Genomic DNA, 228,291 nt, shown 5'->3' on the forward strand with positions numbered 1-228,291 from the left:
CTGTCGGTCTGCAGTTCGATGCCGAGGTTCATCGCAAGATCAGCAAGCGCATGATGTTTGGCGGCGTCGTCTTACAGCGTTGCAAGCTGCAATACGCGGTGTTTGCGGCCTCAAGCTACGAAGAGAGCCGGTTCGAGAGCTGCGATCTCAGAGACTGCTCGTTTGTCGACAGCAATCTCAGCCGCGTCAGCCTGATGGGATCGAGCCTCAACAATATCGATTTCACCGGCGCGACCCTGGATTTCGCCAACCTCTCGCAGGCGACCTTCGATGAGATGGATCTTGCAGCCATGGCGTCGTTCAAGGGCATGACTGTCAGCCGCGACCAGCACGAAAACCTGCTCCGCTCGATGGGAATTCTGACGTCGGGATAAGCAGCAGACACAACCGGTGGGCGGAAAGGCTTTCCTTTCAAACCAAAAAAGCATTAGAGCGACCGTTCTGCGTCGAAGGAGACTGAAGTGGACAGCAATCAATCGGCAAGGGCCTCGCGGGCGACGTCGTCAGCCCAGCCGGCCCCGTCGACGAAGAAGGCTGCAGCGTGGATGCTGACGTCGATCAGCCTGCTGCTGCTGATGGCGATTTCCGGCCGGATCATCACCCGCGAGATCGACGTCTTCCAGGTGATGGAAATGCGCTCGATCATCGCCTTCTTCATGCTTTTGCCGCTGGTGTTTCGCGAGGGTGGCTTCAAAGCCATGCGGACCACCATCCTGCCGGCCCATATCGGCCGCAACGTCGCCCACTATATCGGCCAGTTCGCCTGGCTGATGGGCCTGACGCTGATCCCGCTCGCGCAGGTGATCGCCATCGAATTCACCGCCCCGATCTGGGCGGCGCTGATGGCAGCGGCTTTCCTCGGGGAGAAGCTGACATGGCGCAAGGGTGCGGCGATCGGCTTCGGGCTCGCCGGCGTGCTTCTGATCCTGCGGCCAGGCGCCGCCCCGCTCAACCCAGGCCACCTGATCGTGCTCGGCGCTGCCTTCTTCTTCGCCATTTCCTTCATCACCACCAAGCTTTTGACGCGCACCGACAGCGCCACCAAGATCATCTTCTGGATGCTGATCATCCAGTCGATCATCGGGCTGATCCCGGCGCTCCGGGTATGGACCTGGCCGTCCGCGGGGATCTGGCCGTGGATCTTCCTGATCGCGTTCACCGGGACATTCGCGCATTACTGCATGGCAAAGGCGCTGTCTTATGCCGATGCGACGGTGGCGATGCCGATGGATTATCTCCGCGTGCCGGCCTCGGCCCTCATCGGCTACCTTCTCTACGCCGAAGCCATCGACGGCCTGACCGCCGCCGGCGCAATCCTCATCCTCGCCGGCAACCTCTTCAACCTGCGACGCCCGAACGCCGGAAGAATCCAACAGACGCCGCCGTGAGATCGGTTTAGTCTTGTTCCTTGAATGCTGCGGGGATATCGCGCGCGCCGTGCAGGATGCGCTCAATTCTCACACCATCCTGGGACACGGTGTAGAACATCACGTACCGTTTGAAGTGGATGCAACGAAGCTCGGTCGCGCATCAGGAGCGGCGTCCGCCATATCTGGCTTCAAGCCGATCGAAGACGTCATCCGCCGGAATGCCCGGCCCACTCTCGATCCCGGTGCGTATATCCGCCTTCAGTGCGTCGAAGCCGGCCTTGCCATGCTCCTCCATCTCTTCGAGCAGGCGAAGGCTATCGCGCATGACTTCGCTTTCGCTTGCATAGCGTCCGCTTTCCACCAGCCTGCGCACGAAGCTTTCGTAACGGGGGCCGAGTTCATAACTGGAAGGCACAAGATCCACGCTTGTTTCCCCGAAATTATCAATCTTCGAGATCCACGTAGAGCGCGTCCCCTCTCACCCCTCACCCCGACTAATCATCGTTTCTCCAGCAACTCGATCTGGATCTGCTGGAGTTCCGCGAGCCGTTCCCACTGCTTGGCCATCTGGTGATCGATCTTTTCATGCAGCTGGCGGATTTCGAGTTCTGCTCTGAGGTTGACCATGTAGTCGTTTTCGCTGCGCAGCCGGTCCTTGTCCTCCTGCCGCCTCTGACTCATCATGATGACGGGTGCCTGCAGGGCGGCAAGCGAGGACAGGACGAGATTGAGCAGGATGAACGGATAGGGGTCGAACGGATCGGTGGACAAACCAACCACGTTAAGCGCCATCCACAAAACCAGCACGGCTAAAAAGGACAGGATGAAGGTCCAGGAGCCTCCGAAGGCGGCGACCCTGTCGGCAACCCTTTCCCCGAACGTTTCCGCCTGGTCGATTGCGGCGGGCGCGCCCGCCTGAACCGTGAGCGTTCCCTTTTCAAAACTGTCGAGCACGCGGGCGTCGAGCTCGGTGATCTCGCCCCGCTCCTCTTCCAGCAGTGCCTCCACGTAGCGCCGCCTGAAGCGCGCCAGATCCTCGTCGCAGATCAGACTGTCGGCGCTACAGGTCTTTACCTCCTCCGCGATCATCTCGAAGAGATGCGGCCTGAGAGTGCCCGCCTTGTGAAGCTTCGATACCGCAAACGTGCGACCGCAGATGAGGCATTGCCCGGTTCTCCCTGTCGTTTGAGAAGCATGCTTACCCATTGTCTCAAGCCTCGTTCTTCGTATCGACAGCCAGGAGCGGCGCCAGATGAAATACCTTTGGTGAAAATCTGTCCGAAAACACGTCGGAGCGGCCGATATAGATCAGTGTCGAGCCGGTAAGCCCGGCCAGCACGTCGAGCAACAGCGCCTGCGTCTCCGGTTCGAGCCCTTCCAGGACGTCGTCCATGATCAGCCAGTCCGGCTTTCGAAGCACGGCATTGGCGATCTGCAGCGCCACTTCCTCGTCCTTGTCGAGCAGCCGGTCCCATCGCTCCACCTCGTCGAATTTATCGACGAGCCGATGCAGACCGACTTTCTCCAACGCTTGCGCCAGCGCCGCGTCGGTCATGTCGGGAATGCCATCGCGCATGCCAGCAGGCCCAGTCGCCGGATAGGTCATGACCTCGCGCAGTGATGCGGTCGGCAGATAACCTTCCTGCGGCATCATGATCATCCGATCTGCGGCCGGCAGTCGGATCTCGCCCTTGCCCCAGGGCCAGATACCGGACAGTGCCTGGAACAGAAGATGCCGGTCTGTCCCCGGATTGCCGTTGATCAGCACGCGCTCGCCGGGTCGGATGGTGAAGGCGCCTTCCGCGACCCTGATGCCATGGCCGTCCCCACCCTTGTCGGGTTCGCCGAAGACCGCAAGGTCGGTGACGGACAGCACGTCCTCCCCATCGCTTTTCCGGTAGGTGAGGACGGAGCCTTCCATCGCCGGCGTATCCATCGAAACCAGGGCATTGCGGAACGAGGAGACACGGCCGAGCGTCGCCCGCCAGTCGGCGATGACGCTGAAATTCGCCACATACCAGCGCAGCGCCTGGTTGACCTGGTTGAAGGCGCCGACCGCCATCATCAGACCGCCGAACGAAAGATTGCCGGAAAAATACATCGGCGAGGCAATGATGATCGGCGCCACCAACGCCAGCCAACCGAAACCGGCCGACACCCAGGTCAGGTTAGTGAGCGCCCAGGCAAGCTTGCGCAGCATGCCAAGCACGCCATCGATTGCGGTGTGAACGCGGAAAAGCTCGCTTTCCTCGCCGCGCGCAAGCGTGATCGGCTTCATGTTCTCGTTCGCCCGGACAAGGGTCGCGCGCAGATCAGCCTCGCGGGCATAGCGCTGCGCATTCAGCCGCGCCAGCCGGCTGCCGACGACGTTGCTCATGACGGATCCGAAAAGGGCGTAGAGGATCGTCGCCCACAGCATATAGCCGGGAATGACAATGGTACGACCGCCGATCTGCAGGCCGAAATCGGTCGAGATCGCCCATAGCACGCCGATGAAACTTGCAAGAAGAATGGTCGAATTGACGAGGCCGATCGACAGTGACGTCGTGTTCTCGGCCAGGATGCGGGTGTCCTCGTGCAGTCTCTGGTCCGGATTGTCGGCGATCGCGCCGGCACCGGCAAGCTTCAGGGCCCGCCCCGGCGTCAGCCAGACATCGGCGAGATCGCGGGCCAGCCCTTCTCGCATCCGCATCGCGGCGATCTGGTTCAGCCATTGCTGGATGACGTTGAGCAGTGTCAGGAGCGAGGCGAGGACTCCGAACACCACAAGCTGGTGGAGGAATTCGGGCATGTCGCGCCGTGCCAAGGCATCGTAGAACGGTCCGTTCCACTCGTTCAGCCGATAGGTGGCGTAGGTGGTCGCAAAGATGACGCAGAGCAGCGCGGCCGTGAGGGCAAGAACGGGCTTGCGCACCGGCGACGCCCAGAACGCCCCCGTCATCATCTTGAGCTGGCCGGACAGAGGAAGTTCATAGGGCTCCGCCTTATCTTGCGAATTCACCATCTGCCGCCGGCTCCTGCCTGTCTGTGTCGAGTCCTAACTACCACAAGGGAATTGCGAAGGTGCGAGAAAGGCGTGCCGTTCACGGCTGACCGGAAACAGCGTCGAGCGTCCCACGATCGAATGCGGACGTCCCCTCGTCACATCGCCTTGAACAGCACACTCGGATCGGTGAGGTATTTCGCAAAGATCGGCAGGCTGGCGCCGCCGATGGCGCGGGCGTGGCTGCCGACCTTGCCCTCGATGATATCGGGGATGATGACACCTTGCAGGTCCAGCCGCTTGACGGCCTCGATCGTCTCGGTGACGATCCGCTTGCGCACCCAGGACGGAAAGCCGCCATCGATCACGGCAGCCCCGAAATCGATGATCGAGGCGCTGGCAATGATGGCCTGGGCAAGCGCTGCCGCCGTCTCGCCGATCCACAGATCGAGCGGCGCGCCGAAATCGATCCATTCGTCGGCCGAATACCAGAGCGGCTCCGGATCGATCCCCTTTTCCTTCAGCATGTTCTCGAGAACGAAAATTGAAGCGACGTCGAGCAACTGCCGGGTTGAACCGTCCCTGCCGCGCACCGGAAGTGGCGCGACGGCGCCTGCCGTCCCGGTACGGCCGGAAAACACCGCGGAGTTCAGAACGATGCCGCCGCCGATAAATGACCCGATGAAGAAATAGACGAAGTCCGGATAGGACGGACCGATCCCGAACACCAGCTCCGCACCGCAGGCGCTGGTCGCGTCGTTCTGCAGGTAGACGGCATGCTTGGTCGAGGCGGAGACCTCCTGCTGCAGGTCGAAATCGCGCCAGAGGTCCATCGCGCCCGCAGGCGCGCCGACCTCGTCTGCCCAGTTCCACAGTTCGAACGGCGCCGAGATCCCGATGCCGGCGATCCGCTCACGCTCGACCATGCTGAGCTGGCCCTCGAGCCTGCCGATCCCCTTGCCGATGATCTCGATGATCTTCTGCGGCACTGGGTAGGCGTAGGTTTCGTGATGATGCATCCGGATCTGCCCGACGAAATCCATCAGCACCAGATCGGCGCTGCGCCGGCCGATTTTTACCCCGAAGGAAAACACGGCATCGGGATTGAGCCGCATCGGGACCGACGGCTGCCCCACCCGGCCGCGGATCGGTTCGCCGCGCAGCAGAAGCCCGTCCTTTTCGAGCGATCGCATGATCACCGACACAGTCTGCGCCGACAGTCCGCTGGCGCGGGTAATGTCCGCCTTCGACATTTCGCCGTGCATGCGAACAAGCGAAAGGACCAGCCTCTCGTTATAGGCACGCACGCGAACCTGGTTCGATCCGCCCGAAAAACTGCCGAGCGGCATCGACCCTGTCGCGGTACTTCCCGCGATCGACATTGGAACTCCTCCCGAAACTCGCCGTGGATCGTCGCTCCACGCACGCCGAATATGCCACCGTGGATAAATAATTCAATCGGAATTAATTATTGACAGCTCATGGAAAACTGGTCTTAATCCGGGCTGCAGAGGACATGGGAGGCTTGGAGACGGCGCTCGTCGAATTCGATGGCACCCGGTGTTTCTGAACATTTGCATCAATCGCCCCAGGCTTGGGGAAAAGATCTCTCGGGAGGAGATATCATGAAAAAGACTGTGCTTTCTGGCGCCTTTGCGGCGCTTGTCCTCGGCGTTGCGTTTTCCGCTCCGGCGCACGCAGCCGGCGTCTCCGCCTGCCTCATCACCAAGACAGATACCAATCCGTTCTTCGTGAAGATGAAGGACGGTGCGACTGCGAAAGCCAAGGAACTCGGCGTCACGCTGAAATCCTATGCCGGCAAGATCGATGGCGATTCCGAAAGCCAGGTTGCCGCGATCGAAACCTGCATCGCCGATGGCGCCAAAGGTATTCTGATCACCGCGTCCGACACCAAGGGCATCGTGCCGAACCTCAAGAAGGCCCGCGACGCCGGCATGCTGATCATCGCGCTCGACACGCCGCTGGAGCCGATCAATGCGGCCGATATGACGTTTGCGACCGACAACCTTCTGGCCGGCAAGCTGATTGGCCAGTGGGCCAAGGAAACGCTCGGCGACAAGGCCAAGGAAGCCAAGGTGGCCTTCCTCGACCTTACCCCGTCGCAGCCTTCCGTCGACATCCTGCGCGACCAGGGCTTCATGATCGGTTTCGGCATCGATCCGAAGGATCCGAACAAGATCGGCGACGAAGACGATCCGCGCATCGTCGGCCATGACGTGACCAACGGCAATGAAGAAGGCGGTCGCACCGCGATGGAAAACCTTCTCCAGAAGGATCCGACCATCAACGTCGTTCACACCATCAACGAACCGGCAGCAGCCGGCGCCTATGAAGCGCTGAAGGCCGTCGGTCGCGAGAAGGACGTGCTTCTGGTCTCCGTCGACGGCGGCTGCCCAGGCGTCAAGAACGTTGCCGGCGGTGTCATCGGTGCAACCTCGCAGCAGTATCCGCTGCAGATGGCGTCGCTCGGCATCGAGGCGATCAAGAAGTTCGCCGATACCGGTGAAAAGCCGAAGCCGACTGCCGGCAAGGATTTCTTCGACACAGGCGTAACGCTCGTGACCGACAAGCCGGTTCCCGCGATCAAGTCGATCGACACCAAGGAAGGTCTGAACAAGTGCTGGGGCTGATCCCCACCTGCATTTGAAAGACCAAACACGACCCTCCCCGCAACGGGGAGGGCTTGATCCGGCGGCAACCGCTCAGACAATCCCTGCGTCCGCCGCAAGTCTTCTCCCACCGGGGTGGGAGAGATGGCCGGTAGGCCGGAGAGGGTCTCTCACTGTCGAGCGACAACGGAATTTCTCGGAGGAACATCCATGACCGAGCCAACGGCGGCATCGCCGCATCATGACTACGAAAAGGTTCTGAAGGACAGTTCGACCGACGTCGCGTCCTTCGACGGCGACAAGAAAACGCCAGTCCAGAAATTCCAGCACTTCCTGCACACCAGTCCGTCGGCGGTTTCGCTGATCGTCCTCGTCGCAGCCCTGCTGGTGTTCGGCATCCTTCTCGGCGGAAAATTCTTCAACGCCTTCTCCCTGACGCTGATCCTGCAGCAGGTGGCAATCACCGGCATTATCGGCGCGGCACAGACGCTTGTCATCATGACCGCCGGCATCGATCTTTCGGTCGGCGCCATCATGGTCCTTTCCTCTGTCGTCATGGGCCAGATGGTCTTCCGCTACGGGGTTCCTGTCGAGATCGCCATTCCCTGCGGCTTCGCGGTCGGCGCGATTTGCGGCTTCATCAACGGCTTCCTGATCGCCCGTGTGAAACTGCCGCCCTTCATCGTCACGCTCGGCATGTGGCAGATCGTGCTTGCCACCAACTTCCTCTATTCCTCCAACGAGACGATCCGCTCGCAGGAAATCGAGGCGACGGCTCCGCTTCTGCAGTTCCTCGGCACGACGTTCAAGGTCGGCGGCGCCGTCTTCACCTTCGGCGTTGTCGCGATGGTGCTGCTGGTCGCCGTCCTCTGGTACGTGCTCAACCAGACCGCCTGGGGCAGACATCTTTACGCAGTCGGTGACGATCCCGAAGCGGCAGAGCTTTCCGGCGTCAACGTCAAGCGCATGCTGATTTCGGTCTACGTTCTGGCCGGCACCATCTGCGCGCTTGCCGGCTGGGTCTCGATCGGCCGCAACGGTTCGGTTTCCCCGACAGTGGGCCAGTTCGCCAACATCGAATCCATCACCGCCGTGGTGATCGGCGGCATATCGCTGTTCGGCGGCCGCGGCTCGATCCTCGGCATGGTGTTCGGCGCCCTCATCGTCGGCGTGTTCTCGTTCGGCCTTCGAATGCTCGGCACCGACGTCCAGTGGACGTACCTCCTGATCGGCGTGCTGATCATCGCCGCCGTCGCAATCGATCAATGGATCAGAAAGGCAGCCGGCTGATGGCACGCGATCCGAACACTCAACCCATCCTCGCCGCCCGCGGCCTGGTCAAGCGCTACGGCCGGGTGACCGCCCTCGACAACGCCGATTTCGACCTCTATCCGGGTGAAATCCTCGCCGTCATCGGCGACAACGGCGCCGGCAAGTCTTCGCTGATCAAGGCGATCTCAGGCGCGATCCGTCCAGACGAGGGCGAGATCACGCTGGAAGGCAAGCCGGTGCAGTTCCGTTCGCCGATCGAGGCCCGCGATGCGGGCATCGAGACCGTCTACCAGAACCTCGCGCTCTCGCCGGCATTGTCGATCGCAGACAACATGTTCCTCGGCCGCGAGATCCGCAGCAAGGGTTTCATGGGCAAATACCTGCGCAAGCTTGATCATGGCGCCATGGAAAAGTTTGCCCGCGGCAAGCTCTCCGAACTCGGCCTGATGACCATCCAGAACATCAACCAGGCGGTCGAGACACTCTCGGGCGGTCAGCGCCAGGGTGTGGCGGTGGCGCGCGCTGCGGCCTTCGGTTCCAAGGTGATCATTCTCGACGAACCGACGGCGGCGCTCGGCGTCAAGGAAAGCCGCAAGGTTCTGGAACTGATCCTCGACGTGCGCTCGCGCGGCATCCCGATTGTGCTGATCAGCCACAACATGCCGCATGTCTTTGAAGTGGCCGACCGTATCCACATCCACCGGCTCGGAAAACGACTGACCGTCATCAACCCGAAAGACTACACGATGTCCGACGCCGTCGCCTTCATGACCGGCGCCAAGGTCCCGACGGAAGCCGTCGCCGCTTAGCGGAAATACCTGGGAATGCCCACTCCCCGCTCGCGGGGAGTGGGCACGTACCCTGATCTGACTCTGAGCGCGCAGCCTGCGTCCTTCTCCCCGCCCGCAGGGAGAAGGTGCCGGTAGGCGGATAAGGGGCAATCTCAGCCGGATGACCCTTACCCGGCACAACGATCGAAAACCGAACGAAGCTCACCTTTCGACGTGAGCGGGAAAACAGCCTGCCCCGCCTTGCATTCTTTTCATGCATTGCACAAACTCGCGGCAACGATGACGTAACGGCCCGTTCAACAAGGCCGGCAAGGGGCATAATGTCGATCAAGGCGAGCATCTACCACCTCACCCATTACAGCTATGACAGGCCGGTCCGCATGGGGCCGCAGATCATCCGGCTGAAGCCCGCCGCCCATTCCCGCACAAAAGTGCTGTCGCATTCCCTGAAGGTCACGCCGGAGAATCACTTCGTCAACCTGCAGCAGGACCCCTACGGCAACTACCTCGCCCGCTTCGTGTTTCCCGAACCGGTGACCGAATTCAAGATCGAGGTCGACCTCGTCGCCGACATGACGGTCTACAATCCCTTCGACTTCTTCGTCGAGGAAGAGGCGCAGGCCTGGCCGTTCACCTATCCGGCCGACCTCATCGAAGACCTGTCGATCTACCGCACGCCCGAGCCGCCGGAACCCGCCCTCGTCGAATATCTGAAGACGCTGGACATGTCGCCCGGCCAGCCGACCGTCGATATGGTGGTCGGTATCAACGCCCGCCTGCAGCAGGCGATCGGCTATGTCATCCGCATGGAACCCGGCGTCCAGACGCCCGAGCAGACGCTGACCTCGGCAATGGGCTCCTGCCGCGATTCGAGCTGGCTGCTGGTGCAGATCCTGCGCCATCTGGGCTTTGCCGCCCGTTTCGTCTCCGGCTACCTGATCCAGCTGACGCCGGACCTGAAGGCGCTCGACGGCCCCTCGGGCACCGAGGTCGATTTCACCGATTTGCACGCCTGGTGCGAAGTCTATCTGCCGGGCGCCGGCTGGATCGGCCTTGATCCGACATCGGGCCTGCTGACCGGCGAAAGCCACATTCCGCTCGCCGCCACGCCCCATTACCGCAATGCCGCGCCGATTTCCGGCGGTTACTTCGGTGAAGCGAACACGTCGTTCGACTTTGCCATGAACGTCACACGCGTGGCCGAACATCCGCGCATTACCAAGCCCTTCTCGGATGACAGCTGGGACGCGCTGAACGATCTCGGCGAACAGGTGGACCGCGTGCTGGAAGCCCAGGACGTGCGCCTCACCATGGGCGGCGAACCGACCTTCGTGTCGATCGACGACTTCGAATCCGACGAATGGAACACCGGCGCCGTCGGCCCCACCAAGCGCGAAAAGGCCGACGTCCTCATCCGCAAGTTGCGCGAGAAATTTGCGCCGGGCGGCTTCCTGCATTACGGCCAGGGCAAATGGTATCCGGGCGAAAGCCTGCCGCGCTGGACGTTCTCGCTCTACTGGCGCAAGGACGGCAAGCCGATCTGGAGCAATCCGGATCTCGTCGCCGAAGAAGGCCGCGACTATGGCAGCGGCGAGCAGGACTCGCAGCAATTCCTGACCGCACTCGCAGCGGAACTCGATATCGGCGAAGAGATGGTCGTGCCCGCCTATGAGGATCCGGCCGAGTGGATCATCAAGGAAGGCTCGCTGCCTGATAATGTCGATCCGTCCAATTCGAAACTCAAGGATCCGGAAGAGCGCAACCGCATCGCCCGCGTCTTCGAGCGCGGCCTGACCAACCCGTCGGGTTATATCCTGCCTGTTCAGGCCTGGCAGTCGCATGCGAGAGGCAGCAGCATGGGCGCAAAGCGCTGGATCAGCGAAAAATGGAGCACCCGCCGCGGCAAGATCTTCCTGGTCCCCGGCGACAGCCCGGTCGGCTACCGCCTGCCGCTCGGCACGCTTCCCTATATTCCGCCGTCGCAATTTCCCTATATCCACGAAGCCGATCCCTCGATCCCCCGAACTGCCCTGCCCGACGTGATCGTCCCGCCCGGTCACGAGGCGACGGAGGGTCGCGCGATGCCGGAGCAGTCGTTCACGGCAGGCGACCCGGTCAATCCCGGCCGCGTCGAGCAGACGCTCGGTGAAATCGGCGGCGCGGTGCGCACGGCGATTTCCGTCGAGCCGCGCGATGGCCGGCTTTGCGTCTTCATGCCGCCGGTCGAAAAGATCGAGGACTATCTCGAACTGATCGCCGCAGCCGAAAACGCGGCGACAAAGCTTGGTCTCGCCGTCCATATCGAAGGCTACGCGCCGCCGCATGACGAGCGCATCAACGTCATCCGCGTCGCGCCCGATCCTGGCGTCATCGAGGTCAACATCCATCCGGCCGCAAGCTGGAAGGAGACGGTCGAGACCACAACGGCGATCTATGAAGAGGCCCGCCAGAGCCGTCTCGGCGCCGACAAGTTCATGATCGACGGCCGCCACACCGGCACCGGCGGCGGCAACCACGTCGTGGTCGGCGGCGCCAACCCGAACGACAGCCCGTTCCTGCGTCGCCCGGACCTGCTCAAAAGCCTCGTGCTGCACTGGCAGCGCCATCCGTCGCTGTCCTACCTGTTCTCCGGCCTGTTCATCGGCCCGACCAGCCAGGCACCGCGCCTCGACGAAGCCCGCCACGATTCGATGTACGAGCTTGAAATCGCGATGGCACAGGTGCCGATGCCGGGCCAGGGTGCCGCACCGCTGCCATGGCTCGTGGACCGACTGTTCCGCAACCTTTTGACCGACGTCACCGGCAACACCCACCGTTCGGAAATCTGCATCGACAAGCTATTTTCCCCCGACGGTCCGACCGGTCGCCTCGGCCTCGTGGAATTCCGCGGCTTCGAAATGCCGCCGAATGCGCGCATGTCGCTGGCGCAGCAGCTGCTTGTGCGGGCACTGATCGCCCGCTTCTGGAAAAACCCGGTTCAGGGCAGGTTTACCCGCTGGGGCACGGCGCTGGCGGACCGGTTCATGCTGTCCCATTACATCTGGGCCGATTTCATGGACGTGCTGGCGGACCTTCGCGAAAACGGCTTCGACCTTAGGCCCGAATGGTTCGAGGCACAGCTCGAGTTCCGCTTCCCGTTCTTCGGCGAAGTCGAGTACGAGGGCGCCAAGCTGGAACTGCGCCAGGCGCTGGAGCCCTGGCATGTGATGGGCGAACAGGGCGCGATCGGCGGCACGGTGCGCTATGTCGACAGTTCCGTGGAGCGCCTGCAGGTGCGGCTCGAGACCAGCAATCCGCAGCGCTATACCGTCGCCTGCAACGGCCGCGCCGTGCCGTTGACGCCGACGGGCATATCCGGTGTTTCGGTCGCCGGCGTGCGCTTCAAGGCCTGGCAGCCGTCCTCCGGCCTGCATCCGGTTCTGCCGGTCAATACACCGCTGACATTCGATATCTATGATACATGGTCCAGCCGCTCGATCGGTGGCTGCATCTATCATGTTGCCCATCCGGGCGGTCGCAACTATGAGACCTTTCCGGTCAATGGCAACGAAGCGGAAGCGCGAAGGCTCGCACGGTTCGAACCGTGGGGACACACGGCCGGCAGTTATGCTTTGATGCAGGAAATGCCATCGCCCGAATTTCCGCTGACACTCGATCTGCGCCGGCCACCCGGGATTTAACTGGACCACCTGGGTTTTAACTGGAGTTGACAGCAAGCCATGTCCAACGGACCGGCAACAGAGCACGCCAAGGCGGAAGCCGCCATTGGCGAGACAGGCGTTGGCGAGATCGGCATTGACCCGATCCTCGGCTACGCGGCCTTGGCCGGCGTCACCGACGAGATGCTGGACGCCGAAGGTCGTATCAAGCCGGTCTGGGAGAACCTGATCGCGCATCTGAGCCGTCTCTCGGAAGCCGAGCTGCATGAACGCTTTGCCCGCGCCGACCGCTACCTGCGCGATGCCGGCGTGTTCTACCGAACCTATGCGGCACCCGGCAGCACGGCCGGCAGCGGCAGCGGCGAACGGGCGTGGCCGATCAGCCATATTCCGGTTCTGATCGCAGAAAAGGAATGGGAAGAGATCTCCCGCGGCCTCAAGCAGCGCGCCGACCTTCTCGAAGCGATGCTTGCCGATATCTATGGCGACAACAAGCTGGTCGAGGAAGGCTTCCTGCCGCCGCAGCTGGTCGCCGGCAACCCGGAATTCCTGCGCCCGCTGGTGGGCGTAAAGCCGGTCAGCGGCCATTACCTTCATTTCTGTTCGTTCGAAATCGGCCGCGGTCCGGATGGCGACTGGTGGGTTCTCGCCGACCGCACGCAGGCTCCATCCGGCGCAGGCTTTGCGCTGGAAAACCGCGTCGCCACCACGCGTGCGCTGTCGGATATCTATGCCGAAAGCCATGTCCACCGCCTCGCCTCCTTCTTCGGCGCCTTCCGCGATGCGCTGCAGAGCCACAAGCAATATCCCGACGACCGGATTGCGGTGCTTTCCCCCGGCCCCGCCAACGAAACCTATTTCGAACACGCCTATATCGCCCGCTATCTCGGGTTTATGCTGCTGGAAGGCGAGGACCTGACCGTTCTCAACAACCGCGTCATGGTCCGCACCGCGGCGGGTCTGAAACCCATCGGCGTTCTCTGGCGCCGCCTCGACGCCTCCTATGCCGATCCGCTGGAACTGAACCAGAGCTCCCATATCGGCACGCCCGGCATGGTCCAGGCCCTGCGGTCCGGGTCGCTGACACTCGTCAATGCGCTCGGCTCCGGTATCCTCGAAACCCGGGCGCTGCTCGCCTTCATGCCCGCCATCTGCCACCGCCTGCTCGGCGAAGAACCGATCATGCCCTCGATCGCGACCTGGTGGTGCGGCCAGAAGGCCGAGCGGGAGCATGTCGCCAAGAATATCGGTCGGATGGTGATCGGTCCGGCCTATTCCGGCCTGCCCTTCTTCGACGACAACGGCCAGTCGGTGCTCGGATCGTCGTTGAGAGAGACCGCAAAGGAATCGATCGGCGAGTGGCTGTCGAGCGAAGGCGCCAAGCTCGTCGGCCAGGAAGTCGTAACGCTGTCGACGACGCCTGCTTACGTCGACGGCAAGCTGGTGCCGCGGCCGATGTCGCTGCGTGTGTTTGCCGCCCGCACCGAGGATGGCTGGCAGCTTATGCCCGGCGGTTTTGCCCGCATCGGCTCGGGCGACGACGTGGCCGCGATCGCCATGCAGGCCGGCGGCACCGCGGCCGATGTCTGGATCGTTTCCGACAAGCCCGTCGACAAGCCGACGCTGCTGCCGCCGGAAGAAAGCTTTACCCGCAACATGCCGGGGTCGCTGCCCTCGCGCGCCGCCGACAATCTGTTCTGGCTCGGCCGCTATATCGAGCGCTCCGAAGGTGCGTTGCGCATCCTGCGCTCCTGGCACCTGCGCTACGCGGAGTCAGCAGATCCGGACGCGCCGCTTCTGGTCGACGTCGCCGGCTATCTGAAATCGATCGATATGGACATGGCGAAGGCCGTGCCGGCGCCGCTTCTGTCCCACCTCAACAGCGCGATCTATTCGGCCAGCAACATCCGCGACCGCTTTTCGCCGGATGGCTGGCTGGCCCTGACGGATCTTGCCAAGACCACCAAGCGCTTTCATGAAACCGCACAACCGGGCGACGATGCCGCCCATGCCAGCACCATCCTTCTGCGCAAGCTGGCGGGTTTTGCCGGTCTCGTGCATGAAAACATGTATCGCTTCACCGGCTGGCGCTTTCTTTCCATCGGTCGCTACCTCGAACGCGGCCTTCATATGACGCGGCTGCTCGCCCACATGTCCGGCCCGGACGCCCCGGACGGTTCGCTGGACATGCTGCTCGAAATCGGCGACAGCGTCATGACCCACCGGCGCCGCTACAACGTCAACACCGCGCGGCTGACGGTCGCCGACCTCCTGGCGCTCGATCCGCTCAACCCGCGTTCGATCCTGTTCCAGCTGGCCGAGATCCGCACCGAGGTCGAGCAACTGCCCAATGCCGTTTTCAACGGCCAGATGTCGCCCTTCTACAGGGAAGCGATGCGGCTGCATTCGGGCCTTGCGGTCATGACCCCCGAGGGCATGGATGTGGAGGTTTATCGCAAGCTCGAGCAGGAGCTTGAACGGCTTTCCGATATTCTCGCCCGAACCTATTTCAACTGAGCGGGAGAGGACACGCCATGCTTTACGACCTCTCCATGCACATGGGCTATGTCTATGACCAGCCGGCCTCGATCGCACGGCACGTGATCCGGGTCCTGCCGCTGTCGCTGCCCGGCCGCCAGCGGCTGATTGCAGGCACGATCACCGTCACGCCGAACGCAGAGGAGAAAGCCACCTTCATTGATTTCTTCGGCCAGCAGGCGACCTCAATCCTGCTGCGCGCGCCGCATGAGCGGTTCGACATCCGTATGCAGGCGCGCGTCATGGTCGAGACTCCGACGATCTCCGCGGATCTGTCGCCACGGCTCGATGGCTTGAGGCGGGAGCTTGCAGCGTATCTTAGCGTCGACGGCGGCTCGCCGCACAACCTGACGGGCGCAAGCCCTCGCCTGCCCGAAGATCCGCAGATTGCCGCCTATGCCCGCGACGTCGTCAAGCCGGGCCAGACGGTGCTGGAGATCGCAAAGGAGCTCTGCACCCGCATCTACGACGACTTCAAGTATGACTCCAAGGCGACCAAGGTCGACACAACCCCGCGCGAGGCCTTCAAGCTGAAGCGCGGCGTCTGCCAGGACTTCGCCCATATCATGATCACGGCGCTGCGCAGCCTCGGCATCCCCGCAGGCTATGTTTCGGGCTTCCTGCGCACGCTCCCGCCCCCGGGCAAGGAGCGGTTGGAGGGTGCCGACGCGATGCATGCCTGGGTCAAGGTCTGGTGCGGCGAGGCGGTCGGCTATGTCGAACTGGACCCCACCAACGACATCATGGCCGGCACCGACCATATCGTGGTTGCCTACGGCCGTGACTATTCCGATATCGCACCTGTCATCGGCGTGCTCAAAGGTTACGGAAATCGAAAGATCATCCAGGCGGTTGATGTGATACCGGTCAGATAGACCCGTTTTGGCGCTGAATCGTCGTGTTGGTTCAATTTTTAAAGGTTGATTTAGCGGTTCCTCCACCCGCTCCGCGCTATCAAGACCACGTGTTAGTGCAAATGAGTTGCGCGGTTACGGCACGGGGGTAAGTGCGATGACAGCATCAATTTGGACGCGGTTTGCCAAGAACCGCGACGGAAATTTCGGCCTTATGACAGCGGTGCTCCTGCCCATCCTCCTGGGTTCGGCGGGCGTCGCGCTTGATTTTACCAATGCCATGCAGATCAAGAGCAAGATGCAGGGTCTGGCGGATTCCGCGGCACTGGCAGCTGCCTCATCGATGGCCCAGAAAGGCATGAACGAGAAGGACGCCCAGGAACTGGCGACCGACTACCTTGCCGGCCAGATCCTTGCCAATGGCATAGACGCGAACGCCACACCTGAAGAAAAGGCAGCGCAGCAGGAGGCGATCCGCAAGGCCACCGCCGTCAGCGCCAAGACCACCAACAACAGCGCTTCCAGCAAGGGCTATACGGTGGCGCTCAACACCAAGTACACGATGAAGCTGAACCCGATCACCAGCATGATCGGCGGCCAGTCCATCACGCTGAATATTGCGGCCACGGCATCCAGCAGTTCGGAAACGACCAACGGCATCTCGATGTACCTGGCGCTTGACCGGTCCGGCTCGATGTCCTTTGTCACCAGCGACAGGAATACACTGCGGTCCTACTGTGACAACTACACCAACGCTGACTGGCCGTCGGTCGCCTTCTACTGGCCCTGCTACATCCGCAAGATCGAGGCCCTGCAGACGGCGGCAACGGGGCTGTTCACGTCGCTGAAGACGTCCGACCCGAAAAACACGCTGATCCGTGTCGGTGCGGTTTCCTACACCGATGAGACGCAGTCTCCGACACCGATGACATGGGGCACGACCGAGGCTGCCAAGTACGTGGCGGCGCTTCCAAGCGTTCCGACCGGCGGCACCGATGCCAGCGGCGCGATGACCCTCGCACTGAATGCACTGAAATCGAGCAACACGACCGAGGCAACGGCGCATACGGCCAAGGGCAATGCCACCTTCAACCGCTACATCGTGCTGATGACGGATGGCGAAATGACCGGCAAAAGCGCCAACTGGAATCCGGCGCTGGACAGAACAGTGCGCAGCCAGTGCGAAACCGCCAAGGCCGATGGCATCAAGATCTTCACCGTTGCCTTCATGGCGCCGGACAAGGGCAAGTCGCTGCTGAGCACCTGCGCAAGCGCCAGCGACTACTATTACGAGCCCGAAGACATGACCGATCTCGTCAACGCGTTCGGCGATATCGCCAACAAGGCGGCAAAATCCGCGGTTCGCCTCACCAACTAGGCGGCAGTCTAAGTCTCTCGGAACGTTTGATTATTTGCAGAACCCCGTCCAACCGGCGGGGTTTTGCTTTTTTGCGATTTTACATGCCCATGACATATTTCAAGACCAATATCATTGCCCGTTGCAAGCGTTTCGTAACGGTGCATAACTGGTTTCCCAGATCTTCAACGAGGGTCCGAATCGGACGCAATTCTCACGCTTAACCAGAAAGTTAGCGCGACATGGACAAGACCTCTTCTAACGTCGAACTCCCCTTTCCGGCACCACGCAGCTCCCGGCCTGAAATCATGGCGGAGGAGATCATCGAGCGCCTGACCTATCGGATCGGCAAGGATGCGCAGGTCGCCAAGCCGCATGACTGGCTGACAGCAACGATCCTGGTGGTGCGCGACCGCATTATCGACCGGTGGATGGATTCGACCCGCAAGGTCTACAAGACAGGCGAGAAGCGCGTTTACTATCTATCGCTGGAATTCCTGATCGGCCGCCTGATGCGCGATGCCGTCAGCAATCTCGGCCTGATGTCGGAAATTCGCGATGCGCTGACATCGCTCGGCGTCGATGTGGCTGTCATTGCCGGCCTCGAACCCGATGCAGCCCTCGGCAACGGAGGCCTCGGCCGTCTCGCCGCCTGTTTCATGGAGAGCATGGCAACCGTCGAGATCCCGGCCTATGGCTACGGCATCCGCTACGTCCACGGCCTGTTCCGTCAGCAGATGGCCGATGGCTGGCAGGTGGAACTGCCGGAAACCTGGCTCGCCCACGGCAACCCCTGGGAATTCGAGCGCCGCGAAAGCTCCTACGAAATCGGCTTCGGCGGCACGGTGGACACGGTCGGCGGTTACGACGATGCGCCGCGCTATGTCTGGAAGCCGGCCGAACGCGTCATCGCCATGGCCTACGACACGCCGATCGTTGGCTGGCGTGGCAAGCGCGTCAACACGCTGCGCCTCTGGTCGGCCCAGCCGATCGATCCGATCCTGCTCGATGCCTTCAACGCCGGCGACCACATCGGTGCGCTGCGCGAAAGCAACAAGGCCGAAAGCCTCACCCGCGTCCTCTACCCGGCCGATGCCAATCCGGCCGGCCAGGAACTGCGCCTGCGCCAGGAATTCTTTTTCTCCTCGGCCTCGCTCCAGGACATCCTGCGCCGCCACCTGCAGCAGTATCCGGACTTCACCAATCTTCCCGACAAGGTCGCGATCCAGCTCAACGACACCCATCCGGCGATTTCGATCGGCGAACTGATGCGCCTTCTGGTCGACATCCACGGCGTGGATTTCGACGAGAGCTGGGAAATTGTCCGCAAGACCTTCTCCTACACCAACCACACGCTTCTGCCCGAGGCGTTGGAAAGCTGGCCGGTACCGTTGTTCGAGCGCCTGCTGCCGCGCCACATGCAGCTCGTCTATGCGATCAACACCAAGATCTTGCTGGAAGCGCGCAAGCTGAAGAACTTCTCCGAAACCCAGATCCGTTCGATCTCGCTGATCGACGAGGGCGGCGAGCGCCGCGTGCGCATGGGCAACCTTGCCTTTGTCGGCTCGCATTCGATCAACGGCGTCTCGGCCCTGCATACGGACCTGATGAAGGTCACTGTGTTCCAGGACCTGCACACGCTCTATCCCACACGCATCAACAACAAGACCAACGGCATCACCCCTCGCCGCTGGCTGATGCAGTGCAATCCGGGCCTCACATCGTTGATCCAGGACGCCATCGGCGACAAATTCCTTGATGACACCGAGGCGCTGACAGATCTTGAGAAATTCTCAAGCGACAGCTCGTTCCAGGACAAGTTTGCAGCGATCAAGCGCACCAACAAGATCGCACTCGCCAATCTGGTCGGCAGCCGCATGGGCATCAGGCTCGATCCGTCGGCCATGTTCGACATCCAGATCAAGCGCATCCACGAATACAAGCGCCAGCTCCTCAACATCATCGAGGCGGTAGCGCTTTACGACCAGATCCGCTCGCATCCGGAACTCGATTGGGTGCCGCGTGTCAAACTGTTCGCCGGCAAGGCGGCGCCGAGCTACCACAACGCCAAGCTGATCATCAAGCTGGCCAACGACGTCGCTCGCGTCATCAACAACGACCCATCGGTGCGCGGTCTCCTGAAGATCGTCTTCATACCGAACTACAACGTGTCTCTCGCCGAGATCATGGTCCCCGCGGCCGATCTTTCCGAGCAGATCTCGACGGCCGGCATGGAAGCGTCGGGAACCGGCAACATGAAGTTTGCCCTGAACGGGGCACTGACGATCGGCACGCTCGACGGCGCCAATGTCGAAATGCGCGACCATGTCGGGGAAGACAACATCGTCATCTTCGGCCTGAAAGCGGACGAGGTGCAGAAGGTCCGCGACGAGGGCCACGATCCCCGCGCCGTTATCGACCAGTCTCCGGAACTTGCACAGGCCCTGAATGCCATCGCGACAGGCGTGTTTTCGCCGGATGACCGGTCGCGTTTCACGGTCCTGATGGACGGGATCTACAATCACGACTGGTTCATGGTTGCCGCCGACTTCGATGCCTATGCAGCAGCGCAGCGCAGCGTTGACCAAATCTGGTCGGACCCTAAATCATGGTATTCGAAGACTATTCTCAACACCGCCCGCATGGGTTGGTTCTCCTCCGATAGAACCATTCGCCAATACGCGTCGGAAATCTGGAGAGCCTGATGACAAAAGCGCCGCGTACGCTCGATGACGGGAGAGCTCCTGGAGAAATCCCGTTATCCGAGATCGAGGCGATTTTGGAAGGCAGGCATACAAACCTCTTTGCCGTTCTCGGCCTGCACAAGGTCGGGGACGTCTACAGGGTCCGCTGTTTCATCCCCGGCGCCGAGGCCGTCACGGCCACGGCGCTGAACGGCACGGAACTGGGCGAACTCACCTGCCGCCACGAAGCCGGTTATTTCGAAGGCATCGTCTCCGCCTCGCAACGCCAGCCCGTCCGTTACCGCGCCCGCCGCGGTGATGACGAGTGGGCGGTGACGGACCCCTACTCGTTCGGCCCGGTTCTGGGACCGATGGACGATTATTTCGTCCGCGAGGGATCGCATCTGCGCCTGTTCGACAAGATGGGCGCCCATCCGATGAAGCACGAGGGCGTAGAGGGATATCACTTCGCCGTCTGGGCACCGAATGCCAAGCGCGTCTCTGTCGTTGGCGATTTCAACACCTGGGATGGCCGCCGCCACATCATGCGGCTGCGTCAGGACACCGGCATCTGGGAAATCTTCGCGCCCGATATCCTGGCTGGCACCCCCTACAAGTTCGAGATCGTCGGCAGCGACGGCGAAGTTCTGCCCCTCAAGGCCGACCCTTACGCCCGGCGCGCCGAAATGCGCCCGAAGACGGCGTCCGTCACCACGCCGGAACTGGTGCAGAAATGGGATGACGAAGCCCATCGGGAATTCTGGGAAAAGGCCGATCATCGCCGTCAGGCGATCTCGATCTACGAAGTGCACGCCGGGTCATGGCGCCGCAAGCAGGATGGTTCGTTCCTCTCCTGGGACGAACTTGCCGCCGAACTCATTCCCTACTGCACCGACATGGGCTTTACCCATATCGAATTCCTTCCGATTACCGAACATCCCTATGATCCGTCCTGGGGCTACCAGACCACCGGTCTCTATGCGCCGTCGGCCCGTTTCGGCGAGCCGGAAGGCTTTGCCCGCTTCGTCAACGGCTGCCACAAGGTCGGCATCGGCGTCATCCTCGACTGGGTGCCCGCCCACTTCCCGGTCGACGCGCACGGGCTGCGCCATTTCGACGGCACCGCACTCTACGAGCATGAAGATCCGCGCCAGGGTTTCCACCCCGACTGGAACACGGCGATCTACAATTTCGGCCGACTGGAAGTCCTGTCCTACCTCGTCAACAACGCGCTCTACTGGTCGGAGAAATTCCACCTCGATGGCCTGCGTGTCGATGCGGTCGCTTCGATGCTCTATCTCGACTATTCCCGCCGCGAGGGCGAATGGGTGCCGAACGAATATGGCGGCCGCGAGAACCTGGAATCTGTCCGCTTCCTGCAGAAGATGAATTCGCTTTCCTACGGCAATCATCCCGGTGTGATGACCATTGCCGAAGAATCCACATCCTGGCCCAAAGTCTCGGCGCCGGTCCACGAAGGCGGTCTCGGCTTCGGGTTCAAGTGGAACATGGGTTTCATGCATGACACGCTGAGTTATCTCGCGCGTGAGCCTGTTCACCGCAAGCATCACCACAACACTATGACCTTCGGCATGGTCTACGCCTATTCCGAAAACTTCGTCCTGCCGCTCAGCCATGATGAAGTCGTGCACGGCAAGGGGTCGCTGATCGCCAAGATGGCCGGCGACGACTGGCAGAAATTCGCCAATCTGCGCGCCTATTACGGGTTCATGTGGGGTTATCCGGGCAAGAAGCTGCTGTTCATGGGCCAGGAATTTGCCCAGTGGAGCGAATGGAGCGAGGAGCGGTCGCTGGACTGGAACCTGCTGCAATACAGCCCGCACGAAGGCATGCGCCGTCTCGTCCGCGATCTGAACTTCTGCTACCGCTCCAAGCCCGCCCTGCATGCCCGCGATTGCGAGAGCGAAGGGTTCCGCTGGCTGATTGCCGATGATGCCGAAAACTCCGTGTTTGCCTGGCTGCGTATGGCGCCGGGGGAAAAGCCGGTGGCGGTGATCACGAATTTCACCCCGGTCTACCGGGAAAATTACCGTATTCCCTTGCCAAGCGAGGGCAGATGGCGGGAAATCCTCAACACCGATGCCGAGATCTATGGCGGCACCGGCAAGGGGAATGGCGGACGCGTGCAGGCGGTGAATGCGGGAGGAACGATCACCGCCGACATCACGTTGCCGCCTCTGGCGACGATCATGCTGGAATTGCAATAACGACCGGGAGGGAGAACCATGAACGACAAACGCATACAGCCACTCTCACGCGACGCGATGGCCTATGTCCTGGCCGGCGGCCGCGGCAGTCGCCTGAAGGAACTGACGGATCGCCGCGCCAAGCCCGCGGTCTACTTCGGCGGCAAGGCGCGCATCATCGATTTCGCGCTGTCGAACGCGCTGAATTCCGGCATCCGCCGCATCGGCGTTGCGACCCAGTACAAGGCGCATTCGCTGATCCGCCACATGCAGCGCGGCTGGAACTTCCTGCGTTCAGAGCGCAATGAAAGCTTCGACATCCTGCCCGCCTCCCAGCGCGTTTCGGAAACGCAATGGTATGAAGGCACGGCCGACGCGGTGTTCCAGAACATCGACATCATCGAAGGCTACGCGCCGGAATACATGGTCATCCTTGCCGGCGACCACGTCTACAAGATGGACTACGAGTACATGCTGCAGCAGCACGTGAACTCCGGCGCCGACGTCACCGTCGGTTGCCTCGAGGTTCCGCGCATGGAAGCCACGGGCTTCGGCGTCATGCATGTCAACGAGAAGGACGAGATCATCGATTTCGTCGAAAAGCCGGCCGACCCACCGGGAATTCCAGGCAATCCGGATTTCGCGCTGGCCTCGATGGGCATCTACGTCTTCCACACCAAATTTCTGATCGAAGCGCTGAAGCGCGACGCGGAAGCCGAAGGCTCAAGCCGCGACTTCGGCAAGGATATCATTCCCTATATCGTCGAGCACGGTAAGGCCGTCGCGCACCGCTTTGCCGATAGCTGCGTCCGGTCCGATTTCGAGCGCGAGCCCTACTGGCGCGATGCTGGAACTGTGGACGCATACTGGCAAGCCAATATCGACCTGACCGAAATCGTGCCCGGCCTTGATCTCTACGACAAGTCCTGGCCGATCTGGACCTTCGGGGAAATCACCCCACCGGCAAAGTTTGTGCATGACGACGAAAACCGCCGCGGGTCCGCAACGTCCTCGGTCATTTCCGGCGACTGCATCATTTCCGGTTCGTCGCTCAACCGAAGCCTTCTCTTCACCGGCGTGCGTGCCAATTCCTATTCCAAGCTCGAAGGCGCGGTCGTGCTGCCGAATGTCCGGATCGGAAGACGCGCCCAGCTTCGCGATGTCATTATCGACCACGGCGTCACCATTCCGGAAGGCCTGATCGTCGGAGAGGATCCGGAACTCGATGCCAAGCGCTTCCGCCGCACCGAGAGCGGTATCTGCCTGATCACCCAGGCGATGATCGACAAGCTCGAGCTGTGAACGGGATCCTCCGATGAATGTTCTGTCGGTCGCGTCCGAAGTCTTTCCGCTGGTGAAAACCGGCGGCCTTGCCGATGTGGCCGGCGCACTGCCGCTGGCACTCAAGAGCCAGGGCATCTCGGTGAAGACGTTGATGCCGGGCTATCCGGCTGTCATGCGGGTGCTGAAGGATGCAAAACTCGTCATGAGTTTCGACGACCTTCTCGGTGCCAGTGCCGATATCCTCGAAGTCACGCACCAGGGGCTAGACCTCCTGGTGCTCGATTGCCCCATGTTCTTCGACAGGCCGGGCGGCCCCTATCTCGATCAGACGGGCAAGGACCATCGCGACAACTGGAGACGCTTCGCGGCGCTGTCCAAGGCGGGTGCGATCATTGCGCAGGACGGCATCGCGGGCTGGAAGCCCGACATCGCCCATGTGCACGACTGGCAGGCAGCCATGCTTCCGGCCTTTATGCGCTACTCGGAAACGCCTGAAATCCCGACGCTGATCACCATTCACAACATCGCGTTCCAGGGCATGTTCGGCGCCGATATCTTCCCCTTTCTCGGTCTGCCGGATCATGCCTTCGCCATGGACGGGATCGAATATTTCGGCGGCATCAGCTATTTGAAAGCCGGGCTGGAGACGAGCTGGGCAATCTCCACCGTCTCGCCCTCCTATGCCGAGGAAATTCTGAGCGGCGAATACGGCATGGGGCTCGAGGGCCTGCTTTCTCGCCGCTCCGTGGATCTGACGGGTATCGTCAACGGCATCGACGCTGAAATCTGGGACCCGGAAACCGACATCAACCTGCACACCCGCTACGGTGCCGGAAGCCTCAAGAGCCGCGCCGGCAACAAGCGGGCGATCGAGGAGCGGTTCGGCCTCGTTGAAAGCGACGGTCCGCTGTTTTGCGTCATCTCCCGCCTCACCTCGCAGAAGGGCATGGATCTGCTGGCGCAGGAGATCGACAACCTTGTCGAGGCCGGCGGCAGGCTGGCGGTGCTCGGCTCCGGCGATCAGGCGCTCGAAACCGCATTTCACGCCGCTGCAGGCCGCCATCCGGGCAGCGTTTCGGTTCTGACCACCTATGACGAGCCGCTGTCGCACCTGCTCCAGGGCGGCTCCGATGCCATCATCATCCCCTCCCGGTTCGAGCCGTGTGGCCTTACCCAGCTCTACGGTCTGCGTTACGGCTGCATCCCGGTCGTTGCCCGCACCGGTGGCCTCAACGACACGGTCATCGACGCCAGCCCCGCCGCACTCGCTGCGAAGGCCGCAACCGGTGTCTCCTTCGGCCCGGCAACAGCCGACAATCTTGGCCGCGCCCTGCGCCGCGCCATCCGTCTCTACAAGGACCCTGATGTCTGGACGGAAATGCAGAAGCAGGGCATGAAATCCGACGTTTCCTGGGAAAGGAGTGCTGGCCTCTACGCCGCGCTCTATTCCGACCTACTTGCAAGAAAAGGCATTTGAGATGATCAAAACCGTATCGACCACGCCCTATCAGGATCAGAAGCCTGGGACCTCCGGCCTGCGCAAGAAGGTGCCCGTCTTCGCTCAGGAAAATTACGCCGAGAACTTCATCCAGGCGATCTTCGACAGCCTCAAGGGGTTTGAAGGCAAGACGCTGGTGATCGGCGGCGACGGCCGCTATTACAACCGCGAAGTCATCCAGAAGGCGATCAAGATGGCCGCGGCTTCCGGCTTCGGCAAGGTCATGGTCGGCCAGGGCGGTATCCTGTCGACGCCGGCCGCCTCCAACATCATTCGCAAATACCACGCCTTCGGCGGCCTGATCCTGTCGGCCAGCCACAATCCCGGCGGTCCGAACGAAGATTTCGGCATCAAGTACAACACCGGCAATGGCGGCCCGGCGCCTGAAAAGATCACCGACGCGATCTTTGCCCGCACCAAGGTGATCGACACCTACAAGATCGTCGACTCCGCCGATATCGACCTCGACGAAGTCGGAACGTTCAAGATCTCCGGAATGGAAGTCCAGGTCATCGATCCGGTCGCTGACTATGCCGAACTGATGGAGCAGCTGTTCGATTTCGTGGCAATCCGCGCCCTGCTTGCGAGCGGCGTCCGCATTGCTATCGATTCGATGGGCGCCGTCACAGGCCCCTATGCCGTGGAAATCTTCGAGAACCGGCTTGGCGCGCCCGAGGGCTCGGTACGCAACGCGATCCCGCTTCCCGACTTCGGCGGTCATCATCCGGACCCGAACCTTGTCCATGCCAAGGAACTCTATGACGACGTGATGAGTAAGAGCGGCCCGCATTTCGGTGCCGCCTCCGATGGCGACGGCGACCGCAACATGGTCGTCGGCAAGGGCATGTTCGTGACACCGTCGGACAGCCTGGCGATCATCGCAGCAAACGCGACGCTCGCACCGGGCTACGCCAAGGGTATTGCAGGCATTGCCCGTTCGATGCCGACAAGTGCGGCAGCCGACCGCGTGGCCGAAAAGCTGAAGATCGGCATGTACGAAACGCCGACCGGCTGGAAGTTCTTCGGCAATCTGCTCGATGCTGGCAAGGCCACCGTCTGCGGCGAGGAAAGCTTCGGCACCGGTTCCGACCACGTGAGAGAAAAGGACGGCCTCTGGGCGGTTCTGTTCTGGCTGAATATCATGGCAGCCAGAAACGAGAGCGTCGCTGAAATCGTCAAGTCGCATTGGGCCGAATACGGCCGCAACTACTATTCCCGCCACGACTACGAGGAAGTGGATTCGGATGCAGCGAACGCTCTCGTGGCGGCCCTGCGCGAAAAGCTCCCGACGCTCCCCGGCCAGACCTTCGGCGCACTCAAGGTCGAATTTGCTGACGATTTCGCCTATCTCGACCCGATCGACGGCTCCGTTTCGAAGAACCAGGGCATCCGCATCCTGTTCGAAGGCGGCTCTCGCGTTGTGTTCCGCCTGTCGGGCACCGGCACGTCGGGTGCGACGATCCGCGTCTATGTCGAGCGCTACGAACCCGATGCCAGCCGCCACGACATCGAGACCCAGACGGCGCTCGCCGACCTGATCGCAGTGGCAGACGAGATTTCGGATCTCAAGAAGCGGTCCGGCCGGGATGCCCCGACGGTGATCACCTGATCGAGGCTGCCGGGTGACATTGCCCCTCATCCGGCGACAGCAACCTTCTCCCCGCAATCGGGGAGAAGGATTTGCCGCAGCGACACGGGACCCTACTTCCATAGGACACGTCTCTTCTTCCCACCAAGCGGAGAGAAGGCAGGCTGATTGTCAGCCGCGAACGCAGGGTCGCTGGCGAAATGGATGAGCGATAAGGAACCCGATATGTCTCACGCACACGCTCAAAGACGCGGCGCTGTTCTCCTGGATAAGATGGCTGAATTCTCGGTCTGGTCGCAGCATGCGGAAAAGATCGAACTCTGCCTGTTCGATGCCGATGGCGAGACGGAAACCGCCCGCCACCCGATGACGCGCGGCGACGACAACCTTTACCGCATCGACCTTCCCTCGATCAGACCCGGCCAGCGCTACGGTTTTCGTGCCCATGGCATCTACGATCCGGATAAAGGCCTCTGGTTCGACCCGTCGAAACTGCTTGTCGACCCCTACGCCAAAGAACTCGACCGCCCCTTCGTCTACGATCCGAACCTCTCGCAGTTCAACTTCGACACGGCCGGCCTGGTGCCCAAGGCAATCGTCACGGAGCACGTCGCAGCCAAGATCGAGGCGCCGCGGTTTAACGCCGGCGGACTGATCTACGAAGTCGCCGTAAAACCCTTCACCATTCTCCACCCCGACGTGCCGGAAGATATCCGCGGCACGGTCGCGGCGCTCGCGCATCCAGCGATCATCGCCCATCTCAAAAGGATCGGCGTCGACGCGATCGAGCTGATGCCAATCACCGCCTGGATCGACGAACGGCACCTCCCGTCGCTGGGTCTCACCAATGGCTGGGGCTACAATCCCATCGCCTTCATGGCGCTCGACCCGCGCCTTTGCCCGGGCGGGGTTGAGGAACTGCGCGACACCGTCGCCACCCTGCACGAGGCCGGCATCGGCGTCATCCTCGATCTCGTGTTCAACCATTCGGGCGAAAGCGATCGCTACGGTGCCACGCTGTCGATGCGCGGGATCGACAACCTCGCCTATTATCGTCACGCGCAGGGTGAGCCCGGCCTTCTCATCAACGACACCGGTACCGGCAACACGCTCGCCTGCGACCATCCCGAAGTCCGGCGCCTGATCGTCGATACGTTGCGCCATTTCGTCATTCATGCAGGCGTCGACGGCTTCCGCTTCGATCTTGCACCGATCCTCGGTCGCACCTCGAACGGTTTCGATGCCGATAGCGAAACGCTGACCACGATGCTCGAAGACGAGGTCCTGAAAGACCGCGTCATGATCGCCGAACCCTGGGATATCGGCCCCGGCGGCTATCAGCTCGGCAATTTTCCGGAAAAATTCCTCGAGTGGAACGACCGCGCCCGCGACGACATCCGCCGTTACTGGCGCGGCGACGTGTGGACGACAGGCGCGCTCGCCACCCGGCTTGCAGGCTCGTCTGACCTTTTCTCCGGACACACGCGCACGGTCAATTTCCTCGCCGCCCATGACGGCTTCACGCTGATGGATCTCGTGTCCAACGAGGACAAACACAATGAGGCGAACGGCGAAGACAACCGCGACGGTCACGGCGACAACATGTCCTGGAACAACGGCACCGAAGGCGTGACCCGCGACCGCGATATCCTCGCCGACCGTCGAAGGGACGCCGAAGCCCTGCTCTCGACGCTGTTTGCCAGCCGAGGCACGATCATGCTGACGATGGGCGACGAGGCCGGCCGCTCCCAGCGCGGCAACAACAACGCCTATGCGCAGGATAACGAGATCACCTGGATGGACTGGGCAACGCTCGACGAGGCGCTGGTCGAGCACACGGCAATGCTTTCAGCCCTCCGCAAACGGTTCCACGTATTCTCCGAAACCAGCCTGCTCACGGGCGATGGCGATATCGAATGGATCTCGCCAAGCGGCCAGCCGATGCAGGTCTCCGACTGGGAAAACCCCGCCAATCCGGTCCTCGGTTTCATGCTGAAAACCGACGATGCAACGACCGGAAAGGCCACGCGGCTCGCCATCATCGTCAACCGCGGCCACACCCCGCAAACCTTCGCCCTTCCCGGCCCGAACTGGCGTTGTTATCCTGATAACCAGCCGTGGGATACGGCACTTCCCCCCCGGTCGGTCAGCTTTTGCATCGAAAATTGATGCACTGCAAAAACCTGTCGCCAAGTCCTTCAAAGCCTGTAAGAGTCCGCATCACAACCAACGGAAAGAGCAGCGCATGCGTGAAATTTCCCTCGCCGATGTTGCAGGACTGGTCGGTCAGGAACTGGGTGTTTCCGACTGGATTACCGTCAACCAGACAATGATCGACCAGTTCGCCGATGCGACGCTCGATCATCAGTTTATCCACGTGGATCCAGAGCGCGCCAAGGCCGAAAGCCCATTCGGCGGCACCATCGCCCACGGCTTTCTGTCGCTGTCGCTGCTGTCGGCCATGAACTACGAGACCATGCCGAAAATCCGCGAACAGACGATGGGGATCAACTACGGGTTCGACAAGGTCCGCTTCATGTCGCCCGTCAAGAGTGGCGCGCGGGTCCGCGGCCACTTCACGCTGGCCGACAGCCGCTTCCGCGGCGCCGGCATGCTGATGACCACATACGAGGTTTCGATCGAGATCGAGAACGAGAAAAAGCCGGCACTGACCGCCACCTGGATCACTATCGTCCAGTTCGACCCGAAGGATCGGCCGGAAGACGCCTGAGTTACCTCCCGTTCATCTCCTCTCGCGTCATCCCAATTCCAGCATCAGCAACCCGATGAGCGGCGGCAAGGCGGCACCGATGAGAAGGGGCGCCGTCCGGGATGCCGTCAGCCCCAGCGCAGAACCGGAAACCCCGGCCGCGATCAACCCGGCGATCGGCATGGACAGACTGCGGTCGATCCCCGGCACGAGCGAAGCCAGTAGCGCCGCAATGACCGCTACCCCGCCGACCAGAATGCCCTTCCACAGTTCGACACCGGACAACTTCGCCGCTACCGCGCCCCCGGCAATGGCGGCAGCGATCCCAAGCAAGACCCACTGAATATCCGGCCAACCAGCGTCCACCATAAAAAACCCTCCCATTCTGCAATGGGAGGGTGCGGTATTGTCGAACCCAATTCAAGTCAGGCGATGGTCGAAGAGCTAGAGCGCAGCGTCTTTCGCGCCCTCCGAGAGAAGGCCGAAGGCGTAGTCGGAAAACGACCGCCAGACTTCCATTCGGAACGCCTCCTCGCCCGTACGCATAAGCACCACTTCCACCTTGCCAAACAGCGTGCGCGAGCAGGCACCGACCGGAAAGACTGAAAGCGACAGATCCTGCGGGCAACCCGTGTTGATCGCGGCCTCCGCACCCGGACCCGAAATCAGGATCGCGGTGTTGCGGTGAGACACGTCGGTCGCGGAATGCAGCACACCGGAATTGGCGGCAGCGGTCATCAGGCCGCTTTCGCTTTCGTCGATCACCAGCCACTCGTCCGGTCCGAGCCACAGCGCGGTGCGGCCGTTGGCGGATGCGGACGTCTTCGGCCTTGTCGGCAGATCGACGCCGAGCGAGCCTGAAAGTGCTGAGACATCCTCAGCCTTCGCCCGCAGCGAGATGCGGCCAGCCGGAGCTGCCGGTTCAAGCCGGACGACGGAAGATCCGCCGTGAAAACCGGTCATCGGGAGTACGCGCTGAGGCATTGCAAAATCAGCCATTGATGCGGCCTCCTTCCTTGTCGAAGAACACCATGTCGGTCACTTCCACCGAAATCGTCCTGTCCGCCATCGGCACGTAGAGCGTGCTTCCCATCTTGGCCCGACCGCCGGCAACCAGCGCGATCGCGATCGATCGGCCGAGAGTTTCCGACCAGTAGGACGAGGTCACATGGCCGAGCATGGTCATCGGCTTCGGCTGGTTCGGATCGGCAACGATCTGCGCGCCCTCTTCCAGCACATCCTTCGGATCCTTGGTGAACAGGCCGACCAGCTGCTTGCGTCCCTCGCGCACAAGGTCCGGACGCTTCAGCCCTCTGATGCCGACGAAATCGGTCTTCTTCTTCGAGACAGCCCAGCCATAACCGGAATCGTCAGGGGTGACCGTGCCGTCCGTATCCTGGCCGACGATGATATAGCCCTTTTCGGCGCGGAGAACGTGCATGGTTTCCGTGCCGTAGAGGCAGGCCCCCATCGATTGCGCGCGTTCCCAGATCGCCTTCCAAACCGCCGCCCCGAAATCGGCGGGCACATTGACTTCGAACCCGAGCTCGCCGGTAAACGACATGCGGAACAACCGCCCCGGAACGCCCATGATCGTGCACTCGGCAACGCTCATATGCGGGAAGGCTTCGTTGGAAATGTCGAGCCCGTCGATGAAGGGCGCAATGATCTCGCGCGCCTTCGGACCCTGTACCGCGATGACAGCCCATTGTTCGGTGGTCGATGTCAGCCATACGTTGAGATGCGGGAATTCCGTCTGCAGATAGTCTTCCATATGCTGCAGCACCCGCGGCGCACCGCCGGTCGTGGTCGTCACATGGAAACGGTCTTCTGCCAGGCGCCCGACGACACCGTCGTCATAGATGAACCCGTCTTCCCTTGTCATGATCCCATAACGGCTCTTGCCGGGTTTCAGCGTATCCCAGGTATTGGTGTAGAGCAGGTTGAGGAATTTCGCCGCATCCGGGCCGACCACCTCGATCTTGCCGAGCGTCGAGGCATCAAACACGCCGCCGACCTCACGCACGGTTCTGCACTCGCGGTTGACGGCTGCGTGCATGTCTTCGCCGCGCTTGGGGAAATACCAGGCGCGTTTCCAGTTGCCCACATCCTCGAACTCGGCGCCTTCTGCCGCTTCCGGCGCATGCATCGGCGTCTTGCGGGCCGGATCGAACAGGTCGCCGCGCGAATGGGCGATCAGCGTGCCGTAGGTGACAGGCGTGTATGGCGCACGGAACGTGGTGAGACCCACCTGCGGGATCGGCCGGTCGAGCATTTCAGACGCGATGGCGAGGCCATGCATGTTGGAAAGCTTGCCCTGATCGGACGCCATGCCATTGGTCGTAAAGCGCTTTATATGCTCGATCGAATGCATGCCTTCGCGCACCGCAAGACGGATGTCCTTGGCGGTCACGTCATGCTGGAAATCGACGAACGCCTTGACCGCATCCTCCGGTCCCGCCCCTTCGGCCGCACCGATCATGCCGCCGGTCCATTCGAACCGGTTTTCGCCCGAGACCACAGCTGCACCGCCGCCTGCGGCAATCGCCTCGTCGATCAGGTCCGCCAGATCGTCGGTTCCGTTGCAGGCCCCGACCGAGATGCAGTTCTGGGCGTAGATATCCGGCAGGAACCGCTGGTTTGCCTCGTCGAAGCGCAGTTTTCCGCGAGACTGCGAGAACAGATGCACTGACGGAGTCCAGCCTGCCGAGATGAGCAGCGCGTCAACCTTGATCTTGCGCGCATTGGCGCCGCCATTGCGGGTGACGGTGATGGAGTTGATCCGCAGCCGGCCGGACGTGTCGGTCACGGCATGGCCTGTCAGCACGTCGATCCCGAGCGCACGGGCCTCGGCAAGCACACCATCACCCGGATGGCTGCGGCTGTCGACGATCGCAGCGATCGAGACACCCGCCCGCTTCAGGTCGAACGCCGCCTCATAGGCGCTGTCATGGGCGGTATAGACGCCGACATTGCGGCCGACGGCAACGCCGTGATGGTTGAGGAAACTGCGCGCGGCAGACGCCAGCATGATGCCCGGCCGGTCATTGTTGGCAAACACCATATGCCGTTCGATCGAGCCGGTCGCCAGCACGACCTTTTTCGCACGCACCTGCCAGAGACGCTCACGCGGCAGGTCCCTGCCCGGAAGCGCGACATGGTCGGTCACCCGTTCCACAAGGGCTAGGAAACCGTGATTGTAATAGCCAAACACAGTGGTGCGGGTGAGCACGGTGACGTTGGGCATCGCCTTCAGCTTTGCAGCCATGGCCTGCGCCCAGTCGAAACCGTTCTGGCCGTCGATCACCGTGGAACTGTCGAAATGCAGCGCACCGCCGACTTCCGGCTGTTCGTCAACGAGAATGACCTTTTTGCCCGTTGCCGCCGCCGAAAGTGCCGCCGTCAGGCCGGCGACACCGGCGCCGGCGATCAGCACGTCGCAATGCACGTAGCGGCTGGCGTAATGATCGGGATCCGCTTCCTTCGGCGCTTCGCCCAGACCCGCAGCGCGACGGATGATCGGCTCATAGAGTTTGTGCCAGGCTTCCCGCGGCCACATGAAGGTCTTGTAGTAGAAACCGGCGGCGAAGAACGGCGACAGCATGTCGTTGAACGCGCCGATATCGTATTTGAGCGACGGCCAGCGGTTCTGCGAGGCGATCTTGGCGCCATCGAACACTTCCTGCACCGTGGCGCGCACATTCGGTTGGCGGCGGGCGGCATCACGAGACACGTCGAGCAGCGCATTCGGCTCTTCCGGACCAGATGTCAGGATGCCGCGCGGGCGGTGGTATTTGAACGAGCGGCCGAGCAGATGCACGCCATGCGCCAGAAGCGCTGACGCAACCGTATCGCCCTCCAGCGCCGTATAGCTTTTGCCGTCAAACGTGAAGCGCGCCGTGCGGGCCGGCGTATGACGGCCGGCGCCCTTGATGCGGAATTCACCCGAGTTGGAGGAAGAACTCATCTCGCGTCTCCTTCCGTAGCTTCCCAGGTTTCGACGGTCTTTTCCTCGGCAATCGCCGCAGCCTTGCTCGCAACCGGGATCGGCTGTTTCGGCAGTCCCGCCTTGTAGGTCATCAGGAACCTGTCGCTCACCGTATCGCGGGCCGCGTTGAAGAAGCGGCCACAGCCGTGAATATGCCGCCACCGTTCATAGGTGAGACCCTTTTCGTTGTTGCGAAGAAAGAAGAACTCCGCAAATTCCTCGTCCGAAATCGCCGCGATATTCTCCGGCCGGGCAATATGCGCCTCGCCGGCCCAGCGGAATTCCAGTTCCGAGCGATCTTCTTCGCAATAGGGGCAGTGGATCAAAAGCATCTGGTCTATCCCCTCACTATCAGTGCGCGACGGCAGCGGCTGCCGCCTCGTCAATCAGGCGGCCCGTGCGGAACCGGTCGAGATTGAGACCCGACGCCAGTTTATGCGGTTCGCCCTTAGCGATCAGATGCGCAAACAGGTTGGCCGAGCCGGGCGTCGCCTTGAAGCCGCCGGTTCCCCAGCCGCAATTGACGAACAGTCCCGGAACCGGGGTGACACCCTGAATGGGCGACCTGTCCGGCGTGTTGTCGGTAATGCCGCCCCACTGCCGCATCATCTTGACCCTGCGGAAGATCGGAAACAGTTCGCAGATCGCATCGAGCGTATGGGTGATGATCTGCAGGCCGCCGGTCTGCGAGTATGAATTATACTGGTCGGTACCGGCGCCGATCACCAGCTCGCCCTTGTCGGACTGCGAGATATAGGCATGCACCGTGTTCGACATGACGACGCAAGGGAAGATGGGTTTCAGCGGTTCCGACACCAGCGCCTGCAGCGGGTTGGAATGCAGGGGCACGCGAACGCCCGCCATTTCCATCACGACCGACGAATGGCCGGCAGCCGATACGCCGACCTTGTTGGCACCGATAAAGCCCTTGGAAGTCTCGACGCCCTGAACTTCGCCACCCGGTCCGCGGCGGATGCCGGTGACTTCGCAGTTCTGAATGATATGGACGCCGCGATCGGCCGCCGCGCGCGCATAGCCCCAGGCAACGGCATCGTGGCGGGCTGTGCCGCCGCGGCGCTGCAGGGCAGCACCATTGATGGCGTAGCGTGCCGTCTTCGAAATATCGAGAACCGGCACGAAGGCCTTCGCCTGCTCCGGCGTCAGCCATTCGTTGTCGATGCCATAGAGCCTGTTGGCATTGATATGGCGCTTGAACGACTGCTGGTCATGAATGTTGTGCGACAGCATCATCACGCCGCGCGGCGAATACATGACGTTGTAGTTGAGCTCCTGGCTCAGGCCTTCCCACAGTTTGAGGGAATGCTCGTAGATGTCCATGCTCTCTTCGTAGAGATAGTTGGAGCGAATGATGGTCGTGTTGCGGCCGGTATTGCCGCCGCCGAGCCAGCCCTTCTCGATCACCGCGACATTGGTGATGCCGTGTTCCTTGGCGAGATAATAGGCGGCACCGAGACCATGACCGCCGGCGCCGACGATGATCACGTCGTAAGAGCTGCGCGGCTCGGGAGAGGTCCACTGCGCCTCCCATCCCTTGTGGGCACGCATTGCCTCGCGGGCTATGGCGAAAACCGAATATTTGCGCATGAGGCCGCGTCTCCTTGATCCGCCGGGTAAGGCTCTTGGGTAGAACCATACCCATCGCAAATCAATATGCGCCGCAATGGCCGTTTTGCGACGCCTCAGAGGATTGTTTCGACACACGCGGAAAACAGGCCCGGGAACCTCGGACGAAAGGCCCGGCCGACGGTCATGTGACGACGGCGGAGGGAAGATGGGGTCGTGACGTTAGAGCGACCGGCCGTTAACGCGGCCACAGGCTTCCTAGGAAAATTGGACAGACAGAAACCGGGGAAAGTTTCCCCGGTTTGTCATCGAGAGGCAAAATCAGGCCCGGAGCAGCACCTTGCCGGTGCGGCCGTGCTCGCCGGCTGCCTTGGCCGCCTTGGAGATGTCATCGAGACCAAAGACCTCGGAGACGGTGAGGGTCACGGTGCCGTTGGCGACGGCTTCGACGATCTCGCTGATATGGCTCTTCATCTTTTCCGCAGGAAGCTTGGGCGCGATCTTGGCGAGCCAGAAACCCTTGACCACCGCCTGCTTGAAAATCATGTCGCTGGCTGAAAGCTGCATCGGCGTTCCCGACATCAGTCCGAACGAGATCAGCAGGCCGTTTTCGCCAAGCACCGACAGTAGGTCTCCGGAGGCCGGGCCGCCGACGCCATCGACCCCCGCCTTGATCGCGGCTCCGCCCGAGAGCGCATTGACCGTCTCGCGCCATCCGGTCTGCGACGTCGAGACGACATTCTGGATGCCGAGATCCGCCAGTTCGCGCACCGCCTCGTCACGTCGGACGAGGTTGATGACATTGATCTGACGCGGCTTGGCAAACATCGCGAGCGTCTTGCCGACCGCACCATTGGCCGCGTTCTGGATGATCCAGTCACCTTTTTCGACACCCGCAAAATCGAGCAGTGTCAGGGCGCTGAGCGGCATCGAGATCAGCTGCGCGCCAGCCTCATCGGAAATCGAATCGGGAAGCGGCACGGCTGCCATGGCCGACGCGATATAATACTCCGCCCAGGTGCCCTGCCCTGAGGCCGCCACACGCTGCCCGACCTTCAGGTGCGAGACACCCTCGCCCAGCGCATCGACGATACCGGTTCCTTCGGTGCCGGCGACGGCGGGCAGGTCGGGCTTGTAGCCGTAATCGCCGGAAACCGTCAGAAGATCGTGATTGTGGATCGCCGCCATCGACATGCGGATCCGGATCTGGCCGGGGCCGGGCTGCGGAATTGGGCGATCTTCGATCGACAGGACGGAAGACGGATCGCCGAAACTGGAATGAATGGCACTACGCATGAGATTTCTCCGTTCGGTCCCGCGTGGCTCGGCAGGACAAGGCTTGGGCCGGTTGGGAACAGGTTCCCGCATGGGCGCAAATCGACTATGGCTTGGTGGCGGATATAGGACATCGCTAGGCTGATATAACCCCGCGCGGAGCAGCGGCTGTAAATTTCTTGAGAAGCCCGCAGCCGCGGGTAGACTTTTGACATCTCCTCTGTTAAGTGCCTTCACCAATCGCTTCGGCTATCCGCCGGGCTCCGACATTCTCTCGCCTCGAATCCTGCAGATTCCCTGGCGATAACAAACCAAAGGAACGGGATTTCACGTGCAGGTACTTGTCCGGGACAACAACGTTGATCAGGCTCTTCGCGCTCTCAAGAAGAAGATGCAGCGCGAAGGCATTTTCCGTGAAATGAAGATGCGTGATTACTACGAAAAGCCTTCGGAAAAGCGCGCCCGCGAAAAGGCTGAAGCCGTTCGCCGCGTCCGCAAGCTGGCCCGCAAGCGCATGCAGCGCGAAGGTCTTCTTCCGGCAACGCCGCGCCCGGCAACCGCCCGTCCGGCTGCTCGTTGATCGGTCGTTTTTTCGACGTTTTCATGTGATTATGAGCGGTGGCGACATGGGCGCCGCCGCTTTTTTGATTCGGAACAGTCGACATTCCGACACGTTCTGCCGATCCTGACAGCCCGATACGAGGACAAGCGCCTGATGGCCGCCAAGACTGCCGTTTTTTCCGATGGAACCCGAAACTCCGGCCATTCCTTGACCGTCGCCCCAATTCGCAAGGCCCTCGCTCCGATCGGTATCGTGGCAGTGCTCGCGCTGGCCGGCTGCTCGACGACCACGTCGACGGACATGATCAGCGTCGATCGCGCCCAGGGGTCGGAACAGAACATCTCGTCCCTGTCCTCCGTCATCAGCTCCAACCCGTCTGATCCGGAAGGCTACAACATTCGCGGGTCGGCCTACGGCCGCGCCGGCGAATTCAAGCGGGCGCTGGACGATTTCAATCGCGCGCTCCAGATCAATCCGCAGTTCTACCAGGCCTATGCGAACCGGGCGCTCGTCTATCGCAACATGGGCAAGCCTGTCGAAGCCGCGAACGATTACAACCGCGCGCTCCAGATCAATGCCAATTACGACGTCGCCCTGATCGGCCGCGGCAATATCTATCGCCAGGCCGGCCGCCTCAACGAAGCCTTCAGTGACTTCAACAAGGCCATCGATCTCGATACGACCGATGGTCGCGCTTACCACAACCGCGGCCTGATCTATCAGGCCCGCAATCAGCACGCGCAGGCGATCGACGACTTCTCCAAGGCGATCTCGCTCTCCTCCAGCTCGGCCGAGCCTTATAACGGTCGCGGTATTTCCTATCTCGCCATGAACGACGACGAGAATGCGTTTGCCGACTTCAACCGTGCCATCGAGCTGAACGACAAGCTTGCCGAATCCTGGGCCAACCAGGCACTGGTGTATGAGCATCGCGGCGACCGTGCCCGCGCCAACCGTTCGTTCTCGCATGCCGTCCGCCTGGACCCGAACTACAAGCCGGCCCAGGACGGCGCGGCACGTACACGCGGCGGCAATAGCTAAGCGGAGCCATGACGATGCAGCAGTCCGGTCGCCATGATATCATCGTCATCGGCGGCGGGATTGTCGGCGCCTCGATTGCCTGGCACCTCACGGTGTCAGGCGCCAAAGTCCATCTTCTTTCTGAGAAACCGGGCGGCATAGCCACGCCGAATTCCTTCGCCTGGATCAACGCCAGCTGGGGCAATCCGCGCGCCTATTTCGACCTGCGCATGCGCTCCATCGCCGAATGGAAACGCCTTGCGAAGGACGTCCCCACCCTGCCCCTATCTTTCGCGGGCGGCCTATGCTGGGACATGTCGCAGGCTGACCTGACGACCTACGCCAGCCAGCATTCCGGCTGGGGCTACGACATCGCTGAGGTCGATGCCGTTAGGATTGCCGCCATCGAACCGGCCTTGAACGACGTGCCTAACACCGCGCTTTACGCCGCGATGGAGGGTGTAGCCGAGCCGCAGGCGAGCGCCGAGATCCTCATCGCAGACGCCCAAAGACGCGGCATGCTTCTCACCGAAGGCATCCGGGTCACTGCCCTCAGGCGCAATGGCGAAGGCCATGTTGCAACTGTGGTCACCGACAGCGGCGAATACACAGCCCGTGAGATCGTGCTCGCCGCCGGCGCCGGGACAGCGACCCTTGCCGCTTCTGTCGGAATAGAGGTCCCGGTCGAAACACCACCGGGTCTCCTCGTCCACTCGACGCCGGTCGCACCGATGCTCAACGGCCTCGTCATTGCGCCGGAACTGCATGTCCGGCAAACCGCCGACGGTCGGCTCGTCGCCGGAACCGATTTCGGCGGCATGGATCCCGGAACCGATCCGGATGGCGCGGCGGAGGAACTGTTCGGCAAACTGAAGCGGTTCGCCAAAGGCGGCGACAGCCTGGTCATGGACTTCTACACCGTCGGTTATCGCCCCATGCCAAAGGACGGCTTTCCGATCATCGGACGTGCCGAAGATCAGACCGGCCAAACCCTCCCCGGCCTCTACATTGCCGTCACCCATTCGGGCATCACACTCGCTCCGGCGATCGGCTTGTTTGCCGCCACCGAAATCCTGGAAGGGGCGCAAGAACCTCTTCTCGCCCCCTACCGTCTGTCGCGCTTTAGCTGACAGCCCTCAGCGCCAGCCGAGCGCCGGCGCCACATGCTTCAGGATCGACTCGATGACATGGGCGTTGTAGTCAACGCCGAGCTGGTTCGGCACGGTCAGAAGCAGCGTATCGGCCTCGGCAATGCCCTCATCCTGGCGCAGCTCCTCGATCAGGGCTTCCGGTTCTGCCGCATAGGAACGACCAAAGATCGCCCGCGTGCTGTCGTCGATATATCCGACCGAGTCCTGCTCCTTGCCGCCGCGGCCGAAATAGGCCCGGTCGCGATCGTCCGTCAGCGCAAAGATCGAGCGGCTGACCGATACCCGCGGTTCGCGCTGATGGCCGGCCGCCTTCCAGGCGTCGCGATAGGCGCGGATCTGCTTTGCCTGCTGGATGTGGAAAGGCTCGCCCGTCTCGTCGTTCTTCAGGGTCGAGCTCTGCAGGTGCATGCCCTTCCCGGCCGCCCAGACTGCCGTTGCATCGGAGCTTGCGCCCCACCAGATGCGGTCTCGCAGCCCTTCCGAATGCGGCTCCAGACGCAGCATGCCCGGCGGGTTAGGAAACATCGGGCGCGGGTTGGGTTTGGCAAAACCCTCGCCCTTCAGCACGTCGAGAAAGACTTCGGCGTGGCGGCGGCCCATATCGGCATCCGTCATCCCCTCGCCCGGCTCGTAGCCAAAATAGCGCCAGCCTTCGATCACCTGTTCCGGCGAACCGCGGCTGATGCCGAGCTGCAGGCGTCCTTTCGAAATCAGATCCGCGGATCCCGCGTCCTCCGCCATGTAGAGGGGGTTTTCATAGCGCATATCGATGACGCCGGTGCCGATCTCGATCTTCGACGTGCGCGCACCGACGGCGGCCAGAAGCGGAAACGGCGAAGCCAGCTGGCGGGCGAAATGGTGAACGCGGAAATAGGCGCCGTCGGCACCGAGTTCTTCGGCAGCGACGGCAAGATCGATCGACTGCAACAGCACGTCGCCCGCAGAGCGCGTCTGCGATTGTGGCGACGGCGTCCAGTGGCCGAATGATAGGAAACCGATTTTCTTCATAATAGGGCTCCGGCAATATGCGCATGAGAAGAGGTGTTGCCCCCTACATGGCATGCCGGAGCAGCATCCGTTAGGGCCCTGCCGCGAATTGGGCGCAGACGGATTGTTCGCAGATTGCGAACGAGTGTTGTGAAGATGGAATGAAATAGCGTCTGGAGTACCTGTCGGCAGGGTCGCGCGGGTGCAACGTCACACCCGCGCTCCGACAGAAACAGATCCGGCTTAGCGCAGCAGGAAGACGCCAGCGATATTCAGGATGATGAAAACGATGAGGCCGCCGAGAAGTCCAGCGCCGCCGAAAAAGCCGGCCGCCATGGCGATCATCAGAACGACGGTGGACATCGTGCCCCATTTTGCAGCGGCCAGAAAACCCTCGTAGGTTTTCTCGTGCTCGCGATAATCCATGGGAGCACCGGTCTCCATAGGTCCGCTCTGGTGTTTGTCCATCATCGATCTCCTTCAACGCCGCGCCCACGAGCCGATCACGGCGGGGTGGCGCGGTAGCCTCCTCCTCGCTCTTCGAATCCTTGGCAGATCACCGAAAAGCGCCTCTCGATCCAGATTACACACACCGCTTCAAAGCGCAATCGCGCCACGCCGCGGCTGGTGCTTTAACACCTACTCGGCGAACGCCATTTCCTGAGAGGTCGGCCTTCCCGCGATCCTCGCGGTCGGCAGAACGGTGAGTGGCGGACTGTCGAACTGCGCTTCGTTGCCGAACATCATCCGCCGTTCATAGGCCTCCGACCGGAACAACGGGAACCGCCGCATCAACTGCGGCCTTACCTCCTTGACACGTGACGCAAGAAGCGTGAGCTCGAAGCCGTAGATGCCGGCCATCGTTGGCGGCACGACGATATCCGCCAGGAAGATGCGCTTGTAAAACGAGGCATGCGGCGGGCGGATGTGCTGCAACACCCGGTCGGCATCGAAATGGATCGCAGCCATGATGCTGGGCCGCAGCGTGATATAAGGGATCGTCGGCAATTCGGCGACGACAGCCGGATCGACCGCAAACCGGGCCGGGTCGATCAGCGTCATCCCGGCATCGAGGAAAGCGTGGACCGCATCGGGAAACACGCCTGTCGACTGGCACACACGATGGTCAGGCGTCACGTAATGGACGCGGATCGTCGCGATGAGTTCTTCGTAATGATGAATGCCGAAGACATAGGCGTTGCGGTCGAAATCGATCTCATCGAGCATGTCCACCGCACCGACGGGGAGAACATCCTGCGCCTTGTAGGCTTTGTATCTTAATCTGGCGATATCTTCGAAATCTTCGGCGCTCTGAATGCGGCGGTATTCGATGTGGTCGAGGGATGCGAGGAGCTTTTCGGAAAATGGTGCTTCAGGAACAGATTGCTTTATCGGCATGTGAATTATCCATGGGACGTTAACCCAGGATTAACCGTGAACTGAGCCTTGATCGCAATCGCCGAAATTATGTTTAACAAACTTTAAACAGAAATAGTTAACCGCCAACGGTAACCTTATGCCGCGGGTGCAAAAAATAGCCCGTGAAGATATGGGGAAGCGCGTCTAGCCAGCCGCGCTCAGTGACCGCGGCGCGTCGTTCTTGCGGCCCGATACGGCACGACTACCCGCCTTGCTGAGAGCAACGCCGTTAACGCGCAGACTCTCCAGCGCATCGACCGGCACCGGCGGCGAGAAGATGTAGCCCTGAACCAGGTCCGCAAAATTGTGCTTGCGCACGAGATCCAGCTGTTCCTGGGTTTCGACGCCTTCGAGAACGATGCGGAGATCGAGCTCGCGTGAAAGATGCACGATGCCGCTCAAAAGCTTCATGCGGCGCGGATCGGTACCGATGTCGCGCACGAAGGCGCGGTCGATCTTGACGATATCGATCGGCAGGGAATCCAGATAGCTGAGGCTCGAGAACCCGGTGCCGAAATCGTCGATTGCGATCGTCACGCCGTTGGCGCGCAACCGGCTGAGCGTCGCACTCACGGCGACAGGCTCCTCCATGAAGCAGCTTTCGGTTACTTCCAGATGCAGCCGTGCGGCAGGCAGACTGTACCGCGCCAAAGTCTCGGCCACCATTGCCGTGATCGCACCGCCACGAAGATCCTTGACCGAGAGATTGACGGAGACCGCCATACCGCCCGACCATTCGGCGCAGTCGGCGCATGCCTTGTCCAGCACGAACCGGGTGACGTCCGAAATCAGGCCCATGCTTTCGGCAAGCGGGATGAAAATGTTGGGGCCGATCCAGCCGCGCTCGGGATGCGACCATCTCACCAGTGCCTCGCAGCATTCCATCTCGGACCCGTCCGGCCGGTACATCGGCTGGTAGACGACGGACAGATGGCCGTTTTCGATGGCATGGCGCAGATCGGTCCGCAGACGCTGCTCGGCCACATACCGACCATCCATTTCCGGCCTGAAGGTTCTAACCGTGCCGTTGCCGGTCGACTTTGCCTCGTTGAGGGCAAGGTCCGCCTTGATCTGCCAGGATTCCATGTCGAAATCTTCAGCGGGCAGAATGACGCAACCGCTGTTGAGCGATACCGAAAGACTAAGCCCGTCGACCCGGTAATCCCCCTCGAATGTCCGGTGAATCTCGCGGATACGCGCCTCGATCGCGCAAGAACCGTCTTTACCGGTCACCAGCAGAACGAACTCGTCGCCCACCAGCCGGCCGATCAGAACCTCGTCGCTCGCAAACGCCGCTGCCCGTTCGGCAATTGCTGCAAGAAGCTTGTCGCCCACCACATGGCCGCGCATGTCGTTGACATGCTTGAACCCGTCGACATCAAGAATGGCAAGTCCGGCCCACATCTCCGGACCTGCATTTGCCAGCCGACGTTTGACCTGTTCGGTGAAATGTCCCCGTGTCGGCAGGCCGGTCAGCGTGTCGAAACGAACAAGGTGAAGGATTTTCTCTTCGGCAGCGACCCTTGCGCTGACATCCTCGAAGATCATCACGAGACCGCCCTCGGAACGGCGGCTGAGCGAGAATTCCAGATAGGTGTCGTCATTGAGACGAAGCAGCGTCTTGCCCGCCTGCCCTTCCAGTAGGCCGCCGATCTGCGTCAGGATCTCGTCCGGAAACGCGTTTTCGCGGTCGCGCAGGGCGGCAATGAAACTCGCACCCATCAGGTCTTCGGCATCGCCCAGTCCCAGCAATTCGTGCGCGCGCCGGTTGACGACCTGCACCCGGCCATCGGCGTCCAGCATGATCAGCGCATGCGTCATGGTGCTGAGCGCACTGTCGAGCTGGTCGGCAACCGTCTTCATCTCGCGCGAAACGATGACGTTCTTGTAGAGAAATTCCCGCACCCCCGTCGCCATCGACTGGGTGGTCAACCCGAACGGCACGAGAAAGAGCGCCATCAGCGCAAGATTGATTTCGCCGGTCAGCACGCAGGCAATGATCAGCGGCAAGCAGCAGCCGGTCGTCTGCAGCGCAACCGCGCGAGCAGACCCGTAGTTGCGGCCGACGATCGACACCATCGACGCCATGGTGACCGCGATGCACATGAAGGCGGCCATCATGTCCCGCAGGACAAGAACCGCATAGGCGCTGCTGATACCGAGAAGGAAAGCAGTCGCCGCGGCGCCGTAGACGTAGCGTGTTTCCCAGCTTTCGATCTCGTCGCGGGAAAGAACCGCACGGTCGAGACTGTCGAAGCGGCGGAACGAGATGACCCGGAACGTGAAGACGGCCAAGAACACCGCAATCAGCATGATATAGAAGGTAGAGCCCGTCGTCGCAAAAATCACTGCGCACGACAGGATATGGACCACCATGCCAGTCCACAGCGTTCCACGATTTCTAAACAGCGATTCGACGAACGACAGATAAACTTCTGTCGGCAGCGTTTGCGCTTCCGCATTCTTCATAGGGGCACATTCCCTTGCCATCAGACCGACAATGGAGAAAACGTTTTAAAAATTGATTGTTGTCGGAGTGCGACCCCTTGGATTGTGGGGGTTCGTCGAAAAGCGATCAATGAACGGTAACAGGGATTGCTAAAACTCTCCAAACTCAATTATGCGCTCTCGCGACCACCTTCGCAATAATATTTCGCGGAATGCCTGGAAACGGCATTTATGCGACCTATGGGGGTCTTTTCTTTTAATAAGCGTTCGTTTACATCGCCTCATTCGGGCAGAGGTAAAGACCTGCTGGGGAGCGAGCGAGTATGGCGGGCCTGTTGAAATTCAGCGCGTTAATTGACCGTGTCAGCGAAATCGTCGGAAAATTTGCGGGTTATCTCGTTCTGGCCTGCTGCCTGATCAGTGCCGGTAATGCCTGCATTCGCTATGCGTTCAACTACAGCTCGAATGGCTGGCTGGAAATCCAGTGGTATCTGTTCGCGTTTATCGTTCTCTTGGGCGCATCCCATACGCTTCGTCTCAACGAACACGTCCGCGTCGATCTGATCTACGGCGCCGTCTCGGATCGCAAGCGGTTGTGGATCGATGCGATCGGCCTGGTGATCTTTCTGATCCCAGCATGCCTCTTTCTGGCATGGCTGTCCTGGCCGTTCTTCTCCCTGTCTTTCATGCAAGGCGAAGTGTCTTCGAATGCCGGCGGCCTGATCCGCTGGCCCGTCAAATTCATCATCGTCTCGGGGTTCGTGCTCCTTGCCTTTCAGGGCCTGTCCGAGCTGATTAAGCGGATCGCCGGCCTTACAGGCACCCTCCAGGTCGACACGACCTACGAAAAGCCACTGCAATAAGACCGCGCCATTCCGGGGGGAAACCAAGCTCATGTTTGAATACGGCGTAATGCCACCGGCCATGTTTCTGGGCATGATCATTTTCATGCTTTACGGCTTTCCGGTCGCCTTTTCCCTTTCCGCGGTCGGGCTGTTTTTCGGCTTCCTGGGTATCTACACCGGTCATTTCGAATATGCGTTCATGCAGGCCCTGCCGCTGCGCATTTTCGGCATCGTCTCCAACGACCTGCTTCTCGCCATTCCCTTCTTCACCTTCATGGGTGCCATTCTTGAACGCTGCGGTCTTGCCGAGGACCTGCTCGAAGGCACCGGAAAACTGTTCGGCGCAATTCCCGGCGGCCTTGCCTATGCGGTGATCATCGTGGGCGCAATTCTCGGCGCCATCACCGGCACGGTTGCCGCATCCGTCATCACCATGGGTGTGATTTCCCTGCCGATCATGCTGAAATACGGCTACAATCCGCGGCTGGCGACCGGCGTGATTGCAGCCTCCGGCACCATCACTCAGGTCATCCCGCCGTCGCTCGTCCTCATCGTTCTGGCCGATCAGCTCGGCCGTTCGGTCGGCGACATGTATCTCGGCGCCATCGGTCCTTCGATCCTGCAGGTCGTGATCTTCCTGCTGTTCATTCTCTTCACCTCGATCGTCCGGCCCCAGGATGTTCCGGCGCTGCCGCCGGAGGCCCGCGGCGAACTCAATGCCGCGCTGGTGTTGAGAGTGCTGTGGGGCATGGTCCCTTCGGTCGTGCTGATCTTCCTTGTCCTCGGCACCCTGTTCATGGGACTTGCCACACCGACGGAAGCCGGCGCGCTCGGCGTCGTCGGCGCCATGGCGCTTGCTGCCATGCACCGCCGCCTGACCTGGGACCTCGTCAAGCAGGCCATGCATTCGACAATGACGATCACCTCGATGGTCGTCTTCATCCTCGTCGGTGCCACCTGCTTCAGCCTTGTGTTCCAGGGCATGAACGGTGGGCTTTGGATCGAATTCCTGCTGTCTCATATTCCGGGCGGCGCCCTCGGCTTCCTGATCTTCGTCAACATCTTCATTTTCTTCCTGGCGTTCTTCCTGGATTTCTTCGAGATCGCCTTTATCGTCCTGCCGATGCTGGCGCCGGTCGCAACGGCGCTCGGCATCGACCTGATCTGGTTCGGCGTGCTGCTCTGCGTCAACATGCAGACCTCGTTCATGCACCCGCCATTCGGCTTCGCACTCTTCTACCTGCGATCGATCGCGCCGAAGACTGTGAAGACGAAGGACATCTATCTCGGCGCCATTCCGTGGCTCGGGATGCAGCTGATCCTCGTCGCCATCATCATCTTCTGGCCGGAATCCGTCACCTACTGGCTGGACAAGGCTCCAGACGTCGATCTCAATACGATCAAGATCGAAATCCCCGGCTTCGGCAATGATAGCGGCAACAACCAGATGCCCAATTTTGGCCTGCCGCCGATGGATGGTGCGCCCGGTCAGGGCGGCGGCGCGCAACCTGCCCCCGGACTACCCGGCATGCCCAACTTCGGCGAGCCACCCAAGATCAACCCGTAACGGCTTCGTCTTGCCAGAAAACCGGTGCAGTAGTACATTGGAGTGGAGAGCAAAGCGCGAACTCTGCCCTCCGTTTGTTATTTGACTAGGAAATTGAGCCGGACGGACACTGACCAGCCCGTCCGGTATTTCCTAACCAGCAACGTAATACTCAGTGGAAACCACATCGCATCACCTCCTGTTCGACGGCAAGGCTTTTGCCTAAAAGTCGGGGAAGCCCGTCTTCACCGATACTCCGGCTGGCCACGGAGTGCTCTGCTTTTGCCTTCGAACGCCACCATCATAGATACCAGCGTGTGATTGTCGAGCCGACACAACCGGGCATACGTGCAGCGCGTCTATTGCGTGAATCCAGTCCGGCGCCATCCCTCAGCTGCAAAAGAAAACCCCGGACCTTGCGATCCGGGGTACGTGTCTAAGCAACGCTGTGGAAAGATCAGATCTTGCCGTTTCGCTGCTGGATCATCATGAACGTGTCGAATGTGTACTCCGAAAGCTGCATCCAGAGGTAACCTTCCTTCTTGAATGCGACCTGGTCGTCGTAGACCTTCTTGAAATCCGCGTTGGTTGCGGAAATACCTTTGTAGACGTCCATTGCAGCCGTGTAGCAGGCCTCGAGGATATCCTGGCTGAATGGCCGCAACGTCGTCCCCTGCGATACGATCTGCTTGATCGCCATCGGGTTCTTCAGATCGTATTTCGCCATCATGTTGGTATTGGCGAAAGCGCAGGCATCGGTCAGCGCCGACTGATAATGCTTTGGCAGGCTGTTCCACTTGTCGAGGTTGATGAAGGCATGGATTGTCGGGCCGCCTTCCCAGAAAGCCGGATAGTAGTAATACTTGGCCACCTTGTAGAAGCCGAGCTTGTGGTCGTCATAGGGACCGACCCACTCCGCCGCATCGATCGTGCCCTTTTCCAGCGCCGGATAGATATCGCCTCCGGCGATCTGCTGCGGTACGGCGCCGAGCTTTTCGAGCACCTTCCCGGCAATGCCGGCAATGCGCATCTTCACGCCCTTAAAGTCGTCGACGGTGTTGATTTCCTTGCGGAACCAGCCGCCCATCTGGGCGCCGGTATTGCCGGCCGGCATGCCGTAGATCTGATGCTTGGCATAGAACTCGTTCATCAGCGTATTGCCGTTGCCCTGGTAGAACCACGAGTTCGTCAGGCGCGCATTCATGCCGAAGGGGATCGCCGTGCCGATCGCAAAGGTCGGGTCCTTGCCGACAAAATAGTAGGAGCAGGTATGGCACATCTCGACCGTGCCAGCGGAGACAGCATCGGCCGCCTGCAGACCCGGGACGATCTCACCACCTGCAAACGGCTGGATCGTGAAATTGCCGTCGGTGGCGGCTGCAACATGCTTCGCGATATCGTCGGCGCCGCCATAAATCGTGTCCAGCGATTTCGGAAATGACGATGTCAGGCGCCAGTTGATCTTCGGGTTCTGCTGGGCAATGGCAGGTGTCGAAAGCGGAACAGCAAGCACTGTGGCTGCAGCGGCTCCCGCGCCGCCGACTGCCGTCTTTTTCAGGAATGAACGACGATCCATCAAAAATCCTCCCGGGTTGAACAGACCGCGAAGATGTCTCCTCCCATACCTCGCCAGTCCTAGATGAGGTAATCATGTTGCTTGAAAGCTTGCAAGCAGACCATGTAACAATGACGGCGGGCCAAGGTTAAACCGCATTATACTTTCGTCTTCCGCGATCGTCGTGGTTCACGCTGCACGGCGTCGCTACGGCTTGACTTCACCCCGCCTCCGGCAGCAATACGGGATAAGAACCACTGCCCCGCCTGGAGATTGTTCATGCCCGTCTCGTGCCGCAAGCCCATCGTCGCCGTTCCCGCCGATCTCAGGCAATTCGAAGGCGCCCTCTGGCACGCCACACCCAACCAGTATGTCAATGCGGCGCTGAAAGTGGCGGACGTCATGAGCTTCATCGTTCCCGCCTTCGAGGAGGGCAACGATGTCGACACGATCCTCGACCGGGTCGACGGCGTGCTGGTTTCCGGCGCCGTCAGCAACGTCCACCCGTCGCTTTACGGCCGCGAAGCGACCGAGGGAGACGGCCCCTTCGATCACGGCCGCGACGCCACCTCGCTGCCGATGATCCGCCGCGCGATCGAGCGCGGCATTCCGCTTCTCGCCATCTGTCGCGGCATCCAGGAGCTGAATGTCGCGCTGGGTGGCACGCTGGCAAGCGAGATCCAGGATCAGCCGGGCAACTGGGACCACCGCAAGCCCGACGTGCCAGACCGCGACGCGATGTACGCGATCCGCCAGCCGGTCTTCGTCAAGGAAGGATCCTGCATCGCGGATTTCCTCGGATTTTCCGGCGAAGTCCAGGTGAATTCGCTCCACCGCCAGGCGATTGCAAAGACCGCTACCCGCCTGAAGGTGGAGGCGACGGCCGCAGACGGCACGATCGAGGCGGTGTCGGTGATCGACGCGAAGAATTTCGCCGTTGGCGTCCAGTGGCATCCGGAATACTGGGCCGAAACCGATGCGCCCTCGGCCGCCCTGTTCAAGGCGTTCGGCGATGCGGTCCGCGCCTACGCGGCATCGGCGAGCGGTGAGACCAGCACACCGGTTGCCCGCACCGCGTGAATCAAACACCCTCGCCGTGTTTGCCGGTTATCCCTTGACGGGGGTTTCCGGAACCGGCGTCAGCACGCGGCCGTCCTTGAACCAGCCGATCAGGTTGTCGACGACGAGATCGGCCATCGCATTGCGGGTCTGAACAGACGCGGAGGCGACATGCGGCAGAAGGCAGGTATTATCGAGAGCGATCAGCTCCGCCGGTACGTTCGGCTCGTCGAAGAACACGTCAAGCCCGGCCGCGGCAATCGTCTTGTCGCTGAGGGCGGCAATCATTGCCTCCTCGTCAACGCTCGATCCACGTCCGACATTGATAAACACGCCGCCCGGCCCAAGCGCTTCGAAGATCTCCGCATTGATGATCTTGAACGTATCCGGCGTCCCGGGCGCGATGCAGATCAGCGTATCGACGGCCTCAGCCATCTCCTTTAAGGACGGATAGTAGATATAGCCGACATCCGAGCGCTGGCTGCGGCTATAATAGCCGATCGTCACCTTGAACGGCTCAAGCCGCTTTGCGATCTCGAGACCGATGCGGCCAAGGCCGAGAATGCCAATGCTGCGGCCCTTTAGTGAAAACGGCGACAGCGGAAACGGGCCTTCGCTCGCCCAGCGTCCCTCGCGCAGATAGGTTTCCGCCTTCGGAAACTGGCGCAGCGTGTTGAGGAGCAGCGCAATGGCAGTATCAGCCACTTCGTCGTTCAGAACGTCAGGCGTGTTGGTAACGATGATGCCGCGCTCGGCAGCTTTCTTCGTATCGGTCCCGTCGTAACCGACGCCGAAGCTGGAGATGACTTCGAGATTGGGAAACGCGTCGATGACGGCAGCATCGCATTTGCCGGAAACCGCGATGCCACGCACGCGCGCCCTCGTCTCGGCGTCGACGGATGCCAGTTCGGCATGCGGAGCCGAGATGACCTCGAAACTGTCGTTCAGACGCTCCAGAACGCGCGGATGAATACGGCCCGGCACGAAGATGGTGGCAGGATTCTCAGACATGCAGCAACCTCTTTATGAAGAATAATCAGCGTGGACGAAAGACGCCGGTCGACTGGCGCAGACGCATTTCCGGCTTGATCAGATGGAGACCGTCAGGCTCATGGCTCCCGGCAAGACGATCGAGCAGTGCCCGCGCCGCTAAGCGCCCGACATCGGCCTGTCCGTTGGAAACGGTGGTCAGAGACGGCGTCGAGATCGACGCCTGTTCCAGATCGTCATAGCCGGTGACGGAGATATCGACGCCCGGTGTCAACCCGGCCCGCGCGATGCCGTTCATCAGGCCGATCGCCACCAGATCGTTCCAGCAGACCGCAGCCGTCGGCTTTTGCGGCAGGGACAGGAAATGCACCGCCGCCTCGAACCCGCCCTGCATCGAACGGGGTCCCGGAATGCGCAGGTTCGGATCGACCTCGATATTGGCTTTCAGCAGCGCGTTGACGTAGCCCTGGTAACGGTCGCGACCGGTCGATGTCTGGTCGGTGCCGCCGATCATGGCGATCGCCCGGTGGCCCAGTCCGATAAGATGGTTGGTGGCAAGCGAAATGCCGTAAGCATCGTCGCCGCGATAGGTCGGCAGGTCGAGGCCTTCCATCGAGCGGGCGACAAGAATGGCCGGCATGCCGTTTTCTTCGGCAAGCTTCATATCCTCGATCGGCGTCCCGATCGCCGGCGACATGATCACGCCGTCGCCACCCAGCTGCAGCAGCGTCTCGATGAACGTGCGCTGCTTTTCGACCGAATCGTAATGGTTGGAGAGAATGAACGTATGCCGGCTGCGGTCGAGCTCGCTCTCGATCGCTTTCAGAATTTCACCGTAGAACGGGTTCATCACGTCATGCACGACGACACCGATGATCCCGGAGCGCGAGGTGCGCAGGCTGGCGGCACGGCGATTGTAGATGTAGCCAAGCGCCCGCGCCTGTTCCTTGATCTTCTCGCGGGTATCGGAAGCCACGAGCGGACTGTCCCGGAGAGCAAGCGAAATCGTAGCTGTAGAAAGACCGAGACTTTCGGCAATCGTCGACAGTTTGATTTTCTGCGCCATCTAGCCCCGCGTTCTCATGCAGCCTGCATTCCCACGCAGAGCACCCGAATTAAAGTTTAAATAAACAATTTAATTCCATGCGACAATCCTGTGACGGGATTTTTCGGACGAGCAGGTTGGCAAACGCAACCCTCAGTCGCGATCGCCCTCATCCGACTGAAGATTGTGCTCGACGGCTTTGAGAAGTTTGAGAAGGGTGCGAACCTCCTTGTCCGAAAGACCTTTGACGGCCAGTTCGCCGCACTCGGCCACCGCGCGGCCGATCTGCTCGACGCTCTTCAGACCAGTCTCCGTCAGATGCACCTTGGTCAGGCGACCATCCGTTCCATCCGACCGGCGCTCCAGAAATCCCTGCGCTTCCATGCGGCCGATCGTGCGGGTCATGGTGGGAGCCTTGACGCCCATGCGGTTGGCAAGATGACCCGGCGTCATGCCGTCTTCCTCGGAAAGCGCTAGGATCACCCCGTCCTGCCCGGCATAAAGGCCGCTTTCGACCAGACTGCGGGACAAGGCGGTGCGCATTGACCGGGCGGTCTGTGTAATGACAGGCGCAAGGTCGGTTGCGGAAAGACCAGCGCCGTCCTTCTTCTTGCCCGACTTGGATTTCTTGTCGCCTTTTTTCTTGCTCATAGGCTCCGCCCGTTTTGCGTCATGGAAGTCGGCGCTATAACTATACCACGCCACCCTTATCGAAACCCGGAATTGACCGCCAGATGCCGCATCCCTTGCCGCGCTATCATGACAACGATGTTACGCCCCCGTCCACAGAAAGCGCTAAAAGAGGCGACTGGATCGCCGTTCTGCCGCTCGGCGCCCACGAACAGCACGGTCCGCACCTGCCTTTCGAGACCGATACGCTGATCGCACAGGGCCTTGTCGACCGCATTATCCCTGCCCTTCCGGCTGATCTTCCGGTGACGTTCCTGCCGGTAGAGCCAGTCGGCTACTCGATCGAGCACATGGATGTGGCAGGAACGAAGACGCTGGCCGCCGCCGAGGCCATCGACCGCTGGCTCGGCATCGCCGAGGAACTTCACAAGCAAGGCATCCGCAAACTGGTGATGCTGAACGCCCATGGCGGCAACGCGCCGCTGCTGACGATCGTCACGACAGAGGCCCGCGTCCGTTTCAACATGCTGGCGGTCGCAACAAGCTGGACCCGCTTCGGCCAGCCCGAAGGCTGGATCGCTCCGGAGGACAAGGCAATCGATATCCACGGCGGCGATATCGAGACCTCCGTCATGCTGGCACTGTGGCCGGACCGTGTGAGCATGGAAAGGGCCGAAAACTTCCCATCGCGCCAGACAGATTTCGCGAAAGACTTTCGCCACCTGCGCGCGTACGGCCCACATGCGTTCGGGTGGAAAATGTCGGACCTAAACGAAAAGGGCGCCGCCGGCAACGCAACCGCTGCCACCGCAGAACGGGGCGAGCACCTGGTGAAGCACGCGGTGAACGGCATCATCGAGTTGCTACGGGATGTGGCACGGTTTGATGTTGACGCGTTGAAGTAGCGCTGAGCCGCATAATGTGCGAGACTTGCGCACACGAAGGTGGTGTCTCATGACCCTCAACATTAGCAGTGAAGAAGCTCAGGCACTTGCGAAAGAGCTCGCGCAGATAGATGGAACGACAATCACGCAAGCGGTGGTCACCGCACTGCGGGAAACCATCGACAAGCGCGCGCAGCAGGAGACGCCAGGCGAGACAGCCAGCCGCATCCTTGCAAAGCACGGGCTTTCCTTCAAACAGACTCGACCCGTGCCCCCAGCTTCCGCCTATCACGATCTCGACCACGACCTGGATTGATCGCACATGTTTGTCGATGCTTGTGCGATCGTATCGTTGATGGCTGGCGAAGATACCGCGGAAGCCTATGAAAGGGCGTTGGCAAAATCGACACTGCCATTCACGTCTCCTCTCGCTGCCTGGGAAGCAATTATCGTGCTTTCTCGGCCCGACCAATTAGACTGCGCCTACGGCCAGGCAGAAAGCGCTGTCGTGGAATGGCTCGACGCGCGCGGCATTGATATCCGTGAGGCGGGCTCGCCGCGTGCGCTCTTAAGCTTTGCTGTCGCGGTGGCTCAGAAACATGGCATCGGTAAGCGGCACTTGAGCAACTTCGACTGTTTCCATTACGCGCATGCGAAAGTGGCCGGCGAGCCGCTTCTCACGCTCGACCAGCTTCTTCGGCAAACCGACGCGTCGACATTGCCTTGATGTGATCATATAACATTCAAAACCCCTTTGAACTCGCGCGGCCTTGCCCTTATATGAGGCCAACACGCTTCCGCGCTCCCCCGAGCGCTCCAGAACCCTTAGAGGTTTCCCATGACTGAAAACACCGCTCCCGTCGCTGCAAAGCCAATTCCTGTGACCGTGCTGACCGGCTATCTCGGCGCCGGCAAGACGACCTTGCTCAACCGCATCCTGTCGGAGAGCCACGGCAAGAAATACGCCGTGATCGTCAACGAATTCGGCGAAATCGGCATCGACAACGATCTGATCGTCGAGTCCGACGAAGAGATCTACGAGATGAACAACGGCTGCGTCTGCTGCACGGTTCGTGGCGACCTGATCCGTGTCGTCGAGGGTCTGATGCGCCGCCCGGGCCGCTTTGACGGCATTATCGTCGAGACGACGGGCCTGGCCGATCCGGTTCCTGTCGCCCAGACCTTCTTCATGGACGACGATGTTCGCGCAAAGACCGAACTCGACGCCGTCATCGCTCTGGTCGATGCCAAGCATCTGCCGCTGCGCCTCAAGGATTCCCGCGAGGCCGAAGACCAGATCGCGTTCGCCGACGTCGTTCTGATCAACAAGACCGATCTCGTGACGCCGGAAGAGCTGGCGATCGTCGAAGACGTGGTTCGCGCCATCAACCCGACTGCCCGTATCTACAACACCAGCCGTTCGGGGATCGATCTCGCCCGCGTGCTCGATCAGGGCGCCTTCAATCTGGAACGGGCGCTGGAAAACGATCCGCATTTCCTCGACCACGACCACGAAGACCATGTCTGCGGCCCCGATTGCGGTCACGACCATAGCCACGATCACCATGGGCATGACCATCACGCGCACGACCACGATCATCATGATCACGGGCACGATCACAAGCATCATGACCACGGCCATCATGCGCATCACGATGCGATGTCGCCGATCCACGATATCACGGTCAAATCGGTCTCCCTACGCGGCGGCGAGATGAACCCGGACCGCTTCTTCCCGTGGATCCAGAAGATCACCCAGGCGGAAGGTCCGAACATCCTGCGCCTCAAGGGCATCATCGCCTTCAAGGGCGACGAGGAGCGTTACGTCATCCAGGGCGTGCACATGATCGTCGAAGGCGATCACCAGCGTCCGTGGAAGGATGGCGAAAAGCGTGAAAGCCGCCTCGTCTTCATCGGCCGCGAGCTCGATTTCGACAAGATCCAGAAGAGCTTCATGGCTTGCCAGGCTGAGGTTGCTGTCGCCTGATGCCAACCGTTGCACCTCTTGATATCGACGGTCATGTCGTCGCGGCTCACTTTCTCGGCGACATCCCGATCTTTGCCACCGCAGCCGGCACCATTCACCGCCTTGACGGCGGTGAGAAGGTAACGGACGCGCATCACGGCCTGTTGACCTGCATCCGCGACCCCTTCAGCGCCACGCTTTTGAGTGGCGGCGAAGACGGCAGGGTGCAGCGCATCTCCCATGACGGCACCGTCAGCACGATTTCGGAAACGCCGCGCAAGTGGATCTCCGTCGTCGCCGGCGGGCCGCAGGGTGCTGTTGCATGGGCGCAAGGGAAATCGAGCTTCGTCAAGCTCTCCGACGGCACCGTCAAGGAAGTGAAGGAAGAGCGCAGCGTCGAAGCGATCGCTTTCGCGCCCAAGGGCCTGCGGATAGCGGCTGCACGCTATAACGGCGTATCGCTGCATTGGGTCGGCACCAACAGTCCGATGCAGGATCTCGACTGGAAAGGCGCCCATACCGGCGTCACCTTCTCTCCGGACGGCCGTTTCCTCGTCACCATGATGCAGGAAAACGCCTTGCACGGCTGGAAGCTCGACAGCAAGTCGGGCGAAAGCCGCCACATGCGGATGACCGGCTATCCGGCCAAGGTGAAATCGCTGTCCTGGTCGGTCAAGGGAAAGTGGCTCGCCTCTTCCGGCGCGCCGGCCGCGATCGTCTGGCCGTTTTCGGCGAAGGACGGCCCGATGGGCAAGGCACCGATGGAACTTGGCACGCGCGCCAATATCATGGTGACGCAGGTGGCGTTTCATCCACTGGAAGAAGTGCTCGCCATCGGCTTTATCGACGGTATGATCCTCGGCGTTCGCATTGCTGACGGCAAGGAAGCGCTGCTGCGCCGGCCCGGTAAGGGCGCCATCACCGGCATGAGCTGGAGCGCCAGCGGCAAGCTGCTGGCATTTTCCTCGGAAGCCGGCGACTGCGGCGTCATCGACATTTCCGGCTAAGCCGGCAGTCCAATTTGCAATGAAACATGCGGGGCCTGCCCCGCATGCTCGTCGCGCATCTCAAGGCGGAGCTTGGCGCTTACGCTGACGCGACAGCGCCGATAATCTCGGCGAGAAGGTCGTGCAACTCGTCACGGTAGCCGTTCCGGGCAGACGGACCGCTCTCCTTCGACGTCATCACCACGGTCATGTCGAGCGCCGGAACCACGTAGACCATTTGCCCGCCATACCCCCAGCCGAACTTCACATCCTGTCCGCCGATTTGGCGTAGAAACCAGCCGTAGCCATACCCGTCGCCGGAAAAGCGCGAGTTCGTGCGTGGCATCCAGGACTGGTCGATCCAGCTCTGAGAGACAACCTGCCGGCCACTCTTGGTTTTCCCGCCGTTGCGGTAGAGATCGCCGAATGCCAGCAGGGATGCCGCCGTCATCGCCATCTGGTTGCCGCCGAGATAGATGCCCTGCGGATCGCGCTCCCAGGCCCCGATGCGAAACCCGTCGACCGGCTCCAGCCATTCGCGCGCAAGCGCAAGCGTCGGCCGTTTGCCGACGCGGGTGAGGATGGCGGAGAGAAGATGCGTCGACGCCGTCGAATAAAGCATCTCACCGCCCGGCTCGCCGTCGAACGGTTCCGACAAGGCAAACCGCACCCAGTTGGAACTGGCCACCCAGCGCCCGTAATTCGGACCGGACATGCGAGACAGACCGGCCTGCATGGAGAGAAGATTGCCGATGGTGACCTCGGAGAGACGCGGATCCGCATCGCGCGGCAGATCGGCCTTCAGGATCGAGGCGATTTTCTGGTCCGGCCCCTCGAGCAGCTTGCGATCGATCGCAATGCCGACAAGGCAGGAGATGATCGATTTCGACGCCGACTTGATGTTGGTCGAGGCGTTGAGGCCACTGCCGTTGAACGCTTCCCTGGCAATCGTCTCGCCCTTGCGCGACACCATCACGACCTTCAACGGCTCGAGGTCAGCCGCCCGGCCGAGCACGGCCTTCAGCGTCCGCGGCGCCTGCGCCACGCCAGTCCCGCCGGTTTGCTGCGCAAAGGCGCGCATGGATGTGAGGACGAAAGGAGTGGCAAGAAGAGCTGTGCGGCGTGTGATCATGGATGCCAATCTAGGTCGAGAGCCGCACGCGACTATGGCCGAGCCCCGAGATTCACGCGAAGGTGACGGAGCGTGAAACCATTGCGCCACCCGTCGCCGGCCGGAAAACGAAAAACCCCGCCTCCTTTCCAGGAGACGGGGCAAATGGATATTTCGATGAGTGCAGCTCAGGCGAGCTTGCGCCCACTCGCAACGATCATGCCGGCTGCACCTTCGAGCCAACCGGCTTTCAGCTCCAGCGCCAGGAAGCGCGCACGGTCGCAGGGGCCGGGCATCACCAGATGCTGGGTCTTGCCACCGAAGAAGCCGAAGCGCTCGTAATAGGCGGCGTCACCGACCAGAAGCACGGCGCCATGGCCACGATCATGCGCCTGGCCGATCGCCGCACGCATCAGAGCCGCACCGATGCCCTTGCCCTCATGCGACGAGCAGACGGCAAGCGGTCCGAGCAGAAGCGCGTCGATGGCGTTGCCTTCTGGCGAAATGCCGGCCTCGATGTTCCACAAGCGCACCGTGCCGATGACGTGGCCGTCCTCGTCGCGCGCAACCAGCGCCAGGCCTTCGGCCGGCACGCGGTTCTGGCGGATCTTTTCGGACGACTTCAAGCGTCGGTCGGCGCCCATGGCGCGATCGAGCAGAGTTTCACGCGCCACCACGTCGGCCGGAGTTTCGGCAGTGATGGTGAATGTGGACGCGGGCGCAAACAGCGCACGGACAGAATCAAGAACAGTGGCCATCTTGGCCTCCCGCACTTAAAACCGTTTCAAACGGTATCGGACGATCATTGTGAATTTGCGGCTCCCGTCTGGAGGTCGGGAACCGCGAAAGTAGAAACGCTTGTAACGCCTTAGATGACGTAGGCCTTGAGCGGATCGAAGCCGTTGAACGCAACCGCCGAATAGGTGGTCGTGTAGGCGCCGGTACCCTCGATCAGAACTTCGTCGCCGATCGAAAGCGAGATCGGCAGCGGATACATGTTCTTCTCGTACATCACGTCGGCCGAATCGCAGGTCGGGCCGGCCAGAACGCAAGGCTCCATCGCGTCGCCGTCGCGCTCGGTGCGGATCGGGTAACGGATAGCCTCGTCCATGGTTTCGGCGAGACCACCGAACTTGCCGATGTCGAGGAAGACCCAACGGTGGTTGTCGTTGTCGGACTTCTTCGACACGAGAACGACTTCAGCCTTGATGACGCCTGCATTGCCGACCATGCCGCGACCCGGCTCGATGATCGTCTTCGGCAGGTTGTTGCCGAAATGCTTACGCAGCGAAGCAAAGATCGCCTGGCCGTATTCTTCTGCCTTCGGCACGTCGCGCAGATACTTGGTCGGGAAACCGCCGCCCATGTTGACCATCTGCAGAACGATACCCTGCTTTGCGAGTTGGCTGAACACGCGCTTGGCATCGGCCAGAGCCGCATCCCAGGCATCGACCTTCGTCATCTGCGAACCGACATGGAACGAGACGCCGTAGCTTTCGAGACCAAGCTGGTGTGCGTAGACGAGAACGTCGACGGCCATCTGCGGCACGCAGCCGAACTTGCGCGACAGCGGCCATTCGGCGCCTTCGCCATCGGTCAGCACGCGGCAGAACACCTTTGCACCGGGAGCTGCACGGGAAATCTTTTCGACTTCCTCATGGCTGTCGACGGCGTAGAGGCCAACGCCGAGCGCGAAAGCACGCGCAATGTCGCGTTCCTTCTTGATCGTGTTGCCGAACGAGATGCGCGATGCGTTTGCACCGGCATCAAGTGCCATCTGGATTTCGGCGACGGAGGCGCAGTCGAAGTTGGAACCCATCGAAGCAAGAAGCTTGAGGATTGCCGGCTCGGGATTGGCCTTCACGGCGTAGTAGATCGCGCTATCCGGCAGGGCATGGCGGAAGGCGTTGAAATTGTCGCGCACGACATCGAGATCGACCACGAGGTAGGGACCATCGGGACGCTGGGTCTTGATGAAGTCGAGGATGCGGGCAGTGGTCATGGTCAATCCCTTCCAAATCTCAAAGGCTCCGGCTTGCGAACCGGAGGACAAAGGACGGATGAACATGCGCCAGGATCCAGTCGGTGGAGACACCGGTTCCCTGACACGCTCAAACGCGCGGTAAGTGGATCAACGTTCTGCCAAGAACGAAAATCCGGCTTTGTCTGCCATGGATTGGAGGGAGGTCCCTACCGCACTTCCGGCAATGATGGTGTGCCTCTTCAGTAACCCCGGCTGTTGGAAAGCCGGGAGAGAACAAAAAGGCCCGCACCGTCGTTGCTTTAGATGTCCTCGCATTTCCCGGATGGCCGGAATAGCGACTGGAGGGGTTAGTTCCAGGTACCTTACCGATGACCTCACCAAATAGAGGGTCGGCGGACACCCACGGGCACGTGCGACTTTGGGCTGCACGGGAGATAAGAATATTCGCGGTCATAATCAAGCGGTATTTTGGGCCGGGGGGAAAATAATCAAAAGGCAGCCCGCGGTAGAATTTCCACGAGGGCACGCGCACGATTCGACTGGTGAAACAGGCCAGCGTTGGAGATACTGGATGCCGACGGTTGAGAAGCAGACCACACATGGATCACCGTCCTCAACGGTGATCTCACCTGAAATTCGGGAGCAGCTTCTGGAGCTGAAAAGCCCCGAGGCCCAGGCTCGGCTGGCAGCCGTGATCGCAAGCCTTGGTCCGGAAGAGGAACGTGAGATCCTCGAATGGATGGAGAGGGTTGCGGATTGGAATGAGGACGAGCCAGGCGGGACGCGGCAAGAATGAAACGAGGCGACATCGTCACCGTTTCCATCTCCGGCGACTACGGGAAGCCGCGCCCGGCCATCGTGATCCAGACGAACGATTTGTCCGATACCTGTCCTTCGGTCGTCGTCTGCCCGATGACATCGACACGTCTTGATCTCGACTTCGGCATCCTTGTCGAACCCGATCCGGAAAATGGCCTGCGGCATCCGTCACAGGTCATGACGTACAAGTTCATCGGCGTCGCTTGCTTGAAATTGACAGCAGATCGGCGCCGTCAGCCAGAAAGACATGCGTCGGCTCAGCACAGCGCTTGTATTTCTGCTTGCCCTGGCGGAGACAGAAGACTTCTGAGATCGGGAGCACCCTTCGCCCATGGACACACTCACCCGCATGCGCGCCTTCATCGACGTGGTCGAGGCCGAGGGCTTTTCGGCCGCCGCACGCCGCACCGGCCGTTCCAAGGCGCTGCTGTCGAAATATGTCCGCGAACTGGAAGACGATCTCGGCGCGCTTCTTCTCAACCGGACCACCCGCCAGTTCTCGATGACGGAGGCGGGCCATACCTATTATCGCACGGCTGCCGATATCCTGAAGGAGATCGACAATCTTGCCGACCTCGTGCGCGAGAACAATGCCGATCTCAAGGGCCGCCTGCGGATCTCCGTGCCGCGCACCTTCATCGATGCGGATGTCGGCCAGTCGTTCATCGATTTCGCCAAGGCGCATCCGGACGTCCAGCTGGAAATCGTCGCCGATGACCGGTTTGTCGACCTGATCGAGGAAAATTTCGACCTGGCGATCCGAATCACCCGGCTGGAGGATTCCGGCCTGATCGCCAAGAAGCTCGCCGATTTCCGGGTCCATGCGGTGGCAACGCCCGATGTCGTGGCGCAATACGGGCCCCTTACGCATCCGCAGCAGCTGAACAAGGTGCCGTTCATTATCGACACCAATTCGCGCTGGCACAACAATATCCGCTTCGTCGATCCTGATGGCTCGATGATTTCGGTCGCGGTCTCCGGCCCGATCGAGGTCAACAGTCCGCAGGCAACCTTGCGCGCGGCCCGCGCCGGTCTCGGCGTCGCGATCATCCCCGACTTCGTCGCCATGGCCTCGATCCAGTCGGGCGAACTCGTCAATCTGTTCGACGAATACATCACCCGTGAACGCGGCATCTATGCGGTCTATCCGCATCGCCGCTACCTTCCGGCCAAGGTGCGAAGCTTCGTGGATTTCCTCGCCAACTGGTTCCGCCAACCGCGCTGACCTGTAATTCTATAACGTCGAAGTCGAAATTCCGTCCCATTTCGGGGCCAGACCACAGCTTGCGGACGGACGAACGACACCCCTTTTGATTTGGCGCAGGTCCGGACGCAATGCCGCTGCGCAACTATGCTGGACCTGCTCGGATATGCGAAACAGACTTGCGACAATTCTGACGGCAGCGGCTCTGGCTGCACCCCTGACCGTTCCCGCACCGGCTCTTGCCCATCCGCATATCTTCGCCGAGGCGCGGCTGGAAATTGTCGCAGGCGCCGATGGCACCGTGCAGGAACTGCGCAATGTCTGGCGCTTCGATGAAGTGTTCTCCTCGAGCGTCATCCTCGATTTCGACAAGAACGGCGATCTCAAGCTCGATCCGCATGAACTCGCCGAACTCGGCGAAACCATCCGCACCTCGCTTGCCGACTACCACTACTTCTCCACCGTGACGCTGGATGGCGCACAGATCGGCATCCAGAAGCCGGACGTCTTTCATACCACGTTGCAGGACAAGCAGTTGATGCTGATCTTTGCGGTGAAGCCTGAAAAGCCGGTCCCTCTCAAGGGCAAGCTCACCTTCGGCATCTACGACCCCACCATGTACACGGCGATCGACTTCCCCACCGACAAGGATCTGGTGCTGAAGGGTGCGGGCTTCGAAAAGTGCCAGCACAAGGTCGTACGGCCCGATCCAGACGATGTGATTTCGCAAAACAGCGCTTCGCTCACCGATGCCTTCTTCAACGATCCGACGGGGACCGACATGACAAAGCTCTTTGCCACCCGCATGGAAGTGACATGCTGAGGAAAGCGTCGACCGGCCTGCTGTTTGCCGCTCTCGCGGCTACGCTGGTCGCCACCGCCGCCCACGCCCAGTCGCCGCTCGGCGTCGGTGCAGCGGAACCCTCTTTCTCGGTGGGCGGCCCGCTCGCCCCCTTCTTCCAGTGGATCAACGCCTACCAGCAGGGCTTCTACCGCTCTCTGACCGGCGCACTGCGGGCGATGCGCGAGGATCCGTCTGCGCTTGTCGGCCTGATCGGCCTGTCTTTTGCCTATGGCGTCTTCCACGCCGCCGGCCCCGGCCACGGCAAGGCGGTGATTTCCTCCTACATGATCGCCAACGAAGTCGAACTGCGCCGCGGCGTCACGATCTCCTTCATCTCCGCGCTTTTGCAGGGCCTGGTGGCGATCCTCGTGGTCGGCGCTGCCTTCGTCTTGCTCCGCGGCACCGGCATCACCATGACCCAGGCCACCTGGACCATGGAGGTTGCAAGCTTTGCCATGGTCTCCCTGTTCGGCGCCTGGCTTTTGGTCAAGAAGATCCGGGCACTCCGCATGCGGGTCGTGCGCGCTCCAGACCGCGGCCGGACAGCGGCAGCGGCGACTTCAGCCGGCGGATCGACCGCCATGCTGTTCGACGGCTCTTCCAACGGACGACGCGCGACCGGTCTCAAATTCCAGGCAGTCGAGATCGACGACCACGCATTTCAGGGAGACAGCGACACCTGCGAGGCCTGCGGCATCAGCCACATGCCGGACCCGTCGACGCTTGGCGCCCGCAACTTCAACCTCAAGGAAGCCTGGTCGGCGATCATTGCCGTCGGACTTCGCCCCTGCTCCGGCGCCATCCTCGTCATGAGCTTCTCGCTTCTGAATGGCCTCTATCTCGGCGGCGTGCTGTCTGTCCTCGCCATGTCGATCGGCACGGCGATCACGGTGACGATCCTTGCAACGCTTGCCGTCGGCGCCAAGGATATCGCGCTGAAATTCGCAGGCCCCGGCTCGCGCAGCGGACGACGCATCGGCCATGCGATCGAGATCGGCGGCGCCCTGTTCATCCTGCTGATCGGCCTTTCCCTGCTCGGCGCCTCGCTGCAGGGCTGAACGCTCAACCCGGCTGCGGCATCGCCTTGATGAAATCGATGAAGGTGCGCAGCGGAGCCGGCACCAGCCGTCGCCCGGGATAGTAGAGAAACGGCCCTGAAAATGAGGGCCACCACGGCTCGAGCACCTGCTCCAGCGCACCACTGTCAAAATGCGGCCTCAGCCAGTCCTCGAACAGCGCCACGATACCGGTGCCGGCGATTGCCGCGTCCACACCGAGATCGGACCCGCCTCCAGCCTGCACGATCAGCTGCGCCGGTGGATCCACCACCACCTCCTCGCCATCGCGTTCGAACTCCCAGGGCGTCACCGGACGGTCCCTGAACCGGCTCCTGATGCAGGAATGCGCCAAAAGATCCCGTGGATGGTCCGGCCGGCCGCGCGCGGCAAGATAGGCTGGCGACGCAGCGAGTGCGAAACGCTGCACGCGCGGACCGATCGGCACGGCGATCATGTCCTGCTCCAGCCGCTCGTCATAGCGGATACCGGCGTCGCAGCCGGCGGCGATGATATCGACGAAACTCTCGTCGGTCATGATCTCGAGACGGATATCCGGATAGGCCGCCAGAAACGCCGGCACGATCTGCGGCAGGACGATCCGCGCCGCACTGGCCGGCACGTTCAGCGTCAGCAGCCCCGCCGGCCGTCCCCGAAACCCGGCAGCCATGTCGAGCGCCGCTTCCATTTCCGACAGCGCCGGCCCCAGCCGGTCGAGCAGTGCCCTCCCCGCTTCCGTCGGGGTGACGCTACGGGTCGTGCGGTTGAGAAGCCGAACCCCGATCTTCTCTTCCAGACGCCGGACTGCGTCGCTCAATCCCGAAGCGCTGCCCCCGGTCAGCCGGGCCGCATCGCGAAACCCTTTGGTCCTCGCCACCGCGACGAATGCGCCGAGATCACCCGCATCATATTTCATTGTCCGCCCTGCCGTACAGCCCGTCCGAATTGTAACCGGTTATCGCGCGGCCTGGATAGCCCTATCTCCGTCTCACCGATAGGGAGTAAAACCATGACCAATCTTGAAAAAGCCGGCACCTTTAAACTCGGCGAACGCCACGTAAAACGTCTCGGCTACGGCGCCATGCAGCTTGCCGGCAAGGGCGTGTTCGGCCCACCGAAGGACCGCGCGGAAGCCGTTGCGGTGCTGCGCGAAGCCATCGAAGCCGGCGTCGACCATATCGACACAAGCGACTTCTACGGTCCGCATATTACGAACGAGATCATCCGCGAAGCGCTGCATCCCTATGGCGACGATCTCGTTATCGTCACCAAGGTCGGCGCCCTCAGAGGCGACGACGCATCGTGGAACCCGGCCTTTTCGAAAAAAGCACTCACGAAGGCCGTCCACGATAACCTCAGGAATCTCGGTCTCGATGCGATGGAGGTGGTCAACCTGCGTTCCATGCTGGATGTCCACGGCCCGGCCGAAGGCTCGCTGGAAGAACCGCTGACGGTCCTTGCCGAACTCCAGCACGAGGGCCTTATCAAGCATATCGGCCTGTCGAACGTGACGCGAAAGCAGGTCGAGGATGGCCGCAAGATCACCGAGATCGTCTGCGTCCAGAACCAGTACAATCTCGCGCACCGCGACGACGATGACCTTATCGATCATCTGGCGGCAGAAGGCACGGCCTACGTCCCCTTCTTCCCACTCGGCGGCTTCTCGCCCCTGCAATCCTCGACGCTGTCGGATGTCGCAGCAAGGCTCGACGCAACGCCGATGCAGGTGGCACTGGCCTGGCTGCTGAAGCGCTCGCCGAACATCCTGCTGATCCCGGGCACGTCGTCGCGCGGACACCTGCGCGAAAACCTCGCCGTCGCCGATATCGAACTGTCGGCGGATGTGATGGCGGAGCTGGAAGCGATCGGCGCCAAGCCGGCTTAAGGGCGAGCGGCTAGCTCTCCACGCTCATCCCTGTGCAAAGCGCAGGGATGAAGACGTTTTCGGGCTTCCGCCCGACCCTATCTCACGATTACTTCCGCCGCTGATGCCGGGCTCGCAGCCAGAAGATCAGGAAGAAGCCGAGAACCAGCAGCGCGCCGACGAAAAACGCCAGCAGCGGCGAGTAATTGCCGATCCACAACACGATGGTCGGCATGAGATAGATGACCAGCGCCGCGCCGAAGAGAATGGCGGCAGCCGCGATCGCCTGTGATTTCGCTTCTGGCGTCATGTGGTTTTCCCGCCGGCAAATTCGGCCCTGAGATCTTCCAGCCGCTTTTTCTGCCGGCCGTCTTCATCGAAATTATCGAGCGAGAGCCAGGCCTCGAACCCGGCCTTGATCACCGGCCACTCGCTGTCGATCATCGAAAACCAGGCCGTATCGCGGTTGGCACCGCGCGAGATGATGTGCTGCCGGAACACGCCTTCGAAGGTAAAGCCGTAACGCAGCGCGGTCACCTTGGAAGGCTCGTTCTCGTTGTGGCATTTCCATTCGTAGCGACGATAATCCAGCGTCTCGAACACGTGGCGAGCCATCAGGTAATGCAGCTCTGTCGACATCGGCGACCGCTTCATGGCAAGCCCATGCGCCACGGACCCCACCTCGATCACACCGTTCTTCGGGTCCGGCCGCATATAGCTCGCCATGCCGACAACGGCGCCGGAGGCGTTTTCGCGCGCGACCAGCGTCACGAAGCCAAGGTTCGCATTCACATTGTCCAGCCACGCGCCAAACTCTTCGGCGGTCGAATATTGATCGTTCGGAAAATAGCGGATCAGCTCGTTGATCCCCTCGGCACCCCCAAGTGCATCCCAAAGATCAGCCAGATGCTTCTCCCGGTCATAGGGTTCGAGCGTCAAGAACCGTCCGGCCAGCGTGACGGGTGTCGGAGCGGCAACTTTGTAATTGGCGAGATCGCGCATTCGGGCGGTTCCAGCAAGCTGCGCAAGGGCTGCCTCGCAACCCCTGCAGATGAGGCCTCAAGGCTTAGGCCAGCGCCTGTCGAAAGGCAACCGGCCGAAGCTGATCGATGGAGCTCACAGCTGCGCTTCGATGGCGGCCTTGTCGACAATCGACCAGACCTGCACGATCTTGCCGTCGCGGAACCGATAAAAGACGTTTTCACTAAACGACACCCGGCGCCCATTGACCGGAAGCCCCAGAAACTCGGCCCGAGGCGAACACTCGAACAGCAACCGGCTGACCACATGCGGCGGATCGACGACCAGCAGATCAATGCTGAAGCGGAGGTCGGGAATATCGCTGAAATTCCCGACGAGCATGTCGCGGTAGCCGGACAGCCCGAGCGGCCGGTCGTTGTGGATGACATCGTCATCCACAAACTGCCCGAGCCGCTCCCAGTCCTGCCGGTTCAGGCAATGGATGTAATCGCGGTAGATGTCACCGAGATCGTTACCCATGTTCTCGCCCTTTAAGCGGGCACTTTTGCCGCGGTGACCGTCGCATCGATATGCTCGAGCAAAGCATCGGGCAGGCCCAGGCGTCCCGCGAGAAGATCGAGGTAACCACGCTCTGCCCGTGTATCGGGATCGATCGTCATGCGGGTCGCGGTGTAAAGCTCCACCTTCTGCTCCTCGGTACGGGCAGCGGCGACCAGATCGTCGATATCGACAGGGTTGGCAAGCTCGTCGCGGATAAAGGCTTCCGCCTCGTCGCCGAGATCGACCTCATGCACCTTGTTCATGATGTTGGCCCGCTCGGCCGCATCGATATGGCCGTCCGCCTTGGCGGCAGCGATCATGGCGCGCACCAGGGTCAGGGCGAAATCGTTGGTAAGCTCAGGTGACTGAAGCGAAAACGGGCTGTCCGGCGGCGGCAGCGCAATCGGCTCGGCAGCAGACGGCGTCGGCTGAATCGCTGCCTGCGGCGACTGCCCGGACTTGTAGTTCTTGTAGGCGAGATACCCGAGACCCGCGACGGCTGCGATGCCACCCACGGTCACCACATTGCCGGCAATCTTGCGGCCGGTCTTGGTGCCGAGAAGTGCTGCGGCAATGCCGGCAGACTTCAACGGATTGTTCTTCGCCATATCGCCGAACTGCCCAGCCCGGCCCTTCACGCTTCCCGAAAGACCGGGAACCTGCGAACCCAGGAACTGGTCAAGAAGCTTCTTCGCGTCGAACATCCGTATCTCCTACTGTTGAATTCGAACCCGGAGATAGGAACGGCAGCCCAGGAAAACAATTTTCCCGCGCCGCCGATAACGAAAATGTCAGAACGGATTTAAGCCCTGAGCGCGAACGCCTCGGAGGCAAGCTTGGTGATGGCGGCCCAGTCGCCGGCTGCGACGAGTTCCTTCGGGGCTACCCAGGAACCGCCGACGCAGATGACGTTGGGGAGCGACAGGTAATCGTTGGCATTCTTCAGCGAAATGCCGCCGGTCGGGCAAAACAGCGTGCCTGCGAGTGGCGATGACAGGGCCTTCAGATAGGCGGCACCACCGGCCTGTTCGGCAGGAAAGAACTTCATCACGTTGTAACCGGCTTCCCGGAGCGTCATCAGTTCGCTGGCAGTCGCTGCACCCGGCAAAAGCGGAACCGGCGAATCCTTGGCGGCCGACAGCACGCCCGGAGAAACGCCCGGCGACACGATAAAGGTGGAGCCCGCCTTCACGGCGGCTTCCCAGTCTTTCGCGTTGAGGATCGTGCCGGCTCCGACATTGGCGCCTTCGACTTCGGCTGCAACCGCCTTCACGGCGTCGAGTGCTGCCGGCGTGCGCATGGTGATCTCGATCGCCCGGAGCCCGCCGGCGACCAGCGCCCGCGCAAGCCCGACAGCAGACTTCGCATCGTCAACGATCAGCACCGGAACGACGGGCTGCAATTTCAGGATGGTCAGCAGCTTTTCAGTCTTGCTTGGGTTCTGGCCCGGATTCTGTTCAGCCATGAAGAACACTCCCTAAAACGATTGAAATCCCTTGCCCGGAAATAACGGTCGATCACGTCATTGTCGAGGACAAATCCCCCGATCGACGCAACCTATCGCCCCTTGCGTGCTTCTCTTGAGGACCCGGCCGAAGCACCGCTTTACCATGCTCTTGCCGATACTCTTGCCCTTGTGCATCTTTGCGCTACGGTACATCTCAACAACCAAGACGGGACCTATGGGACAGGAAATCGAGCGCAAGTATCTGGTCAAGAACGATGCCTGGCGGCACGAGATCGCATCCTCCTCGCGGTTCCTTCAGGCCTATATCGCCGTGGCCGACGATCGCTCGGTTCGCGTCCGTATCATGGATGACGAGAAGGCCAAGCTGACCATCAAGATCGGCTCGGAGATGTTCTCGCGCTCGGAGTTCGAATACGAAATCCCGCTGGCCGATGCCAAGGACATGGCTGAGGGTGCGACCGGCATCGTGCTCGACAAGACCCGCTTCAATGTCGAGCATCAGGGCTATACCTGGGAAGTCGATGTCTACGCAGGCGTCTACAAGGGGCTCGTCGTCGCGGAAGTGGAACTTGAAAACGAAACCGATCAGCCGCCGATACCGGACTGGATCGGCGACGACGTCACCGGCGATCGCCGCTATTCCAATGCCGTCATGGCCAACCAGGATCTGAGCAGGGAGCTTCTCGATGGCCTACCACCTGCGACCCGATAAGCCGTTTACCGTCGAGTTTGTCGCGGTTGCCGAGCAGCAGCTGTCGAAGGCGGTCCGCTATCTCGCCGACAAGCCCGATGGGGCTCACACGGCGATCCACGATGCGCGCAAGCGTTTCAAGCGCGTGCGGGCGCTGTACCGCCTGATCCAGCCGGACGCCAAAGAGTTCAGAAGCCGCGAAAACAAGCGTATCGGCGACATGGCCCGCAGCCTCTCTGCCGTGCGCGATGCAACGGCACTTGTCGAAACGGTCGATTATCTCGCCGGTCAATCTACTCTGCCGGAAGAACAGGCAGCCCTTGCATTCGCCCGCGACGCGCTTTCCAAACGCCGCGACGAGATTGCCGAGAGCCAGGAAGACCTGCCCGCCCGCATGGCGACGGCGGTGATCATCTGTCACGAGGCAATCGACGCGCTGCACGGCCTGTCGCTGGACGACAAGCCGGAAAAGACCGCCCACCGGCTTGCCAAGGTCTGGAAGAAACAGCGCCTGCAGGCGCTGGCGGCGATCAAGGAATGCGAAGGCAACGCCCATGCCGAGGCATTCCACGAATTGCGCAAGAGCGGCCAGACCTACTGGATGCATCTTGCCCTCCTGCGCGACATCTGGCCGTCGGCGATGCGCGCCAAACAGGCCGAGGCGAAATCACTGGTCGATCTTTTAGGTCACGAGCACGATCTTTCCGTTCTCTCGGGCCTCGTCAACGAAAGCCCCGACCTTTTCGGCGACAGCGACACGCTGGCGCGGCTACTCGCCGCCATCATCGCCCGCCAGCAGGCGCTCCGGAAGGAAGCACTGCCGATCGCCCAATCGGTGTTTTCCGATAGTGCCGCCACCGAAAGCAGGATGATCGCGCTCCTCTGGAAACACGCGGCGTCGTGAAGACGACAGCGCCCAATCCATTGCGCAACAGCGCATCTGGTTGTATGGGACCGGCATGACCGAAAGCCACCTTCTCCCCCGCCCCGAAGCCACGGGCGCATTTCTCGTTGCCGCGCTTTATCACTTTGCGCGGTTCGAACGATTTGGTGAGTTCCAGACGCCGCTGCAGGCCTTTTGCGACGCGCGCGGCATCAAGGGAACGCTGCTGATCGCCCGCGAAGGCATCAACGGTACGATTGCAGGCTCCGACACTGATATCGCCGAGCTTCTGACGTTTCTGCGCGCCCAGCCGGAATTTTCTGGCCTGGAGCACAAGGAAAGCCGCGCGTCGAAAATGCCCTTCGTGCGCATGAAGGTTAAGCTCAAGAAGGAAATCGTCACGATGGGGGTCGAGGATATCGATCCCAACAGAATCGTCGGCACCTATGTCGAGGCGAAGGACTGGAACGCGCTGATCTCGGATCCGGAGACCATCGTCATCGATACGCGCAACGATTACGAGACCGCGATCGGGATCTTCAAGGGCGCAGTCGACCCCAACACCAAGACGTTTCGCGAGTTTCCTGACTGGGTGAAGAACAATACCGGCCTGCACAACAAGCCGAAGATCGCCATGTACTGCACCGGCGGCATCCGCTGCGAAAAAGCGACGGCCTTCATGAAGCAGCAGGGTTTCGAGGACGTCTACCACCTGAAGGGCGGTATCCTGAAATACCTGGAACAGGTGCCGGAAGAAGAAAGCCTGTGGGAAGGCGCCTGTTTCGTGTTCGACGAGCGCGTCTCTGTCGAGCACGGCCTGAAGGAAGGCAACCACAAGCTCTGCCACGCCTGCCGCAATCCGATCACCGCCGAAGAGATCACCTCGCCCAAATATGAGGAAGGCGTCTCCTGCTCCCATTGCTACGACAGCCGCACCGAGGAAGACCGGTTGCGCTACCGTCAGCGGCAGCTCCAGATCGCCCTCGCCAAACAGCGCGGCGTCAAGCATATCGGTAGCTGAGCGTCCGCGAGAAGGATGGACTAGACTGAAAAACATCCTTTTTGTCTGCAGCCAGAACAAGCTGCGCAGCCCGACGGCCGAACAGGTTTTTGCAGAATGGCCCGGCATCGAGGTGTCGTCCGCCGGCACCAACAATAATGCCGAAAACCCTCTCTCAGCCGAATTGATCGAATGGGCCGACATCCTGTTCGTCATGGAACGGACCCACCGGGCAAAGATCCAGCAGAAATATCGCTCGCAGCTCAAAAGCAAGCGGCTGATCTGTCTCGATATCCCCGACGACTACGGGTTCATGGATGCGGGCCTGATTGCAATCCTGAAGACAAAGGTGCCGCGGCATCTTTAGCCTGAGACGTTTTCAGGCAATCCGCTTTCCGTCCCGTCCCCGGTCGGTGCGGTAGATGACGTCGATCTCATGGGATTCCATCGGCCGACCGAAGAAATAGCCCTGCAATTCATCACAGCCCGTCATCCGCAACTTCAGCGCCTGGTCCTCGCTCTCGACGCCTTCCGCCGTCACCGGCATGCCGAGCGAACGGGCAAGCGCCACGGTCGCCTGCAACGTCTGAACCGCGTGGTCACCCTCGGACATCGCATGCACCAGCGAGCGATCGATCTTCATCCGGTCGAAACCGAACTGCCGCAGATATCCGACGCTCGAAAAACCAGCGCCGAAATCGTCCAGAGCAATTTCGACACCGAGCTTTTTCAGCCTGGCAATCGCTGCGCGAGCGCGGTCTGGGTTCTGAATGAAATACCCCTCGGTCATTTCCAGCGTGATGCGCGACGGATCGGTGCCGGTCTTGCGGAACATCGAGGCCACATGCTGCGAAAACTCAGGGTCGCGGAACTGACCGGGCGAGATATTGACGGCAAGCTTGATGCCGGGCCAGTCGGCGATGCGCTCGCAGGCCCGGTGCATGACGAACAGACCCAGCTGGTCGATCAGTCCGCTTGATTCCGCAATCGGAATGAACACATCCGGCGGCACCGGTCCGTAACCCTTGCGGGTCCAGCGGGCTAACGCTTCGACGCCGATCAGCCGCCAGTTCGTTGCATCCACCACGGGCTGGTAGACGATATTGATTTCGCGCCGCTCGATGGCGATCCGCAGGTCCACTTCCAGCCGGTTGCGCTCTTCGCGCTCGGCATCCATTTCCGGCCGGTAATTCTCATAGCGACCGCGGCCGGTTTCCTTGGCACGGTACATCGCCATGTCGGCCCGACGGACAAGCTCCTCTCCCGGCACGTTGCCGCGCGGCGAGATGGCGACACCGATACTGGTTCCGATCACAGCCACCCGTTCGCCGATGACGAAGGGCTCGCCGAAGAAGCCGAGAATGCGGTCGCAGAGAATAGGTGCCACCGGAGATGCCCCCATCACCGGAAGAGCGATGGCGAATTCGTCGCCGCCAACGCGCGCCAGGATCGCCTCGCTGCCAACAAGCGTCTTCAACCCGGCCGCCACGCCGCGGATCAGCTTGTCGCCGGTCCCGTGACCATAGGCATCGTTGACTTCCTTGAAGCCATCGAGATCCAGATAGAGAAGCAAAACATGCGCGCCCTGCGCCCGGCTTTCGAGAACAAGGGCGTCGAGAGCGGTAAAGAAACCTGACCGGTTCAAAAGCCCGCTCAACCGGTCGCACATCGCCAGCCGTCTCGCATCGGCTTCGTCGCGCTTGAGCTGGTTTAGGGTGATGCTGCCACTGACCACGAGCAGCAGGAAAAACAGCCCGACCATGGCAAGCGCGCCGTAGACCAGAGGCTGCACCTGGGAGAAGCCGAGGTCGCCCGGACGCCGCGGCTGCCACGAAAGCTTGACCAAAAGCTTGCCGTGCAGGTTGCGAAGTTCGACACTGTTGCTGGTCTGATCGGTCTTGTCGATGAACCGCAAACCCTCGACAACATAGGTCCTTGCAAGTTCCGCCACCTTCTTTTCGTCCAGCTGGCGGGCAAAGACGAGAAACCGTCTCTCCGAGAGCGGCTTGTCGAGCGCGCCGGATTTTTCGCGCACCAGGGCGACGCCGACAGCCGCAACGCCGTCGCGTGTCTGAACAAAGCCCGTGGCTTCCGGCAGACCGTCGCGACCCGTGGACAGGACCCGATCGAACAAGGTCCAGAGCGACGTATCGAAATACTCGCGCGGGTTCCATTCCGCCGGACGTCCCTCCTGATAGGACATCAGCACGTTGCGCTCGGTGTCCATCACGATCGCGATATCGAACAGACCGCTGTTGGACGTCATATCGCCGTAATTGCTGACAACCCAATCCTGACCGTCCTGGGCATAGACGAACTGGGCAGCATCATCCCATGCCGAATAATCGTTGAGGGTGGCCTGAAGCTGGGTTCGGAAGGTCTGCAGCGCGCCTTCGGTGGTCTGCATCGAGCGGCTGTCGTCATACCGGTTGGCATAATCTGCAATGCGGCCGACGGCCGTCAGAATGAAGACGGTCACGAGCGTGACGACGACTGCGAACAGGACAAGTTGCATCGCCACGACAGACCGACGGCCGGCCGGAACGGAACGCCGGAAATGTGACGGCATGAACAACAATAGCCCGCCCCTTCATTAAGGGGGCCACATTGGACGGCGATCTCTTCAGATATCGTTAACTGCAATAAGAAAAGCCGGTCTCCACGGAGACCGGCCTCGATTAGATCACTTCACTCTGAGATCCTATCGTCTTTCGACGTGTTACCAGGACGGAATGACGACGCCCTTGAACGTGTCGAGCACGAACTGCTTCACCTCAGGGCTGTGATAGCTGTCGACCAGCGTCTTCACCCAGGCGGCATCCTTGTCCTTCGCGTTGATCGCGATGATGTTGATGTAAGGTGCCTTTTCGCCTTCCTTGGCGATCGTGTCCTTGGCCGGGTTGAGACCGCCCTCGACCGCGAAGTTGGTGTTGATCACGGCCGCATCGACGTCATCGAGCGAACGCGGAAGCTGAGCTGCGTCGAGCTCGGCAAATTCGATCTTCTTCGGGTTTTCGGTGACGTCGGCCGGCGTGACCTTGAGGCCCTTGTCGGCATTGAGCTTGATGAGACCCTTGTCGGCCAGGATCAGCAGCGCGCGGCCGCCATTGGTCGGGTCGTTGGGGATCGAAACCGTAGCACCTTCCTTCAGTTCGTCGAGGCTCTTCACCTTCTTGGAATAGACACCCATCGGGAAGTTGACGGTTGTGCCGACGGCGATCAGGTCGAACTTGCGGTCGGTCACCTGATTGTCGAGATACGGCTTGTGCTGGAAGGAATTGGCCTGAAGCTCGCCATCAGCCAGCGCCTGGTTCGGGACGACATAGTCGGAGAATTCGAGGATATCGATGTTGAGGCCCTTGGGGGCTGCGATTTCCTTGACCTTTTCCATGATCTGCGCGTGCGGACCGGGCGTCACGCCGATCTTGATGTCTTCGGCAAAAGCCGATGCGGCAGTCAGCGCACTGAAGGCGGCGGCGAGAATGATGTTCTTCATGTCTGTCTCCTTGGATTTAAAAGAATGAATGGCTTGTTCTTGATCAGGTCTTGCGGTTGCGCCTGTCGAAACGGCGGGCGAGACTGTCGCCGGCGCTCTGGACCAGCTGCACGAGAACGATCAGCACCACGACGACGGCAAGCATCACTTCCGGCATGAAGCGCTGGTAACCGTAGCGGATCCCGAGATCGCCGAGACCACCGCCGCCGACCGCGCCGACCATTGCCGAATAGCCGATCAGGCTGACCATTGTCATGGTAAGCGCGAGGATCAGGCCGGGCCGGGCTTCGGCGAGCAGCACCTTGAAGACGATCTGCATCGGCGACGCACCCATGGCGCGGGCCGCTTCGATCAGCCCGCTGTCGATCTCGCGGATCGCCGCCTCCACGAGGCGCGCGAAGAACGGAATGGTGGCGATCGTCAAAGGCACGATAGCCGCATTGGTGCCGATCGAGGTTCCCGTGATCAACCGGGTAAACGGTATGATCGCAACGACCAGAATAATGAACGGCGTCGAGCGCGCGGCATTGACGATGAGGCCGATGACGCGGTTGGCCGCCGGTGCCGGAAACAGCTCGCCACGGCCGCTGGTGGCAAGAAAAATGCCGATCGGCAGCCCAATGGCCGAGCCGATCAAGCCGGCGATCGCCACCATCTGCAGCGTCTGGGTCAGCGCCTTGGTGAGAAGGTTGATGAGCATCTCAAGCGACATAGCCGAGCACCTCCGTCTTCAGGCCGGTCTCGGCATAGAATTGTTGCGCCCGCGCCATCACGGCCGGGTCGGCGGAATAGGAAACGACCAGCGATCCGAAAGGCTCGCCGGCGATCTCCTCGATCGCGCCCGCCAGAATGTTGACGTCGGCGCCCAGTTCGGCAACCAGACGTCCCGTCAGCGGCTTGAAAGCCGTGTCGCCGAAGAACACCAGCCGCACCAGCGCCCGGTCCCCCGCCGATGGTTGCCGTTTGATGCCGTTGCGCAGCCATTCCGGCAGGTTGAGCGAAGAGGCAAGCAGCGTGCGCGTCGTCTCGTGCCTGGGGTCGGCGTAAACCTCGAACGTGCGCCCGGCCTCGACGATGCGACCGGCATCGATCACGGCCACATGGCTGGCGACCGTTTTCACCACTTCCATTTCGTGGGTGATCAAGAGCACGGTCAGCCCGAGTTCGGCATTGATGCGCTTCAGAAGGGCAAGGATCGACTGGGTGGTCTCCGGATCGAGCGCCGAGGTCGCTTCGTCGGAAAGCAACAGCTTCGGATCGGTCGCCAGCGCGCGGGCTATGCCGACGCGCTGCTTTTGCCCACCCGACAGCTCGGACGGATAGCGCCCGGCCTTGTCACCGAGACCGACGAGATCGAGCAGCGGCCCGACCTTGGCCTTGATCGCGGCCTTGTCCACACCGGCAATCTCGAGCGGCAGCGCCACATTGTCGAAGGCCGTTCGCGAGGACAGCAGGTTGAAATGCTGGAAAATCATGCCGACCTGGCGGCGGAGCGAACGCAGTCCGTCTTCGCTAAGCCCGCCCACTTCGACGCCATCGACCACGACCGTGCCGGACGTCGCCTTTTCAAGCCCGTTGACCAGCCGGATCAGCGTCGACTTTCCGGCCCCGGAACGGCCGATGATACCGGCGATGGAGCCGCGAGCAACTGAGAAATCGATACCGTCGAGCGCGGTGAATTCCGGCTGTCCGGACGCACCGCCGAACCGTTTCACCACCTTTTCGAACGAAACCATGGGCGCAGCATTCGCCACGTCAGGCGAAGCGGCATCGGCCACGGCAGTAACAAGTGTCATGATAAGCTCACACGTTCAGTCAGGTCATCCCGGCGACAAGGGTCGCCGTCTCAATTCATGCAGCCAGGCGGCACATTCGATGACAGGTGACTTTCCGGAGCATTCGATCGGCTTTCAATGAAGCCGGGAGGCCTCGTTATTGATGGCGCATCAATGCCCCGCCTGCGCCATATTTTACAGGGATGAGATTTCAAATTCGGCGAAAACGAGAAAAAATCTTCTACGCCGTGCAAAAATCAAGCCGGCGCGTGGTTGCCCCGAGGGAACTCGGCCGCAAGATCCCGATACCATTTGCCGCTCTGCTTGATCGTGCGAACCTGCGTCTGATAGTCGACATGGACCAGGCCGAACCGCATCTGGTAGCCCTTTGCCCATTCGAAATTGTCCATCAGGCTCCAGGCGAAGTAGCCCTTCATCGGATAACCGTCGCGGGCGAGATCAGCAACGACGCCGAGATGCTCGACATAGTAGTCGAGCCGCATCGTGTCATCGATCGTGCCGTCGGCGCCGATGTCGGTATTGTCGCAGGCGCCATTTTCGGTGACGTAGCATTCCGGCAGGTCGTAGCGACGGTAGAGATCCTCGACCAGCAATTTCATGGCGGGCGCATAGATTTCCCAGCCGATATCGGTCACCGCCGTTTCGACAAATGGCGCAGGCTTTGTCGCCGGGAATTCCGCACCCTCAGCGGTATCGGCAAGAACGCGCATCGGCGTGTAATAATTGAGGCCCCACCAGTCGAGTTTCTGACTGATGACGGCAAGATCGCCGTCTTCCACTTTCGGCATGCGATCGCCAAGCGCCGACATCAACGACGCCGGATACTCGCCCTTGAAGACAGGGCCGAAGAAGGCGCCGTTGTGAAAGTCGAAGGCACGCTCGGCAGCAGCGCTATCATCTGCGCTATCGGAACCGGCAATGACGGAATGGGCGTTGAGGACGAGACCGACAGGCACATTCGGCGTCACATGCCGGATCGCTTCGACCGCCAGTCCATGCGCAAGGTTGGTGTGGTGCATGGCGGCAAGGGCCGCCTCCATGTTGCGTTCCCCCGGCGCATGCTCGCCGTAGAGATGGCTCAGCCACACCGAGCACCAGGGTTCGTTGAATGTCGCAACCGAATCCAGCCGGTCCCCAAGACGCGCCATCACCACCTTGGCATAGCGCTGGAACGCGTAGGCGGTCGATCGCGCCGCCCATCCGCCGTCGCCCATCAGCGCCAGCGGCAGGTCCCAGTGATAGAGCGTCGCAAATGCCTTGATGCCGCGCGCCTTCAATCCGTCGATCAGCTTGTCATAGAAATCGAGCCCCTGCTCGTTGATCCGGCCGGTGCCCTCAGGAATGATCCGCGGCCACGCCAGCGAGAACCGGTAGGCGGAAACGCCCATGTCCGCGATCAGATCGAGATCCGCTTCCCAGCGATTGTAGTGATCGCAGGCGATATCGCCATTGTCGCGGTTGTGAACCCGCCCCGGCATGTTGGAAAACGCATCCCAAATGGACGGCTTCCTGCCATCCGCCTTGGTCGATCCCTCGATCTGGTAGGCGGCGGTCGCAACGCCAAACGTGAAGTCACCCGGGAAGCGGGCTGCGAGAATTTTGGGATCAGTCATGAGGATGCCGCCATATGGAGGTGCGACCGAGACAATGACCCCGGCCGTCATAGCAGCGACGTGTACCCAAATGCCCGCCCGTTGTACAGGTTTTGGAGCGCGAAAACCCGTTCAGCGCGACGAGCTCGTTCGCGATTATCGTCTTAAGTACGCTCTATACTATCTCTCATAGTGAAAACGGCACTGGATGATTTGAAGTTGCTGGGTGCTTCCTTTACCCGACACACAATACACCAGTCGATGCTCCCCAAGAATGCGCCTCGACCAAAACCCGGAGAGACTGCCCTTCAGCGGTTCCGGTTTTCCAAGCCCCTTGAAGGGCGATCTCTTCGTATCCCTGATCAGCTCGTTGATTTTCTCGACCATCGATTGATCGACGCTTTGCCAGTATTGGTACTCTTCCCAGGCGTTTCCCGTCCAGAGAAGGTTCATGTCAGAGAGTCGGGTCTTTTTCGATCAGCTCTTCTCCGCGAAGCTGCGCAATACTCTCGCGCAGCCGATCAGAATTCGCTGGGGTGGAAAGAAGATGCAGAGTTTCCAGCATGCTCTCGTATTCGCCCTCAGCGATCAGAACCAAAGCCTCTGACCCCTGACGCGTGACCAGCAAAGGAGCGCGAGAGGCGATCACGTTGTCGAAGTGGGTCGCAATGTTCTGCCTAAACTCGGTCAAACGAACGTGGGCCACCATGCTCTCCTCTCAGAATGTACATATATCTGTACAGATTGAATGGAAATGTCAATATTGGGCTCCTGACACTGGGGGTAGATCCGGCCGCGGCGAGGGTTCCAACGCCTATCCGGCTTCCGCCACCTCTTCCCCAGGCCCCTCATCCGGCTGCGTCCTGCGGACCCTTCTCCCCGCAGGCGGGGAGAAGGTCCTTTGCCGCACGCGCCTTGCCTCGATCGAGCCACGTCCCCTCTCCCCGTCTACGGGGAGAGGGTTAGGGTAAGGGGCAGACGCCGCCCACCAGTCTCGCGTTACCTCACACCTTCACCCACGCACCGTTATTCTTCGACGACTCCACGCACGCCTCGACAAAGGCGACACCCTTCACGCCGTCGTCGACGGTCGGATAGATGACCGCCTCGTCCAGTTTCGCGCCCGTCCGGTGGGCGTGAATTGCCAGTGCCGCTTCCGTGTAGATCGTTGCAAAGGCTTCGAGATAACCTTCCGGATGACCCGATGGAATGCGGGAGACACGCGCAGCAGCGGCGCCGGAACCGGCACCGTTGCGGGTGATCAGCCGCTTTTCTTGCCCGAACGGCGTGAACCACAGGTAGTTCGGATCGGCCTGCACCCATTCGATGCCGCCCTTGGTGCCGTAGACGCGGATTTTCAGGCCGTTCTCGTGGCCCGGCGCCACCTGGCTGCACCAGAGCATGCCCTTGGCCGGCTTCTCGCCGTGTCTTGCCGCGAAGCGCAGCATGACATGGGCATTGTCGTCGAGCCGGCGGCCCTCAACGAAACTGTCTAGATCCGCGGCAAGGCTATCGAGCTTCAAGCCGGTGATGAAGCAGGCAAGGTTATAGGCATGCGTGCCGATATCGCCGGTCGAGCCGCCGGCACCCGATTGGGCCGGATCGGTACGCCACACCGCCTGCTTGGCGCCGGTCTGTTCGACCGCCTCGGTCAGCCAGTCCTGCGGATATTCCGCCTGGACGATACGGATATCGCCGAGCACGCCACTCTCGACCATCTCGCGGGCCTGGCGCACCATCGGATAGCCGGTGTAGTTGTGGGTGAGGATGAACAGTGCGCCGCTCTCGTCGGCTACCTGCTTCAGCGCCTTCGCGTCGGCAAGGTTGGAGGTCAGCGGCTTGTCGCAGATGACGTGGATACCGCGCTTGAGAAAAGCTTTGGCGGCATCGAAATGAACATGGTTCGGCGTGACGATCGACACCGCCTCGATGCCGTCCTCACGCTCCGCCTCGCGGCTCGCCATCTCCTCATAGGAGCCGTAGGTTCGGTCCGTATCAAGCCCGAGTTCCCGCCCCGATGCCGCCGATTTCTCCGCCGTCGAGGAAAGCGCGCCGGCGACAAGCTCGAACCGGTCATCCAGCCGCGCCGCCATCCGGTGCACCGCGCCGATAAAGGCACCTGATCCGCCGCCGACCATGCCGAGCCGGATACGGGGTGCGCGTGTCTGTTCGTCCTTGGCTTCGATGGTCACGATGATGTCTCCTTGGAAATTCATTGCGGGGAAAGTCCCCTCTGGCCTGCAGGCCATCTCCCCCACAAGGGGGAGAGACCCCTCCGCAACGTCTCGGGTCATGACCGAAGGGTGCGGCAGGTTAAGCCCTCCCCTTGTGGGGAGGGGTTTTTATGAAAGCCCCAGCATCCGCCGGTTGGCCGCCTCGTCCGTGCCGCCGGCGGCAAAGTCGTCGAATGCATGTTCCGTCACGCGGATGATGTGGTGCTTGACGAATTCCGCGCCTTCGCGGGCTCCGTCTTCGGGATGCTTCAGGGCGCATTCCCATTCGACCACGGCCCAGCCGTCGAAATCGTTGGCCGCCATCTTGGAAAAGATCGCCCCGAAATCCACCTGACCATCGCCCGGCGAACGGAACCGTCCGGCCCGGTTCACCCAGCTCTGGAAGCCGCCATAGACGCCCTGCCGCCCGGTCGGATTGAACTCCGCGTCCTTGACGTGGAACATCTTGATCCGGTCTTTGTAGATGTCGATATTATCGAGATAATCCAGGCATTGCAGCACGTAATGCGACGGATCGTAGAGCATGTTGGCGCGCGGATGGTTCTTCACCCGCTCCAGGAACATCTCGAACGTGACGCCGTCATGCAGGTCCTCACCGGGATGGATCTCGTAACACACGTCGACGCCGTTTTCGTCCGCATGATCGAGGATCGGCGTCCAGCGGCGGGCAAGCTCGTCAAAGGCGGTCTCGACCAGACCGGCCGGGCGCTGCGGCCACGGATAGATGTAGGGCCAGGCGAGCGCGCCGGAAAAGGTGGCATGCGCCGTGATGCCGAGATGCTTCGAGGCTGTGATCGCCATCTTCACCTGCTCGACCGCCCATTCCTGACGTGCCTTCGGATTGCCGCGCACTTCCGGCGCAGCGAAGCCGTCGAAGGCGTCATCATAGGCCGGATGCACGGCGACCAGCTGCCCCTGAAGATGGGTGGACAATTCGGTCACTTCGACACCGTTCTGGCGGGCGACACCGGCGAACTCGTCGCAGTAATCCTTCGACGAGGCAGCTTGTCTGAGGTCGATCAGCTGGCCAGCCCAGGTCGGCACCTGCACACCGAGATAACCCTTGTCGGCCGCCCATTTGGTGATGCCGTCCCAGCTGTCAAACGGCGCCTTGTCTCCGGCAAACTGACCGAGAAAAATGCCCGGACCCTTGATCGTCTTCATGGTGTTTCCTTTCCGATATGCCGCCCTCGATGTCGGGCTCGGTGCGTTCCGCAAACTCTCCGGCATTCCTGTGCTTGTCACAGGAATCCAGTGACCCGATTTCCGTCGGGTCAGAGCAATTTTCTTCAGCCCAGCGACTTGGGCTGGCTTGAATCCCTGTCACGAGCACAGGGATGACGCGAGGAAAGAGGGCGTCTTGCGACAAACGCCCCCTCTCGCCTTGGTGATCTCAGAACGGCGAGTCGGCGAAGTAGAAGTTCTGCGCATTCTCCTTCGTCACCAGCGTGGCGTCGAGGATATAGTTGCCGCTGACCGGGACCTGATCGTAGAAGTTGGCCGCCGTCAGCTGCATGGCGGTTGCCACCATCGCCGGCGGATAGAGCACGTCGACCGGCATCATCTTATCGCCGTCCATGACGCGCTTGATCATGTCCTTGGAGCCGGCACCACCAACGACATACTGAATGTCGGTGCGCTTCGCCTGCTCGATCGCCTCCAGCACGCCGACGGCCATGTCGTCGTCCTGGCACCAGACCACATCGATCTTCTGATGCTTGGTCAGAAAATCCTGCATCACCTTGAAGGCGTCGTCGCGGCTCCAGTTGCCGTATTGGCGCTCCAGCACCTTCACCTTGGAACCGGCGATCCCCTTGTCGAACCCGTCTTGGCGCTGCTGGTCGATCGGGATCGGCAGGCCGCGGATCACGACGACCTGCGCTTCCGGCGTCTTCTCGGCGATGTACTTTCCAGCCACTTCGCCAAGCGCCGGGTTGTTGCCGGCCACGTAGAGATTACGGATCGTGTTGTCGTTGACCGATGGTGCACGGTCGACCAGCGCCACGAACTTGCCGTCGTCCTTCACCTGCTGGATCGCGGTGACCAGCTGATCCGGATCGCTCGGCAGGATGACGAGCGCATCGATGCCCTGCACCGCCAGATCCTGCACTGCGTTTGCCTGGCTGGCCGGATCCGCCGAGGTTTTCACGATGACATTGAGCCCCTTGTGCTCGGCCATCAGCAGTTTAGCGACGCGTTCGGCATGAAACACCACGCCGGCCGTCCAGCCGTGGTCGGCGGCCGGAATTGACACGCCGATCGTCACCTTCTTCGCATCCTGCGCAAGCGCGATGCCAGGTAGCGCCGCAACCGACGCTGCAAGTCCTGCAACGCCGAGACCGAATGTTCTTCTATGCATGTTCTCTCTCCCAGAGTTTAAGGGGTCATCCTCCCGAAACCGGACCCGCCCCAGAGGCCCGGCCAAACCATTGGTCTCAGCGACCCGAAACCCCTCCCCGCCCTGCCCACAAGGGGGCGGGCTTAACCCGGCAGCTATCGCCAACACTCGATCGAGGCAGGCGATTGCGGCAAGTCTTCTCCCCCCCTTGTTGGGGAGATGGCCGGCAGGCCGGAGGGGTCCCGTAACAACCTCTTACTTTCGCATCAGCGACCTCTGCACCAGCATGGCGATGATGATGATCGCGCCCTGGATCGCTCCGATCAGATATTCCGACACGAAGTTCGACAGGATCATGATGTTGCCGACGATTTCCAGAATGAAAGCGCCGCAGATCGTGCCCCAGATGCGACCCACCCCGCCCCGAAGTGCCGTCCCGCCAACAACGACCGCCGTGATCGCCTGCAATTCCCACAGGATGCCTGTCGTCGCAGACGTCGATCCCAGCCGCGGCACGTAGATCATGACAGCAACAGCCACGCAGAGCCCCTGCACCACATAGGCGATGGTGCGCACCTTGTTGACCGAAATGCCCGAATAGCGCGCCACTTCCTCGTTCGATCCGACGGCGATCACATGACGGCCATACCGGGTGCGGTAGAGCACGAAGGCAGCGAGCGCCGCCGTCACGAAGATCACGATGATCGGGATCGGCACGCCGAACACGTCGCCGAAATAGACCGGCCGGTAGAGCTGCTGCAACTGCCGGTCCTTGAGCGTGATCGCACCGCCCTGGGAAAGCCACGTCGTCAGGCCGCGATAGATCCCCATCGTGCCGAGCGTCGCGATAAACGGCTCGATCCGCCCGAGCGTGGTGATAAGCCCGTTCGCCAGCCCGCAGGCCGCCCCCAGAACCAGCGCCACCGCCATGCCGGCCATCAGCATCAGCATCGGATCGGCAATCACGCCTGAGTTCATGAACAGGATCATCAGGCTGGCGACAAACGCCACCATCGCCCCGACCGAGAGATCCAGTCCCCCCGCCGAGATCACATAGGTCGCCCCAAGCGCTATCACGGCGATAAAGGCGCTGCGGGTGATGACGTTGGTGAGGTTGGCCAGCGACACGAAATTCGGGTTGGCGAAATAGCCGAGCACCAGAAGCAGCGCCAGCGCAACAAACGGCGCGATGGCCGCCATGTCCCAGTCGCGCGAAGTCTTCGGCGCCTTCGTCTCGGTTACGACCGCACTCATGCCGCCTCTCCCGCGCCGACATTGACACCGGTTGCAAGCTGGACGATCTCGTTTTCCGTCATGTGGTCTCCCTGAACTTCGCCGACGATCCGGCCGCCGCGCATCACCAGAATGCGGTCGCAGATGCCGATCAGCTCCGGCATTTCGGACGAGACGACGATGATCGAACGCCCTTCCGCGGCCAGAGCGGCGATGAATTTGTAGATCTGTTCCTTGTTGCCGATATCGATGCCGCGCGTCGGCTCGTCGATGATGACAACCTGCGGATCGAGCAGCATCATCTTGGCGAGCAGCAGCTTCTGCTGGTTGCCGCCGGAAAGCTGGCCTGCGAGGATCGTCTTCGTACCGGTTCGGATGTCGAAATCCTCGATCGCCTTGTCGAGCGCCTGCGCCTCTCGCTTGCGATCGATCTGCAGGCCACGGATGAACTTGCCGAGCGAGGCAAGTGTCAGATTGACGGTGAGGTCCTTGGTGAGAAGCAGGCCCTTGCCCTTGCGGTCTTCGGAAAGATAGGCGACGCCCGCCTTGAGGCTCGAATGCACGTCGGTGAACTGAACCGGCCGGCCCCGGAGCGTCACCTTCCCCTTGGCCGGTCGAAGCCCGACAAGCCCTTCCATGAGCTCCGTGCGACCGGCGCCGATCAGTCCGGCAAAGCCGAGGATCTCGCCCTTGTGCAGCGTGAAACCGGCATCTCGGGCATAGCCCGGCACGTCGAAGCCTTCGACCTGAAGTACCGTTTCGGGCTCGATGGCCGCCTGCCGGTCCGGATAGAGCTTTGCCACGTCGCGACCCACCATCAGCCGCGCCATGTCGGCCGGTTCCAGCTCGCTTGTCGGGTGCGAAGCGACCAGCCGCCCGTCGCGCAGCACCGTCACGCGGTCGGCGATCTCCTTTACCTCCGGCAGCCGGTGCGAGATGTAGAGCACGCCGACGCCCTTGGCGCGGATATCGGTGATGACCTTCAAAAGCGCTTCGGTTTCGTGCGGCGTCAGCGAAGCCGTCGGTTCGTCGAAGATGACGATGCGATGCGGCACCAGCAGGACCCGCGCGATCTGCACCAGCTGGCGCTGCGCGATCGAAAGCCGCGACACGATGGTCTCGGGATCGATATCGGCGCCCAGATCGCGGATCGCCTCTGCGGCGCCCGTGTTCATCGCCCGGTCGTCCAGCGCGATGCCCTTACGAACCTCGCGTCCAAGATAGATGTTCTGCGCCACCGTCAGATCCGGTGCGAGAAGGATTTCCTGATGCACCAGCACGATGCCATGCTTTTCCGCATCGACCGGCCCCGAAAAGCTGACGACCTGTCCGTCGATCGCAAGTTCGCCGCTTGTCGGCTGATGGTTGCCGGCAAGGATCTTCATCAAGGTGGATTTGCCGGCGCCGTTCTCGCCGATGATCGCGTGGACCTCTCCGGCGCGAACGGTGAGCGCGATATCCTTGAGGACTTCGACAATGCCGAACGTCTTTGAAAGGCCGCGCGCATCGAGCAGAGGCGCAGCCGTATGCCCGGACGCATCAACCATGCACCGGCCTCAAAATCAGAAGCGTCGTGAAGCAGCCGCAACGCGGCACGCCCACAACACCTGCCTCCTCGCAAGTGATGTGATGCACTGAAATTCCTCCCTGAATTTCAGGCTATCGAAGAATTTGAGGTACGTAAAGCAGTTTCAGCTCATGAGCTTCGTTCACATTCGCGACACCACCGGAAGTGGCGTTAGCGGCCGCGATAGACGAATTCAGGGGGCTCGGCGCGGCTGTCGATCTCTGCCTGCTCGACCAGAAGATGGCGCATCGGCGACAGGATGCAGACCGGGTCGGTGGTCGCGGCGTCGCCGGCCAACGCCATCGCCTGGCAACGGCAACCGCCAAAATCCACGCCCTTGCGATCGCAGGACCGGCAAAGATCCGGCATCCAGCTGTCGCCCCTATAGGCGTTGAACGCCTGGCTGTCATACCAGATGTCGGTCAGCGACATGTCGCGCACGGTCTCGAAGTTGAGCGACGGAATGCTTTCGGCCGCATGGCAGGGCAGAACCTTGCCCGATGGCGTAACATTCAGGCCCGTGCGTCCCCAGCCGCCCATGCAGGCCTTCGGAAAGGTCGAGTGGTGATCGGCCGGCACGTAATCGATGACGATGATGCCTTCCAGCCGTTTGCGCGCTTCCTCAACAAAGGCGTTGGCGTGCAGCACCTGTTCCTTGGTCGGCATCAGCGCTTTGCGGTTCTTCTCGGCCCAGCCGTGAAACTGCACGGTGGCGATCTCGATGCGGCGCGCACCGAGTTCGACGGCAAGATCCAGCATGGCGCCCAGCTCGTCCATGTTCTGCTTGTGGCAGACGGCGTTGACGGTGAGCGGAATGCCGGCCGCATGTGTCCACTCGGCCACCGCGATCTTGCGATCGTAACCGCCTTTGTAACCACCCACCTTGTCCGCCAGAACAGGCGTCGCGCCCTGGATCGAAAGCTGCAGATGGTCGAGGCCTGCTGCGGATAGCTCGGCGATGCGTCTCTCGTTGAGGCCGATGCCCGACGTGATCAGATTGGTATAAAGCCCGGCCTTGGCGGCAGCCGCCGTCAGCTCCACCAGATCGCGCCGCGACGCCGGTTCGCCGCCCGAGAGATGCAGGTGCAGCACGCCAAGTGCTGCTGCTTCCTGAAACACCCGGATCCATTCCTGCGTGGAAAGCTCGGTGCTGATGCCTTCCAGCTCCAGCGGATTGGAGCAATAGGGGCAGGCCAGCGGACAGCGATGCGTCAGCTCCGCAAGCATAGCGATCGGTGCCGGGATGCGGATACGACCCGTCACGCCGTCCCGGTCGGTCCATTCGCTCGTTCTGTCGGTAGTCTTGGCACTTGTCCGCGCAATGCTGACATGCTCATTCACGATTTCAACTCCAGCATGCGCCGCTTGGAAAACTCGTCGACGAAGGCAATCACGTCGACCAGGATCTGCTCCTTGGGCGCTTCGAATTTTACGGAGAATTCCTGCGCGATCGCGTCCAGATCACGCACACCGTCGAGCGCGTTGACGATCATCACGGCGATCTCATCGAGCGCCAGCGCCCGTTCCGGCGCAAGCAGCACCGTCTGGCCGCGCACCGGGTCCTCCCGAAGCCGCACGCCGCGGGCAAGTTTGGCGACCGTCTGCGCGGTCACGGTGACTGCGGAAGGTTCGCTCATTCCGCCGCTCCCCGCGCAGGTTCTCTCAGAGCCGGCTGATCGAGAGCGCCAATCACGCCCTCCTTGCCGTCCCATCCACCCGGCGGCAGAAGTGCCGGCGATACATAAGCGCTCTGCAACGCATCAAGCTGCGCCCACAAAACGTCCGTCTTGAAGGTCAGCGCAGCCGCGGCCGCATCCTGCTTTTCCAACGTGTCCGCATGGTCGAGAACGTAGTTGAGCCCGAAGGCGACATCGACCGGCGCCTCATCGAGCCGCTTGCGGAAATAAGAGAGCGCGTCTTCATTGGCGAAAGCGTAGTGCTCGAGCAGTCCTGCAATGCGGTTCTTGTGAATGGTGGGCGCGAAAAGCTCGGTCAGCGACGCGGCAACCGCATCGAGCATCGGCATGTCACGCACGAAACGCACATAGGCATCGCAGGCAAACCGCGTGCCCGGCAGAACGCCCCGGGTTGATTCTACGTAATCCGGATCAAGCCCGACCGCCTCGGCAAGCTTCAGCCAGCGCCGGATACCGCCGCCCTCTTCCCGCCCGCCGTCATGGTCCTCGATACGCTTGCGCCACGCGCGCCGGATCGAGATATCCTCGCAGCGCGACATAAAGGCGGCATCCTTCAGCGGAATACGGCTCTGATAATAGAACCGGTTGATCACCCAGGCGCGCACCTGCGTCATCGAGCATCCGCCACCATGCAGCATGCCGTGAAACGGATGCTTGTCGTGATAGCGCGCAGCACCGATGGCGCGCAGCCGGGCTTCAAAATCGGTTCTGTTCAGGGCAACATTCAGGGCGTCAGGCAAGTTCGATCTCCATGCCGTCATGGCCGACTTCGAAGCCGGCGTCTGTGACCGCGTCCCGCTCCGGGCCTTGGCGCCAGATCGGGTTCGTATTGTTGATATGGACATAGACCATGCGGCCTATGCCAAGCTTCGACAGGGCTTCCAGGCTACCCCCACCTCCGGCGTCGTCGCCAGTGATCGGCATATGCCCCATGCGCTGGCCGGTCTTGATGCCGGTACCGACGCGGATCATCTCATCATCGGTAAACACGGTGCCATCGAAGAACACGAGGTCGGCGCCGCTTATGCGCTCGCAAAGCCAGTCCGGAAGCGTCGCACAGCCCGGAATATAGTAGGCGCGCTTGCCGTTTGCCACGAACTCGACGCCGATTGTCTGCTCGCCTTCGAGACCAAGCTCAGGTTCGCCATCCTCGAGAAACAAGGCGACCTTTCCGGGCACTGCAAAGATGCGCGCCTCAAGCCCATCGAGCGGTGAAAAATCCTCGTCGAGACGGATCGTCTTGCGCGCCACGAAATCAGGATCCAGGACTCGGAAGACCGGGCTCGCATCGAGAACGGAGCCGATCGCGGCCGTCGAAAACAGTGAAAACGCCTGCTTCTCGCGGATCGTCAGGAGACCGCCGATATGATCCACATCGGCATTGGTGATGACGACGCTTTGGATCGGGCTGTGGCGGAGGGCTTTCGGATGAAGATGCGGCGTCTGCTGGATTTGCTGGCGAATATCCGGCGAGGCGTTGAAGATCGCCCAGGTCTCTCCGTCAATACTTACGGCGAGAGACGACTGCGTCTGCGGCAGGATCCCCGAAGACGGATCGCGGGCGGCGGCGCAGTTGGAACAATTGCAGTTCCACTGCGGTAATCCGCCGCCGGCTGCAGAGCCGAGCACCAGAAACCGGAGACCGGTCATGGGTCCCGTGCTCGTCATGATTAAAACAGAACCGGCTCGCTGCCGTCTGCAGGTGCGTAACGGTTGATTTCCATGCCGCAGCTTACTTCGACAAACTTAGGTGCAGTCCACTTCATGTCATTCTCCTTCGTGTCGTTGGAGGCCTTTGCCGACCGCTTTCGCGACCGAGGCCTCGGCAGAACTCACGTTTGAAAGGGTCGCAGGATGATCCCGTTCGCCAAGCCTTAACATAAGCACGGGATCAAACGTTTCCAGCCCCGAAATGTTGCGCTGAAGGTCAGCATTTCGGGGCCGTTCACAGCTTTGTCACAGCACGATGGGGTAGCGTTGATCAGACGTAGCGGTTTATCACGTTTTCGAGATATTCCTGGCGTCCGGACTTCGGCTCGGGATTGATCCCTTCCTTCTCGACGCGGGCGGCTATTTCGTCGAGCTTGTACTCGCCGCGCAGCATCTTTTGCGCCTCCGGGCTGTCCCACTTTTCGTAGCGCGCATCGAGCGGCGTCTTCAGTGCACCGTCATCGATCATCTTCGCCGCTGCCTTCAGGCCACGGGCGCAGCAATCCATGCCGCCGATATGACCGATCAGCAGATCTGCCGGATCGAGCGACTGGCGACGCAGCTTGGAATCGAAGTTGGTGCCGCCGTTCTTGAACCCGCCGCCGGCGAGAACATGATAGTAGGCCAGCGCCATTTCCGGCACGTTGTTCGGGAACTGGTCCGTATCCCAGCCCGACTGGTAGTCGTTGCGGTTCATGTCGATCGAGCCGAAAATGCCGAACGTGTTCGCCATGGCGATCTCGTGCTCGAAGGAATGGCCGGCAAGAACCGCGTGGCCCTGCTCGATATTGACCTTCACTTCCTTGTCCAGCCCGTGCTTCTGCAGGAAGGCATACACGGTGGAAACGTCGTAGTCGTACTGATGCTTGGTCGGCTCCTGCGGCTTCGGCTCGATCAGGATCGTGCCTTCAAAGCCGATCTTGTACTTGTATTCGACGACGAGGTTGAGGAAGCGGCCCATCTGGTCGAGTTCGCGGGTGAAATCGGTATTGAGGATCGTCTCATAACCCTCGCGACCGCCCCACAGGACATAGTTAGCACCGCCGAGACGCTTGGTGGCGTCCAGGCAGGTTTTGACGGTCGCCGCCGAAAAGGCAAACACATCAGGATCGGGATTGGTGGCAGCGCCGGACATATAGCGGCGATGCGAAAACAGGTTCGCCGTGCCCCACAGAAGCTTCACGCCGGTGTCGGCCTGCTTCTTTTCGAAGTAGTCGACGATCTCGTTGAGGTTCTTCGTGTTTTCCGCAAAGTTTGCGCCTTCCGGGCGCACGTCCGCATCGTGGAAGCAGTAATAGGGCGAACCGAGCAGATCGAAGAATTCGAACGCCACGTCGGCCTTCAGCTTGGCCGCCTGCATGCTGTCGTCGAACCACGGACGCTCGAATGTCTGGCCGCCGAAGGGATCGCCGCCCGGCCATGTGAACGTGTGCCAATAGGCAACGGCAAACCGCAGATGCTCTTCCATCCGCTTGCCGCCGACCATTTCATCCGGATTGTAGTGCCGGAATGCCAGCGGATTGGTGCTGTCAGGACCTTCGTACTTGATCTTGGTGATATCGCCGAAAAAGCCTGTGCTCATGGTGGTTTCCTCCTTGGTAGAAACTTGGTTCTGGTAAGTGCGTCAAGGTGAGGTACGTACCTCACTGTAGCCGGTAAAGCGTGGTTCGAATTGCCCGACTTGGGGGAGGAGATGTCTCCTCCCCTTTGCCGGTTAGTTCAGCAAGCCGCGAATTGCTGGATAGGCAGCCCGGTAGCGCTGGTATGCCGCCTCATAGGCGTCGTGAAGGCCAGCTTCCGGTTCGATCACCGCTTCCGTTTTCGGAGCGGAGCAGACCGCAACCGGATCGGCACCGGTCGCCGCGATCAGCCCGAGCCGGGCCGCGCCGAAGGCCGCACCGAAATCGCCGTCGGCCGGAATATCCACGGGAACGCCGAGCGAAGTGGCAATCGACGACAGCCAGTAACGCGAGCGCGAACCGCCGCCGATTGCGGTGACGCGGGAGATCGAGGTTCCCGCCGATTTCAGCGCTTCGAGATTGTCGCGGATCGCAAAGGTCACGCCTTCCAGCACCGCCTGGGTCAGCACCGCACGGCTGCTCTCATGTTCGAGCCCGAGAAAGGCACCGCGAATGACGGCATCGTTATGCGGCGTGCGCTCGCCGGAAAGGTAGGGCAAGAAGGTGACGCCGGTCGGGGCCTTTAGGCCTTCCCCGAGTTCGGCAACCAGATCGGCAGCAGGCTTGCCGGACACTTTCGAATGCCAGTTGAGCGCATCCGTGGCCGACAGGATGACGCCCATCTGGTGCCAGGTCTTCGGCAGCGCGTGGCAGAACGCATGTACGGCACTTTCCGGCTTCGGCAGATAGGAGGCGTTGGCGGCAAACAGCACGCCGGATGTTCCGAGCGAGACGAATGCATTCCCCTCGGCGACCGTCCCCATGCCGCAGGCAGACGCCGCATTGTCGCCGGCCCCACCGGCCACCACGACATCGCCGGCAATTCCCCATTTCGACTTCAGCTCGCCCCGCAGGCGCCCGGCTTCCTCAGTGCCCTCGACCAGCGACGGCATCTGATCCTCGGTAAGATCGGTCGCTGCCAAGAGTTCCGATGACCACTTGCGCGCGCCCGTATCGAGCCAGGACGTGCCGGCCGAATCGGACATTTCCGAAATGTGCTCACCCGTCAGCCATAGCCGCAGGTAATCCTTGGGCAGCAGAACCTTGGCGACCTTCGCAAAGATCTCCGGCTCGTTGTTCTTCACCCAGGCAAGCTTCGGCGCGGTAAACCCCGGAAACACGATATTGCCGGTGATGGCCCGGAAACGCGGATCCGCATCGAGCGCCGCTGCCTCCTTAAAGGAGCGGGTGTCGTTCCAGAGAATGCAGGGCCGCAGCACCTTGTCGTCGGCATCAAGCAGCGTCGCGCCATGCATCTGGCCGGAAAGGCCGATGCCCTTGACTGCGGCAAGCTCCCTAGGAAACTTCGCCTTCAGCCCGTCGATCGCCTCTTCGCAGGCGCGGATCCAGTGAGCCGGCTCCTGTTCCGACCAACCGGAATGCGGGCGCGATACGTCGAGCGTCCCGTTCCCCGAGCCGATGATCGTCTGATCGCCGTCGATCAGCATCGCCTTGACGCCGGAAGTGCCCAGATCGAGACCGAGATACATGCTTGCCTTCTCCTGTTGCTGCCGCGTTTCGGCAGATCTTTGTTTCGTCACACGTCGTGTTCGGTCCGCTTGAAATGGTCCGGAGCACGATTGCCCGTCAGGGCAGGTTATCCTTCAAGAATATGTCGATACGAATGCGCTCCTGTGCGGCGATCACGGGAAGCCCGTCCGCCTTCGCCTTCAGCACCCTTATGGCGCTGCGCACTTCATGGCCGGCATCCTGGTTCAGCACCGCATCGACGACACCGTCGGCCAGCGCTGCCCGCGTCGATCGCGTCAGCTCATGCGCGATGATCACAGGTCTGCGTGCTTCCGGCAGGCTGCGCACAGCCTTGAGGATCCCGCGATTGCCAGCGCCGAGGCTGTAGAGCCCGATCACATCCGGATAGCGGCGAAACAGGCCCGTCACCAATTCCTCGGCAATAGCAGGATCGTCGCGCGCTTCGATCACCGGCAGGATGGCAAGCCGCGGAAAATCCTCCGATAGCACGGACAGAAACCCTTCCAGCCGCTCGCGGTGATCGCGCACCAGCATCGATCCGGCAACCATCGCCACCCGCCCGTCGCGACCGCTGAGAAACCTTCCGAGGAGATTGGCAGCGGTGCGCCCGGCCGCGTGGTTGTCGATCCCGGCGAAATGGTGCCGCTGCGAGCCCGGCAGGTCCGACACCAGCGTCACGACGGCAATGCCCGCCTCCCGCAGCCTTGCGACCGCTGCCTGCACGTCGCTGCTTTCGACCGCCACGAACGCGACACCGTCAGGCCTCTCGGCAAGCACGCCTTCCAGCATGGTCGACAAGGCCTGCCCGTCGAAAGGCGGCACGTCGACGACGCGGATACGAGTTCGTTCGGCGCCGGAGCGACCAACCGCCTGCTCCACCTCTTCGCGCAAGCCGATCATGAACGAGTTGTCGTTCTCAGGCAGAACGAAGGTGAAGGCGTAAGTCCGTCCCTTGGCAAGGTTCGCCGCCGCCACGTCCCGCACGTAGCCGAGGACGGCGATCGCCTCCTCGACCTTCTCCTGGGTGATGCGCCGCACGCCCGGCCGACCGTTCAGCACACGGTCGACGGTCGCCAGGCTGACGCCGGCGCTACGCGCGATATCGTGTACGGTTGGCTTCATGCGGTCCTCCGCCGATCTTCGTAACGGAGAATTTGAGGTACGTAAATCAAATTTATTCGAACAACGCGCTGGATGAATCGCAAAGGGGCCGCCGCGGTTTGCGACGACCCCTCTGCAGGCGGTGGTTCTTAGAAATCTTCAGCGCGAAGTCCGCGATCAGTGGCCGCTACCACCGCCACCGCCCTGGGGGGCTGGCTTTTCGATGGCGGCAACGCCGAGGATCATCATCGCAAACAGCACGGTCAGGATCAGGAAAACGTCCGAGAATGACATCACCACGGCCTGCTTGGTCACCAGCTGCACCATCTGCCGGATCGCGCCGGTCGCGCCATCTAGACCGTAGGTGTTCAGATTGGACGCCATCGAGTCGAGCTGGTCGGAAGCGATCCGGTTGCCCCAGTCGAGATGCTCGCGCAGCCGCTCGTAATGCACGTCCTGGCGGTTGGACAAAAGCGTGCTGATGATCGCAAGCCCCACCGCGCCACCAAGGTTGCGGGTCAGGTTGAACAGGCCGGACGCCCCCCGGATGCGGGCCGGAGACAAAGTGCCAAGCGCGATATTATTGATCGGCACCATGCACATCATCAGGCCAAAACCGCGCAGGATCTGCGGGATCAGAAGCTCGTAGAAGTCCCAATCGGCGGTGATGCCGGTCATGATATAGGTGCCGGAGGCAAAGCTGATGAAACCGATCACCATCATCGCTCTCAGGTCCATCTTGGTCGACAGCTTGCCTGCGATCGGCGCCGTGACGAACATGGCAAGACCCGAGACGAACATGGTCTCGCCGATCATCTGGCTGTCGTAACCGCGGATGCGGCTGAGATAGACCGGGTAGATATAGGTGAGCCCGTAGAGCCCGATACCCATCACGAAGGAGAAGATCGAGCCGAACGCGAAGTTCCGGTTCGTAAACGCCGTCAGGTCCACGACGGGAAATTCCGAGGTAAAGGCGCGATAGAAGAAGACCAGGCAGCCAAGCCCCGATGCGATGGCACCGATGACGATCATGTGGTCGTTGAACCAGTCGTTGGAATTGCCCTCTTCCAGCACATACTCGAGACCGCCGAGGAACACGCCCATCGCGGCAAGGCCCCACCAGTCGAACTTCTTGAACAGCGACAGTTCCGGCTTGTCGAAATCGATGAACCGCCAGGTCAGGATCGTCACGAAGATGCCGGGAATGATGTTGACCAGGAACAGCCAGTGCCACGAAAACGCGTTCGAGAGATAACCGCCGACCGTTGGTCCGATCGTGGGCGCAAGCGTCGCGATCAGCCCGATGATCGGCGAGACGAACGCCCGCTTCGATGCCGGGAAAATGGTGAAGGCTGCCGCAAACACAGACGGAATCATACCGCCGCCGATAAAGCCCTGGATCGCGCGGTAGACGATCATCTGGTCGATATTGGATGCCGTCGCCGCAAGCGCGCTCGCGGCCGTAAAGCCGGCCGCCGAGAACGCAAACAGATAGCGCGTCGAGACGATGCGCGCCAAGGTGCCAGAAAGCGGGATCATGATGACTTCGGCGATCAGATACGACGTCTGCACCCAGCCAATTTCGTCCGAACCGGCCGAAAGACCCGCCTGAATTTCAGACAGCGACGCAGACACGATCTGGATGTCGAGGATCGACATGAACATGCCGACGACCATCGCGAAAAACGCGATCAGCCGGCCGGTCGGCATCTTCTCGTCCACCTTGGGAGCAGACGATGCCTGTGCCGCGGACGATATCGATCCTGCAGTTGTCGTTGCGCTCCCAGCCATGGGACCACCTCCGCCCCGATGGGGCTGTTAGGCCAAAGCCCAGTTACGTCTTAAGGTGTTACTTCTTGGGTGCGGTGCGGATGTCCACGTCGACGACAACGCTCAGACCCGCCCTGAGACGACCGCTGTCGAGCGCATCCTGCGGCAGGGCGATCCTGACCGGAACGCGCTGGATGATCTTGGTAAAGTTGCCCGTCGCGTTTTCCGGCGGCAGCAGCGAGAATACCGAGCCGGAAGCCGGCGCAAGCGATTCCACCGTGCCGATGATCGGCTCCTCGCTATAGGCATCCACATGCACTTCCACCTTGGAGCCGATCTCCAGATGCTGGATCTGCGTTTCCTTGAAATTGGCGTCGATATAGAGCTGGCGCGTCGGCACCAGCGCCATCAGCCGTTGTCCCGGCGAAACGAGATCGCCTTCCTGCACCGAGCGATTGCCGACAATCCCGTCATAGGGCGCCTTCAGAACGGTAAAGGACAAGTCGCGGGCCGCTTTGTCGCGCTGCAGTTCCAGCGTCCGGACCTGGCCTTCGGCTTCCTTGCGCTGCGCTTCAAGAATGGTGATGTTGGCCTGCGCCGACTTGATCGAGGCATCGCCGCCGACAAGGTTGGCCTTGGCCTGATCAAGCGCGATCGTGGCGCTGTCGAGATCGGCGGCCGTGCCGACCGACTTGGCCGCAAGCTCGGTCTGGCGCTTGAGCGTGATCTCGGCACCGCGGACCGCTGCCTGCAGTGCAACCTTGGAGGCCTGCGCCTGGGCAAGGGTTGCCTGCGCACCTTCGACCTGTGCATCGATGCGAGTCAGCGACAGCTTTCCGTTTTCGATGGCGGCATTGGCCTGATCAAGCGCGTTCTGGTAATCGCCATTGTCGAGCGTCGCCAGCACATCGCCGGCCTTGACCTGCTGGTTGGCGGCGACATTCACTTTCGAAACGAAAGCCGTGACCTTTGGGGAAATCGTGGCAATATCGCCTTCGATATAGGCATCGTCCGTCGACACCATGAACCGGCCCGTCGTCCACCACTGATATCCATACCAGCCGCCACCGGCGAGCAGCGCCAGCACGATGATCGGCAGGATAAGGCCACGCTTGCCCTTCTTTGCCGGTGCGTCGGCCTTGGCTTCGGGCGATGGCGTTGCAACAGGTGCCGCAGGTTTCTCGGCAGCCGGCGACGCGTCGTCGCGCGCCGTGTCATCGGCATTCACATCTTCGTTTTTTACGGTGCGCAGCGCGCCGGCATTCTTGGAGGCCGTCATTGTCGTAACCATCTTTGAAAAGCGAAAACCGATCGAACCGATCAGTTCGGAGCGTTGACATAAAGCCTTCGATCACACATATCAAGACCACATCGAACCAATCGGTTCGAAAAAAACCGGAATGCTGAATTATAATGCCGAAACCGTTAAAGAGATCCGCGCCGCGAGACACGTCCCCCCGCACTGCAGGGCGTTTTGCTGCGGGCGAGGATCCAGCCAAGCGCAGCCAGATTATGGAAGGCGCGACGCGGGTTTTCATGAAGCTTGGTTTCGAAGCCGCAAGCATGAACGACATCACGCGCGAGGCCGGCGTTTCGAAGGGAACGATCTACGTCTACTTCCAGAACAAGGAAGATTTGTTCGTCGCCATGGTGGAACAGGAGCGCGCCGCTTTCCTCGCCACTGTTCGGTCCGTTCTGTCGACCAACGGCAACGTGGAAAAGAGCCTCTACGATTTTGGCGTCTCGTTCCTCAGCCACATGACGGAAGAGAAAATCATCACCGCGATGCGCACCGTGCTTGGCGTCCGCGAGCGTATGCCGGACCTGTGTCGGCGCTTTTTCCGCGGACCCGAAAACCTGCGCACAGTGATGCGCGACTTTCTCGCCCTCCACGTCGAGGCCGGCAGGCTGAATATCGACGATATCGAACTTGCCGCAGGCCAGTATATCGACCTCGTTAGCGGCGGCTATTTCAAGGTTCGTCTGTTCGGGTCCATGGAAGACGCCCCGTCAGACGAGGAAATCCACCGGACCATCCAAGGTGCAGTCCGCGTTTTCATGGCGGCCTATGGTTGTCATAACAAACCCGTGATCGATAATGGGGCTGATTCCGCCTGATTCTGGTCGGTCCATATTCAACCTACTCTTGTTTTTAATGGGTCGATCCCCAAATGCGGCGGGAAATTGCGCCCTTTGATTGAAAACAGGAGAGATGGATGGACATTGCAGCGCTGGTAGCAGACCCGACGGCCTGGGTAGCGCTCGTTACACTTGTGGTCATGGAAGTGGTGCTTGGCATCGACAACCTGATCTTCATCTCCATCCTCACCAACAAGCTGCCACCGGAGCATCGGGAAAAGGCACGCAAGATCGGTATCGGCCTGGCGCTGGTCATGCGTCTTGGTCTGCTCGGCACCGTTGCCTGGATCGTTCAGCTTACCAATCCGGTCTTTGAAGCCTTCGGTCACCCCTTCTCCTGGAAGGACATGATCCTGATCGCCGGTGGTCTGTTCCTCGTTTACAAGGCGACCAAGGAAATCCACCATTCCGTGGATGTGGTCGACAACAAGGAAGACATGGTCGGCGCCGGCAAGGAAGTCGTGCAGATGAGCTTCAGCGCCGCCATCGTGCAGATCCTGATCCTCGACCTGGTTTTCTCGATCGACAGCATCATCACCGCAGTCGGCATGACGCCGCATCTGCCGATCATGATCGTGGCCGTCGTCGCCGCTGTCACCGTGATGCTTCTGGCAGCAACCCCGCTTGCCAACTTCATCGAGAGAAACCCGACCATCGTCATGCTGGCTCTCGCCTTCCTGCTGATGATCGGCGGCACCTTGATCGTCGAAGGCTTCGGCGTGCACGTTCCGAAGGGCTATATCTACGCCGCCATGGCCTTCTCGGCCGGCGTCGAGGCCCTCAACATGTTCGCGAAGGGCGCCCGCGCCAAGAAAAAGGCCTCCGGCACGCTGCATTGACGTTGCTACAAACATCGACACGCAAAGGGCGCCCGCGAGGCGCCCTTTTTGTGTTCAGTCCAAACGCCTGGTCCCGGCGGATCACCGCTCGGACAGTTCCCGGTCCAGCGCTTCGAGCAGCCGGTTATCGTCTGCGGTCACGTCAGGCGCGAAGCGTGCCTTGATCCGGCCATCGCGTCCGATCAGAAACTTTTCGAAATTCCAGACGATCTCGCCATCTTTGATGTCCATGCCGCGGCCGCGCAGGCGCGCCTTCATCGGACCGTCGCCGGTGGTGGGCACCGGATCTGCGGTCAGCGCCTTGTAGAGCGGATGCTTGGCATCGCCCTTGACGGAAATCTTTGAGAAGATCGGAAACTTCACGTCGTAGGTCAGCTGGCAGAATTCGACGATCTCCGTATCCGAACCGGGCTCCTGCCCCATGAAGTCGTTGGCAGGAAAGGCTGCGATGACAAAGCCTCTGTCCCGCTTTTGCTCGTAGAGTTTTTCCCACCCTTCGTACTGCGTGGTCAGGCCGCATTTGGACGCGACGTTGACCACCAGCATGACTTTTCCACGGTATTCGGCAAGCGTCGTGTTCCGGCCGTCGGCAAGCTTGACGGGGATGGCAAGGATATCGGTCATGACGGCTCCGGGGGGCTTTGGCGCAGGGGAATTGGCGCAAACAACTGCAGTTGATATTGTCTACTTATGCGTTCACCACGGTTTGTCCAGCAGACACGCCCTGAGCGGCGATAGACGCCTTTTGCGAAACGTCATCAGACTTTGCAACATTTGTGGCACTGGGGCATTCTAGGGCACGATCTTATCACCACGCCGATCATCGCCTCTCGCTGCATCCCATTCCCAGCGCCCCCGGAGCCACATGACAACCCAGCAGATCCTTGCCTTTTCCGTCATCGCCGTGATGATGGCCGTCTTCATCTGGGATCGCTTCCGCTACGATGTGGTCGCCTGCTGTGCGCTCGTCGTGGCGGTGACGGTGGGGATCGTTCCGGTCGACCAGGCGTTTTCCGGCTTCTCGGATGATATCGTCATCATCGTCGGCAGCGCGCTGGTCGTTTCGGCAGGCGTTGCCCGCTCCGGCATCGTCGACATGGCGATCAAGAAGTTCTTCCCCAACCTCAACACGCTGCACACCCAGCTGGCACTGCTGATGATCGTCGTCGCCGTGCTGTCGGCCTTCATCAAGAATATCGGTGCGCTTGCCATCATGATGCCGGTGGCGTTCCAGTTCGCCCGCAAATCCGGCGCCTCGCCGTCTAAATACCTGATGCCGATGGCTTTCGCCGCTCTGCTCGGTGGCCTGATGACGCAGATCGGCACCTCGCCCAATATCGTCGTGTCGCGGATCCGCCAGGAACTGACCGGCGAATCCTTCACGATGTTCGACTTCACCCCGATGGGTGCGATCCTGGCGTTTGTCGGTATTACCTTCCTGTTGTTCTTCCACTGGCTGGTGCCCAGCCGCACAAAGCAGAATGATTCCCTCGAGGAAGCAGTCGAGATCACCAACTATACGTCCGAGGTGATGATTACCCCGCTGTCGACTGTTCTTGAAAAAACGGTCGCCGAGCTGTTGAAGATCGGCGACGGCGAGGTGATTGCCAATGCCGTCCTGCGCGGTCCATCGCGCATGGCACCTTTCCCGGACCTCATCCTGCGTGAAAACGATGTCGTGCTGCTCGAAGGCCCGTCAAAGGCGCTCGACCGGATGGTCTCCGGCGGCAGGCTGCAGCTCTCCGGCAAGCCGCTGATGGAAAACGGACAGGCCCAGGCCGATGTCATCTCCATCGAGGCGATCATCACCCAGGATTCGCCGCTCAAGGGGCTTTCCGCCAAGGAACTGGCGCTCTCCTACACCCGTGGCGTCAATCTTCTGGCAATCAGCCGGCATGGCGAACGCCTCAAGCAGCGTCTTGGCACCATCACCCTGATGGCCGGCGACGTGATCGTGTTGCAGGGCAGCCGCAAGAACATGCCGACGGTGATGCAGGACTTCTCGCTTTTGCCGCTCGCTCAGCGCGAAGTGCTGCTCGGCACGCGGAGGCAGGCCTTCATTCCACTGATCATCCTTGCACTGGCGATGGGCACGACGGCCGTCGGGCTTGCCCCTGTGCCGGTCGCTTTCTTCGCGGCCGCTCTCGGTATGGTGGTTTTCCGCGCCATTCCGCTGACCGATTTCTACAAATCCGTTGATGGCCCGATCCTCGTCATGCTGGCGGCGCTCATCCCGGTTTCGGATTCTCTGCGAACCTCCGGCGGTAGCGAACTGATCGCCGGATGGCTCGGCCAGGCAGCGGCGACCTTGCCTGCCTGGGGCGCGATCGGTCTGATCCTCATCACCGCCATGGCCGTCACGCCCTTCCTCAACAACGCAGCAACCGTGCTGGTCATGGGGCCGATCGCCGCAAGCTTTGCCACCAATCTCGGCTTTCGCCCCGAGCCCTTCCTGATGGCGGTGGCGATCGGCGCAGGCTGCGATTTCCTCACGCCGGTCGGCCATCAGTGCAACACACTGGTGTTCGGCCCGGGCGGCTACAAGTTTTCCGATTATCCGCGGCTTGGCCTGCCTTTGTCGTTCCTGATCATCGTCGTCAGCGTCCCGGCCCTCCTCTATATCTGGCCGGTAAATTAGTCCTCCCCGCGCTCAACGGACCCAGGCTTACCCCGCCCCTCAATGAGGGACGGGGTATCGGCCGTTTTCGCCAAAAACCTTGACGCTCTCGCCTGAATATGGCCTAAGCCTGCGCCAATCCCTATTCAAAGGCACAGGCTTTGCGCAGCCATGCGCGCCGTGGAAAGAGCAGCATCCATGATCAATCCGACCCCTCGCGTCCGCATCGCTCCATCGCCCACCGGCGAGCCCCATGTCGGCACCGCTTACATCGCCCTCTTCAACTACCTCTTCGCGAAAAAGCACGGCGGCGAATTCATCCTGCGCATCGAAGATACCGACGCGACCCGCTCGACGCTCGAATACGAGCAGAAGGTGCTGGACGCGCTGAAATGGACCGGGCTTACCTGGGCGGAAGGTCCAGATATCGGCGGTCCCTACGGCCCCTACCGCCAGTCGGACCGCAAGGACATGTACTGGCCGCACGCCCAGGATCTGCTCGACAAGGGCCACGCCTTCCGCTGCTTCTGCACGCCGGAACGTCTGGAGCAGATGCGCGAAGGCCAGCGCGCCGCCGGCAAGCCGCCGAAATACGATGGTCTCTGCCTGAAATACTCGGCCGAGGAAGTCACCGAAAAGATGGCGGCCGGCGAACAGTCCGTCGTGCGCATGAAGATCCCGACCGAAGGCTCGTGCGATTTCACCGATGGCGTCTATGGCGATGTCTCGATCCCGTGGGATTCGGTCGACATGCAGGTCCTGATCAAGGGCGACGGCATGCCGACCTATCATATGGCCAACGTCATCGACGACCATCTGATGAAGATCACCCATGTCGCGCGCGGCGAAGAGTGGCTGGCATCGGTGCCCAAGCACATTCTTCTCTATCGCTATTTCGGCTGGGAAGCGCCTGTCTTCATGCATCTCTCCCTCATGAGAAATGCCGACAAGTCGAAACTGTCCAAGCGCAAGAACCCGACCTCGATCAGCTATTACTCGGCGCTCGGCTACCTGCCGGAAGCCCTGATGAACTTCCTCGGCCTGTTCTTCGTGCAGATCGCCGAAGGCGAAGAGCTTCTGACCATGGATGAGATGATCAGCAGCTTCGATCCGGAAGCCCTGTCCAAGGCCGGCGCCATCTTCGACCTGCAGAAGCTGGACTGGGTGAACGGCCGCTGGCTGCGCGAAAAGCTGTCGCCGGAAGAGTTCGTGTCACGCACGCTGGAATGGGCGATGGAAAATCAGCGCCTGATCGAGGGGCTGAAGCACTCGCAGAGCCGCGTTTCCAAGCTCGGCGACCTGCCGAACCTCGCAGGCTTCCTGCTCGCCGCCGACGTCAACCTGACACCGGCCTCGTTTGCCGGTCTCAAGACCTCGCCGGAAGACACGCTCGCGATCATCACCATGGTCCAGGCCGACATCGAGAAGATGATCGAATGGAACGTCGAGGCGATCGATGCCGAACTGCGCTCGGTTGCCGACAAGCTCGAAAAGAAGCTGCGCGTCGTCACCCCGCCGTTGTTCATCGCCATGTCCGGCTCGCAGCGCTCGCTGCCGCTGTTCGACAGCATGGCAATCCTCGGCCGCTCGGTCGTGCGCCAACGCCTGAAGATCGCCGCCGCCGTGGTGTCATCCATGGTGGGTGCGCCGAAGTAATACCTGCGGCGACAGCTTCCCTCCCCCGTGTGGGGAGGGTTAGGGAGGGGCCTTTCTTTCGCAATCCGGGATACCCCTCCCCGTCGCTGCGCTCCGACCCTCCCCACAAGGGGGAGGGTTAGCCGAGCCCGCCGCATCGGCGAACCAGAACAACCAGCCTCGAAGGCAAAAACCATGACCGAGAACACCAAGACCGAAACCGCCCTCTCCTCCGACGCGACAGAAGTGCGCGCCCAGAAACTGGCAAAGCTGCGCGAAACCGTCGGCGACGTCTATCCGGCCCATTTCCACCGCACGATGACCAATGCGGAACTGGCGGAAAAGTACAAGGATCTCGAGGCCGACGTCGAAACCACCGATGTCGTCACGGTTGCCGGCCGCGTCTTTTCCTCGCGCAATTCCGGCATGTTCATGGATATCCATGACGCCGGCGGCAAGATCCAGATCTTCTCCCACAAGGACGTGACGCCCGAGGAAGCCCGGGCGATGCTGTCGATGATCGATCTCGGCGACATCATCGGCGTCACCGGCATCGTGCGCCGCACCAAGCGCGGCGAACTGTCGATCAGCGCCCGCGAAATCACCATGCTGACCAAGTCGCTTTTGCCGATGCCGGAAAAGTGGAACGGCATTGCCGATGTCGAGATCCGCTACCGCAAGCGCCACCTCGACATCCTCAGCAACGAGGAAAGCAAGCTCCGCTTCCAGCAGCGCTCGAAGATCGTCTCCGGCATCCGCCGCTTCATGGAAGACGACGGCTTCATGGAAGTCGAAACGCCGATGCTGCACTCAGTCTATGGCGGTGCCACGGCCGAACCCTTCAAGACCCACCACAACACGCTGAAGCTCGACATGTACCTGCGCATCGCGCCGGAACTGTTCTTGAAGCGCACGCTGGTGTCGGGTCTCACCGACAAGGTGTTCGAGATCAACCGCAACTTCCGCAACGAAGGCGTCTCCACCCGGCACAATCCTGAATTCACCATGATGGAATGCTACTGGGCTTACGCCGACTACGAAGACATCATGGACCTCGTCGAACGCCTGTTCGCCGACCTCGCCATGAAGATCCACGGCTCGACCGAGTTCGCCTATGGCGACAAGCAACTGTCGTTCAAGGGCCCGTTCAAGCGCGTGCCCATGCCCGACGCCGTCAAGGAGGTCACGGGCATCGACTTCTTGAGCATGAAGACCGACGAGGAAGCTCGCACCGCGGCCAAGGCTGCCGGCTTCGAAGTCGAGAAGGACTGGACGTGGGGCGAATGCCTCGCCTTCATCTTCGAGGAAAAGGTCGAGGCCACGCTGATCCAGCCAAGCCACGTCACCCACTTCCCGAAGGACATCTCGCCCTTCGCCAAGGAAGTACCAGGCGAACCGCGCCTCGTTGAGCGGTTCGAGACCTATTGCAACGCCTGGGAACTGGGCAATGCCTTCTCGGAACTGAACGATCCGGAAGAGCAGCGCAAGCGCATGGTCGAACAGCTCGAGCAGGCCCATGCCCGCGGCGAGAAGGACAAGCAGCTCGACGACGAGTTCCTCGACGCCATCGACCAGGGCATGCCCCCCGCCGGCGGCCTCGGCATCGGTGTCGACCGCCTGATCATGCTGCTGACCAACGCCCCCTCCATCCGCGACGTCATCCTCTTCCCGGCCCGCCGCGCCAAGGCGGATTGATCAGACAGACCTGCTCCTCTCCCCTGAAACAGGGAGAGGGTCAGTGGATCTTCTCGCAAGTTCCGACCATACGCACGCCTTGCCAACGGGGATCGATGGCAAGGGCCTCTCTGGACGATGGCGCAACCGATAGGTTGTTTTTTGACTAGGGCTTGCTGGCCGAACCAGCCTGTTGCGCCCGCAGCTTCTCAAGCCACGCGGCACCGGCCGCATCCGCGGCATTGGACCCGCCTGCTGCCGCGCCCGGCTGATCCGACGCGACCGTAGCGGCTGGTTCAGCGGCCTTGTCGTCATGTGCGGCGTCGCTTGCTGAAGGCCCGCCGGAACGGATCTCGTCGCTGCCATCCTGCTTCGACCAGCGCTTGCCGCCCTCGGCAGAGGTGCGGGGCTCTGGCGCGGGCTCGGTCTTTGGCGAAGCCGGCTCTGCCGAGGCTTCGTCATGTGTGGCATCCGGCGCCGCGTCCGGAGCCTTGTCACTGGAACCGAAGAGCATCTCCTTCATGGAAGAGACAAAACTCTTCCCTTCGGTCGGTGCAGGTGTTTCTGCCGGTGCAGCGACAGGCTCGCCCTTTGCGGCGTGCTCTTTCGAACCGTCGGCTGTGTCATCCGCCGCTGCGGCTGGAGCTTGTGCATGACCATCCGACTTCGCGTCGATTGGATGCTCGCCGCCTTGCGGTGTCGCCTGCCCCTCGCCTTCCGGCGCATGCGCGGCGGCGGCAGGCGCTGCTTCCTCTTTCGAACCGAAGATCAGGCCGGTCACCGAACTCAGTAGACCGCCGCTTTCCTTGGCGGCAGGTTCCCCGCCCTCGCCATGGCCCGCGGCCGCGGCCTCACCATGTCCTTCGGCAGGCGCGCTGCCGTGCTCGGCTGCCGGCGCCTCTCCTTCAGCTGCAGGTGCGTCATGCCCACCGGAGGCTTCGCCATGTCCCGCTGGTTCATGCCCCTTGGCAGGCTTCTTGTCATGCCCCTTGGCCGCGCCGTGTCCTTCTGCGGCAGCAGCCTCGGCCGCGGCAATCGCCACGGGGTCGATACAATCGGTCTTGTCGGTGAGACTTGCTTCGAGATGCTCGATATCGGCGAGCGGCATGTCGATGCGCTGGCCGTAATACTCGCCCTTGGATGTCGCAGCGCCTTCGACATAGAATGCGGAATAGCGTTCCCGCGCCGCGCCATCAGGTGCCTTGGAAACATCTGGAATGTAGACGACCTGCGCGCCGATCATGCGGCCGCGCATTTCGGCGCGGTCCTTCGGACCCGCCTTGTCGACCATCGCCACCTGCACGATGTCGGCCTTTTCCTTTTCCTGGATGGATTTTGCCACGCGCAACGCGGTGCGGATGCGTGCCATGCCGTCACCAACGCCATCCGCCGAGGCAACCTCGTCGGCATTCACATAGCGGCGCACCCAGGTGCGTCCGTCGCGCTTGGTCGTGAACGTCTGCAACACAGAACAGGTCAGGCCGTTGAGATCCGCGTAAGACGGGCCGAAAAACTTTTCCTTGCCCACGAACACGGCCGCCGCGCCGCTGCCGGCGCAGAGCACGGAAATACCGCCGACGACCGCGAGCAGCTTCTTCGATAGCCGGATCTTCACGCGCCGAACTCCGGCATCATCACCCCATCACGCACAACAAGACATGGAATACTCAAGCCGCAGTCTGCGCTACTCTGATTGAAGAAGCTTTAAACCTGGGCTTTTCCTTCGCCCAACGCCTGTCCCGGAATGAGGCTCCCGAAGCGCATCCGCGCTCCGGCCGGCCCATCGCCCATCATGCCTGACCTTCAGACGACAAAAGGGCCGCATGACGCGGGCCTCTCCACCGGTCGTCGCTCGCTGTTGCGTCAAGCGGCCCTGCGGCCGCCGCCGGCACGCGGTGAACCCGTTTCGCGCATTTCGCCGCGCCTGTTGAGCTTGAAATGTCCGACCAGTTCCGACAACAGAGCCGCGCCGCTTGCAAGCTGGCGGCTGATGCCGGTCGTGTGCTCCACCATCGCCGCGTTCTGCTGCGTCATCCGGTCGAGCTGCGAAACCGTCTGGTTGATGTCGGACAGGCCACCCGACTGTTCCTGCGCCGCAGTGGCCAGCGACTGGACATTCTGGTCGATCGAGGCGACAAACCGTTCGATCTCGTGCAGCGCGGCGCCCGTCGCGTCGACAAGGCGCACGCCCTCCGTGACCTGCCGGCCGGAATTCTCGATCAGTCCCTTGATCTCCTTGGCGGCTTTGGCGGAACGCTGCGCCAGTTCACGCACCTCCTGTGCCACAACCGCAAAGCCCTTGCCCGCCTCGCCCGCACGGGCCGCCTCGACGCCGGCATTGAGCGCCAGAAGATTGGTCTGGAACGCGATCTCGTCGATCACGCTGATGATCTTGGTAATCTCGGACGATGCGCCTTCGATCCGCTTCATCGCCGTGATGGTTTCCTGCACCACGCAGGAGGACGTGGTCGCAGATTGCAGCGCCCCCTTGACCAGCTTGCGGGTTTCCTCCGCATTGGTGTTGGAGGACCTTACCGTCTCCGTCACCTGCTCCAGCGCCGCCGTCGTTTCTCGAAGCGACGCTGCCTGCTCCTTAGTGCGGGCGGACAGCTGGTCGGCCGCCACCTGCATGTCCTGGCTGCTGTCGTTGAGGCTGGAAGTCTGCTGCAGGACCCCCATCAGCGTCTTCTGGAACGCCCCGATCGAGGCGTTGAAGTCCCGGCGCAGCGGCTCGAATTCCACGATGAAGGGCGTATCCAGCGTCTGCTGGATATTGCAATCGGCGAGACGTGCAAGTCCGGTGCCGAGATCGTTGACCACCCTTACCCGTTCGCTCACATCCGTTGCGAACTTGACGACCTTGAACACCCGTCCGCTGTCGTCGATGATCGGGTTGTAGGATGCCTGGATATAGATCTTCTCGCCGGTCTTGGTGATGCGGGTGAACTGATCGGCCGAAAATGTGCCGCGTCCGAGCTTCTTCCAGAACTCCTGATAGTCCGACGAGCGCGCATAGTCGGGTTCGCAGAAGATAGAATGGTGCTTGCCGACGATCTCATCGAGACGGTAGCCGACGGCGGCACAGAAATTGTCGTTGGCGTTGAGGATCTCGCCTGTCGGCGAAAATTCGATGATCGCCTGCGCCCGCGACAGTGCCTCAAGCTTGCCCCGGTCCTCGAGCGCCCGCTTGCGCGCTTCCGTGATGTCGGTCGCAAACTTCACGACCTTGTAAGGCTTGCCGCCTTTCAGAATCGGATTGTAGGTGGCTTCGATCCAGATCTCGCGGCCGCCTTTGCCCACGCGTTTGTATTTGCCCTGATCGAACGCGCCTGTGGAAAGCCGTGCCCAGAACGCCGCGTAATCCGAGGAAGCTGCATCGGCCGGATCGACGAACATGCTGTGATGCCTGCCGACGATCTCGTCCAGGCGGTAGCCGAGCGCATTGCAGAAGTTTTCGTTGGCATCGAGTATGATGCCCTTCAGGTCGAATTCGATGATCGCCTGCGACCGGTTGAGGGCCTTGATCACGGCGGCGTTGGACAAGATACGGCCAAAAGAAATCCCAGCCATCGATGCGCTCCAGCTTCAAAGTGATTTGTAGGCTGAAAGATCTAGGAGTTCCGGCTAAACGTTCGGTTAACCCTGTGCCTCGGCCGTGCACATTAGGAAAACGAAAAAGACCCGCACGAGGCGGGCCTCATCATTGGAAAACGTTGAGGAAATCAGGCCGCGGCGCGGACCAGTTCCTTCTTCACGAGCTCGCGGAGCGCGCCGAGATCCTTGTTGAACGCCCGGATACCGTCCGAAAGCTTTTCGGTCGCCATCTGGTCTTCGTTGAGCATCCAGCGGAAGGTCTTTTCGTCCATCTTGATCGGCGCGGCCGGCTCGAACTTTTCAGGCGAAAGCTTGCGCTCGAGCGTGCCTTCAGCCTTGTCGAGCTCGTCGAGCAGGTTCGGCGAAATCGTCAGGCGGTCGCAACCGGCAAGAGCTTCGATCTCGCCGACATTGCGGAACGAGGCGCCCATGACGATCGTCGAGATGCCGTTCGCCTTGTAGTAATTGTAGATCGAACGCACCGAGACGACGCCCGGATCGGTCTCGGACGTGTAGTCTTCACCGGTCGACTTCTTGTACCAATCGAGAATGCGCCCAACGAAAGGTGAGATCAGGAACGCCTTGGCGTCCGCGCAGGCAACGGCCTGGGCATGGCTGAACAGAAGCGTCAGATTGCAGTCGATGCCTTCGGCCTGCAGGACTTCGGCAGCCTTGATGCCTTCCCAGGTGGAGGCAAGCTTGATCAGGATGCGTTCGCGCTCGATGCCGCGATCCTTGTAGGCTGCAATGATCTTGTGCGCCTTGGTAATCGAACCTTCGGTATCGAAGGAAAGGTCGGCATCCACTTCGGTCGAAACGCGGCCGGGGACAATTCCAGCAAGCGCCGCGCCCACGTCGATGGCGAGCTTGTCAGCTATGGCAACCGTGATCGCGTCGTCGCTGCCGCCCTGTTTGCGGCCCCAGGCAACCGTTTCCTGGAACGTGTCGGCAAATGCCGGCGAACCGATCGCCTTCAGAACGATCGACGGGTTGGTGGTGCAATCGACCGGCTTGAGGCGGGTCACCGCCTCGATGTCGCCCGTGTCGGCGACGACCGTTGTCATGGAACGAAGCTGCTCTAGTTTCGACGTCATCCGAATAAATCCTTGTTAAGCGAATACAAACGCTCGGGGCGTCGTATGGTTTCTGGATCGCTGTTGACCGGATAACAACCCTTCAGGGTAAAGAAGTCAAGACATTTGTCCTTCACAATTGACATATGTTTCACGTCAGCCCTATGGTCCTGAATGAAAAAGGACATCAGAATTTGGCCAAGCTGAGACGCGATACCCACACCGCATATTCGGAAGCGTCCTCCCTGCGGCTTCGCGCTGCCTGGCTCTACTACAACCAGGGCCTGACGCAGAAGGAGGTAGCCGAGCGGCTCGGCATCAGTCGCTCGACCGTCATCCGCCTTCTCGACGAGGCAATGAAACGCTCCGAAGTGCAGATCTGGATCTCGGAAGGCATCGACACCTGCGTCGAGCTGGCGACCAAGCTGGAACGCGCCTACGGACTGGATGAGGCGGTCGTGGTGCCCGCCCCGCGCGACAACAGCGCCGATGCACTGGCCGGCGCCGTCGGTCTGGCGCTCGGCCAGTTCCTGTCGGAAGCAATCCAGAACGACATGACGATCGGCGTCGGCTGGGGCCGCACGATGACGGCAGCGCTTTCGAGCTTCCGCCCGCCCCGTCGCGAACGCTGCAAGGTCGTCTCGCTGCTCGGCGGCATCGTCGCCGTCCACCAGACCAACCCGATCGACTTCACCTGGCGCTTTGCCGGTCAGCTGGGCGCCGAATGCTTCATGTTCCTTGCCCCGCTTCTGGTCGACAGCGTCGCCACCAAACGGGCGCTGATCGAGAAATGCGGCCTCGATGCCGTCTATGACCTCGCCGAGAGCCTCGATCTCGCCGTCGTCAGCTGCGGTGATATCGGCCCGCATTCGACCTCGCTGTCGGAAGGCTTCATTTCAGCCACCGAACTCGAGCGGCTGATCGCCGCCGGCTGTGTCTGCGACACGATGTTCAATTTCCTCGACGAGGAAGGCCGGTCCGTCGATCAGAAGCTCAACGAGCGGGTCATGTCTGTCGATCTCGATACGCTCGCCAAGGCAAAGCACATCGTCCTCTCCTCCGGCGGCACACACCGCGCCATCGCCATCCGCGCCACCATCCGACGCATCGGCTGCAACACCCTCATCACCGACGAAACCGCCGCAGTGGAGCTGCTGCGGCTGGCGGAAGTGGATTAGGACCGCCCGCTTTCATCGCCGAATGCTGACTTGAGGTGCCTTTCGAGATCGACAGCGTCATGAAGCACGCGACCGATCCCGGCAAGCGACGGTTCAAGATACCGATAGAGAATGAAGTGGCGAGGCTGCACGACCGGTCCGCTTGCGTGCTTAGCCCTCGTCCGGCTATGCCTGAGATGGAAGCTGCGTATGCCTGCCCCAAGCTCCGCCCTATCGATTGAGTCCGGCCGGGTCGGGTCTTGCGACAAATCGCGAAAGGCAGTCACGAGAAGCTGTTCGTCACGGCGCCTTGCGCCGCGTCCGAAGTTCTCATCCGTATAGGCAATGATCTTGGTGATGTCGGCCTGGGCAGATAAGCCGCAGTGCATCGCCCACGATTTCGCTGGCGTTCTGATAGCGTCCCGTTTCCAGAAGCCGCGCGATCACCTGCTGGTGGTGCTCTGTCAGAACGACGTTGCATGTTGGCATGTTGGCTCCTTGGAACTGGCCGAGATCCCAGCGCATTGGGCACGACCCGCCAACTGCCGGCAGAGTTTCCCAGCCTCGGCCGCAACGACGTCAGAGATCGATATCCGTTGTCAGCAATGCAATCCTGTCGCGCCAGGAATGGTGCTCGAGCCGCTCCCATGTCCTATCCATGGCATAGGCCGACGAGATGACCGGAATACCGATATGGCCGAAGTAGAGGGAAAGCTGGCGCTCGGCGATCTCTTCGGACATGCCGGCAATCTCGCTGCTGTAAAGTCCGGCGGCAAGGCCGGTGCGGTCGGAACCCGAGCGGCAATGGATCAGGATCGGCTTCGGTGCGTCCCGCATCATCGTGACAAGCCGGTCCGCCTCCGCTTCGCTCAACTGCCTGGAAGCCGACATCCGGAAATCCAGATGCGTCAGGCCAAGCCTTTTTGCGGCGGAGACCTCCTCGGCATACCATCCGGCCTTGTCGTCCTCACCGCGCAAGTTGACGATGGTGCGGATGCCGTAGGTCTTTGCATAGGTCTCGATATCGGCGGCACCCGGCTGGGCAGACCGGTAGAGCTCGCCGTCGATCACCGTATGGAAATTGCCGCTGAGCTGCAGATACCCGAGATAGGCCCCCAAACCCAGAGCGGCAGCGAAAATCGCCGAGGCTCCCATGCGAAACCAGCTTCTGACGCGTGACTGTTCCATGCTGCCGTCCGTTGAAGTGCAGGATGGCAATCATTTCGGCCTGTTTGCTGACACGCACCTGAAGGACGGCAAGTTGTCGGGCGGACTGTGCGGCTCAGGCGTTGCCTGTCTCCCAGCCCAGGATCGCCCGTTTGCGGGTCAGACCCCAGTGATACCCGGTCAAAGCCCCGTTCTTCGCCACGGCCCGGTGGCAGGGCACGACGAAGGAGATCGGGTTGGCGCCGATTGCGGCACCCACCGCCCGGCTTGCCGTCGGCTGGCCGATATCGGAGGCGACGGCGGAATAGGTGACCGCCTTGCCGAACGGGATCTTCAACAGGCTCTGCCACACCTTGAGCTGAAAATCGGTCCCGATCAGAACGACATTGAGTGGCCGGTCCCCCGACCATTGGCCCCGGTCGAAGATGCGGCCGATATAAGGCGCCGTCGCTTCTTTGTCCTCGACATAGGCGGCATTCGGCCAGCGCCGCACCATGTCCTCGAAGGCCGGTTTTTCACCGCCGAGATCGGAAAACGCCAGGCCCGAAAGCCCACGCTCCGTCGCCATGACCAGCGCCATGCCGAATGGCGACGGGTGGAACCCGTAGCGGATCGTCAGCCCCGCCCCGCGGCCCTTCCATTCCCCGGGCGACATCGCCTCATGGGTCACGAACAGATCATGCAGGCGGCCGGGTCCTGACAGACCGAGTTCGTAGGAGGTTTCCAGAAGCGGCAGACCTTCCTGGCCGAGCAGCCGCTTGGCATGATCGAGCGTCACCGCCTGCAGGAACGCCTTGGGCGACAGACCCGCCCAACGGGTAAACACCTTCTGCAACTGCGTCGGCGACTGGCCAAGTTCGGCCGCGATCGTTTCGAGCGAAGGCTGCGCGCGATAATCGAGCGTCAGCATCTCGATGACACGCCGCACGGTCTCATAGTCGGAGCCATCAGGCGTCACGTCGATGCCGGGTGCGGACATGTCAGGCCTGGAAAGCGAAGCAAGAGCGTTCATGGCAATCTCCCTGTGCCCTATAGATGCACGCTCGATCGCAGCAGAGCCACCCGTTTCTTGTCGCGATCACAATCGTCTCGTGACGGTGGCAAGCGCCCCGCGAAATGCCTTTGCGAAGCTCTCACGATCATCCGGGTTGAGAAAAGAACCGATTTCGGTCTGCCGCCCCTCGCCCGAGACCCGCATCGCCGTAATCCCGAATTCCTCGTGCCTGACGACATTGAACCGCGCCCAGAACGGGTTGTAGCGATGCTCCACCATCCGCCCCGAAGGCGAGAACTTGCGGATCGACAGGTTGCTTCTCGACACGGTGACTTCCTCGCGCTGCCGCCCGGACCGGTAGCTGAGTTTCAGGGCACCATAGAGCAGCAGAAAATCGAAACCGAGAAACAACCCGATCGGCCACGCGCCGGTCGCCAGGAAGAAAAGGCCGTAGAACAGGCAGACGGCACCCGATATCGACAGCACGACGACAAACCCACGTCGCCCGAGCGACCGATAGGGCGTCAGTTCGGCCGCAAAGACCGGTTTCTCATCCATCGGCTGCGCGTTGATTTCCGTCATGGGGCGAGACTATACAGTGTCATGGCCCTTGCGAAAATCAAATCCACGAAAACCCCGGCGACAAAAAGCAGCACCACCAAAGGCCGGAAGCCGAAACGCTTCAAGCCGGCCTATACGCCTGACGAAATGGTGGAGATATTCCGCCGATTCTCGGTGCAACGGCCGGAGCCGAAGGGAGAGCTCGAGCACGTCAATCCGTTCACGCTCGTGGTCGCCGTGGCGCTGTCGGCGCAGGCAACCGATATCGGCGTCAACCGGGCGACACGCGAGCTGTTCAGGATCGCCGACACGCCGGAAAAGATGCTGGCACTCGGCGAGGACGGCGTCATCGCCCATATCAGGACGATCGGCCTCTATCGCAACAAGGCCAAGAACGTCATCGCGCTCTGTCGCATGCTGATCGACGAGTTCGGGTCCGAGGTTCCAAGCACGCGCGAGGACCTGGTGCGCCTGCCGGGCGTCGGTCGCAAGACGGCCAATGTGGTGATGTCCATGGCCTTCGGCATCCCGACGCTTGCGGTCGACACGCATGTGTTCCGCATCGGCAACCGCTGCCTGATGGCGCCGGGCAGAACGCCGGATGAGGTCGAGGAGCAGTTCCTAAAAGTCATCCCCGACCAGTACCTGTTCCACGCCCATCACTGGCTGATCCTGCACGGTCGCTACACCTGCAAGGCGCGCAAGCCCGAATGCGAGCACTGCGTCATCGCCGACCTTTGTCGGTCGCCCGAAAAGACCTGTCCCATCCCAGCACCGCTGGTCGAGCTACCGCCTCAGGTGATCGGCGTCTGAAGCCGGAAGGACGGGTCGCGCTTCGATACCTTCTTGTGCAGATGCACCATCAGCCCGGCCGCAAACAGCGGCGTCAGCAGGTTGATGAAGGGGATCGCCAGGAAGCCGGCGATCAGCAGGCCCGCCACGAACACGGTGGAGGAATGCTTCGAGCGGAAAGCCCGCGCCTCTGCCGGCGGCCGGAACCGCATCGCGGCGAACTCGAAGAACTCCCGCCCCAGCAGATACCCGTTCACCAGGAAGAACGCGATCAGGTTGACGCCGGGGATGAACAGCAAAAGCAGCGCGATAATATTGCCGATGATGACGATGCCGAGAAACTGGATCGACCCCATGATCGCCTGGCCGAGCGGCATTTCCTTGCCCGGCACGTCATCGGGATAGTCGCGCTTTTCGATCACCGCCGCCACGTCGTCGAGAAACAGGCCGGCAATCAGCGCAGTGATCGGCGCGATCAGCAAAGCCAGCACCAGCGCGAGCCCGATCCCGGCCGCAATGGCCGCAAACAGCGTCAGCCATCCCGTCCAATCCGGCACATCCGGAAAAAAGGCGGCAAACCAGGGCCAGAGGTAAAGCGCGAAAAGCTCGCGCAAGCCGAACCACAACCCGATCAGGATCAGGAATGTCAGCCCCAGCGTCTTCCAGAAGGCCGATCTCGTTTCGGGCGCAAACAGGTTGATCAGCGATAAGCGTGCGGCGTCGAGGATCATCGGCGTCTCCAGGTTAGGCCCGCAGCATGTAGGTCAACCATCGCCCTGGAACAAGCGCCGGTGGATATAGGAATCTGGCCGCGAGAATCGTATACTCACCGGCAGACACCCGCACCGGGCGTGGTAGTGACGGAGATCCGCATGACAAGCCTGCTGCTCCTTGGCGCGACCGGACTGGTCGGCGGCCACGTCCTCGAACTGGCGCTCAAGGACGACCGGGTCACCCGCGTCGTCGCGCCCACCCGCCGGCCGCTGCCTCCGACCGCCTTGCCGGCCCATCCGAAGCTCGAAAATCCCATCACCGATCTCAGCAGCGGTCTGCCCGAGGCGGACTGGTGGACCGTCGACGCGGTCATTTCGGCGCTCGGCACCACGCGGGCAAAGGCGGGATCGGACGAGGCCTTCCGTCTGGTAGATTATGCCACGCCGCTCGGTGCGGCCCGGCGCGCGCATGAACGAGGTGCAACCCGTTTCTCGCTCGTCTCGTCCACCGGCGCCAATTCGAAGTCCAGCCTGCTTTACCTGCGTACCAAGGGCGAGCTTGAAGCTGCCATCCGCGCCATCGGCTTTTCCACGCTCACCATCGTCAGGCCCGGCCTTTTGGGTGGCGACCGCAGCGAATTCCGGCTCGGCGAACGGCTTGCCAGCATCGCGCTGAAGATCGCCCATCCCCTCCTGCCGCGACGGCTGCGCATCAGCCCGGCCCATGTGGTGGCAAAAGTTCTGCTGGATGCAGCGATCGGCGGTGAAAAGGGCGAGCGCATCGTCGAGGCGGATCAGCTTTCGGGCTGAGTTGCAGCTTAGTCCAGCGACCGCAGCTCTTCGCGGTGACGGATCATCGCAAGGAACCGCCGGTAGTCGCGCTCATAAAGGTCTCGTCCCGTGCTGGGTAGCCGCTCGCTGCCGCCGCTGTTCATCGCATGTCCGGCATCAAGCAACGAGCCGTGCAGACCGCCCGCGACCGCGGCAGCCATGGCCGTTCCGAGCAGAACCGCATCGCGGTTGTGCGGGATGACCACCTTGCAGCCCGTGACATCCGCATAGAGTTCCACCAGCAGCGGGTTGTTCACATGCCCGCCGGTCACGTGCAGCGTCTCGAACCGGTACCCAAAGTCAGCCATCGCATCGAGAATATGACGGATGCCGAGCGCGATCGACACGCAGGTCCGCCAATAGCGGCGGCAAAGCCCGTCGAAGGACGTATCGAGCGTCAATCCGCTGATGACGCCGGTCGCATGCGGGTCCGCAAGCGGCGACCGGTTGCCGTGAAAGTCGGGCAGAATGTGCAGATCCGGCGCAATCTCGTCATCGCCTGCTGCCGCCCGCATCTCGCCGACACGTGCAATGATCCGCTCATGCAGCTCGGTGGTCGGCTCGCCGCCGGCTGCGTGCATCATGACGATATGATCGAGCAGCGCGCCCGCCGCCGACTGTCCGCCTTCGACCAGCCAATGGTCGGGCAGTACCGCCTCGTAATACGGGCCCCAAAGGCTGCGACCGGGTTTCGGCTCCCTGGTGAAGGCGACGATGCAGCTCGATGTACCTCCGATCAGCGCAACGCTCGTCTCCAGCGACGAGCCTGGAAAGCTTTTCGCCCCAACACCGCCAAGCACGCCATAGGCACCCGCGTAAGCGTCGATCATTCCCGGCGCGACCTGAACGCTGGTATCGAGGCCAAGTTCGGCCGCCGCCTTTTCGCTGAGCGGTCCGATCGAGCCGCCGACACCGATCGTATCGTCCGGCAGACCGCCCTTCTCAATCAGGTCGTTGAGCCCGGCAAGCGCCAGATAATCCGCGCTCCAGCCCGGCGTCTGATGCGCCAGGTAATTCCACTTGGCCGTCAGCGTGCAGCGCGAGCGCGACGCGGATCCTGTGGCTTTCCAGGTCAGGAAATCGGCAAGATCGAAGAAGTAGCCGGCCCGGCTCCAGCTGTCTTGAAGGTTCTGCTTCAGCCACATAAGCTTGGGCATTTCCATTTCCGGCGAGATCGATCCCCCGGCGAAATCGAGCACCGCATGGCCGCTTCTTGACAGCGTCTCCGCCTGACTGATCGCCCGGTGGTCGTGCCAGACAATCGTATCCTGATGCGCGTTGCCGCTGACAGATACGCTCAGCGGTGCGCCGTCGCGGTCCCGCGCCACAAGCGAGCAAGTCGCGTCAAAGCCGATGGCCCCCACCTGGGATGCAGAAATCCCAGCCTCGGCCAACGCCGCTTTCACGGAGATGCAGGTTGCGGACCAGATGTCTTCGGAGGAATGTTCGGCGTGCTTGTCCCGCGGGCGGAACATCAGGATCGGATGTTTGGATTTCGCAATCAGCGTTCCGTCGCGGCCGAACACGCCGGCACGGGCGCTTGCCGTGCCGATATCGACCGCAACGAGAAAATCACGCATCCCGATTTGTTTCCTGTCCCTGTAAGTCGCGCAGACTGTCCCCGTCGCGTCCCGCCAGCCTGAAAGCCGAGCTTCAGGTGTTCGCGGAAACCGAACCGTTGCGATCCTCGATATATTTTTGGACAAGGTGGATTAAATCCGGCATCGCGTCAAACACGACGTCGGGCGATAGCGCCTCGATCCGGTCACGGTATCCGGAAGTGTGGGTGTGCGATCCGCCGGTAAAGGCGAATGACGCCATGCCCGCCCGCTGGGCCGCCTCGATGCCCGCGGGGCTGTCTTCAATGACGATGCAATCTTGCGGCGCGAACCCCATTTCGCTTGCTGCCAGCAGGAAGAGGTCCGGCGCGGGCTTGCCGTTCTTCACCATTGTGGCGCTAAAGATATGGGGATCGAGCTTGTCGATCAGGCCGGTGATCGTCAGCGACAGCCGGATGCGGTCGGGATTGCTGGATGATGCGACGCAGGCTTGAAGCCCGAGCGCCTCGAGCGTTTCGGCAATGCCGGGGATCGGCTTCAGCTCGGCCTTGAACAGGCTGTAGAGATCGGTGCGCATACCCTCGAGGAATTCCGGCCCGGTGTGGAAACCGTATTCCTCGTCCATGACCTGGCGCATGGTCGCCAGGCTGCGGCCGAGGAAGCGCTCATAGGCTTCCTCCTCGGCCATTTCGATACCGTGGCGGTTGAGCGCAGCCACCAGAACCCGCACCGACAGCGGCTCGCTGTCGACGAGGACGCCGTCGCAATCGAAGATCACGAGATGGCGTGGTTTGATTGCGCTAATTCCCGTCACGGTGTTCACCTCAATCCTTGACGAGCTGGTCGTCGAGATAGAGCTGCAGCGTCTTGGCCGTGCCCTCCGTCCAGAGCGTCTTCAGCGCATGCGCAAACCGCTTGCGGAACAGCTCAGACGTCGAGACTTCGCCGAAGATCTCGTCGAACACCAGGAACGCATCCGGGTCGTCCTTGGCCTTGATCGCGGCCGCCTGCAGCTTCTCGGCACTCGTATCGTTGAACACGATCTGGCGACCGCTGTCCGACGTGCCCGCAAAATAACGGCACCACAGCGCCGATACAAGCGACAGGCCAACGATATCGAGACCCTGGTCCAGCCGGTCGCGGGTCGATGGCAGGATGAACTTCGGCTGGCGGTTGGAACCGTCCTGCGCCAGGCGCGGAATAGTGTCGCCGATCTTCGGGTTGAGGAAGCGGTGCTCGATCAGGTCGAAATAGTCGTCGAGGCTGGTATCTGGAACCGGCGGCACGATCGGGATGATCTCTTCCTTCTCGAGCTTGGCAAGGAAGGCCCGGATCAGCGGATGCTCCATTGCCTCGTGCACGAAATGGATGTCCAGCAACTCGCCGGGATAAGCGATCGTCGCATGGCCGCCGTTGAGGATGCGCAGCTTCATCAGCTCGTAGGGCGCGACGTCGGGCACGAACTGAACGCCGACTTCTTCAAGCGCCGGACGGCCGAGTGGGAAATGATCTTCCATTACCCACTGCTTGAACTCTTCGCAGAACACCGGCCAGTTATCGTCGATATTGTAGTCATTCTTCAGGATATCGACTTCGCGCTGACCGGTGGCCGGCGTGATGCGGTCGACCATCGAATTCGGGAAGGCGACATTGTCGTGGATCCAGGTCGCGAAATCCGGATCCGAAAGCTTGGCGAGACCAACGACGGTGTTTTCCGTCACGTGGCCGTTGCCGGGAATGTTGTCGCAGGACATGATCGTGAATGGCGCAAGTCCGCGCGAACGGCGAAGCTTGAGGCCGGCAAGGATCAGGCCGAACACCGTCTTCGGCGCATCCGGGTTGCTGCCGTCTTCGATCATGGCCGGATGGGCCGGGTTGAAATGACCAGACGCGTCGATGAAATAGCCGCCCTCGGTGATCGTCATGGAGACGATGCGGATGGTCGGATCGGCCAGTTTCTCGATCAGCGCCTGCTTGTCATCAGGCGCAATGATGTCGATCATCGGCGCGGTCACGCGGGCGCCGGTCTTGTTGTTGTCCTGCTCCACGACGGTGGTGAGGAAATCCTGCGCCTTCAGCTTGTCGCGCATGGCCGCATCGGACGGCATCACGCCTGCGCCGATGATGGCCCAGTCATGGCCCTTGCCGATGTTGAACAGGTCGTCCAGGTAGATCGCCTGGTGGGCGCGGTGGAAGTTGCCGACGCCGAAATGCACGATGCCGGGGGAGAGTGTCTTCGGATCGTAGGCGGGCACGCCAGCGGTCGCTGCGGCATCCTTGAGAGTTGCCAACGAAAGCTTCACAGTCATTTTCTCATACTCCGATTGGCCTGCTGTTCAGGCCTTTGGGATCATTCAGGCCCGGATCGCAAGACCCTTGTCGTCGAAGCGATGCAGTTTGGTTTCATCCGGCGTCAGGTAGACCGTGTCGCCGTAGCTCGCGCCGAACTCGCCGCCGGCACGCGCCGTGATCGGGCCGATACCATCGACGTCGAGATGCAGGAACGTGTCGGCGCCCAGATGTTCGGCAACCGAAACCCGGCCTTTCCACAGACCGCTGTCCTTGGAAAGCCCGATATGTTCGGGACGAACGCCCACGGTCTTGCCGTTTTTCGCCTTGGCGTAGTCACCTTCGAGCAGGTTCATCTTCGGCGAACCGATAAAGCCTGCGACAAACAGATTGCGCGGCGACTTGTAGAGCTCGAGCGGCGAGCCGACCTGCTCGATATTGCCGCGGTTGAGCACCACGATCTTGTCGGCCATGGTCATGGCTTCGATCTGGTCGTGGGTAACGTAGACCATCGTGGTCTTCAGCTGGTTGTGCAGGTCGCTGATCTCCAGACGCATCGTGCCGCGCAGTGCCGCATCGAGGTTGGAGAGCGGCTCGTCGAACAGGAAGGCCGAAGGTTCGCGCACGATCGCACGGCCGATGGCCACGCGCTGGCGCTGGCCGCCCGACAGCTGACCGGGGCGACGCTCGAGATAATCGGTGAGGTTGAGGATGTGCGCCGCATCGGCGACCTTCTTGTCGATCGCCGACTGTTCCATCTTCGCCATCTTGAGCGGGAAAGCGATGTTCTTGCGCACGCTCATATGCGGATACAGCGCATAGGACTGGAACACCATCGCAAGGCCGCGTTCGGCCGGAGCGGCGTCCGTCACGTCGCGACCGTCGATCTTGATCTGGCCGCCGGTCACGTCTTCAAGCCCCGCAATGAGACGCAGAAGCGTGGACTTGCCGCAACCCGAAGGTCCGACGAACACGACGAACTCGCCGTCGTTGATTTCGAGATCGATCGACGGGATGACCTTGGCTTCGCCGAACGTCTTCGAGACTTTGGAAAGAGTAATGCTGCCCATAAGAGTGATCCTTACTTAACCGCGCCAAACGTGAGGCCGCGGACGAGTTGCTTCTGGCTGAACCAGCCGAGGATGAGGATCGGCGCGATGGCCATGGTCGAGGCCGCCGAAAGCTTTGCCCAGAACAGACCCTGCGGCGAGGAGAAAGAGGCGATGAAGGCCGTCAGCGGAGCCGCGTTTGTCGTGGTCAGCTGGATCGTCCAGAACGCTTCGTTCCAGGCAAGGATGATGTTGAGGAGCAGCGTCGAGGCGATGCCGGGAACCGCCATCGGCGTCAGCACGTAGACGATTTCCTTCCACAGGTTGGCGCCGTCCATCCGTGCCGCTTCCAGGATTTCGCCCGGAATTTCGCGAAAGTATGTGTAGAGCATCCACACCACGATCGGCAGGTTGATCAGCGTCAGCATGATGGTGAGGCCGATGCGGCTGTCGAGCAGGCCGAAGTTGCGGAACAGGATGAAGATCGGTAGCAGCACCGCCACGGCCGGCATCATCTTGGTCGACAGCATCCACATCAGGATGTCCTTGGTACGCTTGCCGGGCGCAAACGCCATCGCCCAGGCCCCGGGGATCGCGATGATCAGCGCGAGGATGGTGGAGCCGACCGACAGGATCACCGAGTTCATGAACGGCTTGAAGTAATCGCGCTGCGTCTGCACCGTGATGTAGTTCTCAAGCGTGCCCGATGGGATCAGGCTGAAGCCGGCGATCGCTTCCTGCTCCGTCTTCAGGCTGGTGATCAGCGCGTAGAGGATGGGGAAGAAGATCAGGAGTGCGACGACCCAGGCCAGGATTGTCCAGCCGATCTTCGCTCCGGTTGTTACTTTGCGAGCCATGATCGTTCCTCCTACTTGTCCAGGTTCTTGCCGACGGCGCGCATCAGGAAGAAGGCGACGATGTTGGCAAGCACGACAGCGATGATACCACCCGCTGCACCCCCGCCGACGTCATAGCCTAGACGTGCAGTGCGGTAGATGAGGAAGGTGAGGTTCGTGGACGCATAGCCCGGACCGCCATTGGTGGTGACCAGGATTTCAGCGTAGATGCCGAGCAGGAAGATCGTCTGGATCAGGATGACGACCGTGATCGCGCGCGAAAGATGCGGCAGCGTCAGGTAGATGAAGCGGTTGAAGAAGTTGGCGCCATCCATTTCGGCGGCTTCGCGCTGCTCGCTGTCGAGCGACTGAAGCGCCGTCAAAAGAATGAGCGTCGCAAACGGCAACCATTGCCAGGCGACGATGATGATGACCGCAAACAGCGGATACTGGGCAAACCAGTCGATCGGCTGAACCCCGAAGAACCGCGCGAGATCCGCGAGCACGCCGTAGCCCGGATGCATGATCATGTTCTTCCAGATCAGCGCGGCCACCGGCGGCATCACGAAGAACGGCGAGATCACCAGAATGCGGACAATGCCCTGGCCGAAAATCGGCTGGTCGAGCAGAAGCGCGATCGCGACACCGCCGATGACGGTAATGCCGAGCACGCCGAGCACCAGCAGCATCGTGTTCCAGATCGACTGGAAGAAGGCCGGATCGGTGTAGAAATACTGGTAATTGAAGAAGCCTGCGAAGCTCACGTTCTGCGGCGTCAGCAGGTTGTAGTTCTGGAACGAGTAGTACAGCGTCATTGCGAGCGGTACGGCCATCCAGACCAAAAGAACGATGACGGAGGGCGCCATCATCAGGCGTGCCAACGTCTTGGTATTTTGCGTTGCCATCTTTGAGGCCCCTCCCCGGAGGTAAGCGCGCCGCACGCGGCCAGAGGAGGACGCGAAGGCATGATCTTGTTTTTATAGGGTAGCGTGCTGGAACAGCGAGATGCAGTTCAGCATCCAATCGTCATCCTGTGATCTGCTGCCCGGCACGGATGCCGGACAGCAGTGTCTTGACCAAGCTTACTTGATGTAACCGGCGCGGGTCATGTCGCGGGTTGCCGTTGCCTGAGCGGCGGCAAGAGCGTCATCGACCGTGGACTGGCCGGCGATGACAGCCGAGAACAACTGACCGACAGTGGTGCCGAGAGCCTGGAATTCAGGGATCGCGACGAACTGGCCACCGGTATAAGGAACCGGCTTGACGGTTGGCTTGGTGATGTCGGCAGCGTCCATGGCAGCAAGCGTCGGAGCTGCGAAGGCAGCGGCCTTCTGATAGTCCGCGTTCTTGTAGAGCGAGGTGCGCGTGCCCGGAGGAACGTTGGCCCAGCCTTCCTTCGCAGCAACAAGCGTCGTGTATTCCTTGCTGGTTGCCCAGGAGATGAACTTCTGAGCCGATTCAGCCTTCTTGGACGATGCCGGAACGGCAAGGTTCCAGGACCACAGCCAGTTGCCGTGGTTGGCAACGCCTTCCTTGCTTGGGAAGAGCGCATAACCGACCTTGTCGGCAACCTTGGAGTCCTTCGGGTTCGATACGAACGATGCAGCGACGGTCGCGTCGATCCACATGCCGCACTTGCCCTGCTGGAACAGCGTCAGGTTTTCGTTGAAGCCGTTGGAAGAAGCGCCCGACGGGCCGGAATTCTTCATCATGTCGGCGTAGAAGGTAAGTGCTGCCTTCCATTCCGGCTGATCGAACTGCGGCTTCCAGTTTTCGTCGAACCAGCGTCCGCCGAACGAGTTGGTCAGCGCCGAAACGAAGGCCATGTTCTCGCCCCAGCCGGCCTTGCCACGAAGGCACATGCCGCTGATGTCGGCCTTGCGGTCGGTCATCTTCTTGGCAGCGTCAGCGATGAATTCCCAGGTCGGGGTTTCCGGCATTTTCAGGCCGGCTTTTTCGAACAGGTCCTTGCGGTACATGATCATGGCGGATTCGCCGTAGAACGGTGCCGCATAGAGCTTGTTGTCGACCGAAAGACCACCGCGGATCGCCGGCAGCAGGTCGTCCATGTCGTACTTGTCGCCGAGACCTTCGAGCGGCAGAAGCCACTTCTGCTTGGCCCAGATCGGAACTTCGTAGTTGCCGATCGTGACGATGTCGTACTGGCCGCCACCGGCCGCGATATCCGTCGTCACGCGTTCGCGCAGGACGTTTTCTTCGAGCGTGACCCACTCGACCTGAATGTCCGGGTTCGCCTTGGTGAACTCGGACGTCAGGCCCTGCATGCGGACCATGTCGCCGTTGTTGACTGTCGCAATGGTGAGGGTTTCGGCAGATGCAGTCGTGGCCACAAAGGCCAGAGCTGAGCAGGCGCCCAGCAGAATAGTTTTCATAGTCATATCTTCCTCCCGAGAAGATGGAATGCGAGCATTCGCTTTGCTCATGGGCAATTACCCACATAAAGCTAGCGCAAGTCAATGGGAATTCATCGCTGCGATGCAACCGAAAGCGACAATTCACTGAAATTTCAGGCAGAATTCTATCTGCCGCGCTTAAGCAGTAAGCAGATACCGCGCTGCGGCCTCGTCGGTGATGATGCCGTTGAGCAGTCCGCCTTTCAGGGCTGCGCGCATGGCGACCCACTTCTTCTTGCCTTGGGCAATGCCAATGACACAGCAGGTCTCGCGCGACGGGATCGGCACGGAGGCCACCCGGCCGTTGACGGCACTGTCGAGCAACTCACCCTGCTGATCGTAAATCCAGCCGCAAATTTCGCCCGCGGCACCGCGATCGACCAGCGACACCATTTCGTCGCGATCCAGAAATCCGTCGACGCAAAGCGGCGCATCGACGCCGAGTTCGCCGATCCCGACAAAGGTGACGTCGGCTTGTGCCCCGAGCGCAAGTGTCGAGCGCACGAGCGCCTGGTCATGCAGCGTGTCGCGCTCCTCGATGGAGGCACAAAGGACCGGCAGCGGCATCGGAAAGTGCCGCGCCTTGATGGCATCGGCCATCGAGAAAATGACGTTGTAATAGGCGGCCGACCCGTCCGGCCCGATATTGCCGGTCAGCGACACGATACGGTGCTGCGGGCATTCCATCGGCGGCAGCTGATCGACAGCGGCTTTCAGCGTCCGACCTGTCCCGACGGCGATGATGATCGGATCCGGCCGTTTCAGCCAGCGCTCGATCTCGCCCGCCCCGGCTTCGGCAATGCCGACGGTGGACGAGCTGCCGCCCGGATCGCTTGGCACGATTTCCGCATGCTTGAGATCGTATTTCTTGCGCAGCCCTTCAGCGAGTTCGAGACAGGCGGAGATCGGATGGTCGAGCCGGACCTTGATCAACCGCTCGGCAACCGCAAGCGACACGAGCCGCTGGGCGGACTGGCGGGAAATGCCCATGGCATTGGCGATCTCGTCCTGGGTCCTCCCCGCGACGTAGTAGAGCCAGCCCGCGCGCGCAGCATCGTCAAGCCGGCCTTGGGTATCACTCCGTTTAGCCATGGCAGTAAATCTCCTCTGGTCGATTTGCTGACATGTTTTTTGAGGGGCTGTCAAATGGGGATGGGGAAACCATGCCCTCAGGGAGAGCTTTTGCCCAAAGCCTCGGAGAGGACGGTCTCCATCATTTGATAATTGCTAATCTGCGCCTGTTTCGAAGCCTCGATCCAACCTGCGGGATCGATTTTCGTCAGATCCAGCCAATGTCCGGCCTGTCCGCAAAGCTGTTTCAGATAATGCGCCTGCGTCCGCCCATTGCCCTCGCGGAACGGATGGACATAGTTCACGTCGCCAATAATCGGCGCGACTTTCGCGGCAAATTCAGGCCTCTGGAGACCACGGAGATAATTGCCTGCCGTGATGCGTCGATGGACATCGGCCATGCCGGTCTCGATATACTGCCGGAACTGGAACTGGCTCGACCCTTTGGAAATCTCCACGGTCCGGACCTCGCCAGCCCAGTCGTAGACGTCCTGGAAGAGATGACGGTGGATGGTCCGCAGATGCTTCAGGTCGAAATTACCCACGGGGATTTTCTGGCGACTACGCATCGTCACGATTTCGCGCTCGTGATAATCAAGCTTATCGACGTCCGAAATTCCTAGTTTATTTTTAAGCGTGCGCGTCCCCGGATAAACGTAGGGGTCGTCGTTCATTCTGCAGCGTCGGAAAGCGATGCATCGCGAGCACGCCCCAGAATATAAGCAACCTGTTTTTCTTCAGGCCAGCGTTCCCGATCGAACATTTCGAACATGGCAATTTGCTCAGCGTCGAGCGGGTTGCCCTCGATCATCTGCAAATGCGCTGCTTCCAGTGTCCGCTGGCGGATATCATCCCTGTCGCTCATGCAGCCATCATACTGCGGATCGCGAAATCCGACAAATGATAGATGCGAGGCGGCGCCCCAGTTGGCGCCGCCTTCGCGTTCGTTCCGGGCCGTCCGCCGTCAGGCCACCTGCACGACGTGGCCTGCGCCGACTTCGCGATATTCCCGCACCGGCGGCACGAAATCGACAGACCGGATCGGGCTCTTGATCTCTTCGGTGGAAAGGTTGCGCTTGATCCGGCGCCGCGAGGGATCGGGCACCGGCACCGCCGACATCAACTTCTTCGTATAGGGATGCTGCGGATTTTCAAACACGGCCGCGCGCGGGCCGATTTCGACGATTTCGCCCAGATACATCACCGCCACCCGGTGGCTGACGCGCTCCACCACGGCCATGTCGTGGGAGATAAACAGGAAGGCGAGGTTGAGAGACTGCTGCAGGTCGAGCAGCAGGTTGCAGACCTGCGCCTTGATCGACACGTCGAGCGCCGACACCGCTTCGTCGGCAACGATCACCTTCGGATCGAGCATCAAAGCCCTGGCGATCGCGATGCGCTGCCGCTGGCCGCCGGAAAACTCGTGCGGGAAGCGCCGCATCATGTCGGCCGAAAGTCCGACCTTTTCGAGAAGGTTCGCCGCCTTTTCACGCGCCTGCGCCTTGGTGCCGAGCTTGTGCTCGATAAACGGTTCGGCGACAGCCGACCCCACGCTCATGCGCGGGTTGAGCGAGGCGAACGGATCCTGGAACACCATCTGGATCGACCGGCGCATGGTTCGAAGCGCATGCTGGTCGAGGCTCATCACGTCGTAGCCGTCCACCTGAACGGTACCGCTGGTCGGCGTGATCAGCCGCGTCACGGATCGTCCGGTGGTCGACTTGCCGCAACCGGATTCACCCACCAGCGCAAGCGTTTCGCCGGCATAGAGATCGAACGAGACCTTTTCCACCGCATGCACTGCCCCGGACTTGCGTCCGAGAAGGCCGGAATGGATGTCGAACCGCGTCGTCAGGTCCTTCACGTCAAGGATCGGCGTCTTGCCCTTGGCAACCGTGTCGAACACTTCGCCCAGAACCTGCTGTTCGCCTGTGTTGACATCGATCAGCGGAAACCGCATCGGCAGCTTGCTCTGCCCCATAGACCCGAGCCTCGGCACGGCGGACAGAAGCGCTCGCGTGTAGGCATGCTGGCCGCGGTGGAAAATATCGCCGGTCTGGCCGGTTTCCACCGCATCGCCACGGAACATCACGATCGTCCGGTCAGCCACTTCCGCCACAACGCCCATGTCATGGGTGATGAACAGGACAGACATGCCCTCTTCTTCCTGCAGCATCTTGATGAGGTCGAGGATCTGCCCCTGGATCGTCACGTCCAGCGCCGTCGTCGGCTCGTCGGCAATCAGAAGCTTCGGCTTGGCCGCAAGCGCCATGGCGATCATCACGCGCTGTCGCATGCCGCCGGAAAACTGGTGCGGATATTCGTCGAACCGGCTCTTGGCATTCGGGATGCGGACTTTTTCGAGAAGCCGTATCACCTCCGCCTTTGCCTCGGCCTTGGAGATTTTGGTGTGAACCGTCAGCGCCTCTGCGATCTGCTTTCCAATCGGGAAGATCGGATTGAGCGAGGTCATCGGCTCCTGGAAGATCATCGAGATGTCGTTGCCGCGCACCCGCCGCATCTCCTCCTCCGGCAGGGCCAGAAGCTCCTTGCCCTGAAGAAAGACCTGCCCCTCGATCCGGCTCGAATTCTTCTGCAACAGCCGCATGATCGACAGCGACGTCACCGATTTGCCGGAGCCGCTTTCGCCCACGATCGCAACCGTCTCGCGCGGTGCCACATCAAACGAGATGTTGCGCACAACCGTCTTCCATTCGTCGTTCACCTTGAACGACGTCGTCAGGTTCTTCACAGACAGGACCGGAGTGACCGATCCGCCAGACTGTTCCATCGCAGGTCCGGAAAGCAGCATGCATGTTTCCTTGGTTTAGGCGGCCCCGTCGCGACTGGTGGCGGCATCGCGAGGGGCCGGTCGGAAGAGGATACGATCAGGCGGCGAGCGCCGTTTCGGCAAGCGAAACCCAGTAGCTCACGCCATAGGGAATGGCCTCGTCGTTAAAGTCGTAGGCCGCATTGTGAAGATTGGCGGTATCGCCATTGCCGAGGAAGATGAAGGCACCCGGCCGCTGCTCCAGCATGTAGGAGAAGTCTTCAGCGCCCATATGCGGTGCCGCATTGGCGTCGACCTTGCCCTGACCTGCCACTTTCGAGGCGATCCCGACGGCAAAATCGGTCTCGTTGTCATGGTTGAAGGTGACCGGATAGCCGCGATTGTAGACGACCTCGGCCGTTGCGCCGTGTGCAATCGCGGTCGCCTCGGCGACTTCCTTCAGGCGTTTCTGGGCAAAGTCGCGCGTCTCAGGCAAAAGCGTGCGCACGGTGCCGGCAAGCGTCACGAAGGCCGGAATGACGTTGCTCGCCTGGCCGCCATGGATCGATGCGACCGTGACAACCAGGGATTTCAGAGGATCCGTCTCGCGGGAAACGACGGACTGCAGCGCGATCACCACATGCGATGCGGTCAGCACCGGGTCGATCGAAAGGTGCGGCTGCGCGGCATGGCTGCCACGACCGGAAATGGTGATCTCGAACGTATCGGCCGCCGCCATGATGCCGCCCTTGCGGATCGAGAAACTGCCGACCGGAAGCGCCGGTGCGTTGTGCATGCCATAGACTTCCTTGATGGCGAACTTGTCCATCATCCCGTCCTCGATCATCGCAAGCGCGCCTGCGCCGCCTTCTTCGGCAGGCTGGAAGATGACAGCGACGGAGCCCTTGAAATTGCGGGTCTCGGAAAGATACTGGGCCGCACCCAGAAGCATTGCGGTATGTCCGTCATGGCCGCAGGAATGCGCCTTGCCCGGCGTTTTCGAAGCCCACGGCACGCCTGATGTCTCGAGGATCGGCAGCGCGTCCATATCGGCACGGAACCCTATGGTAGGACCATCACCCTGGTTTCCCTTGATAATGCCGACGACGCCCGTCTTGCCGATGCCGCTCTCAACCACATCGCAACCAAAAGCTTTCAGCTTCTCGGCAACGAAGGCGGATGTGTAGTGAACGTCGTAGAGAAGCTCCGGATTCTCGTGCAGATGGCGTCTCCATTCTGCAACCTGATCCTGCATTTCAGCGACGCGGTTGATGACAGGCATTTGGGCAATCCTCTAGATTTATTAGTATTTCCAGTCTCGAAGGCTGGGATATTGCGACGGCTTCCACAGGATTTGCAAGCGTCAATTTTCGCGCTTGAACATAAAATAGGCCTATGCTTAGATGGCTCAAATTTTGATCACCTCGGCATATTGCGGGTATCAAATGTAATAAACGACTTACTTTTCAGGAGGATGCGGGAATTCTAATCTGCGACGCGCCAGGGAAGACAGGGCGCCATGCAGCTCGACGGCATCGACACCGGCAAACGGGCGATCCGGGCACTAAAATCGAGACAAATCAACATCAAGGGGAATAGCAGCATGAAGAAGTTGAAGCACCTACTGGTCGGCACGGTGGCCGTGCTCGCCCTGGGTGGCACCGCAGCCCACGCCGAGCGCGGCACTGACGGAGACCTGAAGGCCCTGTTCTGGCAGGCCGTTTCCACGTTGAACCCGTATCTTTCGGGCGGCACGAAGGAAGTCTTTGCATCCTCGATCGTGATTGAGCCCCTCGCCCGCTACGACGAAAAGGGCGAACTGGTTCCGTGGCTCGTCACCGAGATCCCGACGGTCGAAAACGGCGGCGTTGCAAAAGACCTTCTCAGCATGACCTGGAAGATCAAGCCGGGCGTCAAATGGTCCGACGGCACGGCGTTTACCGCTGAAGACGTGATCTTCACCTGGAAATACTGCACGGCGCCGGATGGCGGCTGCGCCCAGGCGGCCCAGTACGAAGGTGTCAAGAATGTCGAGGCGATCGACCCGAACACCGTCAAGATCACCTTCACCGAACCCAAGCCATACCCCTACTCGGCCTTTGTCGGCGCCCAGTCGCCGGTCATCCAGGCCAAGCAGTTCAAGGATTGCGTCGGCGCCAAGGCTCCCGGCTGCACGGCCGCCAACTTCGGACCGATCGGCACCGGCGCCTTCATGGTGGCCGATTTCAAGCCGAACGACGTCATCACCTTCAAGGCCAACCCGAACTACCGCGATCCGGCAAAGCCTGCCTTTGCGTCGATCACCCTGAAGGGCGGCGGCGATGCGGCCTCTGCGGCTCGCGCCGTGCTTGAAACCGGCGAATACGACTATGCCTGGAACGCCCAGGTCGAGCCGGAAGTGCTGCAGACCATGCTCGCTGCCGGCAAGGGCCGTCTTGAAATCTCGTTCGGCACCCAGGTCGAGCGTATCAACCTCAACCACTTCAACGCCGATCCGTCGCTGGGCGCCAAGCGCTCCACCAAGGAAGCAGGCCCGCATCCGTCCCTGAGCGATCCGGCCGTGCGCCGTGCACTGTCGCTTGCCATCGACCGCGACATCATCGTCGAGGCCGGCTACGGCCAGTCCGGCAGGGCAACCTGCAACATCGTGCCCGCACCGGAAGTCGTCGCCTCCACCAAGAACGACAGCTGGTGCCTGAAGCAGGATATCGAAGGCGCCAACAAGCTGCTCGAAGATGCCGGCTGGAAGAAGGGTTCCGACGGCATTCGCGCCAAGGATGGCGTACGCCTTTCCTACCTCTACTCCACCTCGACCAACTCGGTTCGCCAGGCGACCCAGGAACTGGTCAAGGCGATGTGGGCGGAAATCGGCGTTGATGCGGAACTCCGCAACGCGTCTGCCTCCGTCTTCTTCGGTGGCGACCCGGCAAGCCCGGACACGTTCCAGAAGTTCTATGCCGACGTCGAAATGTACACCAACAACTTCGATGGCACGGATCCTGAAAAGTATCTGGCGGAATGGCTGTGCGACAAGATCCCCGGCCCGGCAAACGGCTGGCAGGGACAGAACATCCCGCGCTACTGCAACCCTGACTACGACAAGCTGGTCGGCGAACTCTCCAGAACCGCCGATCTCGACAAGCGCGCAGCGCTCGCCAAGCAGCTCAACGACATGCTGACCGAGGAAGGCGCGCATATCACGCTCGTCCACCGCGGTGACCAGTCGTCCTTCGCAGCCACCCTCGAAGGCATCAAGATGAACTCGTGGGACAGCCAGGTGTGGAACATCGCTGACTGGTCGCGCAAGAAGTAAAGCAAAGCAGCCGGCAGCACACAAAGCTGCCGGCGTCCTTCCCGCTTGAGACTGGCATGATCTTTCCGAACTTCGGGCTCGGGAAGATCCGATGCGGCACATCAGGACTTCGCGCCCTATCACCGCACTATGCGGCATGATCCGGCGTCGTCTGGAGTAATTCGTACATGTTCACATACACGTTGCGACGATTGTTCTTCGCAATACCGACCCTGCTGGTCATCAGCTTCGTCATTTTCGCGTTGCTCGATCTGGCACCAAACGATCCGACCGGCGACCTGCCTCTGACGATCCCGCCGGAAGTCCGCGAACAGATCCGCGCCTCGCTCGGCATGGATCAGCCGTTTTTCATGCGCTATCTCTACTGGCTGCAACAGTTCTTCATCAACGAGCCGCTGAATATTCTCGAACGCCTCACAGGCTGGCAGTTCGGCGATGGGCAGCGCATGCGTGTCCTCTCCTGGGCAACGCGCAGCCCTGTCGTTGATCTCATCGTCCAGCGCCTGCCGCAGACGCTCTGGGTCGTTGGCCTCGCCTATCTGTTCGGCATTCTGATCGCCGTTCCGATCGGCGTCATCTCCGCCTACAAGCAGTATTCGATCTTCGACCAGGTCGGCACCTTCGTCTCGATGGTCGGCTATTCGGTGCCGACCTTCTTCACCGGCGTGCTTCTGATCGTCATCTTCTCGTCCTACCTCCAGTGGTTCCCGTCGGTCTACGACACCAATCTGCAGGTCACGAACTTTGCCACCTTCGTTGCGCAGGCAAAGCAGATGGCCATGCCGGTCGCGGTTCTGGCGCTCTACAATGCGTCCCAGATCACCCGCTTCGTGCGCGCCTCCATGCTCGACAACCTGCATCAGGACTATGTCCGCACCGCCCGCGCCAAGGGCGTCAAGGAAAACGTCGTGCTGCTCGTCCACGTGCTGCGCAACAGCCTGATCCCGGTCGTGACTGTCATTGCGCTCGGCGTCCCCACCATCTTTTCCGGCGCCATCATCACCGAACAGATCTTTCGCGTGAACGGGCTGGGGCAATTGCTGATCGTCGCCGTCCAGGGCGCCGATATTCCTCTCGTTCAGACACTGACCTTCATTTTTGCGGTGCTGATCGTACTCTTCAACCTGATCGCCGACGTTCTCTACGGCATTCTTGACCCGAGGATCCGGTATGACTGACGCGACAATCGCAAACCCCGCACCCGCCAAGGCGTCATCGCCGACCCGCTCCGCGTTCGCCGACATGTGGCGGCAGTTCCGGGCGCACAAGGGCGGCGTCGCCGGCCTCATCGTCTTCACCTTCATCGTGCTCGCCGTCTATGTCGGTCCCTATATCCACAGGGTCGCGCCGAACCAGCTGAACATCCGCGAGAAGAACCAGTGGCCATCGCTGGCGCATCCGTTCGGCACCGACAATCTCGGCAAGGACATGCTGGCCCAGGTTCTGGCCGGCGGCCGCATCTCGCTTGCGGTCGGCATCACCGCCATGCTGCTCGCGCTCTTCCTCGGCACGCTGGTGGGCGTCCTCTCGGGCTACTTCCGCAGGCTCGATGGGCCGTTGATGCGGTTGACGGACCTGTTCCTGGCCCTGCCGCTTCTGCCGCTTCTGCTCGTGATCCTGCTTCTGTTCCGCGATACGCTGCGCGCAGCCTTCGGACCGGAGACCGGCATCTTCATCCTGATCGTGGTCGTCATCGGCGTCACGAGCTGGATGCACACGGCACGTATCGTGCGTGGCGATGTGCTTGCGGTCAAAAGCCAGGAATTCATCCTGGCCGCGAAATCGAGCGGCATGCGGGAATACCGGATCGTGCTGAGGCATATCCTGCCCAACGTCCTGTCCTCGATCATGGTGTCTGCGACGCTCGGCATTGCCTCAGCCATCATCACGGAATCGTCGCTTTCCTTCCTCGGCCTCGGCTTCCCGTCGGATTTCCCGACCTGGGGACGATTGCTGTTTGACGGCGCCAACTTCCTGCAGCTGACGCCATCACGCGTGCTGTGGCCAGGCCTTGCGATTTCTGCAACGGTTCTGAGCGTCAACTACATGGGCGATGCAATCCGCGATGCGCTCGATCCAAGAACCCTGAAGCGCTGATTTCAGCGCTTCAGATACGACCCGGAACGGCGGCGAAAGCCGCCGTTTTCCGTTGCGTCGTCCGCTCTCATTTTTTCTTCGATTTTTTGAAAATCTGCCGGAACCTTATTCCCGGACGCCCGTTCTACTGATGTCTGAAGGCGACCCCCCGTCCCCCGCCCTACAAAGAGCCTTCGGACATACTCTTCAATCCCCCTCGAAGAGAAGAACTGGCTCGGCTCCCTAGTGGAACCGAGCCAGCTCCGTTTTGGGCCGCCGGTATCGCCGGCACGACTTGTTCCCTTGTGACGTGAAAACATGGCGCCGAGCAACGAACCCCGCATGGGGCTATCCCGGTGGCTCGACGTTCGCGAACAGCCCGATGCTTCGATCATCGGGCCTTCGCGTCACGTGGGGAATTGGTAGGCCCGACCTTCAGTCGCTGGCGCCTTCGAGCGGAAAGCTCAGGCGGTACTGAATGCGATCGTTGGAGATCACATATCGTGCCTTGCCGTTGACGGACGCAGGTACCACCCGTTCGAGAACGGTGCTGCCGAAATGCGAACGCATCCCATCCTCGCTGACGTCGACACTGTCGTTTTCTATCAACGCCTCGTCCCAGACGATCTCAAGAACGTCATGCCCATCCACGTGCACCCGGTTGGCCGCCACTTCGATCGGCAGGCGGCTGCGCATGACGGAGCCGTGACTGACGGCGTTGACCACCAGCTCGTGCAGTGCCAGCCCCACATGCAGCGATGCATTGGGCGTCAGCAGCACGTTGTCACCGCCCATGCGGACGAGATGCTTGTTGTCGGGAAGATACTTTTCGGTCTGTTGTTGAACCAGATCGAACAGATAGGCGCCGCGCCAACTCGAATCGGTGATCAGGTCCTGACTCTGCGACAGCGAATAGAGCCGCCCCCGGAACTTGTGCAGGAAAAGATCGAGCGACCCTGAATAGCGCGCCGTCTGCAGCGCGATGCTCTGGATGATCGCAAGCAGGTTCTTGGAGCGGTGACTGACTTCGCGCAGCAAGGCCCGGAGCAACCGCTCACGATGCCGCTCTTCCGACCGGTCATTGATCGTGGTGACCAGATGCAGGTTCCCGCCTTCGACGCCGACGGCCTGGACGCGGAATTCGAAGACCTGGTCCGAACCCGCCGTGACCTCGATATGGCCTTTGCGGCCAAGCTCAGTCATTTCCGATTTCAGCGTGTGGAGTTTCGCAGCCACGTCGTCGCCGAACAGGCTTGCATCGCTTGGCGCATCCACGCCTTGAAGCGACCAGACCTGAGGCAGGTTGGCAACGAGAAGGTAATTCTGCTGGGTGTCCTGGATAATGATGCATGCGCCGAGATCAATCAGCGCTGGCATGAAAAACTCACGCAACTTGTCATCACTCTGACCAGCTTGCTGCCATGTCAGCGGATGCGTCACTTGGTAAACTCCGTTGCGACTTCCAGGCGAACGGAAGTCTGAATATAGACTTCCGCAACTCATTCAAGTTCAAAATCTTATAAAGTGTCGGTCTTGTCGAAACAACCCAACCCTTTGGTAATCCTTAGCTCTAACGAGACGTACCAACCAGGCCAAATCTCTTTTTCAATATCCGCAGGTAAGTATCCCACGGACGCTTTAAATCAAGGGCAGACATCGCTCGGCATCATAACGGGAAAGCAAGCGGGGCGTTCCGATATCCCAGAACGCCTCTCTTTGGGGTTTGTTCCTGCCTAAAATCGATCGATGGCAGATAGATCAGGCAGCAGCCTTAACCGCGTCATTGAAGAACAAGGCCTGGCTGATCAGAGCCTTCACCATATCCGGATTGAAAGGCTTGGTGACGAGGAAAGCAGGCTCAGGCCGCTCGCCGGTCAGCAGACGCTCCGGGAATGCCGTGATGAAGATCACAGGGACATTGGAGGACTTCAGGATCTCGTTGACCGCGTCGATGCCGGAGCTTCCGTCCGCCAGCTGGATATCGGCGAGAACCATCTTCGGCTGCGATGTCTGGAACAGCGATACCGCTTCCTTGTGGGTACGGGCGATACCCGTGACGCGGTGACCAAGGTCCTGTACCATCTGCTCGATGTCGAGCGCGATCAGCGGCTCGTCTTCGATGATCATGATATCGGTCGCGACCTGGCGGGAAATTTCGCGCGAGGCTTCATCGAGAAGCTTGTTCACTTCACCAACGCTGATATCGAGAACCTCAGCCGCTTCCTCGATCGTGAAGCCTTCGACCGAAATCAGAAGGAAGGCATGACGGGACTGCGACGGAAGGTTCGAAAGGTTAGCCGCTGCGCGCTGTTCCCAAGCAAACGGCGAGTCGATCGGCCGGATCTCGATTGAAGTGGAACCAAAAATTGCGACAAACAGTTTGTAAAGCGATACACGATCCTTAGACGACTCCGGAAAGATGGAGACGTCCGCGATCAGGGCCTCGAGGACCGCCGCGACATAGGCGTCTCCCGATGTCTGCGATCCGGTAACGGCCCGCGCATAGCGGCGCAGATATGGAAGATGAGACGCAACGCGTGAGGTCAGTGACATAAAAAAATACTCCCCGGGACCCAATGAGGGCAATTGACGGACTAATAACGTGGGTACTTAAAAAAAGTTCCGCAAGGGTGGAACTTTTTTTCGATCCGCGAATTGTGAGGTGACGATATCGAACAGGCCATTTGAGTGATGAGTGACGACAACACAAAAAAAGATGACATGACAACAAGCCAATCTCAAGAAGCAAGGCCTGGGTCAGTGTCTCCCAACGCCTCGATCTCTCGCAAACTGCGTGAATTTTATGACGCAGTCCAGGAGGAGGGTATCCCCGATCGCTTCCTCGATCTGCTCGAACGGCTCGACCATGCCGAGCGCAACGCCAAGTCGGTGGATGCGAAATGAGCAAGGAAGAAGACAACGACGATCGCATTTTCAAGCGCGACCTTTTGGCATCGCTGCCGAACCTACGCGCTTTTGCCGTCTCGCTGACCGGTCGTCACGACAAGGCCGATGATCTTGTCCAGGATACGATCATGAAGGCGTGGGCGAACCAGAAGAGCTTTACGGCCGGCACCAACATGCGGGCCTGGCTGTTCACGATTCTGCGCAACGAATTCTACAGCCAGATGCGCAAGCGTGGCCGCGAAGTGCAAGACAGCGACGGCCTGTTTTCCGAACGCTTTTCCGTGCACCCCGAACAGTATGGTCGCCTCGATCTGCAGGATTTTCGTGCAGCGCTCGACAAGCTTCCGGACGATCAGCGTGAAGCGATTGTTCTCGTCGGCGCCGCAGGGTTTGCCTATGAGGAAGCCGCAGAGATCTGCGGCTGCGCTGTTGGCACGATCAAAAGCCGTGTCTCGCGCGCCCGTACACGCCTACAGGAACTGCTTGGCGTATCCGGCGAGGTCGATTATGGCCCGGATGCCGGTGACGCAGCCATCACGTCCCGCGCCTTCGGCGGCTGAACGTTCAGCGAAGTACATGTAAACTCATAGACGCCGCCTTCACGGGCGGCGTTTTTGTGTGGTTCGCGTAGCGCCAGACAACTGCCCTTCCCCGTGTTTGCAGAATTCTGAATAGCACGCATCCCTTCGCTCCGCGCGAGCGTCGACCAGAGCCTCATGACAATCCGACAAGACACAAAAAAAGCTGCCGGACCTTGTCCGGCAGCTCGATGATCGAAAGACGAGTAACGGCTGGTGTTACTCTCCAGGATTTGTAAAGCGACGACGCGTCCTGCCACCGCTCAGGGCGAGGAAGCCGAGGCCCCCCGCGATCGATGCAAACATCAGGGGCTTCGACTTCAGAAGAAGCGGAACCGCTGTGAGTGCTGCCGTCAAAGCCAGCGTCTTGCCGCTATTGGCGGCCACTGCCTGCTTCTTGCGCTTGACTTCCGCTCTCGCGGTGAGCGTCACCGAAAGGTAGAAAATCACGGCCAGCAGCAATGCGCCGCCTGCAACCACCAGAAGCGCTATGGGAAGGCCCCAGAACTGCGACAGATGAACGGCAAGTGCCGCAACGCCCAGCACATAGGCCGTCAGCACGAAAAGTGCAGCGAGCCCATACAGCATGATGTTGCGCTTCAGCCGCTCCGTAAATGCCGCGATATCCATCGCGGCAAACGAAGCGATAAGGGGACCAAGGCCCATCATCTTTAGCGACGCGACAGAAGAGCGAAGACGAAGCCAACGCCGGCTGCGATCGCGATCGACTGGATCGGTGCCTTGCGGATCTTCGCTTCCAGGTCGCGCTCGAACGAGATCGCCTGCTCGCGGGCAGCTTCAACCATCTGCATGGACGCATCGGTCGCATCGGATGCGGCGCGACGGGCCTTGCCCTTCACTTCACTCGCCGTGCTGCTGCCGACGGCGCCGACGGTCTTGGCAAGCGACGAGATATCTTCGCGGAGCTGCTGCAGCTGCGCTTCGATGTCAGACGTCGTAGCAGCACCGGCGGCGGTGCGAGCGCGTGCAATTTCGGCATTCGTGGAAGTAGCTGCGGCCATGGAGATCTCCTGTTTCTACGGATCTTGGCGCCGCGCGGAAGGCGCGGGCTTTGCGGAAAGGTTCAAACGACATGCAAACTGTGAGGCTAGGCGAAGATCGGGATATCAGGCCCGGTCGTGTTCGAAAGGATGCCTCTCGCACATCATACTCCACCAGACGCAAAGTGCACGCATTCGTCTGCCAAAATGAAACGCGGCGAAACCGTGAAGGTTCCATCGCCGATTTTTGCGCTCGGACCTTCACTGGACGGGCAGATCAGGGCGTAAGTCTCGGCTCTGGCCAGTTGGTCACGCCGCCGGTCCACTGCTCAAACGCATGCGACAGCTTCAGAACGAGCAAGTCTGCGAACCGGGGCCCGACGATCTGCAGCCCGATTGGCATTCCGCTGCGGGAGAAACCGCAGTTGATCGAGGCGGCCGGCTGCTCCGACATGTTCCACGGCACCGTGTAGCCGATATGCTCGAACGGTTTCAGAGGATCGTTGGTCGGCGATGCCCAGTCGGCCGGATAGGAGACGATCGGGTTGGTCGGCGACAAAACCGCATCGACGCCGGAGAAGAGTCTCGCACAGGCTTTGCGCATCTCGTTCGTCTGGTTGAAACCGCGCACCGCCTCGACGCCGGAAACCGAAGCCCCGCCCTTTGCCCATTCGAAGATGTAGGGCAGGATCTGCGCCTTGCGCTCGTCCGGCATCGTCTCGATATCGCCCCAGAACCGCGCCCGCCAGAAACTGTCGAGCCCGTCCAGCATCGTCCGCGTCATGACGGGCGAAACCTCCACGATCTCGGCCCCCGCCGCCTCGAACCGCTTTGCCGCAGCCGTCACCGCCGCGCGGACCTCGTCGTCGAGAGAGATCCCGATGCCCGCATCCAGCATAAGCCCGATCTTCATCCCCCTGACGTCGATGTCGAGATCCACCCAGTCGAAGGCGTTGGGCGGCAGCGATGACGCGTCGCGCCAGTCGGGGCGCGACAGGGTCGCCATGGCGATCGCACTGTCTTCCACCGTCCGCGTCATCGGGCCGGCACAGCGCCCGACAAAGAACGGATCGACCGGAATGCGGCCCTGGCTGGGCTTGAAGCCGAAAAGCCCCGTCCAGCCGGCCGGCAGCCGGATCGAACCGCCGATATCGGTGCCGATATGCAGGGGTCCGAAGCTCGAAGCCGCAGCAGACGCGGCGCCGGCGCTGGATCCGCCGGGGTTCTGCGTCAGGTCCCAGGGATTGCGGCTCAAAGGGTGAAAGCTGGAAAGACCTGACGACAGCATGCCGTAATCGGGACAAGTGGTCTTTGCGAAGATCACCGCGCCGTCCTCGCGCAGCCGTGCAGCGGCGGGCGCATCGCTGGCCGCCGCCGTCAGCTCCGTCGCGGCGGACCCGAGCGGCACCGGATGCCCTTTCGTGGCGATCAGTTCCTTGATCGTCACCGGAATGCCGTCGAGCATCCCAAGCGTCTCGCCCTTCGCCCAGCGCTCGGTGGACGCTTTCGCCTGTTGCCGTGCGCTTTCCGGATCGTAGAGGTAGAGCGCCTGAACTTGGTGTTCGAACGCCGCAACCCGTGCCTCGACCACCTCCCAGTATTCCAGCGGCGAAAGCTTCTTCTGCGCATAAAGAGAAAGAATGTCCCGGATCGTCAGTTTCAAAAGGGCGTTCATGAAAAGTCTTTCACTCAGGTCGTCGTTTAAAATCAGGGTGTCGAGCGCGGATCGAGAAGGTCGCGCAGACCATCGCCGAGCATGTTGAGGCCCAGAACCGCGATCGCGATCGCCAGCCCCGGCATCAAGGCGAGCCAAGGCGCCTGCCCAAGGAACGTCTGCGAATCCGCAAGCATCCGCCCCCAGGTCGGGTTCGGCGGCGGCATGCCGAGCCCGAGATAGGAAAGCCCCGCCTCGGTCAGGATCGCGAGACCGAGCTGGATCGTCACCTGCACGATGATCTGGTTCGAAATATTGGGCAGGATGTGGACGAACGTGATCTTCAGCTTCGAACGCCCCATGCCGACAGCCGCCGCCACATAGTCGCGCGTCCAGATCTGCCGGGCCGCGGCCAGCGTGAGGCGTGCGAAGACGGGCACCATGAACGTGGCAATAGCGATGACCGCCGTGAACCGGCCGGATCCGATAAAGGCGCCGAGCATCATCGCCGACAGGATCGGCGGAACCGCGAAGATGATGTCGCAGCCGCGCATCACGATCTGTTCGACCCAGCCGCGCCGCATCGCCACCACGGTGCCGACCGCCGTGCCGATCGTGGCGCCGATCGCCACCGCAAGCAGCGCCGTAGACAGCGAATTCCAGGCGCCGACCATCAGCGCGGAAGCGACATCGCGTCCGAACTGGTCGGTCCCGAGCAGGCCGAATTCGAATGGCGGCTTCAGCTTGTGGACGATGTTCATCTTCGACGGCGGATAAGGCGTCCAGACCAGCGAAAGCAACGCCACCAGAAACAGGAACAGCGTCACGACAAGCCCGGCCAGAAGAATGGGACGGCGCAGAAGTTGCCTCATCTCACCCCCACCCTCAGCCGCGGATCGATCACCAGGTAAAGAAGGTCGACGAGGAAATTGACGACGATGACAAGGGCTGAGAAAAACAGGACGACGTCCTGCATGACCACGATGTCACGCTGCGCCAGCGACTGGTAGGCAAGCCTTCCCAGACCCGGCAGGTTGAAGACGTTTTCGACCAGCACTGCACCGGCAATCAGGAAGGTGAACTGCATGCCGATCATCGTCACCACAGGCACAAGCGCATTCGGCACCGCATGGCGCCAGAGTGCCGCCCCCTCGCCCAGCCCCTTGGCGCGGGCGGTGCGCACATAATCCTCGTTCATCACGTCCAGCACCGCGGCCCGCGCAACGCGTGTCAACACGCCCGCCTGCGGCAGCGCCAGCGCGATCGCTGGCAGCAGCAACGCCTGCAACCCGGCCAGCAGCCCCGCGTCCCAGCCCGGGAATCCACCTGCCGGCATCCAGCCGAGCAGCGTCGAAAACAGGATGATCGACAGCAGCCCCACCCAGAAGGCCGGCACCGCGATACTGACGTAAGAGACTGCGCCGACAACGGCGTCGAACATGCCGTTATGCTTTTTCGCGGCCTGCACGCCGAGTGGCACGGCAATTCCGACCGACATCAGAACCGCCATCAGCGCCAACGGCAGCGTCACCGTCAGCCGCTCCGCGATCAGCCCCGCGACCGGCACGCCATAGGTATAGGACTGCCCGAGATCGCCCTGAAAAACACCCCATAACCAGGCGAGATAACGCACCGGCAGGGGCTGATCGAGCCCCATCTGGGTTCTGAGCGCCGCCAGCGTTTCCGGGCTTGCTGACGTCCCCAGCACAATCGCCGCGGGATCACCCGGCAAGAGATCCATGACGACGAAGATCAGCAGCGACACGACGAGAAGCGTGACGATGAGCGACAGGATGCGGCGGATAAGGATGGAGATCATGGGCCGCACCCTCCAACATCCACCATGCCTACGCCAGTCGCCCCTCCCCACCCTCCCCGCAAGGGGGAGGGCTTAACCCAGCCGAACCGCCGGGCCACGATCGAGGCAATCGGGTGCCGCATACCTTCTCCCCCCTTGTGGGGGAGATGGCCGGCAGGCCAGAGGGGGATTTCAGTCATCCGCGATTAAGCCCCATCTTTTCCAAGGCCACCTCATCGCAAAGCTTAACGCCTCTCGCGTTGTCGGAAACGTCACCGGCGCAGATCACGGCGAGACGCATCGTCATTCTTCCCAGAACACCTCGGTCAGCACGTTCGATGGGATCGGCTCGTTCTCCCACAGCCCCTTCAGCTTCGCGTCCCATATGCCGAGCTTCGGCATTACGAACAGGAACAGTGCCGGGACGTCCTCTGCCAGGATCGTCTGCGCCTCGCCGTAGAGCTTGTCCTGTTCCGCAGGATCGGCCGTCGCCTCGACCTTGGCGAGGATCTCGTTGAAGGCGGGGTTCTTGTAGTGAAAGTAATAGGGGTCGCGGGCGTAGATATCGATGTCCATCGGCTCCGCATGGGCAACGATGGTCATGTCGTAGTCGCCGGCTTTCAGCACGTCCGATACCCATTTTGCGGGAAACTCGGTCGTCTCGATGTTCATCGTGACGCCGATTTCGGCAAACATCGCCTGCAGGATCTGCGACGAGCGCTGCGCATAAGCCATCTGCGGCGCCTTCATGGTGAAGGAGAAGCCGTTCGGATATCCGGCCTCGCTCAAAAGCGCCTTCGCCTTTTCGGCGTCGTAGGGGTAAACGCCGGTCAAGTCCTTGAAGCCGCGGTCGTTGGGCGTGTAGTGGCTGCCGATCGGCGTGCCGTAACCCGACCATGCACCTTCGACAACGGTCGCACGATCCACCGCCATCATCAGCGCTTGGCGAACCTTCTTGTCGTCGAATGGCTTGCGCGAATTGTTCATGCCAGCCACGACCTTGAGCTCGGTATTGCCGATCACAGTCGTGAGCTTCTTGTCACCCTCGAAGGAGGAGACCAGTTCCGGCGCGCCGAATTCCGGAAACGCGTCGACATCGCCGGCCTTCAGCGCTGCTGCCTGCGCCTGCGGATCGGCGATGAACCGGAAAACCGCTGTCTCGATCTTCACCGAAACGGACTTGTTCCAGTATTCCGCATTCTTCGCCAGATCGACCTTCGAGCCCTTCTGCCAGGACACGAACTTGAACGGACCGGTGCCGACCGGCGTGGTCTTGTTGTCGGCAGCGGATTTCGGCTCGACCATGACAGATGCCGGCCAGCCGAGCCAGTAGAGCAGGCTGCCCGCCGGCTGCTTCAGCTTCAGCACCAGCGTTGCGGCATCGGGCGTCTCCACTGTCTCGATCGAGGCGAAATAGCGCTTCTGCGGATTGACGCTGTCGGCGCCGCGAGCCCGGTCGATCGTGAATTTCGCAACCGACGAGTCGAAGGCGACGCCGTTGTGGAAGGTCACGCCCTGGCGCAGCTTGAACGTATAGGTCTTCCCATCCGGGGAAATCTCCCAGCTTTCCGCAAGCTGCGGCTGCACCTTGCCGGCGCTGTCTACCGTCGTCAGGCCCTCAAAGATATTCTGCCAGCTCACCTGGCCGATCGCCACAGGGGCGGCAATCGTCGGATCGAGACCGATGGGTTCGATCGTCATGCCGATCGTGACCGACGTCTTTGCTGCGGCAAACGCCCCGCTTCCCATCGAGGCGGCAAGGCCAAGCGCAACAGACGCCGCAATCACGCTCCGGCGCGAAAACACACCCCAACCAGCAACCGTCTTCATGGCATTGTTCCCCTGCTTATTGATCTCTTGACCGCGATCTTACGGGCATTTCGCAGGTGCACAATAGCATTCTGCCGCCCGCCACAAGGATTAGCCGCGGCTGAAGCCTTCGCTCGCCACCAGCAGCTGTCGGGTGTAATCCGCCGAGAACTCGCGGCTTTCAAGCGCCTGCGCCGGCACGGTTTCCACCACCTTGCCGCTCTTCATCACCGCAAGACGGCCGCACATATGGCTGATCACACCGAGATCATGGCTGACCATCACAAAGGTCAATCCGCGGTCGCGCTTTGCCTGCTCCAGCAAATTGAGGATTTCCGCCTGGATCGACGCATCGAGCGCCGAGGTCGGCTCATCCAGCAGCAGGATCTTCGGCTCGAGGATGAGTGCCCGGGCAATCGCGATCCGCTGGCGCTGGCCGCCGGAAAGCTGGTGCGAATAGCGGAACCGGAAACCCGCCCCCAGCCCGACCTCATCAAGCGCGCGGGCAATCCGCACATCGACATCGGTAAAGCCATGGATCGCCAGAGGCTCCAACAGCAGCCGGTCCACCGTCTGGCGCGGATGCAGCGATCCGTAAGGATCCTGGAACACCATCTGGACGGTGCGGTAGAATTCCTTGGTCCTACTCTGCCCCGAATAGGTTTTCCCCGCGACCGTCAGCGTGCCGCTGTCGAACCCTGCCAGCCCAGACACCGCGCGCAACAGCGTCGATTTCCCAGACCCCGATTCACCGACGATCCCGAAACTTTCGCCCTCTTCCACATCCATGCTGACATGATCGAGTGCTGCAAAATCGTCATAGGTGACGAGCATGTCCCTGATGGAGATGATGGCACTCATAGCGACCACTCCGGCTTGCGGTCGAGCACCGGCAGCGGATGCCGGTTCGAGCCTATCGTCGGCAGGCAATTGAGAAGCCCCAGCGTATAGGGATGGCTCGCCTTGGAAAGATCGGCAGACGCCAGTTCCTCCACCACCCGTCCGGCATACATCACCAGCACCCGGTCGCAGAAGGAGGAGACCAGACGCAGATCGTGAGACACGAAGATCAGCCCCATGCCGCGCTCGGACACCAGCTTGTCGAGAATGTCGAGAACGTCGAGCTGCACGGTCACGTCGAGCGCGGACGTCGGTTCGTCAGCGATCAGAAGCTCCGGCCCGCAGATCAGCATCATCGCGATCATCACCCGCTGCCCCATGCCGCCGGAAACCTCGTGCGGATAGAGATCGTAGACACGGCCCGGATCGCGGATCTGCACCGATTCCAGCATCGTGATCACCCGCTCCTTCGCCTGCGCTCCCGAGACCTTCTCATGGGTCTTCAGCGTCTCGACGATCTGCCGGCCGATGGTCATGACCGGATTGAGCGAATATTTTGGGTCCTGCAGGATCATCGCGATCTGCTTGCCGCGAATATGCCGACGCTCGGACTTCGGCATCGACAGAAGATCGCGACCTCGAAATTTCAGCTTGTTCGCGGTGATCTTCGCATGCCCCGCCGTCAGCCCCATGATGGCGCGACCGGTCTGCGACTTGCCGGAACCGGATTCGCCGACGATGCCGAGACGTTCCTTGCCGAGCGTGAACGAAACGCCGCGCACAGCGGTTACCTCGCCGGTGCGGGTCGGAAACGTCACGCGCAGGTCGTCGACCGCAAGCAGCGGCGCTTCGGTGGTAGCAGTCATGTTGACGGAAGGATTGCCCATCATCATTGGCCTTTCTCCGTCATTGTCCGGCCTCCTTCGGATCCAGCGCATCGCGCAATCCGTCGCCGAGAAGGTTGAAGCCGAGGCTGACGATCAGGATGGCGATACCGGGCATGGCGGCTACCCACCACTGGTCGAGAATGAAACGGCGACCGGATGCGATCATCGCGCCCCATTCCGGAAGCGGCGGCTGTGCGCCGAGACCCAGGAAGCCGAGACCGGCAGCGGTCAGGATGATGCCCGCCATATCGAGCGTGACGCGCACGATCAGCGACGACATGCAGAGCGGCATGACGTGGCGCAGCACGATACGAAACGGCGAGGCGCCCATCAGCTTCACCGCCGAGATGAATTCCGAGTTGCGAAACGTCATCGTCTCGGCGCGGGCGATACGCGCATAGGGCGGCCAGGACGTAACCGCGATGGCAAGCACCGCGTTCTCGATGCCGGGCCCGAGTGCCGCGACCAGCGCCAGTGCCAGAACGAGCTTCGGAAAGGCGAGAAAGATGTCGGTGATCCGCATCAGGACCGCATCCACCCATCCGCCGGCGTAACCCGAGACCGTGCCGACGATCAGCCCGACCGGCGCGGCGATGACCGCCACCAGCACCACCACGAACAGCGTCAGCCGCGATCCGTAGAGAAGCCGCGAGAGAATGTCGCGGCCCTGGTCGTCGGTGCCGAGCAGGAAGCCCGCCGAACCCGGCGGCAGCAGCCTGGAATTGCGCAGGTCGCCCTGAACCGGGTTATGCGGCGCAAGGACATTTGCGAAGATGGCGATGAAAATCAGGCCCAGGATTATGAAGAGGCCGAGCAGTGCCAGCCGGTTTTCAGAAAACTGCCGCCAGACCACATAGGCGCGGCCGATACGGGCCTGATGACGGGAGGTCGGCCGGTCGGACAGAAGCCACGCCCGGCTATAGGGTTTCAACGGTGCAACTTCACTCATCGGCGCGTCCTCGGGTCGAGCGTCCGATAGAGAAGATCGGAAAACAGGTTGATGGCGACGAACACCATGCCGATCACAAGCGTGCCGCCGAGCACCGCATTCATATCGGCATTTTGCAGCGAGTTGGTGATGTAGAGGCCAAGCCCCGGCCATGAGAAGATGGTCTCGGTCAGAACCGAACCCTCCAGCAGCCCCGCATAGGACAGTGCGATGACTGTTATCAGCGGCACGGCAGCATTGCGCAGCGCGTGGAACCAGATGATCCGCGTTTCCGACAGGCCCTTGGCCCGCGCCGCGACCACGTATTCCTGCGAAAGTTCGGTCAGCATGAACGAGCGCGTCATGCGGCTGATATAGGCGAGCGAGAAATAGCCGAGCAGGCATCCGGGCAGGATGATGTGACGGAACAGGTCCCAGACCACCTCCCACTCCCGCTGCCAGATGGCATCGACCAGGAAGAAGCCGGTCACGGACGTGAACGTGTATTCGTAGGCGATATCGATCCGGCCCGGATAGGCGACCCAGCGGAGCTTCGCATAGAACACGACAAGCGACAGCAGTCCCAGCCAGAAGATCGGTACCGAATAGCCGATCAGGCCGATGATACGCACGATCTGGTCGGCGATCGAGCCCCGCTTGACGGCCGCCAGTACGCCGAGCGGCACGCCGATGACGGCGCCGATCAGCGTGCCGATCGTGGCAAGCTCGATCGTTGCCGGAAACACCCGGGCAATATCGGTCATGACAGGGTTCGTCGTCAGCACCGAGGTGCCGAAATCACCGGTCAGCGCCTGTTTTATGTAGATCCAGAACTGATGATAGAGCGGCAGGTTGAGGCCTAGTTCCTCGCGCACCCGCTCCACCACATGGGCCGGAGCCCGGTCACCGACGATCGCCAATGCCGGATCGATCGGCACCACGCGACCGATGAAAAAGGTGACGGCCAACAGGCCGAGAAAAGTGGTCGCCGCGGTGATGAGAAACCGCAGCGTACCTTTGACAATGGAGGGAGCACGGCGCCGGTTGCGCCGTGTCACAGTCGTTACATCGGGAAGCGTCAAGGAAATCGTCCCCTATCGGCTATTCCTTCGAGACCGGAGCAACGAAGTTGGTGTCGAAGCTCGGGCCGAGCTTGTAATTCTTCACCTTGGATGAATAGCCGGCCACTTCCGTCTGCTGGAAGACGATCACGAACGGGCTGGTGGCCAGAACCTTTTTCTGCAGGTCCTCGTAGGTGGCCGCACGCTTGGCGGCATCCTTTTCGAGAAGCGCACCCTTGCTGGCGTCAGACAGTTCCTTCGGCACGTCCCAGGCATTGCGCCATGCGAGCGTCTTCGTCGTGCCCGTATCGGCATTGTCAGGGTTGACGGTAAACGTCTCGGCATTCGAGTTCGGATCGAAATAGTCCGAACCCCACTGGCCGATATAGATGTCGTGGGTGCGGGCGCGGTACTTGGTCAGGGTCTGCTTGCCATCGCCCGGAATGATTTCCAGCTTGATATTGGCCTGCGCCAGCGTCTGCTGCACGCTTTCGGCAATGCCGGTCACCGGCTGCGTGTTGCGCACGTCCATGGTCACGGTAAAGCCGTCGGCAAGACCGGCCTTGGCCAGCAGTTCCTTCGCCTTCGCCACGTCCAGCTTGTAGGGGTTGTCGGAGAGAGCGCCGAGCTGGCCCTTCGGCAGGAAGGTCTGGTGGATTTCGCCGATACCCTTGATCAGCGTCGCGCCGATCGCGTCATAGTCGACCAGATACTTCATCGCCTCGACCACTTCCGGCTTGGCGAGGTTCTTGTTCTTCTGGTTGAGGCTGAAATAGTAGACCGTGCCCTTCGGCGCTGAGGTGAGCGCGATGCCCTCCTTCTTCGACACGGAGTCCATGTCGTTCGGCTCGAGATTGCGGGCGACATCGATATCGCCGTTCTCAAGCGCCAGGCGCTGGCCGGAGCTTTCCTTCATGTGGCGGTAGATCACCCGCTTCAGCTTCGGCTTCTCGCCGTAATAATTGGGGTTGGCTTCCATCACGACGGCTTCGTTGGCGCGCCATGCGACCACCTTGAACGGGCCGGACCCCGCATAGCCGGTCTTCATCCACTCATTGCCGAAATCGGTGTCGAATTTGTATTCGGCCGTCGGGGTGACGGATTTCGCATGCTCCATCACCACCTTCTTGTCGACCACCGCGGTCACTGTTGCGGTCAGCACGTTGAGCACGAAGCTCGGCGCATAGGCCTTGTCGACGACAAAGGTAAACGTGTCGGCGCCGGATGCCTTCGCCTTTTCGGTGACGTTGTCAGCCTTCAGGCCGAACTGGGTCAGGAGGAACGCCGGCGACTTGTCGAGCTTGACGGCGCGCTCGAACGAGAAGGCGACGTCTTCTGCGGTGATCGGGTTGCCGGACGCAAATTTCAGGTTGGGCTTCAGCTTGAACGTATAGGTCATGCCATCGTCGGACACCGTCCAGCTGTCTGCGAGATCGCCGATCACCTTCGACGTGTCGGACGGATCGAGCGTCACGAGCTTGCTATAGCTGTTGGCGGTCACCTCGGCCGCCGAAAGCTCGAAGGCTTCGCCCGGATCGATGCTGATAATGTCGTCGATCGCAAAGCCTTCGACCAGCGTATCGGCCGGCGTTGCGGCCATCGCCTCTCCGGAAAGACCATAGGGTGCGGCAAACGAAAGCAGCGACAGCGCTGCGGTCGCCGACAGCATTCGAAGAGTGTGGGAGCGAAGATGAAGCATGTGATTTCCCCTGTTCCGTACGTTGCGGAAGCCTGTTTCTAACCCGTTCGAAGCCCGTCTTACGAGCCTATTCCTGCCAAGCCTTGCCCAGAACCCTCAACCAGTTTTCACGGCAAAGCTTTGCGAGATCCTCGTCAGCGTATCCCTCAGTTTTGAGGGCCGCAACCAGATTTTGATTGCCTGCAGCATCGCTGATCTGCTGCGGTATCGTGGCGCCGTCGAAGTCCGATCCGAGCGCCACGCAGTCGATCCCCATCCGCTCGACCATGTAGTTGATGTGGCGCACCATGTCGGAAAGCGGGGTCGCCGCATCGTCGCGCCCGTCGGGCCGCAGCATGGTCACCGCATAGTTCAGCCCGGCCAGACCTCCGCTTTCCTTGATCGCGTCCATCTGCCTGTCCGTCAGGTTGCGGGCGACCGGCGTCAGCGCATGCGCGTTGGAATGGCTGGCGATCAGCGGCTGGTCGCTGGTCTTCGCCACATCCCAGAACCCCTTCTCGGTAATATGCGAAAGGTCGATCGCGATGCCGAGCCGGTTGCATTCCTTGACCAGCCGGAAGCCGGCATCGGTGAGCCCCGGCCCCGTATCGGTCGTCATAGGAAAGGCGAACGGCACGCCATGGCCAAAGATGTTGTGGCGGCTCCAGACGGGACCGAGCGACCGCAGGCCCGCCGCATGGAACACGTCGAGATTGACGAGATCCGCATCGATCGCCTCACAGCCCTCCATATGCATCACGGCGGCAAACACACCGTCCGCCATCGCCTTGCGGATCTCCGCCACCGACCGGCACAACCGCCAAGCCCCTGCCCGGTCTAGCCGCAGCGCGATGGAGGCCATTTCCAGCGCTATATCCAGCGACGGCGCATAATCGAGCGGCGCCGCCAGCGGCGTCGCATAATATCCATCCGCATCCGGATCCGACAGAACCAGATCGCCCGAGGGAATGTAGATGGCACAAAGCCCCCCACCAAGACCGCCCTTTTTCGCCCGCGGCGCATCAATATGCCCCCCCGCCGTCCCCCCGGCAAACTCCGCCACCGGATCCCCACCAGCCTTCATGTTCCGCCAAAGCCGCAAAAGCACATCGTTATGGCCGTCGAACACCAATTGCATGATTTCATTCCCGATATCGTGATTGTCAGAAGCGGTGGGTGATCGCGATCCTATCCCGCCGGCCGTGTTTCGCAAGGTGGAAATGCGCTCTGATGCACCTGTCGAAATAACAGCCCGATCAAGAGCTCCCCGCATTGCGGACGCGATGGCACTGGATTCCTGTGACAAGCTCCCTCATCACTTTGCTCGTCACAGGAACCCAGCCGCGCGAAGTCCTTCGCGTGAGAGAACGCTTTTTGGACTGACGTCACACCCCCCACAACCCCTCACCCGCCCTTACCAGCATCGGCGTCCCAAACACCCCTACGGCCCTCTCCCGCCACTCGGCCCCGAACCCGTCGAGCCTGTCATGCCAGCGCACCGATTGCAGCATTGCCGCCCCGATCGCGACCGGTTCGATGCCCTGCGACGCCAGCAGCGTCAGACCGGCGACGATCGAGGTACCGGAGGAAATGACGTCGTCCACCAGCACCACGCGCTTGCCCGTGATGAGAGGCAGCATGCGCGGATCGACATAGAGGCGCTTCACCTGGTCGGGTGTGGTGATCGACGACAGCGGCACGGACATCGTCTCGTCGTACCAAAATTTCCTGGAGGTCCCCAGCGGAACGTAGCGCGGCAATCCCAGCGCGCGGGCGACGGCTGAGGCGAGCGTTAGGCCAAGCGTCGGCAGGCCGACGATCACCTCGGGGCGGTAGGGTTCGAGTTTCTTTGCGAGATCCGCCGCCAGCGCATCCTGCACCTCGAAACTCGCCTGGTTGATGATCAGCGAGGCGAGTGCGTGTTTGCCGTCGGAAAGCGGTCGGATCGGCAGGCGCAGCTGTTGCCCGTCATCGAGACTGACGGGAAAGAACCCTGAAAACGGCGCCTCGCCCGAAAACGTGCCCGCCGGATGGATATCCTGCCAGAAGTCGTGCGGCTGCATGAACGCCCCTTATCCGAGAATTTCGAGAACGGGGCTTTCCAGCACCTTGCCTGTTGCGACATCGGCGATGCCCCTGTCGGTCTGGTGCGGACCGGGATTGCAGGCAAGCGTCGCGCCAAAGCAGGCCTTGAACACGAGATAGGGCGGCGTCCAGTCGACGATGCCGTCCATCGCGGCGCGGATGGCACGAAAGCCGTCTGCTACCTCTTCCATCGGCGCTTCCGAAACGAGACCCGAGAGCGGCAGCGGCAGCAGCACCTCCACCTTGCCGTTGATCGCCACCGCCATGCCGCCACCGGCGGAAATCACCGCATTGGCGGCAACGGCCATATCGACTGGATCGGCGCCGAACACGGTCAGGTTATGGCTGTCATGCGCAAGCGTGGTGGCAAAAGCGCCGCGCCATGTGCCCCAGCCGGTGAGGAACCCGACGCGGGTGCGGCAGTCTGCCCGGCCATGGCGGTGGGTCACGGCAATCAGCGTCGCACCTTCGGGGGGCACCACGAAACCATCGACGACGTCGGCATCCGCGCTTCCCCAGCGGGTAAACCGTGGCCGGTCGATTGTGGCGAGGCGCACCTTTGCGCCCTCCGACCGAACCCGGAAATCATCAGGCTGCAGAGGCTTGAGCTTGACCGAAGCCGTCAGCGGAGCCGGATCGGTCGGTTTGATCTCGACCGATATCGAACCGCCACAGCCAACTTCCGTGCCGCTGGCCAGCACATGCCGGGCGCGAAATTCCGTGAAATCCTCGAAGATGGCAATATCGGCACGCCGCCCGGCGGCGATCAGGCCGAGATCGGCGCGGCCGATGCGCTGGGCCGCGTTCAACGTCGCGGCCTGAAGCGCCCATTCCGGCTTCATTCCATAGCGCACCAGCCTGCGCACCACGTCGTCCAGCCCGCCGCCGTCGACGAGATCGTCCGGAAACACGTCGTCGGTGCAAAGCGTCAGCGTCTGCGGCAGACGGCCCAGTTCGCCAAGCGCTGCGACGAACTCCGGCAGAAGATGGTCATGGCTGCCGCGCAGCTCCACCGTCAGTCCGGCGCGCAGCTTGGCGATCAGGTCTGCGCCCGAAACAAGCTCGTGGTCGGAGGTGATGCCGGATGCCATGAAGGCATTGAGATCCGCATCGGCAAGACCGCGGGCATGGCCGCAGACCAGCTTTTCCGCAGCCAGCGCCACTTGCACGATCTCGCTCATGCGCGGGTCGCGATCGATCACGCCGCGCATGTTCATCACTTCGGCCAGACCGGCGATCTTCGGCCAGTAAAGCATTTCCTCGATCGCATCGGCTTCGAAACTGGCGCCCGCCATTTCGAGCCCCGGTGCAGACGGTACGCAAGACGGCGCAAGAACCAGGCACCGCAGCGGCAGGCACTTCACCGCCTCGACCGCCCAGCGCACGCCATCGACACCGTTGACGTTGCCGAATTCGTGCGGATCCCACACGACGGTGGTGACGCCGCGCGGCAGCACGGTTTGCGCATAGGTGGCCGGCGTCACCATCGAGCTTTCGATATGCATATGCGTATCGATCAGCCCCGGCGACACAAAGGCACCGCCGGCATCGATCACCCGGTCGGCATCGCTGCGGCTAGCAGGCGCGTGGACGCTGGCGATCAGCGGCCCGACAATGCCGATATCGGCCGCGCGGAGTTCGCCCGTCACCATGTCGACGAGGGTGCCGCCGGTGATCAGGATATCGAAAGGCGCATCGCCGCGGGCAGCGATCACGGCCCGGTCGCGCAAGCCCGCATCGGTAAACCCGTAGATGTCAGTCACGATGGTCTTCATCTCGCCGCTCATCACCACGTTGCCTCCGCCTTGAGGGTTTCAAGGATCGTATCGCGCGCCTTTTCGACGTCTATCTCGGCCGCATAGGATCCGTTGAAACCGCTAACCTTGGCCGCCCGGGTCTCCACCACGGTCCGCCCACGCGTCACGGTACCGGCGGTTTCCATGTCGATGCGCGCCTCGCGCCAGGTGACGTGATCCGGATAGGCGAAGGCGAAGGCGGCAACCGCATCGTAAAGCGCCATCGCCGGCCGGCCGCGGCTGGTGGCGATCTCGACGAAGCCCGCCAGAAGATCGGCCACCAGCGTCGCGTTGCGTCCGCCGGCAGCGCGGATCGGCGCCACGTCATCCGGAAAGCACAAAACCTTGCGGCAGATATCGAGATCGACCATCCTGAGCGGGATCTGATGCGCAAGCACGATGGCCACTGCTTCCGGATCGGCATAGGCGTTGAATTCGGCAGATGCGGTGTGATTGCCGGCCGTCAGGCTTCCGCCCATCCAGGTGAGATCGGTGATTTTCGCGGCAAGATCCGGCCGTGCCAGCGTAACGGCTGCGATATTGGTAAGCGGCCCCATTGCAAGGATCCGGCGCGCGTCGCCCTCGCTCGTTTCCAGCCACCGGCACAGTGCCTCGAACGCATCGTCGGTAATCGTATCCGGCATGTCCGGCAGGTGCAGACCGGCGCTCGGCATGCCTTCATCGCCCAGCACGTCCTGCGCCGTCTCAAGCCTGCCCATCACTGGAAAGGCGCGGCCCGCGTGAACCGGGAACGGCCAGACGAAGGCCGCACAGGCACCAGCCGCATTGCCGCGCACCCGTTCAATCGGTGCATTGCCGAACACAAGCGAAACCCCGTCCACGCCGAGGCCGGCATGCGCTGCGACCATGATCGCCGCGATGTCGTCGAACCCCATATCGGTGTCGATCCAGATGCCCATGGCTATATCTCCTCAGGCGATGCGCGAAAGTTGCGCGGCCTTGTGTACCGGCAGGTCGAAGGACAGGTCCGAGCCGGACACATGCACCGGTTCGGAGGCATCCACCTCAGCCTTGATCGGACCGAGCGCGCTGTCCAGCAAATATTCGCGGGAATGGCCGGCAAACGATGTGCCGCGCACGGTTCCGCGAAACGGGCCGGTTCCAAGCGTCACCATGCGCGGACGCCAGGCGAGACCCGCAGCCGAAGGTGCCTCCAGGCCGGGTGCGACCGAGAGCGGAACGCTGCCGTTGTCCGTCTTCAGCCCGCCGCCTTCCAGCGCAAAGATGTTCTCGAAACCGACGAAATCCGCCACGAAGGAGGAGGTCGGCCGGTTGTAGATATCTTCAGGCGTGCCGATCTGCTCGATCGCGCCGTTCTTCATGACGACGATCCGGTCGGCAAGCGACAGGGCTTCCGCCTGGTCGTGGGTGACGAAGATCATCGTCACGCCGGTTTCGCGCTGGACGCGCTGCAATTCGGTGCGCATTTCCAGCCGCAGCCGGGCATCGAGATTGGACAGCGGCTCGTCGAGCAGCAGAACCTTCGGCTCCATCACCATCGAGCGGGCAAGCGCCACGCGCTGCTGCTGGCCGCCGGAAAGCTCGGCCGGCTTGCGGTCGGCAAATTTTGCCAGACCGACGGAGGCGATGCCGGACTGCACCTTGGAATCCAGTTCCGCGCCCTTCATGCCCTTCAGCCGCAACCCGAAGGCAACGTTTTCATAGACGGAGAGATGCGGGAACAGCGCATAGGACTGGAACACCAGCCCCACGGCACGCTTGTTCGGCGCCGTGCGCGTCATGTCCTCGCCGTCGAGGATGACGTTGCCGGATTTGACCGGCAACAGCCCGGCGATTGCCCGCATGGTCGTCGTCTTGCCGCAGCCGGAGGGGCCGAGCAGCGCGATGAGTTCGCCACGCCGGACCGACAGGTCGAGATCGGCAACGGCCACGCTGTCGCCATAGGCAAGCGTCAGCTTTTCAAGCGAGAGATAGGATTGATCAGACATAGCGGGAAAATCCGAGAAAGCGTTCAGCAGCAAAAACGATGCCGATGGACAGGAAGGCGAGCAGCGACGAGAGCGCCGCAACCGACGGATCGAAGACGATTTCCATATAGGCCATCATGTCGATCGGCAGCGTGCGCACGCCGGGACCGGACAGGAACAGCGATACGGGCACCTGGTTGAACGAGGTGACGAAGCCGAGGATGAAGGCCGATAGAATGCCGCCCTTGATGTTGGGCATGACCACCCGGAAGAAGGCACCGAGCCGGGAGGAACCAAGCAGCACCGCCGCTTCCTCGATATCCGAGCGCAGGTTGTCGAGGCTCGCCGACACGACGCGCACCGCATAGGGCAGTATCAGCGCGGTATGGGCCAGAAACAGCGCAAGCGTAATGCCGACGCCGAACGGCACGACCACATAGCGCAGCAGCGAAAGGCCGACGATGATGCCGGGCACGATGATCGGCGCGGAAACGATAGTGCGGATGATTTCCGCCCCCGGCAGCCGGTAGCGCGACAGCGCGTAGGATGCGGGAATGCCGAGCACCAGCGCTGCCGCCGTGCCGCCGATGGCGAGAAACATCGACATCGCAAACGAGGCGCGGAAGCTTTCGACGGTAAAGACCTTGAGGATCCATTGCAGCGAAAAGCCCTGCGGCGGAAAGGACAAAGTCTCGCCGGCCGAAAACGACGCCGCGACGATGATCAGGAACGGCCCGATCAGAAAGGTCGCCAGCAGAAACAGCGTGGTGGGGACGAACAGGCTGCGAGCGGTCATCGGGCGGCCTTTCTCTGCGTGTTGCGCGCCGTTGCCACCCGCTTCAGGAGAAGGTTGGCGGCAAAGCTCATGACGATCAGGATGCAGGCGATGACGCTTGCGGCGACAAAATTGTTGCTGACGGCAACCTGCTGGTACATCAGCGTTTCCAGCATCAGCACCTTGGAGCCGCCAAGGATGGCCGGCGTGATATAGGCGGTGAGGCAGCCGGTGAAGACCAGCGTTCCGCCGATCACAAGCCCTTCCTTGGTGAGCGGCAGGATCACCTTCCAGAACACCTGGAACCAGTTGGCGCCGAGCACCCGTGCTGCTGGAACCGCATCCTTCGGCATATTCTCGAGCGCCGAGATCAGCGAGATGATCATCAGGGGCAGGAACAGCTGCAACAGGCCGATAAAGATCGCCGTTTCGGAAAACAGGATGCGCAGCGGCGCCTCGCTCAGCCCCAGCACCTGGAAGGCCTGGTTGACGATGCCGGTGCGGCCAAGAATGACAATCCACGCATAGGTGCGCGCCACCGGCGAGATCATCAGCGGCAAAACGACCAGCCCGGTCATGCGCCCCTTGGCGGCGGGCGACAGGCTGACGATGGAAAATGCCGCCGCATATCCGATCACCGCCGAAACCACCGTCACCAGCGCGCCGAGTTTCAGCGTGCGCAAAAACACCGCCTGATTGAGCGGCGAGGAAAAGAACTCGCCATACGCCGCAAGCGTCCAGCCGCCATCAAGGCTCCTGAACCCGTCAGACAGAAGGATCAGCACCGGCACGATAAACACCGCCGCCGCGAAAATCGCGGCAGGCAACGCCAGTGCAAACGCCTCGGCCCGGTTTTGAAACATGCGTGGTCTCCGGTAGTATCGTCGGACTGTGTCTCGTCATCATTCACGCGCGCTTCGCAAGCCGCGCCCTTTCAGCCCGGAACCCGGGCCGAAAGGTTTGCGGCGCCGCAAGACGCGCGGTTTGCTGAAGCTTACTGCCCGACCTTGTCGTTCCAGGTCTTGATCCAGCCCGCGCGGTTATCGAGAGCGACGGCAGACGGGATGAACTTGAGGCTTTCGGCAGTTGCCTTGCCGAAGGTGAGATTGCCGGCGATCTCGTCGGACACCTTCACCTCGCTGTTGGCAGGGCTATCCACCAGCTTTTCGGCAAGCTTGGTCTGGATCTCGGTCGACAGCCAGAAATCCATGAACTGCAGCGCCAGGTCACGGTTCTTGGAGCCCTTGGTGACGACCATGACATTCATGCCGCCGGCTTGGCCTTCCTTAGGCGTCGCCCATGCCATCGGCAGGCCGAGCTTGGTAAACGGCGCCCAGGCGAAACGACCGGCGGGCGCTGCCCAGATTTCTTCCTGCTTCATCAGCTGCACCAGCTGCGAGGATTTCTCGTAGAAGGTGACGATCTCGTCCTTGTTCTCGCCGATCGTCGCGATCGGGGCGGCAAGGTCAGGCGTATCCTTGCCCAGCGCCTGGCCGAGCATGTAGAGCGTTGGTGCCGCGCCATTGGTAGTGATGTTCGGAAACGCGATATGGCCGACATATTCCGGCTTGAACAGATCCGCCCAGCTTTCGATCTTCATCTTGTCGGACCGGTAGACGATCGAGTTGGCGTAGAACGTGTAGCCGACGCTCTTGCCGTCCTGGTTGGGATCCTTGGCGATGTCGTACAGCGCGTTGAAGCTCTTGAGCTTGGCCGTATCGATCGTGTCGGTCAGATCCTTGCGGGACGCAGACAGCGCATCGGCCATGGAGACGACGGCCATGTCGATGACCGGATTGGCCTTGTTGGCCTCCATCTTGGCCACCCGCTCGACGCTGTTGCCGGTCTCGACCACCAGCTTGCAGCCGCAGATCGCCTGGAAGGGATCATAGACGATCTGCTTGTACTCGTCCTGCGCCAGCGCATAGACGGAAATGGTCAGCGTCTTTTCCTGTGCCTGGGCAAGGCCTGTCGTGGCAAGCAAAACTGCGGCGGATGCGGTAATCAGGGTCTTCATGGGTCATTCCCTTCCAAGGCTGGGGATGCGGGTGAAAATTGGGGGCTGGAAACGGATGCGGTGGTCTGGCGGGCAACGAGTGTCATCGGCACGCGATCGGTCTTTGCAACGGCTGTGACGCCGACCGTTATGGTCGCGGCATCAGGCTCGGCCGCATCATCGCCGATCACGCCGACCAGCGCGCCGACGGCAATCTCGGCAATCGCCGCCATATCCTGGCGCACGGTGGTAAGGCCCGGCGAAACCACCGACGACCAGACGAGATCGTCGAAGCCGGTGACGCTTGCCTGCTGCGGAATGCGGATGCCGGATTGCTGCAATTCGGTCAGCGCACGCAGCGCATGCAGATCGCTCGTGGCGGCAAAGGCGGTAAAGCCGAGCTCGACCTTCTGCTTCAAGCCAAGCGAACAACCGGCTCCCGCCAGTGCCTCAAGCTTTTCGATCCAGATCGTCTCGAAGCGGGCACCCTTCGGCAGGCGCGATTTCATGCCGCCGATGCGATCGTTCTGAACGTTCGAGAGCGGATTGGCGCCGATCAGCACAAAATTCCGGTGCCCGAGCCCGACCAGATGATCGGCGACCACCTGGCCACCCTGCCAATGATCGGAAGAAACCGTGTTGCCTGGAGTCGACGGGCTGTCGATGACGGCGACCGGGCAACCGAGGTCGGCAATGCGGGTACCGAGCCGCGGCACGATGACGATCCCGTCGACCTGGCGCTCGACCAGCCGCTGGATCGCAAGCGTCTGCATCGAACTGTCGCCACGGCTGTCGGCGATCAAAACGCCGTAACCGGCATCGGCTGCAGCATTCTCGATCGCCTGGGCAATCTGCGGGAAAAGCGGATTGGCAATATCGGGAAGCACCAGCCCGATGACGCGGCTGCGCCCCGTGCGAAGCGCCCGCGCCGTCACGCTCGGCACATACCCAAGCTCCTCGGCCTTCGCCCGTATCTTCGCCCCAAGCTCCGGCGAAACCCGCCCCTTGCCCGACAACGCATTCGACACGGTGGCCGCCGACACGCCAAGGGCGCTCGCTATCGCAGTCATGTTCGAACCGGGGCGGATGGGAGCCATCGAGGCGCTCTGATTAATCGTTTAATCAGAAAAGCAGAAAACGGATGAGGAGTCGAGTCCTGCCGGATGGTTGCAAACTCACGCCCTGGGCGGCCAGAGCGAAAATCCGGCACCACAGCATGGGCTTGGGGCACACCCAGCGTGAAGCAGAGGGCTTGGTCTACTAAGGGATCAATCCGCGGCCGAAGACATGGCTGGGGTGTCGCCTGCGGTCATGGCGTGCATCGTTGACCGCCGTCCTGTTCGCTCGATCCTTGAAACCCGTTGGCGATATCGGCAAGCGTCACCCCGGCAAACCTCTTGCGCAGCAGGTCCTCTGCTTCGTTGAAGACGTCCGTCAAAGTCCCGTTGACCGCCTGTTCGATCGGACATCCCGGCATGTCGTAAGCGGGTCCAACCGCAAAGATCGACGGTTCTCCGACCGCCCGGTAGATATCGAGAAGCGTCAGTTCCTCGAGAGGACGCGCCAGCGTCCAGCCGCCACCATGCCCTTTTACGGAGCTGACATACCCTTCGTCGCGCAGTCCCGCCATGGTGCGCCGGATGACGACAGGGTTGGCGTCGAGCATCTGTGCGATCATCTCGGATGTCATCGCCCCGTCATGTCGCCCCATATGGATCAACACATGCAGCATGCGCGATAGCCGACTGTCCTGCCTCATCCTATGCTCCCTCTCGTGCTTTCCCCACCGACACTAGCACGATCGTCATTCACGATACAATCGAAGTGCCATGAGGCTTGACCCATCTTTTCACGACACTTATGTTGTTGCGAGATAAAGGAGGAAGTCATGAGCGACACGATCTACGACGTCATCATCATCGGAGGCAGCTACGCCGGGCTGTCGGCAGCGCTTCAACTCGGCCGCGCGCGTCGAAAGGTCCTGATGATCGACGAAAGCCTCAGACGCAATCGGTTCGCATCCCACTCGCATGGCTTCCTCACCCAGGACCATGTCGATCCCGCTGAAATTGCAGCCGAGGCCCGGTCACAGGTCATGGAGTACCCAACGGTGGATTGGGTCTCGGGTCGTGCAGAGACTGTTCAGCGCAACGGTGAGAAAGGCTCCGGAGCGGCTCATGTCACCGTTTTGGTGAGAGACACCCGTTACCGTTCGCGCCGGCTGATCCTGGCGCTGGGCGTACGCGACATTCTTCCCGACATCGAGGGGCTGAAGGAGCGTTGGGGCAAGAGCGTGTTCCATTGCCCCTACTGCCACGGCTACGAACTCAACCAGGGCAAGATCGGCGTCATCGCCGGCTCGGCGCTCTCGATGCACCATGCGCTGATGCTTCCCGACTGGGGACCGACAACCCTGCTTCTCAACCAGGCATTCGAGCCGGATAGAGATCAGCTTCAATCCCTCGCAGCGCGCGGCGTCGTCATCGAGCGCTCCCCCGTGAAGGCCCTCACCGATCACGCCGATGTGCAGCTTGTAGATGGAAGGACCCTGTCTTTCTCCGGCCTGTTCGCGCTTGCTCCCTTCGAGGTCTCCACCTCGATCGCGCAGCAGCTCGGCCTCGACATGGAGCAAGGCCCACTTGGCGCTACCATCAAGACTGATGCGATGAAGGAAACCAGCCTGCCCGGCGTCTTCGCCTGCGGCGACGCCGCGCGGCCCATGGCCTCAGTTGCACTCGCGGTCGGCGATGGAAGCCTGGCGGGTGTGGCTGCTCACCGGTCGTTGCTGTTAGCAACCATCAAGCATGAATAGGTTCAAGGAGCGACGGATGGCTTATGGTGAAGGGGCGGGACGCACCGTTCCGTCACCCCTCGCCGCCCACTCACCACCCCACCACCTCCTGCCCATACCGCGCCACCTCCTCCAGCAGCCACTCCCGAAACGCCACGACCGGCCTGAAATCGCGTTTGCTGATGGGTGCCACCGCATAATAGGCGCTGGGACTTCTGACTTCATGCGGGAAGGCTTCGACCAGCTGGCCGCTCGCCAGTTCGCTGTCGATCAGGAACAGCGGCATCAGCGCGACGCCCAGCCCCGCGATCGCTGCCTGCGCAACGCTTGAGAACTGTTCAAAGCGCATCGCCTGGGAGGGTGCCGTGTCGATGCCAAGGCTTGCGAACCAGTGGCTCCAGGCGCCGGGTCGCGAGGCCATGTGCAGAAGCGGCAGCCGCAGCAGGTCCTCGCCCGCGCGGATCGGGTGGCTGGCCAGAAATTCGGGCGAGCAGACGGGCGCCACCATTTCGCTCATCAGATAGGTGCACTCGGCCCCCGGCCAGTCGGGCGTACCCACATGGATCGCCATGTCGATGCCCTCGCGGTCGAAATCGAACACGCCGATGCGGGTCGCGAAATTCAGCGTCACCTGCGGATGCCGGGCGACGAATTGCGGAATGCGCGGCATCAGCCAACGGGTGCCGAATGTCGGCAAGATCGCAAGGTTCAGCTGGTCGCCATGCCGTTTGCTCATGGCGGCAAGCGAGGCCGAGCGGATCTGGGAGAGCGCCACGCTGATCGATTTGGCATAGTCCGCCCCGGTCTCGGTCAGCACCACACCACGGCTGGTGCGCTCGAACAGCGGCATGCCCAGCTGCTCCTCAAGCCCGGAAACCTGCCGGCTGATGGCGCCTTGCGTCAAGGACAGTTCTTCGGCGGCCGCCGAAAAACTGCCGAGCCTGGCAACGGAATCGAAGGCGGCAAGCGCCGAGGTGGACGGCAGAAGCTTTCGCGACAGGGTGAGCATGCCCTATGACTATAGATCATGACGGGTTGAGTAAACGGGTCTTGCCCTTGCGCGCCCCACGGCGATAATCGCCATCAACAGAATTGCTGAAATCCGGAGGCCCGAGAAGCATGGCGTTTAACTGGAACGATCCCTTTCTCATCGAAGACCAACTGAGCGACGAAGAGCGGATGATCCGCGATGCCGCCGCAAGCTTTGCCAAGGCCGAACTCGCGCCCCGCATCAACGATGCCTATCTCGACGAAACCACGGACAAGGACCTGTTCAAGCTGATGGGCCAGACCGGCCTTCTCGGCGTGACGCTGCCTGAGGAATATGGTGCCGCCAACGCCTCCTACGTCGCCTACGGCCTCGTCGCACGCGAGATCGAGCGCATCGACAGCGGCTATCGCTCGATGATGAGCGTCCAGTCGTCGCTGGTGATCTACCCGATCTTCACCTACGGCTCCGACGAGCAGAAACAAAAGTACCTGCCCGGCCTCGTCTCCGGTGACCTGATCGGCTGTTTCGGCCTGACCGAACCGGACGCCGGCTCCGACCCCGGCGGCATGAAGACCCGCGCCGAAAAGATCGAAGGCGGTTATCGCCTCCGCGGCGCAAAAACCTGGATCTCCAACGCCCCGATCGCCGACGTCTTCGTCGTCTGGGCGAAATCGGAAGCCCATAACAACGAGATCCGCGGCTTTGTGCTCGAAAAGGGCATGAAGGGTCTTTCGGCCCCGAAGATCGGCGGCAAGCTTTCGCTGCGCGCCTCGATCACAGGCGAAATCGTCATGGACGGCGTCGAAGTGACCGAAGATGCCATCCTGCCCAACGTGTCGGGCCTGAAAGGCCCGTTCGGCTGCCTCAACCGCGCCCGCTACGGCATTTCCTGGGGCGTGATGGGCGCTGCCGAAGACTGCTGGTTCCGCGCCCGCCAGTATGGCCTTGATCGCAAGCAGTTCGGCAAGCCGCTCGCCGGCACCCAGCTCTACCAGAAGAAGCTCGCCGACATGCAGACCGAAATCACACTCGGCCTGCAGGCTAGCTTGCGCGTCGGCCAGCTGATGGACCAGCACAAGATGGCCCCGGAAATGATCTCCATCGTCAAGCGCAACAACTGCGGCAAGGCACTCGACATCGCCCGCCAGGCCCGCGACATGCACGGCGGCAACGGCATCCAGATCGAATACCACGTCATGCGCCACGCCCAGAACCTGGAAACGGTCAACACGTATGAAGGCACGCATGATGTGCATGCGCTGATCCTCGGCCGTGCGCAGACGGGGATTCAGGCGTTTTTCTGAGGCGGGATTTTGGTGAACCATGCCCGGCGCGCGGATGCGTGCCGGGCGTTTTTGCGTGAGGTGGGCATGGGGCGGACGGTTTGCGCAAGAGGCGGTCATGGCTGCGACCTAAGAAAAACGACCGAGTTGGGGCCGGGAGCGGACTGGCTGCTTTGAGGCGCTCAAGAGTTAATTGCTGCAGGATGCGGTCATTGCTTGTGCTGACCGCGTTTTTGTATGAGATCTCCTTGCGAGAAGAGATATCCCGGACGAGGCTTACTACTCCGACGATACGTACTCGCTAGCGTTGACCTGAGGTCAATACGACCATGCATTCTTGATAAAAAGCTCTATCTCTTCAGGCTCGATAGTCTCCTTGGTGTCCGCGGCGTCGGCAACAACGATCTTAGTAACGTCGAGCGCCTTCAGGACATCCTTTGATTGGATCCAATCGTTGTTCCACAACGGTTCTGGCTTGCCGTTCACGATCTGGCAGATTGGCTCATTGCTGACGAACTCCAATCCCACGGCTTTTGGCTTAGTTACCCGCTGCAGCCAAATTTCGAGGTAGCCATTATAGGGGAGCCGGGACATCTTCTTGTGGACATGTCCCCACAAGTCTCCTTTTTCAGCCTTTGGCGCGACGGAGATAAGGTGGCTTAGGATGCCAGCCACGGCCGGGAAAGTTCCTGGCGACACCATTGCGATATCCGTGGCAATCGCAACCTGCACACCGAGATCGTCTGGCGTCATCTTTTGCTTGGCGATTTTGGAGTGCATTTCCCCAACTAAGCGCTTCAACGCGCCGCTGTTGGGGAAACGACGACCGAAGGCATGCAAGCGCATCAATTGCTTCTGTATGGTCTTCGCGTTCGCCTCCCCAAGATCCTGCAGGTCGATTCCAGCAAGTTTATCGGGTTTGATCGACCCTTCGACGACATTGGTGGCCGAAACGGTCTTCGACACGCCCAGCTTCATGCCAATGGTTCGCAAAGCGTCGCTCACGACTTTAAGGATTCTCTCCGCATGCTCGTCGCTGTTGGTGAAAATGCGATAGTCGTCGCGGTAGCGCAGGATCCGGAAATCGGTCGGCGGACCCAGCTTTTCGGTTATCAGGTAATCGACATACCCAAGGACGATTTCGGCGATGAAATCCATGAGGACTGACCCTTGGGGAATGCCGTTGGTTTGGCCGTAGCGACTCGCTTGGATATGGCCGTCGATCTGGTTGCCCAAGAGCTTCTTGTCGGTCTTCCCTTTCTTTGCCGTCTCGAGGCCATGCAGCGCCCACGCGATGCTGTGCGTATAAAGTGAGCCGTAGCAGTCCGTGACATCGGTATGCAGAATATGCGTAAAGTCGAGCGAATGAAGCAATGAACTCTGTTCGACCTGCTGCCACCAGCTCTGGATCTGCGCAGCCTGGTCGGACTGATCGTCGACCGACATCACCAGTGAGCTGCAGCAATCGACGGCTCCACCTTCGAAACTGGCCAATTGCGCGAGGATCTGCTTCCAATTGCCTTCGTCGCATATCAAGTTGACCAGAGATACGTAGATGACCGGGTGAATCAGCTCCAAGGGACGCCACGCAAACCGTCCATCCTTGTTGGATAGAAAGATGTAGTTCACGTCCGACAAATGGTCTGGATTCGAGCCTTTGATACTCCAGAAATGACCATCCTTGAGTGCGGCGGCGACGTCCGTGATGATCGGGCCAAAGTTCAGGTAGTCGGGAAAGTCCCCATTGAAATAGCTTGCGTCCTTGAGAAAATGCGCTTTGGCCTCGGCTGCGGTCAGCTCAGTCAGCTTCTTCATAGATCGCTCACCCGCACAAATGGTAGGCCCGTCTCGGCGGCTTTCCGGGCCTTATCCCGAAGCAGTTTGTCGAGAGAGATGCCGCGCGACAGGGATTCATGCATGTCTAAACCGTCCATGCAAATGATCCGCTTAGCACGGCCAAAGGCGGCCAAACCATCTGCCGAGAAGCCCGCGTAGCTCACAAAGAGACCCCGTGACCAATCGGATTTCTCCCCGATCTTGCCCTGAAAAACATGCAGATCGGCCGCGTCCGATGGCTTATTCTGCCATTTCGCTTCTAAGAGATAGGTATGGCCGTCGAGCTGGAAGCTTCCGTCGATCTGCTCGCCCCGGTTCCGAAACGCTTTGTGGGCTTCCAAGCGGTAGGCGTCGAACAGGTCGCGCAGGAATTCCTCGAAAGCGTAGCCCCGCGGATGGGGGGCGAGCGAACCAAGATCAAGCAATCGCTTGGTGAAACCGGCGACTTTGGTGGGATCCAGCACGATGGCAGACGCCGGCGGCGCTGGGGCCGCCGGTTTGTACCACTGCCCACCAATGCTCGAAACTAGGGCCTCCATGCGGTTATCGATATTGGCTAGTGTTTCCTGTTCGCCGTCCCGCTCCATAAGGGCTTGGCGGTACTCCCACAGGGAATTGATGGCCTTAACGACGGCCGCCAGGCTTTCATTCTGGACGAAATATCGGAAGCGTTTCGCTTTCGATCCGCCTTCGACCGAGTAACGGGGATGGTCAATGTCAATGCCGACTTCTTCACGAAAGAAGTTTCCGAAAGTCTTGTCCGAAAAATTTAGGACGTACCCGCCACCCATGCGGAAAACGTCGTCAAGAAGCAGCATCTGCATGGATTTGAGGTTCGGCATGCAAAATCATAGCGCTGTTAGTCCGAACGGGAAACACGTTCGACTACAATCTATTGTGGAAATCCGGCACTACGCAAGCCGGTATGCGGTTAATCGCCCGCATCCGCTATCATGCATCGCCCGCTTGCTTACCAATGGCAGAGCGCAGCTTGAGCAACGACAGCTTTTGGGAAACGTCCGTCGAGCTCTAAACGACAGAAATGAAGGCGCATAGCGGCTACACGACAGCAACCACAATCCCCCCTCACCCCCCACGCCGCTTTTCGTCATTGGCCATCCCCCACCCTTCGGTGTATCACAAATCACTGCCGCCGCTCGGGCGTGGCGATGCATGAAGGCGCGCGCGAAGAATGCACGGAACGGAAAAACCGGAAACCGATAACCCGCTGAGCGAACCCGAAGCGGCGTTCGATGTCGGCGATCGGCTCCGGCTGGTGCGCCAGGCGCACGGGCTGTCGCAGCGGGCCCTGGCGGTCAAGGCCGGCGTTACCCATTCGCTGGTGTCGCTGATTGAAAAGAACAAGGTCAGCCCCTCGGTCGCCTCGCTGAAGAAGATCCTGGAAGCGATCAACTATCCGATGACCGATTTCTTTGCGCTGACGCTGCCGCCCGTCGACCAGATCTTCTACCGTGCCGACGAACTGACGCCCTTGTCGACAGGCGCGCTGACGCTGTTGCAGGTGGGCGATGCCAAATCCCACAGCGTGCAAGTGTTTCACGAATTCTACGAGCCCGGCGCCGATACCGGCGAAACCATGCTCAGCCACGAGGCGGAGGAAGGCGGCGTCGTTGTTGCCGGCGAACTGGAAGTCACCGTCGGCACGCAGACCCGTATCCTGAAGCGCGGCGATGCCTATCTGTTCGACAGCCGCCTGCCGCATCGCTACCGAAATGTCGGACCTGTGCGCTGCGAGGTGGTCAGCGCCGTCACGCCTCCCTATCTATAGAGCACGCGGGGGCACGGCAGCTGAAAACGCTGCCCGGTTTAATCGATATAAGTATGACTTATTCGATGCCCGCCGTTGATTGTCTCCCGTCTTTGTCTTAACTCAGGCACCGGAACATTTGACACCTCTGCCGGCGGCCGGATGCACCTCCTTACCGCTTGCCCTTGCGCGAATTTCACGAACGAAAGTGGACCCTATGCAGACCTATCCCGACGTAAAGCTCTTCATCAACGGCGAATGGCGCGATGCGATCGCCGGCGAGACGATCGAAGTCACCGATCCCGCGACCGACGAAGTGATCGGCAAGATTGCCCACGCCCGTAAGGCGGATCTCGATCTCGCGCTCGAAGCGGCCGACAAGGGTTTCAAGATCTGGCGCGACACCGCGCCCTTCGACCGTTCCAAGATGATGCGCAAGGCAGCCGACCTTCTGCGCGAACGCGCCGATAGCATCGCCTTCATGATGACCCGCGAACAGGGCAAGCCGCTTGCCCAGTCGAAGATGGAAATCATGGGCGCCGCCGATACGATCGACTGGTTTGCCGAAGAAGCCCGCCGCACCTACGGCCAGATCATTCCGGCCCGTTTCTCCGGCGTCAACCAGATGACGATCAAGCTGCCGGTCGGCCCGGTCGCGGCGTTTACGCCGTGGAACTTCCCGATCAACCAGATCGTCCGCAAGCTTTCCGCAGCGGTTGCCACCGGCTGCTCGATCATCGTCAAGGCACCTGAGGAAACTCCGGCATCGCCTGCCGAACTGATCCGCGCCTTTGCAGATGCCGGCGTGCCTGCAGGCGTCATCGGCCTGGTCTACGGCATTCCCTCGGAAGTTTCGGAATATCTCATTCCGCATCCGGTCATCCGCAAGATCTCGTTCACCGGCTCGACGCCGATCGGCAAGCATCTCGCGAGCCTCGCCGGCAAGCACATGAAGCGCGCCACGATGGAACTCGGCGGCCACGCACCGGTCCTGATCTTCAATGATGCCGACCTCGACAAGGCGATCGAAGTGACCGCCATGTCGAAATTCCGCAACGCCGGCCAGGTCTGCGTCGCGCCGACCCGCTTCCTGATCCAGGACGGCGTTGCCGACAAGTTCATGGAAGGCTTCGTCAAGGCTGCCGAAGCCCTCAAGGTTGGCAACGGCATGGACGCCGGCACCACGATGGGCCCGCTTGCCAACGAACGCCGCATCCCGGCCATGGAAGCGCTGATCCAGGACGCCGTCTCGTCCGGCGCCGAACTGAAGACCGGCGGCAAGCGCATCGGCAACAAGGGCAACTTCTTCGAACCGACGGTTCTTGCCAACGTGCCGACCTCTGCCAAGATCATGAACGACGAGCCCTTCGGCCCGATCGCCATCGTCAACCGCTTCTCGACCTATGAAGAAGCCATCACCGAGGCAAACCGCCTGCCCTTCGGCCTCGCATCCTACGCCTTCACCGGCTCGGTCAAGACCGCCCACGCGCTCGGCCGTGAAGTCGAAGCCGGCATGCTGACCATCAACCACAACGGCCTCGCGCTGCCCGAAGTCCCCTTCGGCGGCGTCAAGGATTCCGGCTACGGCACCGAAGGCGGCTCCGAAGCCGTCGCGGCCTACCTGGAAACGAAGTATGTCAGCCAGATGAACTGATCGGCTTATTGGTGAAATGCGGAACGGCCGGAGTGAGAGCTCCGGCCGTTTTTTTTGTGCGGTGGCGATGGTGTCGGTTCAGGCAGGCGTATTGGGCTGAGGTTTTTTAAGCCCGGGCGTCGTCGCTGGAATTCTCGTCCTGATACTGCTGCATAGTCTCCATGGCCTTCTCGAGCATCGTGCGCGTGTCCTCGTCGTTGCGCGACATCGCTCCCTCGATACCGGCGCGAACCTTTTCCGTAAAATCAACGCGTTCGCCATCATCGGAAGCCTGCAACTCGCCGGCAGTACCCCCACCCACCGGAATTTTCATCGTCATCGCCATAAAGGGCAGGCCTTCATCAAGCGACATGTTGCCGCTGTGGATCTGGTCATTGCACCAGTCCTGCATTTCCTGGCGGGTCATGCTGGTAAAGTCGGTCTGCTCGGCACCCTCTGCATCCGACTGGGACGGACCTGCCGTGGCAGTGCTCAGCGCGGCCGAAAACGAGGCCGAGGTGTCGTCGGAAGCCGCAGATATCTGCGTGCTCTGGCTCGCGTAGAGGCGACTTGTTGATGTGTCGATTTTCATTGTAGCAATACCCTAAGTATATAAATGGTACTGCACTATCGAATGCAAAGCTTGCGCCAAGCATTTTGACGCCTCGGCCTTGGAGAGAGACCTAAATCAATAATATTTTCGAATATTTCATAATAATGATATGAAAATCAGAAGAGTTGCTTTTAACTTAGCTCAACGTGTTCATATTGCTTGCGCTTCCTTCTGGCGGAAAACACAAAATGGCAGGTGTCGGGATTTTAGGGCGCTGTTTTAGAGCGAAGTGCTTTCATCGAACGCACTTCGCTCTAGTCTTATGACGCTAAAGCATTTGATCCGCCTCAGGCTGCCGTCACCCTGAAGGCCAAATGCTCTCATCACAGCGTTGAGACGTTATGCGCCGTTATCGTATATCCAAATGGATCAACGAATGCGAAGTAGCGCCCGAACGGCCCGTCTTTGGGCGGGAATACTATCTGCACATCCCTCTCGGAAAGATGCGCGTGCAATTCGTCAGCGTCGTCACAACCAAACCAGATTGCGACGCCAGTTCCGAGCTTTACCGTGTCGTCAAAGCCCTCGATCGGCGTGCGAACGGCGAATGGAATAGGGTGCGCTTCGAAAACAACCGCGCCGGGAGGTGCTTTTGCCGAGGGCGTAAGCCCGACGACATCCCGATAGAAGGTGAGTGCGGCGTCCAGATCCTTCGTCTGGATGCCGATGAAATCCGGTCCAATCAATCGAGCCATAGGCTGCCTATCCTTTTCAATGAGACCCGCTATTATCAGGGTACTGATATCTAGTAGTATAAGGGCCCTGATATGTCCACTCTCATGGATCCACCGGTCGATGACACATACCGTTCGCTCGGATACGCGCTGAAGCGAGCGCAGCAAGCGCTGCGGGGCCATCTCGACAACCAGCTGAGAGATATCGGACTGACGACCCCGCAATATTCGGTACTGGCGGGGTTGGAATTCAGCGCAGGCTTATCAAGCGCGGACTTGGCCCGGCGCGCCTTCGTGACACCGCAGACGATGCAGTCCATCATAGCCACACTCGAACGGGACGGCCTTATCAAGCGCATGGCTCATCCGGTACGCGGCCGGGTTCTCACAACCGAACTGACACCGAAGGGCCGGACCGCATTGTGTGCGGCCCATAAAATCGCCGCTGACGCCGAAACCATCGCCCGAAATGCCGTAGCACCTGACAACCCGGAGATCATATACGCGGCCCTGCTCCGTATAGCAGAGGCAATGCGTTAAACTCCTTGGTCGAACCTAACGCCCGGCCATAGCTCCCTGCCGCTCACTACCGCAGCCAAAGAGCCACCCACCTACCCCGCCGCGGCCTCACCATACCCCGGTGGCCCCACCGGCGAGGTCGCCCGCAAATTCCTGATGTCGCGGGCGGGTGGCGATCCGAACATTCTTGCGTATTCCCGGGTGAACTGGGACAGGCTTTCATAGCCGACGGCAAGTGCGACGGCTGCCACATCGCCCGGCCGTGCAAACAGCATGCCGCGCGCCTCGTATAGCCGGATCCGCTTTTGATACTGGATCGGCGACAGGCCGGTGCTCGTCTTGAAGCGCCGCTGGAAGGCGGATGGGCTCATGTTTGAAGCGGAAGCAAGCTCATCCACATGGAAGGTGGTGGCATAGTCCTTGCGCAGCCGGACCAGCGCGTTCCTGATCTGCGCGAACCGATCGTCGATGCTGGCGACTTGCCGCAGCACGGCGCCTTGCGGGCCGCGCAGCAGTCGGAATAGGATTTCCCGTTCCAGCAGGGGTGCCATCACCGCAATCTCATCCGGCTGCTCCATCAGGCCTAGCATCCTGAACCAGGCGTCGATCAGCCTGTCGCTTGCGTGACTGACGCAAAAACTGGGCGTGTCGGCCGACACAGCGGGGCCGGGATCGTCCAGCAGCAAGTCGGCGATCATCGCCCGATCGAAGATGAGCCTGAGCGCGAGATAGGGCCCCTTCGCACTCGCGTGAACGATCTCGCCGATGACAGGCAGCGCCACCGACGCGATGAATGTCTGCCCGGCTGTGTAATTCATCACCTGGCTCCCGATCAGCAGGCGCTTCTCGCCCTGCAGAATCAGGCTAACCAGAGGCTGATAGATTTCCGGAAACAGCTCGGTCGGTTCGGTCACCTTGAGGATGTCGACGCGGGGAATGCCCGTGGTCGTGAGCACGCCTGCAGCGCGTTCTTCCACAAACTCCTTCAACATCCCGATGGCAGCGCTCATGAGCAGAGATGTGGCACGGCTTTCCCTCCAGAGCAACGCATAAGCAGGAATGTGCAAATTTCAGATCGGATCGGACACGCGCCGGGATCGCCTTCGGTCTACGGATACTCACCCGCGCAGCCTTGTTGCGATGCGGCGCGGGACACCATTTTATGAAGGAACATTCCAGATGGAAATCAAAGACGCGGTTGTGATTGTCACCGGCGCTTCCTCGGGTATCGGCGAAGCAACTGCGCGCGCTGCGGCCTTGTCCGGCGCTCGGGTCGTTTTGCTGGCCCGCAGGAAAGATCGCATAGAAGCGCTGGCACGGGAGATCGGCAATGATGCGCTGGCGGTGGTGTGTGATGTCACGCGCCCTGAGCAGGTTGAACACGCCGTCCAGGCCGCCGCTCAGAAATACGGTCGCATCGATGTTCTGGTCAACAACGCCGGACAGGGCCTGCATGCCACGATCGAAGACATCGGCATTGAGGATTTCAAAGATGTGCTCGATCTCAACTGCGTCGCGCCGTTGGTTATGATGCAGGCGGTCATTCCCCATATGCGCAGGCAAGGTGCCGGCAGCATCGTCAATGTCAGCTCGGGCGCAACGCTTGCCACCTATCCGGGCTCGGCCGCCTATACCAGTTCCAAGGCAGCGCTGAACATGCTTTCAAGTGTGGCGCGCCTGGAACTTGCCGATGCCGGCATTGCCGTCTCGATACTGCATCCGTTCATCACCGCGACCGAGTTTTATGGCGCTGTCAGGTCAGGGCTGGAATCGGCAAAGGCTCAGGAGATCCAAACCGCACCCTTCGCACACCCGGCGGAACGCGTGGCAGACATGATCCTTGAGCTGGTGCGGAGCGGCAATGCGCAAGCCGACCTGGTCCCGAAGGACTATGGCGGCAGCTTCGAGGGCTAGGGGATGTAACCTGCCCGCCCGATCTGCCAATAAACAAACGGGGGACGAAACCTCGCCCCCCGCTATCAACTACTTGCGCTTGTCGAACCCGCCCTTGGGGGCCGGCTTCTTGAACGGCTTGTCGCCGCCAGCCTTGTTGAACGGCTTGTCGCCCGGCTTCTTGGCGAAGCTGGACTTCGGCTTTTCGCCCCAGACTTCGTCATCGACGCGGCGATCGACATTGGCGCCGGCGGGCTTGGCTTTCCAGTCCTTGCGCGGCGCATCGCCGTAAGGCTTGGCACCGGCCGGCTTGTCCTTGTTGAAAGGCTTGTCGCCGTAGGGCTTGTCTTGGTTGAACGGCTTGTCGCTGCGCGGGCCATCCTTGCTGAACGGCTTGTTGTCCTTGTAGGGCTTGTCGAGACGCGGGCCTTCGCGCTTGACGAAGCCTTCGTCATCGCCGCGCGAGAACTTGCTGAAATCCGGAACGCCGTCGAGACGCGTCACGCGCACGCCGCGTTCCATCATTCCGTCCTTGCCGAGCTTGGCCATGAACTTGTCGGCATGGGCGGCGGCAATTTCCACGAAAGTCTCGTCGGCCTGCATCTTGATCGCGCCGATCTCGTGCTTGGTGAGATCACCGGCGCGGCAGATGGTGGGGATCAGCCAGCGCGGTTCGGCGCGCTGCTTGCGACCGACCGACAGCGAGAACCACACGGCTGCACCGAAATCGCCACGCGGCGTCAGCGGCCGCGGTGCGGAATCATTGCCGCCTTCGCGGGGCTTGCGGGTATCCAGCGACACTTCGGTAATATCTTCCGGCGCCGAATTCTTGCCGCGATAGAGGCTGACGAAGGCGGACGCCAGCTTCGTCGCGTCAAAACGCGCCACCAGCTTGTCGATCAGGCCCTGTTCTTCCTCGTCCTTGGCGATCTCTTCAAAGATCGGATCGGCAAACAGACGTTCCTCGTCGCGCGCGGTCACCTCTTCGGCCGATGGCGGGCGGGCCCAGGTGGGCTCGACCTGCGCGCCGGCAAGAAGACGCTCGGCCTTGCGGCGCTGGCTGACCGGCACGATCAGGGCGCTGACGCCCTTGCGCCCCGCACGGCCGGTGCGGCCCGAACGGTGCAGCAGCGTTTCCGAATTGGTCGGCAGATCCGCATGGATGACGAGTTCGAGACCCGGCAGGTCGATACCGCGGGCAGCGACGTCGGTTGCGATGCAGACGCGGGCGCGGCCATCACGCATGGCCTGCAGCGCATGGGTGCGCTCGGTCTGCGTCAGCTCGCCCGAAAGGGCCACAACGGAGAAATTGCGATTGGCAAGACGGGCATGCAGATGGTTGACGGCAGCACGCGTCGAGCAGAACACGATTGCGTTCGGCGCCTCGTAAAAGCGAAGCGCATTGACGATCGCATGCTCGCGGTCCGACGGCGTGACGACCAGCGCGCGATATTCGATATCCACATGCTGCTTCTGTTCGGATGCGGTTGCAATGCGCACGGCATTGCGCTGGTAGCTCTTGGCAAGCTTGGCAATGGCCGAGGGAACGGTTGCCGAGAACATCAGCGTGCGGCGTTCGGCAGGGGCTGCCTCGAGAATGTATTCGAGATCTTCGCGGAAACCGAGATCGAGCATCTCGTCGGCTTCGTCGAGCACGGCCACGCGGATTTCCGTCATGTCGAGCGCGTTGCGGCGGATATGGTCGCAGATACGGCCAGGCGTGCCGACGACGATATGCGCGCCGCGTTCCAGCGAACGACGCTCGGCGCGGATATCCATGCCGCCGACGCAGGAGGTGATCACGGCGTCCGCTTCGGCGTAGAGCCAGTCAAGTTCGCGCTTCACCTGCATGGCAAGCTCGCGGGTCGGCGCGATGACAAGTGCGAGAGGTGCAGCAGCCCGGCCGAATTTCTCACCATCGTCGAGCAGCGTGCGCGCCATGGCCATGCCGAAGGCAACCGTCTTGCCGGAGCCTGTCTGGGCGGAAACGAGCGCATCGGCGGTTTCGAGCGCAGGATCGAGCATGGCCAGCTGGACGGGGGTTAGCGTCTCATAGCCGCGCTTTTGCAAAGCCTTCGCGATCGCCGGGGCGGCGCCGTTGATATCGGTCATCAAATCTGTCTTTCGGATATGTCGGGCTCAAAGGCCCCATGGCTGCAACGATCGCAGCCGAACGTTTGCGCCGTCCCTATAGGCTTCGGCGCGAAAAGTCAAAGGATGGGTGGCCGCGGGGTTACGGTTGGTCGCGAGTAGATCTGTCCCTCACCTCGACCGATGTCATGACGCGGAGCTGAGTTCGGCCCGAATGAGAGAGGAATGCCCTAACGTTTTATGCCCCGCCACGACCACTCCTGCGCCGCGCAGAAGCTCTGCTGCTGGCCGAAGGAAGAGTAATCGTCGTACGCTATCATTCCACATTCTCCTCGCAGCTCTTGGCACGACGCAGAAATTCTCTGTCAGTCCTTTTTTGTTGGCAGTTCATGCGCTCTCGCAATAATCTCTCGACGAAATATGCGGCAAAGCAAGTCCGCCGGTTGTCATAGGAGCCACTATTGCAGAGCCTTAAGAATGGACGGTGGCTAAATCAGCCCGCAAATTCAGAAGCTTCGGATCTCGGACTCTCTGTCACGACCGACGCCAGCACGGACTTCTGGCGAGAGACACACTATGGCTTTGTCCGCGACAACGGCCACTTCTACGCATTCCAGACCGACGGCGACTTCACCGCCCAGGTTCGGGTCCAGGCCCATTTTGAGCATCTTTACGACCAGGCTGGCCTCATGGTCAGGCTTGACGAAAGACGGTGGGTCAAGACCGGGATCGAGTTCTCGGACGGCTATGGCTTGCTCGGCAGTGTGCTGACGAATGACGCCTCCGACTGGGCCACGGGACGATACGACGGCGACCCATCGGATTTTTGGATAAGGGTGACCGTCCAGAGCGGCGTTCTTAGAATACAGGCGTCAGGCGATGGAAAGACTTGGCCACTCGTCCGCCTTTGCCCATTCCCAAAAGCGGATCATTATTTCGTTGGCCCGATGTGCTGTACACCCGAAAGAGCCGGCCTGGAGGTGAGATTCAGTGAGTGGCAGATCGGCCAGGCCCTAGGCAAAAACCTCCACGACCTGTCATAGCCGCCAGAGCGCTTAAATTTCCGTGCCGAGAGCAACATACTGATCGAGATGCCTGAGCCATTTGCGCTCGATGGCGGCCTCGATGTCGATTTCGTTCGCCCGAAGATACAAAACGAACTGCCCGAACAAGTCGGCCGCTTCGTTTTCCAGGGCTTCGCGGGTACCGCCTGAACCATCGGCATTTGGCTTCGCCCGACCGGTGATCAGGAGATGCTCAGCTGTCAGTTCACCAAGTTCCTCGGTCAGCTTCAAAAGATACCAGTCGGCGCTCCGTTCAATGGCATGCACCCTGGCATAGAGGTCGCCGACTTGACCAATCCGGTCACTCAGCTCCTTGAAGGTCGCACTCATTCTGTCCTCGGCAATCGTAGAGAGACGCAGTTTGTCGACGCTACCACCGATTTGCGACAGGACCGCTGCGATGACGGCAAATGGCGGATTAGAGAAGTCGCCAATCTCAACGTTTGAAAACTGACGCTTCACGTTCACTGACGACCGTCATGCGTCCGGCAGATGATGATGCCTCGCGATCATCCGCAATGCCCGCGTCTTGCGATGCCGACGTCTGACCTCCCTCATTCCTGTGCTCCTCACAGGAACCTAGCAGGGTCGCGTCTGCGGCGCGAAAGGGTCTTTCCACTCGCGTGTCTGGATTCCTGTGACGAGCACAGGAATGAGGGGTGTAGGTGGGGCGTCCCCCTAAACCGCAAACACCTTCCCCCGCCGCAGCGTCACAAACCCGCCCTCGCCGGCTGAAACCTGGCGTTCCGGTTCGACGTCGAATTCCAGCTGTTCGCCGGTTTCCGTTACCGCCAGCACGCGTCGGCTGTCGGGGCGGTCGAGGACGCGGGAGATGGTGGCGGCAATGCCGGGTGCCTGCGCCGACCAGTCGAGATCTGCGGGGCGGGCGTAGAGCTCGGCCTTGCCGTCTGGTATCCCCGATGCATCGACCGAAAGGCCGCCGGCATGGGCGCGGCCGTCGCGGACCTCGGCTGAGAGCACGTTGGCATCGCCCAGGAATTTCATCACGAAGGCCGATTGCGGATCGCGGCAGACTTGCTGCGGCGTGCCTTGCCGCACGATCTGGCCATCCTTCAGGATCACCACCCGGTCGGCGAGATCGAGGGCTTCCTCCTGGTCATGGGTGACGAAGATCGTGGTGATGCCGAGTTCCGAATGGATCTCGCGCAGCCAGCGGCGCAGGTCGTGCCGGACATTGGCATCGAGCGCGCCGAACGGCTCGTCGAGCAGCAGCACCTTTGGATCCACCGACAGCGCCCGTGCGAGCGCCACGCGCTGCCGCTGGCCGCCGGAGATCTGCGCCGGAAAACGGTCGCCGAGACCATCCAGCCGCACCAGCCGCAACAGGTCTGCAACGCGGGCATCGATCGCCGCCTTGTCGCGCTTCACCTTGGAAACCTTCATGCCGAAGGCGATGTTCTGCGCCACCGTCATATGCGGAAACAGCGCGTAATGCTGGAACACGAAGCCGACGCCGCGGTCGCGCACCGGAATGTCGGTCGCATCCTGATCGCCGAAATAGATGGCGCCGCCATCGGCATATTCGAGCCCCGCCACCATGCGCAGAATGGTCGTCTTGCCAGAGCCGGAGGGGCCGAGCAGCGCCACCAGTTCGCCGCTTTCAATATCGAGCGACACGCCCTTTACGGCACGGAAGGTGTCGAAGGTTTTGACGACGTTTTCGAGACGGATCTTCATGCTGTTTTCTCTGCCGGAATGGCGGTTTTGCGGACGCGGCCCGCACCCTGGCGCTCAAGCGCGACCTTGGCGATGATGGTAAGGACGGCGATCAACGCCAGGATGGAGGCCGAGGCGAAGGCGCCCGCCGCCTGATAGTCGTGATAGAGCAGCTCGATATGCAAAGGCAGCGTATTGGTCTGGCCGCGAATATTTCCTGACACGACGGAGACTGCGCCGAACTCGCCCATCACGCGTGCATTGCAGAGAATGACGCCGTAGAGCAGCGCCCATTTGACGTTTGGCAGCGTCACCGAAAAGAAGGTGCGGAAACCGGATGCGCCAAGCGAAGTCGAGGCCTCCTCGAGATCGCGTCCCTGCGCCTGCATCAGCGGGATCAGTTCGCGGACAACAAAGGGCGCGGTCACGAACATCGAGGCGATGATGATGCCGGGAACCGCAAACAGGATCTTGATCCCGTAGGCATCGAGAACAGGCCCGAACAGGCCCTGCAGCCCGTAGACGAACAGATAGGCGACGCCGGCAACGATGGGCGAGACGGAAAACGGGATCTCGATCACCACCAGCAGAAAGCGCCGTCCCCAGAAATCGAACTTGGTGATCGCCCAGGCGGCGGCGATGCCGAAGGCGGTGTTGACGGGCACGGCGATCAGCGCCGCCAGAACCGTGAGCATGATCGCGTGTCGGGTATCCGGATGGAGGATCGTGTCGCGATAGATCGCCCAGCCCTTCGAAAAGGCCTCGACGCCGATGATGATCAGCGGCGCGACGATGACGAAGGCGACGAGCACCAGCACGATGCCGATCAGCGCGCGGCGAAACACCGTGTTGTCACCGACGCGCGGCGGTTTGCGATGGGATGAAACAGCACTCATGGTCTTATCCCTTCACCGTGTAACGCAGCGCCCGCGACTGCAGCCAGTTGGTGACGGCCAGCATCGTGAAAGCGGCGAGCAGCAGTACGGAGGCAATGGCGGCGGCGGCCTGGTAATCGTATTCTTCGAGCCGAATGAAGATCAGCAGCGCTGTGATCTCCGTCGACATCGGCTGGTTGCCGGCAATGAAGATGATCGCGCCGAATTCGCCAAGGCTGCGGGCAAACGACAGGGAGAGGCCGGCCAGCAGCGCCGGTGCCAGAAGCGGCAGGATGACCTTGGTAAAGATCGTCCAGTCGGAACCGCCGAGCGATTGCGCCGCTTCCTCCAGCGCCGGATCGAGATCTTCTAGCACCGGCTGCACCGTGCGCACGATAAACGGCAGCGAGGTGAAACACATGGCAATCATGATGCCGAGCGGCGTATAGGCAACCTTGATGCCGTAGCCTTCCAGCACCGAACCGAACCAGCCATTGTTGGCAAACAACGCCGTCAGCGCAATACCGGCAACCGCCGTCGGCAACGCGAACGGCAGATCGACCATGGCGTCGATGATGCGGCGGCCGGGAAACCGGTAGCGGGTAATCACCCAGGCAAGTGACAGGCCGAAGAACAGGTTGAACACGGTGGCGCCCAGCGCCGACAGCACCGTGACCCGGTAACTGGCAAGCGCCCGCGACGACGAGACGATCCGCCAGTAGTCTTCAGGCCCCAGGCTTGCCGCCTTGATGACCAGCGCCGCCAGCGGCAGCACGACGATCAGGCCGACATAAAACAGGGTCACGCCCAGCGATAGCGGCAAGCCGGGCAGGACATTGCGTCGTCTCAAATGATCAGTTCCTCGTTTTCAACAACAACAAAGTCTTCAACAGCAAGAACCGGCGGACGAATATCCACCGGTCTGGTTTCGCAGTTCTTTAGCGTCCCTCATTCCTGTGGCGGTCACACAGAACCCGACGCGTGCCGGGGTGAAGGGTTTTTCAGCCTAAGGACTTAGGCTGGCTGGATTTCTGTGACAAGCACAGGAATGAGGGCAAGGCAGAGCAACTGCTTCCCAGTCCAATCAGCGGCTGCCGTACAGCTTGTCGAGCGTGCCGCCGGAGGCGAAGTGTTCGGATTGGATCTTGGACCAGCCGCCGAACACGTCGTCGACCTTGACGAGGCGGATTTCGGGGAACTGGCTCTTGAACTCGGCCGCGACCTTTTCGTTATGGACGCGGTGGCCGAATTCGGCGGCGATCTTCTGGCCTTCCTCGGTGTAGAGGAATTCCAGATAGGTCTTTGCCAGCGCTTCCGTGCCATGCTTCTTGGCGACCTTGTCGACAACGGCGACCGGGAATTCGGCGAGCAGCGAGACCGACGGAATGACGTTTTCGACCTTGTCCTTGCCGAACTGCTTTTCGATGCCGCGGGTTTCGGCCTCGAAGGTGATCAGCACGTCGCCCTGGCCGCGTTCGACAAAGGTCGTCGTGGCAGCACGGCCACCGGTATCAAACACCGGCACGTTGTCGAAGATCTTGGTGATATAGGCTTCGATCTTCTCCGCGTCGTCCTTGTATTCTTCCTTCGCCCAGGCTGTCGCCGCCAGATAGGTGTAGCGGGCGTTGCCGGATGTTTTCGGGTTCGGGAAGATCGCGTGGACGTCATCGCGGGCAAGATCGCCCCAGTCCTTGATGTTCTTCGGGTTGCCGGCGCGCACAAGGAAGGCCGGGAAGGAATAGAAGGGCGAGGCGTTGTTCGGAAACGCCTTGTTCCAGTCCGCGGCAACAAAACCCTGCTTTGCCAGGAAATCGACGTCGGTCGACTGGTTGAAGGTGACGACGTCAGCCTCGAGCCCCTCCACGATCGAGCGTGCCTGCTTGGACGTACCCGCATGCGACTGATCGATCGTGACGCCGGGATGCGCCTTCACGAAGGCCGCGTTCTCGGCCACAAACAACTCGCGGGCGACGTCATAGGAAGCGTTGAGCAGTTTCTGCTCCTGCGCAAACGCCGGCTGCACGAAGAGGGCGGCAAGTGCCGTGCCGAGGATAAGAAGGCGGTTCATCAGTGTCTCCGGAATGGGAAGTTGAGGCGACACTACCGGGAGTATCGGTAGACCGCGAGGAACCGCCCTCTCCTGCAGGTGATACACGGAGAAATTTCATCCATTTATCGCAGCATTCGGCGATGGTTTTGCCGGAAGGCGCCAAAGCGCAGTGGATCGCCCCGATCCGGGGCAAAGAGGATACGGCCGTTTTGGGCCGTGAGGACGAAACGGGCAGCATGTTTTTGTTAAGCCCCTGAAAGACAAGCGAAGAAAAATTCGTCGTAGCCTTTTTCATCCTCACGCCTGAAAGCCACGCGATAATGGCGTCGTCATCGGATGGGAAACCGTTTTCGCGAACCGGTCCCCGACGGTTCAGCGCTTCTGAGGACGAAGCTCGGTTTCCGGTGATGGTCGAACGACATGCGGTCTCTCGGGAACTGACATCTCCCGAAAATATCGCAGGAAACTCGATCGGGGCAGGCAGATCATCATCTCCCTCATACCCACGATACCGCTGCCTGCCCCATTCCCGTTTCAACCACGCCGGTTTCGCCGGTGTGGATGGTTTTGCTGCTACATCCGATGATCGGCAAACAGGACCGGGTGGCCCGCCGCAAGGTAGGGAGCAAGATCGGCTTCTGTCACCTCGGCAAGGCTTGCCGGTTGCCAGCGCGGGTTGCGGTCCTTGTCGATCACGGCGGCCCGTACGCCCTCGTAGAAATCATGGTGTTTCAGCAGTTCGCAAGCGGCGGTAAATTCCCGCTCCAGGCATTCGACGAGGCTTGAACTGTCACGGCCGAGACGCAGCAGTTTCAGCGTCAGCTTGAGGCTGGTCGGCGAGCGTTTCGACAGAGTCTCGAGGGTTCGGGCGGCGAATTCTCCCGTCTCGCGGCTGAGCGCCGCGAGGATCTCCTCGACCGTATCATGCGCAAAGGTTCGGTCGATTACGTCACGGTTCTGCGCAAGCCTGCCACCTTCGCCAGACACGGCAAAAGCATCGATCACGGCCTGCACTGCCTCAGCCTCTGAGTCTCCGGGAAGCTGTCCAATTGCGGCGACGAGATCATCCAACTTCTCTGATGGCACGAACGAATCCGCCAACCCGGCATGGATCGCATCGGCACCGTCAACCACGTCACCGGTCAGCCCCATCCAGGTTCCCGCCTCGCCGGGCGCCCGGGGTAGCAGCCAGGTCGCGCCCACATCCGGCACATAGCCGATGCCCGTCTCCGGCATAGCGAGTTTCGTGCGCTCGGTAACGATGCGGTGGCTGCCATGCGCCGAAATGCCGACACCGCCGCCCATCACAATCCCGTCCATCAGCGCCACATAGGGCTTCTCATAGCGCGAGATGCGATAATTAAACGGCATCTCCTCCCGCCAGAACCGCGTCACCTCAGGGTCGGACGCCCGCCCCGCCTGATGAATGGCCCGGATATCGCCACCAGCACACAGGCCACGCTCGCCCTCGCCCCTGATGATGACGCAGGAGATCTCAGGGTCAGCGGCGCAGCGGTCGAGTATCTCATCGAGCGCCCGCACCATGGACAGATTGAGGCTGTTCAGCGCCTTCGGCCGGTTGAGCGAGACCACCGCAGCAGACCCGCGGCGACTGAACAGCACCTCGGCTTCAGTTGCAGGTTGCACTGGATTGGCCATTGTGTCCTCCATCCTCTACCCCACCCACCCTCATTCCTGTGCTCGTCACAGGGATCCAGCCGACACGCGTCTGCGTGGCGAAAGAGGGTTTGCAGCCCCAAGGACTTGGGGCAGCTGGATCCCTGTGACAAGCACAGGGATGAGGGAGATTATGGCGCTGTCCCACCGGGAAAGCCCCTCACTCCGCCGCCATCGGCATATCATGCTTGTCCTCGAACAGCTCGCCCTGGTTGGCGGGCGTCTCGGACTTGTCGTCTTTCTTCACCTTCGGCTCGCGGCCGAAGAAGAGGGAGTAGCCGGCAGGCAGCACGATGATGGTGAGGACGGTGGCGACGAGGATGCCGCCCATCATGGCATAGGCGAGCGGTCCCCAGAACAGGCCGCGCGAGATCGGGATCAGTGCCAGCACCGCCGTGAGCGCGGTCAGCATGATCGGCCGGAAACGCCTGACGGCGGCGCCTACGATCGCTTCCTGGCGATGCATACCCGCCGCGATATCCTGGTCGATCTGGTCGATCAGGATGATCGAGTTACGGATGATGATGCCGAGCAGCGCGATGACACCGAGGATGGCGACGAAGCCGAACGGTGCACCGGTGATCAGAAGCGCCATCGCAGCACCGATGATGCCGAGCGGACCGGTCGACAGAACCAGCATCGCCTTGCCGAAATGCTTGAGCTGCATCATCAGGAGCAGCATGATGACAAGCAGCATGATCGGGGCCTTTGCCGCGATCGAGGCCTGGCTTTCGGCCGCATCTTCGGCGCCGCCCTGGATGTCCACGGAATAGCCGGCCGGCAGGGCCGCGCGCAGGTCGGCCATCGAGTTATAGAGGTTTACCGAGGCCTGCGTCGGCTCGACGCCGTCAGGCAGGGTTGCCTTGACGGTAATCGTCGGCAGACGGTCGCGACGCCACTCGATACCCTGTTCGAGGACAGGCTCGACACGGGCCACCTGCGAAGCTGGCACAAAAGTGCCGAGATCGGTCGGAATATAGACCGACTGGACGGCGGCCAGCAGGTTGCGGGTGGCATCCGGCTCGCGCACCACGATCGATACGGTCTCCTCGCCATCGCGGAAGTCGCTGATCGGAGCGCCCGACGTTGCCGCCTGCAGCATCTGCCGAACCCGCTGCGACGAGACGCCGAGCGCACGGGCGCGGTCCTGGTCGATGACGAGCTTCATACCCGCGACCGGCTCCATCCAGTCGTCGTGAATGGCGCCGAAGTCTGGCTGCTGTTCGTACCGTGCCTTGACCTGGTCGGCGATGCGGCGGACTTCCGCCTTGTCGGGACCGACGACGCGCATCTGCACGGCCCAGCCGGTGGGAGGGCCGAGGAAGAGACGGTCGACCTTGCCGCGCACCGTCGGGAATTCTTCGGCAAGGATCTTTCGCAGCTTGACGATCATCCGCTCGCGTTCTTCAAGACCGTTCGACATGATCAGGAGCTGAGCGTAGTTCGGGTTGCGCAACTGCTGGTCGAGCGGCAGGAAGAACCGCGGCGCGCCCTCGCCGATATAGGTGGCGACAAAGCTCTTGTCGGGGTCGTCGAGGATCCGGTCTTCGAGCGCCTTGGCCTGACGTTCCACTTCCTTGATCGCGGTGCCCTCCGGCAGCCACATGTCGACCAGGATTTCCGGTCGCGACGACTGCGGGAAGAAGCTCTGCGGAATGAACTGAAACGACCAGAGGCTGGCTGCAAACGCGCCGAGCGTGGCGATAAGCACGATCGCCTTGTGGCGCACGGACCAGCCAACTGCATGGCGCACGCTACGATACATACGGGTGTCATAGGCATCGTGATGATCGCCGCTGCCCGCATGACTGCGCTGCTTGAGGATCATGTAGCCGAGCCATGGGGTGAAATAGACGGCCACGAACCAGGATACGACGAGCGCGATGCCGACGACGTAGAACAGCGACCGTACGTATTCGCCGGCGGTCGAATCCGCGAAGCCGACGGGGATAAAGCCGGCGGTGGTGATCAGCGTCCCGGTCAGCATCGGGAAGGCGGTGGAGGAATAGGCAAAGCTTGCCGCATCGAGCCGCTCGAACCCCTCCTCCAGCTTTCTTTCCATCAACTCGACGACGATCATCGCATCGTCGACGAGCAGTCCAAGCGCGATGATCAGCGCGCCGAGCGAGATACGCTGCAGCTCGATGCCGAGATAGAACATGATGGCAAGCGTTGCCGAGAGAACCAGCGGAATGGCGATCGCAATCACGATGCCCGAGCGCCAGCCGATCGAGATCAGCGACACGACCAGCACGATGACCAGCGCTTCGAGAAGCGCCTGCGTGAACTCGCCGACGGCTTCGGTGACGACCTCAGGCTGGTTGGAGATCTGCTCTACCTGGACGCCGACCGGCAGCGTCTCCTCGAAGCGCTTGTAGGTTTCCTCCACCGCATGACCGACGTCGGTCACCTTGTAACCGTTCGCCATCACCACGCCGAGCTGCACGCTGTCATGGCCGTTGAAGCGGAACTTGCGCTGATACGGGTCCTCGAGACCTTCCTTCACCGTGGCGATATCGCCAAGACGGAAGACCTGGTCGCCGGCGCGCAGCCGCAGCGCCTTGATATCATCTGGCGTTGTCACCCCACCCTCGACCGAGATCCGCACCGAGCGGTCCGCGGTTTCCACCGAGCCGGACGCATCGACATCGTTCTGACCGGCCAGCGCGGTGCTGATGTCATTGACGGTGAGGCCGCGCTCGGCAAGCGCCTGCGACGACACGTCGATGAAGATCTTCTGCGGCTGGTCGCCGAGGATCGTTGCCTTTTCGACGCCGGGCGTGGCCAGCAGCATGTCGCGGGCCTGGATGGCGTATTGCTTCAGCTCCGGATAGCTGTAGCCCTCTCCGGTAATGGCGTTGAGAGTGATATAGGTATCGCCGAACTCGTCGTTGAAATAGGGCCCGTAGATACCGGACGGGAGATCCTGGTGAATGTCGCCGATCTTCTTGCGCACCTGGTAGAAGGCATCTGCAACGTCCTGCGCATTCGTGTCGCCCTTCACCTGGATCGTGGTGATCGAGATGCCGGCGCGGGTGTAGGATTTGACCCAGTCGAGATGCGGGGTTTCCTGCAGCTTGCGCTCGATCTTGTTGACCACCTGGTTCTGCATGTCCTCGATCGAGGCACCCGGCCACTGGGCCTGCACGACCATGACGCGGAAGGTAAAGTCCGGATCTTCCTTCTGGCCCATGTTCATGATGCCAAGCGCACCCATGACGATGATGAGACCGAACAGAAAACGCGCGATGCTGGGATGGCCGATGGCCCAGCGGGACAGGTTGAAACTGCCCTTTTCCTTCTGCTTTTCCAGCGGATTGGCCTGATGATCGGAACTCATGATCTTGATCCTCTAACCGGAAATATCAGGGCTGGACGGAAGCGGTGGACTGGCTCGACACCGAGCCGAAGCGTGTCGCGACCGTTTCCGGCAGCTTCACCTTCATATCGTCCTTCATGAACTGGGTGCCGGCCGAGACGATGAGATCGCCTTCGGCAAGGCCTTCCGAGATGCGCACGCCGTCATCGGAAAAATCCGCCACCTTGACCGGACGCGACGCGACAATTCCCTTGCCGCGATCGACCACCCAGACGATCGGCTGGTCACCCTTCTTGGAAAGCGCTGCAAGCGGAATGGCAAAGGCCTTGACCGCGTTGCCGGCGACAGCCTCGATCGATGCGGTCATGCCGAGCAGGATCTTCGGGTCGGCGGGAAGGCTCACCCGCACCGCGAACGTGCGCGACTGGGCATCGGCGCTCTGCGCGACTTCACGCACCTTGCCGTCGATCACGAGATCGGCAGACGACCAGATCCGCGCCTTGACCCCGTCGCCCGGCTTGAAATGCGAGACATCCATTTCCGGAACCGCGATCTGGACTTCCTTCTCGCCATCCACAGCGACCGTGACGACGGATGTGCCGGTGCTCACCACCTGGCCGCGATCGGCGCTGACGGCCGTGACGATACCGTCGCGGTCGGATTTGAGTTCGGAATAGGCAACTTGATTGCGGGCCTTTTCGAGCGCAGACTGCGCTGAATCCCGCTGTGCCAAGGCCTGCTCGCTGCTGAGCTGTGCCTGTTCCAGCTGCGATTTTGAGGTGACGTCTTTGGCCGCCAGCGTTTCCGCGCGGCGAAGCGCCAGACCGGAGATCTCGACCTGCTTGGTGGCCGATGCGAGATCGGCTTCGGCGCTGCCGAGATCAAGCTTGTAATCGGTGGAATCGATCCGAGCGAGCACTTCGCCCGGCGTGACGCGGTCGCCTACATCCACAAGCCGCTCGGTGATCTTGCCCGCGACCCTGAAGCCGAGATTCATTTCGGTGCGGGCACGCACGGAACCGGAATAGACGAGCTTGCGGCCCTCATCCGGCGCACCGATCTGCGTCACCTTGACCGGCCGCACGATCTCCGGCGCCTCGGCCTTTTTCTCTTCGGAACATGCCGCGAGCGAAAGAAGCGCCGCAGCGACTGCAACGCCTTTCAAGGCGGAAGAAAAATGACGGGCTGCGACGAAAGACTTTCCTCGGAAAGACATGATCCCACTCCATAAGGCGGGTTACGGTGAGCGCGACAAGCGCAGGTTCTTATTTCAGCGCCCTGAGGGCGAAGTCGACGACATCGGCCGGCGCGGCGCGCCGGGTTTCAAACAGACATTCGGCAATGATCTGCGGGTGACACAGCGTAACCGTGCAATCACAGAGGCATTCTGCGGCAAGCTCAGCGTCCTGTGCGCGGAACTCTCCCATTGCAATCCCCTCCTCGACGAGGCCTGCGACGATCGCTCGAAGCTGCATGATATGGTCTTCGATCACCGACCACTGTTCCTCGATCGCTACGACAACCATCTCGTGGACCTTGTTTTCGTGCAGCAGCGTCTCGACCGTGATGCGGTGCTGCTGCAGAAAATGGTCACGCAGTCGCTCGGTGGCACTGACAGCGCGCTTTGCATTCTCCCAGGCAACGGCTCGGCTCGCCTCGAGCATCCGGTTGGCAAGCGCCTTGTGGATCTCGGATTTCGACCCGAAGAACCGGTAGATATTGGCCGGCGACATGCCGAGATCCTTGGCGATGTCGGCCACTGTCGTCTTGGCGTAACCGTAATGCTTGAACAGTCGCTCGGCCGCTTCGAGGATGCGGACCACGTTTTCCTGGCGTGTATCCTCGGGAGTGCTGACGGGAACGTCCATAACGTAATGGCTTTCAATTAACGACTGACGAATTTCATTTTTCGTCACTATTCATCTTTAACCTCATTGTGTCAAGGCACTCGTATTTTTCTGCAATGCAAGGCATGGTGGACCCACTGGCGCCTCGAGACGTAAGCTCGGGGTACATCGCATATTGAGTTTGGGCGGTGGGAAAGTTGAAGACCGTGCAGGAAGGCCATCAGGTATCCCCGTTTAACGAGGAGCGGTATCGGCTTCTGATTGATTCCATCACGGATTACGCGATCTACATGCTGGATCCGAAAGGCCACATCGCCAGCTGGAATCCGGGCGCCCGGCGCTTCAAGGGGTTCGAGGAATCCGAAATCCTCGGCCAGCATTTCTCCAGATTCTATACGGAAGAAGATCGGCTTGACCATCTGCCGGAACGCGCACTGAGGATTGCCGCGGCGGAAGGCCGGTTCGAGAACGAAGGCTGGAGGGTTCGCAAGGACGGCAGCCGTTTCTGGGCGCATGTCATCATCGATCCTATCCGCGACGGCGATGGCCAGCTCCTCGGCTTTGCCAAGGTCACCCGCGATCTCACCGAGCGCAGGAATGCCGAAGCAGACCTGAAACGCAGCGAGCGGCAGTTCGAGGTCCTGGTGCAAGGGGTCAGCGACTACGCGCTCTACATGCTCGATGGCAAAGGCAATGTCAGCAACTGGAACCACGGTGCCGAACGCATCAAGGGCTACCGCGCCGAGGAGATCGTCGGCGAGCATTTTTCGACCTTCTACACGGTGGACGACCGCGCCGCCGGCGAACCGACAAAAAATCTTGCAACGGCCCTGCGGGACGGCCGCTTCGAGGGCGAGGGTTGGCGCCACCGCAAGGACGGCACCCGTTTCTGGGCGCATGTGATCATTGACGCGATCCGCGACGAGACTGGAGAGCTTAAAGGGTTCGCCAAGATCACCCGCGACATCACGGAAAAGGTCGAGGCGCAGAAGGCGCTGACCGTCGCCCGTGAGGATCTGTTCCAGGCGCAGAAACTGGAAGCGATCGGCCAACTGACTGGCGGCATCGCCCATGACTTCAACAACCTGCTGATGGCGGTGCTGGGAAGCCTCGAAATCCTCAAGAAGAGATTGCCGGACGACCCGTCGCTGATGCCGCTTCTGCAAAACGCCATTCAGGGCGCCGAGCGCGGTGCAGCGCTGACGCAGCGCATGCTGGCCTTTTCGAGGCGGCAGGAACTCCACATGGCCCCGATCGGCGTTGCCGGTCTGATCGATGGCATGATGAATTTCTTCGAGCGTTCGCTGAGATCGGACCTCACAATCAGAACCGACATTCCCGACAGCCTGCCCCCGGTTCTAAGTGACGCTGTGCAGCTCGAGAGCGCGCTTCTGAACCTCGTCGTCAATGCCCGTGACGCGATGACAACAGGCGGAACCGTGACGATCACCGCCATTGATGTGCACTTCGCGCAAGGCGACGACAAGCTCCAGCCGGGTCACTACGTCAAGATCAGCGTTTCCGATACGGGCGAAGGCATGGATCCGGAAACGCTTGCCCGCGCTACCACACCGTTCTTCACCACCAAGGGCGTCGGCAAGGGAACGGGTCTCGGCCTGCCCATGGTGCAGGGCCTGACCGAGCAGTCGGGCGGCCGGCTTTCGATCGACAGCGAAGAGGGCAAGGGAACCACGGTTTCCCTGTTTCTGCCCGTTGCCCGTCTTGAAGACTGCCCGGAGGAGAAGAAGCCCGCCTCGGATCTCTCTGCGGCGCGACCGAAGGAGAGGCTGACGGTGCTGGCCGTCGACGACGACGCGCTGGTGCTGATGAACACATCCCTGATGCTGGAGGATCTCGGCCACACGGTGATCGAAGCTTATAACGGCCGCGAAGCGCTGGCTGCGCTAGCCCGCACGGATACGATCGATCTCGTCGTCACGGACCATTCCATGCCGGGAATGACCGGCAGCGAACTCGCGTCGGAGATCAACCGCCAGTGGCCGGGCCTGCCGGTGGTGCTGGCCACCGGCTATGCCGAACTGCCGCCCGGCGAGGACGACCGCCTGCAACTGCCGCGATTGCCGAAGCCGTTCTCCCAGAACCAGCTGGCGGACGTGATCGCCACCATGCTCGGAAGCGCGAGCTGAACCAACGGCTGTGCGCCGCGTTGTATCTCCTGATGATCCGCAGGTGCCGCGCGAGGGTCGTTTGCCCTCATCTCCTGCCGGACGCGACGACATCAGGGAGAACGTCACATGGTATTCAAACATCCCCAGTTTAACGAAACCGCGCCGGAGATCGAAGTCGAGTTCCCGGCTTACGCCCAGCTGGAAGGCAAGGTCGCCGACGCGCTTGCCTCGGCGGGCGGCATTGATGCAAGCGAAGTGACCGTCACCGTCACCGGAACCTCCATTGCCTTGGCAGGCCGGGTCGCCGACGCCCGCGAGATCGCCCGCGCCGAGGAAGTGGTCCGCAGCGTTGAAGGCGTGACCGAGGTGCGCAACAGCATCACCGCCGAAGCCGGCAGCCATCTCACCTGAGGGTTCGAAAGCCTTCAATGCAAAAAGCCCGGAAGCAGACGCTTCCGGGCTTTTTTGTTGGCTGAGAGCAGGCCGCCTGAGCGACTGCCGCTTAACGCGGCAGCGCGTAGGCGATGACGTAGTCGCCGGGTGTGGTGCCGACCGAGCCGTGGCCGCCTGCGACCATGACGACGAACTGGCGTCCGTCCTCGACCGCGTAGGTCATCGGCGTCGCCTGACCGCCGGCCGGAAGCCGGGCTTCCCACAGCGTCTTGCCGTTCTTCAGGTCATAGGCACGCAGGTAGTTGTCGACGGCGGCACCGAGGAAGGCAACGCCACCCTTGGTGATCATCGGGCCACCGATGCCGGGAACGCCGACCTTGAACGGCAGCGGCAGCGGGGTCATGTCGTGGACAGTACCGTTGCGATGCTTGTAGGCGGTCTTGCCGGTGCGAAGATCGACGCCGGCGACATAACCCCATGGCGGTGCCTGGCAAGGAATGTTCAACGGACCGAGGAACGGACCCATCAACACGCCGTAAGGTGCGCCGTCATTGCGGTTGAGGCCCTGTTCCGAACCCTTTTCGTCCTGACCCTTCGCCGGGATATCCGCACGCGGAACCAGCTTGGAGGTAAAGGCGAGATAGGTCGGCATGCCGAACATCACCTGGCGTTCGGGATCGACTGCGACGGAGCCCCAGTTGAACGTTCCGAAATTGCCGGGATAGATAATCGAGCCGTTGAGCGACGGCGGCGTGTAGCGACCCTCGTAGTTATACTGATGGTACCAGATACGGCACACCATCTGGTCGAGCATCGAGACGCCCCACATGTCGCTTTCCTTCAGCGGCTCCGGCTTGAAGGAGACGGCCGAGGTCGGCTGGGTTGGCGCAGTGAAATCCTCCGGGATGGCACCCTTTGGAGCAGGCTCCTCGGTGATCGGGAAGACCGGCTCGCCCGTGCGACGGTCAAGAACGTAGATGTCGCCCTGCTTGGTAGGGCCAACCAGCGCCGGCACCACGGAATTGTCCGGGCGCGACAGGTCGATCAGCACCGGCTGGGCCGGCACGTCCATGTCCCAGAGATCGTGATGCACTGTCTGGCGAACCCAGCGGTCGGCACCGGTATTGATGTCGAGAGCAACGATCGAGGACGAGTATTTCTCGACGCTTTCCGAACGGTTCATGCCGAGCTGGTCGGGCACCTGGTTGCCGAGCGGGATGTAGACGAGACTGAGTTCCTCATCGACCGAGAACACCGACCAGCTGTTGGGCGAGTTGGTCGTGTAGGTCTGGCCCTCGGGAAGCGGCTGGGTCTGGCTCGGATTGCCCGAATCCCAGTTCCAGATCAGATCGCCGGTGTTGACGTCGAAGGCGCGGATGACGCCGGACTGTTCCTGCGTCGAGTAGTTGTCGTTGACGGCACCGCCGATGATGATCTTGTTGCCGACGATCGCAGGCGGTGATGTGGAATAGTAGTAACCGGCCGGATTGTGCTTCATCCCGGCTTCCAGCCGCAGCGTGCCATTGTCAGCAAATGCAGGGCAAACCTGACCGTTGGCCGCATCAAGCGCGATCAGACGCGCATCGGATGTCGGAAGATAGACGCGCTCGGCGCATGCCGAACCCGCGGCTGCCGCCTGGTCCTTATAATAGCTGACGCCGCGGCAGGTCTGGTGCTGGCGGTCCGGGTTCATGCCGGAATTCGGGTCGTAGCGCCACTTCTCCTTGCCGGTCGTCGCATCGAGCGCGATGGCGAGATTGTGCGGCGTGCAGAGATAAAGCGAGCTGCCGACCTTGAGCGGCGTGACCTGATAGGTCGTCTCGCCCACGTCGTCCGGCCGCTTCACGTCACCGGTCTGGTAGCGCCAGACTTCCGTGAGGTTGGCAACGTTGTCCACATTGACCTGGTCGAGCGGCGAATAGCGCTGGCCATAGGGCGTGCGGCCATACTGGTGCCATTCGCCATCAGGCACATCACCGCCGAGCTTCGGGGCGGCTGCGACCGACTGGTCCGGCAGCTCACCGCTCTGGTCGTAGGGGTCAAAGAACATCGAGGCGACGGCGACGACCACGGCAATGACCGAGGCGATGGCCAGCGGTACGGCACTGGCGCTGTATTGCATGCCGGATGGGCTGAGAAAGCCGAGCGGCTTGCGGATCCACGGTGTCAGCAGCCAGAAGCCGAGGACGATGATGAGACCGCCGCGCGGGCCGAGCTGCCACCAGTCGAAACCGACTTCCCAAAGCGCCCAGACGAGCGAAACGATGACAATACCGGCATAGACATGCAGTGCCGCGCGTTTCTTAAGGAAAAGCAGAATGGCGGTCAGCACAAAGGCAAGGCCGCAGATGAGATAATAAACACTACCCCCCAGCATGACGAGCTGTCCGCCGCCGATGGCGAGAGCGAGCCCGAGCAGGGTGAAGATGATGGCGGTGATCTTGAGAGCCATGGTGGTTTCCGTTCCGAACTGAAGACGGGCATTATAGGTGGCAAGCCGGACATTCAGCCGGTGTCGCGTGGTAATCTAGCGCTCTCCGGAGATGTTCAAGATACGATACGGAATGCCAGCCGTGCAGAAGTGCGAGAACAAACGGGCGCTCTGCTCGTTCGGAAAGAGAACGCCGCAGCGATCGACGGCGACCCACTCAAACAGGGATTGCAAGCACAGCCATGGCATATGAACTCTACTACTGGGACGGCCTGCAGGGTCGCGGCGAATTCGTCAGACTGGCGCTGGAAGACGCCGGTGCGGACTATCTCGACGTGGCGAGAACCACGGACGGGTCCGAAAAGATGATGAATTACCTGAAGGGCAGCCAAGCCTATCCCGACCTGCCATTCGCTCCGCCGTTTCTGAGAGACGGCGAGATCGTCGTCTCGCATGTCGCCAACATCCTGCACTATCTCGGCCCGAAGCTCGGGCTTGCTTCCGATGACGAACGGTTGCGTGTTTTTGCGCAGGGTCTGCAGCTGACGATCACCGACTTCGTGGCCGAGGTTCACGACACCCACCATCCGATCAGCACCGGGGACTATTACGAGGATCAGAAGCCGGAGGCCAAGGCGCGCACAAAGGCGTTTCTTGCGCAGCGGGTGCCAAAGTTTCTCGGTTATTTCGACGGCGTGATCGGATCAAACCCGACCGGCGAAGGCTGGGCTGTCGGCGGCGCGATCACCTATGTGGACCTGTCGCTCTTCCAGATCGCCGAAGGGTTGACCTACGCTTTCCCGCGGGCGATGGCATCGCTGGACAGCCGGTATCCGAATGTGGCCAGACTTCGCGACGCCGTCGGGAAAAGGCCGAGGATCTCTGCCTATCTCAAATCGGAGCGCCGCATCGCTTTCAACGAGAGCGGTATCTTTCGCCACTATCCCGAACTCGACGAGGATCCGGCGTAGGCGCTTTGGCGCCTTGACGTTTCTGGCTAGATAAATGCGAAGACAGGAGCGACCGTGGCTATCATGATCGCGGTCGCGATCAGTACGAACTTCATGTCCTTGCGCTCCTGAGCATTGATGGCTGCCTCTTCGGGCAGCCGCGTTTGGATGACGAGCGGGGTTATCTTGCTTCCTCCCCCAGTTCCTGAAGGATCTGGTGCCGTGCGCGATTGAGACGACTCTTGACCGTTCCAACAGCGCAGCCGCAGATTTCGGCCGTTGCCTCGTAGCTCTCGCCGAGGATTGCAACCAGCGTTAATACCTCGCGGTAATGGGGAGGCAGCTTTACGAGAGCGTCGCGAACTTCCTTCGCCCTGATTGCCATTTCCTGCGAAGCAGCTATCGGCGTATCGCCCGACACGTTTTCTTCGAGCCCTGGAGCCTCGCGGCCTAAAATCTTGGATCGGGTATAGAACGTGTTGCGCATGATGGTGAAGAGCCAGGACTTCAGCCGCGTGCCGCGCTCGAACTTGTCGAGGTTGGCCAGCGCCTTCATCAGCGTTTCCTGCACGAGATCGTCGGCATCCGTCGTATTGCGGCAGAACGTACGCGCGAAGGCACGAAGCGCCGGTATAAGCTTCACGATATCTGCCCGCGCAGGATCGCCATTCAACTGTGATTCAGACACCGTTGCCTACCTCTCCCAAGTCTCGACGGCCGGATTGACTTCTGCAAACGCGTGCCCCTTCATTTTGGTTCCGCCCTCTCAACCCCACCCGGAGATTGCCGGCAGATCACCTTGAAAATATGGGGCTCTTGCCGGCCTGCCGGAACAAACTGAAGCAGCAAGCCGTTTTTTCCGCATCATCGGCAACGCCAAGGAGGGAATGTCATGAGCTTTACCGACAAAACCAACGACAACGACCAGAACAGCGCACAGAGCGACGAGTGGAAGGCCAGGAAGGCTGAGCAGTCGGCGCGCGAAAAGGGCAGCGACGCTGACCTCGAACAGCAGCTCGACGAGGGCCTGGAAGATACGTTTCCGGCGAGCGATCCGGTCGCCGCAACAATAACGTCCATTCCGGCCGGCACCCCGGAGCCGCCGAAGAACTGATACCGACCCGGACCATTGGAACAAAGTGGGCGGCCTCCGAATAGGAGGTCGCCCTTTTTCATTCTTCGCTGTGACTTTTTCGGGATATCCGAAATTAATCTTATTGGTATAAGAGGTTTCTAAAGGGCTCAGGGAATGCGGGCGAAAGCGTCCGGCAGAGGGTGTTTTCGGTGGCGGTGACGTCAGAGGTCGGAATGAAGAAGCAGAGCAAGCCGGTGGAAGAAAAAGACGCGAGTTTCGGACGCAGCGTCAACCGCAAGGTTTCCGTTCTGTTGGCGGAGATCGAGAAGGAAGACGTGCCCGATCGCCTGCTCGGTCTTGCCCTGCAGCTTCAGAAGGAATTGTCCGAAAAGCTCGACGGTAAAGGCAGCTGACCGCCTGACCTCGAGATGAGCGCCCGCCGGCGCATGCGCGAACATCTGATCTGCGGACCAACCGCAAGCTGTCGCCCCTTCTCGACCTTTTTCACAAATATGTGAGGAACTTTCAGCTTCTGCTTTGGTTCATTGGGTGCGAATTCGACTCTCAAGGAGATCCACCATGGCTAAAGACAAAACCCTCGAAGACCTGTTCTACGAAACGCTGAAGGACATCTACTACGCCGAGCGCCAGATCGTGAAAGCGCTGCCGAAAATGGCCCGCGGTGCCCAGGATCCGAAGCTGAAGGCCGCTTTCGAGACCCATAAGGAAGAGACGGAAGGCCAGATCGAACGTCTGAAGCAGGTTTTCGAACTGATCGGCAAGCGCGCTCAGGGCAAGACCTGCGACGCGATCGAAGGCATCCTGTCCGAAGGCGAGGAAATCCTCGAAGAATTCAAGGGCACATCGGCTCTCGACGCCGGCCTTCTGGCCGCTGCACAGGCAGTCGAACACTATGAGATCAGCCGTTACGGCACGCTGCGCACATGGGCGACCGAACTCGGCCTGAAGGACGTGGCAAAGCTTCTCGACGAGACGCTTGCAGAAGAAAGCAAGACCGACGAAGCGCTGTCTGCACTGGCACAGTCCACCGTCAACGCCGCTGCCAAGAAGGCAGCCTGATCGCGCAGCGACAGACGCCCGGTCACCAGATCGGGCGTTTCTTCGCGAACGTGACGCCAGAAAAACGAAAAGGTCCGGCACATGCCGGACCTTTTTGGATTGAGTTGCGACCAGCGACATCGACGCCCGGACTATGGCCAAAACAAAAACGCTCCGCAGTCCCACAGGATTGCGAAGACGTATGAATGACTTGGCAGCCAAAAAAAACGGTGTCAATCAGCTATGGTAAGCGGCTTTCGGAATGCCGGATTTCGGCAGCATTTCGATCGGAGCCATCTTTCCATCCACACCAAGCCTGCGGAAAACTCCGGCATGGAATCGTCCACGCCGCAGCAGTTGGACCTTCGCCGCCTCCACGGCAAGTTCCACTGTATGGAAGTACGAAGTTGAATGTACCCCGTCAATTACATAGACCCAGCCCGTTGCGTCTGGAACAATATCGCAGTAGTTTTGCATTGCAGCGTCTCCTCCCGGCGGTCTCGAACGCGTAACTCCTCGAATAGTTCCGTCCGGTCGGTTGTTTGTGCCAACACGATTTGAATCAATCGAATTTCTGTCGTGAAATCCATGGAACTTATTCCCAACAAGGTCGTTTCGGCTTTTGGGTGAATGGAGACAAAGATGGCTGATTCCGAACAAGACTGGATCAAGCACCGCGCGTATGCGCTCTGGGAGGAAGAGGGGTATCCTTCAGGCAAAGATACGGAGCACTGGGAGCGCGCCAAACTGGAGTTTGCGACGTTGAAGCCGACTGCGTCGGCACCGGCCGCCCACGAACAGCCTGCAGCATCCGCGCCGAAACTGCCCACCGCAAATGCCAAGGATTCCACCGCCAAAGCAGCTAAGCCTGCCAAGTCAGCGGCGGCGGGGTCCGAAAAATCGAAAAAAGCGCTCGCCTCCGAGGCCTCAAGCGAAAAGAAGTCCGTGCCGGTTTCTCCGGCCCCGGTTCCCGCGGGCAAACAGCCTGCCAAGAAGCGGTCCCGATAGGCCGGGCTGGCCTTTGACGCCAGCCGGGTCACGCAGACAAGAGCGGACATGACGGGCCGCGGCAGTCTCTGCCGCGGGGTAATCATTACATCTGAAAGACGGCAATGGCTTTTGCGTATTCGTGTATTTCTCTGACTGGTTTTCCCATTTCGGCGGTCGCTGACACAGGTCTCCCCTCCGGCACTGATGTGAAATGGCATGGACAAGGGTGGGAGTTGGCATGATGGACGCGTACGGCCCCTTGGATGGCCCCATCGAAATAGCATCAGTTGATGACCCGGTTGCCAGTCAGAGTACTGACCGTTCGCAGTCGTCGGACGCCGTTCCCGGGCGTAGCACGCAGCGGAGCCTTGGGGGACGCAGTGGGGAAAATTTCGCGATGAAAGTATTGTCGGTCACCTCGGAAATCTTCCCGCTGGTCAAGACCGGCGGATTGGCCGATGTGACAGGATCGCTGCCGAAGGCGCTTGCTGCCCTCGGGATCGATACCATAACGCTCATTCCGGGTTATCCGAAAGTGATGGCCCAGGTAAGCTCCGGCGTGACGCCGCTTGCTCTGTTCGACGACCTGCTCGGTACCCGCGCGTCGCTGCTGCATGTGAAAATCGAAGGCCTGAACCTGTTCGTGCTCGACGCGCCGGAACTCTATGACCGGCTTGGCGGACCTTATGTCGACGAGCATGGCAACGACCACCACGACAACTGGCGGCGCTTCGCAGCTCTGTCGAAGGCTGCGGCGGAAATCGCCGGTGGGCTTCTCCCGGGTTTCGTACCCGATGTCGTTCATACCCATGACTGGCAATCGGCGATGACGTCGGTCTACATGCGCGAAATGGGCTGCGCCATTCCGAGCGTGATCACCATCCACAACATCGCGTTCCAGGGCCAGTATTCCGCAGACATCCTTCCCGCGATCGGCCTTCCCAGCTCGCTGTTTTCAATCAACGGGATCGAATATTTCGGTGGCATCAGCTACCTGAAGGGCGGATTGCTGACGGCCGACGCGATCACCACGGTCAGCCCCACCTATGCCCGGGAGATCCTCACGCCGCGTTTCGGCATGGGCCTTGACGGTGTCCTGAACGAGCGCGTGACCGTGTTGCGCGGCATCGTCAACGGCACAGACCTCGACATCTGGGACCCGGCAACGGATCCGCATATTCCGCGCAATTACGATGTCAGTTCGCTGAAGCGCAAGCGCGACAACAAGACCGTATTGATGGAAAAGTTCGGGCTCGACCCTGAAGGCAACGGACCGATCTTTTCCGCCGTCAGCCGCCTCACCTGGCAGAAGGGTTTCGACATGTTCGCCGATACGGCGGACGAGGTCATCCACAATGGCGGTCGTATCATCGTGTTCGGCCAAGGCGACAAGGATATCGAACAGGCGCTGCTGGATACGGCTGCGCGCTATCCTGGCAAGATGGCCGTCCACATCGGCTACGACGAACCGACCGCGCATCTCATCCATGCCGGTTCGGACGCGATCGTGCAGCCCTCGCGGTTCGAGCCCTGCGGCCTGACGCAGCTTTACGCGCTTCGCTACGGCACCGTGCCCGTCGTCTCGCGCACAGGCGGGCTGTCGGAAACCATCATCGATGCCAATGATGCAGCGATGTCGGCACGGGTTGCGACCGGCTTCCAGTTCCACCCTGTGACGACCGACGGACTGCGTCTCGCGCTGCGCCGGGCCATGCACGCCTACCAGGAACCGAAAATGTGGGCCCGGCTGCAGAACCAGGCGATGAAGGCGAAATTCTCCTGGGAGCGCAGCGCCCAGCAATACGCCACAGTCTACACCAACCTGGTGCGTAAGGCTGGCAACTCCTCCGCGGACCGACGAGCGAGCTACTGATCCGGCAGGTGCCGTGATCGGCACCTGCGTCGTTTGATTCCTCGACGAACACGGCGCACGGCGCACACAGCGTTCGGCTAACGAGAACCGCAGGTCTCAGACCGACCGCGTCAGACCACCATCCACCTTCAGGTTCTGCCCGGTGATGTAACCGGCGCCCTCGGATGCCAGGAACGCGACCGTTGCGGCGATTTCCTCGCTTGTGCCGTAGCGCTTCATCGGCACGCTGTCGCGCCGATCATCGGTTGCCGGCAGGCTGTCGATCCAGCCGGGCAAAACGTTGTTGATGCGCACATTGTCGGCCGCGTAGGTATCTGCAAAGATTTTCGTATAAGCGGCGAGCCCGGCGCGAAACACCGCCGATGTCGGGAACATCGCGGACGGCTCGAACGCCCAGGCGGTCGAGATATTGACGATAGAGCCCGACTTCTGGGCCTGCATGATCGGCGCCACCAGCCGCACCGGACGGATGACGTTGAGCAGATAAACATCGAGGCCGGTATGCCACTGGTCGTCGGTGATTTCGACGATCTGCGCACGTGGTCCATGGCCGGCGCTGTTGACCAGCACGTCGATCCGTCCCCATGCCTCCATAGTCGCATCAACGAGCCGCTTCAGATCGTCGTTGGACTGGTTGGAGCCGGTGATGCCGAGCCCCCCGAGTTCCTGCGCCAAGACCTCGCCCTTACCGGATGAGGACAGGATCGCCACCTTGAACCCATCGGCCGCGAGCTTCTTCGCAGACGCCGCTCCCATACCGCTTCCCCCCGCTGTGACGATCGCTACCTTTTCTGCCGACATACTGTGCTTCCCTTCCCTGCATCGTGGTGTGTACAGAGACATAGCATGAGGAAAAGCTGTCATCGAATGAGTTCGGCTGAAGGCTGGTGAGTTCTGCCCTTGGGGCATACCACCCAAACGAAAAACCCCGCCGGAGACCGGCGGGGCTTGGAGATCAGAGTATTCAGGCTGCCATCACGGACGGCGGAACAGTGCCAGGCTGCGGCCTTCCAGCTCGAAGTCCCGTTCCTTGGTGATCACGAGACCCTTCTTGGAATAATCCGACGTGGTCATCTCCAGCACCCAGCCACCTTCGCCGAACTGCGGGATCTGGAACGGCACGTTGCCTTCGAACGGGTTGAACAGCAGCAGCACGTCGTGCCAGATGCCTTCCTCTTCCTTCAGGTCGCCACGGCCAATGTACAGACCGATCGTCGAGCCTTCGTCCCACTGTTCGGAGGTCTGGAAACCACCGCCGGCGTTGAACCACTTGATGTCCATGCCATCGCGCCAGTTCTCGCGGCGCAGCAACGGCTGCTCGTGCCGGAGCTTGATGATCTGGCGGGTAAACTCGCGCAGCTGCTCATTGCTTTCAGGCAGGTTTTCCCAGGCGACCCAGGAGATCTCGCTGTCCTGGCAGTAGCCGTTGTTGTTGCCGAGCTGGCTGCGACCGAACTCGTCACCGGCCAGCAGCATCGGCGTGCCGTGCGAGAACATCAGCGTGGCGAGGAAGTTGCGCTTCTGGCGCTCGCGCACCGCGTTGATGCCCTCGTCTTCCGTCGGGCCTTCCTCACCGTAATTGTAGCTACGGTTGTCGTTATGGCCGTCGTTATTGTCCTCGCCGTTCTCGTCGTTGTGCTTCTCGTTGTACGAAACCATGTCGTTCAAGGTGAAGCCGTCATGGGCGGTGATGAAGTTGACCGATGCCCAGGGACGACGACCGCGCTGATCGTAAAGATCGCCGGAACCGAGAAGGCGCGCAGCAAAGTCCGTCGAGACGTTGTCGCCCTTCCAGTATTCGCGCACCGTATCGCGGTACTTGTCGTTCCATTCGGCCCAGCCAGGCGGAAAGCCGCCGACCTGGTAGCCACCCGGACCGATATCCCAAGGCTCGCCGATAAGCTTGACCTTGGACAGGACCGGATCCTGAGTGATCGCATCGAAGAAGCCACCGCGCTCGTTGAAGCCTTCCGGCTCGCGACCGAGAATGGTGCCAAGATCGAAGCGGAAGCCGTCGATATGCATCGCTTCGGCCCAGTAGCGCAGGGAGTCGGTGACCATCTGCAGTACGCGCGGATGCGAAGTGTTGACGGTGTTACCGGTGCCGGTGTCGTTGATGTAGTAACGATGCTGGTCCGGCATGGTGCGGTAGTAGGAAAAGTTGTCGATGCCCTTGAACGACAGGGTCGGTCCAAGCTCGTTGCCTTCGGCCGTGTGGTTGTACACCACGTCGAGAATGACCTCGACGCCGGCATCATGAAAGTTCCGCACCATCTCGCGGAAACCCTGGATGCCCTTCGGTCCGAAGTAGCGCGAGGCCGGCGAGAAGAAGTTGAGGGTGTTGTAGCCCCAGAAATTCTTCAGGCCACGATCGAGCAGGTGCTGGTCGTCCGGGAAGGAGTGGACCGGCAGCAGCTCCACCGAGGTGATGCCGAGGTTCTTGATGTAATCGACAGTCGCCTTGTGGCCCATGCCTTCGTACGTGCCGCGCAAGTCGATCGGAACGCCGGGGTTGAGCTGGGTAAAGCCCTTCACGTGCGTTTCATAGAGGACTGTCTGTGGCCAGCTGATCTTCGGACGGTTGTTGTCGTGCCAGTCGAAATTCGGGTCGATGACAACGCCCTTCGGCGTGTAGGGACCGCTGTCGCGTTCGTCGAAGGTCAGGTCCTTGTCTTCGGCAAGGAGATCATAGGCAAAATGTGCCTCGTTCCACTCAACGTCGCCGAACAGTTCGCGTGCATAGGGGTCGATCAGCAGCTTGTTGGGGTTGAAGCGATGGCCGTTTTCCGGGTCATAGGGGCCATGGACGCGGTAGCCGTAGAGGGCGCCGGGCTTCAGGCCGGGGATATAGCCGTGCCAGATCTCGTGGGTGTATTCCGGCAGTTCGAGGCGGGCGATTTCCACCTTGCCGCTCGGGTCGTACAGGCAAAGTTCGACGCGCTCGGCATGCGCCGAGAAAATCGCGAAGTTGACGCCATCGCCGTCGTAATTTGCGCCCAGCTGCAGCCAGGAACCCGGGTGAACGACAAAGTGGCTCGATTTCGTATCCATATTTCCCCGCTGGTCATACCAATTGAAACTTTCGCCTATAGAAGGTGCGAGGCTGCAATTCGTTCCAGAGGCCCTGTAATTTAGGAGGTTTCGCAAGTTGCCCGCGAAATTTTGAGGGCGGCACGCGTTTCCGGATGGGCCGCCTCCTCTATCTCTCTGTTGGTACCCATAACAACAGGGAGAAGACCATGACGACCATGCCCCCGGAAGAGCTCGAAGGCCGGCTGAACGCGCATCGCGAACTGATGATCGATCTGATCGCTGCAATGATTGGCGGCGAGCTGACGACCACCCGTTTCGTGCAGCGGCTGCGTGACGACGCTACATTCAAGGACAACGAGGAAGATCCTGGTTTCTCCCCCGATGGTGCCTTCTCCATCGAAAACGCCATGGCCCGCGAAGTGCGCTCGGTGCTGGAAGCTGCACGTGCAAGGGCAAAAGCCGACAAGACTTAATCAAATTTTATGAATAAGGCCGTTTCGCCGCATTTGTGGCCATTTCGTGGAACCATGATTCCGTATCGCAGTTGATAGGCTTTAGGAGTGTGGCGGGAGGCAATCATGGTCAAGGAATGGATCGAGGCTGCAGGTTTCGTGATGGTCATCGCGGCCTGTTACATGATGGTCGTTCCGATATAGCGATCGACCGGTCATCCCATTGACTGACACCAGCGACACATGACTGTGGCTGGTCTCTTCGCTGACGCCAACTTTTTATCGGCGAGACTTCCTGTGAGCTTGGCGCGTTCGAGTCGTTCAGTAACGTAATATTACATCGTGTAAGATCTGGAACGAAATGACACCGGTCGGGTTGGACATCCAGTGACCGGGCGAAAAACCTTGTGTTCACGACGGGAGATCCATCATGCATCACGTTCTGACAATGCTGAAGAACCGGTTCCTTTCGCATCGCAGCTTCGGCCAGCCAAAGCATCTTGCGGCCAAACGCCCGCAAGAGCTTAGGGTCCTGGTGCCCGATGCCGTCGTACTGCCGCTTCCCAGAACAGCGCGAGAGGAGATCAGTGTCCCCGCGTCGATCAATGGCAGGGATCTCTCGACTGGCCGCCTGTAACCGGGCCGGCCACGACAACAGTCCATGACAATAAAAAGGAGTGAAACATGGCTGACATGAAGTCCGCTTCCATCCTGATTCTGGCAACCGACGGCTACGAGCGCTCGGAGCTCCGGTTTCCGCTCGATGAACTGCGCAAACGTGGTGCCGACGTGAAGATCGCTTCGATCAAGTCTGGAGAGATCAGAAGCTGGGACGAGACCGACTGGGGTGACTCTGTCGCGGTCGACCTTGAAGCGAAGGACGTCAAGGCAAGCGATTTCGATGCGCTGGTTCTGCCGGGCGGACAGATCAATCCCGATGTGCTGCGCAAGGATGAAACGGCGATCAGCGTCGTGCGAGATTTTGTGGCGAGCGGCAAGCCTGTTGCTGCCATCTGCCATGGTCCATGGCTGCTGATAGAGGCGGATGCCCTGCGTGGCCGCAAGGCGACATCCTACCCGTCGATCCGGACCGACGTTCGCAATGCAGGCGCGTCCTGGCAGGACGAAGCCGTGGTCTGCGATAACGGCATCATCACATCGCGGTCACCCGACGACCTGCAGCAGTTCGTCGACAAGATCGTCGAGGAAGTCAACGAAGGCCGTCACAACAGACAGGCCGCTTGATTGCAGGATGAATGGTAACGAAAGCCCGCTCCGACATGGTCGGTGCGGGCTTTCTCTTGTCTGGGTGCAACGAGATCATACGCTGGCTGATGGAGCGAGAACCGGTCCGGTCAGGTCTGTTCCTGCTTCAGGAATGCCAGAAGCCGGCGCTCGTTCATGCGCAGACCACGGCGGCCGTCCGTCGGCAGGGTCTTCGCGTTCATGATCTTTTCGAGCGGCGAGACATCCTCGGCAAGGCTCAGGATCTGCGGATGGATATAGCTGGTGCGGCAGACGGCAGGCGTGTTGTGCAGCGCTTCGGAAGCCGCGTTGCACAGTGCCTTGATCTTGGGGCGGTGTCCGTCCTCAGCCATTGTATTCCAGGCTGACATGAAGGCTGCGAGGCTTCCACCCCAGGTGCGGAACGTCTTTGCCGTGACCGGAAAACCGGCGGCCTTGGCAAGATACGCGTTAAGCCGGCCAGAATCGATCGGTCGCGGCGTACCGTGTTCATCGGGAAACGAAAACAGCTGGCGTCCCGGAAGGTCGGCGACGTCTTCCAGGATACGTTGGAGACGCGGATGTTTCAGCGTGTGCTGCACCCGCTTGCCACCCTTGGCGGTGAATTTCAAAAGGATACCATCGCCGGACAAAACCATGTGCCGCTTCAGAAGCGTCGTTGCGCCATAGGTGCGGTTTTCCTTGGCATAGGCGCGGTTGCCGACCCTCAGATGCGTCATGTCCATCAGCGCCACAAGTGCGGCGATCACCGCCTCGGACTTGTCGAGACCATGCGACAGATCGCGGGCAGCTCTGGACCTGATGCGCGGCAAGGCCTCGCCAAACTGGGCAAGCTGGTCGAATTTGCGCTCGCTGCGGAAATTCTGCCAGTCCGTGTGATAACGATACTGCTTGCGGCCGCGGCTGTCATAGCCGGTTGCCTGCAGATGGCCGCTGGCATCGAGACAGATCCAGACGTTTTCGTAGGCTGGCGGCAGGCCGAGTGCGGAAATGCGGGTATGGTGGTCATCCTCAACCAGCAAGCCACCATCCGGCAACCGGTAACTGAACCCCTTGCCGCGTCGTTCCCGCCGAATGCCGGGTTCGGTATCGTTGACATAGGTGAGGCCGATCGTCTTGAGAGACTCGACGTCAATTTCAATGGTGCTGACTAACGTATCCATAACCGCTAAACTGAGATGGATATCGCTTCGTTCCCACGCGTTGAAACACCCGGAGAACTTAAAGAGGGACGTCGCGCAAGCCTTCCGAAGCGTCCGGGCGCTCCAGGTTGGCACGCGGTACCGTCATCCGCCAGACCAGGCCGCCGGGCCGGAAATCGATATCGACAGTGCCGCTGAATGCAGCGGTCGCGTGGCGCTTGATGATGGTCGTGCCGAACCCGGTGCGGGTGGGCGGCTTTACCGTCGGGCCGCCGCTTTCTTCCCAGACCAGAAGCAGGTTCACACCACTGCTCTCGCCGTCTGCATCCGAGACGGTCTCCTCGGCGATATCGCTCCATGAGATCCGTACCGTACCATGGGGTACAGACAATGCGCCATATTTGACGGAATTGGTGGCGAGTTCATGCAGCACCAAGCCGAGATTCTGAACTGCTCCCGCCTTCAGCACGAAATCCTCGCCCTGGATCTGGACGCGGTCCGCCGCTTCCGCAAACGTGCTCATGTGGATCTCGACGACCCGATGCATCGGAACACCGCCCCATTGCTCTTCGGCGAGAGCCTCGATCGATTTCCCGAGCCCCTGGAGGCGGGTGCTGATTGCCCTCTGGAACTCGTCCATCGGCGTATCCTTGCGTGCCAGCTGGCGCATCATCGCCTGGACAAGCGTGAGGATGTTCTTTGTCCGGTGAACCAGCTCGTGCAGGATGAGATGAATACGGTCTTCCGCCTGGCTCCGGTCGAACGAGGCGTTCGAAAGCGCGACGGCGATCTGGTTCGCCTCGGTGATCTTGGTCTCCACCGGCGAGACGATTTCGCCCTTGCCGATCCGTTCGGCCATGTCGGCGATCTGCCTAATCGGGATCCGCAGCTGCCAGGCGACGAGGTAGGCGACGACCATGGCTATGGCGAGAAAGACGATGCCGCCCGCAACGAGCTGCCGCCAGGTGGAGATAATGTTTTCCTGCGCGGACGCGATCGGCCCCCAGACGACGGTCTTCCAGGCCCAGCCGGTAATCTGCGCATAACCGTACATCTGTTTGCCCGCACCATCGACATCTTCGATCGTGCCGCGAAAACCGGTCATCAGCCGAAGAGTTTCGCTGGGAAACCTGGCGCCCTCCGCCATCTTTGCGGCACCGACCGAGGTGACGACCTGACCGCTGCCATCGAGGACCGCGGCAGACCAGCCATCCGGCAGGCCATCGACGGACAGTAGCTTTTGCAGATCCTCGGCATTCTGCGTGATGATCATCGCAGCGCCCGAGGCGTTTGTCTTCTCAGACAGCGGCATCGCGACGTTGAAGACCCACTTTCCGCTGGTCGTGCCGCGAAACATGCTGGAGGCTTCCGTCAAGCCGCTGCGCAGCATGGATTCGAGCGCTGGCATGTTGGCGGTCTTGCCGAGCGGCGTATCGAAGGGGACGCGGGTATTCAGCCGAAGCTGTCCGTCCCGGTCTGCGACGATCACGAAAAGCTTGGTGGAACGCAGGCTCGACCGGGTCCGCTCGTGGAAGGCGCGAAGGTCACCGGACTCCAGCTCGGGAGAACTGACCAGCAGGCGCAGCGTCGTTGCCATGTCCTGCAGCTCGCGGTCGACCGCACGAGCGATCATCTGGGCGTCTTCTGCCGTATTCGAGGAGAGCATGTCCCGTTCGTGCTCTTCCAGCTGCAGCATGAGAAAGGCGCCGAAGACAAGCAGCGGTAAAGCCACGCCCACGACGAGCGCGATCAGATAAGCCCCGATCGGTGCTGTCGGGAAGAGCCGCGCAAACCTAGCCATCCCGCACGACCGTTGCGCGGGAAGGTTGGCAGGCAGCAGAGCCGCCGCGCTGGTGATCCATTCTTAGCCCCGTCCCTTGGCTTTGAAAGCAACGCCATGAGTTCTAGCGGCTTTTGGAACACTGGCCAAGGACTTGGTGATGCGGCCGTCACCTTTCCGATGAATATTCGAATATTCAGTGCCGCGAAATCGCGGCAAGCAGCGACGTTGCCGGCATGACGAGCGGCCCAGTTCCATCGGCAACGACGGTTTCCGGCACCCGGTGGATCACAAACCCGGAAATGCCAGGTGCTTCGACCTCAGACGCGCTCAGATTGGCACGCAGTTGCACGAGACGATCCGACAGCTGCCAGTCGATTGCAATCGTCTCCGGCGCGGAGGCAAGAACGCGACCGACGCTGTGAGGCATGCCGGAAAGCCCTGGAACCACGTGCTCGCGCCGCTTTCCGATCAGATCCCGGATCTTCCCGTAGGCGGCAGAGCCCTCCGCCGTGTCGCGACGCTCCCAGCGCAGTTTCGATTTCTCGAACGCTTCCGGCGCATTCGGATTGTCCAACTGCCAAGGTTCTGTGACGCCTTCCGGCAGGCCGCCGAATTTTTCCGCCTCGATCAACCGGTTGGCCCAGGTGGTCATGGCGATGTCGCCCTCGTATTCGGCAAAGAACGCGAACGGCTGCACTTCCCCATATTCCTCGCCCATGAACATCATCGGCACCTGCGGCGACAGAAGCAGCATTGAAGTCATGACGTCGAGAAGCCCCGGCTCCGACAGGGAGATCAATCGTTCGCCATGGGCGCGATTGCCCACATGATCATGGTTCTGCAGGAAGTGGATATACGAGGTAAGCGGCGAAGATCCGCCCGCGTCCGCGTCTGACCTCGCGTCTTGCTCGTCATCGTCCTGCGACGGCATGCCGCCATGCGCGAGGCAAGCGGCGAGCTTGGCGACCGGCTGCGCGGCAAAAGGTCCGGCATGGCCCACGGCCTCGCCTGTCGCGATCACATGTGCGGCGTGGTAGGCGTCGTTGTTCCATCCGGCCACAAACGCATCCGGCGTCCCGCCACGTTCCGGGTTGCGCAGGATGGCGCGATGGTCCTCCATCACGAGATGGCGCCGCCGACCCGTCGTTTCGGAATGAACGCGCTCTGCAAGTTCGACGAGAATGTGCTTCTCTGACGTTTCATCCAGGATTTCGTCCACCGCATCGATGCGAAGGCCATCGAGATTGAACTCTTCCAGCCAGTAGAGCGCGTTTTCGATGAAGAAAGCACGCACGGCTGGTTGGGCAAAGTTGATCGACGGACCCCACGGCGTGATAAACTGCGGATCGAAGAAAGACGGGATGTTCGAGACGATCAGGTTTCCAGCCGGGCCGAAGTGGTTGTAGACGACATCCAGCATGACCGACAGGCCGACCCGGTGGGCGGCATCGACGAAAGCCTTCATGTCATCAGGCGAACCGTAGGTGTGATGCGGGGCATAGGGAAGCGCGCTGTCATAGCCCCAGCCGCGATCGCCCGGAAATTCGCTGACCGGCATCAGCTGAATGACAGTGAAGCCGAGATCGGCAAGATCGGCGAGACGCGACGCTGCGGCGCGAAACGTGCCCTCGGACGTGAAGGTGCCGATATGCATCTCGTAAATCACAGCCTCTTCCCAGGCATGCCCCTTCCAGGCCGGCATGTTCCAGCGGTAGAAGGCCGGATCGACGATCATCGAGTGGCCATCGACGCCACCGTCCTGCGCTCGCGATGCGGGATCCGCGAAGGCCTTACCGTCGGGCATGACGAACTGGTAGGGCGTGCCGGGCTCGACGCCTTCGACGGTCAGCGTGAACCAGCCCTGCCCGGCCGGCAGCATTTCGCGGTTGCGGCCGGCGATGCGGAGGCGCAGGCGCTCGATGTCCGGCGCCCAGAGGCGGAACAGAACGCTGTTTTCGCCGACATGTTCGGCACCCCAGGATTTGGGGAAGGATCGGCGCACGGGCGCGCCGGACGAGACGTGGCCGGACGCGGTCCGGCGCGAATCGTAGGGCGTGAAATCGCGGGTCAGCGACATGGCATCTCTCCCTTGTTTCAGTCACAAGGGAAACACGGGGCGGACAGGAATAGTTCCCTATTGCCCCGTAACGACCGGATTCGGGATAGGAAAATTGTCTTTTGTCAAGTCAATTTTCTGGCCCGATCATGGACTTAGCCGATGCGGTTGCCGCTTTCCGGATCAAACACGACGGCCTTGTCGAGATTGAAGGCGAAGCGGAATGTCTGGCCAAGCGTGACCGGTACTTCGGCGCGAGCGCGTCCCGTGAAATTCACCCCGTCCATCCGACCGGTCACGAACGTGTCGGAGCCCGTCGGCTCGACCATCGTTACCTGCGCATCAACGAAGGCAATCGCATGGGCTGTCGGATCGGCAAGGCCGGAATCGGTGATCGCTTCGGGGCGCAGGCCGAGAATGACATCCTTGCCCACGGACAGAACGGAAGTCACCGTCGGCGGCACGGCAACCGTCGTCGAACCGCCGAACAGGGCGACGCCGCCAGCGACGACCTTGCCCTTCAGCATGTTCATCGCGGGCGAGCCCATGAAATCGGCGACAAACAGGTTGGCCGGCAGATTGTAGATTTCGGCCGGCGTTCCGACCTGCTGTACGATGCCTTCCTTGAGGACGACGATCTTGGTCGCAAGCGTCATCGCCTCGATCTGGTCGTGGGTGACATAGACGATCGTCGCATTGGTGTTCTGGTGCAGCGCCTTGATCTCGGCCCGCACCTCGACGCGCAGCTTTGCATCGAGGTTGGAGAGCGGTTCATCGAACAGGAACACGCGCGGCTTGCGAACCAGCGCCCGGCCCATGGCGACGCGCTGACGCTGGCCGCCGGAAAGCTGGCTCGGACGACGCTTCAGGAGATGCTCGATCTGCAGGGTCTTTGCCACGCTTGCGACGGCCGTTTCCCGCTCCGCCTTGTCGATGCCGCGCATCTCCAGCGCAAACGCGATGTTCTCCTCCACCGTCATGTTCGGATAGAGCGCGTAGGACTGGAACACCATGGCGATGTCGCGCTTGGACGGATGCAGGTCCGTCACCACCTCGCCATCGATGACGATGTCACCGGATGTCGGCGGCAGCAGGCCGGCAATGGCGTTAAGCAGCGTGGACTTGCCGCAGCCGGACGGGCCGACCAGCACCAGGAAGCCGCCCTTTTCCAGATCGATGTCGATGCCCTTGAGGATCTCGACATTGCCGATCTTCTTGCGGATATTCTTGATCTCGAGAAAGCTCATGTTGGATCAACCCTTGACTGCGCCGGCCATCAGGCCACGCACGAAATAACGTCCGGCGACGACATAGACGAACAGCGTCGGCAATGCCGCGAACACGGCGGCGGCCATGTCGACATTGTATTCCTTGACGCCGGTGGAAGACGAAACGAGGTTGTTGAGCGCCACCGTCATCGGCGATGCCTCGCCCGACGAGAAGGAGACGCCGAACAGGAAGTCGTTCCAGATATTGGTGAACTGGTAGATGACCGTAACGACGATGATCGGGCCGGAGCTTGGCAGCAGGATGCGCCAGAAGATCTTGAAGAAGCCGGCGCCATCCATCATCGCAGCCTTGACCAGCTCGTCCGGAAACGCCTCGTAATAGTTGCGGAAGAAAAGCGTCGTGAAGCCGAGGCCGTAGACCACATGGACGAAGACGAGGCCGGCGGTGGAATTCGACATGCCCATCGCACCCAGCAGCCGCGCCATCGGGATAAGCACCGCCTGGAACGGGATGAAGCAGGCAAACAGCATCATCCCGAACACGAGCTTATGCCCAGGGAAGCGCCACTTGGTGAGCACGTAGCCGTTGAGCGCGCCGAGCAGCGTCGAGATGGCGACAGCCGGAACCACCATTTTTAGCGAGTTCCAGAAATAGCCCTTGATGCCGACGCAGGAGACGCCGATGCAGGCTTCGCCCCAGGCCTTGACCCAGGCGGCGATGGAGGGATCGGAGGGCAGCGCCAGCATGTCGCCGCCGCGGATCTCGTCGAGCGACTTCAGCGACGTGGTGAGCATCACATAGAGCGGCAGCAGATAGACGGCGGCAAGGATGATCAGTGCGCCATAGATGAAATAGCGGACGGTGCGCACCGACCCGGCGCTGACATTTTCAGGGATCGCGCTCAATGGTTCTTCTCCCGAAGCTCGGAATAGAGATAGGGGACGATGATCGCGGTAATGCCCATCAGCATCATCACGGCGCTGGCCGAGCCCACATTCATCTGGTTGCGGGTAAACGTGTAGGAATACATGAAGGTGGACGGAAGTTCGGTGGCATTGCCCGGCCCGCCGCCCGTGAGCGCGATGACAAGGTCATAGGACTTGATCGCCATATGCGCGAGCACGATGAAGGCCGACAGGAAGACCGGGCGCAGCATCGGAATGATGATGCGGCGATAGATCGACACGGTTGAGGCGCCGTCGATCTGTGCGGCCTTGACGATTTCGCCGTCGATGCCGCGCAGGCCCGCCAGAAACATCGCCATGATAAAGCCCGAGGCCTGCCAGACGCCGGCAATGACGACGGTGTAGATCGCCATTTTCGGGTTCACCAGCCAGTCGAACTTGAAGCTTTCCCAGCCGAGATTGTGCATCGTGTTCTCAAGCCCGAGGCCAGGGTTGAGGAACCACTTCCAGGCCGTGCCTGTCACGACGAAGGACAGCGCCATCGGATAGAGAAAGATCGGCCGCAGAACGCCCTCGGCGCGGATGCGCTGATCCATCAGGATCGCGATGAACAGCCCGATTGCGGTGCAGAGCACGATGTAGAGCACGCCGAATATGGCGAGGTTCTGCATCGCCACATACCAGTTGGGCTGCGACCAGAGCCGGTAATAGGCATCGAACCCGCCCCACTTGTAGATCGGCATCATCTTCGACGTGGTGAACGACAGATAGACTGTCCACAGAATGAAGCCGTAGACGAACACCAGAATGATGGCAAAGGACGGCGCCAGAACGAGCTTCGGCAAGCCATTGCGCAAGCCATCGGCCATGGACCGCCGCGGCCTGGTCGGCGTCACCATCGGAGCCGGTTCGATTGTCGTCATGGGGGATCTCCGGATGCGAATAGAGACGTTTGAAGGTGCGCCAACAAAAAAGCCCCCTCTGGCCTGCCGGCCATCTCCCCACAAGGGGGGAGAAAACCTGTGGGCACCCACCGACCAAATCGGGCCCAGACAGTGCGGCTGGGTTAAGTCCCTCCCCCTTGTGGGGAGGGGTTTGGGGCGGGGTTTTTTTGACTACTTCGCGGCAGCAACCGCTTCCGGCAGACGCTTCAGCGCGGCATCCGTGGTCAGCTGGCCATTCAGATGCTGGGTGATGACGTCAAGCATGGCTTCCTTGACAGCGGCCGGCTGCGCATAACCATGAGCAAGCGAGCCCATCAGCGTGCCCTTGGACGAGGCTTCCGCCAGATCCTTCATGCCCTTCTTGGCGCAATCGTCGAACTTTTCGTCCGAGACGTCGGTACGGGCAGGCACGGAACCCTTGACCGTGTTGAAGGCGATCTGGAACGCGGGATCTTCGACGGCGGATGCCATCTTCATCTGTGCGTCCTTCTGATCTTCACCCACGTCGAACATCATGAACTGGTCAGCGTTGAACAGGACGGAGCCCTGTGTGCCGGGGAAGCGCATGCAGACAAAATCGGTGCCGGGGGTCTTCTTGGCGCGCAGCCATTCGCCCTTCGACCAGTCGCCCATTTCCTGAGCGCCGGCCTTGCCTTCGATGACGAGCGCGGTGGAGAGGTTCCATTCGCGGCCGGAGAAGTTGGGATCGAAATAGGTGCGAAGCTTCGACATATCGTCGAACACCTTCTTCATCGTATCACCCGACAGCGCTGTCGGATCGGCGTCGAGCACGGCCTTCTTGTAGAAATCAGGACCGCCAACGGACAGAACCACGGCTTCCCAGAGGGTGCCGTCCTGCCACGGAACGCCGCCATGGGCGAGCGCGGTGATGCCCTGCGCCTTGAAGGCGTCGAGCATGGTGAACAGCTCGTCCATATTCGTCGGCTGCTTGCCGCCGGCCTTGTCGAAGGCAGCCTTGTTCAGCCACAGCCAGTTGGTGGAGTGAATGTTGACGGGGGCAGCAACCCAGTGGCCATCATACTTGGAAAACGCCTGCAGCGCTTCCGGAATGACCTTGTCCCAGCCTTCCTTGGCGGCGAGATCGTCAAGATTGGCGGCGACGCCCATCTCGGACCAGTCGCGCAGGTCGAAACCGAGCAGCTGGACGGCGGTCGGCGGATCGCCGGCGGTCACACGGGCGCGCAGCGCCGTCATCGCGGCAGAACCGGCACCACCGGCAACCGGCATGTCTTTCCAGCCGATACCCTGCTTGGCCAGATTTTCCTTGAGCACGTTGAGCGCCGCGGCTTCGCCGCCTGACGTCCACCAATGCAGAACCTCAACCTGTTCGGCTGCCTTTGCGGCACCGGCCGTCAGCGCAATCATAGCCGCACCGGCGGCCAGTTTGCCGATCAAACGAATAGTCATTGAAATATCTCCCTCAAAGCCGGGCTCCTCTCCGGACATCGATTTATAACGATATAACTCATGCGAGTGTCAACCCCGTAGGGGACAGAATTTCAGTGATGCTAAAGATCCGGCATCACCCTGTTATAAAACGATAAAAGCGATATTTCCCGTTTGCGACGTTGAAGAGTTGATTTGCACTTGCCGAATTTACGGCGTTTTGCAACGATACAAACAGGGCGCCTGGAGGGGCGCTGGAGGAGACAGGAATGCCGCTTGACGACCGGGATGACCGGGGTGAGGACATCGACCCGGATACGCTGCAGCAGGGACGCCCGGCGCGGCCGCACGCGAACCGCTTGCCCCGCGATACAGCCCAGAAGAAACCGACGCTGAAGACCGTTGCCGAACTGACCGAGCTTGCGGTCACGACCGTATCGAGGGCGCTCTCCGACGATCCCCAGATTGCGCTCGAAACCCGCGTCCGCGTGCGCCAGGCGGCCGAAGATGTCGGCTATCTGCCGGATCGCGCGGCGCAGCGGTTGCGCACCGGACGCACCAACGTGATCAGCCTCGTCCTTGATCCGCACGAGGAAATCCTCGGCTACGGCACATCGATGATCCGCGGCATGAGTGCGGCACTGCGCGGCACCAGGTACCACTTGGTGATCACGCCGCATTTTTCAGACACGCCGCAGATCGATCCGGTCAAGCATATCGTCCGCAACCGGATGGCCGACGGCATCCTGTTCAGCCGCACCGAAGCCGCCGACGAGCGCGTGAAATTCCTGATGGAACAGGGTTTTCCCTTCGTGTGCCACGGCCGCACCGAGCTTGCGACGCCGCATCCTTACGTGGATTACGACAATTACGCCTTTAGCTATCGTGCCGCGAAAAGCCTGATCGCTGCTGGCTGTCGGCGGCTGTTCATCATCCTGCCGCCCGCCCAGTTCACCTTCGCCCATCACATGCGCCACGGCTTCATGACGGCGGTGCGCGAGGAAGGCGTTGCCTTCGAGATTTCCGACCGTGTCTCGCTCGACAGCAAGTCCGATGCGATCCGCGATCACGTGGCGGAACGACTGGCGGCCGACGACGCGCCCGACGGCTTCATCTGCGGCGGCGAGGTCTCCGCCATGGCCGTGATGTCGGCAGCCTACGACACCGGCCGCATCATCGGCCAAGATGTGCGCCTGGTCGCCAAACAGACGTCCGGCCTGTTCGACCAGGTCCGCCCGCGTATCGAAACGATCTACGAGGACCTCGCGGAGGCGGGTCGTCTTATGGCCGCGCTGCTTCTGAAGCAGATGGGTGGAGAGGTGCCGGTCGAGGAACTGCAGGCGCTGCAGACGGTGTAATGAAGGGGACTTCGGCAGCCCCAACCTCCCCTCATTTTTGTGCTCGCCACAGGAACCCAGCCGACGCGTCCGCAACCCCCGCCCCCCTCATTCCTGTGCTCGTCCCAGGAATCCAGCAGCGTCGCGTCTGCGGCGCTGAAGGGTCTTTTCACGCGAATGACTTCGTGTGCCTGGATCCCTGTGACAGGCACAGGGATGAGGAGGAGAGGAAACGCTTCCCCTCCTCCCCCAAGATCTACCGGCAACTCATACTCGTCCGCGACGGCCTGTAAGAGCCGCCACCTCTCAATCCTCCTCGACAAACACCTCTTCGCGCTTCTTCCGAACGCTTGGCAGGAAGACGACGATCAGCACCAGTGCGGCAAGCGCGAGCAGGCCGGCGCTGATGGGGCGGGTGATGAAGGTGGTGGCGTCGCCGCGCGACAGGATCATTGCGCGACGCAGGTTTTCTTCCAGGAGCGGGCCAAGAACGAAACCGAGCAGAAGCGGTGCCGGTTCGCAGCGCAGCTTCAAAAGAACGTACCCGAGCAGACCGAAGAAGGCGACGGCATAGAGATCGAAGACGTTGGAATTGACGCTGTAGACCCCGATGGCGCAGAACGCCATGATGATCGGGAAGAGCACGTAATAGGGGATCGTCAGAAGCTTTACCCACAACCCGATCAGCGGCAGGTTGAGGATCACAAGCATCAGGTTGCCGATCCACATGGACGCGATGATGCCCCAGAACAGCGCCGGCTGTTCGACGGCAACGTTCGGACCTGGAACGATGCCCTGGATGATCATCGCGCCGACCATCAGCGCCATGACCGGATTGGCCGGAATGCCGAGCGTCAGGAGTGGGATGAACGAGGTCTGTGCACCCGCATTGTTGGCCGATTCCGGCCCGGCAACGCCGGCAACCGCGCCGTGGCCGAATTCTTCCGGATGTTTCGATACCTTCTTCTCGACCGTATAGGACGCAAATGCCGCAAGGATCGCGCCGCCGCCCGGCAGGATACCGAGGATGGAGCCGATCGCCGTGCCGCGCAGAACTGGGCCGACCATCGCCTTGAAGTCCTCGCGCGACGGCATCAGGTTGGACACCTTCGCCATCAGCACGGTGCGGGTCTTTTCGCTTTCGAGATTGCGCAGGATTTCAGCGATACCGAAGACGCCGACCGCGACCGCGACGAAGTTCAGACCGTCGGCATATTCCCGGATTCCGAGCGTGAAGCGCGGCGTGCCGGTGTAGATATCGGTGCCGACGAGGCCAAGCAGCAGGCCAAGGCAGACCATGGCGAGCGCCTTGATGATCGACCCGTGAGCAAGCGCGATCGACGAGACGAGACCGACGACCATCAGCGAGAAATATTCCGCCGCACCGAACTGCAGGGCGATCGAGGTCAGCGGCGGCGCGAAGATCGCCACAAGAAAGGTGGAAACCGTGCCGGCGAAGAACGATCCGATGGCAGCGATGGCAAGCGCCGGTCCCGCCTTGCCCTTGCGCGCCATCTGGTAACCGTCGATGGCGGTGACCGCGGACGAAGATTCGCCGGGCATATTGATGAGGATGGCCGTGGTGGAGCCGCCATACTGCGCGCCGTAGTAGATGCCGGCGAGCATGATCAGCGACGACACGGGTTCGAGCTGGAAGGTGATCGGCAACAGCATGGCGATCGTCGCCGTTGCGCCGATGCCGGGCAGGACGCCGATCAGCGTGCCAAGCAGCACCCCGATGAGGCAGAAGAACAGGTTCTCGATCGACGTGGCGGTGGAGAAACCGAGGGCGAGATTGTTGAATAATTCCATGAACCGAGCCCCTTACATGCCCAGCCACGGCCCGAACCGCCGGAACGGCAGACCAAGACCATAGCTGAAGACGAGAACCGAAAAGACCGTGAGCAGAGCCGCCAGGATGACGGCCATCAACGGCTTCATCTTGTGCGAGGCGAATGCCGCGATCAGCGCCGTAAAGAAGATCGCCGGCACGAAGCCTAAACCGCGCACGGTGAGACCAAAGAAGATCGGTGCCGGCAGGATGAAGGCCATTCCGCGCCAGGCAAGCGCACCCACCGGTTCGCCGTGAACGCGAATGGCCTGGAAGACGATCACGCCGCCCAAGAGCACGAGAACGCAGGCGAGGATGAACGGAAAATAGCCCGGCCCCATGCGAAGCGCCGTGCCGAGTTCCAGTTCGATCGATTGATAGGCAAAGAACAGGCCGGTCAGCATGAGCGCCAGCCCGCAGACCAGATTGGTCCTGTCGATATTGAGTGAATTCATGATGGCTCCGAAATATTGGAAGAGCTCTGTGGATCTGCGCCGCGGGTCGGCATGGTCGCTAGCAGGAGTGTCGCTTGCAGGAGTGTCGCTTGCCGGTGGGGTCCTTGCAGACGTTCGCGCCGATCAGCGGTCGATCTGAGCGATCAGCTTGCCGGCAATTTCTCCCCCGCGGGGGAGAAGGACGAAAGGTTGCGGGCTCCAAGGCCGATCGAGCAGAACTCCTCACCCTGCCCAGAGAGGGGCCAGGGTGAGGGGCAGTGCCGTGACGAGAGATCAGTCGGCGTACTGGCCGGCTGCCTCGATGACCGGCTTCCAGCGGGCGATTTCGCTTTCCAGCTTGGTCTTCAGCGCCTCAGGCGTGGCGTCGGCTTCCGGTGAAGGCTTGGTGCCGAGTTCACCGAAACGGGCAACGACGTTCGGGTCTTTCAGTGCGACTTTAAGCGCCGCAGACAGCTTGTCGTTGGCTTCCTTCGGCGTGCCCTTCGGCGTGTAGATGCCGTGCCAGATGCCCACTTCCATCTGCGGATAACCGGCTTCCTTGACGGTCGGCAGGTCCTTCAGGATGTCGAGGCGGTCAGCGGAGGTGACGGCGTAGGCCTTTACCGTGCCGCCCTGGATCTGCTTTGTCGTATTGGTGGTCTGGTCGCACATGATGTCGACCTGTCCGCCGAGAAGATCGGTCATGGCCGGGCCGGTGCCCTTGTAGGGAACGGTCACGAGCGGCGTTTCGATCGAGCTCATGAACAGCATGCCGCAGAGATGCGACGCAGCGCCGATGCCGGCATTGGCGACCGTCACCTTGTCCTTGTTGGCTTTGGCGTATTCGATAAGGCCCTTGAAATCGGTGGCTTCCATGTCCTTGCGGGCGAGAAGCGTCATCGGCACTTCCGTGACGAGACCGACATATTCGAACGCGTTGAGCGTGTCATAGGCGAGCTTGCGATAGAGCGTGGCGCTGGTCGCCATGCCGATATGGTGCAGGAGGACGGTATAACCGTCTGCTTCCGCATTGGCGACGCGGCCGGCACCGAGCGAACCGCCGGCACCGCCGACATTCTCGACGACGATCTGCTGGCCGAGATCGCGCGACATGGATTCGGCCACAAGACGCGCAACCGTATCGGTCGGGCCACCGGCTGCAAACGGTACGATCATCGTGATCTGGCGTTCCGGATAGCTCTGCGCGTTGGCAGAAGCCGAAAACAGCGACATGGCGGCAAGAGCCGTTGCGCCGATCATGGCGTTGACGATTTTCATGATTTGTCCTCCCGAGCGTGAAAATCAGCATGCAAACTGAGTGCTGGCGACAGTCCTCCCTCGCCAGCGTGGGTGCCATTTGCAGTGGTGAAAGCACTGGCCGCAATCAGGGGGGAGGCAGCGTTGCTAAGTTTATCGCTGGCGTGCAATGCAGCATGGGTGGATTAGGGAACAATCACATCAAAGCCTGGGTGGAAATCCACCCAGTGCGGGTTTCAAGACATAGTTCGTCACCCGTTCAGATCGTCCTGAAGCATCTGGTCGGCCGAGATCAGCCGCTTGTCCAGCCCGTGTTTCTGCATCTTTTCGTAGAGCGTCTTGCGCGAAATGCCGAGCGATTCGTAGACGGGGCGCAGGGCACCGCCATGGGCAGCAATTTCGCCGGCGATCAGGTTGCGCTCGAAGGCTGCCACCTTGTCGGCCAATCGCCCGGCCGGATCACGAAGCCTGCCGTTGGAATCCGTCGACGGAAGATCGAGACCCAGCACCAGCCGATCGGCGGCGTTGCGCAATTCGCGGACGTTGCCGGGCCAGGCCTGGTCGCCGATCGTCGCGATCACATCGACGGGAACGTCGAGATCGTCACGGCCATAGCGGGCGGAAGCTTCGCGGACCAGCTGCAGAAACAGGAGCGCGATATCGGCCCGACGCTCCCGAAGTGACGGCACATGGATGGTTGCGACGTTGAGACGGTAGAGTAGATCGGCCCGGAACCGGCCGGCTGCGACCTCCGCTTCCAGATCCACCTTGCTGGTGGCGATAAAGCGGACGTCGAGCGCCACGGTTTCGTTCGAGCCGAGCCTTGTGATGACCCGCTCCTGCAGGACGCGCAGGAATTTCGCCTGCAGGTCGAACGGCATCGAGCCGATCTCGTCGAGCAGGATCGTACCACCGCGGCCATGTTCGAACTTGCCGTATCGCGGCCTGATCGCGCCCGGAAAAGCGCCCGCCTCGTGGCCGAACAACTCGCTTTCGATCAGCGTTTCCGGAAGTGCCGCGCAGTTGATGGCGATAAACGGCCGGTTGGCGCGCGGGCTGACATCGTGCAGCGCCCGCGCCACCACTTCCTTGCCGGCGCCGGTCTCGCCGATGATCAGCGTATCGGCATCGGTGGCGCCGATCGCGCGGATCCGGTAGCGCAGGTCGACCATCACCTGGGTGCGGCCGGGCATGCGGGTTTCCAGATCGTCGCGCTTGCCGGCCACCGCCTTCAGCCGGCGGTTTTCCATGACCAGCGCGCGGCGATCGAGCGCCCTGCGGATAACGCCGGCCAGATGCTGCGGCGTGAACGGCTTTTCGAGGAAATCATAGGCGCCTTCGCGCATCGCCTTCACCGCCAGCTGCACATCGCCATGGCCGGTGACGAGAATGATCGGGATTTCCGCATCGAGCTCACGAACCCGCTGCAACAGCGTCATGCCGTCTGTTCCGGGCATGCGAATATCGCTGACGATAACGCCGTCGAAGCCGAAACCGGCAAGCTCGAGAACATGATCGGCATTGGAAAAGGTCTGCACCGAGAGCCCGAACAGTTCCAGCGCCTGAGCGGTGGACCGGCGCAGCTCCTCTTCGTCGTCAACCAGCAAAACCCTTTGCGCCGCATCCCTTGCTTCGCTCACTCGGCAGCCTCCATCAGGTTTTCGTCGGCAATGTCGAGCTCGATGGTGAACACGGCACCCCCATCGGGATCATCGGTGACGGAAAGGCTACCACCGAAATCCTTGACGATGTTGTAGGAGATCGACAACCCGAGGCCGAGACCCTTGCCGATGCCCTTGGTGGTAAAGAAGGGATCGAAGATGCGCTCGCGAATCGACGCCGGCACACCCGGCCCGCCATCGCGCACCTGCACCGTGATGGTATCGTGGGTTCTTGACGCCGAAACGGCGATGCGCCGGTCGGCTAGTCCCTCGACGGCATCTGCCGCATTGCCGATGACGTTGACCAGCACCTGCTGCAGACGGATCGAACCGGCCCTGACCTTCGGAAGGTTCGCCGGGATGTCGACGACGAGATCCGCATCGGCCGCCTTCAGCCGCGCCGCGACGATTTCCAGCGTGTCGTCCATCACCTCCTGCAGCGAAACGGCACCGAGCTTTTCGTTCGGCTTGCGGGCGAAGTTGCGCAAATGCTTGCTGATCGAGGCCATGCGATCGATCAGCGCCGAAATGCGTCTAACGTTGTCGCGGGCCTCTTCCGTGCGGTTAAGGTCCATCAGCACGCCGGCCGTCTCCGCATAGGTTTTCGCGGCCGCAAGCGGCTGGTTGAGCTCGTGCGACAGTGCTGCCGACATCTGGCCGAGACCGGCAAGCTTGCCGGCCTGGATGAGATCGGCCTGGGTCTGGCGCAACCGCTGTTCGGTCGCCCGGCGCTCGGCCACTTCCTCCTCGATCTGGGCGTTGACGCGGGCAAGATCGGCGGTGCGCTCGGCAACCCGGTGTTCGAGCGCATTCTGCGCTTCCGCTTGGAGATGCATGCGCTCGGCAAGCCGCGCCCGGCGCTGCAGGATGACCGCAAGCCCGAGGACGGCGAGACACAAGGATAGAAGCAGGGCAGCGACGGTGGTCTTTGCCTGGGCATGCACGGACCCGGTATCCATCAGCACGCTGACAGTCCATCCGGCGTCGGGCATCGGTTGCGACACGACGAGATATTCCCGGTCGCCACCGTTGTCGGCAATCGTCATCACCTCGTGACCGGCGAATTCGCCGCGCCGCACCGGCAGTTCGCGCAGTTTCGCATCCGCATAGCGCCGCGAGGTCTGGGTGCGGGCGATGCGCCCCGGCGACAGCGGCAGGGTCGTGGCATAGAGCCATTCCGGCCGGCTGGTCATGAAGATGATGCCCTCGGGGTCGGCAACGAAGATGCGGTCTTCGGTGCCCTGGGCGGTCCCCTTCCCCCAGCTGTCCTCGACCAGATCGATATCGACCTTGAAGACGATGACGCCGCGGATCACCCCGGCGATCTCGATCGGCGACGAGAAGTAGTAGCCGCGCTTGAGCGACGTGGTGCCGAGCGCATAAAAGCGAGACTGGCGGCCCTTTGCAGCTTCCTGGAAATACGGACGGTAGGAAAAATTCTCGCCGACGAAACTGACGTCGCTGTCATGGTTGCTGGCAGCGATCGTCTGCCCGTCCATCGTCATCAGATAGATGTCGGAGGATTTGAGGAGCGCGTTGGTGTCTTTCAAATAGGCGTTGGTGGCGGCCTGCAGGGTTGTGTTGGACGGATCGAGCACGAAAGCCTCGACATTCTGCTGGTCGGCGATCAGGGCCGGCAGCGCCTCGTAGCGCTTCAGGTGCCCGTCGAGACCGGAAACGGCAAGCCTCAGCGTGGTGTTGGCCTGCGCCTTCGCCTCCTCCATGTAGCCGCTCGCGATCATGCCGGCGCCCTGGACATAGATGCCCAGACCGATCATGACCGCCACGCCCGCCGCTGCAAGAATTGCGTATCTCACCAGATGCCGGGCTCCTCCTCCCAACTCGTCCTCGGTCGTCACCTTAAAATCCGCCACTGGCGAATTCCACTAAAACTTGCGAAGACTTGATTTCACCGGCATCCGTCGGCGGCGGCAAAGGGAATCATCATGAGTTACATGCTTGCACTCGTCATCGGCGCGGTGGCCGGACTTCGCGCCATGACGGCACCGGCGATCGTCAGCTGGGCGGCCGGTCTCGGCTGGCTTGATCTCTCCGGCACCTGGCTCGCCTTCATGGGCTCCAAATGGGCCGTGCTGATCCTGACGCTGATCGCCATCGTCGAATTCATCACCGACCAGTTGCCCTCGACGCCGAGCCGCAAGGTGCCGCAGCAATTCGGTGCGCGCATCTTGACTGGCGCGCTTTCGGGTGCTGCGATCGGAATGCCCTACGGCTACTGGCTGGCCGGCCTCGTCTCCGGCATTATCGGCGCCGTGATCGGAACGCTGGGTGGCGCCGCAGTGCGGGCAAAGCTTGCTGCCCATTTCGGCAAGGATGCACCGGCAGCCTTTATCGAGGACGGCGTGGCCGTCGTCGCAGCCCTGATTGTCATCCTGCTTTTGCCGGGAACGCCGGCCGCCTAACGGAGATCTGAGCATCATGCAGACATTCGACGCGATCATCATCGGCGCCGGCCAGGCCGGGCCATCGCTTGCCGGACGCTTCAACGACGCGGGCAAGACCGTCGCCATCATCGAGCGCAAGCATGTCGGCGGCACCTGCGTCAACACCGGCTGCAAGCCGACCAAGACGCTGGTGGCCAGCGCCTACGCCGCGCATATTGCCCGCCGCAGCGCCGATTACGGCATCGGCATCGGCGGCGAGGTGACGATCGACATGCCGGCGGTGATGCGGCGCGCGCTGAAAGTGACGATGGACAGCCGCGGCAGCAATGAAAGCTGGCTGGAGAAGATGCCCCATTGCACGCTGATCCGCGGCCATGCCCGCTTTGAGAGCGCTAACACGATCCGCGTCGGCGACGAGTTGCTGACGGCGCCGCAGATCTTTCTCAATGTCGGCGCGCGCGCCACCATTCCCGATTTCGAGGGCGTCAACGACATCCCCTACATGACCAACAGCGACATCGTCGGGCTGGACCGGGTGCCGGACCATCTGGTGATCATCGGCGGCAGCTATATCGGGCTGGAATATGCGCAGATGTATCGCCGCTTCGGCGCGAAGGTAACCGTGGTGGAACGCGGGGACCGTATCGTCAGCCGCGAGGACCCGGAGATCTCGCAATCCATCCAAGAGATGCTGGAAGCCGAAGGGATCGTCATCAGAACGAGTGCCGACTGCATCCGCTTCAGGAAGATGGACGACGGCATTGCAGTCGGCGTCAGCTGCAACGAAGGCGAACCTGAAGTCATCGGCTCCGACGTGCTGCTCGCGGTCGGACGCCGTCCCAACACCGACGATCTCGGGCTCGACAAGGCGGGCGTGACGCTCGACGAGCGCGGCTATATTGAGGTGGGCGACGATCTGTCGACCAGCGTCGCGGGCATCTGGGCGATGGGCGACTGCAACGGCCGCGGCGCCTTCACCCACACCGCCTACAACGACTTCGAGATCGTTGCGGCCAATCTGCTCGATGGCGAGAGCCGCAAGGTCTCCGACCGCCTGCTTGGTTATGCGCTCTATACCGACCCGCCGCTCGGCCGTGTCGGCATGACCGAGCACCAGGCGGTGAAGGCAGGCCACAAGGTTCTCGTCGGCACGCGGCCGATGAGCCAGGTGGGACGTGCCGTGGAAAAGGGCGAGACGATCGGCCTGATGAAGATCGTGGCCGATGCGGAGACGAAAAAGATCCTGGGCGCCGCCCTTCTCGGCACCGGCGGCGACGAGGCGATCCACGGCGTGCTGGACATGATGAATGCCGGCGCGACTTATGATGCCCTGCGCTGGGCCGTGCCCATCCACCCCACCGTTTCGGAACTGTGGCCGACCGTGGTCCAGTCGATGAAGCCGGCAGGCTGACGAAACCATCAGGAATGGCGGGGCGTTCACGCGCTGCGGCGCGCTCGCTGACAATCCCGTCATTACAGGAATTTAACCTTCTCCCTCCCTTTGCAACGGGGGGGAGTTTGCTTAGACTTCACCCATCGTCGGCACAATCGAAGGCCGCCGGCGACGGGAAGACATCAGAGCGATCTCCCCCAACATCCATTCCACGACGGGAGGCCACAGATGAATACACCTGCATTCAATGCGGCAATGGAACCGCGGGAACTGGATTTCCTGCAGCACGTCTTCGATGCCGCCTGCGCCGAACGCGGCTTGTCTGGCGAAAGCACGGCGGCAAAGAACCTCGCGGCCGAGATCATCGATCTCTACCAGCACGGCGCCTGCGACGAAGGCGCCCTGCAGCATCGGCTGGACTTGTCAGGTCTTCTGAAAAGTCAGGACTGAAGCAGAGGCGTCTACTACCGCTTCGCCTGGAGATCCCGCTCGTCGCGCATCAGGAATATCCGCGTGATGCTGTCGATATTGTCGTTCAGCCATTCCGCCATGTCTTCTTCCTCGGACAGGATGTGTTCGAAGACGGCGACGGCTTCCGGTTCGTCCAGTTCGTCGGCAGCGGCTATCAGCACCTTGTAGGTCGCGATTTCCGTGTGCTCGAATGCGAAGGCAGTCGTCATCGTCTTGATGACCTCGTCGCTGACCAGCAATCCGCCGACACCTTGGGCCGTTGCGGCAAGCTTGGCGGTCATGTCCTTGAAGGTCGGCGTCGTCACGGCGAACTTTTCCAGCATCTCGGTCAGTGCCGCGACGTGGCCGCGGGTTTCCTCGAGATGCTCCAGAACGCGGTCCTTGAGATCCGGGTAGCTTTCGATCCGGCGTGCCTGCGCTGTCAGAAGCGTGACTGCCTGTTCCTCCATTGCATGGGCATTGCGTAGCCAAGTAATGAAATTGTCCCGCGCATGCGTCATGTTCACGTCCTCCTCGTTACGTCTTCCCCCGGGTCGATTTGGTACGCAACGACTGTAAACCCGTCAACGTCCGCGATGTTCCAGCGTCCCTGGAACATCTAGCAGCTTAGCGCGTTAATGGGCCACGCAATTGACGGGGGTCAAAAGGTGGACGTGTCTAATTTTTCTTCAAAAACTTCGCCGAGCCAGACAGGCTCTTCCGCACTTTCGTCCTGGCGCCGGTCGGAGCCATCCGGCCGTGCGATCATTCGACCCGGCCGCAACGTCTGGCGCAGCGCCGAGGCCGAGCGCGTCGGCTTCCTGATCGATGGCGAGGAATACTACCAGCGCCTGGACGACGTGTTGAAACAGGCCGAACGGTCCGTGATGATCCTCGGCTGGGACTTCAACCCTGGTATCAAGCTGCGTCCGCGCGACCCTGATTGCCCGACGCTTGGTGCCACGCTGCGCCGCATGGTCGAGGAAAAGCCGGAACTGGAAATCCGCATTCTCGTCTGGGGCATGGGTCCGGTCTATTCCGGCAAGAGCCTGAAGATGTTCGGCAAGATGGACTGGAACGACCATCCGCGCATCGAATTGCGTTTCGATTTCGAGCATCCGCTGCGTGCCAGCCATCACCAGAAAATCGTCGTGGTCGACGATAGGACCGCCTTTGTCGGCGGCATCGATCTGACCGCGCGCCGCTGGGACGACCGCGGGCATGCCTGCATCAACCCGGCTCGGACCTCCCCCGACGGCACGACCTATGGTCCCGTTCACGACATGCAGACGATCGTCACCGGCGATATCGCCCGGCTGATCGGCGACGTGACGCGCCGGCGCTGGAAAAAGGTGACGAAGATCGAGCTCGAACCGGTCACGGTTGCGGGCGAAGCCGCCTGGCCGCAGGATCTCGAACCCAATCTCACGAATTGCCGCAGCGGACTTGCGCTGACCGAACCCTGGAAATGGAAGGGTCGCCGCGGTCATCGCGAGGCGATCAAGCTTACCCATGATGCGCTGAAGGCAGCCGAGCGGCACCTCTATATCGAGACGCAGTATCTCGCCTCCTTCGGCGTGGCGCGCACACTTGCCCGCAAGCTCAAGGCGGCGCAGGGCCCGGAAATCGTCATCATCGTGACGCGCGAATCCCACGGCTTCCTCGAAAAGCTGATGATGGGCAACAACCGCACCCGCCTGATCCGCCGCCTAAAGCGCGCGGATCGCTACGGCCGGCTGCGGATCTACTACGCCACGACCCCGGATGCCGATGGCAACGATCGCGAGATCATTGTTCATTCCAAGCTGATCGTGGTCGACGACCGCTTCGTGCGGGTTGGCTCGTCCAATCTCAACAACCGGTCGGAAGGGCTCGATACGGAATGCGATATCGCGCTCGAGACCGTCGAGGCTGCGTCGCAAAAGGCAATCCTTGATCTGCGCGACGATCTTCTGGCCGAGCATCTCTGCGCCAACAAGGAAGACGTGTCCCGCATCATTCAGCAGACCGGATCGATGCTGGCGGCGATCGACATCCTGAACGTCAACCCACGTTGCCTGCGGCCGTTCGAGGTGGATACGCTGAAGGGCGAGATTACCTCGCTGTTCGGCACCGGTATTGTCGATCCGAAACAGCCGTTCTGGCCGATCCCGGAGATCAAGTCCGGGATCAGGAAGCTGTTTTCACGCCTTTCCTTCCGCCGTGCGGCCTGAATAAGCACTTCCCTGACGCCGGTAATAGGCCTCGCTTGCGATCAGCACCGGTACGCCGATCGCGAGCGGCACGAAGAAGTAGAGGACGCGGAAAGCGATCAGTGCGCCGATCGCCGATGTGCCCGGCAACAGGTTCAGCATGACCGCTTCCAGCACGCCGAGACCGCCAGGCACGTGGCTAACCAACGCGCCGAGATTGGCGGTCACGTAGGCGCTGGCGACCTGCAGGAATCCGACATCGGTAAACGCAAGCAGCAGCTGGCGGATCGCGGAGGCGACACAGAGGAAATTCAGTGTGCCGACGATGATCTGGCCGATCGCGAGCGACAGATCCGGCGGCGTGAAACGCCACGAGCGGACGGGCAACGGCCGGCGCACGAAAGCGCAAAGCAGTAGATAGGCAGCCGGCACGGCCAGACAGGCGAAACCGATGGCGGCCCTCTCTCCCCTGCCAAGGCCGAAGAAGTCGTCCGATCCATTGACATCGAGCAGCATGGCAATGCCGCCCAGTGTGGCAAGCCCCAACCCAACAGTCGCGCCGCAAAACACGATGACCTTGGCAATGTCCTGAGGCTGAAGGCCCCAGCGGGAGTAGAACCGGTAACGGACCGCGCCGCTGCTGAGCGCTGCCATGCCGACATTGTGGCCGATCGACAGGCTTGTGAAGGACGCGAGTGCCGTCTTATGGTAGGCAAGCGGCTTGCCCGCATAGCGCACGCCAAGCGCATCGAACATGCCAAGGCAGGCATAGGAGAGAATGACGAAGCCGAACGCGGCCACCAACCGAATGCCGGCGATGGACAGCACGGACTCCTCGATTTCGTCCCATGTGTAGCGTTGCAGGCTGCGGTAGACGAGGAGTGCGGCGAGGCAGACCGCGGCAACCACAAGACATTTGATGAGGGGCCGCCAGATCTTCATTCCATCTCCATTCATGCTGTGCAGGGTGGAACGAAATGACTGTCCAAGGTGTTCCCGCGCTATGATCGATGCGCTTCCCAAACAGCCCTCCAACACCTCGCCTCAAACTCCCTCCCGGCGGCGCCTGAAAATCCTGAGCTACAACGTGCATAGCTGCATCGGGACCGATCGACGGCTCGATCCCACGCGGATCGCCGACGTCATCTCGGAGTTGAAGCCTGATATTATCGGCCTGCAGGAACTGGATGTCGGCCGCTCGCGCACCGGTGGCGTCGATCAGGTCGATATCATCGCCCGCGAGGTGGAGATGGACTACCATTTTCACGCGGCGCTGCATGTGGCCGAGGAACGCTACGGCGACGCCATTCTGACATCCCTGCCGCTGAAAGTGATCAAGGCCGACATGCTTTCCTCGATCGGCGAGCAGCGCGGCGCAGTCTGGGTGGAAATCGACGTCGGTGGCAAACCGCTGCAGGTCTTCAACACCCATCTCGGACTCCGCGGTAAAGACCGGATGGCGCAGATGACGGAGCTGACGGGCCCGGACTGGCTCGGCGGCCTCGAGAAGGAAAACCCGGCGCGCATCCTGATCGGCGACTTCAACTCGACACCGATCACGAGGACCTACCGGCATGCGGCCAAGCGCCTGACCGATGTGCAGACGGCGCTTGTCAAACCTTGGCGGGCAACGTTTCCGTCCCGCTTTCCGCTGCTTCGGCTCGACCACATCTTTGTTTCCGACAGCATCAATGTGATCGATGCCGAAGTGATCTCGACACCGCTGACGCGGCGGGCATCCGACCACTTGCCGTTGTTGGCGACGATTGAAATCTAGTTGAGCAACCGCTCCGACCGTCTGGCTTCCTTGAGCAGCCGGACGACGTCCTGATCGGTGGTTTCCGGGAAATCCTCGTAGTGGTCACCGGCATCGCCGAATGATGGCGGGATCGACAGGCAGACCACGTCTTCAACCTTGTCCCTGATTGCATCGAGCGTGTCCTGCGAGGCGACCGGTACGGCAAGGGTAATGATCGCGACACCCAGATGCCTGAGCGCGTGGATGCTGACCTCCATCGACCCGGCATCGGAAAGCCCCTCATCGATCAGAATGACGTGACGGCCGGCAAGATCGTGCTCGTCGGCGTGATCCTCGCCGAAATACATCCGGTGATGGCGGTCGACCTCGGCGATCTGATGCTGCCGCTCCGTGTTGAGATAGCCAGGAGGCAGGGGAAAACGCCGCACGCTTGCCTCGTCGATATGGACGATTGGTTCTTTGGCGTCGACCACGGCGCCGATGCTCAATTCCGGGTGGCCGGGGGCAGCGATCCTGCGCAGGATCAAGAGATCGAGATGCAGTCCAAGCCGCTGCGCCACTTCGAACGCCACCGGCACGCCGCCGCGCGGCACGGCGACCACCACGGGATCGCCGGCGACAGAGGACAAGGATTGTGAGATTTGCAGTGTCTCGGCCAGCTGCCGGCCGGCATCACTGCGATCGGCAAACTCAGGCGTTGCCGTTTCCGCCTTGCGGGCCTGCACCCGTTTCCAGAAATGACCCAATCCCAGCATCGCATCCTCCTCCCAGGCTTCGATCCGTTCATGCGGTGTAACCGACAGGATATCGGATCGTTCCGGGCAAGAAAAGGATTTCACACTTTCTGCGGGAACAAACCGCCAGGGGTTCGTGTTCACGGACTTGTAGGTCGCATCCATCAGCGCGACCGGCAAAGTCACAATCTCCCCAACTGGCGCTTCCCTCGGGAAGCGCCTTTTTCACGTCTGCCGTTCTGCTCCGTTACCTTCGGGAAAGCGCCACAACGTAACGCGCCGGGACCTTACCGGGATTGAAGAAGACGCAGTCGGCGGGCGGCCCCAGCATGAGACAATCGCCCTCCTTCAGAGAATGCAGCACCGTGCCTTCGATGAAATCGAGCGCGCCCGCGAGAAGCCAGATCTGCTGATGCTGGAAGGCGAAGGCGGAGGCCGGATAGGGAACGCGCACGGCAGGCGGCAGCAGAACCTCGATCAGTTCCAGCGGCGCATTGGGCGGCGACAGGGCCCGGCGGGTATAGCCGGTCTCGGGATCGGTCCAGACCGGCTGACCGGACTGCACGCGGAGCCGCTCCTCCCCGCCTTCCGCCAGTGCCAGAAGCACCGACAGCGGCAGGCCGAAAGCGCCGGACAGCCGGCCGAGCACGGCGGCCGATGGACTGGCCTCGCTGCGCTCGATCTTGCTGATCATCGCCTTCGACACGCCGGAGCGTTCGGCGAGTTCCGCAAGCGACCATTTGCGTGTCTCGCGTTCCGTTCTGAGCCGCGATGCGATGGCATCTCCAACTTCTGCTTCCATGGCTTTATCCGCTTGCCTCCGAACGATCGTCTTCTATAGTGGACGATAGGAACTTATAAGAGACGCACCAGATCTGCAACGCGGGGGAATGCTCTTTGCGCGAAATCCGATTCAACGCCTTCGACATGAACTGTGTCAGCCATATCCAACACGGATTGTGGACGCATCCGCGCGACCAGTCCAACCGTTACACCGAACTCGCCTACTGGACGGATTACGCCAAACGGCTGGAGGCCGGCCTGTTTGACGGGATTTTCCTGGCCGACGTGGTGGGCGTCTACGACGTCTACGGCGAAAGCCCGGATGCGGCCTTGAGGGGCGCCGTCCAGGTTCCGGTGAATGATCCCATGCTGCTGGTGCCGGCCATGGCGGCGGTGACGAAGCACCTCTCCTTCGGTGTGACGGCGAACCTCACCTACGAGCAACCCTTCCTGTTTGCCCGTCGCATGTCGACGCTCGATCACCTGACCGGTGGTCGGATCGGCTGGAATATCGTGACGGGCTATCTCGACAGCGCGGCGAAAGCGATCGGCCTCGATGCGCAGATGGCGCATGACGACCGCTACGATCTCGCCGACGAATATATGGACGTGATCTACAAGCTGCTGGAAGGCAGTTGGGACGACGATGCCGTCGTGTTCGACCGCGCCGCCGGTGTCTACGCCGACCCGGCCAAGGTTCGAAAGATCAGCCACGAGGGCCGGCAGTACCGGCTGGACGCGATGCATCTTTCCGCCCCCTCCCCGCAGAGAACGCCGGTTCTCTATCAGGCTGGCTCTTCCACCCGCGGCCGGGCGTTTGCCGCAACCCATGCCGAATGCGTCTTCGTCAACGGCCAGAAGATGGAAAGTGTGCGCGACCTCGTCGACGATATTCGCGCCCGTGCGCTTGCCGGCGGCCGAACCGCCGATGATCTGAAAGTCTTTGTCGGTGCAACGATCATCACCGGCCGCACGGAAAAGGAAGCGCAGGAGAAGTTCGAGGATTATCGCAGCCATGCCAGTTCCGAGGCAGCACTTGTCCATGCCAGCGCATCGCTCGGCATCGATTTTGCGCGCTACGATCTCGACGAACCGATCCAGACCGGCAAAAGCGATGCCATCGTCTCCAATGTCGAGGCGATGACCCGCGGCGCCGGACCGCAATGGACGAAGCGCAAGCTGCTCGACCAGATGATTCTCGGCAGCCGCCAGATGCCGATGGTGGGTTCAGCCGAGCAGATCGCCGACCGCCTGCAGGAGTGGATGGAAAAGGCCGATGTCGACGGGTTCAACCTGTCGCGCACCGTGGTACCGGAATGTTTCGACGACGTGATCGAGCTGGTGATCCCCATTCTGCAGGAACGCGGGGTCTACAAAACAGGCTACCGCGAGGGCACGCTGCGCGAAAAACTGTTCGGTGCGCCGCGATTGCCGGCCCGCCATGTGGGCGGTCGTTTCAGGACGGGAAACCGCGATTGACGGCCAGCACCCATGCCGCGCCATTTGCTCCGGCGCGGCGTATTTGCTAGAGGCGGCCCATCCTAATCCTCGAACATGAGGCCTATCCATGCGCTATGCCACGATCACCGACCGTCTCGCCCATCTCGGTTCAGGCCGCTGGGCGCTGCATCTGACCGCAAGGCGCATGAAGGCCGAGGGGGAGGACGTGGTCGAGCTGACGATCGGCGAGCCTGATGTGGTGCCTGACCGAGCGCTGCTGGATGAGGCCGCGCGCGCCATGTATGCCGGTCGCACCCGCTATTCCAACGGCCGCGGCGAGCCGGATACGCTGAAGGCGCTCGTTGCGAAATATTCGAAACGCCGCCCCGGCGTGACGGAAAAGAATTTTCTCTGCTTTCCCGGCACCCAGAGCGCGCTCTACTGCGTCATGACCGGCCTGGTTGGCGCTGGCGATGGCGTGCTGGTCGGCGATCCGCTCTACGCGACCTATGAGGGCGTTATCGCCTCCACCGGCGCGCACATGATCCCCGTGCCGCTGCGGCCGGAAAACAAGTTCCACATGCAGCCGGACGATCTGGAACGGGCCGTGACGCCGGAAGCACGCGTGCTGCTTCTGAACACGCCGCACAACCCGACCGGTGCCGTTCTGTCAGCCTCCGAAATCGCAAGGATCGGCGAGATCTGCCGCAAGCACGATCTCTGGATCATCTGCGACGAGGTTTATGAACAGCTGATCTTCGACGGCACCAGCTTTGCCTCACCCTTTGACATGGCGGAACTGGCGGAGCGCACGATCGTGGTCTCGTCCATCTCCAAGTCGCACGCGGCACCCGGATTCAGATCCGGCTGGGCAGCCGGCCCGGAGGAATTTTGCGAACGTCTGCTGCCGGTTTCTGAAATCATGCTGTTCGGCGTACAGCCCTTCATTGCCGACATGACCGCCATGGCGCTATCTGAAAACTTCCCGACAGCCGACGTGATGCGCGCCAATTATCACAGGCGCGCCGCGATCGTCGAAACTGTGCTGAAGGGCAACAATCTGGTCAAGCCGATGATGCCGGAAGGTGGGATGTTCATCCTGCTCGACGTGACGGCAACAGGCCTCGGTGGCGAGGAATTTGCCTGGGAACTGCTGCGCGAGGAAAAGGTGGCAGTCATGCCCGGCACGTCCTTCGGCGATCAGGCGGCAGGCTTTCTGCGCATATCGCTGACGGTGCCTGATGATGTGCTGGAGGGAGCGATCCGCCGCATCGGCGAACTCGCCAGCCGGATCGCGGCGCGCGAAGAGGCGCCGCCGCATATCCAGTAGTCTCTCACCCGCGGCGACCGCGGGTGGAAGTCTCAGCCGCCGATGTCGCCGGCGTCGGCCTCATGATCGCTCGGGACGCCGGAGCCTTCGGCTCCAGCCGCCTTGCGGGCGCGATTGAGTTCGACGGTTGCCGCATCCGTCTTGCGCACTGACCCATCCTCGCCGGTACCAAAGCTCTTCTCGACCTTGTGGTCAGCCTGTACATCCTCAGCCGCATCGGCGGCCGGGTGGATGCTATCCCTTGACTGTTCGGAAACCTTGGGCTGGCTGCTGCCGAACCGGGTCGCTTCCTTGGAAGCCGTATCGGCTGCGGGGTCGACGTCTTTTTGGTCTGACATAGCAAGTCTCCCTTGTTCCCAAGGAGAACACGGTCCGGCCACCATCGTTCCATCCGAACTGGGAGGCCCAATCCCTGATCTAGGCTCCCTCGCCCTTCTTCGCTTTGAGCGCGTCCAGCGCATCGGCATTGTCTCGACCCCAACCGTAGAGCAGATCGATCAGCTCGACGAAACGCTTGCCGAGCGGCGTCAGCGTATAATCGACTGCCGGGGGCACCGTGCCATAGACGCGCCTGATGACAAGACCCGAGGCTTCCATGTCGCGCAGGGTCTGGGTCAGCATTTTCTTGGAAATGCCGGGCAGGCTGCGCAGGAGAACGCCGGTCCGCGCACAGCCATCCAGCCGCGTATCCAGCACATGCAGGATCATGCTCGTCCATTTCGAGGAGAAAAGGTCGAGGACGCGGCGCGGTGCGCAGTCTTCGCGCCATTCGTTGTCTGGTGAGCCTGGCTGCATGATCTGTTTCCCATCTGGTTACGTCAGGGTGCCTATGTCCCATTCGGGTGCCTTCTGGCACAGTCTACCGCAAGACACTAGATCACCGTCAGAACGACAGGAGCAATTATGACGAAAAAAGCATTGATCGTGGGCGCAAGCGGCATTGTCGGCAGCGCAACAGCAAAGGTTCTGGGTGACGACGGCTGGCAGGTTCTCGGCCTGTCGCGCACACCGCAGCAGCAGACCAACGTGACACCGGTGGCAGCGGATCTTCTCGATCCGGCCTCGCTTACAAAAGCGCTGGCGGGTCTTGATCCCTCGCATGTGTTCATCTCGAGCTGGCTGCGGCAGTCGACGGAAGCCGAAAACATTCGCGTCAATTCGTCGATGGT

Annotated in this window: 209 protein-coding genes and 2 pseudogenes (2 of these 211 only partly in view); 77 read left to right on the plus strand and 134 right to left on the minus strand. The window is 61.2% G+C overall.

Annotated elements, in window-relative coordinates:
* Both ASG19_RS18965 and ASG19_RS18970 read left to right on the plus strand, forming a co-directional pair.
* Positions 1 to 374: the 3' portion of a pentapeptide repeat-containing protein gene (locus tag ASG19_RS18965; protein ID WP_156466568.1), read on the plus strand. The gene continues 367 nt to the left of window position 1, outside the view; the window shows 374 of its 741 coding nt (coding positions 368-741); the start codon falls outside the window, past its left edge; its stop codon occupies positions 372 to 374.
* A 171-nt stretch (positions 375 to 545) separates the two neighbouring features.
* A complete protein-coding gene (locus ASG19_RS18970) occupies positions 546 to 1,388 on the plus strand; it encodes a DMT family transporter (RefSeq protein WP_062461885.1) in 843 nt (280 codons plus the stop codon).
* 7 nt (positions 1,389 to 1,395) lie between these two features.
* Here the strand turns inward: ASG19_RS18970 and ASG19_RS24000 are convergent, their stop codons facing one another.
* From ASG19_RS24000 to ASG19_RS18990, 5 genes are all read right to left on the minus strand, one after another.
* Positions 1,396 to 1,509, minus strand: a complete 114-nt coding sequence (locus ASG19_RS24000) for a hypothetical protein (RefSeq protein WP_280136960.1) — start codon at positions 1,507 to 1,509, stop codon at positions 1,396 to 1,398.
* 21 nt (positions 1,510 to 1,530) lie between these two features.
* Positions 1,531 to 1,785 (minus strand): type II toxin-antitoxin system ParD family antitoxin, encoded by a 255-nt coding sequence (locus ASG19_RS18975; RefSeq protein ID WP_062461888.1) that lies wholly within the window; start codon positions 1,783 to 1,785, stop codon positions 1,531 to 1,533.
* Positions 1,786 to 1,868: 83 nt separating this feature from the next.
* Positions 1,869 to 2,576, minus strand: coding sequence for a DUF1003 domain-containing protein (locus ASG19_RS18980; RefSeq protein ID WP_062461007.1), 708 nt, complete (start codon positions 2,574 to 2,576; stop codon positions 1,869 to 1,871).
* Between the two features lie 4 nt (positions 2,577 to 2,580).
* Positions 2,581 to 4,374 (minus strand): ABC transporter ATP-binding protein/permease, encoded by a 1,794-nt coding sequence (locus ASG19_RS18985; RefSeq protein ID WP_062461010.1) that lies wholly within the window; start codon positions 4,372 to 4,374, stop codon positions 2,581 to 2,583.
* A 137-nt stretch (positions 4,375 to 4,511) separates the two neighbouring features.
* A complete protein-coding gene (locus tag ASG19_RS18990; RefSeq protein WP_062461012.1) occupies positions 4,512 to 5,735 on the minus strand; it encodes an ROK family protein in 1,224 nt (407 codons plus the stop codon).
* Between the two features lie 243 nt (positions 5,736 to 5,978).
* On the opposite strand from ASG19_RS18990, the gene ASG19_RS18995 reads away from it, so the two are divergent.
* From ASG19_RS18995 to ASG19_RS19060, 14 genes and pseudogenes are all read left to right on the plus strand, one after another.
* Positions 5,979 to 7,004, plus strand: a complete 1,026-nt coding sequence (locus tag ASG19_RS18995) for a sugar ABC transporter substrate-binding protein (protein WP_062461015.1) — start codon at positions 5,979 to 5,981, stop codon at positions 7,002 to 7,004.
* A gap of 189 nt (positions 7,005 to 7,193) precedes the next feature.
* A complete protein-coding gene (locus ASG19_RS19000; protein ID WP_062461017.1) occupies positions 7,194 to 8,273 on the plus strand; it encodes an ABC transporter permease in 1,080 nt (359 codons plus the stop codon).
* Entirely contained in the window at positions 8,273 to 9,064 is a 792-nt protein-coding gene (locus tag ASG19_RS19005) for an ATP-binding cassette domain-containing protein (RefSeq protein ID WP_062461891.1), read from the plus strand. Before ASG19_RS19000 ends, ASG19_RS19005 begins: the two co-directional genes overlap by 1 nt.
* Positions 9,065 to 9,366: 302 nt before the next feature.
* Complete coding sequence (locus tag ASG19_RS19010; protein ID WP_062461020.1) at positions 9,367 to 12,726, plus strand: transglutaminase family protein; 3,360 nt, start codon at positions 9,367 to 9,369, stop codon at positions 12,724 to 12,726.
* 129 nt (positions 12,727 to 12,855) lie between these two features.
* Positions 12,856 to 15,222 (plus strand): annotated as a pseudogene (locus ASG19_RS19015) (circularly permuted type 2 ATP-grasp protein); the annotation flags it as partial.
* A gap of 17 nt (positions 15,223 to 15,239) precedes the next feature.
* Positions 15,240 to 16,118: a transglutaminase family protein gene (locus tag ASG19_RS19020; RefSeq protein WP_062461025.1), complete on the plus strand. Its 879-nt coding sequence runs from the start codon at positions 15,240 to 15,242 to the stop codon at positions 16,116 to 16,118.
* A gap of 136 nt (positions 16,119 to 16,254) precedes the next feature.
* Entirely contained in the window at positions 16,255 to 17,475 is a 1,221-nt protein-coding gene (locus ASG19_RS19025; protein WP_062461028.1) for a TadE/TadG family type IV pilus assembly protein, read from the plus strand.
* Between the two features lie 221 nt (positions 17,476 to 17,696).
* Complete coding sequence (locus ASG19_RS19030; RefSeq protein WP_062461031.1) at positions 17,697 to 20,159, plus strand: glycogen/starch/alpha-glucan phosphorylase; 2,463 nt, start codon at positions 17,697 to 17,699, stop codon at positions 20,157 to 20,159.
* Positions 20,159 to 22,366 carry a 1,4-alpha-glucan branching protein GlgB gene (gene glgB / locus ASG19_RS19035; protein ID WP_062461034.1) on the plus strand — a complete coding sequence of 736 codons (2,208 nt, stop codon included), beginning with the start codon at positions 20,159 to 20,161 and terminating at the stop codon, positions 22,364 to 22,366. Before ASG19_RS19030 ends, glgB begins: the two co-directional genes overlap by 1 nt.
* An 18-nt stretch (positions 22,367 to 22,384) precedes the next feature.
* The gene (glgC, locus tag ASG19_RS19040) at positions 22,385 to 23,647 is read left to right on the plus strand and encodes a glucose-1-phosphate adenylyltransferase (RefSeq protein WP_062461037.1); all 1,263 of its coding nucleotides are present in this window, start codon (positions 22,385 to 22,387) and stop codon (positions 23,645 to 23,647) included.
* 13 nt (positions 23,648 to 23,660) lie between these two features.
* Positions 23,661 to 25,106 (plus strand): glycogen synthase GlgA, encoded by a 1,446-nt coding sequence (gene glgA / locus ASG19_RS19045; protein ID WP_062461040.1) that lies wholly within the window; start codon positions 23,661 to 23,663, stop codon positions 25,104 to 25,106.
* A 1-nt stretch (position 25,107) separates the two neighbouring features.
* Positions 25,108 to 26,736, plus strand: a complete 1,629-nt coding sequence (locus ASG19_RS19050; protein ID WP_062461043.1) for an alpha-D-glucose phosphate-specific phosphoglucomutase — start codon at positions 25,108 to 25,110, stop codon at positions 26,734 to 26,736.
* Between the two features lie 204 nt (positions 26,737 to 26,940).
* Positions 26,941 to 28,884, plus strand: a complete 1,944-nt coding sequence (glgX, locus tag ASG19_RS19055; protein WP_062461894.1) for a glycogen debranching protein GlgX — start codon at positions 26,941 to 26,943, stop codon at positions 28,882 to 28,884.
* Positions 28,885 to 28,960: 76 nt separating this feature from the next.
* On the plus strand, positions 28,961 to 29,446 hold the full coding sequence (locus ASG19_RS19060; RefSeq protein WP_062461045.1) for a MaoC family dehydratase: 486 nt from the start codon (positions 28,961 to 28,963) through the stop codon (positions 29,444 to 29,446).
* Between the two features lie 27 nt (positions 29,447 to 29,473).
* Here the strand turns inward: ASG19_RS19060 and ASG19_RS19065 are convergent, their stop codons facing one another.
* The 6 genes from ASG19_RS19065 to ASG19_RS19090 all read right to left on the minus strand — a co-directional run bounded on the left by ASG19_RS19065 (position 29,474) and on the right by ASG19_RS19090 (position 36,293).
* Positions 29,474 to 29,794, minus strand: a complete 321-nt coding sequence (locus ASG19_RS19065) for a hypothetical protein (protein ID WP_062461049.1) — start codon at positions 29,792 to 29,794, stop codon at positions 29,474 to 29,476.
* A 75-nt stretch (positions 29,795 to 29,869) separates the two neighbouring features.
* The gene (locus ASG19_RS19070) at positions 29,870 to 30,424 is read right to left on the minus strand and encodes a sarcosine oxidase subunit gamma (RefSeq protein WP_062461052.1); all 555 of its coding nucleotides are present in this window, start codon (positions 30,422 to 30,424) and stop codon (positions 29,870 to 29,872) included.
* The gene (locus ASG19_RS19075) at positions 30,417 to 33,392 is read right to left on the minus strand and encodes a sarcosine oxidase subunit alpha (protein ID WP_062461055.1); all 2,976 of its coding nucleotides are present in this window, start codon (positions 33,390 to 33,392) and stop codon (positions 30,417 to 30,419) included. The genes ASG19_RS19070 and ASG19_RS19075 overlap by 8 nt, the downstream gene beginning before the upstream one ends.
* Entirely contained in the window at positions 33,389 to 33,745 is a 357-nt protein-coding gene (locus tag ASG19_RS19080; RefSeq protein ID WP_062461058.1) for a sarcosine oxidase subunit delta, read from the minus strand. The genes ASG19_RS19075 and ASG19_RS19080 overlap by 4 nt, the downstream gene beginning before the upstream one ends.
* Positions 33,746 to 33,764: 19 nt before the next feature.
* Positions 33,765 to 35,018, minus strand: coding sequence for a sarcosine oxidase subunit beta family protein (locus ASG19_RS19085; RefSeq protein WP_062461061.1), 1,254 nt, complete (start codon positions 35,016 to 35,018; stop codon positions 33,765 to 33,767).
* A gap of 300 nt (positions 35,019 to 35,318) precedes the next feature.
* Positions 35,319 to 36,293, minus strand: a complete 975-nt coding sequence (locus ASG19_RS19090; RefSeq protein ID WP_062461064.1) for a zinc-binding dehydrogenase — start codon at positions 36,291 to 36,293, stop codon at positions 35,319 to 35,321.
* 310 nt (positions 36,294 to 36,603) lie between these two features.
* On the opposite strand from ASG19_RS19090, the gene rpsU reads away from it, so the two are divergent.
* The 3 genes from rpsU to ASG19_RS19105 all read left to right on the plus strand — a co-directional run bounded on the left by rpsU (position 36,604) and on the right by ASG19_RS19105 (position 38,984).
* Positions 36,604 to 36,852, plus strand: coding sequence for a 30S ribosomal protein S21 (gene rpsU / locus ASG19_RS19095; protein WP_062461068.1), 249 nt, complete (start codon positions 36,604 to 36,606; stop codon positions 36,850 to 36,852).
* 135 nt (positions 36,853 to 36,987) lie between these two features.
* Positions 36,988 to 37,875 carry a tetratricopeptide repeat protein gene (locus ASG19_RS19100; protein ID WP_082476443.1) on the plus strand — a complete coding sequence of 296 codons (888 nt, stop codon included), beginning with the start codon at positions 36,988 to 36,990 and terminating at the stop codon, positions 37,873 to 37,875.
* 14 nt (positions 37,876 to 37,889) lie between these two features.
* Complete coding sequence (locus ASG19_RS19105; RefSeq protein ID WP_062461900.1) at positions 37,890 to 38,984, plus strand: FAD-binding oxidoreductase; 1,095 nt, start codon at positions 37,890 to 37,892, stop codon at positions 38,982 to 38,984.
* Between the two features lie 6 nt (positions 38,985 to 38,990).
* On the opposite strand, the gene ASG19_RS19110 is transcribed toward ASG19_RS19105, so the two are convergent.
* From ASG19_RS19110 to ASG19_RS19125, 4 genes are all read right to left on the minus strand, one after another.
* Complete coding sequence (locus tag ASG19_RS19110; RefSeq protein ID WP_062461071.1) at positions 38,991 to 40,013, minus strand: LLM class flavin-dependent oxidoreductase; 1,023 nt, start codon at positions 40,011 to 40,013, stop codon at positions 38,991 to 38,993.
* Positions 40,014 to 40,235: 222 nt separating this feature from the next.
* On the minus strand, positions 40,236 to 40,460 hold the full coding sequence (locus ASG19_RS19115; protein WP_062461074.1) for an aa3-type cytochrome c oxidase subunit IV: 225 nt from the start codon (positions 40,458 to 40,460) through the stop codon (positions 40,236 to 40,238).
* A gap of 171 nt (positions 40,461 to 40,631) precedes the next feature.
* Positions 40,632 to 41,384, minus strand: coding sequence for a hypothetical protein (locus tag ASG19_RS19120; protein ID WP_062461904.1), 753 nt, complete (start codon positions 41,382 to 41,384; stop codon positions 40,632 to 40,634).
* Between the two features lie 171 nt (positions 41,385 to 41,555).
* Entirely contained in the window at positions 41,556 to 43,880 is a 2,325-nt protein-coding gene (locus ASG19_RS19125; protein ID WP_062461077.1) for a GGDEF domain-containing phosphodiesterase, read from the minus strand.
* 302 nt (positions 43,881 to 44,182) lie between these two features.
* Here ASG19_RS19125 and ASG19_RS19130 point away from each other — a divergent pair, with 302 nt between their 5' ends.
* The gene (locus ASG19_RS19130) at positions 44,183 to 44,722 is read left to right on the plus strand and encodes a TRAP transporter small permease subunit (RefSeq protein ID WP_062461080.1); all 540 of its coding nucleotides are present in this window, start codon (positions 44,183 to 44,185) and stop codon (positions 44,720 to 44,722) included.
* 31 nt (positions 44,723 to 44,753) lie between these two features.
* Positions 44,754 to 46,271: a TRAP transporter large permease subunit gene (locus ASG19_RS19135; RefSeq protein ID WP_062461083.1), complete on the plus strand. Its 1,518-nt coding sequence runs from the start codon at positions 44,754 to 44,756 to the stop codon at positions 46,269 to 46,271.
* Between the two features lie 436 nt (positions 46,272 to 46,707).
* Here ASG19_RS19135 and ASG19_RS19140 read toward each other — a convergent pair whose 3' ends face one another.
* The gene (locus ASG19_RS19140) at positions 46,708 to 47,826 is read right to left on the minus strand and encodes a TRAP transporter substrate-binding protein (protein WP_062461086.1); all 1,119 of its coding nucleotides are present in this window, start codon (positions 47,824 to 47,826) and stop codon (positions 46,708 to 46,710) included.
* Positions 47,827 to 48,084: 258 nt separating this feature from the next.
* Between ASG19_RS19140 and ASG19_RS19145 the strand changes: the two genes are divergently transcribed.
* The gene (locus tag ASG19_RS19145) at positions 48,085 to 48,885 is read left to right on the plus strand and encodes a gamma-glutamyl-gamma-aminobutyrate hydrolase family protein (RefSeq protein WP_062461089.1); all 801 of its coding nucleotides are present in this window, start codon (positions 48,085 to 48,087) and stop codon (positions 48,883 to 48,885) included.
* 27 nt (positions 48,886 to 48,912) lie between these two features.
* Here ASG19_RS19145 and ASG19_RS19150 read toward each other — a convergent pair whose 3' ends face one another.
* The 3 genes from ASG19_RS19150 to ASG19_RS19160 form a co-directional block, all read right to left on the minus strand.
* Positions 48,913 to 49,875 (minus strand): 2-hydroxyacid dehydrogenase, encoded by a 963-nt coding sequence (locus ASG19_RS19150; protein ID WP_062461092.1) that lies wholly within the window; start codon positions 49,873 to 49,875, stop codon positions 48,913 to 48,915.
* Positions 49,876 to 49,900: 25 nt separating this feature from the next.
* Positions 49,901 to 50,920 carry a LacI family DNA-binding transcriptional regulator gene (locus ASG19_RS19155; protein WP_062461099.1) on the minus strand — a complete coding sequence of 340 codons (1,020 nt, stop codon included), beginning with the start codon at positions 50,918 to 50,920 and terminating at the stop codon, positions 49,901 to 49,903.
* A 132-nt stretch (positions 50,921 to 51,052) separates the two neighbouring features.
* The gene (locus ASG19_RS19160; protein ID WP_062461102.1) at positions 51,053 to 51,550 is read right to left on the minus strand and encodes a MarR family transcriptional regulator; all 498 of its coding nucleotides are present in this window, start codon (positions 51,548 to 51,550) and stop codon (positions 51,053 to 51,055) included.
* An 83-nt stretch (positions 51,551 to 51,633) separates the two neighbouring features.
* Here ASG19_RS19160 and ASG19_RS19165 point away from each other — a divergent pair, with 83 nt between their 5' ends.
* The 5 genes from ASG19_RS19165 (at position 51,634) to ASG19_RS19185 (ending at position 55,386) form a co-directional block, all read left to right on the plus strand.
* Positions 51,634 to 52,434 carry a creatininase family protein gene (locus tag ASG19_RS19165; RefSeq protein ID WP_062461105.1) on the plus strand — a complete coding sequence of 267 codons (801 nt, stop codon included), beginning with the start codon at positions 51,634 to 51,636 and terminating at the stop codon, positions 52,432 to 52,434.
* A 49-nt stretch (positions 52,435 to 52,483) separates the two neighbouring features.
* Complete coding sequence (locus ASG19_RS19170) at positions 52,484 to 52,729, plus strand: type II toxin-antitoxin system VapB family antitoxin (protein ID WP_062461108.1); 246 nt, start codon at positions 52,484 to 52,486, stop codon at positions 52,727 to 52,729.
* Between the two features lie 6 nt (positions 52,730 to 52,735).
* The gene (locus tag ASG19_RS19175; RefSeq protein WP_062461111.1) at positions 52,736 to 53,140 is read left to right on the plus strand and encodes a type II toxin-antitoxin system VapC family toxin; all 405 of its coding nucleotides are present in this window, start codon (positions 52,736 to 52,738) and stop codon (positions 53,138 to 53,140) included.
* 111 nt (positions 53,141 to 53,251) lie between these two features.
* The gene (locus ASG19_RS19180) at positions 53,252 to 54,400 is read left to right on the plus strand and encodes a GTP-binding protein (protein ID WP_062461114.1); all 1,149 of its coding nucleotides are present in this window, start codon (positions 53,252 to 53,254) and stop codon (positions 54,398 to 54,400) included.
* Positions 54,400 to 55,386, plus strand: coding sequence for a WD40 repeat domain-containing protein (locus ASG19_RS19185; protein ID WP_062461116.1), 987 nt, complete (start codon positions 54,400 to 54,402; stop codon positions 55,384 to 55,386). The genes ASG19_RS19180 and ASG19_RS19185 overlap by 1 nt, the downstream gene beginning before the upstream one ends.
* A 79-nt stretch (positions 55,387 to 55,465) precedes the next feature.
* Here ASG19_RS19185 and ASG19_RS19190 read toward each other — a convergent pair whose 3' ends face one another.
* The 3 genes from ASG19_RS19190 to odc2 all read right to left on the minus strand — a co-directional run bounded on the left by ASG19_RS19190 (position 55,466) and on the right by odc2 (position 58,478).
* Positions 55,466 to 56,497, minus strand: a complete 1,032-nt coding sequence (locus ASG19_RS19190; RefSeq protein WP_082476444.1) for a serine hydrolase — start codon at positions 56,495 to 56,497, stop codon at positions 55,466 to 55,468.
* Positions 56,498 to 56,664: 167 nt separating this feature from the next.
* Positions 56,665 to 57,234 (minus strand): N-acetyltransferase, encoded by a 570-nt coding sequence (locus tag ASG19_RS19195; protein ID WP_062461118.1) that lies wholly within the window; start codon positions 57,232 to 57,234, stop codon positions 56,665 to 56,667.
* A 110-nt stretch (positions 57,235 to 57,344) separates the two neighbouring features.
* Positions 57,345 to 58,478 carry an ornithine/lysine decarboxylase gene (odc2, locus tag ASG19_RS19200; RefSeq protein ID WP_062461910.1) on the minus strand — a complete coding sequence of 378 codons (1,134 nt, stop codon included), beginning with the start codon at positions 58,476 to 58,478 and terminating at the stop codon, positions 57,345 to 57,347.
* Positions 58,479 to 59,031: 553 nt separating this feature from the next.
* Here odc2 and ASG19_RS19205 point away from each other — a divergent pair.
* The 5 genes and pseudogenes from ASG19_RS19205 to ASG19_RS19220 all read left to right on the plus strand — a co-directional run bounded on the left by ASG19_RS19205 (position 59,032) and on the right by ASG19_RS19220 (position 62,385).
* Positions 59,032 to 59,256, plus strand: coding sequence for a hypothetical protein (locus ASG19_RS19205; protein WP_062461120.1), 225 nt, complete (start codon positions 59,032 to 59,034; stop codon positions 59,254 to 59,256).
* Positions 59,253 to 59,411 (plus strand): annotated as a pseudogene (locus ASG19_RS24530) (type II toxin-antitoxin system PemK/MazF family toxin); the annotation flags it as partial. The gene ASG19_RS19205 and the pseudogene ASG19_RS24530, both read left to right, overlap by 4 nt.
* Before the next feature lie 199 nt (positions 59,412 to 59,610).
* Positions 59,611 to 60,504: a LysR family transcriptional regulator gene (locus ASG19_RS19210; protein ID WP_062461123.1), complete on the plus strand. Its 894-nt coding sequence runs from the start codon at positions 59,611 to 59,613 to the stop codon at positions 60,502 to 60,504.
* Between the two features lie 145 nt (positions 60,505 to 60,649).
* Positions 60,650 to 61,306 (plus strand): DUF1007 family protein, encoded by a 657-nt coding sequence (locus ASG19_RS19215; RefSeq protein ID WP_062461128.1) that lies wholly within the window; start codon positions 60,650 to 60,652, stop codon positions 61,304 to 61,306.
* On the plus strand, positions 61,300 to 62,385 hold the full coding sequence (locus ASG19_RS19220) for a nickel/cobalt transporter (RefSeq protein ID WP_062461130.1): 1,086 nt from the start codon (positions 61,300 to 61,302) through the stop codon (positions 62,383 to 62,385). The genes ASG19_RS19215 and ASG19_RS19220 overlap by 7 nt, the downstream gene beginning before the upstream one ends.
* Before the next feature lie 4 nt (positions 62,386 to 62,389).
* Here the strand turns inward: ASG19_RS19220 and ASG19_RS19225 are convergent, their stop codons facing one another.
* The gene (locus ASG19_RS19225; protein WP_062461133.1) at positions 62,390 to 63,298 is read right to left on the minus strand and encodes a LysR family transcriptional regulator; all 909 of its coding nucleotides are present in this window, start codon (positions 63,296 to 63,298) and stop codon (positions 62,390 to 62,392) included.
* Between the two features lie 93 nt (positions 63,299 to 63,391).
* Between ASG19_RS19225 and ASG19_RS19230 the strand changes: the two genes are divergently transcribed.
* Positions 63,392 to 64,267: an aldo/keto reductase family oxidoreductase gene (locus tag ASG19_RS19230; protein WP_062461136.1), complete on the plus strand. Its 876-nt coding sequence runs from the start codon at positions 63,392 to 63,394 to the stop codon at positions 64,265 to 64,267.
* 88 nt (positions 64,268 to 64,355) lie between these two features.
* On the opposite strand, the gene ASG19_RS19235 is transcribed toward ASG19_RS19230, so the two are convergent.
* From ASG19_RS19235 to ASG19_RS19255, 5 genes are all read right to left on the minus strand, one after another.
* Positions 64,356 to 64,556, minus strand: coding sequence for a hypothetical protein (locus tag ASG19_RS19235; RefSeq protein WP_062461139.1), 201 nt, complete (start codon positions 64,554 to 64,556; stop codon positions 64,356 to 64,358).
* On the minus strand, positions 64,553 to 65,248 hold the full coding sequence (locus tag ASG19_RS19240; RefSeq protein ID WP_062461142.1) for a GNAT family protein: 696 nt from the start codon (positions 65,246 to 65,248) through the stop codon (positions 64,553 to 64,555). The genes ASG19_RS19235 and ASG19_RS19240 overlap by 4 nt, the downstream gene beginning before the upstream one ends.
* 114 nt (positions 65,249 to 65,362) lie before the next feature.
* Entirely contained in the window at positions 65,363 to 65,746 is a 384-nt protein-coding gene (locus ASG19_RS19245; RefSeq protein ID WP_062461145.1) for an ester cyclase, read from the minus strand.
* Positions 65,747 to 65,757: 11 nt separating this feature from the next.
* Entirely contained in the window at positions 65,758 to 66,471 is a 714-nt protein-coding gene (locus ASG19_RS19250; protein ID WP_062461148.1) for a tellurite resistance TerB family protein, read from the minus strand.
* Positions 66,472 to 66,569: 98 nt separating this feature from the next.
* Entirely contained in the window at positions 66,570 to 67,232 is a 663-nt protein-coding gene (locus tag ASG19_RS19255; RefSeq protein ID WP_062461151.1) for a 2-dehydro-3-deoxy-phosphogluconate aldolase, read from the minus strand.
* A gap of 217 nt (positions 67,233 to 67,449) precedes the next feature.
* Between ASG19_RS19255 and ASG19_RS19260 the strand changes: the two genes are divergently transcribed.
* The 4 genes from ASG19_RS19260 to ASG19_RS19275 are packed head-to-tail and all read left to right on the plus strand — an operon-like array spanning position 67,450 to position 70,176.
* Entirely contained in the window at positions 67,450 to 67,947 is a 498-nt protein-coding gene (locus ASG19_RS19260) for a CYTH domain-containing protein (protein WP_062461154.1), read from the plus strand.
* Positions 67,922 to 68,830 (plus strand): CHAD domain-containing protein, encoded by a 909-nt coding sequence (locus tag ASG19_RS19265; protein WP_062461157.1) that lies wholly within the window; start codon positions 67,922 to 67,924, stop codon positions 68,828 to 68,830. Before ASG19_RS19260 ends, ASG19_RS19265 begins: the two co-directional genes overlap by 26 nt.
* Before the next feature lie 55 nt (positions 68,831 to 68,885).
* Positions 68,886 to 69,830, plus strand: coding sequence for a rhodanese-related sulfurtransferase (locus ASG19_RS19270; RefSeq protein WP_062461160.1), 945 nt, complete (start codon positions 68,886 to 68,888; stop codon positions 69,828 to 69,830).
* A 25-nt stretch (positions 69,831 to 69,855) separates the two neighbouring features.
* Positions 69,856 to 70,176, plus strand: a complete 321-nt coding sequence (locus tag ASG19_RS19275; RefSeq protein WP_062461912.1) for a low molecular weight protein tyrosine phosphatase family protein — start codon at positions 69,856 to 69,858, stop codon at positions 70,174 to 70,176.
* Positions 70,177 to 70,188: 12 nt separating this feature from the next.
* Here the strand turns inward: ASG19_RS19275 and ASG19_RS19280 are convergent, their stop codons facing one another.
* The 22 genes from ASG19_RS19280 to ASG19_RS19385 all read right to left on the minus strand — a co-directional run bounded on the left by ASG19_RS19280 (position 70,189) and on the right by ASG19_RS19385 (position 94,792).
* Complete coding sequence (locus ASG19_RS19280; protein ID WP_062461163.1) at positions 70,189 to 72,378, minus strand: EAL domain-containing protein; 2,190 nt, start codon at positions 72,376 to 72,378, stop codon at positions 70,189 to 70,191.
* A 150-nt stretch (positions 72,379 to 72,528) separates the two neighbouring features.
* On the minus strand, positions 72,529 to 73,305 hold the full coding sequence (locus ASG19_RS19285; protein WP_062461166.1) for a MetQ/NlpA family ABC transporter substrate-binding protein: 777 nt from the start codon (positions 73,303 to 73,305) through the stop codon (positions 72,529 to 72,531).
* Positions 73,306 to 73,348: 43 nt separating this feature from the next.
* A complete protein-coding gene (locus tag ASG19_RS19290) occupies positions 73,349 to 74,017 on the minus strand; it encodes a methionine ABC transporter permease (RefSeq protein ID WP_062461169.1) in 669 nt (222 codons plus the stop codon).
* The gene (locus ASG19_RS19295) at positions 74,007 to 75,041 is read right to left on the minus strand and encodes an ATP-binding cassette domain-containing protein (RefSeq protein ID WP_062461915.1); all 1,035 of its coding nucleotides are present in this window, start codon (positions 75,039 to 75,041) and stop codon (positions 74,007 to 74,009) included. The genes ASG19_RS19290 and ASG19_RS19295 overlap by 11 nt, the downstream gene beginning before the upstream one ends.
* A 296-nt stretch (positions 75,042 to 75,337) precedes the next feature.
* Entirely contained in the window at positions 75,338 to 76,714 is a 1,377-nt protein-coding gene (locus ASG19_RS19300; protein ID WP_062461918.1) for a GH1 family beta-glucosidase, read from the minus strand.
* A 159-nt stretch (positions 76,715 to 76,873) separates the two neighbouring features.
* Entirely contained in the window at positions 76,874 to 77,146 is a 273-nt protein-coding gene (locus tag ASG19_RS19305) for a Txe/YoeB family addiction module toxin (protein ID WP_062461172.1), read from the minus strand.
* A 1-nt stretch (position 77,147) separates the two neighbouring features.
* Positions 77,148 to 77,399 carry a type II toxin-antitoxin system Phd/YefM family antitoxin gene (locus ASG19_RS19310; protein WP_062461921.1) on the minus strand — a complete coding sequence of 84 codons (252 nt, stop codon included), beginning with the start codon at positions 77,397 to 77,399 and terminating at the stop codon, positions 77,148 to 77,150.
* A 298-nt stretch (positions 77,400 to 77,697) separates the two neighbouring features.
* A complete protein-coding gene (locus ASG19_RS19315) occupies positions 77,698 to 78,885 on the minus strand; it encodes a Gfo/Idh/MocA family oxidoreductase (protein WP_062461924.1) in 1,188 nt (395 codons plus the stop codon).
* 150 nt (positions 78,886 to 79,035) lie between these two features.
* Entirely contained in the window at positions 79,036 to 80,091 is a 1,056-nt protein-coding gene (locus tag ASG19_RS19320; protein WP_062461174.1) for a sugar phosphate isomerase/epimerase, read from the minus strand.
* A 229-nt stretch (positions 80,092 to 80,320) separates the two neighbouring features.
* Entirely contained in the window at positions 80,321 to 81,286 is a 966-nt protein-coding gene (locus ASG19_RS19325) for a substrate-binding domain-containing protein (RefSeq protein ID WP_062461177.1), read from the minus strand.
* A 234-nt stretch (positions 81,287 to 81,520) separates the two neighbouring features.
* Positions 81,521 to 82,519: an ABC transporter permease gene (locus ASG19_RS19330; RefSeq protein WP_062461179.1), complete on the minus strand. Its 999-nt coding sequence runs from the start codon at positions 82,517 to 82,519 to the stop codon at positions 81,521 to 81,523.
* Entirely contained in the window at positions 82,516 to 84,045 is a 1,530-nt protein-coding gene (locus ASG19_RS19335) for a sugar ABC transporter ATP-binding protein (protein WP_062461182.1), read from the minus strand. The genes ASG19_RS19330 and ASG19_RS19335 overlap by 4 nt, the downstream gene beginning before the upstream one ends.
* 191 nt (positions 84,046 to 84,236) lie before the next feature.
* Complete coding sequence (gene pqqE / locus ASG19_RS19340) at positions 84,237 to 85,328, minus strand: pyrroloquinoline quinone biosynthesis protein PqqE (protein ID WP_062461928.1); 1,092 nt, start codon at positions 85,326 to 85,328, stop codon at positions 84,237 to 84,239.
* A 74-nt stretch (positions 85,329 to 85,402) separates the two neighbouring features.
* On the minus strand, positions 85,403 to 85,702 hold the full coding sequence (gene pqqD / locus ASG19_RS19345) for a pyrroloquinoline quinone biosynthesis peptide chaperone PqqD (protein ID WP_062461184.1): 300 nt from the start codon (positions 85,700 to 85,702) through the stop codon (positions 85,403 to 85,405).
* Positions 85,699 to 86,490, minus strand: a complete 792-nt coding sequence (gene pqqC / locus ASG19_RS19350; RefSeq protein WP_156466576.1) for a pyrroloquinoline-quinone synthase PqqC — start codon at positions 86,488 to 86,490, stop codon at positions 85,699 to 85,701. The genes pqqD and pqqC overlap by 4 nt, the downstream gene beginning before the upstream one ends.
* A 4-nt stretch (positions 86,491 to 86,494) precedes the next feature.
* Entirely contained in the window at positions 86,495 to 87,412 is a 918-nt protein-coding gene (gene pqqB, locus ASG19_RS19355; protein WP_244476231.1) for a pyrroloquinoline quinone biosynthesis protein PqqB, read from the minus strand.
* Positions 87,413 to 87,432: 20 nt separating this feature from the next.
* Entirely contained in the window at positions 87,433 to 87,528 is a 96-nt protein-coding gene (gene pqqA / locus ASG19_RS19360) for a pyrroloquinoline quinone precursor peptide PqqA (protein WP_062461193.1), read from the minus strand.
* A 215-nt stretch (positions 87,529 to 87,743) separates the two neighbouring features.
* Positions 87,744 to 89,054: a xylose isomerase gene (gene xylA, locus ASG19_RS19365; protein WP_062461195.1), complete on the minus strand. Its 1,311-nt coding sequence runs from the start codon at positions 89,052 to 89,054 to the stop codon at positions 87,744 to 87,746.
* Positions 89,055 to 89,186: 132 nt separating this feature from the next.
* Complete coding sequence (gene xylB, locus ASG19_RS19370) at positions 89,187 to 90,641, minus strand: xylulokinase (protein WP_062461198.1); 1,455 nt, start codon at positions 90,639 to 90,641, stop codon at positions 89,187 to 89,189.
* A gap of 97 nt (positions 90,642 to 90,738) precedes the next feature.
* A complete protein-coding gene (locus ASG19_RS19375; protein ID WP_062461201.1) occupies positions 90,739 to 91,764 on the minus strand; it encodes a LacI family DNA-binding transcriptional regulator in 1,026 nt (341 codons plus the stop codon).
* 156 nt (positions 91,765 to 91,920) lie between these two features.
* Complete coding sequence (locus ASG19_RS19380) at positions 91,921 to 93,534, minus strand: DHA2 family efflux MFS transporter permease subunit (protein ID WP_062461204.1); 1,614 nt, start codon at positions 93,532 to 93,534, stop codon at positions 91,921 to 91,923.
* Positions 93,535 to 93,592: 58 nt separating this feature from the next.
* Positions 93,593 to 94,792, minus strand: coding sequence for an HlyD family secretion protein (locus tag ASG19_RS19385; protein ID WP_062461208.1), 1,200 nt, complete (start codon positions 94,790 to 94,792; stop codon positions 93,593 to 93,595).
* Positions 94,793 to 94,926: 134 nt separating this feature from the next.
* On the opposite strand from ASG19_RS19385, the gene ASG19_RS19390 reads away from it, so the two are divergent.
* Together ASG19_RS19390 and ASG19_RS19395 are read left to right on the plus strand one after the other, a co-directional pair.
* Positions 94,927 to 95,631, plus strand: a complete 705-nt coding sequence (locus ASG19_RS19390; protein ID WP_062461212.1) for a TetR/AcrR family transcriptional regulator — start codon at positions 94,927 to 94,929, stop codon at positions 95,629 to 95,631.
* 98 nt (positions 95,632 to 95,729) lie between these two features.
* Positions 95,730 to 96,491 carry a TerC family protein gene (locus ASG19_RS19395; protein WP_062461215.1) on the plus strand — a complete coding sequence of 254 codons (762 nt, stop codon included), beginning with the start codon at positions 95,730 to 95,732 and terminating at the stop codon, positions 96,489 to 96,491.
* Positions 96,492 to 96,572: 81 nt separating this feature from the next.
* Here ASG19_RS19395 and ASG19_RS19400 read toward each other — a convergent pair whose 3' ends face one another.
* Positions 96,573 to 97,115, minus strand: coding sequence for a glutathione peroxidase (locus ASG19_RS19400; RefSeq protein ID WP_062461219.1), 543 nt, complete (start codon positions 97,113 to 97,115; stop codon positions 96,573 to 96,575).
* Positions 97,116 to 97,356: 241 nt separating this feature from the next.
* Between ASG19_RS19400 and ASG19_RS19405 the strand changes: the two genes are divergently transcribed.
* From ASG19_RS19405 to lysS, 3 genes are all read left to right on the plus strand, one after another.
* Entirely contained in the window at positions 97,357 to 99,129 is a 1,773-nt protein-coding gene (locus ASG19_RS19405; protein ID WP_062461221.1) for an SLC13 family permease, read from the plus strand.
* 177 nt (positions 99,130 to 99,306) lie between these two features.
* Entirely contained in the window at positions 99,307 to 100,764 is a 1,458-nt protein-coding gene (gene gltX, locus ASG19_RS19410) for a glutamate--tRNA ligase (protein ID WP_062461224.1), read from the plus strand.
* Positions 100,765 to 100,938: 174 nt separating this feature from the next.
* The gene (gene lysS / locus ASG19_RS19415) at positions 100,939 to 102,438 is read left to right on the plus strand and encodes a lysine--tRNA ligase (RefSeq protein ID WP_062461227.1); all 1,500 of its coding nucleotides are present in this window, start codon (positions 100,939 to 100,941) and stop codon (positions 102,436 to 102,438) included.
* Between the two features lie 145 nt (positions 102,439 to 102,583).
* Here lysS and ASG19_RS19420 read toward each other — a convergent pair whose 3' ends face one another.
* From ASG19_RS19420 to tal, 3 genes are all read right to left on the minus strand, one after another.
* Entirely contained in the window at positions 102,584 to 104,032 is a 1,449-nt protein-coding gene (locus tag ASG19_RS19420) for a hypothetical protein (RefSeq protein WP_062461229.1), read from the minus strand.
* A 248-nt stretch (positions 104,033 to 104,280) separates the two neighbouring features.
* Positions 104,281 to 105,987 carry a PAS domain-containing methyl-accepting chemotaxis protein gene (locus ASG19_RS19425; RefSeq protein ID WP_062461230.1) on the minus strand — a complete coding sequence of 569 codons (1,707 nt, stop codon included), beginning with the start codon at positions 105,985 to 105,987 and terminating at the stop codon, positions 104,281 to 104,283.
* 152 nt (positions 105,988 to 106,139) lie between these two features.
* Positions 106,140 to 107,105, minus strand: coding sequence for a transaldolase (tal, locus tag ASG19_RS19430; RefSeq protein ID WP_062461231.1), 966 nt, complete (start codon positions 107,103 to 107,105; stop codon positions 106,140 to 106,142).
* A 173-nt stretch (positions 107,106 to 107,278) separates the two neighbouring features.
* On the opposite strand from tal, the gene ASG19_RS19435 reads away from it, so the two are divergent.
* Positions 107,279 to 108,262: a sugar-binding transcriptional regulator gene (locus ASG19_RS19435; protein WP_062461931.1), complete on the plus strand. Its 984-nt coding sequence runs from the start codon at positions 107,279 to 107,281 to the stop codon at positions 108,260 to 108,262.
* Here the strand turns inward: ASG19_RS19435 and ASG19_RS19440 are convergent.
* The 5 genes from ASG19_RS19440 to ASG19_RS19455 all read right to left on the minus strand — a co-directional run bounded on the left by ASG19_RS19440 (position 108,259) and on the right by ASG19_RS19455 (position 110,984).
* The gene (locus ASG19_RS19440) at positions 108,259 to 108,630 is read right to left on the minus strand and encodes a type II toxin-antitoxin system RelE/ParE family toxin (RefSeq protein WP_062461232.1); all 372 of its coding nucleotides are present in this window, start codon (positions 108,628 to 108,630) and stop codon (positions 108,259 to 108,261) included. The two genes, ASG19_RS19435 and ASG19_RS19440, sit on opposite strands and share 4 nt — an antisense overlap.
* Positions 108,572 to 108,766 (minus strand): type II toxin-antitoxin system ParD family antitoxin, encoded by a 195-nt coding sequence (locus ASG19_RS24695; RefSeq protein ID WP_348271499.1) that lies wholly within the window; start codon positions 108,764 to 108,766, stop codon positions 108,572 to 108,574. The genes ASG19_RS19440 and ASG19_RS24695 overlap by 59 nt, the downstream gene beginning before the upstream one ends.
* A gap of 54 nt (positions 108,767 to 108,820) precedes the next feature.
* On the minus strand, positions 108,821 to 109,429 hold the full coding sequence (locus tag ASG19_RS19445; protein ID WP_244476232.1) for a dual specificity protein phosphatase family protein: 609 nt from the start codon (positions 109,427 to 109,429) through the stop codon (positions 108,821 to 108,823).
* 94 nt (positions 109,430 to 109,523) lie between these two features.
* On the minus strand, positions 109,524 to 110,420 hold the full coding sequence (locus tag ASG19_RS19450; RefSeq protein WP_062461240.1) for a bifunctional helix-turn-helix domain-containing protein/methylated-DNA--[protein]-cysteine S-methyltransferase: 897 nt from the start codon (positions 110,418 to 110,420) through the stop codon (positions 109,524 to 109,526).
* Positions 110,421 to 110,486: 66 nt separating this feature from the next.
* On the minus strand, positions 110,487 to 110,984 hold the full coding sequence (locus tag ASG19_RS19455) for a DUF2244 domain-containing protein (protein WP_062461243.1): 498 nt from the start codon (positions 110,982 to 110,984) through the stop codon (positions 110,487 to 110,489).
* Positions 110,985 to 111,005: 21 nt separating this feature from the next.
* Here ASG19_RS19455 and nth point away from each other — a divergent pair, with 21 nt between their 5' ends.
* Entirely contained in the window at positions 111,006 to 111,776 is a 771-nt protein-coding gene (gene nth, locus ASG19_RS19460) for an endonuclease III (RefSeq protein WP_062461246.1), read from the plus strand.
* On the opposite strand, the gene ASG19_RS19465 is transcribed toward nth, so the two are convergent.
* Entirely contained in the window at positions 111,758 to 112,486 is a 729-nt protein-coding gene (locus tag ASG19_RS19465) for a sulfate transporter family protein (protein WP_062461250.1), read from the minus strand. The genes nth and ASG19_RS19465 overlap by 19 nt on opposite strands.
* 141 nt (positions 112,487 to 112,627) lie before the next feature.
* On the opposite strand from ASG19_RS19465, the gene ASG19_RS19470 reads away from it, so the two are divergent.
* On the plus strand, positions 112,628 to 113,278 hold the full coding sequence (locus ASG19_RS19470; RefSeq protein WP_062461253.1) for an NAD(P)H-binding protein: 651 nt from the start codon (positions 112,628 to 112,630) through the stop codon (positions 113,276 to 113,278).
* A gap of 8 nt (positions 113,279 to 113,286) precedes the next feature.
* Here the strand turns inward: ASG19_RS19470 and ASG19_RS19475 are convergent, their stop codons facing one another.
* The 12 genes from ASG19_RS19475 to ASG19_RS19530 all read right to left on the minus strand — a co-directional run bounded on the left by ASG19_RS19475 (position 113,287) and on the right by ASG19_RS19530 (position 126,569).
* Positions 113,287 to 114,879, minus strand: a complete 1,593-nt coding sequence (locus ASG19_RS19475) for an FGGY-family carbohydrate kinase (protein ID WP_062461256.1) — start codon at positions 114,877 to 114,879, stop codon at positions 113,287 to 113,289.
* 73 nt (positions 114,880 to 114,952) lie between these two features.
* Positions 114,953 to 115,663: an HAD family hydrolase gene (locus ASG19_RS19480; RefSeq protein ID WP_062461935.1), complete on the minus strand. Its 711-nt coding sequence runs from the start codon at positions 115,661 to 115,663 to the stop codon at positions 114,953 to 114,955.
* Positions 115,664 to 115,682: 19 nt separating this feature from the next.
* The gene (locus ASG19_RS19485; RefSeq protein ID WP_062461259.1) at positions 115,683 to 117,167 is read right to left on the minus strand and encodes a mannitol dehydrogenase family protein; all 1,485 of its coding nucleotides are present in this window, start codon (positions 117,165 to 117,167) and stop codon (positions 115,683 to 115,685) included.
* Positions 117,168 to 117,212: 45 nt separating this feature from the next.
* Positions 117,213 to 118,217, minus strand: a complete 1,005-nt coding sequence (locus ASG19_RS19490; RefSeq protein WP_062461262.1) for an ABC transporter ATP-binding protein — start codon at positions 118,215 to 118,217, stop codon at positions 117,213 to 117,215.
* Between the two features lie 11 nt (positions 118,218 to 118,228).
* Complete coding sequence (locus ASG19_RS19495) at positions 118,229 to 119,053, minus strand: carbohydrate ABC transporter permease (protein WP_062461266.1); 825 nt, start codon at positions 119,051 to 119,053, stop codon at positions 118,229 to 118,231.
* An 11-nt stretch (positions 119,054 to 119,064) separates the two neighbouring features.
* Entirely contained in the window at positions 119,065 to 119,937 is an 873-nt protein-coding gene (locus tag ASG19_RS19500; RefSeq protein ID WP_062461269.1) for a sugar ABC transporter permease, read from the minus strand.
* Between the two features lie 177 nt (positions 119,938 to 120,114).
* Positions 120,115 to 121,431, minus strand: coding sequence for a sugar ABC transporter substrate-binding protein (locus tag ASG19_RS19505; RefSeq protein WP_062461272.1), 1,317 nt, complete (start codon positions 121,429 to 121,431; stop codon positions 120,115 to 120,117).
* 153 nt (positions 121,432 to 121,584) lie between these two features.
* Positions 121,585 to 122,538 (minus strand): sugar-binding transcriptional regulator, encoded by a 954-nt coding sequence (locus ASG19_RS19510; protein ID WP_062461275.1) that lies wholly within the window; start codon positions 122,536 to 122,538, stop codon positions 121,585 to 121,587.
* A 77-nt stretch (positions 122,539 to 122,615) separates the two neighbouring features.
* Positions 122,616 to 123,191 (minus strand): Fic family protein, encoded by a 576-nt coding sequence (locus ASG19_RS19515; protein ID WP_062461278.1) that lies wholly within the window; start codon positions 123,189 to 123,191, stop codon positions 122,616 to 122,618.
* Complete coding sequence (locus tag ASG19_RS19520) at positions 123,188 to 123,382, minus strand: hypothetical protein (protein WP_062461281.1); 195 nt, start codon at positions 123,380 to 123,382, stop codon at positions 123,188 to 123,190. Before ASG19_RS19520 ends, ASG19_RS19515 begins: the two co-directional genes overlap by 4 nt.
* A 99-nt stretch (positions 123,383 to 123,481) precedes the next feature.
* A complete protein-coding gene (locus ASG19_RS19525) occupies positions 123,482 to 125,329 on the minus strand; it encodes an ABC transporter ATP-binding protein (RefSeq protein WP_062461284.1) in 1,848 nt (615 codons plus the stop codon).
* Positions 125,330 to 125,405: 76 nt separating this feature from the next.
* Positions 125,406 to 126,569 (minus strand): M20 aminoacylase family protein, encoded by a 1,164-nt coding sequence (locus ASG19_RS19530; RefSeq protein WP_062461287.1) that lies wholly within the window; start codon positions 126,567 to 126,569, stop codon positions 125,406 to 125,408.
* Positions 126,570 to 126,890: 321 nt separating this feature from the next.
* Here ASG19_RS19530 and ASG19_RS19535 point away from each other — a divergent pair, with 321 nt between their 5' ends.
* The 3 genes from ASG19_RS19535 (at position 126,891) to ASG19_RS19545 (ending at position 130,697) form a co-directional block, all read left to right on the plus strand.
* The gene (locus tag ASG19_RS19535; protein WP_062461938.1) at positions 126,891 to 128,600 is read left to right on the plus strand and encodes a peptide ABC transporter substrate-binding protein; all 1,710 of its coding nucleotides are present in this window, start codon (positions 126,891 to 126,893) and stop codon (positions 128,598 to 128,600) included.
* A gap of 167 nt (positions 128,601 to 128,767) precedes the next feature.
* Positions 128,768 to 129,778: an ABC transporter permease gene (locus ASG19_RS19540; protein ID WP_062461290.1), complete on the plus strand. Its 1,011-nt coding sequence runs from the start codon at positions 128,768 to 128,770 to the stop codon at positions 129,776 to 129,778.
* Positions 129,771 to 130,697: an ABC transporter permease gene (locus ASG19_RS19545; protein ID WP_062461293.1), complete on the plus strand. Its 927-nt coding sequence runs from the start codon at positions 129,771 to 129,773 to the stop codon at positions 130,695 to 130,697. The genes ASG19_RS19540 and ASG19_RS19545 overlap by 8 nt, the downstream gene beginning before the upstream one ends.
* A 414-nt stretch (positions 130,698 to 131,111) precedes the next feature.
* Here the strand turns inward: ASG19_RS19545 and ASG19_RS19555 are convergent, their stop codons facing one another.
* Both ASG19_RS19555 and ASG19_RS19560 read right to left on the minus strand, forming a co-directional pair.
* The gene (locus tag ASG19_RS19555; protein ID WP_244474087.1) at positions 131,112 to 132,053 is read right to left on the minus strand and encodes a sensor histidine kinase; all 942 of its coding nucleotides are present in this window, start codon (positions 132,051 to 132,053) and stop codon (positions 131,112 to 131,114) included.
* Positions 132,054 to 132,434: 381 nt separating this feature from the next.
* The gene (locus ASG19_RS19560; protein WP_062461304.1) at positions 132,435 to 133,229 is read right to left on the minus strand and encodes a response regulator; all 795 of its coding nucleotides are present in this window, start codon (positions 133,227 to 133,229) and stop codon (positions 132,435 to 132,437) included.
* 168 nt (positions 133,230 to 133,397) lie between these two features.
* Here ASG19_RS19560 and ASG19_RS19565 point away from each other — a divergent pair, with 168 nt between their 5' ends.
* Together ASG19_RS19565 and ASG19_RS19570 are read left to right on the plus strand one after the other, a co-directional pair.
* Complete coding sequence (locus tag ASG19_RS19565; RefSeq protein WP_062461941.1) at positions 133,398 to 133,580, plus strand: NepR family anti-sigma factor; 183 nt, start codon at positions 133,398 to 133,400, stop codon at positions 133,578 to 133,580.
* Positions 133,577 to 134,143, plus strand: a complete 567-nt coding sequence (locus ASG19_RS19570) for an RNA polymerase sigma factor (protein WP_062461307.1) — start codon at positions 133,577 to 133,579, stop codon at positions 134,141 to 134,143. The genes ASG19_RS19565 and ASG19_RS19570 overlap by 4 nt, the downstream gene beginning before the upstream one ends.
* A 237-nt stretch (positions 134,144 to 134,380) precedes the next feature.
* On the opposite strand, the gene ASG19_RS19575 is transcribed toward ASG19_RS19570, so the two are convergent.
* The 21 genes from ASG19_RS19575 to ASG19_RS19675 form a co-directional block, all read right to left on the minus strand.
* Positions 134,381 to 134,827 carry a hypothetical protein gene (locus tag ASG19_RS19575; protein ID WP_113469344.1) on the minus strand — a complete coding sequence of 149 codons (447 nt, stop codon included), beginning with the start codon at positions 134,825 to 134,827 and terminating at the stop codon, positions 134,381 to 134,383.
* A gap of 5 nt (positions 134,828 to 134,832) precedes the next feature.
* A complete protein-coding gene (locus ASG19_RS19580) occupies positions 134,833 to 135,183 on the minus strand; it encodes a DUF883 family protein (protein WP_062461311.1) in 351 nt (116 codons plus the stop codon).
* Between the two features lie 256 nt (positions 135,184 to 135,439).
* Complete coding sequence (locus ASG19_RS19585) at positions 135,440 to 136,837, minus strand: amidase (protein ID WP_062461312.1); 1,398 nt, start codon at positions 136,835 to 136,837, stop codon at positions 135,440 to 135,442.
* A gap of 32 nt (positions 136,838 to 136,869) precedes the next feature.
* Positions 136,870 to 137,688 carry an ABC transporter permease gene (locus tag ASG19_RS19590; RefSeq protein WP_062461315.1) on the minus strand — a complete coding sequence of 273 codons (819 nt, stop codon included), beginning with the start codon at positions 137,686 to 137,688 and terminating at the stop codon, positions 136,870 to 136,872.
* Positions 137,685 to 138,635 (minus strand): ABC transporter permease, encoded by a 951-nt coding sequence (locus tag ASG19_RS19595; protein WP_062461318.1) that lies wholly within the window; start codon positions 138,633 to 138,635, stop codon positions 137,685 to 137,687. The genes ASG19_RS19590 and ASG19_RS19595 overlap by 4 nt, the downstream gene beginning before the upstream one ends.
* 282 nt (positions 138,636 to 138,917) lie before the next feature.
* Positions 138,918 to 140,444 carry an ABC transporter substrate-binding protein gene (locus ASG19_RS19600; protein ID WP_062461323.1) on the minus strand — a complete coding sequence of 509 codons (1,527 nt, stop codon included), beginning with the start codon at positions 140,442 to 140,444 and terminating at the stop codon, positions 138,918 to 138,920.
* Positions 140,445 to 140,534: 90 nt separating this feature from the next.
* Complete coding sequence (locus ASG19_RS19605) at positions 140,535 to 141,284, minus strand: ABC transporter ATP-binding protein (protein WP_062461326.1); 750 nt, start codon at positions 141,282 to 141,284, stop codon at positions 140,535 to 140,537.
* A complete protein-coding gene (locus ASG19_RS19610; protein ID WP_062461944.1) occupies positions 141,281 to 142,129 on the minus strand; it encodes an ABC transporter ATP-binding protein in 849 nt (282 codons plus the stop codon). Before ASG19_RS19610 ends, ASG19_RS19605 begins: the two co-directional genes overlap by 4 nt.
* A 40-nt stretch (positions 142,130 to 142,169) precedes the next feature.
* A complete protein-coding gene (locus tag ASG19_RS19615) occupies positions 142,170 to 143,099 on the minus strand; it encodes an ABC transporter permease (RefSeq protein WP_062461331.1) in 930 nt (309 codons plus the stop codon).
* Positions 143,096 to 144,160 (minus strand): ABC transporter permease, encoded by a 1,065-nt coding sequence (locus ASG19_RS19620; protein ID WP_062461333.1) that lies wholly within the window; start codon positions 144,158 to 144,160, stop codon positions 143,096 to 143,098. The genes ASG19_RS19615 and ASG19_RS19620 overlap by 4 nt, the downstream gene beginning before the upstream one ends.
* Before the next feature lie 19 nt (positions 144,161 to 144,179).
* The gene (locus ASG19_RS19625; protein ID WP_062461337.1) at positions 144,180 to 145,838 is read right to left on the minus strand and encodes an ABC transporter substrate-binding protein; all 1,659 of its coding nucleotides are present in this window, start codon (positions 145,836 to 145,838) and stop codon (positions 144,180 to 144,182) included.
* Positions 145,839 to 145,905: 67 nt separating this feature from the next.
* A complete protein-coding gene (locus ASG19_RS19630) occupies positions 145,906 to 146,955 on the minus strand; it encodes a dipeptidase (protein WP_062461340.1) in 1,050 nt (349 codons plus the stop codon).
* Positions 146,956 to 147,202: 247 nt separating this feature from the next.
* Positions 147,203 to 147,880 (minus strand): phosphoribosyltransferase, encoded by a 678-nt coding sequence (locus ASG19_RS19635; protein ID WP_062461343.1) that lies wholly within the window; start codon positions 147,878 to 147,880, stop codon positions 147,203 to 147,205.
* 9 nt (positions 147,881 to 147,889) lie between these two features.
* Positions 147,890 to 149,677, minus strand: a complete 1,788-nt coding sequence (locus ASG19_RS19640) for an adenine deaminase (RefSeq protein WP_244476233.1) — start codon at positions 149,675 to 149,677, stop codon at positions 147,890 to 147,892.
* Between the two features lie 11 nt (positions 149,678 to 149,688).
* On the minus strand, positions 149,689 to 150,618 hold the full coding sequence (locus ASG19_RS19645; protein ID WP_062461349.1) for a nucleoside hydrolase: 930 nt from the start codon (positions 150,616 to 150,618) through the stop codon (positions 149,689 to 149,691).
* Positions 150,619 to 150,630: 12 nt separating this feature from the next.
* A complete protein-coding gene (locus ASG19_RS19650) occupies positions 150,631 to 151,668 on the minus strand; it encodes an ABC transporter ATP-binding protein (protein ID WP_062461352.1) in 1,038 nt (345 codons plus the stop codon).
* Complete coding sequence (locus ASG19_RS19655; RefSeq protein ID WP_062461355.1) at positions 151,661 to 152,443, minus strand: ABC transporter permease; 783 nt, start codon at positions 152,441 to 152,443, stop codon at positions 151,661 to 151,663. Before ASG19_RS19655 ends, ASG19_RS19650 begins: the two co-directional genes overlap by 8 nt.
* Positions 152,440 to 153,285, minus strand: coding sequence for an ABC transporter permease (locus ASG19_RS19660; RefSeq protein WP_062461358.1), 846 nt, complete (start codon positions 153,283 to 153,285; stop codon positions 152,440 to 152,442). Before ASG19_RS19660 ends, ASG19_RS19655 begins: the two co-directional genes overlap by 4 nt.
* Positions 153,286 to 153,416: 131 nt before the next feature.
* Entirely contained in the window at positions 153,417 to 154,439 is a 1,023-nt protein-coding gene (locus ASG19_RS19665; protein ID WP_062461361.1) for an ABC transporter substrate-binding protein, read from the minus strand.
* Positions 154,436 to 155,515, minus strand: a complete 1,080-nt coding sequence (locus ASG19_RS19670; protein WP_062461364.1) for a LacI family DNA-binding transcriptional regulator — start codon at positions 155,513 to 155,515, stop codon at positions 154,436 to 154,438. Before ASG19_RS19670 ends, ASG19_RS19665 begins: the two co-directional genes overlap by 4 nt.
* A gap of 212 nt (positions 155,516 to 155,727) precedes the next feature.
* Entirely contained in the window at positions 155,728 to 156,177 is a 450-nt protein-coding gene (locus ASG19_RS19675; RefSeq protein WP_062461367.1) for an Rrf2 family transcriptional regulator, read from the minus strand.
* 129 nt (positions 156,178 to 156,306) lie between these two features.
* Between ASG19_RS19675 and ASG19_RS19680 the strand changes: the two genes are divergently transcribed.
* Positions 156,307 to 157,230 carry an NAD(P)/FAD-dependent oxidoreductase gene (locus ASG19_RS19680; protein ID WP_062461370.1) on the plus strand — a complete coding sequence of 308 codons (924 nt, stop codon included), beginning with the start codon at positions 156,307 to 156,309 and terminating at the stop codon, positions 157,228 to 157,230.
* Between the two features lie 70 nt (positions 157,231 to 157,300).
* On the opposite strand, the gene ASG19_RS19685 is transcribed toward ASG19_RS19680, so the two are convergent.
* A complete protein-coding gene (locus ASG19_RS19685) occupies positions 157,301 to 158,218 on the minus strand; it encodes a LysR family transcriptional regulator (protein WP_062461373.1) in 918 nt (305 codons plus the stop codon).
* A 110-nt stretch (positions 158,219 to 158,328) separates the two neighbouring features.
* Between ASG19_RS19685 and ASG19_RS19690 the strand changes: the two genes are divergently transcribed.
* Complete coding sequence (locus ASG19_RS19690) at positions 158,329 to 159,504, plus strand: acyl-CoA dehydrogenase (protein WP_062461376.1); 1,176 nt, start codon at positions 158,329 to 158,331, stop codon at positions 159,502 to 159,504.
* Positions 159,505 to 159,801: 297 nt separating this feature from the next.
* Here ASG19_RS19690 and ASG19_RS19695 read toward each other — a convergent pair whose 3' ends face one another.
* Together ASG19_RS19695 and ASG19_RS19700 are read right to left on the minus strand one after the other, a co-directional pair.
* Positions 159,802 to 161,298: an RNA-directed DNA polymerase gene (locus ASG19_RS19695; protein ID WP_062461379.1), complete on the minus strand. Its 1,497-nt coding sequence runs from the start codon at positions 161,296 to 161,298 to the stop codon at positions 159,802 to 159,804.
* Entirely contained in the window at positions 161,295 to 162,161 is an 867-nt protein-coding gene (locus tag ASG19_RS19700) for a restriction endonuclease (protein WP_062461382.1), read from the minus strand. Before ASG19_RS19700 ends, ASG19_RS19695 begins: the two co-directional genes overlap by 4 nt.
* Positions 162,162 to 162,511: 350 nt before the next feature.
* On the opposite strand from ASG19_RS19700, the gene ASG19_RS19705 reads away from it, so the two are divergent.
* Both ASG19_RS19705 and ASG19_RS19710 read left to right on the plus strand, forming a co-directional pair.
* On the plus strand, positions 162,512 to 163,108 hold the full coding sequence (locus tag ASG19_RS19705; RefSeq protein WP_062461385.1) for a cupin domain-containing protein: 597 nt from the start codon (positions 162,512 to 162,514) through the stop codon (positions 163,106 to 163,108).
* A 196-nt stretch (positions 163,109 to 163,304) separates the two neighbouring features.
* Entirely contained in the window at positions 163,305 to 164,741 is a 1,437-nt protein-coding gene (locus ASG19_RS19710; RefSeq protein ID WP_062461387.1) for an NAD-dependent succinate-semialdehyde dehydrogenase, read from the plus strand.
* Between the two features lie 106 nt (positions 164,742 to 164,847).
* On the opposite strand, the gene ASG19_RS19715 is transcribed toward ASG19_RS19710, so the two are convergent.
* A complete protein-coding gene (locus tag ASG19_RS19715) occupies positions 164,848 to 165,312 on the minus strand; it encodes a hypothetical protein (protein WP_062461390.1) in 465 nt (154 codons plus the stop codon).
* 344 nt (positions 165,313 to 165,656) lie between these two features.
* Complete coding sequence (locus ASG19_RS19720; RefSeq protein ID WP_062461393.1) at positions 165,657 to 166,028, minus strand: VOC family protein; 372 nt, start codon at positions 166,026 to 166,028, stop codon at positions 165,657 to 165,659.
* A 72-nt stretch (positions 166,029 to 166,100) separates the two neighbouring features.
* Between ASG19_RS19720 and ASG19_RS19725 the strand changes: the two genes are divergently transcribed.
* Positions 166,101 to 166,547, plus strand: a complete 447-nt coding sequence (locus ASG19_RS19725) for a MarR family transcriptional regulator (protein ID WP_156466570.1) — start codon at positions 166,101 to 166,103, stop codon at positions 166,545 to 166,547.
* 71 nt (positions 166,548 to 166,618) lie between these two features.
* On the opposite strand, the gene ASG19_RS19730 is transcribed toward ASG19_RS19725, so the two are convergent.
* Positions 166,619 to 167,536: an AraC family transcriptional regulator gene (locus ASG19_RS19730; protein WP_062461398.1), complete on the minus strand. Its 918-nt coding sequence runs from the start codon at positions 167,534 to 167,536 to the stop codon at positions 166,619 to 166,621.
* Positions 167,537 to 167,705: 169 nt separating this feature from the next.
* Between ASG19_RS19730 and ASG19_RS19735 the strand changes: the two genes are divergently transcribed.
* Entirely contained in the window at positions 167,706 to 168,440 is a 735-nt protein-coding gene (locus ASG19_RS19735) for an SDR family oxidoreductase (protein ID WP_062461401.1), read from the plus strand.
* A gap of 69 nt (positions 168,441 to 168,509) precedes the next feature.
* On the opposite strand, the gene ASG19_RS19740 is transcribed toward ASG19_RS19735, so the two are convergent.
* Complete coding sequence (locus tag ASG19_RS19740; protein WP_062461405.1) at positions 168,510 to 170,531, minus strand: DEAD/DEAH box helicase; 2,022 nt, start codon at positions 170,529 to 170,531, stop codon at positions 168,510 to 168,512.
* A gap of 440 nt (positions 170,532 to 170,971) precedes the next feature.
* Between ASG19_RS19740 and ASG19_RS19745 the strand changes: the two genes are divergently transcribed.
* Positions 170,972 to 171,553, plus strand: coding sequence for a DUF1349 domain-containing protein (locus ASG19_RS19745; RefSeq protein WP_062461408.1), 582 nt, complete (start codon positions 170,972 to 170,974; stop codon positions 171,551 to 171,553).
* 12 nt (positions 171,554 to 171,565) lie between these two features.
* Here the strand turns inward: ASG19_RS19745 and ASG19_RS24535 are convergent, their stop codons facing one another.
* The 9 genes from ASG19_RS24535 to ASG19_RS19790 all read right to left on the minus strand — a co-directional run bounded on the left by ASG19_RS24535 (position 171,566) and on the right by ASG19_RS19790 (position 183,040).
* Positions 171,566 to 172,042 carry a hypothetical protein gene (locus ASG19_RS24535; protein WP_244476234.1) on the minus strand — a complete coding sequence of 159 codons (477 nt, stop codon included), beginning with the start codon at positions 172,040 to 172,042 and terminating at the stop codon, positions 171,566 to 171,568.
* Between the two features lie 210 nt (positions 172,043 to 172,252).
* A complete protein-coding gene (locus ASG19_RS19755; protein WP_062461411.1) occupies positions 172,253 to 173,272 on the minus strand; it encodes a sulfate/molybdate ABC transporter ATP-binding protein in 1,020 nt (339 codons plus the stop codon).
* Complete coding sequence (gene cysW / locus ASG19_RS19760; RefSeq protein ID WP_062461414.1) at positions 173,269 to 174,147, minus strand: sulfate ABC transporter permease subunit CysW; 879 nt, start codon at positions 174,145 to 174,147, stop codon at positions 173,269 to 173,271. Before cysW ends, ASG19_RS19755 begins: the two co-directional genes overlap by 4 nt.
* A 4-nt stretch (positions 174,148 to 174,151) precedes the next feature.
* On the minus strand, positions 174,152 to 174,976 hold the full coding sequence (cysT, locus tag ASG19_RS19765; protein ID WP_062461417.1) for a sulfate ABC transporter permease subunit CysT: 825 nt from the start codon (positions 174,974 to 174,976) through the stop codon (positions 174,152 to 174,154).
* A 234-nt stretch (positions 174,977 to 175,210) separates the two neighbouring features.
* Positions 175,211 to 176,194 carry a thiosulfate ABC transporter substrate-binding protein CysP gene (cysP, locus tag ASG19_RS19770; RefSeq protein WP_062461420.1) on the minus strand — a complete coding sequence of 328 codons (984 nt, stop codon included), beginning with the start codon at positions 176,192 to 176,194 and terminating at the stop codon, positions 175,211 to 175,213.
* A gap of 555 nt (positions 176,195 to 176,749) precedes the next feature.
* On the minus strand, positions 176,750 to 177,835 hold the full coding sequence (locus ASG19_RS19775) for an enoyl-CoA hydratase/isomerase family protein (RefSeq protein ID WP_156466571.1): 1,086 nt from the start codon (positions 177,833 to 177,835) through the stop codon (positions 176,750 to 176,752).
* Between the two features lie 178 nt (positions 177,836 to 178,013).
* Positions 178,014 to 181,193, minus strand: coding sequence for an efflux RND transporter permease subunit (locus ASG19_RS19780; protein ID WP_062461423.1), 3,180 nt, complete (start codon positions 181,191 to 181,193; stop codon positions 178,014 to 178,016).
* A 25-nt stretch (positions 181,194 to 181,218) separates the two neighbouring features.
* Positions 181,219 to 182,388 carry an efflux RND transporter periplasmic adaptor subunit gene (locus ASG19_RS19785; RefSeq protein ID WP_062461426.1) on the minus strand — a complete coding sequence of 390 codons (1,170 nt, stop codon included), beginning with the start codon at positions 182,386 to 182,388 and terminating at the stop codon, positions 181,219 to 181,221.
* A gap of 49 nt (positions 182,389 to 182,437) precedes the next feature.
* A complete protein-coding gene (locus ASG19_RS19790; protein ID WP_062461428.1) occupies positions 182,438 to 183,040 on the minus strand; it encodes a TetR family transcriptional regulator in 603 nt (200 codons plus the stop codon).
* A 167-nt stretch (positions 183,041 to 183,207) separates the two neighbouring features.
* Here ASG19_RS19790 and ASG19_RS19795 point away from each other — a divergent pair, with 167 nt between their 5' ends.
* Together ASG19_RS19795 and ASG19_RS19800 are read left to right on the plus strand one after the other, a co-directional pair.
* Positions 183,208 to 185,166 (plus strand): PAS domain-containing sensor histidine kinase, encoded by a 1,959-nt coding sequence (locus ASG19_RS19795; RefSeq protein WP_244476235.1) that lies wholly within the window; start codon positions 183,208 to 183,210, stop codon positions 185,164 to 185,166.
* Between the two features lie 108 nt (positions 185,167 to 185,274).
* Complete coding sequence (locus ASG19_RS19800) at positions 185,275 to 185,559, plus strand: BON domain-containing protein (protein ID WP_062461431.1); 285 nt, start codon at positions 185,275 to 185,277, stop codon at positions 185,557 to 185,559.
* 91 nt (positions 185,560 to 185,650) lie between these two features.
* Here ASG19_RS19800 and ASG19_RS19805 read toward each other — a convergent pair whose 3' ends face one another.
* On the minus strand, positions 185,651 to 187,993 hold the full coding sequence (locus ASG19_RS19805; protein WP_062461434.1) for a glucose/quinate/shikimate family membrane-bound PQQ-dependent dehydrogenase: 2,343 nt from the start codon (positions 187,991 to 187,993) through the stop codon (positions 185,651 to 185,653).
* A 221-nt stretch (positions 187,994 to 188,214) separates the two neighbouring features.
* Between ASG19_RS19805 and ASG19_RS19810 the strand changes: the two genes are divergently transcribed.
* Complete coding sequence (locus ASG19_RS19810; protein WP_062461437.1) at positions 188,215 to 188,943, plus strand: glutathione S-transferase; 729 nt, start codon at positions 188,215 to 188,217, stop codon at positions 188,941 to 188,943.
* Between the two features lie 160 nt (positions 188,944 to 189,103).
* On the opposite strand, the gene ASG19_RS19815 is transcribed toward ASG19_RS19810, so the two are convergent.
* Positions 189,104 to 189,610: a sigma-70 family RNA polymerase sigma factor gene (locus ASG19_RS19815; RefSeq protein ID WP_244474083.1), complete on the minus strand. Its 507-nt coding sequence runs from the start codon at positions 189,608 to 189,610 to the stop codon at positions 189,104 to 189,106.
* 204 nt (positions 189,611 to 189,814) lie between these two features.
* On the opposite strand from ASG19_RS19815, the gene ASG19_RS19820 reads away from it, so the two are divergent.
* The 3 genes from ASG19_RS19820 (at position 189,815) to ASG19_RS19830 (ending at position 191,077) form a co-directional block, all read left to right on the plus strand.
* Positions 189,815 to 190,036 carry a hypothetical protein gene (locus ASG19_RS19820; protein ID WP_062461443.1) on the plus strand — a complete coding sequence of 74 codons (222 nt, stop codon included), beginning with the start codon at positions 189,815 to 189,817 and terminating at the stop codon, positions 190,034 to 190,036.
* A 194-nt stretch (positions 190,037 to 190,230) separates the two neighbouring features.
* Entirely contained in the window at positions 190,231 to 190,410 is a 180-nt protein-coding gene (locus ASG19_RS19825) for a hypothetical protein (RefSeq protein ID WP_062461446.1), read from the plus strand.
* Positions 190,411 to 190,576: 166 nt separating this feature from the next.
* A complete protein-coding gene (locus tag ASG19_RS19830) occupies positions 190,577 to 191,077 on the plus strand; it encodes a ferritin-like domain-containing protein (protein ID WP_062461448.1) in 501 nt (166 codons plus the stop codon).
* A gap of 216 nt (positions 191,078 to 191,293) precedes the next feature.
* On the opposite strand, the gene ASG19_RS24005 is transcribed toward ASG19_RS19830, so the two are convergent.
* The gene (locus ASG19_RS24005) at positions 191,294 to 191,533 is read right to left on the minus strand and encodes a hypothetical protein (RefSeq protein ID WP_139283771.1); all 240 of its coding nucleotides are present in this window, start codon (positions 191,531 to 191,533) and stop codon (positions 191,294 to 191,296) included.
* 165 nt (positions 191,534 to 191,698) lie between these two features.
* On the opposite strand from ASG19_RS24005, the gene ASG19_RS19835 reads away from it, so the two are divergent.
* Together ASG19_RS19835 and glgA (ASG19_RS19840) are read left to right on the plus strand one after the other, a co-directional pair.
* On the plus strand, positions 191,699 to 192,064 hold the full coding sequence (locus ASG19_RS19835) for a DUF2934 domain-containing protein (RefSeq protein WP_062461451.1): 366 nt from the start codon (positions 191,699 to 191,701) through the stop codon (positions 192,062 to 192,064).
* Positions 192,065 to 192,443: 379 nt separating this feature from the next.
* Complete coding sequence (glgA, locus tag ASG19_RS19840) at positions 192,444 to 193,919, plus strand: glycogen synthase GlgA (protein ID WP_062461454.1); 1,476 nt, start codon at positions 192,444 to 192,446, stop codon at positions 193,917 to 193,919.
* 96 nt (positions 193,920 to 194,015) lie between these two features.
* Here glgA (ASG19_RS19840) and ASG19_RS19845 read toward each other — a convergent pair whose 3' ends face one another.
* Both ASG19_RS19845 and glgX (ASG19_RS19850) read right to left on the minus strand, forming a co-directional pair.
* Complete coding sequence (locus ASG19_RS19845) at positions 194,016 to 194,720, minus strand: SDR family oxidoreductase (RefSeq protein ID WP_062461457.1); 705 nt, start codon at positions 194,718 to 194,720, stop codon at positions 194,016 to 194,018.
* Between the two features lie 174 nt (positions 194,721 to 194,894).
* On the minus strand, positions 194,895 to 196,970 hold the full coding sequence (gene glgX / locus ASG19_RS19850) for a glycogen debranching protein GlgX (protein ID WP_062461460.1): 2,076 nt from the start codon (positions 196,968 to 196,970) through the stop codon (positions 194,895 to 194,897).
* Positions 196,971 to 197,158: 188 nt separating this feature from the next.
* Between glgX (ASG19_RS19850) and ASG19_RS19855 the strand changes: the two genes are divergently transcribed.
* From ASG19_RS19855 to ASG19_RS19865, 3 genes are all read left to right on the plus strand, one after another.
* Positions 197,159 to 197,425, plus strand: coding sequence for a hypothetical protein (locus ASG19_RS19855; RefSeq protein WP_062461462.1), 267 nt, complete (start codon positions 197,159 to 197,161; stop codon positions 197,423 to 197,425).
* A gap of 409 nt (positions 197,426 to 197,834) precedes the next feature.
* Entirely contained in the window at positions 197,835 to 198,041 is a 207-nt protein-coding gene (locus ASG19_RS19860; protein ID WP_062461466.1) for a hypothetical protein, read from the plus strand.
* Positions 198,042 to 198,088: 47 nt separating this feature from the next.
* The gene (locus ASG19_RS19865; RefSeq protein ID WP_062461469.1) at positions 198,089 to 198,649 is read left to right on the plus strand and encodes a type 1 glutamine amidotransferase domain-containing protein; all 561 of its coding nucleotides are present in this window, start codon (positions 198,089 to 198,091) and stop codon (positions 198,647 to 198,649) included.
* Positions 198,650 to 198,759: 110 nt separating this feature from the next.
* On the opposite strand, the gene ASG19_RS19870 is transcribed toward ASG19_RS19865, so the two are convergent.
* The 7 genes from ASG19_RS19870 to ASG19_RS19900 form a co-directional block, all read right to left on the minus strand.
* Complete coding sequence (locus tag ASG19_RS19870; RefSeq protein WP_062461960.1) at positions 198,760 to 199,785, minus strand: DNA topoisomerase IB; 1,026 nt, start codon at positions 199,783 to 199,785, stop codon at positions 198,760 to 198,762.
* 85 nt (positions 199,786 to 199,870) lie between these two features.
* Positions 199,871 to 201,592 carry a sensor histidine kinase gene (locus tag ASG19_RS19875; protein ID WP_062461472.1) on the minus strand — a complete coding sequence of 574 codons (1,722 nt, stop codon included), beginning with the start codon at positions 201,590 to 201,592 and terminating at the stop codon, positions 199,871 to 199,873.
* Between the two features lie 175 nt (positions 201,593 to 201,767).
* The gene (treZ, locus tag ASG19_RS19880) at positions 201,768 to 203,651 is read right to left on the minus strand and encodes a malto-oligosyltrehalose trehalohydrolase (protein ID WP_062461475.1); all 1,884 of its coding nucleotides are present in this window, start codon (positions 203,649 to 203,651) and stop codon (positions 201,768 to 201,770) included.
* Between the two features lie 134 nt (positions 203,652 to 203,785).
* Complete coding sequence (locus ASG19_RS19885) at positions 203,786 to 204,877, minus strand: ABC transporter ATP-binding protein (RefSeq protein ID WP_062461478.1); 1,092 nt, start codon at positions 204,875 to 204,877, stop codon at positions 203,786 to 203,788.
* 6 nt (positions 204,878 to 204,883) lie between these two features.
* The gene (locus tag ASG19_RS19890; protein WP_062461481.1) at positions 204,884 to 205,765 is read right to left on the minus strand and encodes a carbohydrate ABC transporter permease; all 882 of its coding nucleotides are present in this window, start codon (positions 205,763 to 205,765) and stop codon (positions 204,884 to 204,886) included.
* On the minus strand, positions 205,762 to 206,664 hold the full coding sequence (locus ASG19_RS19895) for a sugar ABC transporter permease (RefSeq protein WP_062461963.1): 903 nt from the start codon (positions 206,662 to 206,664) through the stop codon (positions 205,762 to 205,764). The genes ASG19_RS19890 and ASG19_RS19895 overlap by 4 nt, the downstream gene beginning before the upstream one ends.
* Positions 206,665 to 206,880: 216 nt before the next feature.
* Entirely contained in the window at positions 206,881 to 208,131 is a 1,251-nt protein-coding gene (locus ASG19_RS19900; protein WP_200933935.1) for an ABC transporter substrate-binding protein, read from the minus strand.
* A 254-nt stretch (positions 208,132 to 208,385) separates the two neighbouring features.
* On the opposite strand from ASG19_RS19900, the gene ASG19_RS19905 reads away from it, so the two are divergent.
* Positions 208,386 to 209,474: a LacI family transcriptional regulator gene (locus ASG19_RS19905; RefSeq protein WP_082476445.1), complete on the plus strand. Its 1,089-nt coding sequence runs from the start codon at positions 208,386 to 208,388 to the stop codon at positions 209,472 to 209,474.
* Positions 209,475 to 209,759: 285 nt separating this feature from the next.
* On the opposite strand, the gene ASG19_RS19915 is transcribed toward ASG19_RS19905, so the two are convergent.
* The 5 genes from ASG19_RS19915 to ASG19_RS19935 all read right to left on the minus strand — a co-directional run bounded on the left by ASG19_RS19915 (position 209,760) and on the right by ASG19_RS19935 (position 216,414).
* A complete protein-coding gene (locus ASG19_RS19915) occupies positions 209,760 to 211,265 on the minus strand; it encodes a tripartite tricarboxylate transporter permease (protein ID WP_062461487.1) in 1,506 nt (501 codons plus the stop codon).
* Positions 211,266 to 211,277: 12 nt separating this feature from the next.
* Positions 211,278 to 211,739, minus strand: a complete 462-nt coding sequence (locus ASG19_RS19920) for a tripartite tricarboxylate transporter TctB family protein (protein WP_062461489.1) — start codon at positions 211,737 to 211,739, stop codon at positions 211,278 to 211,280.
* A gap of 273 nt (positions 211,740 to 212,012) precedes the next feature.
* Complete coding sequence (locus ASG19_RS19925; protein WP_062461492.1) at positions 212,013 to 212,996, minus strand: tripartite tricarboxylate transporter substrate-binding protein; 984 nt, start codon at positions 212,994 to 212,996, stop codon at positions 212,013 to 212,015.
* A 230-nt stretch (positions 212,997 to 213,226) separates the two neighbouring features.
* The gene (locus tag ASG19_RS19930; RefSeq protein ID WP_062461496.1) at positions 213,227 to 214,615 is read right to left on the minus strand and encodes a sigma-54 dependent transcriptional regulator; all 1,389 of its coding nucleotides are present in this window, start codon (positions 214,613 to 214,615) and stop codon (positions 213,227 to 213,229) included.
* Positions 214,612 to 216,414 (minus strand): sensor histidine kinase, encoded by a 1,803-nt coding sequence (locus tag ASG19_RS19935; RefSeq protein WP_082476477.1) that lies wholly within the window; start codon positions 216,412 to 216,414, stop codon positions 214,612 to 214,614. Before ASG19_RS19935 ends, ASG19_RS19930 begins: the two co-directional genes overlap by 4 nt.
* A gap of 168 nt (positions 216,415 to 216,582) precedes the next feature.
* Between ASG19_RS19935 and ASG19_RS19940 the strand changes: the two genes are divergently transcribed.
* From ASG19_RS19940 to ASG19_RS19950, 3 genes are all read left to right on the plus strand, one after another.
* Positions 216,583 to 217,059 carry a DUF4126 family protein gene (locus ASG19_RS19940; protein WP_062461499.1) on the plus strand — a complete coding sequence of 159 codons (477 nt, stop codon included), beginning with the start codon at positions 216,583 to 216,585 and terminating at the stop codon, positions 217,057 to 217,059.
* 13 nt (positions 217,060 to 217,072) lie between these two features.
* On the plus strand, positions 217,073 to 218,452 hold the full coding sequence (locus ASG19_RS19945; RefSeq protein ID WP_200933936.1) for an FAD-containing oxidoreductase: 1,380 nt from the start codon (positions 217,073 to 217,075) through the stop codon (positions 218,450 to 218,452).
* 210 nt (positions 218,453 to 218,662) lie between these two features.
* On the plus strand, positions 218,663 to 218,884 hold the full coding sequence (locus ASG19_RS19950; RefSeq protein WP_062461504.1) for a hypothetical protein: 222 nt from the start codon (positions 218,663 to 218,665) through the stop codon (positions 218,882 to 218,884).
* Positions 218,885 to 218,898: 14 nt separating this feature from the next.
* Here ASG19_RS19950 and ASG19_RS19955 read toward each other — a convergent pair whose 3' ends face one another.
* Entirely contained in the window at positions 218,899 to 219,405 is a 507-nt protein-coding gene (locus ASG19_RS19955; protein ID WP_062461507.1) for a ferritin-like domain-containing protein, read from the minus strand.
* A 153-nt stretch (positions 219,406 to 219,558) separates the two neighbouring features.
* Between ASG19_RS19955 and ASG19_RS19960 the strand changes: the two genes are divergently transcribed.
* Positions 219,559 to 221,097 carry a phospholipase D-like domain-containing protein gene (locus ASG19_RS19960; protein ID WP_062461975.1) on the plus strand — a complete coding sequence of 513 codons (1,539 nt, stop codon included), beginning with the start codon at positions 219,559 to 219,561 and terminating at the stop codon, positions 221,095 to 221,097.
* Here the strand turns inward: ASG19_RS19960 and ASG19_RS19965 are convergent.
* On the minus strand, positions 221,068 to 222,018 hold the full coding sequence (locus ASG19_RS19965; protein WP_062461510.1) for a lysylphosphatidylglycerol synthase domain-containing protein: 951 nt from the start codon (positions 222,016 to 222,018) through the stop codon (positions 221,068 to 221,070). The two genes, ASG19_RS19960 and ASG19_RS19965, sit on opposite strands and share 30 nt — an antisense overlap.
* 61 nt (positions 222,019 to 222,079) lie before the next feature.
* Between ASG19_RS19965 and ASG19_RS19970 the strand changes: the two genes are divergently transcribed.
* Positions 222,080 to 222,853 carry an endonuclease/exonuclease/phosphatase family protein gene (locus tag ASG19_RS19970; RefSeq protein WP_062461513.1) on the plus strand — a complete coding sequence of 258 codons (774 nt, stop codon included), beginning with the start codon at positions 222,080 to 222,082 and terminating at the stop codon, positions 222,851 to 222,853.
* Here ASG19_RS19970 and ASG19_RS19975 read toward each other — a convergent pair.
* Together ASG19_RS19975 and ASG19_RS19980 are read right to left on the minus strand one after the other, a co-directional pair.
* On the minus strand, positions 222,850 to 223,755 hold the full coding sequence (locus ASG19_RS19975) for a phosphoribosyltransferase family protein (protein ID WP_244476236.1): 906 nt from the start codon (positions 223,753 to 223,755) through the stop codon (positions 222,850 to 222,852). The genes ASG19_RS19970 and ASG19_RS19975 overlap by 4 nt on opposite strands.
* A 61-nt stretch (positions 223,756 to 223,816) precedes the next feature.
* Positions 223,817 to 224,371, minus strand: a complete 555-nt coding sequence (locus ASG19_RS19980; RefSeq protein WP_062461516.1) for an XRE family transcriptional regulator — start codon at positions 224,369 to 224,371, stop codon at positions 223,817 to 223,819.
* Between the two features lie 95 nt (positions 224,372 to 224,466).
* Between ASG19_RS19980 and ASG19_RS19985 the strand changes: the two genes are divergently transcribed.
* Together ASG19_RS19985 and ASG19_RS19990 are read left to right on the plus strand one after the other, a co-directional pair.
* Positions 224,467 to 225,831, plus strand: coding sequence for an LLM class flavin-dependent oxidoreductase (locus tag ASG19_RS19985; RefSeq protein WP_200933929.1), 1,365 nt, complete (start codon positions 224,467 to 224,469; stop codon positions 225,829 to 225,831).
* An 88-nt stretch (positions 225,832 to 225,919) separates the two neighbouring features.
* Positions 225,920 to 227,122 (plus strand): pyridoxal phosphate-dependent aminotransferase, encoded by a 1,203-nt coding sequence (locus tag ASG19_RS19990; protein ID WP_062461519.1) that lies wholly within the window; start codon positions 225,920 to 225,922, stop codon positions 227,120 to 227,122.
* Positions 227,123 to 227,154: 32 nt separating this feature from the next.
* Here ASG19_RS19990 and ASG19_RS19995 read toward each other — a convergent pair whose 3' ends face one another.
* Together ASG19_RS19995 and ASG19_RS20000 are read right to left on the minus strand one after the other, a co-directional pair.
* On the minus strand, positions 227,155 to 227,460 hold the full coding sequence (locus ASG19_RS19995) for a hypothetical protein (protein WP_062461521.1): 306 nt from the start codon (positions 227,458 to 227,460) through the stop codon (positions 227,155 to 227,157).
* 79 nt (positions 227,461 to 227,539) lie between these two features.
* Positions 227,540 to 227,917, minus strand: a complete 378-nt coding sequence (locus ASG19_RS20000; RefSeq protein ID WP_062461524.1) for a helix-turn-helix domain-containing protein — start codon at positions 227,915 to 227,917, stop codon at positions 227,540 to 227,542.
* Positions 227,918 to 228,025: 108 nt separating this feature from the next.
* Between ASG19_RS20000 and ASG19_RS20005 the strand changes: the two genes are divergently transcribed.
* Positions 228,026 to 228,291 carry the start of an SDR family oxidoreductase gene (locus ASG19_RS20005; RefSeq protein WP_062461526.1) on the plus strand. 796 nt of this gene lie beyond the right edge of the window, so only the first 266 of its 1,062 coding nucleotides appear in the window; its start codon is at positions 228,026 to 228,028; its stop codon lies beyond the right edge, outside the window.

The organism is Rhizobium sp. Leaf306 (assembly GCF_001423425.1).
Lineage (GTDB): Bacteria > Pseudomonadota > Alphaproteobacteria > Rhizobiales > Rhizobiaceae > Neorhizobium > Neorhizobium soli.

What these genes read in the sequence shown, in the direction of transcription:
- ASG19_RS19115 (WP_062461074.1), bottom strand. Translation starts at nt 40,460, where the DNA reads ATGGACAAACACCAGAGCGGACCTATGGAGACCGGTGCTCCCATGGAT.
- ASG19_RS19570 (WP_062461307.1), top strand. Translation starts at nt 133,577, where the DNA reads ATGAGCAAGGAAGAAGACAACGACGATCGCATTTTCAAGCGCGACCTT.
- ASG19_RS24695 (WP_348271499.1), bottom strand. Translation starts at nt 108,766, where the DNA reads ATGCGCTGGGATCTCGGCCAGTTCCAAGGAGCCAACATGCCAACATGC.
- ASG19_RS19155 (WP_062461099.1), bottom strand. Translation starts at nt 50,920, where the DNA reads ATGGCGCAGAAAATCAAACTGTCGACGATTGCCGAAAGTCTCGGTCTT.
- ASG19_RS19395 (WP_062461215.1), top strand. Translation starts at nt 95,730, where the DNA reads ATGGACATTGCAGCGCTGGTAGCAGACCCGACGGCCTGGGTAGCGCTC.
- cysW (WP_062461414.1), bottom strand. Translation starts at nt 174,147, where the DNA reads ATGAGTGCTGTTTCATCCCATCGCAAACCGCCGCGCGTCGGTGACAAC.
- ASG19_RS19220 (WP_062461130.1), top strand. Translation starts at nt 61,300, where the DNA reads ATGCTGAGGAAAGCGTCGACCGGCCTGCTGTTTGCCGCTCTCGCGGCT.
- ASG19_RS19295 (WP_062461915.1), bottom strand. Translation starts at nt 75,041, where the DNA reads ATGGTTTCGTTCGAAAAGGTGGTGAAACGGTTCGGCGGTGCGTCCGGA.
- ASG19_RS19780 (WP_062461423.1), bottom strand. Translation starts at nt 181,193, where the DNA reads ATGAGTTCCGATCATCAGGCCAATCCGCTGGAAAAGCAGAAGGAAAAG.
- ASG19_RS19025 (WP_062461028.1), top strand. Translation starts at nt 16,255, where the DNA reads ATGACAGCATCAATTTGGACGCGGTTTGCCAAGAACCGCGACGGAAAT.
- ASG19_RS19645 (WP_062461349.1), bottom strand. Translation starts at nt 150,618, where the DNA reads ATGGGCATCTGGATCGACACCGATATGGGGTTCGACGACATCGCGGCG.
- ASG19_RS19230 (WP_062461136.1), top strand. Translation starts at nt 63,392, where the DNA reads ATGACCAATCTTGAAAAAGCCGGCACCTTTAAACTCGGCGAACGCCAC.
- ASG19_RS18985 (WP_062461010.1), bottom strand. Translation starts at nt 4,374, where the DNA reads ATGGTGAATTCGCAAGATAAGGCGGAGCCCTATGAACTTCCTCTGTCC.
- ASG19_RS19720 (WP_062461393.1), bottom strand. Translation starts at nt 166,028, where the DNA reads ATGGCTCGATTGATTGGACCGGATTTCATCGGCATCCAGACGAAGGAT.
- ASG19_RS19540 (WP_062461290.1), top strand. Translation starts at nt 128,768, where the DNA reads ATGTTCACATACACGTTGCGACGATTGTTCTTCGCAATACCGACCCTG.
- glgX (WP_062461894.1), top strand. Translation starts at nt 26,941, where the DNA reads ATGTCTCACGCACACGCTCAAAGACGCGGCGCTGTTCTCCTGGATAAG.
- pqqB (WP_244476231.1), bottom strand. Translation starts at nt 87,412, where the DNA reads ATGACCGGTCTCCGGTTTCTGGTGCTCGGCTCTGCAGCCGGCGGCGGA.
- ASG19_RS19580 (WP_062461311.1), bottom strand. Translation starts at nt 135,183, where the DNA reads ATGGCCGCAGCTACTTCCACGAATGCCGAAATTGCACGCGCTCGCACC.
- ASG19_RS19725 (WP_156466570.1), top strand. Translation starts at nt 166,101, where the DNA reads ATGTCCACTCTCATGGATCCACCGGTCGATGACACATACCGTTCGCTC.
- ASG19_RS19670 (WP_062461364.1), bottom strand. Translation starts at nt 155,515, where the DNA reads ATGGCTCCCATCCGCCCCGGTTCGAACATGACTGCGATAGCGAGCGCC.
- ASG19_RS19450 (WP_062461240.1), bottom strand. Translation starts at nt 110,420, where the DNA reads ATGAACGCTCTTGCTTCGCTTTCCAGGCCTGACATGTCCGCACCCGGC.
- gltX (WP_062461224.1), top strand. Translation starts at nt 99,307, where the DNA reads ATGATCAATCCGACCCCTCGCGTCCGCATCGCTCCATCGCCCACCGGC.
- ASG19_RS19915 (WP_062461487.1), bottom strand. Translation starts at nt 211,265, where the DNA reads ATGGAATTATTCAACAATCTCGCCCTCGGTTTCTCCACCGCCACGTCG.
- ASG19_RS19940 (WP_062461499.1), top strand. Translation starts at nt 216,583, where the DNA reads ATGAGTTACATGCTTGCACTCGTCATCGGCGCGGTGGCCGGACTTCGC.
- ASG19_RS19390 (WP_062461212.1), top strand. Translation starts at nt 94,927, where the DNA reads ATGCCGAAACCGTTAAAGAGATCCGCGCCGCGAGACACGTCCCCCCGC.
- ASG19_RS18970 (WP_062461885.1), top strand. Translation starts at nt 546, where the DNA reads ATGCTGACGTCGATCAGCCTGCTGCTGCTGATGGCGATTTCCGGCCGG.
- odc2 (WP_062461910.1), bottom strand. Translation starts at nt 58,478, where the DNA reads ATGACCACTGCCCGCATCCTCGACTTCATCAAGACCCAGCGTCCCGAT.
- ASG19_RS19000 (WP_062461017.1), top strand. Translation starts at nt 7,194, where the DNA reads ATGACCGAGCCAACGGCGGCATCGCCGCATCATGACTACGAAAAGGTT.
- ASG19_RS19290 (WP_062461169.1), bottom strand. Translation starts at nt 74,017, where the DNA reads ATGTCGCTTGAGATGCTCATCAACCTTCTCACCAAGGCGCTGACCCAG.
- ASG19_RS19050 (WP_062461043.1), top strand. Translation starts at nt 25,108, where the DNA reads ATGATCAAAACCGTATCGACCACGCCCTATCAGGATCAGAAGCCTGGG.
- ASG19_RS19470 (WP_062461253.1), top strand. Translation starts at nt 112,628, where the DNA reads ATGACAAGCCTGCTGCTCCTTGGCGCGACCGGACTGGTCGGCGGCCAC.
- ASG19_RS19785 (WP_062461426.1), bottom strand. Translation starts at nt 182,388, where the DNA reads ATGTCTTTCCGAGGAAAGTCTTTCGTCGCAGCCCGTCATTTTTCTTCC.
- ASG19_RS19885 (WP_062461478.1), bottom strand. Translation starts at nt 204,877, where the DNA reads ATGAGCTTTCTCGAGATCAAGAATATCCGCAAGAAGATCGGCAATGTC.
- glgA (WP_062461040.1), top strand. Translation starts at nt 23,661, where the DNA reads ATGAATGTTCTGTCGGTCGCGTCCGAAGTCTTTCCGCTGGTGAAAACC.
- ASG19_RS19005 (WP_062461891.1), top strand. Translation starts at nt 8,273, where the DNA reads ATGGCACGCGATCCGAACACTCAACCCATCCTCGCCGCCCGCGGCCTG.
- ASG19_RS19690 (WP_062461376.1), top strand. Translation starts at nt 158,329, where the DNA reads ATGGCGTTTAACTGGAACGATCCCTTTCTCATCGAAGACCAACTGAGC.
- ASG19_RS19090 (WP_062461064.1), bottom strand. Translation starts at nt 36,293, where the DNA reads ATGCGTAGTGCCATTCATTCCAGTTTCGGCGATCCGTCTTCCGTCCTG.
- ASG19_RS19695 (WP_062461379.1), bottom strand. Translation starts at nt 161,298, where the DNA reads ATGAAGAAGCTGACTGAGCTGACCGCAGCCGAGGCCAAAGCGCATTTT.
- ASG19_RS19445 (WP_244476232.1), bottom strand. Translation starts at nt 109,429, where the DNA reads ATGGAACAGTCACGCGTCAGAAGCTGGTTTCGCATGGGAGCCTCGGCG.
- ASG19_RS19145 (WP_062461089.1), top strand. Translation starts at nt 48,085, where the DNA reads ATGCCCGTCTCGTGCCGCAAGCCCATCGTCGCCGTTCCCGCCGATCTC.
- ASG19_RS19665 (WP_062461361.1), bottom strand. Translation starts at nt 154,439, where the DNA reads ATGAAGACCCTGATTACCGCATCCGCCGCAGTTTTGCTTGCCACGACA.
- ASG19_RS19845 (WP_062461457.1), bottom strand. Translation starts at nt 194,720, where the DNA reads ATGTCGGCAGAAAAGGTAGCGATCGTCACAGCGGGGGGAAGCGGTATG.
- ASG19_RS19640 (WP_244476233.1), bottom strand. Translation starts at nt 149,677, where the DNA reads ATGAAGACCATCGTGACTGACATCTACGGGTTTACCGATGCGGGCTTG.
- ASG19_RS19270 (WP_062461160.1), top strand. Translation starts at nt 68,886, where the DNA reads ATGACCGAAAGCCACCTTCTCCCCCGCCCCGAAGCCACGGGCGCATTT.
- ASG19_RS19555 (WP_244474087.1), bottom strand. Translation starts at nt 132,053, where the DNA reads ATGCCAGCGCTGATTGATCTCGGCGCATGCATCATTATCCAGGACACC.
- ASG19_RS19075 (WP_062461055.1), bottom strand. Translation starts at nt 33,392, where the DNA reads ATGAGTTCTTCCTCCAACTCGGGTGAATTCCGCATCAAGGGCGCCGGC.
- ASG19_RS19380 (WP_062461204.1), bottom strand. Translation starts at nt 93,534, where the DNA reads ATGGCTGGGAGCGCAACGACAACTGCAGGATCGATATCGTCCGCGGCA.
- ASG19_RS19330 (WP_062461179.1), bottom strand. Translation starts at nt 82,519, where the DNA reads ATGAGTGCGGTCGTAACCGAGACGAAGGCGCCGAAGACTTCGCGCGAC.
- ASG19_RS19465 (WP_062461250.1), bottom strand. Translation starts at nt 112,486, where the DNA reads ATGATCCTCGACGCCGCACGCTTATCGCTGATCAACCTGTTTGCGCCC.
- ASG19_RS19455 (WP_062461243.1), bottom strand. Translation starts at nt 110,984, where the DNA reads ATGACGGAAATCAACGCGCAGCCGATGGATGAGAAACCGGTCTTTGCG.
- ASG19_RS19590 (WP_062461315.1), bottom strand. Translation starts at nt 137,688, where the DNA reads ATGAGGCAACTTCTGCGCCGTCCCATTCTTCTGGCCGGGCTTGTCGTG.
- ASG19_RS19755 (WP_062461411.1), bottom strand. Translation starts at nt 173,272, where the DNA reads ATGAAGATCCGTCTCGAAAACGTCGTCAAAACCTTCGACACCTTCCGT.
- ASG19_RS19190 (WP_082476444.1), bottom strand. Translation starts at nt 56,497, where the DNA reads ATGATCACACGCCGCACAGCTCTTCTTGCCACTCCTTTCGTCCTCACA.
- ASG19_RS19735 (WP_062461401.1), top strand. Translation starts at nt 167,706, where the DNA reads ATGGAAATCAAAGACGCGGTTGTGATTGTCACCGGCGCTTCCTCGGGT.
- ASG19_RS19855 (WP_062461462.1), top strand. Translation starts at nt 197,159, where the DNA reads ATGACGACCATGCCCCCGGAAGAGCTCGAAGGCCGGCTGAACGCGCAT.
- ASG19_RS19865 (WP_062461469.1), top strand. Translation starts at nt 198,089, where the DNA reads ATGGCTGACATGAAGTCCGCTTCCATCCTGATTCTGGCAACCGACGGC.
- ASG19_RS19825 (WP_062461446.1), top strand. Translation starts at nt 190,231, where the DNA reads ATGAAGAAGCAGAGCAAGCCGGTGGAAGAAAAAGACGCGAGTTTCGGA.
- ASG19_RS19500 (WP_062461269.1), bottom strand. Translation starts at nt 119,937, where the DNA reads ATGGCAACGCAAAATACCAAGACGTTGGCACGCCTGATGATGGCGCCC.
- ASG19_RS19830 (WP_062461448.1), top strand. Translation starts at nt 190,577, where the DNA reads ATGGCTAAAGACAAAACCCTCGAAGACCTGTTCTACGAAACGCTGAAG.
- ASG19_RS19560 (WP_062461304.1), bottom strand. Translation starts at nt 133,229, where the DNA reads ATGTCACTGACCTCACGCGTTGCGTCTCATCTTCCATATCTGCGCCGC.
- ASG19_RS19240 (WP_062461142.1), bottom strand. Translation starts at nt 65,248, where the DNA reads ATGCGCGATCTCGCCAATTACAAAGTTGCCGCTCCGACACCCGTCACG.
- ASG19_RS19150 (WP_062461092.1), bottom strand. Translation starts at nt 49,875, where the DNA reads ATGTCTGAGAATCCTGCCACCATCTTCGTGCCGGGCCGTATTCATCCG.
- ASG19_RS19375 (WP_062461201.1), bottom strand. Translation starts at nt 91,764, where the DNA reads ATGAAGCCAACCGTACACGATATCGCGCGTAGCGCCGGCGTCAGCCTG.
- ASG19_RS18990 (WP_062461012.1), bottom strand. Translation starts at nt 5,735, where the DNA reads ATGTCGATCGCGGGAAGTACCGCGACAGGGTCGATGCCGCTCGGCAGT.
- ASG19_RS19070 (WP_062461052.1), bottom strand. Translation starts at nt 30,424, where the DNA reads ATGGCTGATTTTGCAATGCCTCAGCGCGTACTCCCGATGACCGGTTTT.
- ASG19_RS19740 (WP_062461405.1), bottom strand. Translation starts at nt 170,531, where the DNA reads ATGACCGATATCAACGGCGCCGCCCCGGCGATCGCGAAGGCTTTGCAA.
- ASG19_RS19935 (WP_082476477.1), bottom strand. Translation starts at nt 216,414, where the DNA reads ATGATCGGTCTGGGCATCTATGTCCAGGGCGCCGGCATGATCGCGAGC.
- xylB (WP_062461198.1), bottom strand. Translation starts at nt 90,641, where the DNA reads ATGTATCTCGGTCTCGATCTGGGCACTTCCGGCGTCAAGGCGATGCTG.
- ASG19_RS19065 (WP_062461049.1), bottom strand. Translation starts at nt 29,794, where the DNA reads ATGGTGGACGCTGGTTGGCCGGATATTCAGTGGGTCTTGCTTGGGATC.
- ASG19_RS19635 (WP_062461343.1), bottom strand. Translation starts at nt 147,880, where the DNA reads ATGCAGCCGCACGACTTCTGGCAGGATATCCATCCGGCGGGCACGTTT.
- ASG19_RS19210 (WP_062461123.1), top strand. Translation starts at nt 59,611, where the DNA reads ATGGACACACTCACCCGCATGCGCGCCTTCATCGACGTGGTCGAGGCC.
- ASG19_RS19010 (WP_062461020.1), top strand. Translation starts at nt 9,367, where the DNA reads ATGTCGATCAAGGCGAGCATCTACCACCTCACCCATTACAGCTATGAC.
- ASG19_RS19525 (WP_062461284.1), bottom strand. Translation starts at nt 125,329, where the DNA reads ATGCTGCTTTCCGGACCTGCGATGGAACAGTCTGGCGGATCGGTCACT.
- cysP (WP_062461420.1), bottom strand. Translation starts at nt 176,194, where the DNA reads ATGAACCGCCTTCTTATCCTCGGCACGGCACTTGCCGCCCTCTTCGTG.
- ASG19_RS19255 (WP_062461151.1), bottom strand. Translation starts at nt 67,232, where the DNA reads ATGGCTGAACAGAATCCGGGCCAGAACCCAAGCAAGACTGAAAAGCTG.
- ASG19_RS19020 (WP_062461025.1), top strand. Translation starts at nt 15,240, where the DNA reads ATGCTTTACGACCTCTCCATGCACATGGGCTATGTCTATGACCAGCCG.
- ASG19_RS19245 (WP_062461145.1), bottom strand. Translation starts at nt 65,746, where the DNA reads ATGGGTAACGATCTCGGTGACATCTACCGCGATTACATCCATTGCCTG.
- ASG19_RS19135 (WP_062461083.1), top strand. Translation starts at nt 44,754, where the DNA reads ATGTTTGAATACGGCGTAATGCCACCGGCCATGTTTCTGGGCATGATC.
- ASG19_RS19860 (WP_062461466.1), top strand. Translation starts at nt 197,835, where the DNA reads ATGCATCACGTTCTGACAATGCTGAAGAACCGGTTCCTTTCGCATCGC.
- ASG19_RS19585 (WP_062461312.1), bottom strand. Translation starts at nt 136,837, where the DNA reads ATGAACGCCCTTTTGAAACTGACGATCCGGGACATTCTTTCTCTTTAT.
- lysS (WP_062461227.1), top strand. Translation starts at nt 100,939, where the DNA reads ATGACCGAGAACACCAAGACCGAAACCGCCCTCTCCTCCGACGCGACA.
- ASG19_RS19285 (WP_062461166.1), bottom strand. Translation starts at nt 73,305, where the DNA reads ATGAAGAACATCATTCTCGCCGCCGCCTTCAGTGCGCTGACTGCCGCA.
- ASG19_RS19835 (WP_062461451.1), top strand. Translation starts at nt 191,699, where the DNA reads ATGGCTGATTCCGAACAAGACTGGATCAAGCACCGCGCGTATGCGCTC.
- ASG19_RS19805 (WP_062461434.1), bottom strand. Translation starts at nt 187,993, where the DNA reads ATGGCTCTCAAGATCACCGCCATCATCTTCACCCTGCTCGGGCTCGCT.
- ASG19_RS19655 (WP_062461355.1), bottom strand. Translation starts at nt 152,443, where the DNA reads ATGACCGCTCGCAGCCTGTTCGTCCCCACCACGCTGTTTCTGCTGGCG.
- ASG19_RS19105 (WP_062461900.1), top strand. Translation starts at nt 37,890, where the DNA reads ATGCAGCAGTCCGGTCGCCATGATATCATCGTCATCGGCGGCGGGATT.
- ASG19_RS19990 (WP_062461519.1), top strand. Translation starts at nt 225,920, where the DNA reads ATGCGCTATGCCACGATCACCGACCGTCTCGCCCATCTCGGTTCAGGC.
- ASG19_RS19130 (WP_062461080.1), top strand. Translation starts at nt 44,183, where the DNA reads ATGGCGGGCCTGTTGAAATTCAGCGCGTTAATTGACCGTGTCAGCGAA.
- ASG19_RS19080 (WP_062461058.1), bottom strand. Translation starts at nt 33,745, where the DNA reads ATGCTTTTGATCCACTGCCCCTATTGCGAAGAAGATCGCTCGGAACTG.
- ASG19_RS19265 (WP_062461157.1), top strand. Translation starts at nt 67,922, where the DNA reads ATGGCCTACCACCTGCGACCCGATAAGCCGTTTACCGTCGAGTTTGTC.
- ASG19_RS19965 (WP_062461510.1), bottom strand. Translation starts at nt 222,018, where the DNA reads ATGAAGATCTGGCGGCCCCTCATCAAATGTCTTGTGGTTGCCGCGGTC.
- glgA (WP_062461454.1), top strand. Translation starts at nt 192,444, where the DNA reads ATGAAAGTATTGTCGGTCACCTCGGAAATCTTCCCGCTGGTCAAGACC.
- ASG19_RS19110 (WP_062461071.1), bottom strand. Translation starts at nt 40,013, where the DNA reads ATGAAGAAAATCGGTTTCCTATCATTCGGCCACTGGACGCCGTCGCCA.
- pqqA (WP_062461193.1), bottom strand. Translation starts at nt 87,528, where the DNA reads ATGAAGTGGACTGCACCTAAGTTTGTCGAAGTAAGCTGCGGCATGGAA.
- ASG19_RS19995 (WP_062461521.1), bottom strand. Translation starts at nt 227,460, where the DNA reads ATGTCAGACCAAAAAGACGTCGACCCCGCAGCCGATACGGCTTCCAAG.
- treZ (WP_062461475.1), bottom strand. Translation starts at nt 203,651, where the DNA reads ATGTCGCTGACCCGCGATTTCACGCCCTACGATTCGCGCCGGACCGCG.
- ASG19_RS19305 (WP_062461172.1), bottom strand. Translation starts at nt 77,146, where the DNA reads ATGAACCTTCTCTGGACGGGAAACGCCTGGGAAGAGTACCAATACTGG.
- ASG19_RS19680 (WP_062461370.1), top strand. Translation starts at nt 156,307, where the DNA reads ATGAGCGACACGATCTACGACGTCATCATCATCGGAGGCAGCTACGCC.
- ASG19_RS19060 (WP_062461045.1), top strand. Translation starts at nt 28,961, where the DNA reads ATGCGTGAAATTTCCCTCGCCGATGTTGCAGGACTGGTCGGTCAGGAA.
- ASG19_RS19950 (WP_062461504.1), top strand. Translation starts at nt 218,663, where the DNA reads ATGAATACACCTGCATTCAATGCGGCAATGGAACCGCGGGAACTGGAT.
- ASG19_RS19905 (WP_082476445.1), top strand. Translation starts at nt 208,386, where the DNA reads ATGCCGCTTGACGACCGGGATGACCGGGGTGAGGACATCGACCCGGAT.
- ASG19_RS19790 (WP_062461428.1), bottom strand. Translation starts at nt 183,040, where the DNA reads ATGGACGTTCCCGTCAGCACTCCCGAGGATACACGCCAGGAAAACGTG.
- ASG19_RS19675 (WP_062461367.1), bottom strand. Translation starts at nt 156,177, where the DNA reads ATGAGGCAGGACAGTCGGCTATCGCGCATGCTGCATGTGTTGATCCAT.
- ASG19_RS18980 (WP_062461007.1), bottom strand. Translation starts at nt 2,576, where the DNA reads ATGGGTAAGCATGCTTCTCAAACGACAGGGAGAACCGGGCAATGCCTC.
- ASG19_RS19575 (WP_113469344.1), bottom strand. Translation starts at nt 134,827, where the DNA reads ATGGGCCTTGGTCCCCTTATCGCTTCGTTTGCCGCGATGGATATCGCG.
- ASG19_RS19475 (WP_062461256.1), bottom strand. Translation starts at nt 114,879, where the DNA reads ATGCGTGATTTTCTCGTTGCGGTCGATATCGGCACGGCAAGCGCCCGT.
- ASG19_RS19875 (WP_062461472.1), bottom strand. Translation starts at nt 201,592, where the DNA reads ATGGCTAGGTTTGCGCGGCTCTTCCCGACAGCACCGATCGGGGCTTAT.
- ASG19_RS19810 (WP_062461437.1), top strand. Translation starts at nt 188,215, where the DNA reads ATGGCATATGAACTCTACTACTGGGACGGCCTGCAGGGTCGCGGCGAA.
- ASG19_RS18995 (WP_062461015.1), top strand. Translation starts at nt 5,979, where the DNA reads ATGAAAAAGACTGTGCTTTCTGGCGCCTTTGCGGCGCTTGTCCTCGGC.
- ASG19_RS19955 (WP_062461507.1), bottom strand. Translation starts at nt 219,405, where the DNA reads ATGACGCATGCGCGGGACAATTTCATTACTTGGCTACGCAATGCCCAT.
- ASG19_RS19140 (WP_062461086.1), bottom strand. Translation starts at nt 47,826, where the DNA reads ATGGATCGTCGTTCATTCCTGAAAAAGACGGCAGTCGGCGGCGCGGGA.
- ASG19_RS19660 (WP_062461358.1), bottom strand. Translation starts at nt 153,285, where the DNA reads ATGTTTCAAAACCGGGCCGAGGCGTTTGCACTGGCGTTGCCTGCCGCG.
- tal (WP_062461231.1), bottom strand. Translation starts at nt 107,105, where the DNA reads ATGACGTCGAAACTAGAGCAGCTTCGTTCCATGACAACGGTCGTCGCC.
- ASG19_RS19160 (WP_062461102.1), bottom strand. Translation starts at nt 51,550, where the DNA reads ATGAGCAAGAAAAAAGGCGACAAGAAATCCAAGTCGGGCAAGAAGAAG.
- ASG19_RS19085 (WP_062461061.1), bottom strand. Translation starts at nt 35,018, where the DNA reads ATGCGCAAATATTCGGTTTTCGCCATAGCCCGCGAGGCAATGCGTGCC.
- ASG19_RS19440 (WP_062461232.1), bottom strand. Translation starts at nt 108,630, where the DNA reads ATGCACTGCGGCTTATCTGCCCAGGCCGACATCACCAAGATCATTGCC.
- ASG19_RS19300 (WP_062461918.1), bottom strand. Translation starts at nt 76,714, where the DNA reads ATGACTGATCCCAAAATTCTCGCAGCCCGCTTCCCGGGTGACTTCACG.
- ASG19_RS19625 (WP_062461337.1), bottom strand. Translation starts at nt 145,838, where the DNA reads ATGCTTCATCTTCGCTCCCACACTCTTCGAATGCTGTCGGCGACCGCA.
- ASG19_RS24005 (WP_139283771.1), bottom strand. Translation starts at nt 191,533, where the DNA reads ATGCAAAACTACTGCGATATTGTTCCAGACGCAACGGGCTGGGTCTAT.
- ASG19_RS19705 (WP_062461385.1), top strand. Translation starts at nt 162,512, where the DNA reads ATGCACGGAACGGAAAAACCGGAAACCGATAACCCGCTGAGCGAACCC.
- ASG19_RS19970 (WP_062461513.1), top strand. Translation starts at nt 222,080, where the DNA reads ATGATCGATGCGCTTCCCAAACAGCCCTCCAACACCTCGCCTCAAACT.
- ASG19_RS19510 (WP_062461275.1), bottom strand. Translation starts at nt 122,538, where the DNA reads ATGGCTAAACGGAGTGATACCCAAGGCCGGCTTGACGATGCTGCGCGC.
- ASG19_RS20000 (WP_062461524.1), bottom strand. Translation starts at nt 227,917, where the DNA reads ATGCAGCCAGGCTCACCAGACAACGAATGGCGCGAAGACTGCGCACCG.
- ASG19_RS19685 (WP_062461373.1), bottom strand. Translation starts at nt 158,218, where the DNA reads ATGCTCACCCTGTCGCGAAAGCTTCTGCCGTCCACCTCGGCGCTTGCC.
- ASG19_RS19325 (WP_062461177.1), bottom strand. Translation starts at nt 81,286, where the DNA reads ATGCATAGAAGAACATTCGGTCTCGGCGTTGCAGGACTTGCAGCGTCG.
- ASG19_RS19730 (WP_062461398.1), bottom strand. Translation starts at nt 167,536, where the DNA reads ATGAGCGCTGCCATCGGGATGTTGAAGGAGTTTGTGGAAGAACGCGCT.
- ASG19_RS19595 (WP_062461318.1), bottom strand. Translation starts at nt 138,635, where the DNA reads ATGATCTCCATCCTTATCCGCCGCATCCTGTCGCTCATCGTCACGCTT.
- ASG19_RS19605 (WP_062461326.1), bottom strand. Translation starts at nt 141,284, where the DNA reads ATGAGTGCCATCATCTCCATCAGGGACATGCTCGTCACCTATGACGAT.
- ASG19_RS19100 (WP_082476443.1), top strand. Translation starts at nt 36,988, where the DNA reads ATGGCCGCCAAGACTGCCGTTTTTTCCGATGGAACCCGAAACTCCGGC.
- glgC (WP_062461037.1), top strand. Translation starts at nt 22,385, where the DNA reads ATGAACGACAAACGCATACAGCCACTCTCACGCGACGCGATGGCCTAT.
- ASG19_RS19485 (WP_062461259.1), bottom strand. Translation starts at nt 117,167, where the DNA reads ATGACTGTGAAGCTTTCGTTGGCAACTCTCAAGGATGCCGCAGCGACC.
- ASG19_RS19710 (WP_062461387.1), top strand. Translation starts at nt 163,305, where the DNA reads ATGCAGACCTATCCCGACGTAAAGCTCTTCATCAACGGCGAATGGCGC.
- ASG19_RS19980 (WP_062461516.1), bottom strand. Translation starts at nt 224,371, where the DNA reads ATGGAAGCAGAAGTTGGAGATGCCATCGCATCGCGGCTCAGAACGGAA.
- ASG19_RS19515 (WP_062461278.1), bottom strand. Translation starts at nt 123,191, where the DNA reads ATGAACGACGACCCCTACGTTTATCCGGGGACGCGCACGCTTAAAAAT.
- ASG19_RS19250 (WP_062461148.1), bottom strand. Translation starts at nt 66,471, where the DNA reads ATGTTCGACGCGAAGAAGCTTCTTGACCAGTTCCTGGGTTCGCAGGTT.
- ASG19_RS19425 (WP_062461230.1), bottom strand. Translation starts at nt 105,987, where the DNA reads ATGGCTGGGATTTCTTTTGGCCGTATCTTGTCCAACGCCGCCGTGATC.
- ASG19_RS19610 (WP_062461944.1), bottom strand. Translation starts at nt 142,129, where the DNA reads ATGACTGCTACCACCGAAGCGCCGCTGCTTGCGGTCGACGACCTGCGC.
- ASG19_RS19030 (WP_062461031.1), top strand. Translation starts at nt 17,697, where the DNA reads ATGGACAAGACCTCTTCTAACGTCGAACTCCCCTTTCCGGCACCACGC.
- ASG19_RS19320 (WP_062461174.1), bottom strand. Translation starts at nt 80,091, where the DNA reads ATGAAGACGATCAAGGGTCCGGGCATTTTTCTCGGTCAGTTTGCCGGA.
- ASG19_RS19505 (WP_062461272.1), bottom strand. Translation starts at nt 121,431, where the DNA reads ATGACTATGAAAACTATTCTGCTGGGCGCCTGCTCAGCTCTGGCCTTT.
- glgX (WP_062461460.1), bottom strand. Translation starts at nt 196,970, where the DNA reads ATGGATACGAAATCGAGCCACTTTGTCGTTCACCCGGGTTCCTGGCTG.
- ASG19_RS19215 (WP_062461128.1), top strand. Translation starts at nt 60,650, where the DNA reads ATGCGAAACAGACTTGCGACAATTCTGACGGCAGCGGCTCTGGCTGCA.
- ASG19_RS19185 (WP_062461116.1), top strand. Translation starts at nt 54,400, where the DNA reads ATGCCAACCGTTGCACCTCTTGATATCGACGGTCATGTCGTCGCGGCT.
- ASG19_RS19615 (WP_062461331.1), bottom strand. Translation starts at nt 143,099, where the DNA reads ATGAGTGAAGTTGCACCGTTGAAACCCTATAGCCGGGCGTGGCTTCTG.
- ASG19_RS19535 (WP_062461938.1), top strand. Translation starts at nt 126,891, where the DNA reads ATGAAGAAGTTGAAGCACCTACTGGTCGGCACGGTGGCCGTGCTCGCC.
- ASG19_RS19175 (WP_062461111.1), top strand. Translation starts at nt 52,736, where the DNA reads ATGTTTGTCGATGCTTGTGCGATCGTATCGTTGATGGCTGGCGAAGAT.
- ASG19_RS19280 (WP_062461163.1), bottom strand. Translation starts at nt 72,378, where the DNA reads ATGCCGTCACATTTCCGGCGTTCCGTTCCGGCCGGCCGTCGGTCTGTC.
- ASG19_RS19600 (WP_062461323.1), bottom strand. Translation starts at nt 140,444, where the DNA reads ATGAAGACGGTTGCTGGTTGGGGTGTGTTTTCGCGCCGGAGCGTGATT.
- ASG19_RS19650 (WP_062461352.1), bottom strand. Translation starts at nt 151,668, where the DNA reads ATGTCTGATCAATCCTATCTCTCGCTTGAAAAGCTGACGCTTGCCTAT.
- ASG19_RS19205 (WP_062461120.1), top strand. Translation starts at nt 59,032, where the DNA reads ATGCCGACGGTTGAGAAGCAGACCACACATGGATCACCGTCCTCAACG.
- ASG19_RS19490 (WP_062461262.1), bottom strand. Translation starts at nt 118,217, where the DNA reads ATGGGCAGCATTACTCTTTCCAAAGTCTCGAAGACGTTCGGCGAAGCC.
- ASG19_RS19385 (WP_062461208.1), bottom strand. Translation starts at nt 94,792, where the DNA reads ATGACGGCCTCCAAGAATGCCGGCGCGCTGCGCACCGTAAAAAACGAA.
- ASG19_RS19260 (WP_062461154.1), top strand. Translation starts at nt 67,450, where the DNA reads ATGGGACAGGAAATCGAGCGCAAGTATCTGGTCAAGAACGATGCCTGG.
- ASG19_RS19170 (WP_062461108.1), top strand. Translation starts at nt 52,484, where the DNA reads ATGACCCTCAACATTAGCAGTGAAGAAGCTCAGGCACTTGCGAAAGAG.
- nth (WP_062461246.1), top strand. Translation starts at nt 111,006, where the DNA reads ATGGCCCTTGCGAAAATCAAATCCACGAAAACCCCGGCGACAAAAAGC.
- ASG19_RS19895 (WP_062461963.1), bottom strand. Translation starts at nt 206,664, where the DNA reads ATGGTGACGCCGACCAGGCCGCGGCGGTCCATGGCCGATGGCTTGCGC.
- pqqD (WP_062461184.1), bottom strand. Translation starts at nt 85,702, where the DNA reads ATGAGCGAACCTTCCGCAGTCACCGTGACCGCGCAGACGGTCGCCAAA.
- ASG19_RS19335 (WP_062461182.1), bottom strand. Translation starts at nt 84,045, where the DNA reads ATGGTTGATGCGTCCGGGCATACGGCTGCGCCTCTGCTCGATGCGCGC.
- ASG19_RS19235 (WP_062461139.1), bottom strand. Translation starts at nt 64,556, where the DNA reads ATGACGCCAGAAGCGAAATCACAGGCGATCGCGGCTGCCGCCATTCTC.
- ASG19_RS19530 (WP_062461287.1), bottom strand. Translation starts at nt 126,569, where the DNA reads ATGCCTGTCATCAACCGCGTCGCTGAAATGCAGGATCAGGTTGCAGAA.
- xylA (WP_062461195.1), bottom strand. Translation starts at nt 89,054, where the DNA reads ATGAGCACAGGCTTTTTCGGCGATATCACCAAGATCAAGTACGAAGGT.
- ASG19_RS19545 (WP_062461293.1), top strand. Translation starts at nt 129,771, where the DNA reads ATGACTGACGCGACAATCGCAAACCCCGCACCCGCCAAGGCGTCATCG.
- ASG19_RS19630 (WP_062461340.1), bottom strand. Translation starts at nt 146,955, where the DNA reads ATGCAATTGGTGTTCGACGGCCATAACGATGTGCTTTTGCGGCTTTGG.
- ASG19_RS19775 (WP_156466571.1), bottom strand. Translation starts at nt 177,835, where the DNA reads ATGGCCAATCCAGTGCAACCTGCAACTGAAGCCGAGGTGCTGTTCAGT.
- ASG19_RS19800 (WP_062461431.1), top strand. Translation starts at nt 185,275, where the DNA reads ATGGTATTCAAACATCCCCAGTTTAACGAAACCGCGCCGGAGATCGAA.
- ASG19_RS19225 (WP_062461133.1), bottom strand. Translation starts at nt 63,298, where the DNA reads ATGAAATATGATGCGGGTGATCTCGGCGCATTCGTCGCGGTGGCGAGG.
- ASG19_RS19820 (WP_062461443.1), top strand. Translation starts at nt 189,815, where the DNA reads ATGAGCTTTACCGACAAAACCAACGACAACGACCAGAACAGCGCACAG.
- ASG19_RS19495 (WP_062461266.1), bottom strand. Translation starts at nt 119,053, where the DNA reads ATGGCTCGCAAAGTAACAACCGGAGCGAAGATCGGCTGGACAATCCTG.
- ASG19_RS19715 (WP_062461390.1), bottom strand. Translation starts at nt 165,312, where the DNA reads ATGAAAATCGACACATCAACAAGTCGCCTCTACGCGAGCCAGAGCACG.
- ASG19_RS19920 (WP_062461489.1), bottom strand. Translation starts at nt 211,739, where the DNA reads ATGAATTCACTCAATATCGACAGGACCAATCTGGTCTGCGGGCTGGCG.
- ASG19_RS19700 (WP_062461382.1), bottom strand. Translation starts at nt 162,161, where the DNA reads ATGCCGAACCTCAAATCCATGCAGATGCTGCTTCTTGACGACGTTTTC.
- ASG19_RS19195 (WP_062461118.1), bottom strand. Translation starts at nt 57,234, where the DNA reads ATGGCCACTGTTCTTGATTCTGTCCGTGCGCTGTTTGCGCCCGCGTCC.
- glgB (WP_062461034.1), top strand. Translation starts at nt 20,159, where the DNA reads ATGACAAAAGCGCCGCGTACGCTCGATGACGGGAGAGCTCCTGGAGAA.
- ASG19_RS19165 (WP_062461105.1), top strand. Translation starts at nt 51,634, where the DNA reads ATGCCGCATCCCTTGCCGCGCTATCATGACAACGATGTTACGCCCCCG.
- ASG19_RS19405 (WP_062461221.1), top strand. Translation starts at nt 97,357, where the DNA reads ATGACAACCCAGCAGATCCTTGCCTTTTCCGTCATCGCCGTGATGATG.
- ASG19_RS19125 (WP_062461077.1), bottom strand. Translation starts at nt 43,880, where the DNA reads ATGAAGAATGCGGAAGCGCAAACGCTGCCGACAGAAGTTTATCTGTCG.
- ASG19_RS19400 (WP_062461219.1), bottom strand. Translation starts at nt 97,115, where the DNA reads ATGACCGATATCCTTGCCATCCCCGTCAAGCTTGCCGACGGCCGGAAC.
- ASG19_RS19520 (WP_062461281.1), bottom strand. Translation starts at nt 123,382, where the DNA reads ATGAGCGACAGGGATGATATCCGCCAGCGGACACTGGAAGCAGCGCAT.
- ASG19_RS19565 (WP_062461941.1), top strand. Translation starts at nt 133,398, where the DNA reads ATGACAACAAGCCAATCTCAAGAAGCAAGGCCTGGGTCAGTGTCTCCC.
- ASG19_RS19925 (WP_062461492.1), bottom strand. Translation starts at nt 212,996, where the DNA reads ATGAAAATCGTCAACGCCATGATCGGCGCAACGGCTCTTGCCGCCATG.
- ASG19_RS19180 (WP_062461114.1), top strand. Translation starts at nt 53,252, where the DNA reads ATGACTGAAAACACCGCTCCCGTCGCTGCAAAGCCAATTCCTGTGACC.